Origin of the sequence: Bacillus sp. FSL W8-0920, from assembly GCF_038593215.1 — a bacterium.
Classification (GTDB): domain Bacteria; phylum Bacillota; class Bacilli; order Bacillales; family Bacillaceae; genus Bacillus; species Bacillus pumilus.
Genome location: NZ_CP151974.1, coordinates 2,478,749 through 2,709,434, shown reverse-complemented (window position 1 = coordinate 2,709,434; position 230,686 = coordinate 2,478,749). Strand labels below are relative to the sequence as shown.

Sequence of the window (230,686 nt, the reverse complement as noted above, 5' to 3'; positions counted from 1 at the left end):
ACCGTCATTATTTTATTGGGGTTCACATCCCTGAACAACTTGCGCATCAAATCAAAAAAGACATTGATCAAAGAAGCGGACTGTCTTTTCAAAAGTGGACAGCACCACATGATTATCATGTGACCTTGATCTTTTTAGGTGCCATTCCAGATGAGCGCTTAAAGAAGATCATCGAGCTGCTTGAGATCCTCTCAAAGGAAGCCACTGCATTTTCACTAGAGCTGAATGAGGTCGGACAGTTTGGCACGAAGGAACGCCCGAGAGTCTTTTTTGCAAAACCTGATGAAAGTGAACCACTCATGCAATTAAGAGAAAAGGTGAAAGAAGCCGTATTGTCAGCAGGACATCCTGTTGAAAAGAGACCGTTTCATCCGCATATGACGATTGCGCGCAAATGGAACGCGGACCACTCTTTTGCAGAACAAGCGCCTTTACGCAAAGAGCCATACGTGATAGAGGTTTCTTGTATGACTCTATATGAAATACGCCCGAGAGAAACCCCGCGTTATCACGCAATCAAACAATTTGCACTACATAAATGATTCTAAAAGTTGGGGTGAGCAGCAGATGGCGCAAATTATCAAAATTCAAGATTATATATCACGATATGAACAAGACCCGCATCACTACATCAATCAATTCATTCGATTGAAAAAGCAAAGGTGGGACGAGTTAAAAAAAGCTTCAAAAGAGAAGACGCAGCATTCATTTGACCAAATCTCTGAACAAGCGCCTGAACAAGAGGAGGAAAAGAGAAAGAAATTCTCCTTAAAGAGAAAGCAAAAAGAAGCCGATATGAAGAAGGAACGGGACCTGAGTCTTTTTAACGAGCCGACAGATATAGAGCAAGGTGTCTTTACAAACGTTCCTACAGATGAAACGAAGCTCATTCATTTTTTTAAGGATCATCTATATGATGTTCAATTAAAATGGGCGAGCTCGACGATTTCCAACATTTCGACCGTTTCCCATCACATTCGGTATGACGAAAAGCTGCGCATGCTTGCTAGGCAGCTTCCGGATTCATATTTTGTGATGTACAAACCGGTGCTGCTCATTCAAAAAGCAGAGATGGAATTATGTCCAGTCCTCATTACGCCGCTGGAAGTGATTTGTTTATCCTTCTTAGAGGCAGAGCCTGACAGCGTATATATCGGAACGAAGGAACGTTTTTGGGAAAAGCGGGCGAATGGGAAAGCGGTTCAGTCCGTTTTGAATCCTTGCGCAAGCCTTCTACGCTCTGGCACCGTCGTGTCAAAGATCTTACAGCAAAGCGGTGTCCATCTTCCTGTGAAAAAAATCCTGATCAGCCGTACCTCGTATATTGACTTACCGGAAGTTCCATACGGGATGGAGGTTGTCGATAAGAAGAAGGCGGAAGATTGGTTTGAAAAGCAGCGGAAAAATACTGCGCCGACAAAGCATCAGCAATTTAAGGCGACAAAAGCATTGCTTGCTTATGGTGAATCAGACAGCAAAAGAAGGCAGGAATGGCTCGATTAAAGGCATAATGGAAGGTCACGAAAAAAGAGACCTGAGTGGAGCTAATATATGAATGAATGGTACTTTATCGTTAATCCAGCAGCAGGACATGGAAAAGGACTTCGTACATGGAGGAGCATAGAGAAAGAACTACAAAGGGTGGAGATCTCATATCGATCGTTTCTCACCCAGCATGAAGGTCATGCAGAAGTATTGGCAAGACAAATTAGCGCCATGCAAGATGACAGGCTAAAGCGCCTGATTGTCATTGGCGGTGACGGAACCATTCATGAAGTCCTAAATGGCTTAAAGGAAATGGATCATGTGCAGCTAAGCTTTGTCCCCGCCGGTCATTGGAATGATGCGGCGAAGGGCCTTGGCATCCATCGTCAAGATGTCCTAAAAGAAGTGAGAAAGCAAAAAAGAATGCTCACCAAAACATTTTCACTCGGCTCCTTTCAAGATCACGCAGAAAGCGCACAATCCGTTCTCTTTCTCAATCATATCGGTGCGGGGTTTGATGCGCATGTGCTAAGGAAAACAGTGCATTTCAGAGGAAAAAAGTGGCTGAAACGACTGGGGCTTGGGTTTATCATCTACCCGCTGTCATTTCTCCATTCTTTATGGTCCTTTAAGCCGTTCGACCTTGCACTGTTTATTGAAAACGAGAAGAAGGTCTTTCGCCAAGTGTGGTTTGTGATTGTTTGTAATCACCCCTATTACGGAGGTGGGCTGGAAGCAGCGCCAGAAGTAAGCGCAAGGCAGCCAGGCTTTCAAACACTCGTTGTCACAGATTTGAATCCATTTAAAGTGCTCTTGTTTCTAAGTGCGATGGTGTTTCGCAAGCACCTTGGAATGAAGGGCGTCACCCTGTTTCAGCACGAAGAAGCGTACTTGGAGGCAGATGGAAAAATCTTATTTCATGCAGATGGAGAAGTGATCGGCGCAACGCCTGTTTTTGTGAAGGCGAGTGAGTACTCCTTAAAATTACGTGCTTAAATCACTTATCGTGAATGTCTTAGTCAAAGAACCATGAAAAAAGCCTTTCTTTTCATAAGGTTCTTGTCCTGATTTTCTAGTTTTGCTTGACGAGTATAAGAAGGTAACGATAAAATCTATAGGACGGCTATTGTTTAGCATCTCATTCTCAATAGCTGTCCTTTTTGTTTTTATGATCATATAAATAAAAAAAGAAACAGCCTATTGACCTTCAATCGGCTGAATTTTGTCGACTAAAAAAGCACGATTTAAAATATTTTAAGAAATGATGGGTTGAAAATTGATATGAACTGGTTGGGACAAATATTAGGTAGCGAATGGCACATCTCTCCTGCTGGAGGCGCTACGGGAGATGCGTACTTCGCAACACACAATGACCAAAAGCTATTTTTAAAACGCAATACGTCACCGTTTCTTGCGGTTTTGTCAGCTGAAGGCATTGTGCCGAAGCTTGTCTGGACAAAACGGATGGAAAATGGGGATGTCATCACTGCGCAGCACTGGCTGAGCGGCAGAGAGCTGAAGCCAAAGGACATGAATGACCGTCCTGTCGCAGAGCAGCTAAGAAAAATTCATACATCGAAAGAATTGCTTGATATGCTGAAGCGATTAGAGAAGCACTCTCTAGACCCAGCATCCATTCTGAAGCATTTAAAACAGTCCATATTTAAAGAGCAAATTGATTCGCGCGACGTCACACGTGCTATCCAGTACTTAGAGAAGCATGTGGAGGCAGTTCAATTTGAAGACAAGGTCGTGTGTCATTGTGACCTGAATCATAATAATTGGCTGCTGACAGATGAAAACCAGCTTTACTTGATCGATTGGGATGGGGCGATGATTGCTGACCCAGCCATTGATCTTGGACCACTTTTATACCATTATGTTGAAGAAGAGAACTGGGAAAGCTGGCTCTCAATGTACGGTGCCCCGCTGACAGACAATTTGCGAAAACGCATGGCTTGGTACGTCCTCGCTGAAACCGTATCGTTTGTCGTGTGGCATAAAAGAAAAGGGAATGAAAAAGCGCAGCAAGAAGTGCAAGCGGAGCTGTGCGCACTCTTACAGCGGTTAAATATTCATTAAGACAGAGGAATATTCTCGACCCACTCTGACAAATGCGATTGATGCGCCTCAATATGTGCATCGATTGAACTGACAGAAGTGCCCTTTTGGCTGTAATCATAAATATCAGTTAATAATTGACGAATGTCGGCATCAAGGTCTTCTTTTGCCAGCATGAATTGAATCACGCGTCCCACCTGTTCATATTCTGCAACAGTCCCGCAGCAATCCAACTGGTGATCGGTTAAAATATCTTTGATTAATTGAAGCTGATGTTGACGGTTTAATCCCATACGTATGCTCCTTTTCTGCGTGTCATTTATGTGGTTAAACTGTGCATTCAGCACCCAATTTATACATGCGGCAGACCAGCTCAAGCGAAGGGCTGGTCTTTTTCATATGCGCATAAAGATGCTGTCTTGCGGGTCTTTATGTTTCATGGTATCTTGATAAAATGTAAAGAAAATAGAGGTGTATCAAATTGAGAATGCGACATAAACCATGGGCTGATAATTACTTAGCTGAAAATGCTCATATTGCCTTAGCTAACCCAGAGCAATATAAAGGGAAATGGCATGAGCTGTTTGGAAATGATCATCCAATCCATATTGAAGTTGGCACAGGAAAAGGGAGCTTTATCGCTGAAATGGGCAAGCTTCATCCTGATACCAACTATATTGGCATTGAATTATTTAAAAGTGTCATTGTGACAGCAGTAGATAAAATCAAAGAGACAGATGTTGAAAATGTAAAGCTCTTGAACATTAATGCGGAAACGCTGACAGATGTGTTTGCGGAAAATGAGATTGACCGAGTGTATTTGAATTTCTCTGATCCGTGGCCAAAAGCAAGACATGAAAAGCGCAGATTGACGTTTAAGGCCTTTTTAGAGCGATATGAACATATTCTCCGTCCAGGCGGTGAATTGCATTTCAAAACAGATAACCGCGGGTTATTTGAATATTCCTTAAAGAGCTTTTCTGCATATGGCCTTCTTTTAACGTATGTAAGCTTAGATTTACATAAGGACGGACTAGAAGGAAATGTGATGACGGAATACGAAGAGAAATTCTCGTCTATGGGACAACCTATCTATCGATCAGAAGTGAAATTTTCAGAATAACAAGTGACATCAAGCTGGCTGCAAAAAGAATTGCAGTCAGCTTTTTTCATGAAAAGATTGATGCATGCGATTTTCAGCTGTATTTGCTACGATAGAAAAAGGAGGGATGACAGCAATGGAGACAATGAACATAGGTGACATGGAACTGTTCTGGTTAAACGGGGGAGATACACACATGGACGGCGGTGCGATGTTTGGTGTGGTGCCAAAGCCGTTATGGTCAAAAAAATACCCGGTGAACGATCGCAATCAAATTGAACTGCGGTGTGACCCAATCCTCATACGGTGGAATGGTCTCCATTTTTTAGTGGATTCTGGCATCGGATCAGGGAAGCTGACGGATAAACAAAAACGCAATTACGGCGTAACAGAAGAGACAAAATTGGAAAAGTCACTCGCGGCACTCGGCCTGCAAACAGCAGATATTGATTACGTCTTAATGACGCATCTTCACTTTGATCATGCAAGCGGATTAACAAAACTCGAAGGAGAAAAGCTCGTGTCTGTTTTTCCGCAAGCAAAAATCATCACATCCAAAATCGAATGGGATGAAATGAGGGCGCCTAACATCCGCTCAAGAAATACATATTGGAAAGAAAACTGGGAGCCTATAGCAGATCAAGTGGTGCCATTTGAAGAAAGCATCGAAGTAATAGAAGGCATTGAGCTGCATCATACAGGCGGTCATAGCAATGGCCATAGCATCTTAACGCTCACAAGTCAGGGTGAAACAGCGATTCATTTAGCTGACATTATGCCAACGCACGCTCATAAAAATCCATTATGGGTCTTGGCATATGATGATTACCCAATGACCTCAATTCCAGCTAAGCAAAAATGGCAGGCATTTGCAGAAGAAAAAAATGCGTGGTACTTGTTTTATCATGATGCGATTTACCGCGCTGTTAAGTGGGATGAAGATGGGCAAATCACACATGAAGTCAAAAGAGAAACAGGAAGATAAAAGATCATCTGCATGTTTTTTCGCCTTTCACACAAAATAACGACAAAATGAACTTGTGAAAGGAAGAGTGCAGGTGAACCAATTTTATCGTGTACATGGTGATGTCATTGAAACACCATTAAGAGGGATGGAAGTCATGTCCGTCCCTTATTTAAACAAAGGGGTTGCATTTACGAAGGAAGAGCGGGAAGAGCTTGGTTTAAAGGGCTTTCTACCACCTAAGGTTTTAACATTAGAGGATCAGGCAAAGCGTGCATATGAGCAGTTCAAGGCACAGCCAGATGAACTGGGGAAAAATGTGTATTTAACATCACTTCATGACAGAAACGAAGTGCTTTTTTACAAATTACTAAATGAGCACTTGGCAGAGATGCTGCCGATTGTCTATACACCGACGGTTGGAACAGCCATTCAGCGTTATAGCCACGAGTATCGAAAGCCAAGGGGGCTTTATTTATCAATTGATGACTTGGAAGGCATGGAAGAGATCTTTGCCTCTTACGGTGTGGATGAATCCATTGACTTAATCGTTGCGACAGATGCAGAAGGTATTTTAGGTATTGGAGACTGGGGTGTTGGCGGTATTGCCATTTCAGTCGGGAAACTTGCTGTTTATACAGCCGCAGCAGGCATTGATCCTAGCCGCGTGCTGGCCGTAGTACTTGATGCGGGGACGAACCAAGAAAGTCTCTTGAATGATCCGCTTTATGTTGGAAATCAGCATTCTCGCGTTCGAGGCGAGCGTTATGATCAGTTTATCGATCAATATGTAGAGCTTGCCCGCGCAACCTTTCCAAATGCCCTCCTTCACTGGGAAGACTTTGGGACAAAAAATGCACGAGCCATATTGGAAAAATATAAGGAACGGATTTGTACATTTAATGATGACATTCAAGGGACTGGAGCTGTTTCACTTGCTGCGGTTATGGCATGTGCAAAAGCTTCGAAGGTTCCGCTGAAAGATCACCGAATCGTCATTTTCGGAGCGGGTACGGCAGGGATTGGCATAGCGGAGCAGATCCGTGATGCGATTGTCAGAGACGGAGTCAAAGAAGAGGAATCATATGATCATTTCTGGTGTATTGATAAAACAGGTTTACTTACAGATGATTCGCCTGACATTCAGCCATTTCAAAAGCCATATGCAAGACGTTCTGACGAAGTAAAGGATTATGCCCGTAATGGTCCTAAGCATTCCATTGATTTATTAGAGGTCGTCAAACAGGCTAAACCAACCATCTTAATTGGCACCTCGACAGTAGGAGGAGCATTTACAGAGGAAATTGTGAAAGAAATGGCGTCACACGTGGAGCGCCCAGCCATTTTACCGATGTCGAACCCGACACCTCTTTCAGAAGCAAAGCCTGAAGATCTCATTGAGTGGACAGAAGGACGCGCCCTCGTGACAACAGGAAGCCCATTTGATCCTGTCGAATATGGCGGCATCACATATGAAATTGGGCAAGCAAATAATGCTCTTGTGTTCCCAGGGCTTGGCCTTGGAACGATTGTGTCTAAAGCACGCCTCATGACAGACAGCATGTTTGTTGCGAGTGCTGAAGCGATTGCCAGCATGGTTAATGTCGGAAAGCCGGGTGCAGCGATGCTGCCAAGTGTCGATCAGCTTCGAACCGTTTCAGCAACAGTAGCTGTTCGTGTGGCGCAAGCAGCGATCGATGAAGGAATTGCAGAGGAAACGCCTGAGGACCTTATTCAGGCTGTACAGGACGCTATGTGGCATCCTGTGTACAAAAAAATCAAAGCCATATAAAAAAGAAGCTTCGCAAGGACACAACTTTGCGAAGCTTTCTTTATCAAGCCACAGAATCAATGACATCCACAATCATGCCTGTTTTGGCATCAATCATGACTTCGTACTGTTCAAGCTCGCCAAAGGCTGAGCGAGTAATGCCAGATTTGTACACATCAATCGTTTCACCATTTACGGTATACGGTTCTGGTACAGTATAAATCCAAGAGCCATCAATCGGGCCGCGCTGTTTAAAAGCGGATTTCACAATTTTTAATGCTTTTTCAGACGAGATATACGTAGGGAAAAATACTTTCTTTGCAACAATTGCAGCGGCTACGCCAATACTCGCACCAATCAGAACATGTTTTAACTTCAACGTGCTGCACCTCCGTATTGCTGTTTTTTCCATTATACAAAACTTGTCCATTGATGTTAAGGAATCCGAATAGTTGAAAGCATATTCAAAATTTCTGGAGAGATACTTGGAAAACCGAAAGAATTCTTATAGTATAAAGTGAGTGTTATTTTTATAGGAATATATATGGTCATTACATAGAAACGAGGTAAATCGTAGAATGAATGAAGAAACATTGTCGCTTTTCCGAAATTTAACAGAATTACAAGGTACCCCAGGTAATGAGCACCATGTGCGTGCTTTTATGAAAAAGGAACTTGAGAAATATTCTGACGAACTCATTCAGGATCGTCTTGGCGGTGTGTTTGGGGTACGCAAGGGGCCAGAGAACGCACCTAAAATCATGGTGGCTGGTCATATGGATGAAGTGGGATTCATGGTTTCATCCATTACGAAAAACGGGATGATCCGCTTCCAAACACTCGGCGGCTGGTGGAGTCAAGTCATGCTGGCGCAGCGTGTCGATGTTCATACCGATCACGGGCCAATTCCTGGTGTCGTCTCTAGTACACCACCTCATCTTCTAACACCAGAACAAAAAAGCAAACCTGTGAAACCATCAGACATGCTCATTGATATTGGGGCAGACAGTGAAGAAGAGGCAAAAGAACTTGGCATTCGTCCAGGACAGCAAATCGTGCCTGCAACAGTCTTTACTCCTATGGCGAATCCTAAGAAGATTTTAGCGAAGGCTTGGGATAACCGCTATGGCTGCGGACTTGCGATTGAATTATTAAAAGAAATAAAAGACGAACCACTTTCATGTCATTTGTATTCTGGTGCAACGGTTCAGGAAGAAGTAGGTCTTAGAGGGGCAGAAGTAGCTGCGAATATGATTCAGCCAGATCTGTTCTTTGCTTTAGATGCAAGCCCTGCAAACGATGTGACAGGTGACAAAACCCAATTCGGCCAGCTAGGAAAAGGTGCACTTCTGCGTATTTTTGATCGAACCATGATTACGCACCGCGGCATGAGAGATTTTGTGCTCGATACAGCTGAGTCAAACAGTATTCCATACCAATACTTCGTATCACCAGGTGGTACGGACGCTGGACGTGTGCATATTTCAAACCAAGGCGTGCCTTCTGCTGTCATTGGAGTGTGTGCTCGCTACATTCACACAAGTCATTCAGTATTGCATGTGGATGACTATGCAGCGGCAAAAGAATTAATCGTCCGTCTTGTGAAAAACTGTGATCAAAGTACAGTGGATTCTATTTATCAACAGGTGTAAAGTAATCAAAAGGCTGCCTCTTTCAAGAGAGCAGCCTTTTTTTATTGCTGTTCAAACACGTAAGATAACGCTTTGATCGCTTGGTTCACGGTTTCCACAGTGATATTCGCTTTGTTTGATAGTTCCTTTAACGGATGGTGCAGTTCTTTTGGGCGGATCAAAATGAGAGGTTTCCCTTTAGCGATGGCAGCAGATGCATCCATCGCCGTGTTCCACTGTTTATATTTCTCACCAAAGCGGGCAATGACGACGTCTGCCTTGTTTATTAGGATCTCAGTACGAAAATTGTTCAAATCAGAAGCGGCATCATCTTTGAATATGGCATTCGGCTGCTCACCTAAAATGTCCTCACCAATGTGATCGGAGCGGTCATGATTCTCCATTGGACCAACAAATGTCACTGGCAGTTTCAACGATTGGCTTTTCTCCTTGATTTCATCGCGCCACTGGCTATGAATTTCTCCTGCTAAATAGACGGTTAATTGCATAACGATCTCCTCCTTTTGTACAAACTTAGTAAAGGTTTGCCCTGTTTCTTTTCATGTTACACAAGAAGTGCTTGATAAAGCAAAAAAAATATGATTATGATATTCATGGTAGAAACTATTTTTCATCGTAAGAATACTACATATAATGGGAAGGACAGGCCTCTTCGTCTTCCCTATGAGAAAGCAGGAAGACGACGTTGATGACTTATTTGAAAAGAAAGGGGATCTCCCTTTCGCCAAAAGTGTATTTCATTGAAGCACTCTCTTTTATGGCTTTAGGTCTATTTGCTACATTAGTAGTAGGTCTGATTTTAAAAACAGCAGGCGGTCTGTTATCACTTCCGCTCATCATCAAAATGGGAACACTCGCAATGGGGCTCATGGGACCAGCGATTGGCGTAGCCGTTGCATACCGGTTACAGGCATCTCCATTGATCATTTTTGCAAGTGTTGTCTCAGGCGCTGCAGGAGCAGAGCTTGGTGGACCTGCTGGAAGCTTTGTCGCAGCATTAATTGGTGTGGAAATCGGTAAGCTGGTCAGTGGTGAGACAAAAATTGATATCATTTTGACACCGCTTGTTACTATCATCACTGGTTTTTCCACCGCCGCTTTGATCGGTCCTGGGATTGAAGCCATGATGACAGGGCTTGGCAGGCTCATTATGTGGGGGACTGACCAAAGTCCGCTCATCATGGGCATGCTAGTAGCAACCATTGTTGGACTTGCTCTCAGCTCACCGATTTCAAGTGCTGCGCTTGCGCTCATGCTTGACTTAAGCGGTCTTGCTGCTGGTGCTGCAACGATTGGCTGCTGCGCTCAAATGGTCGGCTTTGCTGCTGCGGGCTTTAGAGAAAATCGTTTTGGCGGACTTGCCGCTGTCGGTATTGGCACGTCAAAATTGCAGCTGCCGAACATTGTGAAAAATCCCCTTATCCTTATTCCGCCGACGATAGCGGGCCTCATTCTCGCGCCAATTGGTATTATTGGCTTTGGGATGGTCAATAATGCGGCAGGGGCAGGAATGGGAACGAGTGGCCTTGTTGGACAGCTCATGACACTGACTGTTATGGGATTTCATCCATCCGTTTTTCTGGCGATTGCTCTTTTGCATATCGTTGGCCCGGCAGTGATTAGTTTGGTAGTATCAGAATGGATGAGAAAGAAAGGCTATATACAATTCGGAGATTTAACCATACAAACTGGAGGAATGAAACATGAAAAAAATTGAATCTAACGAAGAATTACAAAAAGTAATTCAAGAAGACTTAACAGTATTGCTATTTTCAGCGGACTGGTGCCCGGACTGCACCTTTATCGAACCATTCTTGCCAGAGCTTGAAGCAAACTACCCAGAATTTGAGTACTTCTATGTGGATAGAGATCAATTTATTGACACTTGCGCAGAGTGGGAAATTTACGGCATTCCAAGCTTTTTAGTATTTAAAAATGGGCAAGAGATTAACCGCTTTGTCAGCAAGGATCGTAAAACGAAGGAAGAGATTGAAGCATTTTTAACAGATTCTCTTTCTAAATAATGAAAGGAGAGTCTAAATCATGGCAAAAATGACATCAAGACAGCTTGCGAACGAACTCAAAAGCCGTCTGACAAATGACAGCTGGTCACACCAGTTTGACCGAGAAAAAGATACGCTTCGTATTGAAGATAAACAAACAGGCAAAGGGATCACACTAGAGCTCCCGCCAATCATTGCAAAGTGGGAAGTAAAGCCTGATGAAACATTGGATGAGATCGTTTATTATGTGAAAGAGGCGCTAAGTGCTATGAAAGGCGAAGCGCAGCACATCTCAGGAAAAGAAAAGCAAATTTATCCGGTCATTCGATCCACTTCCTTTCCTGAGACATCAAGTGACGAGATTCCGCTTGTTTTTGATGAGCATACAGCTGAAACGAGAATCTACTATGCACTTGACCTTGGAAGCACCTACAGATTAATTGATGAAAAGATGCTTCAAAAGGAAAACTGGACAAAAGAACGAATCAGGGAAACTGCAAGCTTCAATGTCCGCTCACTTGAAACTGTAGTGAAAATGGATGAAGTGGCAGGCAACCGGTTTTATTTCTTCCGTGCAAATGACGGATATGATGCCAGCAGACTTTTAAATGAATCGATTTTACAAGAATACGCGCAAAAAATAGAAGGACAGATGGCCATCTCTGTCCCCCATCAAGATGTATTCATCATTGCAGATGTTCGCAATGAATCAGGCTATGATATTTTAGGACAGATGTCGATGAGCTTCTTCGCCAGCGGCACGGTTCCGATTACCGCATTGTCATTTTTATATGATGAAGGCAAGCTTGAACCGATCTTTATTCTTGCTAAAAGCAGACCAAAACAGCAGTAGAAGGGGATTTTGAAGAATGAACGTTTTTTATAATGCAGAAGGTGTAGGCGACACACTCCTTATCTCATTGAAAGATGTGACGAGAGAAGAAGTAGGTCATGAGACGTTTGGAGATGTCGTAAGAATCTTCAATCAAGAAACAAAAGAAACAACAGGCTTTAATATCTTCAACGCATCCACTTACATGAAAATTGAAGAAAACGGATCTGTACCGCTTTCTGAAACACTTGTTCAAGATATGAACGAAATTTTAAACCGCAACGGTGTCAGTGAAACGTTGACTGTCGATCTATCACCAAAATTTGTTGTCGGTTATGTAAAGGAAAAAGAAAAGCATCCGAATGCAGATAAATTAAACATTTGCCAAGTGGATGTTGGCGATGAAACATTACAAATCGTGTGCGGTGCACCGAACGTTGATCAAGGGCAATATGTCGTGGTTGCGAAGGTTGGGGCGGTGATGCCAAGCGGTTTAATCATCAAAGATGCTGAGCTAAGAGGTGTTCCATCAAGCGGAATGATTTGTTCAGCAAAAGAACTAGATCTTCCAGACGCGCCTGCTGAAAAAGGGATTCTTGTTCTAGAAGGAAGCCATCAAGCTGGCGAACCCTTTCAAGCATAACCTCCCATAAACGGGCACATCAGAGCGAAGATTGTGTTATACCAAAAGTCACTAAGTACGTACTTAGTGACTTTTTTTCATCTACAGACAGTACAAATAGCAAAGAGCGGCACTTTTCTCGCTTTTCTGCATGAAAAAGCAATGGTATACTAAAAATCGCCCAAGAAAACGTAAGGGGAGTTAAAGTGAGTGATAAATGATGAGTTGGTTAGATAAATTTTTTAGTGTATTTTTAGGAGAAGAAAAGAAAGAAGAAAAAGCTGTGAGACCTGAGGAAGGTCCAGTTGCACCAAAGCAGCCAGTTTTTGAACAGCATAAAGAATATAAAAAAATTGAAGATACAAAAGTCTATTATGAATATCCGACAGGCAACTTCCGCTTTCCGCTCGTTCCAGATGAACCTCAGCGTGACGGAGTAAAGCAGGAAAGAAGACGCCCAAAGCAAGGCCAGCCAAAGGCTAAGCAGAAGACCTATGAGTCAAAACAAACGGTTCAGCCTGACATTCATAAAAAGCCATTCAAACCAGAGCAAATTCCATCACCGATCTATGGCTATCATCAGGATATGCGTCCGAAACGAACAGAGTCGAAAGAAGAATCATCTTCTGTTCAAATGAAAGCAGCAGAAACAGCGCAGCGCGTCACCCTGTTATCAGAAGAGGCAGAGCGTGAACGAAATGTCAGACAGCAAATGAACATTCCATCAATACGGAAAGAAAATCGTATGGAAGAAACAGTTTCAGCGCCAGCAGAAGAAAGAGTGGACATGCAAACAGACGTGACCCCGCTTACTTTGCAAGAGGAGCTCGCTTATCACGATCACGTTCAATCGACGATGGAGCGTTTAAATGACGAGCCTTTCATTCAAACAGAGGAAAAAGAGCCAGCCTTTTCTGAGCCTCAAGACCATATTGAAGCTGACTTACATCATCAGCAAGCCGAAGTATATCACAAGCCGCCGGTAGAGTCTGAGCCTGTACAGGATGTTTCCAGTGAAAACGAAGAAATACAGGACGAGCCGGTAGAACAGCTTGTAGATCATACTCAGGAAATAGAAATAGAACCGTTGACATTCGAAACAGCGGAAGACACGCATTTCGCAATTGAAATGGAAGTAGACATGCCGGCAGAAGAAGTAGAGGTACTAGACGTCATCTCAGCAGAACCAGTCGAGGAAATAGAAGCTGATTCCTTAGAAGACCATCAAGAAGAAGAGCCAGCGGCGGCAGCATTAGAAGAAACAGAGCCAGTTGCCGAGCATGATCTGCAAGAAGAGCAATTGATAGAAGAAGCGGAAATAGTAGAAGATCAAGTAATGCCAATAGAACAAGTAGCAGACGAACAGACCGCTACTGAACGAGTAGAACCTGTCATAGAGCAGCAAGAAAAGCAAGAACAAGTGCATGAAGTGATGGAAGAAAAACCGAAACAGGCATCTCCTCAGCCACAACGTGCAAGTGGACAAACCTCAACGGTTCCTTTTAACGTCATGATGTTAAAAAGTGATCAGCGCGTGCAAGGACAAAAGAAAGCAGCAGATGCCCAAGGATATGTGTTTCCAAGCCTCGCCCTTTTAGACGTACCTCCAGCTCAAAAAGAAGAGGACGGGACATGGGTGAAAGAGCGAGCAGAGCTACTCAATGCCACGCTGAAAAATTTCAATGTCAGAGCAAGTGTGGTTCATGTCACGCAAGGTCCTTCTGTGACAAGGTTTGAAGTACATCCAGAACCAGGGGTCAAAGTGAACAAAATCACGAACCTGTCAGATGATATTAAACTTAGTTTGTCCGCAAAGGATATTCGAATTGAAGCACCGATACCAGGAAAGAACACGATCGGGATCGAAGTGCCGAACCTTCACAGCAAAATGGTTTTCTTACGAGAGATGATCAGAAGCAGTGCATTTAGAGATAATCCATCTCCTTTAACAGCAGCACTCGGATTAGATATCTCAGGACAACCTGTTGTCGTTGATTTGCAAAAAATGCCGCATGGCTTAATTGCTGGAGCAACAGGTTCAGGAAAAAGTGTCTGCATCAATACCATTTTAGTGAGCTTAATGTTTAAAGCATCACCAGATGAAGTGAAAATGCTGTTAATCGACCCTAAAATGGTCGAATTAGCGCCGTATAATCATATTCCGCATCTCGTGAGTCCTGTCATCACCGATGCCAAGACAGCGACAGCTGCTCTGAAATGGGTAGTGGATGAAATGGAAAGACGCTACGAGCTGTTTGCGCACTCTGGTGTGAGAGAAATCAAACGATTCAATGAGCTTGTCAAAGAAAAACAAATGGGTGAAAAACTACCTTATCTTGTCGTGGTGATCGATGAGCTTGCTGATTTAATGATGGTCGCACCAAATGAAGTCGAAGAAAGCATTTGCCGAATCGCGCAAAAAGCAAGAGCGTGCGGCATTCACTTATTGATTGCCACACAAAGACCTTCTGTTGATGTCATCACAGGTCTGATTAAAGCCAATATTCCAACAAGAATTGCATTCTCTGTCTCAAGTCAGGTAGATTCTAGAACGATCATCGACATGGCAGGTGCAGAAAAGCTTCTCGGAAAAGGAGACATGCTCTTCTTAGAAAATGGCTCCGGCAAGCCGACGAGGCTGCAAGGGAACTTTGTATCAGACCGCGAGATCGATCAAGTGGTGGCACATGTTAGAAAACAGCGTAAGCCGGTGTTCCTTTTCGAACAGGAGGAATTAATGCTCCAAGGCTCTGCGATTACAGATGAAGACGAATTGTTTATGGATGCCTGCCGTTTTGCCATTGAGCAAAATAGCGCTAGTACATCAAGTTTGCAGAGAAGATTTAGAATTGGCTACAATCGTGCAGCCAGATTGATCGACATGATGGAACGCGAGGGCATGATCTCTGGTGCAAAAGGCAGTAAGCCAAGGGAAGTCCTCATGACACTGAGTGACTTAGAACAGCTGATCTAAACAAACCACTTCATTTTTTTCATAAACATGGTATGATAGCACATAGGTGCAATTTTGGAATTGGACGCTTTTCGCATGCCTGTCAGAACGCTTTTTTATGTAAAATGAGCGAAAGCAGGTGTTAGAAATAGGAAAGTTGTCGGATACTAATCATAGTTAATATTGATTAGAATAGGAAGATCGGAAAAAAATCTTTATTTGGAGCTGCGATCTGTGAGCCGCTAGAGGCGAAAATCACAAGTTGCAAATTGAAATGAGCGTCATATACTGTAAGTCAGATAGACGTTTGTTGGAGGTACAATTATGACTGTTTATCATTTTGTTGGAATAAAAGGGACAGGTATGAGTCCACTGGCCCAAATTCTTCATGATACTGGGTATACTGTCCAAGGATCGGATATCGAAAAACATATCTTTACACAAAAAGCATTAGAAGAACGAAATATTAAAATTCTTCCATTTGACCCAGATAATATTCAGCCAGGGATGACCGTCATTGCAGGTAATGCATTTCCTGATACACACCCTGAGATTGAACGCGCCCTTTCTGAAGGGATTCCTGTCATTCGTTACCATAAATTCCTTGGAGAATACATGGATACATTCACAAACGTTGCGATTACTGGTGCTCATGGTAAAACGTCAACAACAGGACTGCTTGCCCATGTGATGCAATCAGCGAAACCAACTTCATACTTAATCGGTGATGGATCTGGTATGGGGAAAGAAAACAGCGAGTATTTTGTATTTGAAGCATGCGAATACCGCAGACACTTCCTCAGCTATCATCCAGACTATGCGATCATGACCAATATTGATTTTGATCATCCTGATTACTTCTCGGATATTGACGACGTGTTTGATGCATTTCAAAACATGGCGCTACAAGTGAAAAAGGCCATTATCGCTTGCGGTGATGACGAGCATCTGCCTAAAATTCAAGCGAAGGTACCTGTTGTATACTACGGTTTCAATGAAGAAAATGATTTCCAAGCACGCAATGTTGTGAAGAACACGGAAGGCACTACATTTGATGTATTTGTACGTAATACGTTTTATGATACCTTCTACATTCCTGCCTACGGAAATCACAATGTCCTTAATTCATTAGCTGTGATTGCATTATGTCACTATGAAGCCATTGATGTAGAGCTCATCAAAGGGGCACTAACGACATTTGGTGGAGTCAAACGCCGCTTTAATGAAAAAGTAGTCGGTGAGCAGGTTTTAATTGACGACTATGCCCATCACCCAACGGAGATTGAAGTCACCATTGAAGCAGCACGCCAAAAGTATCCAGACCGTGAGATTGTCGCTGTCTTCCAGCCGCATACCTTCACACGTACACAGCAATTCTTAAGTGAATTTGCTGACAGTTTGAAAAAAGCGGACTATGTATACCTATGTGATATTTTCGGTTCAGCCCGTGAAAACATCGGGAAGCTGAGTATCGAAGACTTACGAGAAAAAATCCCGCAGGCCCAATTGATTGCAGAAGAAGATACATCTGTGCTGAAAGCGCACAAAGATGGGATTCTGGTCTTTATGGGAGCAGGAGACATTCAAAAATATTTGCGTGCTTATGAAAAAGTCGCTGTATAAATACTTAAACGAAAAGTGCCGTTTTGATCGGCACTTTTTTTATTTTGAATAAAATGTGACAAAGCGGCTAATTGTGTCAACATCTTCCGCTTTTTTTCGTTCGCTGTGGACAGGAATCAGCGAATAAGTGTAGAATTATTATTCAATCGGTCATTCTATGCGATGTTTGAATGATACAACGAGAGGGTAATGAATTGAATATGCCCGCAGCAAAGGAGGTATCAGATGATTATTATTCTATATCTAAGCGTTGCACTGATCGCAATTGCTTTCCTCATTCTTGTCATCTACTTGTCCAAAACATTAAAATCCTTACAGCTGACATTAAAGAATGTCGCATCAACTTTAGAAGGTCTTGAAGGTCAGATGCAAGGGATCACCACAGAGACAGCACAGTTGCTACATAAGACGAATCAGCTTGCTGAAGATATTCAAGACAAATCGGCAAAACTCAACACAGTTGTGGATGCGGTGCAGGGAATTGGCGGCTCGATCAACCAATTTAATACAAGCATAAAGCAGGCAGCTGGTGCGGTTTCTTCATCCGTTGAACGAAATCAAGAAAAAGTCACGGATGTGGTAAGCTGGAGTAACGCAGCACTTGAAATTTATAAAAAATGGAAACAACGAAAACACCAAAAATAAACCATTTTCGCATAGGAGGAATAATCATGAGCAAAGACGGAATCAATAGCAAAGACTTTTTGATCGGAACACTTATTGGTGGAATTGTGGGTGCAACAACAGCTTTATTTTTAGCACCGAAGTCAGGGAAAGAGCTTCGCGATGATTTGAACACCCAAGCGAATGTTTTAAAAGAAAAAACAGATCGACTCACAACAGATGCAAAAGAAAGAGGCACTGAATATGTGACGATTGCGAAAGATAAAACGTCTGAATTGTCTCAAATGGTGGCAGAACAGTCAAACCAAATTTTAGACAAAGTGAAAGACATAAAAGAACGTGCAGCTGGAAAAGCTAATCATGTGAAAAGTGAAGCAGAAGATGCGGCAGCTGACATAGCAAGTGAAGCATCAGATGTAGCGGATGAAGCCAAAGTACGAGCACAAGAAGCGAAATCAGAAATTGAAGATGGCATTAAAGATGTCAAAGAAAAAGTAGAACAATCGACTAAAGGCTAACTCTTACTGCACAGAGTGAAGAAGGAGAACATCATGTCAAAACAACTCATTGAAACAGAAGAACAGTTTGATCAACTAACGAATCAAGATGGGACCTTTGTCTTTTTTAAGCACAGTTTGACATGTCCGATCAGTCAAGCGGCTTTTCAAGAGTTTGAAGCATTTGCGTCTGCACATGAAGACGTGCCAACTTATTTCTTGCAAATACAAAACACAAGAGAGCTTTCATCCTATGTGACAGAAAAGTCAGGGGTAAAGCACGAAAGTCCCCAGGCACTCATCTTTAGCGGTGGAAAAGTAAAATGGCATGCATCCCACTCAAGCATTACAAAAGAAGCGCTTGAACATAATGTGTAAAAGAAACGTCAGCAACTGCTGACGTTTCAGCGTGTAGACAAACCCTCGCATTCTTTGTCAGGACTGTGCTCCGGTGCTCACGAATGTCAAATTCGCTCCGCTCCTGTGCTCGCCCTTCCTAGACTGCAAAGGTTTTCTATCACGCTGAAAAGAAGACAAAGGGCTAAAATAAAGATCATTTTAGCCCTTTGTCAACAATCTGAACGTCAGCAACTGCTGACGTTTTTTTTTATAAAAAAGGTTTACTTCAATCAAAACTATGCTATAATCTTACACATAATACTTTATCGCTTAAAAGCGTTTGGGTAATAAAGAAAATTTTCGTGACAATTCCGAAATCTTTGTTTATAATAAACCCTATCATGAGAGAATGAAAAAAAAGCGAGAACAGGCAGAGGAAAGGATGACAAAAATGAGCAACAATGAACTAGAACAATTGAGACAGCAGGCAGATGAACTAAATCTTCAAATCTTAAAACTGATCAATGAAAGAGGAAGCATTGTAAAAGAAATTGGAAAGGCGAAAGAAGCGCAAGGTGTCAACCGTTATGATCCTGTCAGAGAGCGCACAATGCTGAACCAAATTCTTGAAGCAAATGATGGACCATTCGAAAACTCAACAATTCAGCATATTTTCAAAGAGATTTTCAAAGCAGGCCTAGAGCTTCAAGAAGATGACCACAGCAAAGCACTTCTTGTTTCTCGTAAGAAAAAATCGGAAAATACAATCGTGAACATCAATGGAGAAGCGATCGGTGATGGGAAACAGCGCTTCATCGTTGGACCATGTGCTGTTGAAAGCTACGAGCAAGTTGCAGAAGTGGCGGCAGCAGCGAAACAGCAAGGACTAAAACTACTTCGCGGAGGTGCATTTAAACCTCGCACAAGTCCATACGATTTCCAAGGACTTGGTGTAGACGGTCTTAAAATTCTAAAGCGTGTAGCGGATGAATACGGTCTTGCTGTCATTAGTGAAATCGTCAATCCTGCTCATATTGAAGAAGCGATTGAGCATATCGATGTCATCCAAATTGGTGCACGAAACATGCAAAACTTCGAGCTATTAAAAGCAGCCGGATCTGTGAAGAAACCAGTTCTTTTAAAACGTGGTCTTGCAGCGACTATTTCAGAATTCATCAATGCAGCTGAATACATCATCGCCCAAGGAAATGACCAAATCATCCTTTGCGAGCGCGGTATCCGCACATATGAAACAGCGACAAGAAATACACTAGATATTTCTGCTGTGCCAATCTTGAAACAAGAAACACATTTACCAGTCTTTGTTGATGTGACGCACTCAACTGGACGTAGAGATCTTCTCCTTCCAACAGCGAAAGCAGCTCTTGCGATTGGAGCAGACGGTGTCATGGCAGAAGTGCATCCAGATCCATCTGTTGCTCTATCTGACTCAGCGCAGCAAATGGACATTCCTCAATTCGAAAAATGGTTAGATGCGTTAAGACCACTTGTTAACATTCACGCGTAATCATAGATAGAAAGCCGCCGGATGACTGCCCGGCGGTTTTTCTATGGATAAAACATGATGCATATTGGGAATGAAAGGAAAAGAGCACATTGCAAGCTTTAAAAGTGCTTGTTCACAATGTTTTCATTTTTAAAATTCAATAGAATCTGCTAAGATCATTGTCATAGCTGACGTTCTCGACGATTTTTCATGAAATATGATTCAATTTACAGGTAACAAGCTCATTAAAGTTTGTTTAATTTAGTTATAAAAAGAAAGGGAACGTTTTCATATGGTGAAAAAACGTGTATAATTTCATAAAAGAATGTCATTTTGATGTAGATTGAAAAATTATGTGTCTCTTTTCATCGTTTTAATGACAAATAGGATATTATTTTCCTCGTATCTGACATGTCTCTATCCAATTGGTGAATGCTATAGATATGAAGTGTATTTGAAGGAGTGATTTATGTGAATAATGTTACAATATATGATGTAGCAAGAGAAGCAAATGTAAGTATGGCAACGGTATCACGCGTAGTGAATGGGAATCCGAATGTAAAACCAACAACAAGAAAAAAGGTACTTGAAGCGATTGATCGCCTTGGCTATCGCCCGAATGCGGTGGCACGAGGCCTTGCAAGTAAAAAAACAACAACGGTGGGAGTCATCATCCCTGATATTTCGAGTATCTTCTATTCAGAGCTTGCTCGCGGAATTGAAGATATCGCCACGATGTATAAGTACAACATCATTTTGAGCAACTCAGATCAAAATACCGATAAAGAGCTTCATCTTTTAAATACAATGCTAGGTAAACAAGTAGATGGGATTGTCTTTATGGGTGGAAATATCACAGATGTGCTTGTTGAAGAATTTAAGCGCTCTCCTGTGCCAATTGTTCTTGCTGCATCTGTTGAAGAGCAAGCTCAAACACCGTCTGTCAACATCAACTACGAGCAAGCGATTTATGATTCAGTTCAGCTTTTAGTTGAAAAAGGACATAAGCGAATTGCCTTCGTATCTGGCCCAATGTCAGAACCGATTAACTCTATGAGAAAGCTTGCAGGCTATAAGCGTGCGCTCGAAGAAGCGGGCATCGCATTTGACGATGCGCTCGTCGCTGAAGGCGATTATTCGTATGATTCTGGAATTGAATCACTTGCTCACTTGCTTGAGCAGTCTGACAAGCCGACAGCTGTTATTGCGGCTACGGATGAAATGGCGCTAGGTGTCATTCATGGAGCACAAGATAGAGGCGTATCCATTCCTGACGATTTAGAAGTGATTGGCTTTGATAACACGAGACTTTCTCTCATGGTGCGTCCTCAGCTGACAACTGTTGTTCAGCCGACGTATGATATTGGTGCTGTCGCAATGAGACTGCTGACAAAGCTGATGAACAAAGAGCAAGTAGATGACCAAATTGTGGAACTTCCACACAGAATTGAAGAAAGACAATCAACAAAATAAAACGAAAAAGCAGGCTTACACATCAGTGAATGCCTGCTTTTCTTATGCATTTTTCTTTTCTCTTCTAACGGGCATCAGTGCTTTTTCTACAGTTTGAGCATTTTTTTCTGTGATTTCTGCTTTTCTTGGGATCGGTGGATATAAATCGTCAGGGTCTCTCCATGTGGATGGCAGGGTGACAGGAGATTGTTTATGCCAAGCCTGAACCCAGTCCTGAGGCAGTTCATTAGGCGGTGTAATACCTTTCATTTCAAGCCAAATTCGGCTCCACGCCCTTGGCACGACACGCCAAATATCATATCCTCCTCCGCCGACAGCGATCCATTTGCCATCACAATATTGATGCGCTAATTCATGGGCAAGTCTAGGAATTTCCTCATATATTTTCATGGTGGCAGATAAATGGGTTAACGGATCATAGTAGTGTGCGTCTGCGCCGTTTTGCGTCAAAATCACATCTGGTTTAAAAAAAGCAGCAATTTCCGTCACTGCTGTTCGGTATGCTTCAAGGAACGATTCGTCTTCTGTAAATGCATCAAGCGGAATATTGTAGGCGTAGCCATAGCCTTTATCATGACCTCTTTCCTGTACTTGTCCAGTTCCAGGGAACAAATAGCGTCCCGTTTCATGAATCGAGACCGTACATACCTCAGGGTCGTCATAGAAGCTGAATTGTACACCATCTCCATGATGGGCATCCGTATCAATATATAAAATTCTTGCACCATATGTCTTTTGAATATATTGAATCGCCACTGAGCTGTCATTATAAATACAGAAGCCAGATGCACGCCCTTTAAACCCGTGATGAAGTCCACCGCCAAGATTCAGTGCATGCTGCGAGTGTCCCATCATTACTTGGTCAACGGCTGTGAGTGTCCCGCCAACAAGGAGAGAAGCTGCCTCATGCATACCTGCAAACATCGGTGTATCCTCCGTGCCAAGACCGTAGCGCTCCCCCTCTGCTGTAGAGAGCTTTCCTTGACTAGCCCGCTGCACAGCTTGAATATAATCGGCTGTATGGACGAGCTTTAATTCCTCGAGGGTCGCCATACGCGGTGCGACGATCTCATCATCTGTTAACGCCTTCATTTTTTGAAGCAGGTCATATGTTAAGTAGACACGAAGCTGATTGAAGGGATGGTCTTGGTGAAACTGGTACGTTTGAAAAGAGGGTGAAAAAACAAAGGTCGCTTCCTTCATTTGATCGTCTGCTCCATAGGCCACAGCACCTTATAGCCTTTTGCACGAATCAGCTTCGTCACATGATCTGCATGCATGGTTTGAAGGCGGAAGACGAGCACTTTAGACGATTCATTTGCATGCGGATACACAAGCACACTCAGCATTTGAATATGCTGCTCTTTTAAAATGGTCGTAATGTCTGCAAGACCTTCTGTCATTTGGTCCACTTCAACCTCTAAGTGTGACCCAGGCTGATCTGCACCTGTCAGTCTGACAAACGTACGAAGCAAATCAGTCTTTGTGATAATGCCTACAAGCTTGCCGCGTCTCACTACTGGAAGGCAGCCAATTCCGTGTTCAAAAAAGACACTAGAAATCTCTTCAACGAAATCAAGCGGATGAGCAGTAATCGTCTCTAATACCATGATCTCTTCAACAGGCCGCTGAATAAAGAGCTTCCTTTTTTCTGTTTCAAATATACTTGGACTGGCATTTTTAATATCTCGATCTGTCACCATCCCAATGACAGAATCTTGATCAGATACGATTGGAATATGCCGAATGTGATGTGCACTCATTTTTTTTATGGCTTCTTCAATCGTATCGGTTTTTCGCAGCGTGATCACATCACGCTCCATAATTTGTTCAATCATCATTGTTTACCAATCCCCTTTGCCAAAAAAACGAATTGAACGTTAATACATAAAGCGTTGATGGAAGCGAAGACGATCGAAACGCTCAATCGAATCAGGACTCACGTTTTTCCCGATTCTGGCCATTAAACAATTGGCTGGATGTGAGCTGATCTCTGGCTCGTCTGTTGCAAACCAAACAAGACCGCCTGCGTTCATCATTTTCTCCATCATCTTGCGGTACTCCCACACGTTTTTCTTTGTCCCCTTTAAATCCCAATGCCAGTAATATTCAGTTGTAATGACGATATAATTCTCCATTTGCTCATCCATCATGCTCACATCAAGTAAATGCTTACCAAGTGAGCAGCCTCTAAATGGAGGAGCGACCTCAATCGCGCCAAGCTCGATTAAATTGTCCATGTTGCCCTCTGACCAGCGCTCAAGCGGATCAGGATACAAATACGTGACATAGCCGACAACAAGCTCATCCACTCTTGCAATGATAATACGTCCTTCTGGAAGGTCTGCTATTTCAACAAGTGCTTGTTTCTGTTCCTCTGGCGTGCGAAATGCCGTTAGGCCTTCATGAAATGTATAGTTCGCAAGCTCTGATGCAGGTACCGGACCTTCAATAAGGATGGAACCTGTTTCTCGCTCAATGATTTTTGAATAATAAGTTTTAGGATGCTCCACGTATCCACCGCCTCAAATTCTAGTGAGTCGTCTCTATTTTATCTTAAAACTTGCAAGAATTAAAACGGTTTCACTATAAGTTTTTTAAAAATTGAGAAAAAAAGTCATCTATACTATAATAGTCATTGTAAACGTATGCAAAGGGGGACTGTTTGATGAAAGTGGAAACGCTACCATCAGTAAAAGGGGACTATCATTTAAATGATTATGAGCAGGCATACAAAGAATTTTCATGGGAAGAAGCAAGAAAAAACTTCTCATGGTATGAAACAGGAAACATAAATGCAGCCTATGAAGCGATTGACAGACATGCGGACTCGTTTCGTAAGAACAAGGTGGCGCTTCACTACAGAGATTCACAGCGGGATGAAAAGTATACGTTCAGAGATATGAAAATCAACACAAATAAAGCGGGCAATCTATTCAGAGAAAATGCGCATGTGCAAAAAGGGGATCGCGTATTTATCTTTATGCCAAGATCACCTGAGCTCTATTTTCTTCTGCTTGGCGCAGTCAAAATTGGTGCGATCGTTGGCCCGTTATTTGAGGCATTTATGGAAGGTGCGGTCAAAGACCGTTTAGAAAATAGCGAGGCGAAGGTCATTGTGACAACGCCGGATCTGCTTGAACGAATTCCATTTGCAGAGCTTCCGAAACTTGAATCTGTCATCATTGTCGGCGGTGAAAAGGAAGACGTCGATGGCGTTCGGACAATCCATTATGAAGAGGCTTTTGCGCAGGCGGCGAAGGACCTTGAAATCGAATGGATGGATGAAAAAGACGGCTTTCTGCTTCATTACACGTCAGGGTCGACAGGTACGCCAAAAGGTGTGCTGCATGTCCATGGCGCAATGGTTCAGCAGGATCAGACCGGTAAATGGGTGCTTGATCTGAAAGAAGACGATGTCTACTGGTGTACAGCTGACCCAGGCTGGGTAACAGGCACAGTGTACGGCATTTTTTCACCGTGGTTAAATGGGGCGACGAATGTCATTTTAGGCGGCAGATTTAACCCTGATACGTGGTATGAAACGATTGAATCACTAGGTGTGACCGTTTGGTACAGTGCACCGACCGCCTTTAGAATGCTAATGGGGGCAGGAGATGACCTCATTCAAAAATATGATCTCAGCTCGCTCCGTCATGTGTTAAGTGTAGGTGAGCCTCTTAATCCAGAAGTCATCCGCTGGGGAGACGCTGTATTTGGCAAACGAATTCATGATACTTGGTGGATGACGGAAACCGGTGCACAGCTGATTTGTAATTATCCATGCATGGACATTAAACCAGGTTCAATGGGGAAACCGATTCCAGGCGTAGAAGCTGCGATTGTGGATAATGCCGGAAATGAACTTCCGCCATATCGGATGGGCAACCTCGCCATCAAAAAAGGCTGGCCGTCTATGATGCATACGATCTGGAACAATCCTGAAAAATATGAATCTTACTTTATGCCGGGAGATTGGTATGTTTCAGGAGATTCAGCTTATATGGACGAAGACGGATACTTTTGGTTCCAGGGACGTGTCGATGATGTGATCATGACATCAGGAGAGCGGGTTGGTCCTTTTGAGGTGGAAAGCAAACTGGTCGAACATCCGGCCATTGCAGAGGCTGGTGTCATTGGAAAACCAGATCCGGTCCGCGGCGAAATTATTAAAGCATTCATTGCGCTTAGAAGTGGATATGAGCCGACAGATGAGCTGAAAGAAGAGATCCGTACGTTTGTGAAAAAAGGACTCGCTGCACATGCGGCACCGAGAGAAATCGAGTTTAAGGACAAACTGCCTAAGACGCGAAGCGGAAAAATTATGAGACGTGTGCTAAAGGCGTGGGAGCTGAATTTACCGGCTGGCGACCTATCGACAATGGAAGATTAATTTTTTCATCAGTTGACTTGATATCAAAAATATGTTTAAAATGACATTAGTTGAATATGTAAAGGTTTTGACTGAGATTCAGTAGAATCATCTTTCCCTGTCCAAGAGAGCTGACGGCTGGTGCGAGTCAGTACAAAGAGATATTCGAATTACCCTCACGAACCGCTTTTACGAAAAGGAGCATGTATGCTGTCCTGATTAGTGAAAGAACGGATCTATCCGTTATCAGTGTAAGTGAAAAGGCGTGATTTATTGTCTTTTAAGCAGGGTGGTACCGCGATATATATCGTCCCTTCGTTCATTCGAAGGGGCGTTTTTTATGTTGAATTGTAAAAAAAGGAGAATTGGATATGAGTCAATTGATGGAAGAGTTATCGTTCAGAGGATTAATTCAGCAGCAAACAGATGAAGAAGGTTTAACAAAATTATTATCGGAAGAAAAAATCAAGCTTTACTCCGGTTTTGACCCAACAGCGGACAGCTTACACATTGGTCACCTATTGCCAATTTTAACATTACGCAGATTCCAGGAAGCAGGCCATCATCCGATTGCTCTTGTTGGCGGCGCAACTGGGCTAATCGGCGACCCTAGCTTCAAAAAAGCAGAACGTTCACTAAACCCAGCAGAAATCGTCGAACAGTGGTCAGATAAAATCAAAGGACAGCTCTCTCAATTTCTTGATTTTGAAGCAGGCGAGAATCCAGCCGTTATCGTGAATAACTACGACTGGATCAGCCAAATGAATGTCATCACGTTCCTTCGTGATATTGGAAAGAATTTCGGTGTGAACTTCATGCTGGCAAAAGATATCGTCAGCTCACGGATTGAGACAGGCATTTCGTACACAGAGTTTAGCTACGTCATCCTGCAATCTTTAGACTTCTTAAATCTTTACAGAAATGAAAACTGTAAGCTGCAAATTGGCGGAAGCGACCAGTGGGGAAATATCACATCTGGACTTGAACTGATCCGTAAGTCTGAAGCAGAAGGGGCAAAAGCATTCGGTTTAACGATGCCGCTCGTCACGAAAGCAGACGGTACGAAATTTGGTAAAACAGAAGGCGGCGCCATCTGGTTAGATAAAGAAAAAACATCTCCATATGAGTTCTACCAATTTTGGATCAACACAGATGACCGTGACGTCGTGAAATACTTAAAATACTTTACGTTCTTATCAAAAGAAGAGATCGCATCGTACGAAGAAAAAGTGCTAACAGCACCTGAAAAACGTGAAGCACAGCGCCGTCTAGCAGAGGAAGTGACGACACTTGTACATGGCCGTGAATCACTAGAACAGGCGGTCAACATCTCAAATGCGCTATTCAAAGGCGAGATTAAATCTCTTTCAGCCGAAGAAGTCAAAGTAGGCTTTAAAGATGTTCCATCAATGGAGAAAAGCAGCACGGAAGAGTTAACACTTGTCGATATCCTTGTGGAATCAAAGCTGTCACCATCAAAACGTCAAGCGCGTGAAGACATCACAAATGGTGCAGTTTCCATCAACGGAGAGAGACAAACCGATAAAGACTACGTCCTTTCAGCTGAAGATAGAATTGAAAACCAATTTACCGTCTTAAGAAGAGGGAAAAAGAAATACTTCCTTGTGAATTACAAATAAAAACGATGTGCAGCCGGCTGAGATTACCGGCTGCTTTTTTTATTCAAAATGTGAGGAGGGTGCTCAGTTAAGAGTCTAATAGACTGCTCATAGAGACATTGCCTAGTCTTTTGGCATTGACGCTTAGAAAGTCAAAGGTGCTTTTTCAGTAATTATTTTCTATAAAATAGAGCAACAAACAGTGCCTTGTTCACTTTTATGACATATTTTTCTTGTATAAAATAGAGTCGAATAAGATGAATAAGGGGGAATGAAAGTGATTTGTTTTAAGAAAAAGAGTTTGCAAATTCTTGTTGCGCTTGCATTAGTGATAGGTTCAATGGCCTTCATCCAGCCGAAAGAGATCAAAGCGGCTGAGCACAATCCGGTTGTGATGGTACATGGCATTGGCGGTGCGTCTTATAACTTTGCTTCTATTAAAAGTTACTTGGTCACACAAGGCTGGGATCGTAACAAATTATTTGCTATCGATTTCATAGACAAAACAGGGAATAACCGCAACAATGGTCCGCGTCTATCTAGATTCGTCAAAGATGTGTTAGACAAAACGGGTGCTAAAAAAGTAGATATTGTGGGTCATAGTATGGGCGGAGCGAACACGCTATATTATATTAAGAATCTAGACGGCGGTGATAAAATTGAAAACGTCGTCACAATTGGTGGAGCAAACGGACTTGTTTCAAGCAGAGCACTACCAGGCACGGATCCAAATCAAAAAATTCTTTACACATCTGTCTATAGCTCAGCCGATATGATTGTTGTCAACAGTCTCTCGCGTTTAATTGGCGCAAAAAACGTCCTTATCCATGGCGTTGGTCATATCGGTCTATTAACCTCAAGCCAAGTGAAAGGGTATATTAAAGAAGGACTGAACGGCGGAGGACAGAATACGAATTAAAAAGCAAAAAAAGACAGCGAAAGCCGCTGTCTTTTTTGATGTCATCTGACATATGGCAACTGCTAGATGAAAGAGATATTGAAAAGGGAGGAAAAACGATGACGCAAAAACTCAAGCATTATTTCTTCGGATACTTTCTCTATTTTCCATGCTCATTTCTCATCATCTATTTCATTTGGATGAAGTTCGTCAAATCAGTTCCAATAGATGAGGTGCTATCTAATTGTACATCAATTATCGGTATCTATTACATCATCACTAGTGTGTGGTTTGTCTTTTTGATGCAAAAACAGGTAAAACACCAGTAAAAGCATGTACAAATGGATCACCATTCCTTACACTACAAGTAGTGGATAATAATATTCGGAGGTGAGCGTTTGTGCAAACGAGTCAAAAGGCTTTGATCATTGTCGATGTACAGAAGGCGTTCGAGCATGAAAAATGGGGAGAACGAAATAATCTAGAGGCAGAGGAGAATATCAGCCGCCTATTGAGGTTTTGGAGAGAGAAAGGCTGGACAGTCATTCATATTCAGCATACATCCGGCAATCCAGACTCTGTGTTTCATCCGGCAAATGAAGGACATCTGTTCAAAGATATCGCCAGACCGTTAGAGGAAGAAACGGTGATCCAAAAGAAAGTCAACAGCAGTTTCATTGGTACGAACTTGGAGGAACAGTTAAGATCAAACCATATTGACACGGTCGTGATTGCAGGGCTCACAACACCGCACTGCGTATCCACAACCACAAGAATGAGCGGAAACCTTGGCTTTGATACGTACCTCATCTCAGATGCGACAGCCGCCTTTGGACTAACAGATCATACCGGTACATATTTTGACCCAGAAACGATCCATCAGCTCTCACTTGCCACACTGCATGATGAATTTGCGACTGTCATGACAACAGATCAATTGATTAGTAATTGGATGGTAAAATAAAAGATACCGCCATACGCTTAATAATACTTGAGAGAACCTTGGAACAAAAAAATCCTCTAGAATTCTAGGGGATTTTTTTCATGATAGATTATATGGTTTTGAATAGCTTTTTATGAAAAAACAATAGACAAATTTAGCGCAAAATACAATCAAATTTTCAAAACCAAAAGAATTTTAGAATAATCTAGCAATTTGTGTTTATTCTACGCTTATCTTTATTCTTTGTACGTTTTACTTATCCACACCTATTTACAGATGTGGCATATGAATAATGATAAAGGAGATGAATAACTGATGGGTTGTGATAAGTATAAAAAATGCCCTAAATGTAAACAGAAACTATCAAAATCAAATTGTTGCATCATTTGTGAAACAAAAGTAATTGTAGGACGAAGAGGATTACGGGGATTACGAGGGGTTCGAGGAGCCACAGGAGCGACCGGTCCAACAGGTGCAACAGGCACGGGCACAGGAGCAACGGGAGCAACGGGTGCCGCAGGAGCCACAGGAGCAACCGGTCCAACAGGTACAACGGGAGATACGGGAGCCACAGGAGCAACCGGTCCAACAGGAGCCGCGGGAGCCACAGGAGCGACCGGTCCAACAGGTGTAACAGGAGATACGGGAGCCACAGGAGCAACCGGTCCAACGGGTGCAACGGGTGCCGCAGGAGCAACCGGTCCAACAGGAGATACGGGAGCCACAGGAGCAACCGGTGCAACGGGTGCCGCAGGAGCAACCGGTCCAACAGGAGATACGGGAGCCACAGGAGCGACCGGTGCAACAGGAGCAACGGGTGCCGCAGGAGCAACCGGTCCAACAGGTGCAACAGGAGATACGGGAGCCACAGGAGCAACCGGTCCAACAGGTGCAACAGGAGATACGGGAGCCACAGGAGCAACCGGTCCAACAGGAGATACGGGAGCAACAGGAGTAACCGGTCCAACGGGTGCAACAGGAGATACGGGAGCCACAGGAGCAATCGGTCCAACGGGTGCAACAGGAGATACGGGAGCAACAGGAGCGACCGGTGCAACAGGAGCAGGGCTAGCTGAATTTGCATATGTATACAATCTAAGTGCTGAAACAGTAGCTTTAGAGGCCCCGGTGATTTTTGACTCAACTGGAATTATTACTTCTGGTATTACACATGCCCCTGGGACTTCTCAAATTATAGTCACCAATCCAGGAAACTACGAGGTTACTTTTTCAGTTTCTGGCGTAGAGCCAAATCAATTTACCCTATTTGTAAATGGAGGTCCTGTGACGAACACAGTTTATGGGTCAGGAGCTGGTACTCAACAGAATAACGGTCAGGCAATCCTCGCTCTAGCAGCGGGTGACACGCTTACTCTTGTAAACCATACTTCCGCAGCAGCAGTTACTCTTCAAACCCTAGCAGGAGGGACTCAAACAAACGTGAATGCCTCTATTATTATTAAAAAATTAGACTAACTTAAATGTGTAGAAATGCTTTTAGAAGTTTTGCCTGGTGCTCGTCTTGTGTATAGTCTGTTTTCTATATATGTTTTAAATTGATTTGTTCATAGGAGAATCGCAAACAAAAAACCCTAGACCACCTTGAACAATCAAGGGATCTAGGGTTTGTTTGATCTCTCTTTGGAGAGTCATGAAATTAACGAGAGTAGAACTCAACGATTAGTTGTTCGCTGATTTCAGGCGCTAATTCAGAACGCTCTGGAAGACGAGTGAAAGTTCCTTCAAGCTTTTCAGCATCGAAAGTAAGGTATTCAGGAACGAAGCTGTTAACTTCAACTGATTCTTTCACAACTGCAAGGTTTTGAGATTTCTCACGAAGAGCAATCGTTTGACCTGGTTTCACAGAGAAAGATGGGATGTCTACACGGCTTCCATCAACAAGGATGTGACCATGGTTGACTAGCTGACGAGCTTGGCGACGAGTACGAGCAAGGCCAAGACGGTATACTAAGTTGTCAAGGCGAGTTTCAAGAAGGATCATGAAGTTTTCACCTTGTTTACCAGGAAGTTTAGCAGCTTTGTCAAATAGTGTACGGAATTGACGTTCGTTGACACCGTACATGTGACGAAGTTTTTGCTTCTCTTGTAATTGTAAACCGTATTCAGATAGTTTTTTGCGTTGTCCTGGACCATGTGGGCCTGGAGCGTAAGGGCGTTTTTCAAGTTCCTTACCTGTTCCGCTTAATGAAATGCCTAAACGGCGGGAAATCTTCCAACTTGGACCTGTATAGCGAGCCATAATGTGACTCCTCCTTATTTGTTTTTATTTGTGAAAAATAAAAACCGTCTGTTCTTTGTCTTTTCCGTCATTATGTTTTCATGCATCCTCGCTCCAGCAGCAGGGAGTTACAAGATGCACCTTCATATAGAAGGAACAAAATGATACAAAAAAGCCGAACAAAAAGGCTGCCATATTTCACACAAACTCTATTATATGACGCTGGATAGGAGAAGTCAACCTATTTAGAGACAATGGCGATGCTTCGCGTCTGCGAAGAAAATAAAAAAACAGACAATATGCCTGCTTTTTGTAAGATTACTCATTTGTAGAGGTGGATAATGCCTTTTGGAGTACCTCGGTAAATTGAATTAAGTAGGTTTCATCTACTTCACTGAAACGGTCTTTCACGGGACTGTCAATGTCGAGCACCCCAATGATCTCTCCATTTACCTTGAGCGGAACGACAATTTCAGATTGTGATGCTGCATCACATGCGATATGTCCAGGGAATGCGTGCACATCAGCGATACGCTGGACTTCACCTGTTGCAAACGCCGTACCGCAAACGCCTTTTCCAGATGGGATACGCACACATGCAGGCAGTCCGTTAAACGGCCCGAGCACAAGCTCGCCGCCTTTAGCCAAATAAAACCCTGCCCAATTGACCTCTGGGAGTGAATGATACAATAGCGCCGCCGCATTTGCTAGGTTGGCAATTAGATCAGGCTCACCATCTGTAATGGCTTCTACCTGTTTAACGAGCAATTGATAGTCTTTTGATGGATCGCCAGACTGTTTTTCGACATGAAACATGAAAATCTCCTACTTTCTATCTCAAAAATACATAACTTGCGTCTCACATGTGGGATTTGTCGAGCAATTGTAAAAGGAACTTCCGCCTTCATCTTGAAGTATGTACACATGAAGAGGGGTGAGCGGATGAAAGCATCAACAACCATGCAAACAAAAGACCGTATTATTGAAGCTGCCATCAGACTTTTTAACCAAAAAGGATTTTCTGGAACCTCTGTCCGTGAGATTGCGAAGGAAGCAAACGTCAATGTTGCCCACATTTCTTATTACTTTCAAGGAAAAGGAGGGCTGCTTGAGCAGCTCGTATCCGATTTTTATGAAGGCTATATTCACATGATTGAATCACATATCCATCACATGGAAACTCGTCATGCAAAAGAATGCTTACTACATGTGGTTTTTGATATTTTATCTTATCAGCACGAGCACCGTCAATTAACCCGTTTCGTTTATCGAGAGGTAACGATTGATTCGACGCTCATTAGAGAAATTATGTCGACCTATTTAACGAAAGAAAAATATTTGTTTCAGCTCATCATTGAAAAAGGAAAAAGCACCCATGTGATTTGTGAGCAGCTCTCCATCTCCTCTTTTATGATTCAGCTGAAATCACTACTCATGATGCCCTATTTACAGCCGCAATATTTAACGGAGGTGCTTTATTTAAATCCAAATGAGCCTTATTTCTATCAAACGTATTTTAAAGAACTGAGCCGCTCGCTTCATCATTTACTAGAACCCAAAAAGCCGGCATTAGATTCTCATTTAAAACTCATGATGTCTTCGAATTGATCATAAGCATATCCGAGATCTTCCGCTTGATGGGCATCAGACCCAAAAATGAGCGGAATTTTTTTCTGTTTTGCAAGATCAATCATCCATTGATCTAAATAGATACTTCTGGCATATGTTTTACGAAGACCTGATGTATTAAAATCTAAGGACATGCCTTTTTTTGCCGTTTCTTCAAGACAAAGGGTGACCTTTTGACAAAGTGCAGATGTCATCTCAAATGGGAAAAGCTGTTTGAATTTCTGCACAAGGGTGATATGACCGATTCTATTTGGCTTATAGCGACCTAAAGATGATAGAATAGAAGAGTGAATTTGGTCATAGTAGCTTTGATAGACCTGTTCGATGCTGCCATAGAGGCTTATTAGCTGCTGGAAGGCATGCTCGTCAAAATCAAGGCAAATATAATCATCGCCAGCAGGAAGAAAGTGAACAGATAAAATGCTATCGTCTAGTTCTGGACCATAGCAGTCTAAAAAGGCACTTGTTTCCTCTTCATACTCTTTGATATAGTCAACCTCAAGCCCAGTTTTTACTATTAATTGGCCTTTGTATTCCTGTTTCAACTGATCCAATTTCGTTATATACGAGTCAAGTTCTTGGAGCTTCATGGCACTATCCTGCTCTGGTGTTGGATCTTGAAACGATGGAGGCAGAGGGGCATGCTCGGTAAAGGTTATGGAATCAAATCCCTTTTTGATGGCTTTTTCAATATAAGAATGAAAAGAATCAAGCGAGCCGTGCGGGCAAAACGGTGTATGTAGATGTGCATCTTGCTTCAGCATGTCGTCACCTCTTGTCGATATTTTGAAAAACGTCATGTTTATCAGCGAAAATAATGAAAAATCATGACCAAAAATGCTGGTTACATGGTATCATAATAACAATGAAAACGACAGCTTCCGCATACATAAAAGCAGGTCACATGGATACGTGTGATCAAATGATAGAAAGCGATCAAATACTTTCTTGAAAAACATACATACAACCGTGAATGGATGGTATTGGAAAACATACGATCCTGTTTATAAAAAGACAAATGCAAAGCGGACACGAAAGGGTTCTCAGGTCTACTCGGGACACTTTTACCCTGACATCACTTAGATCACAACAAGGGGGCTCATTATGGAGTTTATCATCGGTTTAATTGTCATTTTGCTTGCTTTGTTTTCAGTCGGTTATTTCCTCAGAAAAAATATATATAAAGAGATTGACCGATTGGAAGCATGGAAAATTGAAATTTTAAACAGATCAATTGTAGAAGAAATTTCAAAAATCAAACACTTAAAAATGACCGGAGAAACAGAGCAATTTTTTGAAAGATGGCGTGCAGAGTGGGACGATATCGTCACAGCCCATCTTCCAAAGGTAGAGGAGCTATTATATGACGCAGAAGAGTATTCTGATAAATATCGATTCTCCAAAGCTAAGCAGGTTCTAACGCATATTGAGGATTTGCTGAGTGCTGCTGATTCGAACATTGAAGACATTTTAAAAGAAATTGCAGACCTTGTCACAAGCGAGGAGCAAAATCGCAAGGACATTGAAAAGGTCAAAGAGCAATATCAAACGGTTCGAAAAAATCTGCTTGCGTACAGCCATTTGTATGGCACCCTTTATGACAAAATGGAGCAGGACTTAGATGAGGCCTGGGAAGGGATCAAGCAGTACGAGGAAGAAACAGAAAACGGAAACTACATGCAAGCAAGAAAGATTTTGCTTGAGCAAGACCGCAGACTCGACCAGCTTCAACTATATATCAATGATGTACCAAAGCTTATTGCAGACTGCAAACAAACCGTACCAGGTCAGCTGACGAAGCTGAAAGACGGATATCAAGAAATGTCGGAAAAAGGCTACAAGCTGGAGCACATCCAGATCACGAAAGAGCTGGAGACTTTAAACAAACAGCTTGCGAGAGCGGAAAAATTGCTCATTGATGAACTCAATTTAGAAGAGGCATCAAGCATTCTGCAAATGATTGATGATGCGATTGAGACGCTGTATGATCAGCTAGAGGCGGAAGTAGAGGCAGGTCAGGAAATTAAAAGCAGAATGCCTGAGCTCACAGAAGCATTCGAAAAGCTCGAGCAAGATCACACACAAACAAAGGCAGAAACGGCTCTTGTGAAAGAAAGCTACAAGCTGACAGCAGGAGAACTCGATCAACAGAAGGCATTTGAAAAACGTTTAGAAGAAATTGAAAAGCTGATGAAACAAATCCGTGAGAAGCTTGATCGTGATCACGTGGCATATTCATTATTAATGGATGAAATCAATCAGCTGGACACCTTTATCGAGGATGCAAAAGCATTGCATGACACATTTAAAGGTCATCTCCAATCATTAAGAAAAGAAGAATTACAAGCGAGAGAAACACTGACTGAGCTCAAAACCATGCTGACAGATACAGTACGCCAGCTGCATAAAAGCAATATTCCAGGTGTACCTGCTGAGATGAAAGAGCGGGCTGAAAAAGCGCAGGAGATGATTCATCAAGTGCACGAGCAGCTGGAAAACCTGCCACTCAACATGCCGGCAGTAAATCAGCAATTAAAAGATGCTTCTGACACAGTCAAAAATGTTGTGGATGAGACAGAAGAAATACTTGGTAAAGTGGATCAAATTGAACGAATCATTCAATATGGCAATCGCTTTAGAAGTCAAAACCACATTCTTTCAGAACAATTGAAAGAGGCTGAACGAAGATTTTACGCCTATGATTACAACGGATCATTTGATATAGCAGCAGCGGCTGTTGAAAAAGCATCACCCGGAGCTGTTCAAAAGCTGTTAGCTCAGCAAGAAAAAGAGTATCAGCATCAATAAAAAAGCTGAAGTCCTATCAATGGACTTCAGCTTTTTTATATTATGACGCTTGTTTTTGACGCTCTTCTGAAGCAGAAGAAGTGAAAAGAGAGATTACAAATCCGATCACGATTCCAAGTATTGCAGGGACAATCCAGCCTATGCCAAGGTCATATAAAGGCAGTATTGATTGGAAGACGTCTTTTATTGGATCGATTGGAAGTTTCGCTGCTGCTAAGCCGTCAAATAAGCTAACGCAACCTGTTAAAATTAAAGAGAGAGCATATACAGGTCTTCTATGTCCAAGCCACTTATCAGCAAGTGACAAAACAATGATCACAATCGCTAGCGGATAAATCGCAGTTAAAACTGGTACAGAGAAAGCGATAATATGAGCAAGTCCAAAATTCGAAATGATAAAACTGAATAATGTCACGAGTGTAACGACCATTTTATACGAAAGCTTAGGTAGTAACTTCGAGAAATACTCTCCGCATGATGTAACGAGGCCGATACTTGTTGTTAAACAAGCAACCGTAATCGCAGCACCCAACACAATATTTCCTAAGCTGCCAAATAGGAATTGAGAAGACTGAGCCAAGATTTTACTACCATCTCCAACAAAACCAATGGCATGTGTACTTGAAGCGCCTAAATAAGCAAGAGATAGATAAACAAATGTTAATCCGCAGGCTGCAATCAGACCTGCTTTGATACAAGCAGATGTCAGTGCCTTTTTACTTGTCACACCGCGTCCTTTAATGGCGTTGATGACAACAACCCCAAACACTATAGAAGCAAGAGCATCCATGGTTTTATAGCCCTCTAAAAATCCTTTGAAAAATGATCCGTTGCTATAGGATACATCAGGTGTGCCAATGACGCCCATCGGCGTTAAAATGGCTTTGACAATAATAATAAGAATGATCGTAAATTTAATCGGTGTTAACACTTTCCCTACACGATCTACAATCTTCGTTGGATTTAGAGCAAGATAATACGTAATACCAAAAAAGACAAGTGTGAATAAAAGAAGGGAGAGCCAAGCTGGTACACCTGCTAAAAAGGGTAATGCACCAATTTCATATGAAACCGTTCCTGTTCGAGGAATAGCGAAAAGCGGCCCAATAGATAAATATAAAATGACGGTAAACGCTGTTCCAAAAGCTGGGTGAGCTTTATCAGCTAATCCTTTCGCATCTCGACCTGTTAAAGCGATCGCAATAATCCCTAGAAGAGGTAAACCGACACCTGTTAATAAAAATCCGCCCATTGCTTTCCATACATTTGTGCCAGCATATTGCCCAAGCTCTGGTGGATAAATCATATTTCCGGCGCCGAAGAATAGAGCAAATAACATAAAACCGATAATAACTGTATCTTTCGTCGACAATGTTGCCTTCATTGAATATAAAGCCTCCAATATTATGTTGAAATATTCTGTTAATTAGTTGCTAGGTAACCGTTCATCATTAACAATCACTAATTATAAAGGATGTGCGTCTGATGTCAACATGTGTTTTCGTACAAAAGTCATGAATTTTTCTATTTTAGTATATGGAGGACAATAAAAAAACATCCCCTTCATCTTTGGAAGGGGATGTTTGAAGTATGATTATGATGCGAGCTGTTTAGGCGGGCTAGTCAACATAGAGATGAGTACGCCAATACCTGCGCCGATAATTGCTGGTACGACCCATCCGATGCCTAAATCGTAAAATGGAATGAATGCATCTAAGAAGGCAGGCAACCCACCGAGATTGATTTTGGCAGCTAATAATCCATCAATGATGGCAAAGAAACCAGTAAAGATGAGGGATACTACATAAATCACTCGTCTACCGTTAATCCAGCGGTCAAGGAATGACAATAAAATAATGACAATTGCCAGTGGATATATCGCTACGAGTACAGGGACCGATAGAGAGATGATTTGTGCCAGTCCAAGGTTTGCAACCAATGTGCTAAATAAAGAAACAATGAGTACGACTGTGCGATAAGAAAGTGCTGGGAAAAGCTTTGAAAAATATTCGCCGCATGATGAGACAAGCCCAACACTTGTTGTGAGACAAGCAAATAAAATGGCTACACCAAGGACAATGTTACCAGCAGAACCAAATAAAAAGTTTGCTGATAGTGAAAGCAGTTTGCCGCCTTCATTTGCCCCAACCATTCCGGTTGTATCAGGACTTGAAGCACCGACATAAGCAAGCGAGATATACACTAGTGCTAGTCCAGCTGCTGCAACAAGGCCAGCTTTTATACAGGCCGCCGCAAGAGATTTGCGCTCTGTGATGCCTCTTTCTTTAACAGCTGTCACAACAACGATTCCAAATACGAGTGAAGCGAGAGCATCCATTGTTTTATAGCCCTCTAAAAACCCAGTGAAGAGAGGGTTTGCTTTATAAGTCGCATCAGGCGCACCGATTATTCCCATCGGTGTAGCTATGGCTTTAAATACAATAATTGCAATGACCGTTAATAAGATAGGTGTCAACACTTTGCCGATTCGATCAACAAGCTTTGAAGGGTTCAAAGCGAGCAGATACGTAATCGTGAAAAACACAATGGTGAATAAGAAAAGCGGTACCCATGAAGAGGTTTGTGTTTCAGACAGAAACGGTGCTAAACCAATCTCGTAAGAAACCGTACCTGTTCGCGGGATAGCAAAAAATGGTCCTATGGATAAATACAGAATGACAGTGAAAATGGTTCCAAATATAGGATGGGCTTTATCCGCAAGGCCTTTCGCACCGGTACCTGTAAGGGCAATAGCAATAACTCCTAGAAGCGGAAGACCAACTCCGGTGAGTAAAAATCCACCGATAGCAAGCCAAACATTCTCACCTGCATATTGTCCAAGGACAGGCGGGAAAATCATATTTCCTGCGCCAAAGAATAATGCAAAAAGCATTAAACCAATGGCTAATGTCTCTTTTATACTTAAACTATTTTTCAAAATAGTTCCTCCTTATCCAATGTAATGTGCTAAATTTAAATATTCTGACAATTTAGGTGTTTATGTGCCAATTGCACTATGCATGATATAGTGAAAATGAAAAGTTGTCAACTGCCATTTTCAGAAAATTCTCTGTCTGACTTCATTATGGTAACATATAAATGCATTTATTTTTAAAGCTTTTTGTAAGGAGTCCAAGTATGATTTATCTCGATAATAGTGCAACAACAAAACCGTACCCTGAGGTTTTACAAGTATATCAGCAAGTGAGTGAACGTTTTTTTGGGAATCCGTCTTCGCTACATCAGCTTGGAATTGATGCGAGCCGCTTGCTAAGTGAAACGAGAAAACAAATCCTTCACTATACAGGTTTGAAACAATATGAGGTTATTTTTACTTCTGGTGCAACAGAAGCAAATAACATCGCCATTAAAGGAGCAGCTCTCGCCAAAATGAATCGGGGGAAACATATTGTGACAACAGCAATTGAACACCCGTCTGTCATCGAATCGTTTGAACAGCTGAAGGCTTTATTTGGTTTTGACATCTCCTATATTCAAGTAAATGAGCATGGCCATGCAGATATGAATCATTTAAAAGAAGTGCTTCGCCCTGATACAGTGCTTGTCAGCATGATGCACGTCAATAACGAAACGGGTGCCACCCAGCCAATTGAAGAAGCTGCTGGCATGATTCGTGAGCATGCTGAAAATGCCCTATTTCATGTCGACGGGGTGCAGGGAATGTGCAGAGTAGCACTTGATAAACAACTGGATGTGGATCTTTTGACGATATCTGGCCATAAAATTCATGGCTTAAAAGGCACAGGAGCGCTCTTTTTAAAGAAAGGTGTAGTGCTTGCCCCTTTTATCACAGGAGGAGAGCAGGAATTAGGCCTACGTTCAGGTACCGAAAACCCTGCTGGTGCTGTCAGCTTAGCAAAAGCCATGAAACAATCATTCGAGCTGCAAAAAAAACATCATGATGAAATGTTAAACTTAAAAACGCAGCTGCAAAAGCAGCTTGGAGAAATAGAAGGTATTGTCATCAACACACCGCTGACGCAAAGTGCGCCGCACATTGTGAATTTTTCAGTACCAGGTATTCAAATTGAGGTCCTTCTTCATATGCTTGAAAAAGAAGGCATGTATGTTTCGACAACATCTGCCTGTTCAGCCAAGAAAAAAGAGCCAAGCCAAGTTCTCCTAGCGATGGGGAGGCCGGAAGAAGTGGCAAAAAGCAGTATGAGAATCAGTTTGACGTATGGACAAGGACCCGAACTAGCGCCGCAAATCATCACATCGATCGCACAAAGTGTGAAAAAATTAAAAGGAATGAGATAACAGCATGAAATATGATCATATTTTAGTCCGTTTTGGTGAAATTTCAACAAAAGGAAAAAATAGAAAGAAATTTATTGAAAAACTAAGGCAGCATATCCGGTTTGTATTAAAAGACTTTGAAGCATTAAAGTATGCATCTGACAGAGACCGCATCACGATCATGCTGAACGGGGAAGACCCTGAACCGATTTCAGAACAGCTTAAAGGTATATTTGGCATTCAGAGCTTTAGTCTGGCAGTGAAATGTGAGACAAACCTCGATGCCATCAAAGAAGCGGCACTCACAGCGGTACAGAAAGTATATGAACAAGGAGATACATTTAAGGTCTCAACGAAACGCTCTTATAAGCAATTTGAACTTGATTCAAATGAAATGAACCGGGAAATTGGCGGACATGTGCTGAAGAATACGGAAAACTTAACGGTCAATGTCAAACAGCCGGATGTACATTTGCGCATTGAAATAAGAGAACATGCGACATACATTACATTTAAAGATGTCAAGGGTGCAGGCGGACTGCCAGTGGGTTCAAGCGGAAGAGCGATGCTCATGCTTTCAGGCGGCTTTGACAGCCCAGTTGCCGGCTACCAAGCGATGAAACGCGGAATTCAAATTGAGGCCGTCCATTTCTTTAGTCCCCCATATACAAGTGAACGTGCCAAGCAAAAGGTCATTGATCTTACAGAATGCTTAGCTGCATATGGGGGCGAAGTGAAGCTTCACATCGTACCTTTCACAAAAATTCAAGAGCTGATTCACAAACAAGTACCTGAAAACTATACGATGACATCAACAAGAAGAATGATGCTGAAAATCGCAGATAAAATAAGAGAGAAGCGTGATGCTCTTGCGATTATTACCGGTGAAAGCCTTGGACAAGTCGCAAGTCAGACACTTGAAAGCATGTATGCCATTAACCATGTAACCAATACACCAATCATTCGCCCGCTTATTGCGGTTGATAAGAATGACATTATTGAAGAAGCGAGACGAATTGGCACATACGATACAAGTATTCAGCCTTTCGAGGATTGCTGTACGATCTTTACGCCGCCGTCTCCTAAAACAAAACCAAAGCTTGAGAAAGTAGAACGCTACGAAAGCTTTGCTGATTTCGAGCCAATGCTTGATGAGGCAGTGGATCAAATCGAAACGATTATCGTCACAAATGAGAAGAAAGCGGCTGACGAATTCGCTGATTTATTCTAAAATAAAAATTTCATAATAATTACCATAAAATCGATCGCATGAAGTCATGTGTTTCTACACATTCTATATTCACAAGGAGGTGAGAACACATGGCTCAACAAAACAGACAAAGCAGTTCTAATCAATTAGTCGTTCCAGGCGCTGCACAAGCGATCGACCAAATGAAGTATGAAATCGCTTCAGAATTTGGTGTAAACCTTGGACCAGAAACAACAGCTCGCGCTAACGGATCAGTTGGTGGAGAAATCACTAAACGTCTTGTATCTTACGCTCAACAACATATGGGTGGCGGATCTTTCTAAGACACACAATTAAAAAGCTATGGCTTAGGAGCGGGATCATTCCCGCTCTTTTCTTTTTGTACATAAAAATAGTTTGAATATTTACAAAAAAGAAGACGGAATGAAAAAATTATGGCATAATACTAGGAGTAGGTCCTAATTCAAGCATTTTTCAGTTATGAATGTTAGAATAGGTAAATTGAAACATGTTTCGTTTCATAGAAAGAGGCTAAAAGGAGCTGTACCATGAAAAGAGAAGACTTAATTGCACCAGAACAATATAACTTAGTCAGTGAGATTGAAGCGTTCAGTCATGACAAGGAGAAAAAGGCCCTGCACTGGCAGGATGGAAATGGCTACGAAGCACATGTGACGTATGCATCTTTAGTGGAAGAAGCAAATAAAATTGGTCATGTATTATTAAATGCAGGCTTTAAAAAAGGCGATAAAATCATTGTGATGGTGCCGCGCATGCTAGAGGCATACAGCATTTATTTAGCGATCTTGAAAACAGGAATGGTCGTCATTCCTTGTTCAGAAATGCTGCGTGCAAAAGATTTAGATTACCGAATTGAACATGCAGAAGCAAAGGGAGCGATCGTTTACTCTTCATTCATTCAATCGTTCGACGGAACCAATCAGCCAAACGATTTTAAAACATTCTCAATCGGTGAAAACGATCATGGCTGGACAAATATTCTTGCGGAAAAGGATCACCAATCAAGCGAGCTTCCAATGGCTCCAACAACACGCACAGACATGGCGTTCTTATCCTATACATCTGGTACAACAGGCAACCCAAAAGGGGTTGTTCATACACATGGCTGGGCATATGCACATTTACGCACCGCTGCCAAAGCATGGCTCTCCATTAATGAAGGAGATAAAGTATGGGCGACAGCAGGACCAGGCTGGCAAAAATGGGTGTGGAGCCCACTCTTATCTGTGTTAGGAAGTGGCGCAGAAGGCTTTGTATACGGAGGAAAATTCAATCCAAATACGTACTTAGAGCTGCTTCAAAAAAATGAAATCAATGTCCTATGCTGTACGCCGACAGAATACCGATTTATGGCGAAAGTAGATGACTTAAGTCAGTACGAGCTGCCAAAATTGCATAGTGCCGTTTCTGCAGGAGAGCCACTGAACCGTGAAGTCATTGATACATTCAAAAAGCATTTCGATATAGAAGTACGAGATGGCTATGGCCAAACAGAAAGCACACTGCTCGTAGGGGTGCTAAAAGGAATGGACATCAAGCCAGGCAGTATGGGAAAACCAACACCTGGAAACGAAGTCGAGATCATTGATGAGGACGGCAGCGTATGCGCTCCTGGAGAAATTGGTGATATTGCGGTTCATCTTGAAACGCCGGCTTTATTTAAGGAATACTACAAAGATGAAGAGCGTACAAAGGCGCAGCGCCGCGGGAATTACTTTATTACGGGTGACCGCGCGAAAAAAGACGAAGATGGGTACTTCTGGTTTGAAAGCCGTAGAGATGATATCATCGTCAGCTCAGGCTATACCATTGGACCGTTTGAAGTAGAAGATGCACTGATCAAACACGCAGCAGTCAAAGAATGTGCGGTTGTGGCTAGCCCTGATGAAATTAGAGGATCAATCGTCAAAGCATATGTCGTCCTACGTGATGGAACTGCACAAAGTGACGAGCTAATCAAAGAGCTGCAAACGCATGTGAAAAACACAACAGCACCTTACAAATACCCAAGAGAAATCGAATTCATCGACGAGCTGCCAAAAACACCGTCAGCGAAAATTCGCCGTGTCGAGCTGAGAGAAAGAGAACTTGCACGAAAAGGATCTTGATGAATAAACGAAAAGCGTTTGGATGAAAGCATCCAGCGCTTTTTTTATGGAAAATCAAATCTGCTGGAAGCGATCATGATGTTTTATGTTAAAATGTGAAGAAATTGCTGGAAAAGGAGAATGTTAGAAGATGTTCATTGCCATCATTCATGGAATCGTGCTTGCTTTTGGCCTCATCTTACCATTGGGCGCACAAAATGTATTTGTGTTTCAGCAAGGAGCGCTTCAGCCGCGATTATATCAGGCTTTACCTGTCGTTATCACTGCTGCTCTTTGTGATACACTATTAATTGCATTAGCTGTCATTGGTGTTTCTGTTGTGGTGTTCACCATTCCTGTACTGCAAATGTGTCTTTATATCATTGGGTTTTGTTTTTTAGTTTATATGGGATGGTCCGTGTGGAACACAAGCTCATCAACAGATGCTAAAGAGAAGCAGGAATTCATGCCTGCGAGAAAACAAATTGTCTTTGCCTGTTCAGTTTCACTTTTAAATCCCCACGCCATTCTCGATACCATTGGTGTGATTGGAACAAATTCGCTTCAATATAACGGGGCAGAAAAATGGGCATTTACACTCGCTTGTATCATCGTGTCCTGGTTATGGTTTATTGGGCTCGCTCTTTTAGGGAAAATGCTAGGGAAGTTAGATACAAACGGTAAGTGGATGAACCGTATCAATAAAGCTTCAGCGGTCATGATCTGGCTTGTCGCGTTATACATTGCCTATCAATTGATTGTATAAAAGTACATAGAGAAAAAAGCGAGAAGCGTTTGGGTAGATGAGAGCCCGCGCTTTTTTGTATTTTGACGTTTAGCCACCTTTGCATGAGCGTATCGCTCATGCCTTTTTAGGTTATTTTTTGAAAATCGTTTGATTTAAAAGACGGAAAGCTTGTACGATATCATCCATTTGTTCTATATCCGAGGAAGTTAGGCTGTCTAATAGCATCCCTTCGATATGCTGAAAGGCTTCGTTCATACAGGCACGGCCTTTGTCAGACAGCATAATGACATGTTTTCGTTTGTCATCACGGTCTTCTTCTCTATCAATGAATTGTTTCTCGTGCAGTTTTTTAAGTTCTCTGCTGACATTCGGAAGAGACATGTGCTGACAGTCGGCAATTTCACTAGGCGTAAGCGGCTCGCTGACAGCTAGTTGCTCTAGTATTAAGTATTGTAAGGTCGTTAAGTTAGCTGGTTTGACTTTGTTCATCAGGTCATGTTTTAGTTCTGAAAAAGTAGAAGCAAATGCTACGAATTCCTTGAAGAAATGGGGATGTTTCATGTTTATCACCTCCTACGTAACATACCAAAATTATTATCAAAAAACAATTATCATTTGACAACTATTTAACGGAGGTATATCATTTGGTTATCAAATGATAATAAAAGGAGATCATACATGAATGTACTCATTATTTATACTCACCCCCATCACAATAGTTTAAATGGTGCTTTTTTAAAAGAAATCATGAAAGGCAGTGAAGAAAATCCACTAGTTCATGAAGTGAAAATCATCGATTTATACAAAGAAGAATTTGATCCTGTGCTGATTTTTAATAAAGAGAAAAAAAGGCGTGACATGCATAAAGACCCTGACATTCGGATGTATCAGGAGAAGATCAAATGGGCGGACAAAATCGTGTTCGTATATCCTATTTGGTGGGGAAGACCTCCAGCCATGCTGCTTGGCTTTATTGACCGCATGTTTGCTGCGAATTTTGCTTATCGTCAAACAGGCGGGCTGTTTCCAGAAGGACTGTTAAAAGGAAAAAGTGCTGTTTGTGTATCGACGATGCAAGGGCCAACCAACTACCCTTTGTTCTTTTTGCAAAATGCACACAAGATCTTAATGAAACGAGCCCTTTTACACTATGTCGGAATCAAACCTGTGAAGTTCTTTGAGTTCGGCATGATGGAAAGCCCAAAAGGAAAACATGACGTCAAATTAAAACGTATCTACAACTATTTCAGAAAAATCAGCTCATAAAATAGTTAGCGAAGTCACTTTTCTTCTAATTCAATCCTTTTATGTTTTAAAATAACAGTGAGGGTGGGAGAACTCTTCCTCGTCATTTGAAAAGGGGGATATGGATGAAGAAAACATTGTTTAAAGATGCAGCGCTTTTAACACTTGATCCAACTTTAGGTTTTTTAGAAAAAGGAGATTTATTAATTGAAGGGACACACATTTTAGAGGTCGGACCTTTCATTGAAGCAAATGATGCTGACATCGTCGATGCGTCCGATATGGTGATCATGCCAGGGCTTGTGGATACACATCGTCATGTGTGGCAGTCTGTTATCAGAGGCATAGGCACAGATTGGTCGTTGCAGACATATTTGAGCAAAATCTATTATGGAAACTATGGTGCGATGAGACGCCCATCCGATGATCGAATCGCAAATTATTTAGGGGCATTAGAGGCATTAGATGCCGGAGTGACCACATTTCTAGACTGGACGATGATCAATTCAATGGATCATACAGAAGAACTCATCGGAGGTTTGAAAGATGCGGGCATTCGAGCTGTTTTTGCTTTCGGTTCCTCTGGAGATGCTGAGTATTGGGATAGGGAGAGCACGCTCACCAATATGGAGGACGCAGCACGCGTGAAAAAAGCGCATTTTCAATCATCAGATCAGCTTTTGACGATGGGGCTTGCGATTCGTGGACCAGAGTTTTCTTCATGGGAAACTTCAGTATTTGAAATTGAAACAGCCCGGTCTCTAGATGCTTTATGCAGTATGCATATTGGCTTTGGGAACTGGGGAGCGGAGGATCGTTCAATTGAGCGACTTCACAAAGCGGGATTACTTGGACCTGATCTCAACATGGTGCATATCAATGCAATCGATGCGGATCAAATGAAGATGCTGGCAGACAGCGGAAGCTCCATATCCATTACACCTGAAATTGAGATGATGATGGGTCACGGTTATCCTGTCACAGGACTTGCGATCGAACAAGGTGTTCTTCCAACACTCGGTGTAGACGTGGTCACAGCGACAGGCGGTGATTTGTTTGCTCAAATGAAATTTGGACTTCAGGCAGAGCGCGCGCTCCAAAATCAATCATTGCTGATGGAGGGCATTATGCCAGGACCTGAACTTGGGATTTCTGCTCATCAAATGCTTGAAGCTGCGACGATCAATGGAGCTCGTGCATTACAGCTTGATCATAAAATTGGCTCGCTCACACCTGGAAAAGAAGCTGATTTCATCCTGATCGACCGAACAAGCATGAATCTTCTGCCGATGACAGATCCGGCTGGAGCGGTTGTCCAAACGGCACACCCTTCAAATGTTGATTCTGTCTATGTGGCTGGAAAAGCAGTGAAACGAAACGGAAAGCTTGTCGGTGTGAACCTAGAAGAGGTCAAACGGAAAGCTTATGCGGCAAGAGATCATATTCTATCGCATAAGTTTGAATCAACTCAATCATAAACAAATATATCCCCATAGGCAGTGGCCTATGGGGAATAAATTACAAGGATTCTTTAATGACCTTTTTGTAATACTGGACAGATAGGAATCCGAAGATAGAATATAACACCGTATAAATCGACATGACGATGAGCATTGGTGTCCACAGTTCACCGCCGAATAAAAACCAGCCTGACTGTACGGCAAAGTAGCTGTGCAGCAATCCGATGATGAGCGGAATCCCAAAGTTAAATAGCTGTTTGAGTCGTATGCCTTTTAATAGATCTTTCTCTGTAAAGCCAAGCTTACGTAAGATCGTGTACGAGCTTTGTTCTTCTTCACTTTCATTCATCTGTTTGAAGTATAAAATACAGCCTGATGTGACAAGGAAGCTTAGACCTAAAAATCCGAGGACAAACATCATCAGTCCCATTGTTTGTTTCTGCTGCTGAGCTGAAGCTAATTGAGACATGCTGTCATCACCCATTTTTAAAGAAGTAAAGATGTCATTGGCTTGTTCAATATGTTTCTCATCATTTACATTGATCGCAATATATTGGTTATTCTCAAGCTGAAGCTTAGGATCCTTGTTTTGGTCCAGCTGTTCAAAGACGTTTTGACTAACAACGGCAACAGGCATGCCGCCAGCAGTGAACCGGTAAGAGATTAAGTGATCTTTCTTCATATCAATGACTTTTAAATCAAGTGGTTTCTTTATCAGAAGTTTCACATCACCTGAGCTTTTAATCGGCATGACTTTTTTTAATAAATCATTGTAGCCGCTTAAAATGACTTCGTTGTTCTCTACATGAATGCTTGGTACGTTCCTCTCACTAATTACAGGAAATATCAATACTCCTGGACTCTTATTCAAACTGCTTAACTCCGTATCAATGATCTTCTTTGCGTCAAAATCCGCTTGAATGACCTTGAACTGCTTTTTTTCATATGCAATATGCTTGCCTGAAAGTGCACGAGTGAAGGTGGCTGCTTCCTTTTCAGAGCCCATGACAAAATGTGATGGAATCTGTTGTTCAGCCGTTTTTTCTGCTGAGTAATAGGAAATGTAGCTTAAAGATAACAACCCGATCGCAAGAGCAGATACGGTTGTAATAATCGTTAAAAGCAGTGCATTTGATTTTAACCGGAACATAATAGATGACAAAGACAGGACTTCATGAATGGCGAGATAGCCATTTTTTCTTTTCCGTACAATATTGGCAATGAAAGAAACAGAGCCTTTATAAAAAAGAAAGGTACCGATAATGACAGAGGCTAGAATATAAATCATGGCTGAAAATAACTCAAGCATAGACGTATATGAGCCGCTAAAAAGCTGAGAAGAAATATAATAGCCTGAGCTGATCAAGGCAATACCGAAAACCCCAATGATGATTTCAAACACAGAGATCTTTTTCACACGCTGCTCTGTAGAAGACGTGGTTCGAAACAAAGATAAAATTGTCTGTTTACTAATAAACCGTCTATTTCTTAGCATAATTAATCCATAGATGATGAAAAAGACGATAAGTGTCTGCAAAAGGGCCATGCCTGAAAAATGCAGGTTGGCGATGGCGTTCACGCCGGTTACTTTAAATAACACCATCAGCATGAGCTTTGAACCAATAAATCCAGCTATGATGCCAACAGCCATTGAGAACACGTAGAGGATGAAATTTTCTGCATTGAGCAGTTTGGCAATTTTTTGTTTCGTCATGCCAATGAGCTGCAGGAGACCTATTTCTTTCCCTCGGCGTTTAATAAAAATGCTGTTCGCATATAACAGGAAGATCCCAACGATGGCAATAAGCAGCACCGAAGCGGCTTTAATCGACGCACCGCCTTTAATGGACCCTTTTACATCATCAAGTGCTGGTGAGTACTGCAAGGTGACAAAAGAAAAGTAGAGCGCCACACTAAATACAAGAGCGAACACGTATAAGTAGTAATTTTTCAAATTTTTCTTCAGGTTTCGGAAGACGAGCTGATTAATGTTCATGCTTCACACCGCCTAAAACACCTTGCGTTTTCATAATATCCTCGAAAAACATCTTTCTCTCTAAAGCACCTTTATTCAACTGAGTATAAATTTGTCCGTCCTTGATAAAAATGACGCGTCTTGAATAGCTGGCTGCAACAGGATCATGTGTCACCATGACAATGGTCGCTTTTCGTTTTCGATTGAAATCTTGCAGTTTATTGAGTAAATCAGATGCAGATTTGGAATCAAGCGCTCCAGTAGGTTCATCCGCAAAAATCAGACTCGGCTCATGAATGAAGGCACGAACCGCTGATGTCCGCTGTTTTTGTCCACCAGAGAGTTCATTTGGGTATTTGTCTCTTAGTTCATAGATGCCCATGTCCTCCGCAAGCTGTTGAAAACGTTCGAAAGCTTCTTTCTTCGGCGTTTTGGAGATGGATAATGGCAAGAGGATATTCTCTTTGACCGTGAGTGTATCAAGTAAGTTATAATCCTGAAAAACAAAGCCAAGTTGCTTTTTTCTGAATTCTGCAAGCTGCTGATCTTTCATTTGTGTCATCTCAACATCTGCGATACGAATTGATCCGCTGGACACATGATCAATAGAGGACAATACGTTCAGAAGGGTTGTTTTCCCCGAGCCTGATGGCCCCATAATACTGACAAATTCTCCGGCTTCAATGGTCAAATCAATGCCACTCAGCACCTCTTGTTTGTTGAATTTATTTCCGTAGCTTTTATATATTTTGCGAGCTTCTAAAATGTTCATTTGTCGATCCCCTTTTCTATTTAATTGATATCTCTAGTATAAAAAGAAGCCCGCCGGACTTCCTTCGATTTGGCGAACAAAACAGACGAGCATGTGACATTGTTGTCACATGCTTGTTTTTTTAAACGGTTCATATGTTTTGTTTAAGTCCGTTTCTGATGATCACACATTCATTTTATCTGTTTTTCATTCTTATGTATCAATCTTCTTGGATTTTTCTTGGTATTATGACGTTTTGGAGCTTTACATGGTCATTTTATTCATGTAAGATATGCATATCAAATATATGCATAGTAAATCTATGTATTGGGAGTGATCAGGAATGAAAGTAAGTAAAGAGCTTTTAAAGGGAAGTACAGCTACCCTGATTTTAAGCTTGTTAAATGAAAAGCCAATGTATGGATATGAAATGATCAAAGCATTGGAGGAGAAGTCTGAAGGTATTTTCAGCTTTAAAGAAGGAACAATCTATCCGATTTTGCACAACTTGGAGGGGAAAGAATTCATTATCTCTTACTGGGGCGAAGGGAATGGCAATCGGAAAAGAAAATATTACAAAATAAATGAACAAGGAAAAGCATTTATGCAGGAAAAGAAAGAAGAATGGGATGTTTTCAAAAATGCAGTCGATGGCGTGTTGAACGGAGTGAAAATCGCATGGGATTAGAAAAAAAGTTTGAAAAATATATGAAGAATGTATGTAAACGAGTCAAAAATAAAGATGTCCATTCGGAAATCAAGCTTGAACTTATGGATCATCTATACACGCTAAAAGAGGAAGCGATGAATGCTGGGATGTCTGAAGAAGAGGCGGTGGATCAAGCGCTAGAGCAAATTGGGGATGCGACCATTCTTGGAGCGCAGCTTCATGAAACACATAAAACCGAAATGGATCTTAAAATGTTTCTTCTTGTATTAGCCGCTTGTTCTTTTGGACTGCTTATCATGTACTTTTTGCAGTTTCATTCGGGGTTTACAAATCTACAAGACATGAATATTTTTTATAAAAGTCTCGCCTTTTATTTAGTTGGACTAGTGCTTATGTTTGTTTTATTTTCCTTCGATTATCGGCGCTTATTGAAATACTCCTGGCATTTATATATAGGAACGCTTGGAATGGTGCTTCTGACGATGATTTTTGGGATAAGAGTAAACGGTGTTCTGTTTTTAAGATTAAGCGATATCTCAATCAATTTGACGGAGGTCGTACCATTTCTTGTGGCTGTTTCTTTAGCAGGTATCTTTCACTCTTGGAATTGGGAGAATGGTCTCAAAGCTTGGCTTGGAGTAGGGATTATGGCTTTACCAGTTATTCTAATCAGTGCGATTGGTTTTCTTCCTGCGACCGTTATCTGTTTTGTCATGTGTTTAACGATGATGTGTGTGTCTAGTGCTAGTTTAAGGCAAATCATTCCGCTGGCAGCAGCAGGCGGTATATATCTAATGTTTGAAATGTTTTCTCTTTTTCAAGCAGGTAGACAACTTTACACAGTCCATCAATTTAGTTCAAACGGACTTCAAATCATTCCTTCTGCAATGTCCGAGGTTCACACTGATTGGATGTTTACATATATCATTTTTTCATTTGGCTGGCTAGCAGGAGTCGTTGTACTTATGTTGTTTGTCATTTTTATTTACCGAATCTTTCATACAACAAAACGCGTAAAAATGGCTTATGGAAAAATGCTGATGACAGGTTTTGCAGCTGTGTTTGCAGCAAAATTGATTTTAAGCATTGTTACTAATTTCGGCTTTCTGCCTTTTTCTGGATTGTCCATGCCTTTCATGAGCTATGGCGGTTCTCATATTCTGCTTGAATTGATGGCTGTTGGGATGATTTTAAGTATTTATAGACGTAGAAAGGTGGGAGATATTGTGCGTCAAGAGGCAGAGAGCATTTCTTAAATAAAAGAATGAAATCTCTTCGCACTAGCTTGGGAGCCAGATGCGAAGAGATTTTGATTCGTCTGTTTTGTCACATGCTCGCAATATGCACAAAATCATTCTTTTTCGGAAAGATGAAGGTGAAGGTTGTGCCTTGATCTATCGTGGAGTTGACCTCGATCTTGATATGAAGAGCGTCTGCTCCTTTTTTTGTTAAATAGAGTCCCATTCCTGTTGAGGCTGTGTCATTGTGATGTCTAGTTGAGGTAAAGCCTTTTTCAAAAATACGTGGAAGGTCTCTTGGGTCAATTCCTCTGCCTTGATCTGTAATCGTCAGCATCACTTGGTCATCCATTTTCTTGCTTTCAATGGCAATATCGGACGATTGGCTGTACTTGACTGCATTTGTGAGTAACTGTCTGATCATAAAGGATAACCATTTTGTATCACTTAATACGTGACGTTCTTCTAGCGTGAGTTCAAAGCCGATCCCTTTTTGCATGCACCATGATTGGAGCGCTTTGATTTCCTTCGCTATGATGCTTTGCAGGTCCAGCTGTTCAATAAATAAATCATTTTCGATATGACGTATTCTGCTTTGATGCAGCTGGGCATCGAGTAATAAATGAATTCTGAGCCATTCGTACGTCATATTTGATTTCAGCGGCTGCTCTGTTAAGCGGTCAATCATCAAGTGCATCGCTGTGAGAGGTGTCTTCACTTCATGTATCCATGAGAGTAATTCATCCTTCTCTTCTTCAAGGGCAATTTGCTGTTCTGCTGCCATTTTTCGGTAGCGGGCAATTTGCTCAGACGTCGCATCATGTACAAGCTGTTCAAATGGGGAAGATGGCGTGAGCCGCATTTGATGATCAATATGATCATCCCATTCTTTCAGCCGCTCATAATACGCCGTTTCTTTACGGTATCGGAAAAAGAGAAAGACGATCATGAAAAACGTAGATAATAACACAATATAAAAAAGAGATGCCATTGGAATGGTCGTATCCAAATAAGCAACAAACAGAATGAGGAGCTGCAAACTAAGAAAGAACAGAATCCAGCTTCTTCGTTCTTTTAAAAATGCGTGCAGCATCATTGATCATCCTTTTCCTTTGCAAGATAGCCTTGGCCCACTTTTGTTTCAATGTAGGTGCCAAGGGAGATCTCATCTAGTTTTTTTCTAAGGCGATTGACGTTCACAGTAAGTGTATTGTCACTGACAAACCGTTCATCCTCCCACAGTGCTTGAATGAGTGATTCCCGGCTGACAATATGATTTTTATGGTGAATCAATTCCTTGAGAATAAATAACTCATTTTTCGTTAATTCAACTTCACCGTGATCATTTGTGACGGTGTTTTTTTCTAGATCAATCGTAGCGCCGCACCATACCTTTAGGCTAGCCGGTTCTGCATTATAATCATGCACGCGGCGAAGAACGGCACTGACTTTGGCAATAAGCACGTCAAAGTGAAAGGGCTTTTGTACAAAATCATCGGCACCGAGCTGCATTGACATGACCATATCAGCAGGATGGTCACGTGAGGAGAGGAAGATGATTGGTACATTTGAATGATGCCGAATCATCCGGCACCAATGAAAGCCATCGTATTTTGGGAGCTGTATATCGATAATGACGAGATCAGGCTGAACAGAAGTGAATTCCTGCATCACCTGTTGAAAATCGTGAATCCCATAAACATCATAGGACCAATTCACTAAACGTTCTTTGATTTCTTGGAAGAGGGTTGTATCATCCTCAATGAGTAAAATTTTAAACAAAACCAGCACCACACTTTTTGTATTCGCTTGTATGTCATTGTAGCGGAAAAAAGATGCTGCCGCTAGAAGCAGATAAGAAAAAAGCAAGGGAAGGGCTCCCTTGCTTCAGTTTATTTACCTAAAAAGTGCTTTTTAAAGAATGATAGTTGATACTCAAGTGTGAGCGGATCATTAAAATAGAATTCTTCTGCATTTGCCACATACACACGATGTTTTTTCACAGCTGGGATGGACTTGTAAATTTCACTGTTTTGATAGGAATTGTCCATTTCGCTGTTTTTACTAATGATCATATAGTCTCCAGCAAATTCAGGAATAACTTCTTGTGAAACCGCATAGTAGCCAGCCTTTAATGCTTTTTCTTTCACTTTTTCAGGCATTTTTAGTTTCATTGCTTGGTAAAGAATTTCTGTGCCGCGGCCCCATGCATCTCCAAACACGTAAAGATCTTTTGTGCCACTTTCAAACACAGAAACCGTCGCATCCTCGCCGATTTTTGCTTTAATTTCTTTTCCAGCTTCAGCTGCGCGTTCTTTAAAATCTTTTACCCATGCTTTGGCTTCTTTTTCTTTGTTTAATACTTTTCCAATTTCAATATGCTGCTGTAGGTAATCGACTTTGTTATACGTAAACAAGACGGTGGGTGCAATTTTTTTTAGTTTTTCTACATTTTTTGTATTGCTTAAGCCAATGATGACATCAGGCTTTAGCTTCATGATTTTTTCGACATTGGCATCCGACACTTCTTCCACATTTTTTAATTCCTTTTGGAAGCGTGGGTTCTTTTTTGACCAAGAGTCGACGCCGACCAGGTTCACACCAAGTGACATAACATTACCAGTGTAAGAACCAAGTACAACGACACGTTTTGGGTGCGCTGGCAGCTTCACAGGGCCATTTTCAGATTCATATGTAATTTTGTCTGATGCTGTTGATTGATTTCCTTTATTTGAGGAAGAGCTGCTGCTATTGCCACATGCGCTCAATGCAAGTACAAAGATGAGCATCAGAGGGAACAATATTTTCTTCATGAATGTAGACTCCTTTGAAATCGGCACATTAGCCGGGTATTTGATTGTATGAGTGATAATGATAATTATTATCACTTGGATATCATATCATAGAAGTGCGGTCTGTTGTCAATTACATTTTGATAGTTGGTGATAAAAAATAGGAGAGGAGATTTTTGGTAGAAAAAAAAGATCAAGGCAGCATGTGTCCTGATCTTTTTTCTTATTTAAACCAGCCTTTTTCTTTTGAGCGTGTAATGGCTTCAATGCGGTTTTTCACTTCTAGCTTATCTAAAATAATGGAAATGTAGTTTCGGACAGTGCCGCTTTTAATGCTGAGCTCCTTCGCAATTTCTTTTGTGTTTTTGCCGTCGGCAACGAGTTCAAGGACTGATTTCTCTCGATCTGTTAAAGGGTTTTCGTCACTATATAAGTCTTCCATTAATTCAGGGGCGTACACCTTTTTCCCTTTCATCACACTGCGAATGGCACTTGCCAGATCTTCACTTGGACTATCTTTCAGCATATAGCCGCTGACGCCAGCTTTGAGCGCCCTTTGGAAATAACCAGAGCGGGCAAAGGTCGTTAAAATGATGATTTTTACATTTGTTCCTTTGAGCTCTTCCGCTGCATCAAGTCCCGTTTTTCCTGGCATTTCAATATCCATTAAGCAAATATCAACAGGGTGTTTTTTGGCAAAATCGATGGCGTCCTGACCGTTCGTACCTTTTCCAACAACCGTCATATCGTCTTCTAAATCAAGAAGTGAACCGAGCGCACCGAGCAGCATTTGCTGATCTTCTGCGATAAAGATGTTGATCATTTCATCCCCTCCTTGTCTTTTGCTGCTGAATCATTTGGAATGCTCATGATCAGCTTTGTTCCGTCCTTTGTCTCAATACGCAGGCGCCCATTTGCAAATTCCAATCTTTCTCTAATTCCTAAAAGGCCATGCCCCTTCATTGGAGAGAGTGGATCATCGCCTTTAAATGTCCCGTCATCCTCAACGGTGATGATAGCTTCCTTTGATTTTTGATGAATGGTGACTTTGCAAACGGTCGCATCACTATGTTTGACGACATTTGTCACGGCCTCTTTGATGCACATGCTTACAATGTTTTCGTTAAGAAGAGAGATGTGTTTTGGCGCTTCCTTTTCATCATAAATCAATTCAATCCCCGCTGCTTCGAGAATTTGCTCGATGTTCGACATTTCATCCTTGATCCGAATACCTTTCATGGAGGAAACAATTTTCCGCACTTCATTGAGAGACGTTCTGGCTGTTTGCTGGATGCTTTTCAGTTCGGCGCGTGCCTGCTCTGGGTCTTTATAAACCAGTTTTCGGGCAAGATCACTCTTTAAACCGATGAGGGAAAGCTTTTGTCCAAGGGTATCATGCAGATCACGTGCAATGCGCTGCCTTTCTTCAATTTTTACAAGGTCAGCGATCCGTTCATTGGCATCTTCTAATTTCTCTTCGAGCCGTTCACGTTCCTTCCTGCTTCGAATGCTGAGAGGGAGGAGAATGGCACTAATGAGTGTAATGAGAACCAAGGGGATTTGCGTGAGAAACCAGCCCTTTTTTAAGATCAGACTGAAGTTTACAGCAATGGCGGCGCTCCCGACATGAATATAGTATAAGATATAGAAAGGTACTTTTCTTTTAATATGCCCATTGAAATAGGCGATGCAAAAAGCGAAATAAATGTAGCTGTAGAGCATGACATAGCCAGTAGAAATCGCAATCAAGAGAAGGCCTAATACATATAAAGACCAGCCTTTTGCGATAAAGGCAAAACGATAGACAGCGAAAAAGACAACGTTCAAAATAATGCCGATTACAATGCCTAAAGTCGAAGGAGCCTTAATGATAAAATAAAAGGGAAGGATGAAAAAAATGGCCCATATATAGGGAGAAATCCCATGTAATTTTTGAATTTTTAACTGTTTTTTCATCCGTGTGCCACCTTTTCCGTTTTCGTTCTTTTTCCTTACTTTATCAAATTCAACTTATGGTTGCATCCTGTAAATGACAACAAGCTCCTTCTAGTGTAAGAAAGAGCTTGCACCAATTATGCATTTTTCTTTAGAATGTCTCCTTTAATGACAGGTGCGGGCATCTTCTTAGATTGCCGTGCTTCTTTAAAGGTAACGAATGCTTTCGTTTCTTCATCCCAAAGTCTAAATTTCATTGATTCGATACTTGTTTTTAAAGTGATGGTTGGAACATTTTGAAGCGGCTCACTATGCTCATGTGCATGCTCCAAGTGATAATTTGGTACCCTCGGACTTAAATGATGGACATGGTGATAACCGATATTACCTGTTAACCACTGAAGAAGCTTTGGCAATTTGTAAAAAGAACTGCCTTCTACAGCTGCCTGCACATAATTCCAATGTTCATCTTCTTCAAAGTAAGAATCCTCAAATGTATGCTGCACATAAAACAGCCATACACCGATTGATCCTGAGATCAGGAAGATTGGACCTTGGACAAGCAGGAACTCCTGCCAGCCAAAAAGTAGACACGTTGCAGCTGCTAGCGCAATGATGCTCACATTTGTGAAATACGTGTTCCAGCGCTCTTTTTTACGAGCATTTTTGACGTTGAAACGGTTTTTTAAGAGAAAAACAAAGATCGGTCCTAAAATAAACATGACAAAAGGATTGCGATAAAATCTGTAGCGAAATTTCGTCCATGCAGATGCTTCTTGATATTCTTTGACTGTCAGGAGCCAAATGTCACCAGTACCTCGTTTGTCTAAATTACTGCTTGTGGCATGGTGAATTGAATGATCTCTTTGCCATTGAAGATAAGGGAAAAGGGTGAGTACACCCGTTATGAAACCAAACAGGTGATTCAGCGGCTTCTGTTTAAAAAAGGATTGGTGGCAGCAGTCGTGAAAAATAATAAAGACACGTACTAAAAAACCAGCTGCAATAACCGCAAAGAAGAGGGTTAAAAGGTAGGAGATGTTCAGGCTATAATAGGCAAGAAACCAAAGCCCCAAAAATGGAATAAATGTATTAATGAGTTGCATGATACTTTTTTTTGAATCAGCACCAGAGAATTGGCCAACTTGTTTTCTTAAAGTGGCTTGCTGCTGTGTGTTTGTTGAAGTCGTCATGAACGTTCAAGTCCTTTCCGTTTCTTTCTACTTCAAAGTATAGAAGGAAAGGTGTCATGCTCATAGTAGCACCCATCATGTATTTAATATGACATTTGTCATGTTGATTGCAGGAAAGGCTGACGGTATCAGGGTTTGTAAGCTTATTTTATTTTAAATAAAAAAGTAAAGGCGCTTAGCCTTCACTTTTTATGAACGTGCTTCATGAACTTTTAACTGCTTGCCTTTAATGGTTGTGTGGCGCATAGCATTTAGCACAAGAGGGCCTTTGCCGTTTAAAATATCGACATAAGTTTTCGTATCTTGAATGGTAATAATCCCAATGTCATCAAAGGCAACGCCTTCTATTTTGGCAATGGTCCCAACGAAATCAACGGCCCGCAGCTTTTTTTTCTTCCCACCGTTAAAATAAAGCTTCATAATATCTTTCTCAACGCCCGCCTGTTTATTTTCCTTTTGAACTGGCGTTTCAATCTTTTCTTCAAAGCCTTCTACATGCGGCTCTGCATCTTCCTTTGTTGGATAAGGCTGCGTTTTGAAATCAATACCTGCTTCCTGCTTTAATTCATCAATTAGAGGTTTTGCATTTTTCGTCATAAACGCAATGGTTTTTCCGCTTTTTCCCGCTCTGCCTGTTCTTCCTGTTCGGTGAATATAGCGCTCTTTTTCATAGGGGAGGTCATAATGAATCACATGTGTCATGTCACTGACATCAATGCCCCGGGCTGCTATATCGGTTGCGATCAAATAACGGAATTCCCCGTTTTTGAATTCATCCATAACAGCGAAACGGTCTTCCTGTCTCATGCCTCCATGAATTTTGTCACAAGGCACATCCCAATCATCCAGCTTCATCGTGAGTTCATTGACTCGATCCTGTGTATTACAGAAAATAATGCAGCTATCTGGATTTTCAATGACGATCGTACGCTGAAGAAGAGAGAATTTCGCTTCTTCTTCCGTTTCAATCACGGTGTGGGTGATTTGTTGTACAGACGTTTCCGCGCGTGCAATTTCAATCACTTTTGGTGATTGTAGAAACTGTCCACTTAATTTCTTCATCTCATTAGACATAGTCGCTGAAAACAGCATCGACATTCGCTTTGGCGGCAGATACTGAATAATAGAAGAGACTTGATCAATAAATCCCATGTTCAGCATTTCATCCGCTTCATCTAACACGAAAAATTTGAGGTTTTCTAATGAAAGAGTACCTTTCTCAAGGTGATCCAAGACTCGTCCTGGTGTTCCGCACACAATGTGGTTTTTTTGTGCAAGCTCTACTTTTTGGGCTTGAAAAGGGGCTTTTCCATAAATGGCTGCGGCTTTAATTCGTTTCAATCGTCCAAGGCTTGTAAGGTCCTGTTTTACCTGCATGGCGAGTTCTCGCGTTGGAACGAGGATGAGGGCTTGAGGTTTATTTTCAGCCCAATCGACCATTTCACAAATCGGCAGACCATAGGCTGCGGTCTTCCCGCTGCCAGTCTGAGATTTGACGATCAGATCCTGCCTTGAAAAAGCAACGGATAATGTCTCGTGCTGAACAGGTGTAGGTGTATGGAAGTGAAGTGCTTTTAGCGCTTGTTTTAAATCATCGCTTAATGGATATTGATCAAATTGTTGTAATGTCATCGTGTTCTCCTTTTCGTACATTCATACTTGTGACATCATACCATAATCATGACCGTGAATGAAAAGACATGAAAAAAAGCCCCGTAAAGGAGCTTTCAGCGTGTAGACAAACCCTCGCATTCGGTGTCAGATTTGCGCTCCGGTACTCACGAATGTAAAATTCGCTCCGTTCCGGTGCTCACTCTTCCTAGACTTCAAAGGTTTTCTATCACGCTGAAAAGAAAACAAAAGCCCCGTAAAGGAGCTTTTTGATTAAAGGAATCTGCGTTTTACTTTTTCCCAGTAGGAGTTGTCTTTTAATTTTACCGTTTTAATGACTTTTCCTGAAAGGCCGATGTCGATTTGTTTGACGTGTTTCGTGCCAAGCGCTTCGTTATCAAGACCGATAATCGGATGGTCGTTTCCGTCCTGCACAACCTTTAGCGTTAGCTTGCGGTCACTGCTTAAGATGAAAGGAGCGCCCAGTGTACGGTACGAGTTGTTGTTTAGCGATGCAAGCTCTGTAACTTGCATACAAGGGAGCATCGGATCAACCACGGCGCCGTTTACCGATTTATTGTAGGCTGTTGAGCCAGTCGGAGTAGAAATAATCATTCCGTCTCCTCTAAATGTTTCAAAGTGGAAATCATCTATATACACATCGATCACAAATGTTTTAATAATGCTTGAGCGGATCGACAGTTCATTTAAGCAATGGAACTGGTTTGTACTGTCAACGCTTACATCAATGATCGGATATTTTCTCACTTCAATCTGTTCAGTGTTCATGGCATCAATCATTTTATCAAAATGTTCTAATGAAAAATCGCAGTATAGATGCGAATTCTCTGTTTTTGATACCCCTACATACAAGCAGTCATCCCGGAAGTTCGTTTTGCGGACTGCTTGAAGAAATGTGCCATCTCCGCCAATTGAAGCAATAATATGGGCATCCTCTGCACGCTTGACGACTTGAAAGCCTTGATCGGTAGCGAGCTTCTCCAGAGAAGAAATGTGTCCATCCAATTCATGATCTTTTTTGTAAAAGAAAAATACATTGCGACGATTGTCTGTCATTGACGTTCTCCCCTTCGTTGTCAAAAGTAGATTTAGAGTAATAAAGGGCTTACATATGAAGCCTTGCTCACATTTTACACTTTTTTCATATGAAAGTAAAAACATTAGAAAAACCTTCATGATGGTGGCATTCGTTTTTAGAAATGAGTCAATGTAAGGGATTTGAAAAGGGCAGAATTTGAGCATAATTGAATAGCTGTTTTCTTATGAAAGAGTGGCTTAGGTGTTTTGTTGTGGTGAAGACCTAGCCTAATAGGTGCAGAGAGAGGATAAAAAAGCCAATTTTTCGTCACACGTATCTCTTGGCAGACGATGTAAAGTTGATCGTGAAAGAAGAGAGGTGCTATCATATGATGAAATGAAATGTAAAAAAACCACAATTCCTGTGAAACATTTCATGTGAATATTCGTATCAATGAAGAGAGACAAAAAGGAGGAGAAAAAGATGAATGCGAAAAGATGGGTAGCGTTAATCATTGCACTTGGAGTTTTCGGATTTTCAATTGTGATTAGTGTCACGACGGCTTTGTATGAAAGCTTCAATGACAATAAAATGAGCTATCAATTTGGGGATGAAATAGAAGAGAAGGTACTAGAGGATGGAAGCGGTGCTGGAAAAATAGCGGTTCTTGAGATTAATGGAACCATTCAAGATAATGGCGGCGCATCAAGTCTGTTAGGCGGAGAAGGCTATGATCATCGTGCATTCCTCAAGGAACTAGAAAAAGCGAAAGATGATGCTTCAGTAAAAGGTGTACTGCTACGCGTTAACTCTCCTGGCGGCGGTGTCTATGAAAGTGCAGAAATACATAAAAAATTAGAAGAAGTGAAAAAAGCGAAGAAGCTGATTTACGTCTCCATGGGCTCTATGGCAGCTTCTGGCGGCTACTACGTATCAACTCCAGCCAAAAAAATCTTTGCTTCACCTGAAACATTAACAGGATCGTTAGGTGTGATCATGCAAAGCTTGAACTATTCAAAGCTGGCAGATAATTTAGGTATTAAATACGAAACAATTAAGAGCGGAAAATTCAAAGACATCATGTCGCCAAATCGTGACATGACAAAAGATGAGCGCGACATCATGCAAAGCATGGTGGATAACTCGTATGAAGGATTTGTCAAAGTCATCTCTGAAGGACGCGGCATGTCAAAACAGAACGTCAAGAAAATTGCTGACGGCCGGGTCTATGACGGAACACAGGCGAAATCGAACGGATTAGTCGATGAGCTTGGATATTATGAAGATGCAATCAAAGCAATGAAGAAAAATGAAAAAGGGTTAAAAGGAGCGACAGTGATCAGCTATTCTCAAAGCTTTGGCTGGAACTCTCTCTTCAATATGAGCGCAAGCAAACTCTTTAAAAGTGAAATTGATTTTCTCAATCTAAAAGAAACACTGGCTGGCTCAAATGGGTCTAAACCGATGTATCTCTATTCAAAATAAAGGAGGGATCATAGATGGATTCTACATTCGATGAAGTAACCGAAAGCCGTAGCCAAGAAGAATCGAATCCGGCTCTTGCGAAACGTGCAGTGATTGAAGCACAGGCGTTTGCAGGCTTTTGGATTAGGTTTTGGGCGTTTATTCTTGATTGGCTCGTCGTCTGGGGTGTCAACCATTTGACGGTTTCTCCAATCTTTAGTCTGTTCGGCTGGTCCAAAGGAGGAGGATGGTTTTCTCCATTCTCCGTCACAACGACGATTGTATTCCTGCTTTATTTCGCCATCATGACGAAATTCTTTCAGCAAACACTTGGGAAAATGGTGTTTGGAATCAAAGTGGTCTCACTTCAGCCTGAAAAGAAGCTGGCATGGGATGTCATTTTCTTTAGAGAGATTGTAGGACGCTATATCAATACGCTCTTTGTTCTCTATGCTGTTGTTGGATTCACACCGAAAAAGCAAGGGGTTCATGATTACTTTGCTGATACGGTGGTCGTCCATGAACACCTATATGAAAAAACAGAAGCAAACGTATAATCAGAGGAGTTTGGCCGGGTACCGGTCAAACTCTTTTTTTTATGATTGGGTATAAAATCCAGAATGAGAGCCATAATCGTAGAGGAAGCATCATTTGTTATGAAGGAAGTGAGCACAGTGCTTTACGTTTGGATCGCAGCTTTTTTGTTCCTTGGAATCTTATTAATCTTCATGAAAGTGACCATTTCACTGGATTATTCACATGCAAATGACGATGACCATCTTGCACTGAAGATCATCACCTTATATGGAATCATCAGACTCAAAAAAGACATTCCGATGGTGAGGGTCAATCCAGAGGATCAAACGATTGATATACGTGAAAAGAAAATGGCGAGCGCCAAAACCCCTAGTCACGAAAAAGAATCCATACATAAAAAAGTGGGAAAACGTGATATGAAGCAGATCCTTCATCAAATGGAGCGCATCACAAAAGAGATCGTCGATTTAAACCGGATCATGCGTAAATTCTTCATTCGCATGAGAATTGTATCGTTTCACTGGTCAACATGGATCGGCTTTCATGACGCCGCTTTGACAGGTGTAGCAGCCGGCGGTGTATGGTCAGTGAAAGGAGCACTACTTGCCTTTATGCAGGAGCATCTCACCTTTAAGCATAAACCGGTATATGAAGTCATTCCTGCCTTTCAGCACAATGTGTCACAGACCCAGTTTACATGTATAGCTTATTTTCGTATTGGACATGCTATGCTTGCAGCCATTCGTTTACTTGTTCATTGGTTAAAAGGAAGAAAGGCGAGAAAAAATGCCTCTCTTCAAGCAACGAAGAATGAATCATCTGTTTAAGGAGGAACCCGAAAATGGCAGATCATCCAATCCAAGGTCTTATGAAGACAGCGATGGAAAACTTAAAAGAAATGATAGATGTAAATACGATCATCGGCGATCCAGTCGAAACCCCTGACGGCAGTGTCATCCTCACTGTGTCGAAGGTTGGTTTTGGATTTGCAGCCGGCGGCAGTGAATTTAACGGGAACCAAAAGAAAGAAAAACGTTCTGATGATCAAGAACGAAAAGAACCGAGACTCCCATTTGGCGGAGGAAGCGGCGGAGGTGTGTCTATTACACCAATCGCCTTCTTAATTGTCGGAACAAACGGCGTTCGAATGCTTCATTTGGATGAACATACACATCTGCTTGATAAAATATTGGATTCTGCTCCTCAAGCAATTGAACGTCTTCAGCACATGTTTAAGAAGGATGAACGGGAGAACCGTCATAAAGAACGAAAACTAGATGACATAGACCTTTAAAAAGTTAGCTGCGCTGCAGTTAACTTTTTTTTCAAAAGCGAAGATTAGGCTTTGCAGTTTTTTGCTTTCTCTACTATGATAGAACCATACATTTGATAAGGGAGGAATTGTTTTGGCATCGATCACATTTAAAGGGAGTTCTGTCACGCTTGTAGGAAATGAAGTAAAAGTAGGCGAGCAGGCTCCGGATTTCACGGTATTAACGAACTCACTAGGGGAAGTTTCACTTTCTGATTTAACAGGAAAAGTGACGATCATCTCAGTGATTCCTTCTATTGATACAGGTGTGTGTGACGCACAAACAAGACGTTTCAATGAAGAGGCAGCCGGTTTAGGTCCGGTCAATATCTATACAATTAGTGCAGATCTTCCATTTGCACAAGCACGCTGGTGCGGAGCAAACGGAATTGAAAATGTCGAAACATTATCTGATCACAGAGATATGTCATTTGGTGAAGCATTCGGTGTGTATATGAAAGAATTGCGTTTATTGGCGCGTGCAGTTTTCGTATTAGACCCTAATGGGAAAGTGGTTTACACTGAATACGTAAGCGAAGCAACGAATCACCCAAATTATGAAAAAGCCATTGAAGCTGCAAAATCACTGTTATAAAAGCAGCATCGACAAGAGCTCCGGCTTCATACTGGGGCTCTTTTCAATGAGAACATATAGCTTTTAACAAAGCGAGGAGAGAAAAGCATTGCAGAAAGATCAAGTAAGTACGATTTTCGAGCTGCTCGATACAGCTTCTATTCGATTAAAAAAGGACCAAAGCATTTCCTATATTGAGGCATTAGCTGAAGCAGGAGAAGCCTTTTTCCAAGCAAATGATCGAGACGGTTTACTAAAGGATTTAATAGAGAAAGCAGATTTTGCCTCTTATGATCATGAGCAGATTCGTAAAGCGTTTCAGCTCGCCGTATTGAAAGGACAAAAGGATATTTCCCATCCAAATCGTCAGATGACACCAGATACGATCGGGCTGTTTGTCAGCTACTTGGTGAATAAATTTTTAGAAGGACAAAAAGAGCTAGTTGTCTTTGATCCAGCAGCAGGAACAGGGAACTTACTGCTTGCTGTCTTAAATAATCTGACTGCAGAAACAAAGCGCGGCTTTGCGTCTGAAATTGATGATGTCCTCATTAAAATTGCATGGGCACAGGCGAACTTGGAAGAGAAGGAAGTCGAGCTTTTCCATCAAGACAGTCTTGAGCCGCTTTTGATCTCTCCAGTAGATGTCACTGTATGCAGTCTGCCAGTTGGTTATTATCCAAATGATGAGCGTGCAGCAGACTATGAATTAAAGGCAAAAGAAGGACATGCCTTTGCGCATTATTTATTTATTGAACAAAGCCTTCGTTATACAAAAGAAGGCGGCTTCTTGTTCTTCATCATTCCAAACGATTTGTTTGAAGGAAAAGAAAGCGTGCAATTAAAGGACTTTATCAAAGATCATGCATATATGAATGCATTAATTCAGCTGCCGGTCTCCATGTTCAAGGACAAAAAGCACGCCAAAAGCTTGTTTGTGATGCAAAAGAAAAAGGAAGGGCTCGAAGCACCAAAACGGATGCTGTTTGCCAATCTGCCGTCTTTCTCACAAAAAGAATCAATGTTGGGTGTAATGAGAAAATTAGACCAATGGTTTATAGAAGAAAAAGAAACGAAAGAATAGCCAGAGTGATGTCTGGCTTTTTTATTATTCAGAAAATATCGACTTATCGATGTAAGCGATAACAGTTCGAAGGTGCACTTGAAATGCAAAGTTTTCAATGTTTAAATGAAAAAGTCAGATATTTTTCGGACTTATCGTTAAACTATAAAAGACCCGTCATACAGGTTGAATATAGCACCGGAAAAAACGTGAAACCTTATATAACAACTGAGTAAAAGGAGCGACAAGAATGTCTAAAATTATTGCAATCAACGCAGGAAGCTCATCTCTTAAATTCCAATTGTTCGACATGCCAGAAGAAACCGTTTTAACAAAAGGTCTTGTTGAAAGAATCGGAATGGACAACAGTATCTTCACGATTTCTGTAGATGGAGAAAAGAAAACAGAAGTCACAGATATTCCAGATCATGCAGTAGCGGTTAAAATGCTACTTGAAAAACTAATTGAATTTAACATCATCAAAGACTTTAATGAAATTGATGGCGTAGGACACCGTGTTGTTCACGGTGGAGAGAAATTCAGCGACTCTGTTCTTTTAACTGATGAAGTCATCAATGACATTGATCAGCTTTCAGAGCTAGCACCACTGCACAACCCTGCAAACGTTGTAGGAATCAAAGCATTCAAACAAATTCTGCCTGACGTACCAGCGATTGCTGTGTTCGATACAGCTTTCCACCAAACAATGCCAGAGCAGTCTTACCTATACAGCCTTCCGTACGACTACTACAAAAACTTTGGTATTCGTAAATACGGATTCCACGGGACAAGCCATAAGTTCGTAACAGAGCGTGCATCAGAGCTATTAGGCCGTCCTCTTGAAGAGCTTCGTCTGATCTCTTGTCACCTTGGAAATGGTGCGAGTATCGCAGCAGTTGAAGGCGGAAGATCAATCGATACTTCAATGGGCTTCACGCCGCTTGCGGGTGTTGCAATGGGAACACGTTCAGGTAACATTGACCCTGCCCTTATTCCATTTATTATGGAGAAAACAGGACATACAGCTGAAGAAGTACTTTCAACTTTGAATAAGAAGAGTGGTCTTTTAGGTGTGTCTGGTCTATCAAGTGACCTTCGTGATATTGAAGAAGCAACAGAAGAAGGAAACGACCGTGCAGAAGTAGCTCTTGATATTTTTGCAAGCCGTATTCATAAATATATCGGTTCTTATGCAGCGAGAATGAATGGCGTAGATGCGATCATCTTCACAGCTGGAATCGGTGAAAACAGTTCAGAAGTAAGAGCACGTGTCCTTCGTGGTCTAGAATTCATGGGCGTTTACTGGGATCCTTCTCTTAACAACATGAGAGGCGAAGAAGCATTCATCAGCTACCCGCACTCTCCTGTAAAAGTGATCGTTATTCCAACGAACGAAGAAGTCATGATTGCAAGAGACGTTATGCGCTTAGCGTAATCAAAATGAAGAAGCTCTTTTCCAATAAGGAAAAGAGCTTTTTTCTGTTAAAAGCAGCATGCTATAATGTTGTCCAATACGAAGCAAAAGGGAGCGGTGCGAAAATGGGCGTGACAGAACATAAACGTGAGGCGAAAGCGAGGCTTTATGTGAAAGTCATTACGGTCAGTGATACAAGAACGAAAGAAACAGATAAAAGCGGCCGTCTGATGATTGATTTGCTTAAAGAACAGGGACATCTCATTCTTGCATATGATATTGTAAAAGATGACATTGGAGCGATCCAAGACGCTGTGCTAGAGGGAACAAGCGAACCCAAAATAGATGCCGTCTTGTTAAACGGAGGCACAGGAATTGCCGCAAGGGATGTCACCATTGAAGCGATCACCCCGCTTTTCTCCAAGGAGCTGCCTGGCTTTGGCGAAATTTTCCGCATGCTAAGCTATACAGAAGACATCGGTTCAGCCGCTATGTTGTCCCGGGCAGCGGCAGGGGTCGTCAATCAAAAAGCCGTCTTTGCCACACCAGGCTCTACTGGAGCTGTTCGTTTAGCCATGACAAAACTCATCATTCCAGAGCTTCCTCACGTCTTACGAGAGCTTGAAAAGGATCAAAAATAGCCCAAAATGACTCTGCCAAGAAAATTTGGCGGAGTTTTTTTCATAAAGGGGTTGAAAAAACAATTTTTCCTTGTTACAGTGTATACATACTAAATGCATGTTTATAAATTAAAACTTATTTTTATGCAAAAAAAACATTCACAGAATCAAAACAAGTGAGAGGAGCTTTTCAATCATGTCACAAAATAAAAAAGTCGTATTAGCATATTCCGGAGGTCTTGATACCTCTGTTGCAGTTAAATGGTTACAAGAGCAAGGATACGAAGTCGTCGCTTGCTGCCTAGACGTAGGTGAAGGAAAAGACTTAGCATTCGTTCAACAAAAAGCACTTCAAGTCGGAGCGGTTCAGTCTTACATGATTGACGCAAAAGAAGAATTCGCAGAGGAATTTGCACTAACTGCCTTACAAGCACACACAATGTATGAAGGGAAATATCCGCTTGTATCTGCATTATCTCGTCCACTTATTGCAAAAAAACTAGTGGAAGTCGCAGAGAAAGAAAATGCAGTAGCGGTTGCGCACGGATGTACTGGAAAAGGAAACGACCAAGTCCGTTTTGAAGTATCCATTAAAGCGTTGAATCCAGACCTAGAAGTTCTTGCACCAGTGCGTGAGTGGAAATGGTCTCGTGATGAAGAAATCGATTATGCACAAAAACATGGTATTCCAATTCCGATTAACTTAGACAGCCCATATTCAATCGACCAAAACCTTTGGGGCAGAAGTAACGAGTGCGGCATTTTAGAAGATCCTTGGGCTGCACCGCCAGAAGGAGCGTATGATTTAACGACGCCACTTGAAAAAACACCTGACACACCTGAAATCATTGAAATCACGTTTGAAAAAGGAAAACCAACAGCTATTGATGGTATTCAGTATTCCTTATCAGATCTTATTCTTCATTTAAATGAAGTCGCTGGTCAGCATGGGGTTGGCAGAATCGACCACGTTGAAAACCGTCTTGTAGGCATTAAATCTCGTGAAGTGTACGAATGCCCAGGTGCTGTCACACTTCTAAAAGCACATAAAGAGCTTGAAGACTTAACGCTAGTGAAGGAAGTCGCACACTTTAAGCCAATCGTTGAACAAAAAATGGCTGAATTAATATACAACGGATTATGGTTCTCACCTCTTAAAGGAGCACTAGATGCTTTCTTACAAGAAACACAACAGAACGTAACAGGTGTTGTACGTGTAAAACTATTTAAAGGCCATGCCATTGTTGAAGGACGTAAATCACCATATTCACTTTATGATGAAAATTTAGCAACTTACACAAAAGCAGATGAATTCGATCATGATGCAGCGGTAGGATTTATTAACCTTTGGGGCTTACCAACAAAAGTGAACAGCATCGTGAATAAAAAGGAGCAGGTTAAAGCATGAAAAAGCTTTGGGGAGGCCGATTTCAAAAAACACCAGAAAAATGGGTCGATGAGTTTGGCGCATCCATTCATTTCGACAAACAATTAGTCAAAGAAGATCTGACCGGCTCCCTTGCTCATGCAAGTATGCTGAATACATGCGGTATCCTGGGCGATGACGAGGCCGCTGCCATTAAAGATGGATTGAATACGCTCATGAAAAAGGCAGAGGCAAATGAACTCGAATTCTCAGTGGATTATGAGGACATCCATTTAAACCTTGAAAAAATGCTCATTGATGAGATTGGTCCGCTTGGCGGCAAATTGCATACAGCGAGAAGCCGGAATGATCAGGTTGCCACTGATATGCATTTATATTTGAATAACCAAGTAGAGCATATCATTGAACTGATCTCTTCCTTTCAAACAGTGCTTGTGGAAAAAGCAGAACAGCACGTTGAAACGATTTTTCCAGGTTATACGCACTTACAGCGTGCACAGCCTATTTCCTTTGCACATCATATGCTCGCCTATTTCTGGATGCTAGAGCGTGACAAAGCGCGTTTCCAAGATTCTTTGAAGCGAATTAACGTGTCTCCACTTGGATGCGGGGCGCTAGCAGGAACGACATTCCCAATTGATCGTGAATATACAGCGGAGCTGCTTGGTTTTGATCATATTTACGAAAACAGCCTTGATGGCGTAAGTGATCGGGATTTCATTTTAGAGTTCTTGTCTAACAGCAGCCTTGTCATGATGCACCTCTCACGTCTTTGTGAGGAAATCATTTTATGGTGCTCTCAAGAATTCAAATTCATTGAGCTTGATGACACATATGCAACAGGCAGCAGCATGATGCCGCAAAAGAAAAACCCGGATATGGCAGAATTGATCCGCGGGAAAACAGGCCGTGTATATGGCAACCTGATGGGGCTTCTCACCATTATGAAAGGCTTGCCGCTTACGTATAACAAAGACCTGCAAGAAGATAAAGAAGGCATGTTTGATACAGTCAAAACCATCGCCGGCAGCCTGCAAATCTTCACAGGCATGATTCAAACAATGACAGTGAACGAAGATGTCATGAAAAAAGCAACGAAAGAAGATTTCTCAAATGCGACCGAAGTGGCAGACTACCTTGCGAAAAAAGGCATGCCATTCCGTGAAGCACACGAAATCGTTGGCAAGCTCGTGTATACATGCATTCAAAAAGGCATCTACTTAAGTGATCTTCCGTTTGAGACATTTACAGAAGCGAGCGATCTTTTTGAAGAAGACATTTACACCGTTCTTGATCCTTATGTTGCTGTTGAAAAAAGAACAAGCGCAGGTGGAACTGGATTTAAACAAATTCAGCTCGCTTTAGAAAAAGCAAAAGCCTGCCTAGCATAACTGACCAAAACCATTCGTTTATACGGATGGTTTTTTGTAATGGAACAAGGAAATTGATCATCATTAGAGAAGTTGAAAGCATACCAGTGCCAAGCTAAAGAGGGAGTGACAGCAGTTCATGAAGAAAACGCTTCAGGCTTTGTTTGACCAGCCCATCGCCTCAGTTAAGACGTTAGGAGAACAGTACGACGGACGGGCCAATGATGTGTGGCTGATCTCCTTACAAGACAAAACGGAATATGTGGTGAAATCTCCTAAAATGACAAAAGCAGAAAGTGAATTTGTATATGGGATCAACATGATCTATGGGGTCAATGCCGATATGGGACAAGAGCATCTCGATCAAATCAATGAAAAGCTGGCTCTGACGAATTCCTTTCATATTCCGGAAGTTGTTCGTAAAGTGAAGATGGCGGGGAGACATTATGATGTCATGGAAAAAGTAGAAGGAACACCTTTAACATCTTTTAAGGGACGTTCATCAGATTTCTATTTGGATTACGGGAGGAAACTAGCACATCTTCATTCACATCGAACTCACTCCTTCGGTACTATATACGGAGCAGAAAAGAGACATTTGAGTGAATTCCATGCTCTTTTAAAAAGGGCTGTGTCTAAACTTATAAGCCGCTATTACGCTGATCAGCCTGAATTTCAGTGCTATGGAGAAATGGTGCAGCAAAAGCTAGACCACCTCAGTCCTCCTGATTCAGCCAGTCTCATTTTAATTGATTTAGATCCGTCGCAATATATTGAAAAGTATGATCAAGTGACGAGTCTAGTTGATACGGAATACGTCGTATTTGGACCAGCTGCGTTTGATTTTATTGCATTGGAATACCTTTTGACGAAAGAAGCTGCACACGATGTTCAGTTGGGCTATGAAGAGATTTGCCCGCTTCCTCGCCAGCTTTATGAGGTGAGAGAATGCTACCGTTTTGTTTCGCTGCTTCTTGATATTCATGGCTCGTGGGATATCCAAAAGTGGATGAATCATCCTTCATTTTTTCATTCTAAATAGAAATAGCAGAAAGGGTTCATAAGTGCGCCAGATGCTGGTTTATAGTAAAGTAAAGATAACAAAAGAAACACATGAACTTGCAACCTTTGTTTTAGGAGGAGATTGTGTGCGACACGCATTAATAACAGCGGGTTCTAAGGGACTTGGCAGGAAAGTCACCGAGTCTTTACTGAATATGGGGTATTCTGTGACAGTAAATTATCGAAGTGATGATGAAGCTGTGCGCCAGATGAAAGAAGAATTGCAGCAATATGAAGAGAAGCTTCAATTTGTCCAAGGTGACGTGACAAACAAAGAAGATTTAAAAAATATGGTCGAGCTGGCAGCCGAGCGATTTGGGCGGATCGATGCCTTGATTAACAATGCCGGACCTTATATTTTTGAACGAAAAAAACTAGCGGATTATTCCGAAGATGAATGGTATCAAATGATGGAAGGCAACCTATCTGCTGTGTTCCATTTGTTCCGTATGGTCATCCCAATGATGAGAAAGCAAAGCTTCGGCCGAATTGTCACATATGGCTTTCAAGGCGCAGACCATGCGCCGGGATGGATGCACAGATCAGCCTTCGGAGCAGCAAAAGTGGGGCTGGCGTCACTGACGAAAACCATTGCGATTGAAGAAGCCGAAAATGGCATCACAGCCAATATGGTTTGTCCAGGCAAAATCGTTGGAGACATGAAAGAATCGACAATAGAAGAAGCGCGCCAGATGAAAGACGATGAAACGCCGATTGGCAGGTCTGGTACTGGAGAAGATATCGGGCGCATCATTTCCTTTTTATGCGATGACCGCTCTGATCTGATTACAGGAACCGTTATTGAAGCAACAGGTGGTCTTAACGTCATTCACAGACATTAAGTTTTTCAGTTTTTTATACAGGGAATAGATGAAATGAGATCAAATTCGAAAGGTGGATATACTCACATGAAAGCTACATATCACGGACATTCAGTCGTACACATTGAAACAAACGGATACCATATTTGGATTGATCCATTTTTAAATGGAAATAAGCACACAGATATCAAACCGCAAGATGTCAAAGCGGATGTCATTTTGCTCACGCACGGGCATGGAGATCACGTCGGTGACACCATTGAAATCGCTAAAAACAATGATGCGCTCGTTATTGCGCCATTCGAGCTTGCCACTTATTTAAGCTGGCAGGGGGTGAAAACGCACCCGCTTTCGATTGGAGGCGGACGTGAGTTTGAATTTGGTAAAGTGAAGCTCACTCAAGCGTTCCATGGTTCTGCTATCATTGATGAAGATGCCAAAACGATTACGTATACAGGCATGCCATCAGGTATTCTATTTACCGCAGAGGGCAAAACGATTTATCATGCCGGAGACACTGCACTCTTTTCAGATATGAAGCTGATCGGTGAGCTGAATCATATTGAGCTTGCATTCCTTCCGATCGGTGATAACTTCACGATGGGACCGGACGATGCAAGAATCGCAGCCGAATGGCTTCGGGCGAAGCAAGTCGTGCCAATTCACTACAGCACATTCCCGCCGATTGAGCAGGACCCACATGCATTTGCAGACAGCCTCCATGGCGGCGTCGGTCATGTGTTAAACAGCGGAGAATCGATCGAGATTTAATCAACATAGCAAAAAGTCGGCACTCAAATGCCGGCTTTTTTGTTTACATGTATCGCGCTGAAAAAAGACAAATTGCTATTAAAAGCCTCCTGCCCTTATAATGAAAGTTAGATGAAAACGCTGAAAACAAAAAGGGTGAACGGGATTGGCGACAAAGCATGAACAAATTTTATCGTATATTGATTCATTAGAAGTCGGAGAGAAAATTTCTGTCCGGCGTATTGCGAAAGAAATGAAAGTGAGTGAAGGGACCGCTTACCGGGCCATCAAGGATGCTGAAAATAAAGGATTCGTCAGTACCATTGAACGAGTTGGTACCATTCGAATTGAACAGAAGAAAAAAGAAAATATTGAAAAACTGACATATGCAGAAGTGGTCAATGTGATTGACGGACAGGTGCTTGGAGGACGAGCGGGCTTACATAAAACATTAAACAAATTTGTCATCGGAGCGATGGAGCTTGATGCGATGATGCGCTATACGGCAGCTGGAAACCTGCTAATTGTCGGAAACCGGATCAATGCCCATAGACAAGCATTAGAGGCAGGAGCAGCTGTGCTGGTCACAGGCGGCTTCTCAACAGATGATGAAATCATTCAGCTCGCAGATGAGCTTGAGCTGCCGATCTTATCGACAAGCTACGATACATTTACCGTAGCAGCTCTCATTAACCGGGCCATTTATGACCAACTCATAAAAAAAGAGATTGTGCTTGTGGAAGATATTTTAACGCCGATAGAACGAACAGTGTATTTATCACCAGAGGATAAGCTTGAAAAATGGTATGAAAAGAACTATGAAACTGGCCACGGACGCTTTCCGGTCGCAGACGACCAAATGAAAATTCACGGCATTCTCACCTCAAAGGATATCGCGGGGCATGACCGCTCCACACCGATTGAAAAGGTCATGACGAAAAACCCACTGACAGTCATTGGAAAAACCTCTGTCGCTTCTGCTGCTCAAATGATGGTATGGGAAGGCATTGAGGTGCTGCCTGTTGTAGATGATTATGCGAAACTGATTGGAATGATCAGTCGTCAGGACGTGCTGAAGGCGCTTCAAATGATTCAAAAGCAGCCGCAGGTCGGAGAAAAACTGGATGATGTTGTCTCAAGAGGGTTTAAAGAGACCGATACAGAAAAACCAAAGGCAGATGCCGTGTATCAATATGAGGTCACACCACAAATGACAAACCAGCTCGGAAACATTTCATATGGCGTGTTCACGCAAATTTTAATTGAATCCGCCAATCGCTTCTTAAAGTCTCATAAAAAAGGGGAGCTGATTGTCGAAAGTCTCTCTGTCTACTTCTTAAAACCGGTTCAAATGGAATCCACGATACAGATCAAGCCGAATATTTTAGAAGTAGGACGCAAGTTTGGAAAGCTGGAAGTGGAAGTTTATCATCAATCGAATATCGTCGGTAAAGCCATGCTGATGGTGCAGCTCATGGAGAGAGGATAATCTGCTGAAAAAGACAAAGGGCTAAAATAAACATCATTTTAGCCCTTCTCTCTTATTATGCGTGATCTTTTTCGCCTTCCTTTAAAAAGAGCGGAAGGTAATGCTTGTAGGCTTTATATCCAGCCCACGTACTGCCGATACCGACAGCAACAAAAATAAATCCAATGACAAATGCGAGTGACGAGCGGTTTAAAAATAATTGATTCACACCGAAGAGCAGGACAAAGCAGCCAAGTGCCATACTGGATTTCGCCGACCAGAATTTCTTTTCGACTGGGCGGTTCGTACGTACATTCTTTGCTTTGTAGTATAAATAAAACATGGCAGAACAAATAATAAACACAATCAAAACAAGCATGTGCCAAGCCTCCATTGTAAGTGGTTACAACCCTATTTTAAACGTAAATAGGCTTGCTTACTAGAATAAATTGTCTATTTCTCACTTTTCCGTCAGGATAGATTATGATTTAATAATAAAAAGAGTATCGGATAAGAAGGAGTTTTTATGAAAAAAGAACTGATTAGAACCATATCATTATATGACACCATCATCATTCATAGACATGTAAGACCAGATCCTGATGCGTATGGATCGCAGTGCGGCCTTACGGAAATCTTGCGTGCCACCTATCCAGAAAAAAATATTTATGCGACAGGAACCCCGGAGCCAACCCTTTCATTTTTGTATGAACTTGATGAGGTGCCGGATGACGTGTACAAAGATGCCCTTGTCATTGTCTGTGATACAGCCAATCAAGCAAGAATTGACGATCAGCGCTATTCAATGGGCGACAAGCTGATGAAAATTGATCATCATCCAAATGAAGATCCTTATGGTGATTTGCTTTGGGTAGATACAGAGGCAAGCTCTGTGAGCGAGATGATTTATGAATTGTATTTAGAGGGGAAAGAAGAAGGATATCAGCTGAATACAAAGGCGGCAGAACTCATTTATGCCGGCATTGTAGGAGACACAGGCCGCTTCCTTTTCCCAAACACGACGAAAAAGACGCTCAAATATGCTGGTGAACTGATCGAATATCCATTTTCATCTTCAGACCTTTTCAATCAATTGTATGAGACGGATCTGAATGTCGTGAAATTAAATGGCTATATTTTTCAACATATTTCTTTGTCAGAGAATGGGGTCGCTTCTGTTTTCATTAAGCAGGATATTTTGGAATCGTTCCAAACGACAGCGCAGCAAGCCTCACAGCTTGTTGGAACACTTGGAAATATTGCAGGGATTAAGGCATGGGTCTTTTTTGTGGAAGAAAACGATCAGATTCGTGTTAGATTCCGTTCGAAAGGCGTCGTCATTAATACCATTGCGAAAAAATATCATGGCGGCGGCCACCCGCTTGCAGCTGGTGCGTCTATTTATGATTGGGCCGTGGCAGATGAGATTTTGCGTGATTTAGAAGAAGTATGTAAATCATCATCATGAGAGAGGGGGCTTCAAGTCCCCTCTCTCTTTTTTTGTCATGGAGAAGAGGGTTACTTGCATACAGGGATAAACCAGCAGCCGATGTCAGTTGAATCTTCATAGGCTTGGAGATTTTGATGCTTTAATTCTTTTTTAATTAAATGAGCCATCATTTCTGTCTCAGCATAAGCACACATGCCGTCCTTGATCCGGCTTGCTTTGTCTCGTGCCATTTGACGATAGCTATAAACCTCCATTGTCCTCACCTCTTTCTGTTTTAGATCTCGTTCTACTTTTAGTGTATAAAAATTAAGGGGGAAAAGCGATCATTGAGGGCAGAAATTCATAAAAATTCCACATGATCATTTATTCAGCAAATGAAATGCGCACTTCAAGTGAAAGCTTTGTATAAATTGTCAGCTCTGTCACTTTGGCGCGGTATGCCTTTTCCCGAATGGTATATTCTTTGTTTTCGACCGTGCGTTTTAATAATTCCTTTGTTTTATAGACACTTTCAATATCCTTTGTAATAACCTCTGAGATATCCTCCTTGACCTGATCTTCAAATTTTAGCGTATCTGGCTCTGGGATTTTATATTGCTCACGATTGACGAGATGGACATCTACGCTTTGGATCAGCAGCCGCTTCTTATTATCTTCATTTAACTTATGCAAATCTTCCCGATAGAGTGTGATTTGTTCTTTCAGACTGTCCATATGGTGCTGCTGGCTTCTCAGCAGTGTCACCTGCTTTTCCTGAAAGGTTCCGTATGTAAAGAGGAAAATGAGCCAGCTTACAATCGCGCCAAACATCATTCCCGCAAAAAAACGCTGCCAGCCTGGACGTTTGTACAGCTCCGGCACCCTCATGATGACACATGCTCCTGTGTGAGCCACGTGATAATAAGATAACCCGTTTGCGCACCGCCCATGGCAGAGACAATTAATAAAATCTGCTTGAAAATATCACGCGTGTTCCCTTCAAAAATACCTCGTTCAAAGCTATAAACAGCATCAAACGTTCCGCCGATAGCTGCGACAAGCGCCCAAATCTTTAAACGGTTGGCAAGACTCGTAATAATGGATAAAGGCGGCTGACCAGACAAATAAGCACCAACACCGCCTATAATGGCACCACCCAAAATGACCCCAAGTGCAATAAAATAACAGCTAATAAAATTTGGAATAAAAGCTTCCTTCACATCCATTTTGTCCACCTCACTCTATTCAATATATGGTGCGTGCGGGACAAGTATGAACGGACAGAAAAGAAAGAACATTTGTTTCTCATCGCATCGCGTTTTATAATGAAAGAATGACTTTAGACGAAAGGAGTGGATTAAGCATGTCTTATGTTCATCTTCAGGTCCACAGTGGATACAGCTTATTAAGCAGCGCAGCAAAAGTAAAGGAGCTTGTGCTGAAAGCAAAAGAACTTGGCTGCAAGGCGCTCGCTCTTACCGATGACCATGTGATGTATGGAACGGTTGAATTTTATAAGGAATGTAAAAAACATGGCATCAAGCCGGTCATCGGTTTAACAGCTTCTGTCTTCATAGATGAACAAGAGACAGAGGCTTATCCCTTGGTGCTCCTTGCCAAAAACAATGAAGGCTACCAAAACTTGATCAAAATCAGCAGTGTGCTGAAATCAAAATCAAAAGCTGGACTGAAAGAGAAATGGCTGAAAAGCTACCACCGCGGGCTCATTGCCATCACACCAGGCGTTTCTGGTTACATTGAAACGTTGCTTCAGCAGGATCAGCTAGAAGAAGCGCATGATGCGGCGAAACAATTGAAACATATTTTCGGTGAGGGACATGTATACATCGCACTTCAGCCATTTCAGCAAGACGAATCGCTTACAGGTAAACTGAGGGATGTCTCAAAAAGTGCGGACATTCCTCTTGTTGCGACAGGAGATGTCCACTACATCAACTTGGAAGACAAAACGGCCTATACGTGTTTAAAGGCTATTAAAGCAGGGCAGCAGCTGCCTGAGGTTGAGGAAGACCGAGCAGAAAAGCATTTCAGAACCTTTGAAGAAATGAAGGAATGGTATACGCAGGATACGGAGCTGCTATCAAGAACGGTGGAGATCGCAGACCGCTGTGAAGTCGATTTAAATCTTGGACAGACAAAACTCCCATCCTATCCAACCCCTGATCAATCAACAGCAGATCAGTTTTTACGCAAAGTGTGTGCAGAAGGGATGAAGCAAAGAAAGATTGCTTCAAATGACGCGTATGTGAAAAGACTTGAGTACGAACTGAGCATTATCCAAAAAATGAATTTCAGTGATTATTTTCTCATCGTGTGGGATTTTATGAAGTATGCCCATGACCAAGGCATTGTCACAGGGCCGGGCCGTGGATCGGCAGCAGGTTCACTTGTTGCATATGTTTTGTTTATTACAGATGTTGATCCGCTCCGTCACGGTCTGTTATTTGAGCGTTTTTTAAATCCTGAGCGAATCAGTATGCCTGATATTGATATTGATTTCCCCGATACGAGAAGAGATGAAATCATTTCTTATGTAAAAGATAAATACGGAGACATGCATGTGGCGCAAATTGTCACGTTTGGAACCCTTGCAGCAAAAGCAGCCTTAAGAGATGTCGGACGTGTGATGGGGATTGATTCAAAGGCAGCGGACCGTCTCGCAAAGCTGATTCCATCAAAGCCAGGAACGACGCTGAAAGAAGCGCTAGCTGCATCTCCTGAATTAAAAACAATGCTCCAGCAGTCCGAAGAACTCAGGCAAGTCTTTCAAACTGCTTTAAAGGTAGAAGGCTTGCCAAGACATACCTCGACACATGCAGCCGGCGTTGTGCTGAGCGAGGAGCCGCTGACAGAGATTGTTCCTATTCAAGACGGCCATGATGGTGTGTATTTAACGCAGTATGCGATGAATTATTTAGAAGATCTCGGGCTTTTAAAGATGGATTTCTTAGGACTAAGGAACTTAACCTTAATTGAATCCATTAAAAACCAGATTGAAAGACAGGAAAACGTCCACATTAACTTTAGTGACATTTCATATGAAGATCAGAAAACATTTGAATTGTTATCAGCGGGAGATACAACTGGGATTTTCCAGCTTGAATCACAAGGGATGCGTCAGGTGCTGAGACGCCTTAAGCCCTCTAGTTTAGAAGACATCGTGGCAGTCAATGCCCTCTATCGCCCAGGTCCAATGGAGAATATCCCGCTTTTTATCGATCGAAAGCACGGCAGAGTCAAGGTCTCTTACCCGCATCCTGATTTGTATGACATTTTAAAAGACACATATGGGGTCATCGTCTATCAGGAGCAAATTATGCTGATTGCAGCGAAGATGGCAGGCTTTCAGCTTGGCGAGGCAGATCTATTAAGAAGAGCTGTTTCGAAGAAGGATAAAAAGGTCCTTGATGAAGAGCGGAGCCATTTTGTTGAAGGATGCCTAAAAAAGGAGTATCCTGTTAACATTGCAAATGACGTTTATGACTTAATCGTCAAATTTGCAAACTATGGTTTTAATAGAAGCCATGCTGTTGCATATAGCATGATTGGCTTTCAGCTTGCTTACTTAAAAGCGCATTATCCGTTATATTTTATGTGCGGACTTTTAACGAGTGTGATTGGAAATGAAGACAAAGTCGCTCAATATTTCTATGAGGCAAAGGAAAAAGGGATATCTGTGTTGAAGCCTTCTATTAATAAGAGTGAATTTCCATTTACGGTTGAAAAAGGGGAGATCCGCTACAGCTTAAGAGCGATCAAAAATGTCGGAGTGTCAGCTGTAAAGGATATATACAGGGCAAGACAGGAAAAGCCGTTTGAAGATTTATTTGATTTTTGCGCAAGAGTATCAGCAAAGAGTGTCAACCGAAAAACGATTGAAGCGCTCATTTTTTCAGGGGCGATGGATGAGCTTTATCCAAATCGTGCTTCGTTATTGGCATCAATAGATATTGCATTAGACCACGTGTCATTTTTAAATCCAGATGATCAGCTCGACTTTCTGGGGGATACAACCTTCTCCATTAAGCCAAAATATGCGGAGATAGAAGAATTGCCGCTTGTCGATCTCCTGCAATTTGAAAAAGAGGCACTTGGACTATATTTATCAAATCATCCTGTACAAGCGTACCGAGATCGCTTAAGAGAGAATGGTGCAGTGGACATCATCAGACTTTCTTCCTATATAAAGCAAAAGGTCTCAATGGGTGGTCTTTTGACAAAAGTGAAATCGATTCGAACAAAAAATGGACAATCGATGGCATTTATCACATTTGGGGATGAAACGGGAGAAATGGAAGGCGTCGTCTTTCCAGAGCAATTTAGAAAGCTGTCCCCCTTACTTGAGGAGGGCGCCATGCTTTATGTTGAAGGCAGAATAGATGTCAGAAATGACAGCAGCCAGATCATCGTGCAAGAAGCCGTTCTGCTTGAAGAGATGGGCACACAAAGAAAAGAGTCTGTCTACATTCGAGTGAAAGAAGAAAATCATACGCAGGAGCTGCTAGAGCAAGTAAAGCGGGTGATCTCGATGCACAGCGGAGAAGCAGATGTCTATTTGTATTATGAGAAGCAAAAAAAGACAGTGAGACTTCCAGATGCATACAAAGTTCATGCAGATCATGCTGTCATTTTCCAGTTAAAAGAGCTGCTCGGTGAACAAAACGTTGTGATTAAATGATGACAAATCGCCTGAATATGTTTTACAAATTCACCTATTGTGTTATCATTTTAAAGATTCTGTGTATTTAAAACTGCCAGTATGTGCTTATCAACTTAGCAATTCATTAAATCATTTTCCACTTGAAGGAGTGTTCATCACATGTCATTAAGAGAAGAAGCATTACATATGCACAAAGAGAATCAAGGCAAACTTGAATCAAAATCAAAAGTACAAGTGAAAAATGCGAAAGACTTGAGCTTGGCTTACTCACCTGGTGTTGCAGAACCATGTAAAGATATTTATGACGACACAAGCAAAGTGTATGATTATACAATGAAAGGCAACATGGTCGCTGTTGTCACAGACGGAAGTGCTGTTTTAGGGCTTGGAAATATTGGTGCAGAAGCATCTCTTCCAGTCATGGAAGGAAAAGCTGTATTATTCAAAAGCTTCGCTGGCGTTGATGCCTTCCCAATCGCGCTTGCGACAAACGATGTAGACAAAATCGTTGAAACAGTAAAGCTTCTTGAGCCAACGTTTGGCGGTGTCAACCTTGAAGATATTGCAGCTCCAAACTGCTTCATTATCGAAGAGCGCTTGAAAAAAGAGACAAACATTCCAGTGTTCCACGATGATCAGCACGGAACAGCGATTGTGACAGTAGCTGGACTTGTAAATGCACTGAAACTGTCTGGAAAATCAATGTCCTCTATCAAAGTGGTGGCAAACGGCGCTGGAGCAGCGGGAATTGCGATTATCAAGCTTCTATATCATTTCGGTGTACGTGATATCATCATGTGTGATACAAAAGGCGCAATTTACGAAGGCCGCCCGAACGGTATGAATGCAGTGAAAAACGAAGTGGCTAAATTCACGAACCAAGACCGTAAAGAAGGTTCATTAGAAGAAGTGATTGAAGGCGCTGACGTCTTCATTGGGGTTTCAGCAGCAGGCGCTCTAACAAAAGAAATGGTTGGCAAAATGGCAAAAGATCCTGTCATCTTCGCAATGGCGAATCCTAATCCAGAGATCATGCCAGAAGATGCACATGCAGCAGGCGCAAGTGTTGTAGGAACTGGCCGTTCTGACTTCCCGAACCAAGTAAACAACGTACTGGCATTCCCAGGAATTTTCCGCGGAGCATTAGATGTACGAGCAACTCACATTAACGAAGAAATGAAAATTGCAGCCGTTGAAGCAATTGCTTCTCTTGTTTCAGATGATAAATTGTCAGCTGAATACGTCATCCCTGAACCATTTGATGCACGTGTAGCACCAGCGGTAGCAAAAGCAGTAGCAAAAGCAGCAATGGAAACTGGCGTTGCAAGAATCAAAGTCGACCCAGAAGAAGTCGCTGAAAAAACAAGAAAATTAACGATTATCGGCGAATAATCAATTGGAAAAGTGTGCACGTTCTTTCTGAAATTGGAGGAAAGACGTGCACCATTTCCTCTCATACGCGAAAATTTTTTCATCCGGAATGATATTTTTTTGTAGACGTTCACAATTCACATATATCAACTGCTCAGCGCCCCAAACACATACTCATTTCTCATCAATTCCCCACTGAAAAAATTGAATGAAGGATGACAGCGTTTGACAAAAAAAGTACAATAGTTTCGGTACAGTTATGACATGTCCTATAATAGTGGATGTGCGTGTAAAGAAAAAACCCTTCAAAAAGGGAGGTAGTCATTTGTCAATCAAAAATATTTTCAGTAAAAAGAAAAAATATGCATCTGTACCCTCTGAACAGGCAAGTCAAGATGTGCCTGAAGGCATCATGACCAAATGTCCGCAATGTAAAAAAATAATGCTCACCAAAGAACTAGATAAAAATTTACGTGTTTGCATGAATTGCGGTAGACATTTGCAAATGAATGCAAAACAGCGTATTGACAGCCTTGTTGACGAAGGCACATTTGAAGAATTTAACGGGCACCTGATCTCAGAAAACCCGCTCGGATTCCCAGGCTACGAAGAAAAGCTTGAGAAAGACAGAGAAAAAACGTCTTTGAATGAAGCCATTGTCACAGGTCAAGGTGAAATTGAAGGCAAGCGTGCTGTGATCGCTGTCATGGATGCCACATTCCGTATGGGCAGCATGGGCTCAGTTGTTGGTGAAAAGATCACACTTGCGATCGAGAAAGCAAAAGCGGACAAGGTGCCATTTATCATCTTTACTGCATCAGGCGGAGCGAGAATGCAAGAGGGGATCCTCAGTCTTATGCAGATGGCAAAAACAAGCTCAGCATTAAAGCTGTTCAGCGAGGATCAAGGTTTGATTATCTCTGTGATGACGAACCCAACAACTGGCGGTGTATCAGCTAGTTTCGCGTCTCTTGGTGATTACAACTTTGCAGAACCTGGTGCTTTAATTGGGTTTGCAGGTCGTAGAATCATTGAACAAACCATTCGTGAAGACCTGCCAGAGGACTTCCAAACGGCTGAATTTTTAATGAAGCATGGTCAATTGGATGCTGTCATTCATCGTGCAGAGATGAAAGAAACACTAGGCCGAATCTTAGCATTACACAGCACAGGAGGTGAACGAGAGTGGCTGGAGAACTAGAATTTGAAAAACCTGTCATTGAACTTCGAGCGAAAATTGATGAACTGAAAAAGTTCACACAAAACTCAGAAATGGATTTAAGTGCAGAAATTGAGCGTCTTGAAACACGTCTGAGCAAACTTGAAGCAGACATTTATACAAATTTAAAACCGTGGGACAGAGTGCAGATTGCTCGTCATGCGATGCGCCCAACAACTCTCGATTACATTCAAGAGCTGTTTGACAACTTTTTCGAGTGTCACGGTGACCGTTTTTATGGCGATGATGAAGCGATCGTTGGAGGAATTGCCACGTTTAAAGGGCTTCCTGTCACGGTGATTGGCCATCAGCGCGGTAAAGATACAAAAGAAAACTTGCGCCGTAATTTCGGAATGCCTCATCCAGAAGGCTACCGTAAAGCGCTGCGCTTGATGAAACAAGCAGATAAATTTAATCGCCCGATCATTTGCTTTATTGATACAAAAGGAGCTTATCCTGGTAAAGCAGCTGAAGAACGCGGGCAAAGTGAAGCAATTGCGAAAAACCTATTCGAAATGGCAGGACTTCGTGTACCGGTTGTCTGTATTGTCATTGGAGAAGGCGGAAGTGGCGGCGCACTAGGCTTAGGCGTAGGAAACCACCTATACATGCTAGAGAATTCAACGTATTCAGTGATTTCACCTGAAGGTGCAGCAGCACTGCTCTGGAAGGACTCATCACTTGCGAAAAAAGCTGCAGAATCAATGAAAATTACGGCTCCAGACCTAAAAGAATTAGATATTATAGATGATGTTATTAAAGAAGTGCAAGGTGGAGCACACCGAGACGTGAAACAACAAGCAGCCTACATTGAAAAAACATTAAAACAGTCACTTACATCTTTGCTCAAACTAACACCTGAAGAACTAGTCGAACAAAGATATCAAAAATACAAAGCAATCGGGAAAGTATCGGTTGAAAATCAATATATTGGGGTAAACTAAATAAACGTACAGCCTTTTTGGCTGGCGTTTATTTTTTTTCATCCTTTTTCATGAAAACCGACCTCATGTAAGCGCTATTTGAAAATAATTTTCTTTTGTTTTCATAAAGTTTGAAACGTCTGAAAACCCAGATACGGTGGGCTTTAGAAGGCTGGATCTTCCTCGCTTTTGAAAGAATTGCTTTCATGACTTTCTTAACTTTTGTTTAAAAACGGTTTATTTAATTGTATAATAAGTACGGTTTTAGAAATACGTATTGAAAACATCCGGTTTTGCTCATGATTGTTTTCAAGCAGTGGAAATGGTATGTTTAATTCATATATGGTCTCTGAGGTGAAAAAGATGAAGCGTATAGGAGTTTTAACGAGCGGTGGGGATTCCCCAGGAATGAATGCAGCTGTGCGCGCAGTTGTAAGGAAAGCGATTTACCATAATGTTGAAGTTTACGGTATTTATAATGGATATTCAGGTCTAATTAACGGTAAAATTGAGAAACTTGAAATAGGTTCAGTTGGCGATATCATTCATCGTGGAGGAACAAAACTTTACACGGCAAGATGCCCTGAATTCAAGACAGTTGAAGGTCGTGAAAAAGGCATTGAGAACTTAAAAAAATTCGGTATTGAAGGACTTGTTGTGATTGGCGGAGACGGTTCATTCATGGGAGCGAAGAAATTAACTGAGCTCGGTTTTCCATGTGTAGGTGTCCCGGGTACAATCGACAACGATATCCCAGGTACTGATTTCACTATTGGCTTTGATACAGCACTGAATACAGTCATTGACGCCATTGATAAAATTCGTGATACAGCCACATCTCATGAACGTACATACGTAGTGGAAGTAATGGGAAGACATGCTGGTGATATTGCTCTTTGGTCAGGTCTTGCAGGCGGAGCCGAATCTATTTTGATTCCTGAAGCAGACTATGACATGGATGAAATTATCGCGAGATTAAGAAGAGGGCACGAGCGCGGCAAGAAGCACAGTATCATCATCGTCGCAGAAGGCGTAGGCAGCGGTGTTGAATTTGGTAAGCGGATTGAAGAGGAGACAAGCCTTGAAACCCGTGTATCTGTCTTAGGACATATTCAGCGCGGAGGTTCTCCAAGCGCATTTGACCGAGTACTCGCAAGCCGTTTAGGAGCATACGCAGTAGAACTTCTTCTTGAAGGAAAAGGCGGACGCTGTGTGGGCATTCAAAGCAACGAACTCGTTCACCACGATATTTTAGATATCTTAGATAAAAAACATACAGTCGATCAAAATATGTACCGACTTTCACAAGAGCTCTCTATATAAAACGAGAAGACCTTAGGAGGAACAGTAATGAGAAAGACAAAAATCGTTTGTACAATCGGTCCAGCAAGTGAAACTATTGAAAAGCTAACTGAATTGATTGAAGCAGGAATGAATGTAGCCAGACTAAACTTCTCTCATGGAGATTTTGAAGAGCATGGTGCACGCATTGAAAACATTCGTAAAGCAGGTAAAACATTAGGCAAGGATATTGCGATCCTTCTTGATACAAAAGGTCCAGAGATCCGTACACGTACAGTTGAAAACGGCTCAATTGAGCTAGTCGCTGGTGCAGATCTTATCGTAAGTATGGAAGACATTGTTGGAAATACGGAAAAAATTAGTGTGACGTATGAAGAGTTAATTCATGATGTAGAAGTAGGCTCAACGATTCTATTAGATGATGGTCTTATTGGTTTAGAAGTGAAAGAAATTAACATGGACCGCAAAGAAATCGTCACAAAAGTCATGAATACAGGCACGCTCAAAAACAAAAAAGGTGTAAACGTACCAGGTGTAAGTGTGAACCTGCCAGGTATTACAGAAAAGGATGCCAATGATATTCTGTTCGGAGTTGAACAAGGCGTCGATTTCATCGCAGCTTCTTTTGTGAGACGAGCTTCTGATGTTCTTGAAATTCGTGAGCTTCTTGAAAAGAATAACGCGGCTGACATTCAAATCATTCCTAAGATTGAAAACCAAGAGGGTGTTGATAACATCGATGAAATCCTTGAGGTATCAGACGGTTTGATGGTTGCACGTGGAGATCTTGGTGTAGAGATCCCGGCAGAAGAAGTACCACTTGTTCAAAAAATGCTGATCAAAAAATGCAATCGCTTAGGCAAACCAGTCATCACAGCGACCCAAATGCTTGATAGCATGCAGCGTAATCCTCGTCCAACTCGTGCGGAAGCAAGTGACGTGGCAAATGCCATTTTTGATGGCACAGATGCGATTATGCTTTCTGGTGAAACAGCAGCAGGAACATATCCAGTAGAAGCTGTACAAACGATGCATAACATTGCATCACGTTCAGAAGATGCACTCAACTATAAAGCCATTCTTTCTCGCAGAAGCGAAGAAGTAGATGTCAGCATTACAGATGCCATCGGTCAATCTGTTGCACATACAGCGATGAAGCTTGACGTTGCAGCGATTGTGACACCTACGGAAAGCGGTCATACAGCGAGAATGATTTCAAAATATAGACCAAAAGCACCAATCGTAGCAGTTACAGCAAACGAATCAGTTGCGAGAAAGCTATCTCTTGTATTCGGTGTATTTGCAAAGAGCGGCTCAAAAACGACGTCTACTGATGAAATGCTTGAGAATGCAGTCGAGAAATCGATTGAAACAGGCTACGTGAGACATGGCGATTTAATCGTTATTACAGCTGGTGTGCCAGTTGGTGAAACAGGTACAACAAACTTAATGAAAGTTTATGTTGTAGGTGACATCATTGCGAAAGGTCAAGGAATTGGCCGTAAATCTGCATTTGGACCGGTTGTCATTGCGCAAAGCGGAAAAGAAGCAGAGGAAAAAATGTATGATGGTGCAATTCTTGTTGCAAACTGTACAGACCGTGATATGATGGGTGCTTTAGAAAAAGCATCTGCCCTGATCACTGAAGAAGGCGGACTAACAAGCCATGCAGCAGTCGTTGGACTCAGCCTTGGCATTCCAGTGATTGTAGGTCTTGACAGCGCAACAACACTGCTAAAAGAAGGCGAAGAGATTACAGTAGATCCGGCACGCGGAGCGATCTACAAAGGCCGTGCAAGCGTCCTTTAATTGATACAAACGAGGGGAGTTGTCTGACTCCTCTCTTTTTTTATGTTACACTAAAAAAGTAAAACAGCTTTCGGGTGAAAGATACCCCATGAGGTGATATGGCTTGAAAAAATATTTGCTACTATTATTGATTCTGTTCCCTGCCGTGGAAATCAGTTTATTTTTAATATCAAGTAAAATCATTGGCATTTTGCCAACGATGCTGATGATCGTACTCACGAGTGCATTAGGTGCTTATTTTGCAAGAAAACAAGGAATCGAAGCTTTTCAAAAAGTGCAAAGAGATTTACAATATGGCAAAATGCCAGGGGTAGCGATTGTCGATGGTTTTTGCATTCTAATCGGCGGTCTGCTGCTACTCATTCCCGGCTTCTTATCAGATATCATCGGTGCGCTGCTGCTCATTCCGATGACGAGAAAGCAAATCAAGCCGCTTTTTGAACGCTGGCTTAGAAACATGTCTAATCGCAGTCGCTATACAATTATTCGCTAAAGAGACCTTGAACTGAAGGTCTCTTTTACTTTTGAATGCCGTACCGAATGTACTGATAGATATCCCTGAAAACACCTGCATTACGAAATGCTTGCCACACGACAAGGGAAGCAGGGCCAATGACGAGTCCGAGGAAACCCAACCATTTTAACCCGACAAATAGCGCCACAAGCGTGGCTAAAGGATTAAGCCCAATGGATTTGCTTAAGACTTTTGGCTCTGATATTTGTCTTTGAATGAGCACGACAATATACAAAATGCCGAGCCCGATGGCGAGTGAAAGGTTTCCTGTCATGGCGGAGTAAATGATCCACGGCAGAAAAACGGTGCCGCTCCCGATATAAGGAAGTAAATCGACAAACCCAATACATAAAGCAATGACAAGGGCGTGCTCGACTTTTAAGATGATCAGTCCAATGATGACAAGGCCGATGGTCATCGCAACAAGCAAAAGCTGCGCCTTCATAAAACCGGTAATGGCTTTTTTGATTTCAGATAAAATGGCTCGTGTATGCTGCATCCATTTTGCGGGAAAGATACGAGAACCATATTTTTTTAATGTAAACCAATCTTTCGTGATAAAAAAAGTCGCCAATGCAGAAAACAAAAGGGTTGCGGCTGCATCAGGCAAAAGACCTAAAAAAGCCGGGATGAGCTCGAGTGTTTTTGAAAGAAAAGTCCCTATTTTTGCGGCAGCTTCATCGCCTAGCGCTTGGATTTGTCCCAAAATCGATTCCTTTTGACCAGCTTGAAGTGTATTAAATTGGGCGGTTACATCATGGTACAAAGGCAGGATCTTATCTGTAAAAAACTGTTCCACAATCCCAATCATGCGATCAAGGTGACCAGGCAGAACCTTTGCCAAATAAGCACTTCCTGAAATGATTTCTGCTACTAAGAGTGTGATGAAACCGGCTGCAACTACTAAAAAGAGCAGTAGTACAATGACGACAACAAATCCTCTCGGCATTCCGGTGATCTCTTCTATTTTGCATACAGCAGGGTGAATCAGGCAGGATACAATAAGTGCAATCCAAAAAGGATATAAAAAAGGAAAAGACTGATATAAAAAGACAACCGCAAATACAGCAATGCTGATCATCATCAAACTTCGTAGAAAAATGGCCATATAGGTGTGATTCACACAATCCCCTCCAAAAAACAAGCATGTCCGATACTTCATTTTATTCAAAAAGATTAGTAATATGAAAAGGTCGCAATAAAAAGAAAGGAAGGGGCGGCGTATGTTTACTCAAGCAAATTTATTTTTGGTTCTTTTACTCGTTATTGCACTTATTGCAAAAAACAATTCATTAATTTTAGCGGTTTCTGTGCTCATTGGGATTAAGCTGATTGGTTTGGATCAAAAAATTTTCCCAGTTCTTCAGTCGAAGGGCATCAATTGGGGGGTCACCGTCATTACAATTGCTGTGCTTGTTCCTATTGCAACTGGTGACATTGGATTTAAGCAGCTTGGAGAAGCCATGAAATCCTCTTATGCTTGGATTGCACTTGGAGCGGGTATATTAGTAGCATTAATCGCAAAAAACGGTATTGTGCTACTCGAAAATGATCCGCATATCACAGCAGCGCTTGTGTTCGGGACGATTTTGGCAGTCAGCTTATTTAAAGGGGTAGCTGTCGGTCCGCTGATCGGAGCAGGAATTGCTTATTTGGCGATGCAGGCTGTGAAATTTTTCAGCGGTTGAAAAGAGAGTGGTTCATGCCACTTTCTTTTTTATTTTTTTCTTGCGTGAGCTTTTGCAAAAAAACATAATTAAATATAATAAAAGAAGCAAAATCCCTTTATTCCATGCCTGATATGGAAGACTGGAAAAAAAAATATCAAAAAAAATTATAGTTAAACATTTAACAAATGTCTGATTATTGTTTATAATGGGAATAGGCTTAATTTTGAACTCATTGATCACACAAGAGATATGAGGCTAAAAGCGCTCTAACCGTATAGGTAAATGTAAGCATTTTCTTTTCTGAACGTGCCGACTTATTCGGATTGGATAGCGCTTTCAAAAAGCGAGAATTCTGCAACGAAGGGGAATCTTTTTAAAAAGGGGAGATTGAACATGACAGCAACAAGAGGTCTTGAAGGTATCGTGGCAACAACTTCATCCGTAAGCTCAATTATTGATGATACTCTTACTTATGTAGGGTACAATATCGATGATTTAACTGAAAAAGCTACATTCGAAGAAATTGTCTACCTGTTATGGCACTTAAAGCTGCCGAATGAGCAAGAGCTGAGTGAGTTAAAACAGCAGCTCAACGAAAATGCTCACATTCCGCAAGAAATCATTGAGCACTTTAAATCGTATTCGCTGGATGGGGTTCATCCAATGTCTGCGATTCGTACAGCTGTATCCTTACTAGGATTACTTGATGACGAATCAGAGATTATGGACAAAGAAGCAAATTACAGAAAAGCCATTCGCTTACAGGCGAAAATTTCTGGACTAGTCGCTGCGTTTTCACGCATTCGTAAGGGACTTGAGCCTGTACAGCCAAAAGAAGAATACAGCTATGCTGCGAACTTCTTGTATATGCTAAATGGCGAAGAGCCGTCACCAGTAGAAATTGAGGCAATTGATAAGGCACTCATTCTACATGCGGATCATGAATTAAACGCATCGACATTTACAGCGCGTGTATGTGTTGCTACACTATCAGATATCTACTCTGGTGTAACAGCGGCTATCGGTGCGCTGAAAGGACCACTTCATGGCGGAGCCAACGAAGGCGTGATGAAGATGCTTTCAGAAATTGGCGAAGTTGAAAACGTAGATTCCTATATTCATGGTAAGCTAGAGAAGAAAGAAAAAATTATGGGCTTTGGCCACCGCGTATACCGTCAAGGTGACCCGCGTGCAAAGCATCTAAAAGAAATGAGCCAGCGTTTAACAAACCTGACTGGCGAGCCGAAATGGTATGAAATGTCTGTTCGCGCAGAGGAAATCGTGACATCAGAGAAGAATCTTCCACCAAATGTTGATTTTTATTCTGCATCTGTATATCACAGTCTTGGGATTGATCATGACTTGTTTACACCAATTTTCGTGATCAGCCGATTCTCTGGATGGATTGCTCACATTTTAGAGCAGTATGACAACAATCGTCTCATCCGTCCAAGAGCTGACTACATTGGACCTGATCTTCAAACGTTTGTTCCGATCAGTGAAAGAGACTAATGTTTATAGAATAAGCGGGGGCTGATTCTCACGAAGGCCAATCAGCCTCTAGATCAACAAAAAACGAATCACGTGAAAAACTTCTTCGCTTGCAGACATCAAGCCAAGAAGTTTCAAATATTCACTACATAACCTGGGAGGTAATATCATTGTCACAAGGCGAAAAAATTACAGTTACTGGCGGCGTATTGAATGTACCAAATAATCCAATCATCCCGTTTATCGAAGGGGACGGAATCGGTCCTGACATTTGGAAAGCAGCATCAAGAGTACTTGAAGCCGCTGTAGAAAAAGCATATAAAGGTGAAAAGCAAATCACTTGGAAAGAAGTATATGCAGGTGAGAAAGCTTACAATAAAACTGGAGAATGGCTTCCTGAGCAAACACTTGAAGACATTCGTGAATACTTAATCGCAATCAAAGGACCACTGACAACACCAATCGGCGGAGGAATCCGTTCATTAAACGTGGCACTTAGACAAGAGCTTGATCTATTCACATGCTTACGTCCAGTTCGCTGGTTCAAAGGCGTACCGTCTCCTGTGAAACGTCCAGAAGACACAGATATGGTCATCTTCCGTGAGAATACAGAAGATATCTATGCTGGTATCGAGTATGCACAAGGATCAGACGAAGTGAAGAAGTTAATTGACTTCTTGAAAAACGAATTAGGTGTAAACAAAATCCGTTTCCCAGAAACATCAGGTATCGGAATCAAGCCAGTTTCTGAAGAAGGAACTTCTCGCCTTGTCAGAGCGGCTATCCAATATGCAATCGACCAAGGCCGTAAGTCTGTGACACTTGTTCACAAAGGAAACATCATGAAATTCACAGAAGGTGCCTTCAAAAACTGGGGCTACGAAGTGGCTGAAAAAGAGTTTGGCGACAAGGTCTTTACATGGGCACAATATGATCGTATTGTAGAACAAGATGGAAAAGATGCGGCAAATAAAGCGCAAAGTGAAGCAGAAGCTGCTGGCAAAATTATTGTCAAAGACAGCATTGCAGATATTTTCCTTCAACAAATCCTAACTCGTCCAGCTGAGTTCGATGTTGTGGCAACAATGAACTTAAACGGAGATTACATCTCTGATGCTCTTGCAGCACAAGTAGGTGGAATTGGTATCGCACCAGGTGCGAACATCAACTACGAAACAGGACACGCTATTTTTGAAGCGACTCACGGAACAGCACCAAAATATGCTGGTCTTGATAAAGTGAACCCATCTTCTGTTCTTCTATCAGGCGTGCTTTTACTTGAGCACCTTGGCTGGCAGGAAGCAGCTGATCTAGTGATTCAATCTGTTGAAAATACAATTGCATCAAAAGTCGTCACTTACGATTTTGCTAGATTAATGGATGGCGCAACAGAAGTGAAATGTTCTGAGTTTGCTGACGAGCTCATCAAAAACTTGTCTTGATTCTTAAACTTTAAAGTTAAAGGGGAAAAAGGAAATGGCAAACAAGCGTAAAAAAGTATCTGTTATCGGAGCAGGCTTTACTGGAGCAACTACAGCATTTCTAACGGCTCAAAAAGAATTAGCGGACGTCGTATTAGTCGATATCCCGCAGCTTGAGAACCCAACAAAAGGGAAAGCACTTGATATGCTGGAAGCAAGTCCTGTTCAAGGCTTCGATGCAAACATTACAGGAACTTCTAACTACGAAGATACAGCCGGTTCTGATGTCGTGGTCATTACGGCGGGAATTGCAAGAAAGCCGGGAATGAGCCGTGACGATCTCGTGTCAACAAATGAAAAAATCATGCGCAGTGTGACACGCGAAATCGTTAAATATTCTCCAGAAACAATCATTGTTGTATTAACAAACCCTGTTGATGCAATGACGTATGCAGTTTATAAAGAATCAGGATTACCAAAAGAAAAAGTCATTGGACAATCGGGCATTCTTGATACAGCACGTTTCCGTACGTTCGTTGCTCAAGAATTAAACCTATCTGTTAAAGACGTGACGGGCTTTGTGCTTGGTGGACATGGCGATGACATGGTTCCTCTTGTTCGTTACTCTTATGCAGGCGGTATCCCGCTTGAAACTTTGATTCCTAAAGAGCGAATTGATGCAATTGTTGAAAGAACAAGAAAAGGCGGCGGCGAAATCGTGAACCTATTAGGTAACGGTAGTGCATATTATGCTCCTGCTGCTTCACTAGTTGAAATGGTTGAGGCGATTCTTAAAGATCAGCGCCGCGTCATGCCGACGATTGCTTACCTTGAAGGTGAATATGGCTACGAAGGCATTTACCTAGGTGTACCAACAATCGTAGGTGGAAACGGCCTTGAGCAGATCATCGAGCTGGAGCTGACAGAAGAAGAAAGAAGTCAGCTTGACCGTTCTGTTGAATCTGTTAAGAATGTCATGAAAGTATTGTCTTAATATGAATAAAAAAGAAGGCTTCTCTGATGAGGAGTCTTCTTTTTGTTTACAAAACAAATCTTGTCGAAATTTTAAATTGTTCTCTTGTTAAGCTTTCGTTAAAATGAAAGAGAAAGCATGACTTCTCGCTTTTCACATAAGATACAAAAAACGGATGCAGGGGAAATCACTAATTGGAGGCACAACATGAATAAAAAAATATTAGTTGTGGATGATGAAGAATCGATTGTAACACTTCTAAGCTATAACCTCGAAAGAGCGGGCTATGATGTCGTCACAGCAAGAGACGGGGAAGAAGCACTTGAAAAAGCAGCAAGTGAACAGCCTGATCTCATTGTATTAGATTTAATGCTTCCGAAGATGGACGGCATTGAAGTGTGCAAACAACTGAGAATTCAAAAAATGATGTTCCCTATTTTAATGCTGACAGCAAAGGACGATGAATTTGATAAGGTGCTAGGTCTTGAGCTCGGGGCCGATGATTACATGACAAAGCCATTCAGTCCTAGAGAAGTGGGTGCTCGGGTAAAAGCCATCTTGAGAAGAGCACAGCAATCTCAGCCTACCCCCACGCAAGAGGAGAAGGATGAGATCATTGCAGATCAAATCAAAATTGGTGAACTGCGTATTTTACCAGAACACTACGAAGTCTATTTCCAGGAAGAACGTCTAGAGCTGACGCCAAAAGAATTTGAACTGCTGCTTTATTTGGCGAAGCATAAAGGACGTGTCCTCACGCGTGATTTATTGCTAAGTGCCGTTTGGAATTATGACTTTGCAGGTGACACTCGTATTGTGGATGTCCATATTAGTCACTTGCGGGACAAAATTGAAAAGAACACAAAAAAACCAACATACATTAAAACGATTCGCGGCTTAGGCTACAAATTGGAGGAGCCAAAGTCAAATGAGTAAAATTAGAACCCGTCTGTTTTCGGGACTCATTTTTCTCCTTTTTATTGTGTTTGTGGCACTTGGTCTTTTCCTGGATCACATGTTCCATGTTTTCTATGAAACAAAATTAACGGAACGAATGGAAAAGGAATCGAGCTTTCTCCTGTCTTCTATGAATGGTGATGATTTAAAGGCGAAGCAAAACAAAGAGGTCCTCAATCAGGCAAAGCAGCATTTTGACATGAATGCGTCGATTGTGGATTTAAGGGGGAAGATCATACATACAACGGGTCAAGCAGAACAAAAGGCCGTCATTCAAAACACACTAAACAATGAACGTCTCCAAACAAAAGGGGTCGTTATTGACGATGAGAAGGATGCGCTGTTCCATTATGCTGTCCCGATCTTAAAACAAAACGAACCGGAGGGTTATTTATTTCTCCATGCGTCATACGAGCCTTTAAATGAAATTGACGGCCAGCTTTGGCTTGCCCTAGCCTTTTGTCTTGGCTCGGCGATTATCATTATCGTTTTCTTTGGGTACCGCATGTCGATGAAATATGTGAAACCAATTGATTATGCGACAAAGGTAGCTAAACAGCTAGAACGCGGGAACTATGATACGAATAATTATGAAGAGCTGATGATTGAAACAAGTGAACTGAATACTTCCATGAAGCGTTTGGCAGAAAGTCTTCAAGAAATGACAAGTGCTGGTGAAATGCAGAGAGACCGGCTGCAAACGGTCATTGAAAATATTGGAGCGGGGATTATATTGATTGATAAGATGGGGTATATCCACCTCGTCAATCGAACCTTCCGCAAGCAGTTTAAGGTGCAAAAGCACATTTACATGCACAAGCTTTATCATGAAGCGTTTACCCATGAAGAGATTATCGAATTAATTGACGAAATTTTCATGACAGAAACGAAGGTGCGGAAGTTTTTACGTCTAGCCGTTGACATTGAACGACGCTACTTCCAAGTGGATGGTGTACCCATTTTAAGTACAGACGATGAATGGAAAGGAATTGTCCTCGTGTTTCATGACGTGACAGAAACGAAGCAGCTGGAGCAGATGCGAAAAGACTTTGTTGCCAATGTGTCTCATGAGTTAAAAACACCGATTACGTCGATTAAAGGATTTTCTGAAACCCTTCTTGATGGCGCGATTGATGACAAAGAAGCACTGACAGAATTCCTTTCTATCATTTTAAAAGAGAGTGTCCGTCTAGAAACATTGATTCAAGACTTACTTGATCTTTCTAAAATTGAGCAGCAGCAATTCAAGCTGAATATTCAAGAAGCCAATGCGACAGAAATCATCCAAGAGATTCAAGTGCTGTTAAAACAAAAGGCTACAGAAAAAGGCATTCAATTACACGTGCGTGTCCCGAAAGAACCGGTCTATGTCATGGCAGACCCGCTAAGGTTAAAGCAAATCTTCCTCAATCTCGTTAATAATGCCCTGACCTATACACCAGAGGGAGGAAGTGTCACCATCTCAGCAAGACCGAGAAAAGGTGCCTATGAATTTGATGTAGCAGATACAGGGATCGGTATGAAGAAAAGTGAGATTCCAAGAATATTTGAGAGATTTTATCGAATTGATAAAGATAGAAGCAGGAATTCAGGCGGTACAGGTCTTGGTCTTGCCATTGTCAAACACCTTGTAGAGGCGCATGAAGGAACAATTTCTGTCGGCAGCAAACAAGGTAAAGGAACGACTTTTACAGTGAGCCTGAAATCGATATAGAGAAAAAAGGAAAGTCACGTTAAAATTTACATGATCTTTACAATGAATTCATGTTTTGTTAAACATTCATTGATAGGATGAATAGGAACCCCTTCATCCAAGGAGCCAATTTTGGAAGGACGAAAACACTTGTTGTTTTCGTCCCTTTTTTATGCAGGCTCGACTATTTTCTTTTCAAAATAAACTTTGATAAAATGAAGATACAATGTGTGAAAGAGACGGCTGAGATGGCTCAGCCGATGGAGGATTAAAACATGACAGACAAAAAGAAATTAGTATTAGTGGATGGAAACAGCCTCGCATATCGAGCCTTTTTTGCTTTGCCGCTATTATCAAATGATAAAGGCGTACATACAAATGCTATTTATGGCTTTGCGATGATTTTAATGAAAATGCTGGAGGACGAGAAGCCAACCCATATGCTCGTCGCATTTGATGCGGGAAAAACAACCTTCCGCCACGAGACATTTAAAGAATATAAAGGCGGAAGACAAAAAACCCCGCCAGAGCTATCAGAACAAATGCCATTCATCCGTGAACTATTAGATGCCTATCAGGTGAAAAGGTACGAGCTTCCTCAATATGAGGCAGATGATATTATCGGTACATTGGCTGTCGAAGCAGAAAAAAATGGCTTTGAAGTCAAAATCTTCTCAGGAGATAAAGACTTAACACAGCTCTCAACAGATCATACGACAGTCGCTATTACGAAAAAAGGCATCACAGAAGTAGAATACTACACACCTGCTCATATTGAAGAGAAATATGGCCTGCGACCAGATCAAATCATTGATATGAAAGGGCTGATGGGAGATTCCTCAGATAATATCCCAGGCGTCCCAGGTGTAGGTGAAAAAACAGCCATTAAATTGTTAAAGCAGTTTGAAACAGTTGAGAACCTGCTTGAACATATTGATGAAGTGAGCGGGAAAAAGCTCAAAGAAAAGCTTGAAGAATATAAAGAACAAGCAGTCATGAGTAAAGAGCTGGCGACCATTCTCGTAGAAGCACCTATTGATGTGTCGAGCAAAGATCTTGCCTACGAAGGTCCACACATGGATCAAGTGATCTCTCTTTATAAAGAACTAGGCTTTCAAACCCTGCTAGAGCGTCTAGGAGAAGCACCAGAAACAGATGAACAGGTTGAAGTAGACGCATTAGAAGTGAAAAAAATGACAGCTGCAGGAGGCGACATGCTGACAGATCATGCAGCCCTTGTGGTAGAACAGCTTGGAGATAATTATCACGAAGCAGATTTGATCGGTTTTGCGATCCATAATGAAAATGGTGCGTTTTTTATGACGAAAGAAGATGCGCTTCAATCAGATGCATTTAAAGAATGGGTACAGGATGAAACGAAGAAAAAATGGGTCTTTGATTCAAAAAGAGCAGTTGTCGCTCTCAGATGGCATGATGTCGACCTAAAAGGTGTCGACAATGATGTTCTGCTCGCTTCCTACGTCGTCAACCCGCAGAAATCATACGAAGACGTCGCAAGTGTAGCGAAGGAATATGGTCTGAATATCGCTCTTTCTGATGAAAAAGTATACGGAAAAGGAGCAAAACAGGCGATTCCACCTGAAGATGAACTGAAAGGACATCTCGGACGAAAAGCAGCGGCGATCTCAGCCTTGCATGATTTAACATTAGAAGCATTAGAAAAAAATGATCAGCATGAACTATATGAAGATTTAGAGCTGCCGCTAGCACTCATCTTAGGCGAAATGGAATCTCTTGGAGTAAAGGTAGATATAAAGCGCCTAGAGAAAATGGGTGAAGAATTAACGAAAAAGCTCAAAGAATATGAAGAAACCATTCACCGCTTAGCAGGAGAAACGTTTAACATCAATTCTCCTAAACAACTTGGTGTCATCCTTTTTGAAAAATTAGGTCTCCCAATTATCAAGAAGACAAAAACAGGCTATTCAACGTCTGCAGATGTGCTCGAAAAGCTTGAAGATAAGCATGAAATCATTCGGTCCATTCTGCACTACAGACAAATTGGAAAGCTGCAATCGACCTATGTAGAAGGGTTAATGAAAGTAACGCGCAAGGATACCCATAAAGTGCATACAAGATTTAATCAAGCACTCACCCAAACAGGAAGATTAAGCTCAACAGATCCAAATCTTCAAAACATCCCGATTCGTTTAGAAGAAGGACGGAAGATTCGTCAAGCATTCGTTCCTTCAAAAGAAGGCTGGCTCATGTTTGCAGCTGACTATTCACAAATCGAGCTGCGTGTACTCGCTCATATTTCACAAGATGAGAATTTGATCGAAGCATTTACGAGGGACATGGACATTCACACGAAAACAGCGATGGATGTGTTCCATGTCTCAGAAGAAGAAGTGACTTCCGCTATGAGAAGACAAGCCAAGGCGGTAAATTTCGGTATTGTATACGGAATCAGCGACTATGGACTTTCTCAAAACCTTGGGATCACAAGAAAAGAAGCCGCCGCATTTATCGAGCGCTATTTAACAAGCTTTAAAGGCGTGAAAACCTATATGGAAGAAATCGTTCAGGAAGCGAAACAAAAAGGCTACGTCACGACGCTTCTTAAACGCAGACGGTATATCCCAGATATCACAAGCCGAAATTTTAATATCAAAAGCTTTGCAGAACGAACAGCCATGAACACACCGATCCAAGGCAGCGCAGCCGATATTATTAAAAAAGCGATGATTGATATGGCGCGAAGGCTCAAAGAAGAAAACCTGCAGACAAATCTTTTATTACAGGTGCACGATGAATTGATCTTTGAAGCGCCGAAAGAAGAAATCGCCATTCTTGAAAAGATTGTTCCTGAAGTCATGGAAAATGCACTTCAGCTTGATGTGCCGCTAAAAGTTGATTTTGCTTCAGGTCCATCTTGGTACGATGCGAAATAAATAATAGAGAGAAAAAGGAGCGAGGAGCATGCCGGAATTACCAGAAGTTGAAACCGTCCGGCGCACTCTCAAGCGGTTAGTCGAAGGAAAGACGATTGAAACGGTCGATATCAAATGGCCAAACATCATCAAACGTCCTGGGGAGCCGGAAGAGTTCGCAAGAAGATTGGTAGGAGAAACCATACAAACCATTGAAAGAAGAGGAAAGTTCCTCCTCTTTCATTTAGACCATTATGTGATGGTCTCCCATTTAAGGATGGAAGGGAAATATCGTGTACATGAAGCGCATGAGCCTTATGATAAACACGTACACGTCGTCTTTACGTTTACAGATGGGACGGAGCTTCGGTACCATGATGTGCGTAAATTTGGCACGATGCATTTATTTCAGCCGGGTGAAGAGGAAAGGGAACTCCCGCTATCACAGCTGGGATATGAACCATTCGATGAACAGTTTACTCCTGAGTATTTATGGGAGCAATTGAAAAAAACAACCCGCGTGGTCAAAACAGCACTGCTTGATCAAAAGATTGTCGTAGGACTTGGTAACATTTACGTAGATGAGGTCCTGTTTAAATCAGGGATTCATCCAGAAACGAAAGCGAATCAGCTCAGCCTGGAATCTTGCAAAGTGCTTCACAAACAGATCATCGATACGCTTCAGGTGGCGGTAGATGCGGGAGGAAGTACAATTCGTTCTTATATCAACTCACAAGGAGATATTGGCACATTTCAATTGCAGCTTCTTGTATATGACCGGCGGGGAGAGCCTTGCCAAACATGCGGAAGCATCATTGAGAAAACAGTAGTCGGAGGGCGCGGTACACACTTTTGTGTGACCTGCCAAAAACGTCCTCAATAAAGCTTAGCCATGAGCATGCTTCCTTTTTGCGATGCATACGATAAAAAACATTCATTTTTCAGCAAGGTGTAGACTGACACACAGCCCACCTGCTCTTCATATAGTGAAGAAGAGTCTAAGAACGCCTAGAGACTCTTGATCATCGTTGCATGAACAGAAAGGAAGAGTTCAGGTATGATTTCGATTTCGCTCCTGTTTTTAGCTATTGCAGTCAGCATCGACAGCTTTTCTGTAGGCTTTACGTATGGTCTCCGCAAAATGAGGATCCCATTTAAAGCCATCGTCATTATTGCATGCTGCTCAGGGATTGTGCTGCTCATTTCTATGCTGATTGGCAGCTTGCTGATGACATTTCTCCCTGTCTCAGTGACCGATAAACTGGGGGGAGGCATCTTAATTGCCATTGGTCTTTGGGTCCTGTATCAATTTTACAAACCAGCGAAAGAGCGTGATTTGCTTCTTCATGAAAAGACATTGCTTAATGTGGAAGTCCAATCGCTTGGGCTTGTCATTCACATTTTAAGAAAGCCAACAAGTGCAGATATTGACCGATCTGGGACGATTAATGGAATAGAAGCGGTACTTCTTGGAATTGCTTTATCCATTGATGCATTTGGCGCAGGGATTGGCGCAGCGATACTAGGCTTTTCTCCAATTGTCATGAGTATCACGGTCGCAGTGATGAGCTCACTTTTTGTATGTATCGGTCTGCGTGCCGGTCATTACTTGGCAAATTGGCGCTGGATCGATAAACTCGCATGCTTACCAGGGCTTCTGCTCATATTAATTGGGGTTTGGAAGCTGTAAAAGGAGGAAATCAATTGACGCTTGTCATTGGATTAACCGGCGGGATTGCTAGCGGAAAAAGCACAGTCTCGCAGATGATAAAAGAGCAGGGCATCCGGGTTGTGGACGCAGATGTGATTGCAAAAGAAGCGGTCGCCAAAGGAACACCCGCCCTTCATCATATCGTTCAAACCTTTGGTGAGGGTGTCCTCCTGCCAAATGGAGAGCTAGACCGGCAGCGGCTGGGAGCCATTATTTTTTCTAATGAAGAGAAAAGAAAGCAGCTAAATGCGATCGTTCACCCAGAAGTGCGAAAGGAAATGCTCAGGCAGCGAGATGAAGGAATCGACAGCCGAGAAACATTCGTTGTCCTGGATATCCCGCTTTTATTTGAGAGTCAGCTGGAAAGTCTCGTCGATCGCATTATTGTGGTGTATACAACACCAGAATTACAGCTATCACGACTCATTAATCGAAACGACCTTAGCGCGGAAGAAGCGCTGAATCGGATTCACTCTCAGCAGCCTCTTGAGGAAAAATGTAAGAAAGCAGACCGGGTGATAGAAAATACACAAGATCTTGCTTTTATTAGAAAGCAATTGCAGAACATATTAAATGAATGGGAACATACTGATAAGTAAGAGTACATACACGTACTCTTCTTTTTTTATGCTTTTTATATTTCTCATGAAAAGAACAGCCCTTTTTAGAAAATATACGTTTATATACTGGCAATTACAATCTAATGTGATATACTAATTTCATAAATAAATTTATTGAGTATAACACATAATAGAGGAGTGACCTGTTCATGAAGGTAAAAGCAGCGATCAATGGGTTTGGCAGAATTGGACGCATGGTCTTCAGAAAAGCAATGCTTGATGATCAAATTCAAATTGTAGCGGTGAACGCAAGCTATCCTGCCGAAACGCTAGCACATTTAATTAAATATGATACAAATCATGGACGTTACGAATGCGATGTGACAGCAGAAGATGACGCACTGATTGTAAATGGGAAAAGAGTGCTTTTGCTCAATAACAGAGACCCAAAGCAGCTTCCGTGGGGAGAGCTTGGGATTGATATCGTCATAGAAGCAACCGGAAAATTTAATTCAAAAGATCAAGCGATGGGCCATATAGATGCCGGAGCGAAAAAGGTCGTACTTACAGCTCCAGGTAAAAATGAAGACATTACAATTGTGATGGGTGTCAATGAGGATGATCTTGATCCTGAAAAGCACGTCGTTATTTCAAACGCATCTTGTACAACAAACTGTTTAGCACCAGTTGTCAAATTGTTAGATGATGAATTCGGTATCGACAACGGTTTAATGACAACGGTTCATGCGTATACAAATGATCAAAAAAATATCGATAACCCGCATAAGGATTTGCGCCGGGCAAGAGCATGTGCCCAGTCCATTATTCCAACGACGACGGGTGCCGCTAAAGCGCTTTCTTTAGTGCTGCCGCACATGAAAGGGAAATTGCATGGACTTGCACTTCGCGTGCCAGTTTCCAATGTATCGATGGTTGATCTTGTTGTCGACTTGAAAAAAGATGTCACAGCAGAAGAAGTCAATGCAGCCTTCTCAAATGCATCAAAAACTTCTCTTTCCGGTATTTTAGATTACACGGATGAGCCGCTTGTTTCTACAGACTTTAATACGAACCCTTATTCAGCTGTCGTAGATGGACTGACAACGATGGTGATGGGGGATAGAAAAGTAAAAGTTCTTGCATGGTATGACAATGAATGGGGTTATTCATGCAGAGTGGTGGATCTTGTGAAGTTTGTCGGATCGCAGATGAAAGAGCTTTCTGCTGTTTGAAATGAAGAAGACGAACGTCCCTTTTCAAGGAATGAGAGAAAATCCCATTGAAAACACAGCTTGCAAAATGGGTCTAAACAAAGTATACTATTTTTCGTGAACTTCTTGTTCGCAGACTCATTCGGGTATACTTAAAGGGTTAGGACCTCTTTGGACTAACTTTCCCCCGTGGTATATGTCCGGTCCGGCTGCTTAGAACTTCACTCTTTCATTCTTGTTTAAGGGGGGTCCATGATGGAAACAATCGGACGTCACGTTATCTCCGAGCTATGGGGATGCGACTGTGATAAACTGAACGACATGGATTTTATTGAAAAAACGTTTGTAAATGCAGCTTTGAAATCAGGAGCTGAAGTAAGAGAGGTTGCTTTTCACAAATTTGCACCTCAAGGAGTAAGTGGAGTTGTCATTATTTCTGAATCTCATCTGACAATTCACAGCTTTCCTGAACATGGTTATGCGAGCATAGATGTTTATACTTGCGGCGACCTAGATCCGAATATCGCAGCAGATCATATCGGAGATGAATTAGGTGCTGAAACAAGAGAAAACATTGAAATTCCTCGAGGCATGGGACCTGTACAAGTGAAACAGGCGCAAGCCAAAGCACTGTAAACATAAAAAAAGATCGCAATGGGAGCTGGCCAAAAGCATTGAAATGCCTTTGTGTTATGCTCCTTTTTATATTTGTTTGATAGAGAAAATCCAACATTCCCCAACTTGCCTATACTTTTGTTCTAGGAAAACAAAGGTTTTTTTTATAAAATAAAGAAGAGGCATTATGGTAAAGGGGATACGTAGATGATTTTAGGACAAAAGTTCAAACGGTTCATGTCAAACCATACAGAAACATCTGACGAGCATCCAGTGTCAGAACTGAAAAGCCATTACTACAAATCGACGAATGCGCAAGTTTTTCAAGCGGTGGAAGCCATGCTTTCTGGGCACGCTTCCTATCAAGTGACATCTGTTTCAGCAGAACGAGGTGAAATCAGCGCAAACATCAGTATGCCGAAAAAAGCCTTTCTCGTAGCGACTGTCATTTCAATTCGTCCTTTTGAAACAGCTGTCGATTTTAATGTGACAACAGAAACAGCCTTGCCAACAGATTTTGGCTATAGTGAGAAAACGGTTTTTTCCCTTTATGATGAACTAGACAAACAACTTCCAAGAATAGATCGGAGCTGATGAAATGAAATGTCCCACATGTCAGCACCTTGGCACAAGGGTGCTTGATTCAAGACCAGTAGATGAAGGGAAATCCATCCGTCGTAGAAGAGAGTGCGAAAGCTGCCAATATCGCTTTACGACGTTTGAGAAATTAGAAGAATTACCACTGATTGTGGTGAAAAAAGAAGGAATTCGAGAAGAATTCAGCCGCGAAAAGATGCTGAGAGGACTCATTAAAGCATGTGAAAAGCGACCTGTTGCTTTAAAGCAGCTGGAGGATGTCTGCTTTAATATTGAAAAAGAACTGCGTAATCAAGGTATGTCAGAAGTGAAAAGTGAGCTTGTAGGTGAAATGGTGATGGACGAGCTGGCAAAAATTGATGAAGTGTCTTACGTCAGGTTTGCCTCCGTTTACCGGCAGTTTAAAGATATCAACGTCTTTATTGATGAATTAAAAGATTTATTAAAGAAAGAACGCTAAAAAAGAGCTGAAGATACTTCATGCTCTTTTTCCTGCGTAAAGCGTAAAACGCAAAAAGGGTGTACAATAGAAACAATTGCAATTCATGGGGAGGATCAGCATATGACAGAGCATTGGAAGGAAGTGCTAGCCGTCGATCCGTATGTCGTCAAAAGCGCTTCATTGCTCGGTGACATCGATAGACAGCTCATCACTCTTTTATATCAGCCGCTTATAGGCATGTCCGCTTTCAGCTTATATATGACGCTGTGGGGAGAGCTGGAACAAAATCGTATGTGGGGGAAACCCGCACCTCATCGGCAGCTCATGGTCATGCTGCAAACGAATTTGAATGATATTTTTGAGGAACGTTTAAAGCTTGAAGCGATTGGTTTACTCCGCACATATGAACAGGAAACGGAAGAAGGCAGACTGTTTACATATGAGCTTGTGCCGCCGTTAAGACCAGATGAGTTTTTCCAAGATGGTATGCTGAATGTTCTGCTGTACCATCGTGTAGAGAAAGCGAAATATATGCAGCTTCGTGATTATTTCTCATATCCCGGTGTTCCGGCAGAGGCAAAGAACATCTCGCGGTCGTTTGAAGAAGTTTTTCACGTATTGCAGCCAGGTGAACGCAGGATGACAGAAGAAATCAATCAGGCGTCATCACTTGATCAGGGCTATGAATATGTGACCGTTGGATCGAGTCAGCCGGCTCCTCTCTCAGACGAATCCTTTGATTTCGATTTATTGTTAGCAGGCATGTCTGATATGATGATTCCAAGAAAGGCTTTGACAAAGCAGGTGAAAGAAACCATTAAGAAGTTAGCCGTTGTATACGGCATCACCCCGCTTCAAATGCAAAATATTGTAGCAGGCGCCTGTGGTTCGGATCAAATGATCTCAACAGAAGAGCTGAGAAAAGCGGCAAGAGACTGGTACCAAATTGAATACAGAGGCGAGCAGCCAAAACTCATTGATCAAAAACAGCCGAGACACTTGCGTCAAGATGCTTCAAAAGCGCCAGTGGCAGATACGCCAGATGCCAAATTGATTGAAAAGCTTGATCATATTTCGCCTAGGGAGCTGCTAAAAGATATGGCTGACGGCATTGAGCCAACATATGCCGACTTAAGAATTGTCGAAGATATTATGCTTGAGCAACAGCTAGAGCCAGGTGTCATGAACGTTTTGATCTACTATACATTACTGAAAACAGATATGAAGCTGTCGAAAACATATATGCAAAAAATCGCCGCTCATTGGGTGAGAAAGAAAATTAAAACCGTAGCGGCGGCCATGAAAATGGCCAAAGAAGAGAACAGGCAAATGACAGAGTGGGCGCAGCAGAAAAAGCAGCGTAGCACATACGGATCAGGGAAAGTTGTCCGTGAAGAGAAGCTTCCTGACTGGATGAAAGAAACCGAAACGAAAGAACAGCCAGCAAAAGAACAAACAGACAGCCTGTCGACAGAAGACCTCGAACGAGAAAAAGAAAAACTGTTAGATCAGTTTAAAAATATGAAAAAGTACAATGCACATTAAGATGAGGTGAGATGAGGATGAAACCGATCGGTCGTTCATTTGAACAGCTAAAAGGGCGCGTAGATTTTCGTGTGAGATACAATCAGATTAAAGAGAGTGTGTTATCTGATGAAGATGTAAAAGCCTTTTTACAGGAGCACCAAGAAGACATACACGAAGACATGATCAATCGCAGCTTGAACCGGCTTTTTGAATATGTGCAGCAGTCGAAGGGCTGTTCATATTGCTTAGATGAAGAGAATGTCAATGCGATTTTAGACGGTTATCACCCGAAGCTTGTGATCAAAGGTCAGAGTATTGATATTGAATATTCCCCTTGTCCAGTCAAGCTGCGGCTCGATAGACAGAAAAAACAGCAAGAGCTCATGAAAAGCATGTACATTCCGCAAAATGTTCTTCAAGCGACGTTCGCTGATTTGAACGTTGTGGGAAGACAGGAAGTCATTCAAAAAGTAGGGCAATTCCTGCAAAGCTATGATGAGACGGGCAAAGGGAAGGGCCTATATTTACACGGAAAGTTTGGAGTAGGAAAAACGTATATTCTGGCAGCCATTGCGCAGCAGTTAGCGGAGAAGGAATACCCATCTCTCCTTGTGTACGTGCCTGAATTTGTGAGAGAGCTAAAAAATTCGTTAGCCGATCATACACTAGAATCAAAACTGAACATGGTCAAATCCACCCCTATTTTAATGCTTGATGATATTGGGGCAGAGTCGATGACAAGCTGGGTTCGAGATGAACTACTCGGAACGATTTTACAATACCGTATGGCAGAGCAGCTGCCGACTTTCTTCTCTTCTAATTTCTCACCAAGTGAACTGAAGCATCACTTTACGTACTCACAGCGCGGGGAAAAAGAAGAGGTCAAAGCCGCTCGTTTAATGGAACGGATTCTCTATTTAGCAGAGGCAGTCTTGCTCGAAGGAGAAAACCGCCGTCATTTATAAAAGCGTCTATCACCTGAAGGAGGAGCAAATGAAATGAACAAAAGAAAATGGCTGCTTTTTCTCGTGATTGCAGGTCTCGCTGTTTTACTTTGGTGGCTGAACAAACAGCATCTTCAGCTGGCGCCAAAAGATGTGAAAAATTGGGTGCTTCAATTTGGGATGCTGGCACCCTTTGTTTTTCTTTTCTTATCTCTTTTTCGCCCTTTTGTTCTCGTCCCTATTACGGTTTTTTCGCTGGCAGCAGGTTTGGCATTTGGCAGTGTTCTTGGGACGATTTATGCCCTCGTTGGTGCTACCGCCGGAGCAACATGCTCCTTCCTGCTTGCCACAACCTTTCGTGCAAAAAAGAAGGAAACACAATCAAGCAGCCGGAAGCTGAAAGCGGTGACGTCCCGCATTCAGGAGCATGGGTTTCTTTACATTTTGTTATTGCGTATTGCCCCAATCCATTTTGACTTTGTCAGCTATGCGGCAGCAGCTTCACGTGCAAATTATCGTGCATTTACGGCAGCTACCTTTTTAGGCTTAATACCGGGTACAGTTGCATTAAATGTCCTTGGCTCAAGCTTTGTCAGTGGCAATTATGCCGCTTTAGCAATCGTTTGTTTGATTTATCTAATTTTTATCTCAGTTCCGCTCATTTTAAAAAGAAAGATGCCTGATTTATTTTAGGCGTCTATTTTTTATGTTCTCCCCATATATATGTAACAGATGTCGTTAGGGGGGACAAACATGCTTGAAATAATCTTTGAAGATGAATATGATACCGCCGCTTTTTTACATCTTGCTGAACACCTGGACAGTCGGCATCACATGTCAATTCAACAAGGGAAAGACCGGCTTCTCATAGAGGCGAAGGAATCAAAGGAAGGACTTGAGTCCATTGTGCGGCCATTACTGGTTCACTTTTTTTTGGAATGCAAAGAAAATGAGCGCATGCGCAGCATTCTTGAAAACACGTATTTATTTAAAGATCCTGAAGAGCAGCACCAAATTCTTTCAATTGCCCACAGCATCATGAACGGGGATTTAGATGATATTCCCGGCATTCATCAAGAACCGTCAAGAGAAGCCCTGTTAACAAAGGAGCTCGAGACTATTTCTTTACAGCAAGGTATTTTTTCAATTGGTTCATTTATGACATTCAGACTGTCAGAGTATGACAGGAGGCTGAAGAACTATGTTGAAGTCTCCATTGAAGAATACAAAATGGAACAAGAATATCAAAACTTCATTCAATCGCTTCGAGACTATGTGATGGCAAAAGAACCGAAGCTCGAAAAAGTACATGTTGTGCATCAGGATCGCCTGATGATTTGGGAATTTCGGTACGCTTCTGAGCGTGATCAAAAACAATACATAGACAGACAGTTTGTAAGAGAGCATCCAATGTATATTGATTCGCAGCTGATTGCACCACTCGTATCCATAGCGCCCAAAAAGATTGACCTGTTTACAAATGATACAGGTCACTCGATGGTACAGACCATTCAAAATATTTTTCAAGAAAGGGTCGAGGTATTCCCGGCTCATTCATTTCAAGAACACAATGTTCAATTTGTCCATGACCATTTGGAACAGAAAAGTGAAAAGCTTTCTTGATTTTCACGAAAAAACGTTTTATAATACGGTGTAACTTCATACAAAGACCGTATTGATAAGGACATGAACAAATGAACACCCGCTTAAAGAGAGGGAAGCCGCGGCTGAAAGCTTCCTAGCAGAGGACCATTTGCTTTACCACCTTTGAACATCAGCTGTGAACGTTTTAGTAATGGCTGACGGGAATTCCCGTTATCGAACCACAAGCCGTGTTTGCTTATGAAAAAGTAAGCTGCAAATACGGGAAAAAGGGTGGAACCACGATTCCGTTTTATTCAACCTCGTCCCTTTCCAGGGGGCGGGGTTTTTATATTGCCAAAAAAAGGAGTGACCAGAGATGTCAGAACAAATTCAACTTACATTTCCAGATGGAGCAGTCAAGGAGTTTGACAAAACAGCTACAACAGAAGACATCGCGGCATCAATTAGCCCAGGCCTAAAGAAAAAAGCGCTTGCCGGTAAATTGAACGGCAAAGAAATAGATCTGCGTACGCCGCTATTAGAAAGTGGAACAATTGAGATCATCACAGATAAAAGTGATGAAGCACTCGACATTATGCGCCACAGCACAGCTCATTTGCTAGCACAGGCAATCAAACGCCTGTATGGAAAAGAGCATCACGTTCAGTTTGGCGTAGGTCCTGTGATTGAAAATGGCTTCTACTACGATGTGGACATCGATGTTGCCATCACACCGGAAGATTTACCAAAGATTGAAAAAGAAATGAAAAAAATCATTAACAGCAATCTGCCAATCGAGCGAATTGAAGTATCAAGAGAAGAAGCGAAAAAACGCTTTGAAGCGATTGGTGATCAATTAAAGCTTGAGCTGTTAGAGGCGATTCCAGAAGGTGAAGCTGTCACGATTTATGAGCAGGGTGAATTCTTTGACCTCTGCCGCGGCATTCACTTGCCATCAACAGGGAAAATCAAAGAGTTTAAACTGTTAAGCCTTGCAGGTGCATACTGGAGAGGTGACAGCAACAATCAAATGCTTCAGCGTATTTACGGTACAGCTTTCTTCAGCAAAGATGATCTAAATGAGCATCTACGCCTGCTTGAAGAAGCGAAAGAACGCGATCACCGTAAACTAGGAAAAGAGCTGAAACTGTTTGCGAACTCTCAAAAGGTAGGTCAAGGTCTACCGCTTTGGCTGCCAAAAGGCGCAACGATCCGCCGCGTTATTGAGCGTTACATTGTTGATAAAGAAGTACGCCTTGGTTATGAGCATGTGTATACACCAGTTCTTGCAAATGTTGAATTGTATAAAACATCAGGGCACTGGGCGCATTATCAAGAAGACATGTTCCCTGTGATGGAAATGGACAATGAAGATCTTGTTCTTCGTCCGATGAACTGTCCTCACCATATGATGATTTACAAAAACGAGCCGCATAGCTATCGCGAATTGCCAATTCGTATTGCAGAGCTTGGTACAATGCACCGTTATGAAATGTCAGGTGCTTTATCTGGCCTTCAGCGTGTTCGCGGTATGACATTAAACGATGCCCATATCTTTGTACGTCCAGATCAAATCAAAGACGAATTCATTCGTACAGTTCGCCTAATTGAAGAAGTGTATCAAGACTTTGGCTTGAATGACTACACATTCCGCTTATCTTACCGTGATCCAGAAGATACTGAGAAGTATTTCGACGATGATGCCATGTGGAATAAAGCGCAATCGATGCTAAAGGATGCAATGGACGAGCTTGGTCATGACTATTATGAGGCAGAAGGCGAAGCGGCATTTTATGGTCCGAAGCTTGACGTTCAAGTGAAGACAGCTCTTGGAAAAGAAGAGACACTGTCTACTGTACAGCTTGATTTCTTACTTCCAGAGCGCTTCGATCTCACATATATCGGAGAAGATGGCAAGCACCATCGTCCAGTCGTGATTCATAGAGGTGTTGTTTCTACAATGGAGCGTTTTGTTGCCTTCTTAATTGAAGAATACAAAGGAGCCCTACCAACTTGGCTGGCACCTGTACAATTCCAAGTCATCCCGGTTTCACCTTCTGTCCATTTAGACTATGCGAAAAAAGTACAAGAACGTTTGCAGCTTGAAGGTCTTCGTGTAGAGCTTGACAGCCGTGATGAAAAAATCGGATACAAAATTAGAGAAGCGCAAATGCAAAAGATTCCGTACATGCTAGTCGTCGGAGATCAAGAAGCAGAAAATGGCGCAGTCAATGTAAGAAAATACGGAGAGCAAGATTCAGAAACAATGGATCTTGAAGCCTTTGTGAAACATGCAGTAGCAGAAGCGAAAAAATAATCTTTTTCAAGCGAAGCAGTCAGTGATCTTTCTCCTTAGATCACTGGCTTTTTCTTTTTGGGAAAAATTCTTCACTAGTGATCCAGTCCCTTGAATGATACGTTTAGATAGTATGAAAGTATGGGTAAGTATGTACTATTGGTTCGAGTTAAATTGGGGGTATGAAAGCGATGATGAAAACAACAAACACTTTATCATCACAAGTATTGGAGCGATCAGCAGTACTTCGTGCATTGGAACACTCACTGGCGATGATTGAATTTGATGTGACAGGTGAAGTGCTATGGGTCAATGATATTTTTGCAAAAGCCATGGGATATTCAAAGCAAGAGATGATTGGTTTAAAACATAGACAGTTTTGTCCTCCTCATATTGCAGAACACGCAAGCTATCAAATGTTTTGGAAGCGTTTGAAAGAGGGGCAAGTCTTTCAGGAAAAGGTGCAGCGGACGACGAAGAATGGTGACAATTTATGGCTTGAAGCGACATATACACCTGTCCGCAATGAAGAGGAACGCGTAGTGGGTGTTGTGAAAGTCGCAACAGACATAACAGAAAGAGAAAGCACGATGAAACAGGTCGTAGGCGATTTAAAGGACATGTCTGCGAAATTAATGGAGCGAGCAGAAGTGGGCATCCAGCATAGTCAAAGAGTCAATGTCTCCTTTGATCATATAGCAAACGAAACAGATCAAAATATGAGCTTACTAGAAGGATTAACAGAGCAGGTAGAGTCCATCAGCTTCATCGCTACAACGATTAACAGCATTTCCTCACAAACCCAGCTCCTTGCATTAAATGCGGCGATCGAAGCAGCCCATGCAGGTTCCTATGGAAATGGCTTTAGTGTAGTGGCGGCAGAAATTCGAAAGCTTGCAACTGATTCAAAAGAAGCGATCGTCAAAGTAGATCAATATGTAAAGGCGATTCATGCGGAAGTAGAGAAGGTCAGCAGCGGAACGAGCCGGGCCAAGACAACGGTGTTTACAAATCGCGATCTTGTAAAGCAGGCAAGTGAGGAATTTATGAATGTAGGAGAAGCAGCCCGCAGCTTAGACAAGCAAGCGCAAAGTCTAGCGGGAATTGTGTAGTTTGAGCACACAAAAAACACCCAATCTCGTTAGGAGAAGGGTGTTTTCTCGTTTGTTCTATTTTAATATATCAAACAATTCATGTAAGTCTTTGATTTCATAATCTGGCGTTACATCTGTTTCGTTCTTTTTGCCATGTCGATTGATCCAAACGGTTTGAATCCCGGCTCGAGATGCCCCAAGAATATCTGTTTTTGGATTATCTCCCACCATGATCACATCGTCTTTTGTTAGATTTAACAGCTGAAGGCAGTGCTCAAAGATGCCAGGGTCAGGTTTGCCTTTCCCGTAATCTCCTGAAATGACAATTTCATTAAAATAAGGTGCAAGCTCAGGAACACCGGCCAGTTTTTCCTTTTGAAGACTAGGATCTCCGTTTGTTAAAAGGAGCAATTCATAGCTGCCTTTCAGACGGTCTAAAACAGGGTACGTTTCTTCATAGACAAATGGGCGTTTTCTCCGCTCTGCTGCAAAGAAATCAGCCAAATATTGTCCAAATGCCTCATCGTCAATTCCTGCTTCTTTTAAGCCATTGGTCCAAGCGTTCTTGCGATACTCTGGTGCAAGGGCATTCAATTTTTGAAAGCCTTCGCTAATCGGTTCACTAAAATTGGACCACAGTCCTTCGAAAGGATTAATTCCGATCATGACAGTATAATCATATGTTTCATAGGACGAATACAGCTTTCTTGCTTCTTCACGTACAATTTGTTCAAATGTTTCTGGATTCAGTCCATATTTCTTTTCCGCTTCGCGGCATGTTTCCTGAAAAGTGGTGTGAATGCTTTTTTCATCCCAAAGCAAAGTATCATCTAAATCGAAAAATACGGCTTTCATGATCTTCTCCCTTGTTATGTATATGTTACCTTCAATTGCAAGTGACGGCTCAAGTTCATTTTACAATAGAAGATGAGGGCAATAAAGAAAAGATTTGAGAGATATTTGAACATTGACCGCACATGATAGAATAGAAAGACAGTAAATAATACATACATCAATTGAGGTGGCAGGTTTGCTTCATTTAATTATTATGATGATCGAGCGTGTTGGGATCATCGTTATTTTAGGGTTTGTGCTTGCCCATGTGAAGGGCTTTCGCAATCTATTGCTTCATAATGAAGGGTTTCGAAAAAAGGCAGTCCTTGTCTTTATTTTTGCTTCTTTTAGTATTATCAGCAATTACACAGGAATTGAAATCCAGCAGCAGATGGTCATGAATCATGAGTTTTCCTATCATCTCGGCTCGTCAAGCTCAATTGCCAATACGAGAATCATGGGAATCGAAATGGGCGGATTAATAGGAGGGCCGTTTGTTGGCATTGGCGCAGGGCTTCTAGCTGGGATTCATCGCTATTCATTAGGAGGAAGCACGGCACTCAGCTGTGCGATTTCTTCGATTTTAGCCGGTGTGATTGCAGGCTATGTCGGCAGCAGGTTTAAGCGGAAGAATCGAATGGTGACACCTCGCCAAGCCGCACTTTTTGGTGTGGCAATGGAATCCTTGCAGATGATCGTTATCCTTCTATTTGCAAAGCCATTTGCTGATGCTTGGGGGCTTGTGAGTATTATTGCCCTGCCGATGATTTTTGTGAATGGAATTGGTAGCTTTATCTTTTTATCGATTTTACAGTCAGTCATTCGGCAAGAAGAGCAGGCAAAGGCGATGCAGACACACCGTGTATTTTCAATCGCCGATCAAACGCTGCCTTTCTTCCGCCAAGGGTTAAATGAACAGTCATGTAAAAGCGTGGCGGAGATCATTCATCGATTAACAGAAACAGATGCGGTCTCCTTAACCGATACAGAAAAGATTTTAGCGCATGTTGGAGATGGGACAGATCATCATATTCCATCGAAAAGCCTCATTACAGGACTGTCGAAACAAGTATTGATGAGCGGCAAAATTATGAAGGCACATTCGAAAGATGAAATCAATTGTTCAGTCACCCATTGCCCGCTTCAAGCGGCGATTGTGCTGCCCCTCACCTCCAATGGTCAAACGATCGGAACGTTAAAAATGTATTTCAATTCTCCGGTCGGATTAAGCAGGGTAGAGGAGGAGCTTGCAGAAGGCTTGGCGATGCTGTTTTCCACACAGCTTGAGCTTGGGGAGGCAGAAACCCAAAGCCGTCTGCTAAAAGATGCAGAGATCAAAGCGCTTCAAGCGCAAGTGAATCCGCACTTTTTATTTAACGCCATTAATACCATCTCTGTCTTGTGCAGAACGAACGTAGAGATGGCTAGAAAGCTGCTGCTTCAGCTGAGTATATATTTTCGATCCAATTTGCAAGGAGCCCGCCAGCTGCTCATTCCACTTCATAAAGAAATTCAGCATGTAGAAGCCTATTTGTCACTTGAACAAGCAAGGTTTCCAAATAAATACCACGTGACCTTTCAAATTGAAAAGGAGCTAGAGCAGGTGATGATTCCGCCATTTGTGCTTCAGGTGCTTGTTGAAAATGCAGTGAGACACGCATTTCCTAAACATCAAACGAGCTGTGAAGTCATCGTATCTGCTGTGATGAAAGATGGGCATGTCAATATGAAAGTGACGGATAATGGACAGGGAATCGAGAATGACAAGATGGCTCAGTTATTAAAAGCGCCTGTTGAATCCAAAGAAGGAACAGGTACGGCTCTTTTTAATTTAGATCAGCGGTTAAGAGGGATTTTTGGCAGACAAGCCGCTCTATCTATTCATAGCGGCCAAGGCACTGACATCTCATTTCGCATTCCAATGGACTATGTAAAAGAGGATGATTTTCGTTGATAAATGTATTAATCGTAGATGATGAAGTGTTAGCAAGAGACGAATTAAAATACTTATTACGCAGAACGAAAGAGGATGTTCAAATAGAGGAAGCAGAAAATATAGAATCAGCTTTTGACCGGATGGTGGATCATAAGCCGGACCTGCTCTTTTTAGACATTGATTTATCTGGTGAAAATGGATTTGATATTGCCAAAAGGCTCAACCGGATGTCTGATCCGCCAGCGATTATATTTGCGACAGCCTTTGATCAGTATGCGCTGAAGGCGTTTGAGGTCAGTGCGCTCGATTATTTAACAAAACCATTTGATGAAGAACGGCTTTTGCAAACGATCCAAAAGTTTAAAAAGTGGAAATCTGTTGAGACGCAAGACCACCAGCTATCAGATGAGAAAATCCCCCATCAGCAAAAGCTAGCCATTTCAGTCGATGATTCAATTGTCATTCTGCAAGTAGAAGAGATCATGTATGTAGGGCTTAGTGAGGGGAAAAAGGTTGTAAAAACAAAGGATCACATGTATGAGGTCACAGAACCGCTTGTGGTCATTGAAAAGAAACTCCCTGAGGCTTACTTTATGAGGGTTCATCGAAGCTATATCGTGAACACCTCTCATATGAAAGAAGTACAGCCGTGGTTTAATTCGACGTATAATCTGCATATGACAGACGGGTCGATTATTCCTGTCAGCCGCACTTACGCCAAAGAACTAAAGAAGTCGCTCCTGCTAGAGTAGGACGGCTTTTTTTATTTGTATTTCAATACTCGTTTTCTGCATTTCATTCATTGAATCCGGCGAGTTTGATTGTAAACGCTTCATTCATTTATTTCATGCCATATACTGAGGGCAGTCGAAGAAAGAGGTGAAGGGGCATGAGTGCCACTAAAGTATATGGATTTCTATCTCAAGCATTTATCTTTGCAACTGTAATGTTCGTTTCTAATCTCATTTCAATGTATTTACCAATTCCGATGCCTGCATCTGTGATCGGTCTGGTTCTATTATTTGTTTTGCTGACAACGAAAATCGTCAAACTGGAGCAAGTGGAGCAATTAGGTACATCATTGACAGGGCTCATTAGCTTTCTATTTGTTCCCTCTGGTATCTCGGTTATTCAATCACTAGGTGTCATGCAAGAAGTAGGTGTGCAAGTCGTCGGTGTCATTATCATTGCAACGATTATGTTACTAGCAGCGACAGGGCTATTCACGCAGCTTCTCATGCAATTATCAGACAAACCACAGAAACGTAAAGAGACAAAGGAGAGCAAATCGACTCCTTCTCATTCTAATAAACCAGCTTCAAGTACGCATTAAAGGAGAGATGCAGGATGGGTACAAGTACGATGAGTCCTTATTTTGGTATAGTCGTCTCATTGGTCGCCTTTGGAATCGGTACATTCTTATTTAAAAAATCAAAAGGCTTCTTCTTATTTACACCACTTTTTGTCGCCATGGTGTTAGGTATTTTATTTTTGAAAATTGGCGGTTTTTCCTATGCAGATTATAATGAGGGCGGCAAGATTATCAAGTTTTTCTTAGAGCCTGCGACGATTGCTTTCGCTATTCCGCTTTATAAGCAGCGCGCATTGCTTAAAAAATATTGGTGGCAGATTTTATCCGCTATTTTTGTAGGATCACTTTGCTCCATTACAATTGTGTATGTCGTAGCAAAAGGCATTCATCTTGATGCGGCTGTAATGAAAAGTATGCTCCCGCAGGCAGCGACGACAGCGATTGCTCTTCCGATTGCAAAGGATATTGGCGGAATTGCAGATATCACAGCCTTTGCGGTCATATTTAATGCAGTCATTGTGTATGCACTAGGTGCTTTCTTCTTAAAATGGTTTCGAATTAAAAATCCAGTGGCAAAAGGGCTTGCACTCGGTACATCAGGACATGCACTTGGCGTCTCTGTTGGGATTGAGATGGGTGAAGTGGAAGCGGCCATGGCAAGTATTGCTGTTGTGGTCGTAGGAGTTGTGACTGTCATTGTCATCCCAATCTTTATGCAATTCATTCTTTGATGACGTGATTGTTTTGAAAAAGCCTTGCCCAATTCGTTTAATCATGCTAAAATGAAAAAGTTGTTTCAAGAGTTCGGTTACTTGACGGACAAATGAAAATTGTGTAGAATAATTAACGAATTGAATAGATATCACAAGCAGAAGCACCCGCTTCTCACCTGATTGACACGTGTTTGTAGTTGACAGGTTGACCGTACATTTATTTTTTCATGCAAATGTTCGCAGTGTGGGTGTTTTATATGCCCACACTTTTTGTTTGCCTGTAAAACATACAACGAAATGGTCAAAATGAATTGTGAACTCAATTCAAAATCTCATGGAGGTGGCTCACTATTAGCAAAGATCAATTAGTTAATGAAGGTATTCGTGCGCGTGAAGTTCGTTTGATCGGACAAAATGGCGATCAGCTGGGGATTAAAACCCGCCAGGAAGCTCTGGAAATTGCTACGAAAGCCAATCTTGACCTTGTGTTAGTTGCTGCAAATGCAAAACCACCTGTTTGCCGAATCATGGACTATGGTAAGTTCCGATTCGAACAGCAGAAGAAGGATAAAGAGGCACGTAAGAATCAAAAAATCATTAGCTTAAAAGAAGTTCGGTTGAGCCCGACAATTGATGAACATGATTTTAACACGAAGCTCCGTAATGCAATCAAATTCCTTGAAAAGGGCGATAAAGTGAAAGCTTCTATCCGCTTTAAAGGGCGTGCGATTACGCATAAAGAAATCGGACAGCGCGTGTTAGACCGTTTCTCTGAAGCTTGCGCTGAAGTAGCAACAGTAGAAACAAAACCTAAGATGGACGGACGTAGCATGTTCCTCATGCTTGCACCAAAAGTCGAAAAGTAAAGTAACAGAGGGAGGAAATATCCAATGCCAAAAATGAAAACTCACCGCGGATCTGCTAAACGTTTCAAAAAAACAGGTTCTGGTAAACTTAAACGTTCTCATGCGTACACAAGTCACCTGTTCGCTAACAAATCTACAAAGCAAAAACGTAAATTGCGTAAGAGCGCAATCGTAAGTGCTGGAGATTTCAAACGTATCAAACAACAACTTGCAAACATCAAGTAATTTGGAATAGGAATCATAGGAGGGAATTACAATGCCAAGAGTAAAAGGCGGAACTGTGTCGCGTCAGCGTCGTAAAAAGGTTCTTAAATTAGCAAAAGGTTATTTCGGTTCAAAACATAGATTATACAAAGTAGCAAACCAACAGGTGATGAAATCTGGAAACTACGCTTTCCGTGACCGTCGTCAGAAAAAACGTGACTTCCGTAAACTATGGATCACTCGTATCAATGCTGCAGCTCGTATGAACGGTCTTTCTTACAGCCGTTTAATGCATGGCCTAAAGCTTTCTGGTATCGAAGTAAACCGCAAAATGCTTGCTGACCTTGCTGTGAATGACCTAAGTGCATTCAATCAGCTTGCTGATGCTGCAAAAGCACAACTAGACAAGTAAGTCATAAGAAAGATCATTCCGTCGAGGGGTGATCTTTTTTGCTCATCATGTGAGGTGAAATGAATGAATATCGCGTTGATTGTGCTGCTGATCTTGGTAAATGGCTATGGTTTCTTTCTCATGGGAGAGGACAAGCGCCGGGCAAAAGCGCATAAATGGAGAATTTCAGAGGCGCACTTATGGAGTGCTGCCGTGCTTTTTGGGGCTGCTGGATCGTATCTAGGGATGCAGTATTTCCGTCATAAAACAAAGCATCCTGCCTTTCAAATTGGCATGCCAATGTTAATCATGGTGCAGTTGATCATATTAGGATATATCAAGTTCATCTGAAAAAGGAGCAGACGCCATCAAGACGGCGTGTCTGCTCCTTTTTTTTGTTTGATTTTTTTAATGGGCTGATCCCAATCAATTTTTGTTTGAGGATAACGTTCGATAATGTTTTCCTCCAATTTTTCAAAGTCTTCTAATGTAAATTCACTTAGCTTCTCAGGTGACTCCGTCCAAACGTAAATGGAGTGGACAAATAGAGGATGATCCTTAGAAGGAACATGCTTCTCCCCTTCAAACAAGACACCTTTATAGACGAAATTAAAATTTTTACGTGCATTTTGTTGTTCGTCCATAAAATAAAAGCCTTCTTTTAATTGTGCTTGTTTCAGCTTTCTTCTCGGATTTGAGAAGAATTTTACCGCCATGTAGAAGATGTAGACAAGCAGTGCAACAAGAGCTAGTCTAATGAGGATTACAAACATGACAGGATGCACCTCCAATACCGTTATCTGATGTACTACGAATGAAAAGGCCAAAAGGTTTCAACTTTTTTTTAAAAAATATTTCGGAAAACGAAAAAATATTCATAAAAAGATCGTATTGAACGAAAAAGGTTTTGTATAATAAGAATGCACCATGAAGATAAAGGAGGATATATGGAATGACAAAGCTAGATCAAACATTAACTATGCTGAAAGACCTAACGGATGCAAAAGGGATTCCAGGAAATGAACGTGATGTCAAAAAAGTCATGCAGACATACATAGAATCATATGCAGATGAAGTCTCTAGTGACCGCCTTGGCAGCTTAATTGCTAAGAAGGAAGGAAACGCAAACGGACCTAAAATTATGCTTGCTGGTCACTTAGATGAAGTAGGATTCATGGTGACAAAAATTGATGACAAAGGCTACATTCGCTTCCAAACTGTCGGCGGATGGTGGTCGCAGGTCATGCTCGCGCAGCGTGTGACGATTGTAACGAAAAAGGGAGACATAACAGGTGTGATTGGCTCAAAGCCGCCGCACGTCTTGTCACCTGAAGCTCGAAAAAAATCGATTGAGATTACAGATATGTTTATTGATATCGGTGCATCAAGCAAAGAACAGGCAATGGAGTGGGGCGTTCTGCCTGGAGATCAAATCGTCCCTTATTTTGAGTTTACAGTGATGAATGATGAAAAAATGCTCCTTGCAAAAGCATGGGACAACCGTATCGGCTGTGCAGTTGCGATTGATGTCATGAAGAACTTACACAATACTCAGCATGAGAATATTGCTTACAGTGTTGCAACTGTACAAGAGGAAGTTGGCCTGCGTGGTGCCAAAACAGCAGCGGCTACAATCCAGCCTGATATTGGATTTGCCATTGATGTTGGTGTAGCAGGAGACACACCGGGCATTACTGAAAAAGAAGCAACAAGCAAACTTGGCAAAGGACCAACGATTGTTGTATTTGATGCTTCTATGGTATCTCATAAAGGGCTTCGGGATTTTGTTGTCCAAACAGCGGATGAATTGAACATTCCGTACCAATATGACTCTATGCCTGGCGGCGGGACAGATGCTGGCGGTATCCATTTAACAGGTCATGGTGTGCCATCACTATCGATCGGGATACCAAGTAGATATATTCATACCCATGCAGCGATGATTCACCGAGATGATTATGAAAATGCAGTGAAGCTTTTAACAGAAGTGATCAAAAGACTTGATCAAAAAACGGTTGAGCAGATCACGTACGGTTCTTAAGTAAGAAAGCCTTTCCTCAGTATAAGGGAAGGGCTTTTTTTATTTCATTGAATTTCCCAGGAAATGAACTGTCATTTTAAGTTACGCCAAAAGAACTGTTTTTGGCAGAAGAAGAAAAAATATTCTAGTGAATAAGGCACATGTGATCTGGCTTTTATTTTTGTAAGATGAAAGCAATAAAAAGGACAGAGCCTAAAGAATGCCCTGTCAAAAGAGAGTTTATGGAAGTAGGTGAAGCTACCTTAAGAATAAACACATTATTCTTATTTGTCAACTTGGTTTTAAAGGAAAGAAAAATCAATCAATTTATGTTATATTTGTAACAAATTGTTTGTGCAAAGGGGATGGTTAAATGAATGCGGTTACAATTGTCATAGCATCTATGTGTATTTTAGCGATTGCCTATCGTCTTTATGGCACATTTATGATGGTCAAAGTCTTAAAGGTGACAGATGATCATCCTACACCGGCTCACACATTAGAGGACGGGAAGGATTATGTGCCAACCAATAAATGGGTCACATTTGGGCATCACTTTGCTGCGATTGCAGCTGCAGGTCCGTTAGTGGGTCCGATTTTAGCTGCGCAATTCGGGTATTTACCGGGTCTTCTTTGGCTGTTAATTGGCGCAGTGATAGGCGGAGCTGTACATGATCTTGTCGTCTTATTTGCATCGATGCGAAAAAAGGGGAAATCGTTATCAGAGGTAGCGAAGGAAGAGCTAGGACCTGTCGCAGGATTTTGTACAGGGCTTGCGATGCTGTTTATCATTACGATCACAATGGCAGGACTGTCTATGGTTGTGCTTCATGCGTTAGAACGTAACCCTTGGGGGACATTTGCAGTCGGAATCACGATTCCAATTGCGATGGGGGTTGGTCTTTATTATAAAAAGACAGGCAATTTAAAACTGGCGACAACTGCGGGATTTATTTTGCTGATGGTTGGTGTATTCCTTGGGCCGAATATTCAAGGAACGGCACTTGGCGATCTTTTAACACTTGATACAAAAACACTTGCTCTTGCCTTGCCGATCTATGCTTTTTTTGCTGCGGCATTGCCGGTTTGGCTGCTGCTCGCACCGAGGGACTATTTAAGCAGCTTTATGAAAATAGGTGTTTTTATCGCATTGATTGCTGGAATCTTTGTCGTCAATCCAACGATTCAATTCCCAGCCTTTACGGAGTTTGTGAATGGAGGAGGTCCTGTTTTAGCTGGTCCTGTCTGGCCTTTTATTTCAATAACCATTGCTTGCGGTGCCATATCTGGTTTCCACGCATTTGTTGGATCTGGGACAACACCTAAAATGCTTGACCGCTGGAGTGATATGAAGCCTGTCGCTTTTGGCGCAATGCTAGTAGAATGTCTAGTTGGAATTATGGCGTTAATTGCCGCTACCGCTCTTCATCCAGGCGATTATTTTGCGATAAACAGTACGCCAGAAGTGTTCAGAACACTCGGGATGAGTGTCGAGAACCTTCCGCAGCTGAGTAAGGAAATTGGTCTTGATTTAGAAGGAAGAACGGGTGGAGCTGTGACATTAGCTGTAGGGATGGCGTATATCTTTACGGGAATTCCGTTCTTTGGTCATTTGGCGTCTTATTTTTTCCAATTCGTCATTATGTTTGAGGCCGTCTTTATTTTAACCGCTATTGATGCAGGGACACGTGTGGCACGATATTTGATTCAAGACTTCTTTGGCGAAGCTTATAAACCGCTTAAACGAAATGACTGGGTCCCTGGGTCGGTGTTCGCAAGTGCGCTTGCTTGTTTTATGTGGGGGTACTTGCTTTACTCTGGAGACATCGGGTCCATTTGGGCACTATTTGGGGTATCAAACCAGTTAATGGCATCGGTCGGTCTCATCATAGGAGCAACCGTTGTCTTAAAAATTGCAGATAAAAGGCGATATATGCTGACTTGTTTAATTCCACTTGCTTACTTATATGTGACAGTGAATTATGCGGGCTATTGGATGGTAGCAAATGTATACCTTAATCCCGAGGCAGCAGGTTACAGCGTGCTGAATGCTGTGCTGTCAATCATTATGCTGATCTTAGGATTTGTGATTATTGTGTTTGCGATTAAAAAATGGGTCGACATTTGGCGTGATCCAGCGCTTCGGATGGAAACACCGATCACTGGCTAAATGAAAAAGCCGGTTTGCTATGATAAGCAAACCGGCTTCTTTTATTGCTGCTGATGAGGCTTTAAGCCTTGCTCTAATGTTTCAAGAATCTCGTTTTTCTCGTTTTCTGATGCTTCTTGCCATAGCACTTCGAACAACACGCCAAGGCCTGGCAGCATTTTTTCCTCACCGCTTTGAATGGCATCTAAAATCGTATGCTCAAGCTGCTCTTGATTATGGCCAGTGATGTTTTGAATGACTGCGCCTCTTAAATTAAAATCCATTGCCCACACTCCTTTTTTGATGGTAATAGCCCTATTCTGTCTCAAAGACAGGTTTATTATGTAGTGTGCATGAGATATAATAAATTCATGATATTTAAAGGAGTTAAAGTCGCTTGAAATATATAGAATCAGCTAAAAACACAAACATTAAACAGTGGAAAAAGCTCCATACGAAAAAAGAACGAACGAAAACGGGGCTGTTTCTCGTGGAGGGAATCCACTTAGTGGAAGAAGCATTGAAGAGCGGAGTTGTGAAAGAATTAATGGTCACATCGCCTGATAAGCTTCCTTCTCATATTGATCCGGACATTGAACTTTATGAACTGAGCGAGGAAGCCTTTTTTGCCATGACCGAAACGGAAACGCCTCAGCACATCGCGGCAGTTTGTACAGTTCCTGTATTTGAAGAAAAGAAGTATGAACGACTTCTTCTATTAGATGCAGTGCAGGACCCAGGGAATCTAGGCACACTCATTCGGACAGCAGATGCTGCTGGACTTGATGCTGTGATCTTAGGCGATGGAACAGTGGATGCGTTTAACGGAAAAACGCTCCGTTCCGCACAAGGGTCACATTTCCACCTGCCCATTTTAAAGCAAAGCCTTCAGCAGACCATACCAGCATGTAAGGAGCAAGGCATTCCTGTATACGGAAGTGCTTTAAATAAGGCGAAAGCGTATAGAAGCGTAACGGCAGAAGGTTCGTTTGCATTAATTGTGGGCAATGAAGGCGCGGGTATAAACCCAGAGATTCTGCAAATGACAGACCATAATTTATATGTGCCAATGTATGGACAGGCAGAATCATTAAATGTGGCTGTTGCAGCAGCTGTTCTTGTCTATCATTTGCGTGGATAGTGTTGCAACATGCGCTTATTTTCACTATAATGAAACTAATATTTTAAAAACCATGATAGAGGAAGATTGTTTCAAGGAGCGGCCTTATAGGGAGAATGCATCGTAGACTGAAAGTGCATTTAAGGAATGCTGAAACAGGAATTCACCTCTGGAGTTGTCACCGGGACCGCAAGCTTTGCGTAAAGGTGAACCGGATTCGTTTGATTCCGTTATGTCAATGAAGCTTATTCGCACATGTATTTGTGCTTAACAAGGGTGGTACCGCGACCACAACTCGTCCCTTCTTTTCTAGAGGAGACGGGTTTTTTTATTGTCTTCAAACGATCAAACAGCCGTTTATCCAGGCGGTTTTGTATATCAAAAGGAGGATTACACTCATGCAAGAAACGTTAAAACAGCTTGAATTAGAAGCGATAGCGAAGGTTGAAGCAGCTAGCTCGCTCAAAGAAGTCAATGACATTCGTGTTCAATATTTAGGGAAAAAAGGGCCGATCACAGAGGTGCTTCGCGGAATGGGCAAGCTTTCCGCAGAAGAAAGACCAAAAATGGGCGCACTCGCAAACGAAGTGAGAGAGCAGATTGCTGGTGCTATTGCTGAAAAAAATGAACAGCTAGAAAAAGAAGAAGTGAAGAAGAAACTTGCGTCACAAACGATCGATGTTACATTGCCAGCAAGCCCAATCAAAATGGGGGCAAGACATCCATTAACGATTGTTGTCGAAGATATTGAAGATTTATTTATTGGCATGGGCTATACCGTTGAGGAAGGTCCTGAGGTAGAAACGGATTATTATAACTTTGAGGCGCTGAATCTTCCAAAGGAGCATCCGGCACGTGATATGCAGGACAGCTTCTATATTACCGAGGATACACTGCTCAGAACACAAACGTCACCAGTTCAAGCACGTACACTTGAAAAATATAAAGGACAAGGTCCTGTGAAGATCATCTGCCCTGGGAAAGTATATAGACGAGACAGCGATGACGCGACTCATTCACATCAATTTATGCAGATTGAAGGGCTTGTTGTCGATCACAATATTAGCATGAGTGATTTAAAAGGTACGCTTGAGACAGTCGCAAGAAAAATGTTTGGTGAAGATCGTGAAATTAGACTGCGTCCAAGCTTTTTCCCATTTACAGAACCATCTGTCGAAGTGGATGTGTCTTGCTTTAAATGCGGCGGGAAAGGCTGTTCTGTATGTAAAGGAACAGGCTGGATTGAGATTTTAGGAGCTGGGATGGTTCATCCAAATGTCCTGAAAATGAGCGGATTTGATCCAGAAACTTACCAAGGCTTTGCTTTTGGAATGGGTGTTGAACGGATTGCAATGCTCAAATACGGCATTGATGATATTCGCCATTTCTACACAAATGATATTAGATTCACAAAGCAATTCAAGCAGGACTAAGAGGAGGAAATCAACATGTTTGTTTCATATAAATGGTTAGAAGACTATGTCGATTTAGAAGGCATTCAGCCGGATGAATTAGCAGAGAAAATCACAAGAAGCGGAATTGAAGTGGAAGCCGTTGAATATAAAGGCGAAGGCATTAAAGGAGTTGTCGTTGGACACGTCGTGGAGCGAGAACAGCACCCGAATGCCGACAAATTAAACAAATGTCTCGTCGATATCGGAGAAGACGAACCGGTTCAAATTATTTGCGGAGCTCCGAATGTGGATAAAGGACAATATGTGGCTGTCGCAACGGTTGGTGCAGTCCTTCCTGGGAATTTTAAAATTAAAAAAGCAAAGCTGCGCGGCGAAGAGTCTCATGGCATGATTTGTTCTCTGCAAGAATTAGGTGTAGAAAGCAAACTCGTACCAAAGGAATATGCAGAAGGTATTTTTGTTTTCCCAAATGACGTCAAACCCGGAGATGATGCCCTTCAGGCACTTCAATTAGACGATGCGGTACTTGAGCTTGGCTTAACGCCAAACCGTGCGGATGCCCTGAATATGCTAGGTGTCGCCTATGAGGTTGCAGCCATTTTAGGGAAGGATATCAAACTTCCTGATACAGCACATGACACGTCTTCAGAAAAAGCAGCAGACTATATTTCAGTGAAAATTGAGGATCAAGAAGCGAATCCACTTTATGCTGCGAAGATCATTAAACATGTAAAGATTGGACCAGCACCGCTTTGGATTCAAACAAGATTGATGAATGCAGGCATTCGCCCAATTAACAACGTCGTCGATATTACGAACTTTGTACTGCTTGAATACGGTCAGCCGCTTCATGCATTTGATTATGACCGCTTTGGTTCAAAGCAAGTGGTCGTACGTAAAGCGACTGATAGCGAAAGCATTCAAACACTTGATGAGCAAGAGCGTACACTTTCATCAAAGCATCTTGTGATCACTAATGGGACGAAAGCGCACGCTGTCGCAGGCGTCATGGGCGGTCTTGAATCAGAGGTGCGTGATGAAACGACAACAATTCTTTTAGAAGCGGCATATTTCAACGGTCAAACAGTCCGTCAAGCATCTAGAGACTTGGGGCTTCGCAGTGAATCAAGCGCACGATTTGAAAAAGGACTTGAACCGCAGCGTACGAAATCAGCAGCCGAAAGAGCAGCGCAACTGATCAGTCTCTATGCAGGTGGTGAAGTGCTAAGCGGGACTGTGGAGGAAAACCACCTTGAAACAAGTATGAATGTCATCCAAGTATCTACTGAGCGTGTGAACAAGGTGCTTGGCATGAGCATTTCAAAAGAAGATATGATTCAAATTTTCAACAAATTGGGCTTTACAGTAGGCGAATCAAATGACGTTCTTGTTGTAACGGTTCCTTCTCGTAGAATGGATATCACGATTGAAGAAGACCTCACTGAAGAAGTTGCGAGATTATATGGCTACGATAATATCCCGTCTACACTGCCTGCGACAGCTGGTACAGTTGGCGGTCTCACGCCATATCAAGTGAAGCGCAGAAAGGTGAGACGCTTCTTAGAAGGCGCAGGTCTTTCTCAAGCGATCACGTATTCATTGACAAATCAGCATAAGTCTACAGCTTTTGCATTGAATCCAGCTTATAAAACGAGACTTTCCCTGCCAATGAGTGAAGAACGAAGTGTGCTTAGACAAAGTCTTCTGCCAAACTTACTTGATTCTGTTGCATATAACTTGGCAAGACAAGCTGATTCATTTGGTTTTTATGAAACGGGTTCTGTGTTCTTAGCAGAAGCTGAAGGAGCAAAACCGGTGGAAAAAGAGCATGTCGCTGGTGCGCTGACAGGCTTATGGCATAAAAATCTTTGGCAGGGCGAGAAAAAAGCCGTCGATTTTTATGTAGCGAAAGGAATTGCAGAAGGTCTATTTGAAAAGCTTGGTGTATCAGACCAAATCACATATGTTCAAGCAGAGCGTGAGGGTCTTCACCCAGGTCGTACAGCAGATGTTCATTTAAATGGAAAAGTCATTGGGTTTGTTGCTGCACTTCATCCAGTCATTGAAAAGGAATTAGATTTAAAAGAAACATATGTCTTCGAGTTTGATTTAACAGATGTGATGACGTCTGAATCGAAGGATATGAAATATACAGCGATTCCGAGATTCCCTGCTGTGACAAGAGATATTGCACTTGTTGTAGATCAGCATATCTCAAGCGGACAGTTGGAGCGGGTCATCTATGAGGCAGGCGGGGATTTACTGACTGATCTATCCGTCTTTGATGTGTATGAAGGTGAACACATGGAAGAAGGCAAAAAATCTGTTGCATTCTCTCTCCAATATTTAAATCCGGAACAAACATTGACAGAGGAAGAAGTCACCGCTGTTCATACAAACGTATTGAAAGCATTAGAAAATACGTATCAAGCCGTCTTGCGCGGTTAAAGAAAAAAGAGCTAAGGCCATATGGGCCTAGCTCTTTTTTATAACCATTTTTTCGCTTTTTGTGTGTTGGCAAAATGCAGCTTTGTAAATTGACGTAAAGCCTCTTCGCCGTGCAGCTTGATGAGCTTTGCAGCCGCCTTGTCTACATGAGGACCGGCTCCTTTTGGAATGTCAAACCCTGCTGCTTTAGATAACTTATCCATTTCAATTAAAAAAGAGTACCTTGCAATAATGGAAGCCGCAGCAACTGACAAATGAATGCCTTCTGCTTTTGTGCTAAAGTACGTCCGCTCCCGAATGATTTTTTTCCCAGCAAGATGCTTGAAATAAATACCCGGTTCTGCAAATTGGTCAATCAAAATAGCTTCAGGCTGTTTCCCATCTAATTTCTCCAGCACAGAGGTGATGACTTGGTTATGAAGAAGCGCCTTCATTTTCCCTTGGCTCATGCCCTTTTCCTGCATCGCATTGTATTTTTCATTTCGGAGTACGAGCAGGCTGAACGGAATGGTTTTGATGAGATCTTTGGCAATGTTGATAATTTGCGGGTCTTTTAGACCTTTTGAGTCTTTTACGCCAAGCTCTTTCATGAGAGCAAGCTTGCTTGAATCGACATAGGCGGCACAGACCGTTATCGGTCCAAAATAATCACCTGTTCCTACTTCATCTGAACCGATGACGGACATAGAAGCAATCCCTGACGGCGGACTATATTTTGTGACAGTCGGTGCTTTTGTGCTCTTCGTTTCAGCTGCTTTTAAATGGCTGAATTGACTGGCTTCAACTTCTGCTTTTTGTCCTTGAAACAGCACTTTTCCAGATCGATAGGCTGTAATCGTACAGCCAGGAACCTTTGCTTGAAAAAGGGCGCCTGGTGGTAACGTATCAGTTAAGTGGTGCGCATACGCGCTCTTCATTTTTTTAAGGTCTTCTGATGTTGCTTTTAAGACGGATTGGGGCACAGTGGATAACTCCTTTTTACCTTGATATCATTGATTTCTAAAGTGTACCATAACAGGGAAGGGCTCGTCTTTCCATTCAATGTCTAAACATGTTATGATAGAGACTAGGATTCTCGTGGAATGGAGGAGAAACGTTGTCTGACGGCGGTAAAACGAAAACAACAGTTGAGATTTACGGACAGTCCTATACGATCATCGGTCAAGAAACGAAGATGCATATGCGACACGTTGCTTCAATTGTTGATGATAAAATGAGAGAAATAAATGAAAAAAACCCATACCTTGATATAAACAAATTAGCTGTACTGACAGCAGTCAATGTCGTCCACGACTACTTGAAATTAAAAGAGCAATACGAAAAACTAGAGATTCAGCTTAAAGAAAAGGAATGAAATTACCGTGATCGATATCATCATTTTGTTTTTGCTTCTTATGGGAACGCTTGTCGGTCTAAAACGCGGGTTTATTCTTCAATTTATTAAATTGATCAGCTTTGTTGTTTCTATCTTAGTGGCTTCCATGTTTTATCAGTCACTTGCACCACAGCTTACGTGGATTCCAGCACCTAATTTTAGCGGCGGTCAAGCGCAGCTCGCTTTCTTTAGTGGGAATCTAGAAACAGCTTATTATAATACCATTGCGTTTATCATTCTGTTTATCTTGACCAAAATCCTGCTCGCCATCATTGGCGGATTGCTCACAACCATTGCAAGTATACCTGTGATTAAACAGGTCAACAAACTGCTTGGCGGTGTTTTAGGATTTCTTGAAACCTATCTATTTGTATTTATTCTCTTGTTTGTCGCTGCATTACTTCCAGTCGATGCACTGCAAACAATGTTGAGCAAATCCATATTAGCAGATGCGATCGTAAGCAACACCCCTTATCTGTCCGGTCTTGTTAAAGACTTATGGACGACGTATGGAGTTTAAAAACTTCTCCTTTCTTGGAGAAGTTTTTTCTCATTCCATGACAGAAAGTTGTAGGATGAAGGAAAAGTTTGTATATTTATAAAGGAAGATGCCAAAGCGGCTGGAGGATGAGAGATGAATAAAAAAGATATTATCAAACTTCTTGAAACAATTGCAGTATATATGGAGCTAAAAGGAGATAATCCTTTTAAGATTTCTGCCTTTCGTAAAGCAGCAGCGGCACTGGAGCAAGATGACCGCAGCCTTTCTCAAATAGATGATCTACTAGCATTACCCGGCATTGGAAAAGGAACCTTTGCTGTGATCACTGAGTATATCGAAAAAGGACAATCAGAAACACTCGAACAATTAAAAAAGGAAGTGCCTGAAGGACTTGTCCCGCTTTTGAAATTGCCAGGACTTGGCGGCAAAAAGATCGCTAAGCTTTACCAAGAGCTTGGCGTCCATGATGCACAGTCTCTAAAAGAAGCATGCGAAGCGGAAAAGGTACAAGCGCTTGCTGGTTTCGGCAAAAAAACAGAAGAAAAGATTCTCGCAGCTCTTGAGGAAGCAGGAAAGCAGCCGGAACGACTGCCAATTGGCTTTGCATTAGATGTGGCAGAGCGGATTGATTATGCGCTTGAAGAGATGAAAGGTATCATCCGTTTTTCAAGAGCCGGCAGTTTAAGACGTGCACGCGAAACCGTCAAAGATTTAGATTATATCATTGCAACAGACAATCCTGAGCAAGTCAGAGAGCAGCTCGTTGCACTTGATGATGTGAAAGATGTCATCGCAAGCGGTGATACGAAGGTATCTGTTGTGCTTGCCCTTGATTTTGAGATCAGTGTCGACTTCCGGCTTGTGACAGTAGACCAATTCGCAACTACACTGCACCATTTCACTGGCTCAAAAGATCACAATATTCGAATGCGTCAGCTTGCGAAGGAACGCGGAGAGCGCATTAGCGAATATGGTGTGGAAACAATTGAAACTGGAGAAGTAAAAACGTTTGAAGACGAGAGCGCTTTTTATGCACATTTTCAACTTCCGCTCATTCCGCCAGAAATTCGTGAAACCGGAGCGGAGATTGATACGTATAAAGAAAGTATGCAGTTTGTAGAACTGAAAGATATCAAAGGCGACCTTCATATGCACTCGACATGGAGTGACGGAGCCTTCTCTATTCGTGAAATGGCGGAAGCATGTATCGCAAAAGGCTATGAATACATGGCGATTACAGATCACTCGCAATATTTAAAAGTAGCCAACGGGTTAACAAAAGAACGTTTGCGTCTGCAAGCAAAAGAAATTGACAAGCTTAATCAGGAATTCGAGCATTTTCACATTTTCAAAGGGGTCGAAATGGATATCCTGCCGGATGGATCGTTAGATTATGATGATGACTTTTTAAAAGACATGGATTTTGTCATTGCGTCTATTCATTCTAGCTTCTCTCAGCCGGAAGAAGTCATTATGGAACGCCTTGAAAATGCCTTGCGTAATCAGCATGTCGATTTAATTGCACATCCAACAGGCCGTTTGATCGGCAGACGGGATGGCTATGCCTTAAATATAGATCAACTCATAGAGCTTGCGAAGAAAACGGGCACTGCACTTGAGCTCAACAGCAATCCGTCAAGACTTGATTTAAAAACAGAGCATTTAATCAAAGCAAATGAAGCGGGTGTGCACATCATGATCAATACAGATGCGCACAACATCGCCATGCTGGAACATATGGAAGTCGGTGTAACAGCTGCAAGAAAGGGCTGGACACCAAAAGCAAATGTCGTGAATACTTTTACTCTAAACGAGATCAAAAAGTTTTTAACGCGTGACAGGTAGTCGTTAGGAGGCTGGACCATGCTGCAACAAAAAGTGTTAGCATCATTAGAATTTCATAAAGTAAAAGAAAAAGTGATGTCCTATACCGCATCCACATTAGGAAAAGAAAGAGCGCAGGATTTAACACCTCTGACGGATATAGAAACCATTCAGCATTTGCTGGAAGAGGTAGCAGAAGCGCAAGATGTGATCCGCTTAAAGGGATCAGCGCCATTTGGCGGGTTAACAGATATTAGACGCGCAGTGAAAAGGGCAGAAATCGGCAGTACATTAAGCCCTTCTGAGCTGATGGAAATCGCAGGGCTATTATATGCGGTGAAAAATATGAAGCACTTTCTCACGTCCATGTATGAAGATGGAGTAGATATACCGCGCCTTCATACATATGCTGAGACACTGATATTACTGCCTGAAATCAGAAAAGAAATCGAAAGCTGTATTGGTGATAATGGAGAAGTGCTTGATCATGCAACTCCTGCACTTCGTTCATTGCGTATTCAATTACGCTCACTAGAATCAAAGGTCCGCGATAAATTAGAAGCGATGATTCGTTCACAATCGGCTTCGAAAATGCTGTCAGACACAATTGTCACCATTCGTAATGACCGGTTTGTTATTCCGGTGAAACAAGAGTACCGCTCGAATTACGGCGGAATTGTTCATGACCAGTCTTCATCAGGGGCGACCCTTTTTATTGAGCCGCAAGTGGTCGTGGATGTAAATAACACCTTGCAGCAAACCCGTTTAAAAGAGAAGCAAGAGGTTGAAAAGATTCTGCAAATGCTGACAGAGAGCGTGTCAGAGCACATTGGGGAACTGCTTCACAATGTAAAGGAACTGCAGACGCTAGATTTTATTTTTGCTAAAGCTAAATATGCAAAGACAGAAAAAGCCACAAAACCTGCTGTGAATGATCAAGGAGAAATCTATTTAAAACGAGCAAGACATCCTCTATTGCCCCGGGATCAAGTTGTCGCAAATGATATTGAGCTCGGTAAAGATTTTTCAACGATCGTGATCACTGGACCAAATACAGGGGGAAAGACCGTTACTTTAAAAACGCTAGGTCTTCTGACGCTGATGACACAGGCGGGCCTCCATATTCCAGTTGAAGAAGGCTCTGAAGTGGCTGTGTTCGACCAAGTCTTTGCTGATATTGGAGACGAACAATCCATTGAACAAAGCTTGAGTACGTTCTCATCTCATATGGTCAATATTGTCGATATCTTAAAGCATTTGACTTCAAATTCTCTCGTCTTATTTGATGAATTAGGGGCAGGAACAGACCCAGCTGAAGGTGCGGCACTTGCGATGAGCATATTAGATGAAGTGCATCAAACGAATGCACGTGTCATCGCAACGACTCATTACCCCGAGCTGAAGGCATATGGGTATAACCGGGAAGGCGTCACAAATGCAAGCGTGGAGTTTGATATTGAAACCTTATCTCCAACGTACCGCCTGCTCATCGGTGTGCCTGGACGAAGCAACGCATTTGAAATTTCAAAGCGTCTTGGTTTGCCAGATCACCTTATAGACCGGGCAAAAGCAGATATGCATGCAGAGCATAATGAAGTAGACCAAATGATTGCTTCATTAGAAGATAGCAAGAAACAAGCAGAAGAAGAACTGCATGAGACAGAAGTCTATAGAAAAGAAGCAGAAAAGCTTCATAAAGAATTGCAAAGACAAATTCTTGAATGGAATGAGCAAAAGGACAAACTGCTTGAAGAAGCTGAACAGAAAGCGAAAGAGAAAATTGAACAAGCATCAAAAGAAGCTGAAGATATCATTCAAGAGCTCCGTTCAATAAAAAGTGAGCACCGCTCATTCAAAGAGCATGAACTCATCGATGCGCGAAAGCGTCTTGAAGAAGCTGTTCCTGAGTTTGACAGGAAAAAGAAGCCAGAGCCAGCGAAAAAAGCAGTAAGACAGCTGAAGGCAGGCGACGAAGTCAAAGTGCTTACCTTCGGGCAAAAAGGAACGCTGCTTGAACAAACAGGCGACAAAGAATGGAGTGTCCAAATGGGCATTCTGAAAATGAAGGTAAAAGAAAAAGACATGGAATTTATCAAATCAGCACCTGAATTTAAGCAAGAAAAAGCCATCACGGCAGTCAAAGGGAAAGATTATCATGTCTCGCTGGAACTCGATTTAAGAGGCGAGCGTTATGAAAATGCCTTAAGCAGAGTCGAAAAATATTTAGATGATGCTGTATTAGCTGGTTATCCGCGCGTGTCTATTATTCACGGTAAAGGAACTGGCGCCCTTAGAAAAGGGGTTCAGGAATTACTGAAACAGCATCGAAGTGTGAAAAATGCTCGTTTTGGCGAACAAGGTGAAGGAGGATCAGGCGTCACCATCGTCGAATTAAAGTAAAAAGGAGAAAACGCATGAAAGCCTTTTGGGAAAATGAACTTGTGGAAATTGCCGCCTATTATAGCGTGGCCGTCCTGTGTCTCGTCTTATTTCTAACCATTTTTGAACTCGTCACCTCCTATAAGAATTGGGAAGAGATTCAGCGGGGGAACTTAGCCGTTGCCATGGCAACAGGCGGGAAAATCTTTGGGATTGCGAATGTGTTTCAGCATTCAATCGCTCAGCACAATTCCCTTCTTCAAATGATTGGATGGGGCGTATACGGCTTTGTGATGCTGCTTGTCAGCTATTTCATTTTTGAATTTTTAACACCACGTTTTAAAGTAGACAAAGAGATTGAAAATGATAATAGAGCGGTCGGGTTTATTTCACTCATCATTTCAGTTGGGCTGTCTTACGTAGTAGCAGCCGGCATTTAAGGAGACGACATGGAAAAGCTAGCAAAAGTATTAATCGTAGTTGCCTGCACTTTTGCGGTCATTGGTGCCGTTTATCTGTTCCTGTGAAATGAAAAAAACAGGCGTTAGAAAGCTGTCAGGGAATCCCTTGGCAGCTTTTATCTCATCAAAGGCGGCGAATGACATGAAGCACATTCTGCAAAAAGACGAACTGATCAAGCGCATTGATACTTGTCTTCAAATGACATCCCTTCCAAGAGACATATACAAACCGTATATTGCACGTCCGTTTCAAACGTCAGGATTTTTTGATGATTTGAGCCCCTATATTCAAATCGATTCGAGTGGTTATATCCTCATTCAATATGAACGAGGCATTCAAATGCTGCATAAAAGAACAAAAGTGGCGGATGAAGTCATTTACTGGATTTTAGAAGACACGATTTTTCTCACGGTTTACATCGACATGATGAGGAAGTATCAAGTCGACAACATCCAGACGCATTTACCGAATGACCCTAGTATCCATCAACAGATCGTAGAAAGAGTCAACGACTCATTTCGTGCAATCGGTGGATTATATGAACAGTGGCATCATGAAGGAAAAAGAGCTTCTATCGAAACACCGGCGAAAAAGTAAACATGTGCAATTGAACCAAGCCCTATTAGAAAAAAGCAAACTGCCCTAAGGAAAAGTTTGCTATAATATAATAGTACGAAAGTTCAGGAAGGAGGGTTTTTATGCAGTCAGATAAACGTTGGCTTCTGCATTACCCGAATCAAATTCCCCACGAACTCACCATCCCAAATGAAACATTACAATCTTACTTATTCAGCTCCGCAGAGGCTGCACCTGAGCATACAGCCATTCATTTTCTAGGAAAGAACATCACCTATGAACAGCTGCAAGAAGACGTATTGAAACTAGCCAGTCATCTGCTGAAAATTGGCGTGAAAAAAGGCGACAGAGTAGCGATCATGCTGCCGAACTGTCCTCAATCGGTCATTTCTTATTATGCTGTTTTAATAGCAGGCGGCATCGTTGTTCAAACAAACCCGCTTTATACGGAGAAAGAACTGGAATATCAAATAGAAGACAGCGGCGCCAAAGTGCTGATCACGCTAGATTTGTTGTATCCAAAGGCTTATAAAATGAAAGCGCTGACAAGTATGGAGCACTTAATCGTCACCAAACTACAAGATTATTTACCATTCCCGAAAAACATACTGTTTCCTATTGTGCAAAGAAGAAAAAATAAAATGGTCATACAAGTGGAGAAAAATGACACCATTCATCACTTCGCGCAGATTATGAAAGAATCGGAAGGTGAACAGCAGGTACCCGCACTTGCCTTTGATCCGGAAGAGGATATCGCTGTTTTGCAATATACTGGCGGAACGACCGGGTTACCAAAAGGCGTCATGCTCACACATGAAAATATTTTAGCGAATACTGAAATGTGCGCTTCCTGGATGTATAAAACGACCAGGGGGAAAGAACGCATCCTCGGCATCATTCCGTTTTTTCATGTCTACGGAATGACGACCGTCTTAAATCTTGCTGTCAAAGAAGGGCATTCAATGATTCTACTTCCGCGATTTGACGCAGCTGATACCCTCAAAACGATTGAAAAACAGAAGCCGACGCTCTTTCCAGGTGCACCAACCATGTATATCGCCTTGCTGCATCATCCGAACATTGAAAAGTATGATCTATCGTCCATCACTGCATGTCTAAGCGGCTCAGCGGCACTTCCTGTTGAAGTCAAACAAAGCTTTGAAAAATTAACAGGAGGACGCTTAGTGGAGGGGTACGGACTTTCAGAAACCTCACCCGTCACTCATTCTAACTTTTTATGGGGAGCGAACAAAACAGGCAGCATTGGCTGTCCGTGGCCTAATACAGATGCCGGTATTTATTGCGAGGAAACCGGAGGCCTCAAAGAACCATATGAGCATGGAGAAATCATTGTTAAAGGGCCCCAGATCATGAAAGGATACTGGAATCAGCCAGAGGAGACAGAGGCTGTATTACGAGATGGCTGGTTTTTCACCGGAGATATAGGGTATATGGATGAGGACGGTTTTTTCTATATCGTCGACCGGAAAAAAGATGTCATCATTGCGAGCGGCTATAATATTTACCCAAGAGAAGTCGAAGAAGCCCTTTATGAGCATGAGCTTGTACAAGAAGTCGTCGTCGCAGGTATTCCAGATCCGTACAGAGGAGAAACAGTGAAAGCATTTATTGTACCGAAAAAGGATGCCTACTTAACAGAGGACGAACTTGATCGCTTTGTCAGGACGAGAATTGCCTCATTTAAAGTACCGCGCGTGTATGAATTTAAAGAATCACTGCCTAAAACAGCCGTCGGGAAGATTTTGCGCAGAGTATTAATTGAAGAAGAAAAAAGAAAGCACGCTTCTTCATCTGAAACGCCTGCCGATCAACCGAAAACATAACGGCTTCATCATCCGGTCCACCGGCCGGATGATTTGAATGTTGACCGCCTCCTCTGGTATGCTAAAGGTGGAAAAGAAAGAAGAAGATCACTTGACAAATCGCCCGTTTCTTTTTAACATAAAGTTATGAATGAATACTCATTCAATCCAGAAAGGGACGAAGCACATTGAAGCAGAAAAGACCGAAGTACATGCAAATTATTGATGCAGCAGTTGTGGTGATTGCAGAGAACGGCTATCACCAATCACAAGTTTCAAAAATTGCGAAACAAGCAGGGGTAGCAGACGGAACCATTTATCTTTATTTCAAAAATAAAGAGGATATTTTGATCTCATTGTTCAAAGAAAAAATGGGACAATTCATCGAACGAATGGAAACAGATATTCAAAAGAAACCGTCGGCGAAAGAAAAGCTTCTACTGCTCATTGAGGAGCATTTTCGTATGCTTGCGCAAAATCATCATTTGGCTCTTGTGACACAGCTTGAACTCAGGCAGTCAAACCTTGAGCTGCGGCAAAAAATCAATGAGGTGCTGAAAGGGTATTTAAATATGCTCGAGTCGATATTAGCAGAAGGAAAGAAAACAGGAGAATTCAGACAAAATCTAGATGTCCGCTTAGCGAGACAAATGGTATTTGGGACGATTGATGAAACCGCTACAACATGGGTCATGAATGATCAAAAATATGATCTTCCTGCACTCGCAGAAAACGTACGTGATCTACTCTTAAACGGAATACATCAATCTTAAAGACATTTTGAAAAAGGATGATTGACATGGAAAAGATACTCACCTTACATCATGAAGGACAGACAGCACTTATCACGATTCAGCATCCACCAGCAAACGCCTTATCTTCTCAGCTGCTCACCGAGCTTAATGACATGTTTGACCAGCTCGAAAAAAATGAAGAAGTAAGAGCCATTGTGATCCACGGGGAAGGAAGATTTTTCTCAGCAGGAGCTGATATTAAGGAATTTACGACGTTACAGGAAGAGTCTGACTACTCAAGCCTTGCAGACAGAGGGCAGCAGGTCTTTGAACGGATTGAACAATGTCCAAAACCGGTCATTGCTTCAATTCACGGAGCGGCATTAGGCGGGGGCCTTGAGCTTGCCATGTCTTGTGATATCCGAATTGCCACAAAAGATGCGAAGCTTGGACTGCCGGAACTAAACCTCGGCATCATTCCGGGATTCGGCGGTACGCAGCGCCTGCCGCGCTATGTTGGTTCTGCTAAAGCGCTGGAAATGATGGGTACAGCTGAACCGATTACAGGTGAAGAAGCATTTGCCTGCGGACTTGTTTCAAAGCTGGCAGAAACAGAGGAAGAGGCGCTCGAAGCAGCCAAAATACTTGCGTCAAAATTTGCAACGAAAAGCCCAAAATCACTCGAGTATGTGCTGGATTTATTGAATGCGACAAAATTGTATTCATATGATGGCGGTATGAAGCTAGAAGCCAAAAAGTTCGGTGAGATTTTCCAATCGAATGACGCCAAAGAAGGCATACAAGCCTTTATCGAAAAGCGCAAGCCGAATTTTAAAGGGGAATAAAGGATTCAAACGAAACAAGGGGGAGAAATGGATGAATATATTTGTTTTGATGAAGCGTACGTTTGACACGGAAGAGAAGATTTCCATTCAGTCTGGTGCAATTCAAGAAGATGGAGCAGAGTTCATTATTAATCCTTATGACGAGTACGCCATAGAAGAAGCCATCCAGCTTCGCGACGAGCACGGGGGAGAAGTGACCGTTGTGACAGTTGGCAGTGAGGATGCGGAAAAGCAGCTGAGAACAGCGCTTGCTATGGGCTGCGATCAAGCCGTTTTATTAAATGTGGAAGACGACTTAGAAGAGTGGGATCAATATTCAGCTTCTACGATTCTTTACCATTATTTAAAAGACAAAGAGGCTTCCTTGATTTTAGCAGGGAATGTGGCAATTGACGGTGGCTCTGGACAGGTTGCCCCGCGTCTTGCTGAATTACTTGGGTTTTCATATGTCACAACGATTACAAGTATTCAAATTGACGGCGGCTCTGCTTCGATTGAACGAGATGCAGAAGGTGATGTGGAAGTCATTTCTGCTGAGCTCCCGCTTGTCGTCACTGCGCAGCAAGGTCTCAACGAGCCTCGCTATCCATCATTACCAGGCATTATGAAGGCAAAGAAAAAGCCTTTAGAAGAATTGGAACTGGATGATTTAGATCTGGATGAAGACGATGTGCCATATAAAATCAAAACAATTGAACGTTTCTTACCGGAGAAAAAAGAGGGTGGCAAGGTGCTGAGCGGTGAGCTTCAGGATCAAGTCAAAGAACTGACGGATTTATTAAGAAATGAAGCAAAGGTCATCTAAACATCCACTTTACGATATCACGAGAACAAGGGGGAACTTGAAAGATGAGTAAAAAAGTTGTTGTACTTGGAGAAAGTCGTGACGGTAAATTAAGAAATGTGACATTTGAAGCCATTGCTGCCGCTCATCAAGTGGCAGATGGCGGTGAAGTCATTGGCGTGTTAATAGGGGATGACGTCAAAGACCAAGCGAATGAACTGCTATACTATGGAGCGGATCATGTCATGATTGTGGAGCATCCGCACCTTTCATATTATACGTCAGATGGTTTTGCGCAGGCACTTCAAGCCATATTAGATCAGGTTGACCCAGATGCCGTCCTCTTTGGCCATACGTCTATCGGAAAAGACTTGTCGCCGAAAATAGCTGCACGCTTGCAGACTGGTTTAATTTCAGATGCGATTGATGTAAGCGTTACCGGAGAACATCTTGTTTTCACAAGACCGATTTACTCTGGAAAAGCCTTCGAAAAAGTGATTTCAACAGATCGTCTGCTTTTGGCCACCATACGCCCGAACAACGTGGCACCTCTTGAGCGGGATGCCTCACGCAGCGGAGACATTACACCGGTTTCTGTCGATATTCAGAACCTGCGAACGATCGTGAAGGAAGTCATTAAAAAAACGTCAGAAGGTGTAGATTTATCTGAAGCAAAAGTTATCGTCGCCGGGGGACGCGGGGTCAAGAGTAAGGAAGGGTTTGAACCGCTGAATGAACTCGCTGAGACGCTGGGCGCAGCAGTCGGTGCCTCGCGTGGTGCCTGTGACGCAGACTACTGTGATTATGCCCTGCAAATTGGGCAAACAGGCAAGGTCGTCACACCTGATCTCTATATTGCGTGCGGGATATCAGGAGCGATTCAGCATTTAGCCGGGATGTCTAACAGTAAAGTCATTGTGGCGATTAACAAAGATCCAGAAGCTGAGATCTTCAAAATTGCCGATTACGGAATCGTCGGTGACTTGTTTGAAGTGGTACCGCTTTTGAATGAAGAGTTAAAAAAGATGAATATCCACTCGTAACGCTCATACACTCAGAATGCCTAGGTATTCTGGGTTTTTTTGTATGTAATCAATACACAAAGGAGCGGTTGATAAGTGAAGGGAACAGTAAAAGTGAATGACGTGATCGGACGTATTTCTAAACACATCTATGGACATTTTCAAGAGCATTTAGGAAGAGGGATTTATGATGGGATTTGGGTCGGAAAAGATTCAGAGATCGATCATATTGAGGGGATTCGTACGGATGTGTTAAAAGCCCTTCAAGCATTACATATTCCGGTGCTTAGGTGGCCGGGCGGCTGCTTTGCAGACGAGTATCATTGGGCAAATGGTGTAGGTGATCTCAGCGAACGAAAGCCGATGGTGAACACTCATTGGGGTGGTACGGTTGAATCCAATGAATTTGGTACACATGAGTTTATGAAATTGTGTGAGCTGCTTGAATGTGAGCCTTATATTTGCGGAAATGTGGGAAGTGGGACTGTTCAAGAATTAGCAGACTGGGTCGAGTACATCACTTTTCCAAAGGGAACACCTATGTCTGATTGGCGCATTCAAAATGGAAAACAAGAACCTTGGGATTTGACCTATGTTGGTGTAGGAAACGAAAGTTGGGGCTGCGGCGGGAATATGACGCCTGAATACTATGCCGATTTATATAAACGTTATCAAACGTATGTGAGAGAGTTTGCAGGTCAATCAATATACAAAATTGCGTGCGGAGCCAATTCAAATGATGTGAATTGGACAAAAGTATTAATGGAGCGGGCCGCACCTTGGATGGATGGACTCAGTCTGCATTACTACACTGTACCTGGTACGTGGGAGAAGAAAGGATCAGCGACTGAATTTGATGAGGATGAATGGTTTATCACGTTGAAAAAAGCCTATGAGATGGAACGGCTTGTCGTGGATCATGGAGAGATCATGGATCGTTATGATCCAGACAAGCGAATTGGGATGATTATTGATGAATGGGGAACATGGTATGACCCAGAGCCAGGGACAAATCCTGGGTTTTTGTATCAGCAAAACACACTAAGAGACGCACTTGTTTGTGCCCTTCATTTTCATATCTTTCATCGTCATTGCCAGCGGATTCATATGGCGAATATTGCCCAGACGGTCAATGTTCTGCAAGCAATGGTGTTAACGGAAGACGAAAAGATGCTTCTGACGCCTACGTATCATGTGTTTCACATGTTTCAAGTGCATCAAGAGGAAGAAGCACTTGAAGTGGAGTTCGTGTCAACGTCTTATGAACGCAGAGGAGAAAAAATACCTCAGGTTAGCGTGTCAGCTTCGCGTTCGTCAGATAAGATGCATATTAGCTTCTGTCACCTGAATCCGCATGAACAAAACGAAGTATCCCTTGCCATTGAAGGTATGGATGCAGAAACGAAAGTCACGGGCCGCGTGCTGACAGCAGACCGCATGAATGCGCACAACACATTTGATGATCCTCATGCTGTCCAGCCAGCAGAGTTTCAGCAATTTGCTGTAAAACCCGGTGAGTTGAGCATAGAGCTGCCGCCAATGTCTGTGGTGATGATTACGATTGATCTCGCTTGATCGCATATTTAGATGTTTGATGAGCAGGATGTTGGGGCATCATACATTGTAAACGAAGCGGAAAGGGAGTTATTTATATGCTTAGAACGATTCTCATGATTATCGGTGCAATTGTTGTCATTGGTGCGATTGTACGGTTTGTTTTTTAATTCATTTCATAAAAAATGATTCGTAAGCATTTCATTCGCAAGTCACATTGGTAGATGCTATACTAAAAAGCATAATTTACATTGGAGGAATGAATAATGGCAATCGTAAAAGCTACTGACGCAACATTTTCACAAGAAACTGCAGAAGGTGTTGTTATTGCGGACTTTTGGGCACCATGGTGCGGACCTTGTAAAATGATTGCTCCAGTTCTTGAAGAACTTGATCAAGAAATGGGCGATAAAATGAAAATTGTAAAAATTGATGTAGACGATAACCAAGAAACTGCTGGTAAATACGGCGTGATGAGTATCCCAACACTTCTTGTTTTAAAAGACGGTGAAGTGGTAGAAACTTCTGTTGGTTTCAAACCAAAAGAAGCACTTGCTGAGCTTGTTAACAAACATCTATAAACCTGTCTATGCCCAATCGGCATACTCACTAAAGCGGTTCTCGTAAAGACGAGAGCCGCTTTTCTTTCAACATGGTATAAAACAAATGTTCGTGATACACTAGAAGGAGTGAAAGAGGAAAACAAGGACGGATGAAAAGATGAACAAACTGATCAAAGAAAAGCTATCGGTCTTGCCAGATCAACCAGGCTGCTATTTAATGAAAGATCGGCAAAATACAGTCATTTATGTAGGGAAGGCAAAGGTCTTAAAAAATAGAGTACGCTCTTATTTCACTGGATCTCATGACGCCAAAACGCAGCGGCTTGTCAGTGAAATTGAGGACTTTGAATACATTGTCACCTCTTCTAATATCGAGGCACTCATTTTAGAGCTGAATTTAATCAAAAAATACGACCCAAAATACAATGTCATGCTCAAGGATGACAAAACGTATCCTTTTATTAAAATTACGAATGAACGGCATCCTAAGCTGATCGTCACACGCAATGTGAAGAAGGATAAAGGGAAATATTTCGGTCCATACCCGAACGTTCAAGCAGCAAGAGAAACGAAAAAGCTGCTCGACCGTTTATATCCTCTCAGAAAATGTAGCACCCTCCCTGACCGTGTCTGTCTCTATTATCATCTTGGACAATGTCTCGCGCCATGTGTGTATGACATTTCTGAAGAAACGAATAAGCAGCTCGTGGACGAAATCATAAGGTTTCTAAACGGAGGACATCAGCAAATCAAAAAAGAACTCACCGAAAAGATGCAGGAAGCCGCCGAACAATTAGAGTTCGAACGGGCAAAAGAACTGAGAGACCAAATCGCTTACATCGACTCAACGATGGAAAAGCAGAAAATGACGATGAGCGATTTATCAGATCGAGATGTTTTTGCATATGCCTATGACAAGGGCTGGATGTGTGTCCAGGTCTTCTTCATCAGGCAAGGGAAATTGATTGAACGTGATGTCAGCCTGTTTCCTATGTATCAAGACCCTGAGGAAGAGTTTCTCACATTTATGGGACAATTTTATGCAAAGAACAACCACTTTCTGCCGAAGGAAATTTTGGTGCCAGATAGCGTAGATCAAGAGATGATTGAACAATTGCTTGAGACGAACGTTCATCAGCCAAAAAAAGGAAAGAAAAAGGATTTGCTATTACTTGCCCATCAAAATGCCAAAATCGCCTTAAAAGAAAAATTTTCGCTCATTGAGCGTGATGAAGAGCGGTCCATTGGTGCAGTGAAGCAGCTTGGAGATGCACTAAATATTTATATGCCTTACCGGATTGAGGCATTTGATAACTCGAATATTCAAGGTGCAGACCCGGTTTCTGCCATGGTCGTCTTTCAGGACGGGAAGCCGTATAAAAAGGAATATCGAAAATACAAAATTAAAACCGTCACAGGTCCAGATGATTATGCATCGATGCGTGAAGTCATTAGAAGGCGATATACCCGCGTGTTAAAGGATGAGCTCCCGCTACCAGATTTGATTTTAATTGACGGAGGAAAGGGACAGATCAATGCAGCGATAGATGTGCTTGAAAATGAATTGAATCTGTCTGTTCCAGTAGCAGGTCTAGTCAAAGATGAAAAGCACCGGACGTCGAATCTGATGATGGGCGATACACTGGAAATTGTTGCACTAGAGCGGAATAGCCAGGCCTTCTATTTATTGCAGCGCATTCAAGATGAAGTGCACCGATTCGCGATTAGCTTTCACCGGCAGCTGCGCGGAAAAAATGCATTTCAATCTATTTTAGACGATGTGCCAGGTATCGGAGAAAAGCGTAAAAAACAGCTTCTTAAACATTTTGGCTCTGTGAAAAAGATGAAAGAAGCCTCTATCCAAGACTTTCAGGAGGCTGGTATCCCGAAACAAACGGCCGAGCTTTTAATGGAAGCTTTAAAAAAATAGATTGTACTTTTTCCAAAAGTCTGTTAAGATTGTGACTAAATTTAATAAATGAACGTGTTGTTTGTTGAAGATAGAGGTGCGAACTTCAAGAGTAAGCCTTCAGAGATCGATGGGATCTAGGAAGAGGGCTAAAAGGGGAGCGTCGCCGAAGTGAATAAAATCCACTCATTTTATTCGCTGGCTGTACATTGAAGAAATGTAGGGCTGTCAAGAATGTATTTCTTGGAGGGCTATCTCATTGTTTGCATCGTTTGATGATGATTATAAAGCAATGGGAGATCTGTTCTCTCATTGCTTTTTTTATTTGCAGTGAGCAGGCAGTCTCCAAAGCCGCTTCTTGCCTCTTCTCTCACACGTGATCTTTTGAAAAAGGGTGGTAGACATGGGACTAATTGTACAAAAATTTGGCGGAACGTCTGTTGGATCGACAGAAAAAATTCGCAATGCTGCAGAAAGGGTCATCGCTGAACGCGAGGCCGGACATGATGTGGTTGTGGTTGTGTCGGCAATGGGTAAATCAACGGATGTTCTAGTAGACCTAGCGAAAGAACTCACAGATCATCCGAGCAAAAGAGAAATGGATATGCTGCTCGCAACTGGAGAGCAAGTGACCATTTCCTTATTAACGATGGCGCTGCAAGCAAAAGGCTATGATGCGATTTCCTTTACAGGCTGGCAGGCTGGTATGAAAACAGAGCAGGTACACGGTAACGCAAGAATCGTGGACATCGATGAATCAAGAATAAAAGAGGAATTAAGTGCTGGGAAAGTCGTTGTTGTGGCAGGCTTCCAAGGAATTGCAGATGACCTGCATATCACAACACTTGGACGCGGTGGATCAGATACGACGGCTGTAGCACTTGCTGCCGCACTAAAAGCGGATAAATGTGATATTTACACAGATGTACCAGGAGTATTTACGACAGATCCGCGCTATGTACCGGCCGCGCGGAAGCTTGCAGGTATTTCATACGATGAGATGCTCGAACTGGCTAATTTAGGAGCTGGTGTCTTGCATCCGAGAGCTGTCGAATTTGCGAAAAATTATCAAGTCCCACTAGAAGTCCGTTCTAGTATTGAAAATGAATCGGGTACGTTAATTGAGGAGGAATCATCCATGGAACAAAATTTAGTCGTCAGAGGCATTGCATTTGAGGATCAGATTACACGCGTGACGGTGTGCGGTCTTTCAAGCGGTCTCACCACATTGTCGACCATCTTTACGACACTTGCGAAGCAAAATATCAATGTGGATATCATCATTCAGTCCGTCACAAGCACCAATCAGACGTCGATCTCTTTCTCTGTGAAAACGGATGATTTGTCTAAAACAGTTGAAGTGTTAGAAGAATATAAAGGAGCACTTGGCTACGAACAGATCGAGACAGAAAGCAAATTAGCCAAAGTATCTATCGTTGGATCTGGTATGGTCTCAAATCCAGGCGTAGCCGCTGAAATGTTCGCTGTGTTAGCGGAAAAAGACATACAAGTGAAAATGGTCAGTACGTCTGAAATCAAAGTCTCAACAGTGGTTGGCCGTGACGATATGGTCAAAGCAGTTGAAGCACTGCATGATGCGTTTGATTTATCAAAGGTAGCTGCCCATTCTTAAACAGGCAGAGAGGTGTATCTCTTGAAAGAGTGCACCTCTTTTTTATATCCGAAACCCCCCATGCTAGAAAGGAAAACGTGCGTAAACCCATTCACTAAGTATGCTATGATAGAAGAAGGCAAACAAAAAAGGCGTGACCTAAAGTCCGCGCCTTTCATAAAGAGTGTTAGCTAGGGTCTCTTAAATCCCATTTAACGGTTAAAATGACTTTATCAGCACGCTTTTTCACTTGTTCATAAGATTCAGCCACGTGCTCGTTCAGAAGCTGGATTTGTTCAGCAATAAAACCTGCTTCCATCTGAAAGCATGGCTCCTTTTGATAGGTAAGTCGATTTGATACAAGTGGTCCTTCGAGCTCAAACTCAATTTCCTGTTTTTTCGAATGGACCATCGTGAGAGTTCCCCATCCGGCATCATGGAAAAATTCGGGGATTTTCTCCCATGACTCTTGAGGGAATTTACGAGCAAGCAGCTTACCCGCAAAATACATCATAGATGAATGATCCTGACCCAAAATATCAGGCAGCAGAACTTCGCGTATCAGCTCGTAGGCAAATCCATTGACTTCAATTTCTTTTAGCTGTTCTAAGTTAGATTCGAATTTATTCATTGTACGGCTCCCCTCTTTCAACAATTTATTATAGCTTATGTGAGCATATGATGACAGAGTTTTCCCTGAAGTCTAAGAAATTCTTATTGTAGTAAAACGAATTTTGATTTAAAACTTTTAAATTTCGGAAAATTTTAATTTATGTACGCGGTTTCTTGACGCTTTTTTGACATAGGAGTAAAATGAAATTGTCAATAAATTTGAATAAAGTGCTTACAATTGAAAGAAGCGGGGGTAAGACAATTTTCAGCAATTGCACTTTTTACTAGGGGGTAAAGTAATGTCGGGGAACAAAGAATTTTTTTATCGGAGATTGCATTCTTTGCTTGGCGTCATTCCGGTCGGTCTATTTTTAATTCAGCACTTAGTGATTAACCACTTTGCGACGAATGGACCAGAGGCGTTTAACAAAGCTGCACACTTTATGGAACAGCTTCCATTCAGATATGCACTTGAGCTGTTCGTGATTTTCTTACCACTGATCTATCATGCTGTTTATGGGGTGTACATAGCCTTTACGGCACAAAACAATACGTCTCGCTTCAGTTACTTAAGAAACTGGTTGTTCAGACTGCAAAGGATTTCAGGTATCATCACATTGATTTTTGTGACTTGGCATGTATGGGAAACACGAATTCAAGCTCAGCTTGGAGCTGAAGTGAACTATGACATGATGGCGAATATTTTAAGCTCTCCATTTATGCTAGGCTTCTATATTGTCGGCGTTTTATCTACTATTTTCCACTTTGCTAATGGCTTGTGGTCATTTGCTGTCAGCTGGGGAATTACTGTTTCACCACGCTCACAAAGAATCTCCACATATGTGACATTAGGTATATTTATAGCGCTTTCATATGTAGGGCTAAGAGCAATTTTCGCTTTTGTTTAAGAGGAAATAGATTAGTAGAAGAGGGAGAGGGGCTACAATGAGTAATTCTAGCATCATCGTTGTCGGAGGCGGCTTAGCTGGTCTCATGGCAACTATTAAAGCAGCAGAAGCGGGAACAGCTGTTAAACTATTTTCAATCGTACCTGTAAAACGTTCGCATTCTGTATGTGCACAGGGCGGAATCAACGGAGCGGTGAATACAAAAGGTGAAGGGGATTCACCTTATGAGCATTTTGACGACACGGTGTATGGCGGAGACTTCTTAGCCAACCAGCCGCCAGTTAAGGCAATGTGTGAAGCAGCGCCGTCCATTATCCATTTACTTGATCGGATGGGTGTGATGTTTAACAGAACACCAGAGGGATTATTGGACTTCCGCCGCTTCGGGGGAACACAGCACCACCGTACAGCGTTTGCTGGAGCTACAACAGGCCAGCAGCTATTATATGCACTTGATGAGCAGGTTCGCCGCTATGAAGTAGCGGGGCTTGTCACGAAATATGAAGGCTGGGAATTCCTTGGCGCTGTGTTAGATGACGAGGAAGTATGCCGAGGCATTGTCGCGCAGAACTTAACAACAATGGAAATTGAATCCTTCCGTTCAGATGCAGTGATCATGGCAACAGGCGGTCCTGGAATCGTGTTCGGAAAATCAACGAACTCCATGATTAACACTGGATCTGCTGCATCTATCGTCTATCAGCAAGGGGCTCATTACGCAAATGGAGAATTCATTCAGATTCATCCAACAGCGATCCCTGGAGATGACAAGCTTCGTCTCATGAGTGAATCGGCTCGTGGTGAAGGCGGACGTGTTTGGACATATAAAGACGGGAAGCCTTGGTACTTCCTAGAAGAAAAATATCCAGCATACGGAAACCTTGTACCGCGTGATATTGCAACACGTGAGATCTTTGACGTATGTGTCGAGCAAAAGCTTGGCATCAACGGAGAGAACATGGTATATCTCGATCTTTCTCATAAAGATCCAAAAGAACTTGATATTAAACTTGGCGGCATCATTGAAATCTATGAAAAATTCATGGGTGATGACCCGCGTAAGCTTCCAATGAAAATTTTCCCTGCTGTTCATTACTCAATGGGCGGATTATGGGTTGACTATGATCAAATGACGAATATCAAAGGCCTATTTGCTGCCGGAGAATGTGATTACTCTATGCACGGCGGAAACAGGCTTGGTGCAAACTCACTGCTTTCAGCCATTTACGGCGGAATGGTCGCTGGACCAAATGCTGTGAAGTACATTAGCGGTCTTGAAAAGTCTGCGGAAGACCTATCTTCTGCAACATTCGACAGCGCCGTGAAGAAAGAGCAGGAGAAATGGGACAACATCCTCGGCATGGACGGAACAGAAAATGCGTACGTGCTTCATAAAGAGCTTGGAGAATGGATGACGGATAACGTCACAGTTGTTCGTTACAATGACAAACTCTTAAAAACAGATCAGAAAATCGAAGAACTAATGGAGCGCTACAAGCAGATCAACATCAACGATACAGCTTCATGGAGCAACCAAGGCGCTGCCTTCACACGTCAGCTTGACAACATGCTTCAGCTGGCAAGAGTCATTACGATCGGGGCTTACAACCGGAATGAAAGCCGAGGCGCACACTACAAACCAGACTTCCCAGAGAGAAACGATGAAGAGTTCCTAAAAACAACGATGGCTACGTTCAAAGGAAAAAATCAAAAGCCTGCATTCCACTATGAGGACGTCGATGTATCGTTAATTGCACCTCGTAAACGAGATTACTCGAAGAAAAAGGTGGAGAAATAAGATGAGTGAAAAAAACACGATTCAATTCATAATCACACGTCAAGATACAGCAGATGGAAAGCCTTATGATGAAGAATTCGAAATCCCTTACCGCCCAAATATGAACGTCATTTCCGCACTCATGGAAATTAGACGGAACCCGGTCAATAAACAAGGGAAAAAAACAACGGCGATCAACTGGGATATGAACTGTCTTGAAGAGGTGTGCGGAGCTTGTTCTATGGTCATTAATGGAAAGCCGCGCCAATCATGTACAGCCTTGATTGACAAGTTAGACCAGCCGATTCGTCTTCAGCCGATGAAGACATTCCCGGTTGTGAGAGATTTGCAGGTTGATAGAAGCCGGATGTTCAATTCCTTGAAAAAGGTGAAAGCATGGGTACCGATCGATGGCACGTATGACCTTGGTCCTGGACCAAGAATGCCTGAGAAAAAACGTCAATGGGCTTATGAGCTTTCGAAATGTATGACATGTGGTGTCTGCCTTGAAGCTTGTCCAAACGTGAATGATAAATCTTCCTTTATGGGACCTGCACCGCTTTCGCAAGTTCGTTTATTTAATGCACATCCGACAGGTGCGATGAATAAGTCTGACCGTCTAGAAGAAATTATGGGGGACGGTGGTCTTGCGAACTGCGGGAACTCCCAAAACTGTGTGCAGTCTTGTCCGAAAGGAATCCCGCTGACAACGTCAATTGCTGCACTTAACCGAGATACAACTTTACAAGCATTCCGTAACTTCTTCGGAAGCGATCACGCAGAATAACATCACATTCAGTCCTCTTTGCCAATCATGATGAGTGTTTAAGAGGCTGGATGCAATATTGAAACAAACGCCTCTTCCAATACGGGAGAGGCGTTTTGTTTCCAAATAAGGAGATGATCAAGTGAGATTGCCGTCATATATTGAAGCACCGTTTGAAGAGTGGAGGGCATCCTTTCGATTTTATGTCGAAACGACCGTTCGGTTTTCAGAAACGGATATGTTTGGCCACATGAACAATGTTACCCCTTTTGTGTATTTTGAAGAGGCGCGCATTGCCTTTTTTCAAAAAACAGGAATTGTTGATAAACGGATGAAACGTGTGCGAGAAACCATGACAGTCGTCGCTAACCTGCAATGTGATTACATCAAGCAGGTAGAGATTGGAGAGAGGCTTCGAGTGTATGTTAAGCCTGAGAAGGTCGGCTCAAGCTCACTCATTCTTCATTATTTAGGAGAAAATGAACAGCAGGAACCATGCTTTACAGGCTCAGTCACCATGGTGCAAATTAGTAAAGATACAGGCACATCTGTCCCATTTACTGAAGAAGAAAAAGAGACATTTAGGGCGCAGCGAAATGAGTAGCATGCTGGCTCATCAACGTGCACGCTTTATTTTGTTATAATAAAAGCACCATATCAAGAAGAAACAAGAGGAGAACATATGAAGATTTTTCAATATGACACCATTGATAGTACAAATAATGAAGCGAAAAGGCTCATGCAGCAAGGAGAAAAGCCCTCATTTGCTGTCTATGCACGCCAGCAGACAGAAGGAAGAGGCAGACTCGGCAGGCCGTGGGAAACACCTTTAGGGAATGTGGCAGTGACCATGACAGTCATGCCGCCAGAAGAACTCTCCACCCAGTCAACGATCGCCCCGCTAACAGCGCTAGCAATCTATGATGTGCTGAAACCACTCATAAGAGCGGACGATCAGCTGGCGATCAAATGGCCGAATGATATCCTCATTAATGAAGCAAAGGTATCCGGCACATTAATTGAAGCAGATCGCAGCGCCATTTATATCGGTGTTGGCATCAATGTAGAGACGAAGCCGGAGCATGTCCCGTACAAAACCATTTGCTTATCAGAGCTGACAGAGGTGAAAGCCGATCAGCTAGTGAAAAACCTGGCAGCGGCTTTTGAAAAATACCGTACACGCTGGCAGAATGAAGGGTTTGAAGCACTCACTGCCCTTTATAATAAACGGTTATATCGTCTAAACAAGCCGCTTCGCATTTCGTTAGATCGTGAAAAACAAACATGGGAAGAAGGCATTTGCTGCGGCGTTAACCGCTTTGGTCATCTTCAGCTAAAAGATGATAAAGGACAGATCAAAGCTCATTCTGCCGGAGATATTGATGCCCCGCTTCAGCATTAAAAAAAGCAGACGATGTTCTCGTCTGCTTTAGGCTTCTCTTTTAATATGAGGCTGCACAATATAATCTTGTTTCGTAAAGACAACCCCGTCTAGAATTTCTCTTGCAGTTCGAATGACTTTGACTCTATTTTGGGACACGTCAATGTCCGTTTGCATTATCCCGGCAGGATGCCCAATTCGAAGCGTATCATGTTGTCCATTATAAAGCTGTGCAGGAAGCGTATGTTCCATAAAACAGCTGGCTGACACGCAGACAGAACCGGTAATGGCAAGCGCTTGGTGTGGTCTTTGCATCGATAACATGCGTACGACGATATCCATATCGGCTGCTCGTCTCATCACTCCGTTTGTATCCACATAATCAGCAGGCTCGCTAATGATCGCAAGCTTCGGAACGGCTGGTGATTGTAATGTCGCCATGTCTTTGGGTGCAAAGTGACACATTTCAGCAGCGATGGAACGAATCTCTTCTAAATCATTCAGTAATGCGTCTGTAAACTCCTCAGGTAATTCGGTTCCTTTTAAATGAAGATCCTTCGCACGGACAAAGGCAATGGGATTTGCGATGTCAACGATCGAGATCGGAATCTCTCCGAATTTTGTCTGAATCGTATCCATGCGGTTCCCTGTCGGAAAGGTTTTACCAGTCACAGCGCCTTCAGGTTTTTCAAAGGATAGATAGATGGGAGATCCTGTCCCTTTTACACCTGGAATTTCTACATCTCCCTCAAATTTCACTTCGCCATTTTCAACCTCAACCTCTGCTACGATGACTTTATTTGTGTTGGTATTGAGGATACGTACAGTCGTAATGGGTTCAACCGCTTGAACAAGTCCTTTAATGATGGCGTATGGTCCAACCGCTGATGAGATATTCCCGCAGTTTCCTTTAAAGTCGACATATCTCTCATTGATGCTGACTTGTGCAAACGTATAGTTCACATCCACATCTGGACGTGTGGCTTTATCGATAATGGCCACTTTGCTTGTTAAAGAATTACCGCCGCCGATTCCATCGACCTGCAGCCGGTCAGGACTGCCCATAATGTCTAAAAGAAATGCCTCGAGCTCATCGTGTTCAAATGGTGAATTGTTTGCTTGAATGAATACCCCTTTACTTGTACCGCCTCGCATCATTGTGATTGGAACTTTTCTCATTGCTCTCACCCTCAATTTTTTAATGAACTGTTTATCTAATCAAAATGGTAAAGTATAATAAGAAATAAGTTAAATACATTATTTTAAGATGAATCAATAAATTTTTTTTATAACTAGTGAAAAAGGAGGGCACACCATGGATGAGAAAGACTGGCGGTTTCTAAAGGTGCTCTATGAAGAAAAGAACATCACAAAAGCGGCGGAGAAATTATTTGTCTCTCAGCCTGCCTTAAGCTATCGGTTGAAGCAGCTTGAAGAGGAGTTTGATATGAAGCTTTTCTTTAAAAGAAAACGAGGGATTGAATTTACGTCAGAAGGCGAGTACTTGGCTGCATATGCAAATGACATGCTCAAACAGCTTCAGCAAACAAAAGATGGTATGCTCAACATGCAAAAAAAGGTCAAAGGGACAATCCGGTTAGGGGTCTCAAGTAACTTTGCTCAGTATAAGCTCCCAGAAATTTTAAGAGAATTTTCTAAGCAGTATCCACATGTTCAATTCATGGTGAATACAGGCTGGAGTACGAAAGTCATGGATTTATTAGGCACATCAAGTGTTCATTTAGGGATTTTAAGAGGGGATTACGACTGGAATGGAGAGCGGTTTTTGCTTGATAAAGAGCGGCTTTGTATCATTTCAAAATCAGAAATTCAGCTAAAGGACCTTCCGAAGCTGCCGCTCATTGACTATCATACAGATAGTTCATTAAAACGATTGATTAACAGATGGTGGCAGGAAACGTTTGCCATGCCTCCGCTTGTGACGATGGAGACAGATCGCCAGGATACATCAAAAGAGATGGTCAAGCACGGTTTAGGCTATGCCATTGTCCCGGAAATTTGCCTCAGGCCAAGTGATGAGCTATTTGTAAAAGGTCTTTCGTATAAAGATGGACAGCCTGTTTTAAGAGATACATGGCTTATGTACCAGCCTGACTCCCTTCATTTATCTGTTGTGAAAGCATTCATCGAATTTTTAAGAAGCCAGCAAGGCTGATTATAAAAAGAATTTATAGAAGATACGAAAAAATCAATATTTTCATTATGAAAAAAGCTATTATATCCTTGAAATAGAAAGCGCTAACATTCAGATCACAAGTGCAAAGGGGCGCTTGCTGATCGTGTAAAGAAGAGGATGGAGGGATATATAGTGCTAGCTATTTTAGGGCTCTTAATGGTCGTGACTTTTACATTTCTTATTATGACAAAACGTATGCATCCGGTGGTGGCGTTAACCGTAGTACCGATCATCTTTGCATTGATTGGTGGGTTTTACAGTGGGTTAGGGGATATGATGCTCGATGGACTCAAAACGGTTGCGCCATCTGCTGCTTTATTGTTATTTGCCATTTTATTCTTCGGTGTCATGCTGGATGCTGGGCTGTTTGATCCACTGATTAAACTCATTTTACGTATTGTGAAAGGGGATCCTGTCAAAATTGCGTTTGGGGTAGCGATTTTGTCTATGCTTGTTGCATTAGATGGTGATGGGACGACAACTTACATGATTACCGTATCCGCTTTGCTGCCGCTTTTCTTAAGAATTGGGATGAACCCGCTGATTTTAGGGACGATTTCATTATTATCATTAGGCATTATGAGCGGTATGACCCCGTGGGGTGGTCCAGCTACTCGAGCAATTGCTGCGCTTGGCTTGGATGCAGCTGAATTTTTTATTCCATTAATTCCAACGATGGTAGCTGGCGGTCTATTCATCCTTTTTACTGCTTATGTGCTTGGGAAAAAAGAGCGGAAGCGAATTGGGGTTGCAGAAATTCAGTACAAAGAAGAGGTCTCGATCTCCCCTGAACTGGCAGCGTCAATCGAAGATGGCGTAGAAGATATAAAGAGACCGAATCTCATTTGGGTGAACTTCTTCTTGACGATTGCGGTGATGGCGACACTTGTTTTAGATATCGTACCGATTCCAGTTCTCTTCTTAATTGGATTTGTCATCGCTCTCATGATCAACTATCCAAAGGTTGAAGATCAGCGCGAGAGAATCTTATCACATGCGGGAAATGCCTTAACGGTCATTACCCTTGTGTTTGCAGCAGGAATTTTTACAGGAATCTTTTCGGGGACAAAAATGGTGGAGTCGATTGCCAACTTGGTGATTTACTTAATTCCGGATTCTTACAGTTCGTTTTTTCCGCTCATTGTGGCTTTAACGAGTATGCCATTTACATTTGTTCTTTCAAATGATGCTTATTATTTCGGGGTGCTGCCAATCTTGGCAGAAGCCGGCGCAGCTTACGGAATTGATCCAGTGGAAATTGCACGCGCCTCTATTATAGGACAGCCTGTTCATCTGCTGAGCCCTCTTGTGGCTTCAACGCTGCTTCTTGTCAGTATGCTGAACAAAGATATTGGCGATTTGCAAAAATACGCATTGCTGTGGACCGTGTTAACTGCCCTTTTTACAACGCTTATTGCTTTGTTAACAGGAGCCATTTCTATCTTTTAAATACGTGTATGAAAAGGACGACGTCTCGGGTAGGAGACTCGTCCTTTTTTGTGCGGATAAAACCGTACAAAATGGACGCTCATATGCAGGAATTCTCGATTTTAACGTCACCTACCTCGGGCAGCCGGCATATGATATCTCGACTATACAGAATCCCATTCTATAGAGACTAGAGCTCTCACCTTAGCAAGGAGGGTTACAATACTTGAAGGAGAAAGAGTTTCAATCCAAGCCGCTATTAACCAAAAGAGAAAGAGAAGTATTCGAATTGCTCGTCCAAGATAAAACAACAAAAGAAATTGCAAGCGAGCTTTTTATTAGCGAAAAGACTGTTCGAAATCATATTTCGAATGCCATGCAAAAGCTAGGAGTCAAGGGTCGTTCACAGGCCGTAGTCGAGCTTCTGCGTATGGGTGAGCTAGAGCTCTAAAGTCAGCCGGTTTTCCTTCCACTCTAGGAAGGAACCGGTTATTTCTATATGGTTTCCATGAGTCTCTTCTTGCATTTTCTCTGAAAAACGAGGAAAATAGGAATGTACGTTTTAATCAAAGTGAGATGCTATAGTGAGGTATCAATGAAATGGAAACGAATGAGTTCGACCATGTAGCAGAGATTGAAAAATCATTGCGCCATATTGCTGCAATTATTAAGCAAAAAGGCAGAGAAATCCTGAACCAATATACGATTACACCTCCTCAATTTGTAGGGCTTCAGTGGCTTTATGAATTCGGAGATATGACAATAGGTGAGCTATCACAAAAGATGTATTTGGCTTGCAGTACAACCACCGACTTAATTGATCGAATGGAAAAAAGTGAACTTGTCGAACGAGTAAAAGATCCTTCTGACCGCCGCGTGGTTCGCATTCATTTATTGCCTGAAGGCGAGCGGATCATTCAAGAAGTGATTGTTAAACGCCAAGAATACGTCAGTGAACTTCTAGGGGCTTTCTCAGAAGAAGAAGCCATCGTTTTCAATCAATCCTTAACGAAACTACAGCAGCAAATGAAAAGAAAATGAGGCGATTTTGTTGGATCAACCAATCGGCGTCATTGATTCCGGCGTCGGCGGTTTAACCGTTGCAAAGGAAATCATGAGACAACTGCCAAAAGAAAAAATCATTTACGTAGGCGATACAAAGCGGTGCCCGTATGGCCCTCGGAAAGAAGAAGAGGTTCTTCAATATACTTGGGAAATGGCACACTACTTATTAAGACATCATCATATTAAAATGCTCGTCATCGCATGCAACACAGCGACGGCGATCGCACTAGATGAAATCAAAGCAACGCTTGATATTCCGGTTATTGGCGTGATTCAGCCCGGCGCCCGCACAGCCATCAAGGTGACAAACAATCAGCAGATTGGTGTCATTGGTACAGCCAATACGATCAAAAGCGAGGCATACAAAGAAGCTTTGCTATCTCTAAAAGCAGGACTAGCGGTTCAAAGTTTGGCATGTCCGTTGCTTGTTCCCTTTGTGGAAAGCGGGACGTTTTTAGATCAGACAGCAGATGAAGTGGTGAAAGATTCCCTTGAACCGATGAAAGAAACAGGAATTGATACACTCATTCTTGGCTGTACACACTATCCAATTTTAAAAGAGTCGATTCAGCGCTTTATGGGCAGTGATGTGAGCATCATTTCATCAGGGGACGAGACAGCGAGAGAAGCAAGTACGATTCTTTCCTATAAAGGGCTGTTAAATACCTCTAAAGAAGCGCCTGTTCATACATTTTATACAACAGGGCAGCAGCAAAATTTTGAAAACATCGCTCGTGACTGGTTTGGCTACCTGCCAGGGAAGGTCGAAACCGTATCACTCGAACACGTCTATCAGCAATAACCCCCTTCTATTTGAAGTGGGTTATTTTTTTATGAAAAGGGTCTAATCCGCAGGAGGAGCTCGTATACATAGTAGTACAAACTACTAGAGGAGGGTGAAGTATGCTGAAAAAAGGATCTACAGCAGCTGTGACGTGTATCGCGTCAGCCATGCTTTTGTCAGGATGCGGATTGTTTCAAACAGATCAAGCGAAAACAGAGATTGACCCGCCACAAAACGTCACATATGTGAAAGAAAATAAAGAAGAGAAACAAACAGCGAAAGAAGGAAAAGAAGAGAAGAAGGCAGATACAGTCATGAGAGAATTATATTTAATTGATAAAAACGGGTATGTCGTTTCTCAATCCATTCCACTGCCGAAAAATGAGGGGAGTGCCAAACAAACCTTAGAATATCTCGTGGACGGAGGACCGATTTCTAACCTCATGCCAAATGGATTCCGGGCTGTTTTGCCGGCCGACACGAGTGTATCTGTCGACATTAAAGACGGAACGGCCGTAGTAGATTTTTCAAATGAATTCAAAAACTATAAAAAAGAAGACGAACAGCGCATCCTGCAATCGGTCACTTGGACGTTAACGCAGTTTGATTCTGTCGCCAAAGTCAAATTGAAAATGAATGGTCATGAACTAAAAGAAATGCCTGTGAACGGCACACCGATTTCAGATGATTTAAGCAGAGAAGACGGTATTAATATTCAGCACGAGGCTGCCGCTGATATGACATCGACAAAGCCAGTGACAGTTTATTACTTAGCTGAATCTGATGAACAGACGTACTATGTTCCTGTGACCAAAAGGGCGCCAAAAGATGAGGATGATCAAATTACAGCAGCCATTGATGAGCTCGTCTCTGGACCAAGCAAAAAAAGCCATTTGCTCACAGACTTTGATCAAGATGTAAAGCTGAATGATATCCCGAAAGTAAAAGACGGACATGTGACACTTGATTTCAACGAATCCATTTTCGGCAGCGCAGATGAAAAGAAAAAGGTGATTTCACAAAAAGTTCTTGATAGCATCGTGCTCACATTAACAGAGCTGCCGGACGTCAAAAGCGTATCCGTTAAGGTAAACGGCAAGGCTGAGCTTGTGAACGAAAAAGGAGCAGAGCTGACAAAGCCGGTTTCAAGACCAGAACAAGTGAATACAGGTAGTTTTTAACGGCACACATTGATATAATGGAGAAAAAGAGGCATGCATATTCGCTGCCTCTTTTTTATTCCAAGCGATTAGAACGAGCCGAGGTTGTCAAAGTTAGTAGGAGAACCCCGCTGGCATCCGCGCGGAATGTATATTGTAACGGAGGTAAATCATGAGATTAGATGAAAGACACTATGACGAATTAAGAAAAATTGAAATAGAGGCAGGCTACATTACGCATCCAGAGGGCTCTGTCTTAATCTCAGCGGGCAATACGAAGGTGATTTGTAACGCATCCATCGAAGACCGCGTACCTCCTTTTTTAAGAGGACAAGGAAAAGGCTGGATTACAGCAGAATATAGCATGCTTCCAAGAGCAACCGCTCAAAGAACCATTAGAGAATCATCTAAAGGAAAAGTGACAGGACGTACAATGGAAATTCAGCGATTAATTGGACGAGCACTCCGTGCAGTCGTTGACTTAGAAAAGCTTGGCGAACGCACGATTTGGATTGACTGTGATGTCATTCAAGCAGACGGGGGCACACGCACAGCATCTATTACCGGTGCTTTTGTAGCCATGACGCTTGCGCTTCAAAAGCTTCGAGCAGAAGGTGTCATCAAACAAAACCCGATCACTGATTATTTAGCGGCGATATCCGTCGGAATTGATTCTCAGCAAGGTCTTCTGTTAGATTTAAATTATGAAGAAGATTCTTCAGCTGAAGTAGATATGAATGTCATCATGACAGGCGCTGGACGCTTTGTTGAACTTCAAGGCACAGGCGAAGAAGCGACATTCTCAAGAGAACAGCTAAACGGACTGCTTGATTTAGCCGAAAAGGGCATCAAAGAATTAATCGAAAAGCAAAAAGCAGTGACAGGAGAAGTCATCGAATAAAGAGAAGGGTTTGATCAGGATGAAAACAGCCATCATTGCAACGCACAATGCGGGCAAAGCGAAAGAATTCAAAGCCATTCTTGAGCCAAAAGGATTCACGGTCAAAACACTAGCAGACATCGGCTTTACTGAAGAGATTGAAGAAACAGGACAAACCTTCGAAGAAAATGCCATCATCAAAGCCGAGGCGATTCAAGCCAAAGCAGGTGAAATGGTCATTGCAGACGATTCCGGTTTGTCGATTGACTATCTTGGCGGAAAACCTGGCGTATATTCAGCGAGATACGCTGGTGAACATAAAAACGATGCTGAGAATGTAGAAAAAGTGCTGAGCGAGCTTCAAGGCATTGAAAAAGAAGACCGTACAGCTAGATTCAGATGTGCCCTTGCTGTCAGCATACCGGGTAAAGAAACAAAGACGGTAGAAGGATCAGTAGAAGGTTTCATCGCAGAGGAACCAATCGGCGAAAACGGCTTCGGATACGACCCAATTTTCATCGTCAAAGACAAAGACCAGACGATGGCCGAGTTATCACCAGAGGAGAAAAACAAGATCAGCCATCGAGCGGTCGCGCTTCAAAAACTTTCATCACTGCTAGACGCAAATGAATAAGGGGGAATGAAGCCATGAAGATACTCATCATTAGTGACAGTCATGGACTCACAGACGAACTTCAAACCATTGCCAAACGACATGCGGCTGAAGTCGACATGATGATTCACTGCGGAGATTCAGAACTCGAAACGAACCACCCAGCTCTGGAAGGATACAAAGTCGTCAAAGGAAATTGTGACTTTATGGGCGATTTTGCAGAAGAGCTCCTGCTTTCACTTGATGGAGGCGGAAAACTATTTCTCACTCACGGACATCTGCATGGCATCAAACAATCCTTGCTTCAAGTCTACTACCGTGCAGAAGAGCTAGGCGCAGACATCATCTGCTTTGGCCACTCGCACATCCCAGGCAGTGAGCTGCTAAGAGGAAAACTGCTCATTAACCCAGGCAGTGTGCACCTGCCAAGAGTGCGTAAAGAGCGCAGCTACGCTATACTGACACTAGATGGAAGCGAAGCAAACGTACAGTTTTTCACAGACGAAGGTCAAGCCATACAAGACCTCGAAAACACTGTCACATTGGAAGGTATTTCATAAGGGTGCAGCATTTGCCCCTTATGAAAAAACTTTCGAAAAACCGTTGACTTTAAAGAACAATAGTAATATAATAAATCTTGTCGGTGAGGTACTCACCAACAGAACACTACATAACAACATGTCCCAGTAGCTCAGCTGGATAGAGCAACGCCCTTCTAAGGCGTCGGTCGGGAGTTCGAATCTCTCCTGGGACGTACTAATGTAAAAGCCTGAAATCCTTGATATGAAAGGATTTCAGGCTTTTTTGTTTCTTGGAATATAAGTTCGTTTATCGCTTCAAATTAGGGTTTTGGGAGCGGGCTGGGGGCGAATTTGTTTTTAAGTATTTCCGTTCCCTATTTTTGTATCAAAGAAGCTATCAAGATGGGTGGCTGATTTCTGATTAGCTTCTTCAATGACTATGAACGTAAATGGATCAAAATCAAAAATGTATAAATTGAAAATGGGCTTATATGTAGGGTTGCTACTTAATATATTGAGGTAAAGCAAAAACAAACGAAAAGCCCTTCCAATTTGGAGGGGCCTTCCTTTGTTAATTATCACTGTCCAATTCCCATAATTTTTTTTGACCGTCTGCTAAATATACTGCATTTGGTGTATCTTTATAAAGAGATATTTCTACTAATGAGCTTTTTCCTGTACTAATCCAATCATATATACTGCTTTCGTTATGAGTAGGCTGGGTCAAAACTTCTATTACCCTAAAAGCAACAGCATAGTATTCTGTATAATTTACATCATCGTCCTCTAAACCATTATCTGATTCATAGAGTGTGTCTGGTTTACCAACGATCTTTAATCCATTTTTCCAAACTAATATAAGTTCTTTCCCTCCATTTTCATCTAATGTTTTTATTAAAGAGTTATATTCCATAGTTAATCATCCTTTTCATTCATTCTAATGGTTTTGAAGGGACTATATGAGCACCGTTTTTTGAATAATGGATAGTACCTCTTGTAGTCTCTATATATTTCCCGGTTTTTAAGTCATAGGTCTGTCCTATTTTTTGACCGAAATTGACAACTTCCCTTCCATTTACCATCATTTCTCCTTTACCAGCATATTTATCAAGCAATTCTTGTGCTTTTTTATTGTCACCGTAAAAGATGCTTTTTTTCTTTCCATTAGCTAGCTCCTGTTTATAGTTAGGTGCATCAGGAATATGTTTCTCTTGAGCTCCTGGTTTTACTTTTGCAGGGAAACCATTTACTTCACGATACGGACCTTTTGGTACGGAGTGTTTGCCGAAGGAAGGTGTTTTGACAATCTTCTTGGCTACTTTCTCTCCTTTCATGATTTTAAAAACGTATTTTCCAACTTTAGCGATTTTAGCTCCTGGTATCATGTACAAGCTTGATACTAGACGGTCCATGTCAGCGACTTTATCACCTGTTACAGGATCTCTCCCTGTGATGGCTCGAATTGCATCATTTATTCCTGTAAATTCAACCGCCGTATTTAAGTTGTTTGAGGTTTGTTCTCCTGTTTTCATATCAGAAATCTTTGTGATGCTTTCAATATTCACTTTGTTTTGATCCGATATTCGTAACCGATATAGCATTCCATCTCGAATAACTTCAACTGTTTTGGCATTTGCGAAGTCAATCTTTTCATTTGTATTATATACTTTTCTATTTACGAACACGGCGTTTTGATTGATTTTATTAGATGGTTTCTTCTTCACAACCGTATCCACATTCGATCCCTCTTTTTCATTCAGCTTCTTGAGCATGATCATCATTGGGTTTTCTTTAGGGTTGTCTATTTTTTCATTCAATCCGTTGATGGTGCTCTTGATTTTTTCTTCTTTTCCATCTTTGAAAATAGAGCCCTTTTGATAACTGGTCATCTCAATTTTCGGGCCAGTGAACATCGTGCTTAAAGTGTCTATGTATTGCTTCATTGTGTGAAGGGAACTTTTTGTTTCATTTAGTGCACTTGTTTGTTCTCTGTCAAAAGCATGAAGTAGTCCAATGGTTTTGGACGTCTCAAGCCATGCTTTTTGATAGCTTTGTTGGAAAGTAGATTCGTCTACATGAGGCAAATGCACAATATGGTTTACTCTGCCAATGGCTTGATTCACATCTGATACGATATCAGAAATGGCCCGTTCGGCTTTTTTTAACCCTTGGTCAAGCTCGTGTTCAATGAATGATTGAGAGATAAAACCATTCGGGTTTGATTCAAAAGCATGAAGTGCCTGTTTTGTCTTTTTTAGCGCACCACTGTATTCTTCAATGATGATCTGAAAGAATTGCAAAAAGGGAATGTGACACTCCAAATAAAAAGCTTTTATCGCCTGTCCAGCTTCTCCCTTTAATGCGCCATCCAAGGAGATGATTTGATTGATTTGTTTTTCTAGGGACTTAACATTCTGTAATTGCTGCTTCAATTTGTTCAGCGTTTGGTCAATTCCATTCTTCAACTCAAAGACGTCAAGGGTTTTCATACCATTCTCCTTTAATTTCTCTACTCATTTACTTCCCTCTTTTTAATTCCAGTTGTTTTTGCTTTAATGTAGAACTTTGAGAGTGTTCACATAAAGAAAGGGAGCTGCATAGACGACAGCTTCCTAGATGAAGAGTTTAACTATTCTTTTTTCTGTAGTCTTTCACTAAGCTTGAAACCACTAAACCCATAACACTAAAAGCCACAATATAAAATAAAACATTTGTTACAGGTGTATCAATTTTCCCTAAGACCATCACAAGGGCGATAATAGCGCCGGGTAAAGTAATTAATAACATTTTGGATGGTTTGCTTTGCTGTGTCACTGAATGACCTCCTGGTTGATCCATTATCTAGGTATTTTAGTTAATTTTAGCATATAGAGATTATACGAACAATATAAGGGAGGGGAGAAACCCACTTATAGAGCGAAACAAAGGAAACCCACTTCTGCTTGTGGTCGAAATCAATCTAGACTTGCGTATATCTGATTTTGTGGAAATTATTTCAATAGAACCTTTTGTGTAATAAAATGTATATGATGTATACAAAGGGGTGAGATGGCGGTGAAGCATTTTTTAACGGCAATCGTAGTGGCTATCATTGTGGGGATCATTGTTTATGCTGCAGATGATCGTTTAAGTATGTTTCCGTTGATGCTGATTTTAGCGGTTACGATCTATATCGTAAGCAGGATTAGCGAAACATTTATTAAGAGATATTCAAAATAAAATAGTTAATAACACAGCCCCTCCATTGGAAGGGCGTTTTTTAATGAACCTTCCATTTATTTTTAACTAATGAAAAAGACATCGCAAAGGGATAAATGTTCAAAAGAGAGAATATTCATTTTCCAACTAAAAAAATTAAAGTGTATAGTAGAAGGAGAACCCTTTCATAGAACTGTTTGGAGAAAAGTTATGAGGAAACAAGAAGCTGGTTAGTCACGCGCTTTCAGGAGAAAGTTGATTTAGCGATCTTTTCTACTCGTTTTGGTGATGGCGTATACCCAAGCTTTTGGGGGATGGACGAGAATGGAGATGAAACTTGTCTCGTTACAGATTTTTTATTGACGATTAAATGAGGAAAAAGCACATAATCCCAAACGCCCTAGAAAAACATTGAAAGGAATGGTCACTTGTACAACATCAATCCAACAAACCTACTATATGAAAATGGAGAGAAATCAAGCAGCTCAGAAGGTGATCAATTATTCGCCAAACAGTTAGGCTATATCGAGATCACGAGCGGTCATATCGTTGCCTGCGATCCTTTTGTTTCAGAAGGGGACCAATCGTTTACGAGGAAGGTTGCTCTAGGAAAATATCCTATTCTACTTATAGTTAAGCGGTTGCAAAGCGGTGACGAACGCGTTGCCTATGCAATGGTCAAGTTCACAAACGAGCAAGCAACAGAATGGGAGCTTGCCACAAGAGCAGGGCAAGAACTCAATCAATTGAAAGAAGACGAGTTCTTCGGCTACGGTGTAAATACGGGAATGGGTTGTTTCATGGATGCGGAAGCAGCACGATATTTACAAGCTTATGAGGATAAACGGTATAAAGAGGACAATGATTTCTATCTTTATGAAGAATTTGCAGAAGCGCTTGAGCAAAACTACAAGCACACATGGGACTGGCTCGTCGCCCGTTTTCATGACAAGGTGGACATTGCCATGTTTACAACAGGTTTCGGCGATGGGATGTATCCAAGCTTTTGGGGGCTGGATGAAAACGGAGAGCCCTCTTGCCTTGTGACGAATTTTTCTATATCTCCATCAAAAAAACCCATGAATCATGGGTTTTTTTGATGGAGATATAGAAAAATATGAGTAACGACTGAAATTAATTAACAAAAATGTTAAATAATTCTAATGCGGAATTCTAATTTTAGAAATTTATAGGCGCATTGGGGAGATGGCAAGTAAATAAATATATATATAAGTAACAAAAACATGAAAAAAATAAATAACTATCCGATATTTGTTATGTAAACAAATTGAAGGAGTGTGGTTATCTTGAAAAAATGGCTTTTTATCTTCATTTTATTATTTTCTGCATTAAGTTATCCATTACAATCAATAAAAGCAGAAACGCTTGAATGGGAAAAACGAGAAGAGCTTCCAGATGCAAGAGTAGGAGCTGTAAGTGAAGTATATGATGGGAAAATCTATGTAATAGGTGGAACAGGTCCAAGTAAGGCATATTCTAATACTACTTATGTATATGATCCTAAGTTAGATAAATGGTCAGAAAAAGCTGGTATGAAGACAGGCCGCATGGGTGCTGCCAGTGTAATTGTTGATGATCGTATATATGTAATGGGGGGGAGAACAGAACAAGGATTAACAAATAGCGTAGAAGTTTATAATATCAAAATGGATTCTTGGGAAGATTCAGTAGAGCTCCCGTTTGAAAGAAAGGTATCTGCTTACAATTTATATGCAGGTGCTATTGATGGGAAGATCTATGTAGTTGGATACGATAGTGCATTAAAGGCAGATAGATACAACAATACCTATAGTTATGATTTGAAAACAAAAGAATGGACCAAAAAGAAAAAATTTAATTTTGAAGCTACTTCGGGAAATGCAGTGGTTGTGAAGAATAAACTTTACATTTTAACTGGATCAGAGGTCTTAGTGAAAGGAATTTATGAATATGATCCTATAGCAGATCAATGGAGGGGAGTTAGTAGTGGAGCTATTGCACCCTATTATTCTGCAGTCATGTATGAAGATTATATTATAAGAACGGGTGGAGTTTCTAGAGTTGCACTCTATGATTTAGAAACTAAAACATCAAAAACTATACCTAACACCTCTGCACCTTATCGTATGGGACATGTATCCGCACTTGTTGATGATACACTCTATGTAATTGGAGGAGTTGAACAAAGTTCAAGTGCCCCTACTAACGCTAGAGCAAATTTCAAATCTAATTTATCTATATCTTTAAAGAGTCTTAAAAACACTGAAACCGAAACCCCAGGCGACAAAGACCCAGAACCAACCACACCGCCTAAAGACGATACAACAGATGAAGACGGCGATGCTCTTCTCATCATCACAATGGTCAATGGCTTGCAGAAAGAGTATGACCTTTCAATGAAAGAAGTCAACGCATTCCTCTCTTGGTACAAAAAGCATGATGCCGGCGAAGGTCCTGGGTTTTATGAAATTGACGAGCATGACAACAACAAAGGTCCTTTTGAAAGTAAAAAGGACTATGTGGTATTCAACAACATTCTCATGTTCGAAGTGAATAAATATAAAAAGTAAATAACATCAAAGCCATCTAGCCAAACTAGGTGGCTTTTGCGTTTATTCGACAGCTTTCAGCAATTTTAAGGCAAATTTAAGATCGAATTTCATTTCAAATACATTAAATCTTTGTTACAATAAGACAGCTTTGCGCAAAAGAGACGTTCTAAGGTTCGACATTTTTTTAGCATTTTCTTAAAAAATTTATGGTTTGATATGAAACTCTTTTGATGATCCATGCGTCTCTATAAGTGTCAAAAGAAAAGAGGTTATCAATATGCTATTCAAAAAGCTATCAGAAAATAAGTCTGTAAAATGGATAGGATATACAAGCTTTTACTTACTTATTTTGCTATTATTGTTCTTTATTTACGGATTCCATACAGCAAATACGGGATCATTCATTTACAACGATTTTTAATTGGAGATTAAACTATGAAACTATTACACACGATTCAAGAATACCAACAAACGAAACCAACACAGCCAGCATTTGTTTCTCAACATGCTTCGATCACATATGATGAGCTTTGGCATCTATCAGACCAAATGGCTGGTGCCATAGATGCAGTCGCTACAGATAGTGCACCTGTCATTGTATACGGTCATATGGAGCCAGAGATGCTCATTTCTTTCTTAGGCAGTGTGAAATCAGGTAGACCATACATTCCGGTCGACATCTCAATCCCTGCCGAGCGTATCGTCTCAATTATTGAAAGCTCAAAAGCCAGTCTGTTGATTTGTGCAAATGAGCTGAATGTACTAGATGTAGAAGAACACATTGAAGTGAAAAGTGCGGCATCTCTTTTAGCTCTTGAAAAAGAAGCACCGCCATCCTCGCAGTGGGTTCAACAGGATGATGTCTTTTACATCATTTATACGTCTGGCAGTACCGGAAAACCGAAAGGCGTTCAGGTAACAGCCAATAATTTAGAAAGCTTTACAGAGTGGATGTGCCGAGACTTCCCAATTGGCGGGGGACGCACGTTCTTAAATCAAGCACCATTTTCTTTTGACTTATCAGTGATGGATTTGTATCCAGCGCTTCAATCAGGCGGCACGCTTTACTGTTTAGTGAAAGATCTAGTGAATAAGCCGAAGGATATGTTTGCAGCACTTGGTCAATCTGACGTTGAAGTGTGGACATCAACACCTTCCTTTGTGCAAATGTGCTTAATGGACCCTTCCTTTACAGGGGAGCTTTTACCAGAGTTGAAAGTTTTCTTGTTCTGCGGAGAGGCACTTCCTGTATCTGTAGCAAGTGCGCTCCTTGAGCGTTTTCCAAAGGCGCAGGTCTTTAATACGTATGGTCCGACTGAAGCAACTGTTGCGATCACATCGATTGAAGTCACGCAAGCGATTCTTGATCAGCACGATTCTTTACCAGTCGGCTACGCCAAACCGGATACAGATATCGTTATTTTAGATGAAGAAGGCAATGCACTTCCTGACGGTGAAAAAGGGGAAATTGTCATCGTGGGGCCAAGCGTCACGAGAGGCTACTTAGGTGAACAAGCCTTAACAGATAAAGTGTTCTTTGAATACGAAGGACGCCCTGCTTACCGTACAGGTGACGCAGGTGTGACGCAGGATGGTTTGATTACATGCCACGGCCGTCTGGACTATCAAATTAAGCTGCATGGATACCGAATGGAGCTTGAAGAAATTGAATATCATGTGAGCGAGACAACGTATGTCAATGCTTGTGTGATTGTGCCGTTCCAGCCAAACGGTCATGTGGAGTACTTAATTGCAGCCATTGTTCCAGCAGCGCATTCTTTTGAAAAAGAATATCAGCTGACAAGTGCAATTAAGAAAGAAATGGCGGATTCACTGCCTGCGTACATGATTCCAAGAAAGTTTGTCTATCTTGAGCAGCTATACATGACGCCAAACGGGAAGGTTGACCGTAAAAGAATCGCGAAAGAGGTTCTTCTATGATTCCGTTTAGTTCATTCTTTTTCTTCATTCTAATTGGTGTTCTTCTTTTGCCGACGATCATTCTTGGTCTTCGCGGCAAAAGAATGCAGGGCTACAACATGTTTGCAACGGTTGTGGCACTCGCCCTTATTTTCTCTAAGGATGCACATGGCGCGCTGCTACTCTTCTTGTTTACAGTGTGGCAAGTCTTGATCATCCGCCTGTACCTTTCGTACCGGTTGAAAGCGAACAGGGCGTCTGTCTTCTATATGGCAGTGGTGGCATCGATTTTGCCGCTTGTGCTATCAAAGGTTTTACCGTTCTTTTTAACTCATCAGCCGCATCAACCGCCGCCAATGAACTGGCTGAGCTTTTTAGGGATCTCGTACTTAACATTTAAAGGTGTTCAGTTAATTATCGAGACAAGAGACGGCTTGATTAAGAAGAAAATGCCGATTCATCGTTTGGTCTATTTCATTGTCTTTTTCCCGACGATTTCATCAGGTCCGATTGATCGTTACCGCCGGTTTGAAAAGGATATGGATACGCCGCCTGAAAAGGAAGCGTACAGTGATCTTCTATACGCCGGTATTCATAAAATTTTTATCGGCTTCTTATACAAGTTCATTATTGGTTATCTGATTCACACGTATATTCTCATGAATATTCATCACATTAGCAGCAGTCACTTTGTTCAACAGTTAACATATATGTATGCGTACAGTATGTATTTGTTCTTTGACTTTGCTGGTTATACAGCATTTGCTGTTGGTGTGAGTTATATGATGGGCATTAAATCACCAGAAAACTTTAACAAACCGTTTATCAGCCGGAACATTAAAGACTTCTGGAATCGCTGGCACATGTCCCTGTCCTTCTGGTTCAGAGACTACGTGTTTATGAGATTTGTGTTCTTTATGACAAAAAAGAAGTGGATCAAGAACCGTATGGCTGTATCAAATATTGGGTACTTTGTCCTCTTTCTATTGATGGGTGCTTGGCATGGTCTAGCACTTCAATATATTATTTACGGACTATATCACGCAGTTGTGATGTCCGGTTACAATTTATTCGAGAAATGGAATAAAAAACACAAGTGGTGGCCGGATAATAAGGTCACAATGGTTGTGTCGATCATTATTACATTCCATGTGATTTGTTTCGGATTTTATATTTTTTCAGGAAAACCATTTCATCATTAATGATTAAGGGAGTAGAAAATTATGGAATTTAAAAATCAAGTATACGGTATTATTGCAGAGGTTTGTCAGGATGACGTTGTGAAAGAAAATCCAGAGATTGCAATTTTTGACGAAGGTCTTCTAGATTCATTTGGTACAGTAGAGCTGCTTATGGCAATCGAAAGTCAACTTGGAATTACTGTTCCGATTACAGAGTTTGATCGTGATGTGTGGGATACACCGAATCACATTGCTGAGCAGCTGGCAGAGATGAAGTAATGAAAAAGCGTTTTTTTGGGCCGCTTATTTTAGCGGCTGTTCTATTCATTGGTGTTCTTCTTGTACCAAATGCATGGCTCTCACATCTGATCCCAAAAGATAAATTACAAAAGTCAGCCACAGAATTAGATCCGGGGATGTTCCAAGGGCTTTATTTACAAGACGAAATGCTAAAAGATCCAACTTATTTGCCGATCTATGGATCTTCTGAACTATCACGTTTTGATCCATATCACCCTTCAAATTTCTTTCATGAGAATCCTCAAGGGTTTACACCTTATCTTATTGGAAAAGGTGGATCGCAATCATTAATTCATGCGATGAACTTTGCAGCGCATATGGATGAATTAAAAGGGAAGAAGCTTGTGTTTATCGTGTCCCCGCAGTGGTTTGTGAAATGGGGATCTGACGAAAATCACTTTGCACCGAACTATTCAGCGCTTCAAGCACTGAATCTCGCTTATAATAAAGAAATTGATCCAGCTGTGAAAAAAGAACTGATCAAGAGAATCATGAAGTTTAAAGCAGTAAAGAACGACATGGTCATCACAGAGCTTTTTAAAGCAGAGCTTTCTGGAAACAAATTCGCTTATGGCGCGATTTCTCCTATTGCAAAAATGTATTATGGCATGCTTCAAAAGAAAGACATGTACTATACAATTGGATCGGGACATGAACGTAAGCTTCAACCGTCTCCATCAGTCAAAGGAAAAACATGGACTGAGCTTGAAAAAGAAGCAAGTGTCTTAGGTGCGGAAAAAGCAGGGAACAACCCGTTTTATATTAATCAAAAATTGTTTGACCGCAAGCTGAAACCGATCATGAAAAAGATGAAAGATTCCCGTGAAGGTCATTCTTATGCGGAATCACCAGAATACAAAGATTTTCAAATCATGCTGGATATTTTAAAACAGGCAGGGGCAAAGCCTTTGTTTGTGACGATTCCTGTTAACGGAAAATGGTATGATTATACCGGTTTTCCGAAAGAGGGACGTACAGAGTATTATGAGAAAATCAATCGTCAAATACGCGATAACGGGTATGAAGTCGCAGATTTGACTAAGCATGAGTACGATCCTTATTTCTTTAAAGATACGATTCATGTGTCTTATAAAGGATGGGTGTACATCGATAAGGCAATCGAAAAGTTTTACAAAGAGCAGTAGAATGCAGCAGCTTTCTGCTGCTTTTTGTTTGTCGAATTGGCGAATATCTTGTATAACGAAGGGAAAAGGGCTATGCTGTAAATGGAGGCGATATGATGAATCGTTCTGAGAAAAAAGAACTATTGAAGCGTTCAAAGAAGCATTTTAATGATCATGCCTTTTGGGAAAAGTTAAAAAAGACGGCACAAAAAGCTGGTGTCTCTCTTGTCTATGCTGTGCTATTACTTTACTATACATTGCAAAAACCTGAAGTACCTGTCAAAGCGAAGACCCTTATTATTGGGGCACTCGGATACTTTATCCTTCCAATTGACCTCATTCCCGATACATTGATTGGTGTAGGCTATACAGATGATTTAGGAGCGATCACATTTGCTCTGATTCAAGTAGCGGTCTACATTGATGATGATGTGAAAGGAAAAGCGCAGGACAGGCTGTCAAAATGGTTCGGTGAAAAAACCGATACGTCTCTGATTGATCAAAAGCTTGAAGATGGCGGGATGCCGTCTACACGCTGAAAAGAAGACAAAGGGCTAAAATCAAGATCATTTTAGCCCTTTGTCAACAATATGAAGCCTCCACAGTTGGAGGCTTTTTTTCATTATCCTAAAAATTTCACGCAAACTGGATGAGGGACTGAGATGTCTGATTGTAAGACAGTGAGTCGTCCTGTTTCTTTGTCGCGTTTGTATAACACTAGGTTGCTAGACTCTTGGTTTGAACCGACGAGGAATTCTTCAGTTGGATCAAGCACAAAGTCTCTAGGCCAGTTTCCTTCAGAAGAAGCAATCTCGACAAGACTTAATTGGCCGTCAGCGTCTGCTTTAAAAATCGCAATGCTGTCATGTCCGCGATTTCCTGCATAAACAAATTGGCCGTCTGAAGAGACGTGAATGGCACTGCCTTGATTGTTCTCTGTAAAGTCGCTTGGAATGGTTGCGATCGTTTGAATCTCTTCGAAATGACCATCTTCAAAGTAATGAAGCACAATCACCTCTGAGCTTAGCTCTGTCATCACATATGCCACAGGTTTCGTTGGATGGAATGTAATATGGCGAGGCCCGGTGCCTGGTTTTGTTTCAAATGTATGAGCAAGCTCAAGTTTGCCGTTTTCTTTCTTATACGTATAAATGCCATCTGTCCCAAGGTCAACAGACACTGCAAATTGTTCATCTGGTGTCAGACCCATAAAGTGAGTGTGCGGTTTTTCCTGACGATCTTCGTTAGGGCCAGTTCCTTCATGCTGCGCCTGTGACAGCGTGCGAATCACTGAGCCATTTTCAGCATCGATTTCATACATCTCTGCTGTTCCTTTATGATAGTTTGCTGTAAAAGCTGTTTTTGTTTGACTGTCCACGCTGACGTGACAAGGAGAAGCGCCTTCGGCAAGTTCTTGGTTGATGAAACGAAGTGTGCCGGTTTCAGCATCGATTTGATAAGCAGCCACGCCGCCCTGTGATCCTTCTTTCACAACAGCATACACAAATTTTTGAGAATCTGAGACGGTTAAATATGTAGGATTTTCAAGTTCAGCAGCCACTTCTACTTGTTCGATCTGCTGCTTGTCCGTATTTAATGTAAAAGTATAAATGCCTTTACTGTCTCCCTTTGTATACGTTCCGATATAACCTCTGATGTTAGCCATGTATTGCCCTCCTTCTATAAGATGCTCTCATTCTATCATAAATTCATAGGAAAACGCTTTAGAAAGGCATACCGAAAGAAAATCAAAAGCGCTGGAATCTACCAGTCTTCATTCAAAATAATGTGAAAAAATATGACAAACGTTTTCTCAAATGAAAAGCGTTCAGGTAAAGTAAATCAATTGAAGAAAAAATACAAAAAATTTTAAGTTTTTTTCATTCCTTGTCTAGCAAAGGTGTAAGCGTATACATTTAATTTTGATTAGTCTAAATTGTCTAATAATTTTAAAAATGCTGTTGACACTGTATGGAAAGCGGCGTAAGATGGGTTCAACAAAAGCTAAACAAACACGCAGAGCAAGCGTGAGGCGCTTTAATATAAAGTGTCTGAAAATTCAACTACTTTTTGTTTGAAAGAGAGGGTGCTCACTGAAAATGGAAGACCAAAAGGAACAGTGGATCTTTTTAAACGATGAACTCGTGAAAAAAGAGGATGCGAAAATTTCAGTTTATGATCATGGCTTCTTATACGGTGACGGTGTGTTCGAAGGGATACGCGTGTATAACGGAAATATCTTTCGAATGAAAGAACATTTAGACCGCCTGTATGATTCCGCTAGATCGATTATGCTGAACATTCCATATTCACTTGAGGAACTCACGGAAAAAATGATTCATACAGTTGAAAGGAACGGACTGAAGGATGCCTATATCCGTCTTGTTGTCTCAAGAGGAGCTGGTGATCTTGGTTTAGATCCAAACAACTGCGGGAGAGCCAACACAGTGATCATTGTAGAGCCGCTGGCCATCTTTCCAAAGCACCTATATGAAACAGGTATTGATATTGTGACGGTACCGACGAGGCGAAATCGTCCCGATGTACTGAGTCCAAAAGTGAAATCATTAAATTATTTGAATAACATCCTTGTCCGAATCGAAGCCCATATGGCCGGTGTGAGTGAAGCGCTGATGCTGAACGATCAAGGGTACGTGGCAGAAGGTTCTGCAGACAATGTGTTTATTTATAAAAAAGGTAAGCTCTATACACCGCCAGGTTATATCGGCGCTCTTGAAGGCATCACAAGAAATGCCATCATGGAGATTGCAGAAGACTTAGGCTATGAAGTGAAAGAAGAACCATTCACAAGGCACGATGTGTATACAGCAGAAGAAGTTTTTCTAACAGGAACCGCAGCCGAAGTGATTGCCGTTGTAAAGGTTGACGGCCGTACGATCGGTGAAGGGAAACCTGGGGTTCACACAAACAAACTTCTTGAACAATTCCGCAAGCGAGTCGTTGAAGAAGGAGAAAAAGTCGTTTTTACAGATGAAAACATTCACGCAAGCTAAATAGATATCGATAAACGTTGAAGAGGACTAGTAGTTTTAGAGTCAGTATCTACAGAGAGCCGGTGGTAGCTGGAAACCGGTGTTACTTTCTAAAGTGAACTCACCTCTGAGTGTCTGCTTGAAATGATAGTAGGGCAGACCGAGTGACATTGCTCACTCGTTACCAAAATGGATGAAAGATGTCCATGAGACGGCAGCAGATGTTGCTGTGAACAAGGGTGGTACCGCGAAAAACAAAGCTTTTTCGCCCCTTTGACCTAGTGAAAAGTAGTGTCATTGTGGGGTGAGAAGGCTTTTTTATATGGTTAAAATCTCGATCTTGAATAGAAAAGGGTGAAAAAACTTGACTGAAGCAAGACAAAGAGGAGGAAATCAAATGGGGACAAATGTACAAGTGGAGACGGAAACATCTAAAGCATCACAAACGATGAACGGTGCACTCATGCTAATTGAAGCACTCAAAAGAGAAAAAGTAGAAGTCATTTTCGGATATCCAGGCGGAGCGGTTTTACCGATCTACGATAAAATTTATGATTCTGGTTTATTTCATGTCCTGCCAAGGCATGAGCAGGGAGCGATTCATGCGGCAGAAGGATACGCTAGAGTATCTGGTAAACCGGGTGTTGTCATTGCTACATCAGGACCAGGAGCGACAAACCTAGTCACAGGAATTGCAGATGCGATGATTGATTCACTTCCTCTTGTCGTCTTCACAGGACAGGTGGCAACCTCAGTTATTGGATCAGACGCTTTCCAGGAAGCAGACGTGCTCGGCATCACAATGCCTATCACAAAGCACAGCTACCAGGTGAGAAATCCAGAGGAATTACCGGGTGTCATTAAAGAAGCATTCCACATCGCAACGACAGGGAGACCTGGCCCAGTCTTGATTGATATTCCAAAAGATGTGGCAGGCATTGAAGGAACGTTTGAATACGATCAGCCAATTGATTTACCTGGTTATCAGCCAAAAGTAGAGCCAAACTATTTGCAAATTCGCAAATTAGTAGAAGCTGTCAGTAGAGCGAAGAAACCGGTCATTCTAGCAGGAGCTGGCGTTCTTCATGGCAAAGCATCTGAAGAGTTAAGGCAGTATGTAGAGCAGCAGCAAATTCCAGTCGCTCATACACTGCTAGGACTTGGCGGCTTCCCGGCAAAGCATCCTCTTTTCTTAGGGATGGCTGGTATGCATGGCACATATGCAGCGAACATGGCTCTTCATCAATGTGATTTGCTCATTTCAATTGGTGCGAGATTCGATGACAGGGTAACTGGCAATCTCAATCACTTTGCGAAACATGCGAAGGTAGCACATATCGATATCGACCCAGCAGAAATTGGCAAGAACATTCATACCCATATCCCGGTTGTTGGAGACAGTAAGCTAGTCCTTGAAGAGCTGATTAAGCAAGACGGGAAGCAAGGAGAGTCAGACGAATGGAAAAACCAACTAGATCAGTGGAAGGAAGAATATCCACTCTGGTACGTTGAAAACGAAGCAGAGGGCTTTAAACCTCAAAAGCTGATTGAATACATTCATCAATTCACAAAAGGTGAAGCCATTGTGGCAACTGATGTTGGACAGCATCAAATGTGGGCAGCGCAGTTCTACCCGTTTGAAAATGCTGATAAGTGGGTCACATCTGGTGGCCTTGGTACAATGGGCTTCGGTTTACCGGCAGCCATCGGCGCTCAGCTGGCTGATCAAGAGGCAACGGTTGTGGCGATTTTAGGAGACGGAGGTTTCCAAATGACCTTGCAAGAACTTGCCGTTATCCGTGAGCTGAACCTTCCAGTGAAAGTGATTGTTCTAAATAATCATAGCCTTGGAATGGTAAGACAATGGCAAGAAATTTTCTACGAAGAACGCTACTCATATTCTAAATTTTCAGAGCAGCCAGACTTCGTTAAATTATCTGAAGCTTATGGCATTAAAGGAATCAGAATCTCAACAGACGAAGAGGCGAAAGAAAAGCTTGAAGAAGCGCTAACCTCTAGAGAGCCTGTTTTCATCGATGTCAATGTAGCGAGAGATGAAAAAGTATTCCCGATGGTAGCACCGGGGAAAGGACTTCATGAGATGGTGGGGGTGAAACCTTGAAAAGAATTATTGTGTTGACTGTATTAAATCGATCAGGTGTACTGAACCGAATCACTGGCCTTTTTACTAAACGACATTACAACATTGAAAGCATTACGGTCGGCCATTCTGAGATTCAAGATGTATCACGCATCACGTTCGTCGTCCATGTAGACCAAGAGAAAGACATCGAACAGCTAACAAAACAGCTGAACAAACAAATTGATGTTCTCAAAGTAACAGACATTACAAACCAATCAATCGTCCAGCGAGAGCTGGCTTTGATAAAAGTCGTTTCTGCACCAGCATCTAGAATGGAGATCACAGGGGTCATTGAACCATTTAGAGCTTCTATTGTAGATGTGAGCAGAGAGAGTGTCGTCATTCAGGTGACAGGTGAGTCTTCAAAAATTGAAGCACTCATTGAATTACTTAAGCCATACGGCATTAAAGAAGTCGCCAGAACTGGCACCACGGCCTTTGCGAGAGATAATCAGCAAAAGCCGCAACAAAATAAAACAATTTCAATTGTCTAAACAAAAGGAGAGAGTCAAATGGTAAAAGTATATTATAACGGTGATATTCAAGAAAACGTATTAAATGGTCAAAAGGTTGCCATCATTGGATATGGATCACAAGGTCATGCACATGCATTGAACTTAAAAGAAAGCGGCGTAGATGTCATCGTCGGCGTGAGAAAAGGCGGATCTTATACAAAAGCACAAGAAGACGGCCATCAAGTATTCACAGTAAAAGAAGCGGCAGCACAAGCAGACATCGTCATGGTACTACTTCCAGATGAGCAGCAAAAGAAAGTATATGACGAAGAAATCAAAGATCAATTAGAAGCAGGCAACTCACTTGTATTCGCACACGGATTCAACGTACATTTCCATCAAATCGTTCCTCCAAGTGACGTAGATGTGTATCTTGTGGCTCCAAAAGGTCCAGGACATCTTGTGAGAAGAACATATGAGCAAGGCGCTGGTGTACCTGCACTATTTGCCATCTATCAAGATGTATCTGGTCAAGCGAAAGATAAAGCACTTGCTTATGCAAAAGCAATTGGTGGAGCAAGAGCGGGCGTTCTTGAAACAACATTTAAAGAAGAAACGGAAACGGATCTATTCGGTGAGCAAGCAGTCCTTTGCGGGGGTCTTACTTCACTAGTGAAAGCAGGATTTGAAACATTAACAGAAGCAGGTTATCAGCCAGAGCTTGCATACTTCGAGTGTCTACATGAACTGAAACTGATCGTTGACCTTATGTACGAAGAAGGATTAGAAGGCATGAGATATTCAATCTCTGATACAGCACAATGGGGTGACTTCGTATCAGGACCACGCGTTGTGGATGCAAACGTAAAAGAATCGATGAAAGCCGTCTTGACTGATATCCAAAACGGAACATTTGCAAAAGAATGGATTGTTGAAAACCAAGTGAATCGTCCACGTTTCAATGCGATCAATGCTAATGAAAATGAGCACCAAATTGAAATCGTTGGAAGAAAGCTTCGTGAAATGATGCCTTTCGTCAAACAAGGAAAGAAAAAGGAAGCGGTGAGCGTCGGTGCGGAAAATTAATTTTTTTGACACAACACTTCGAGATGGAGAGCAATCACCAGGAGTGAACTTAAATGCACAAGAAAAGCTAATCATTGCAAAGCAGCTTGAGCGCCTTGGGGTTAATATCATTGAAGCGGGTTTTCCCGCTTCATCCCGAGGGGATTTCTTAGGCGTACAAGAAATTGCTAGAACGATCAAAAATTGTTCAGTTGCTGGTCTTGCGAGATGTGTAAAAGGTGACATTGATGCTGCATGGGAAGCGTTAAAAGATGGAGTGGAACCAAGAATTCATATCTTTATCGCTACTTCTGATATTCACTTGGAGCATAAACTAAAGAAAACACGTGAAGAGGTCGTAGAACAGGCTGTCTCCATGGTGAAATACGCGAAGGAACGTTTTCCAGTTGTCCAGTGGTCAGCAGAAGATGCATGTCGTACAGATCTTGCTTTCTTAGCAGAAATTGTAGAGAAGGTCATTGACGCTGGAGCGAGTGTCATTAACTTGCCAGATACAGTTGGATACTTAGCGCCAAAAGAGTATGGCAATATCTTTAAATATATGAAGGAACACGTTCCAAATATCGACCGCGTCAACTTGTCTGCTCACTGTCATGATGATCTAGGGATGGCTGTAGCAAACTCACTTGCAGCCATTGAAAATGGAGCAGATCAAATTGAAACGGCTGTCAACGGAATTGGCGAGCGCGCTGGAAATGCTGCTTTAGAAGAAATTGCAGTCGCTCTTCATATTCGAAAAGACTTCTACCAGGTCGAATCAACGATTCAATTGAATGAAATTAAGCGTACAAGTGATGTAGTGAGCAAATACTCAGGCATGATTGTACCGCGCAATAAAGCTGTCGTTGGTAACAACGCTTTTGCACATGAATCAGGTATTCACCAAGACGGTTTCCTCAAAGAAAAAACAACCTATGAAATCATTTCTCCAGAGCTTGTCGGCGTGACAACAGATGTGCTTGTCCTCGGGAAACACTCCGGAAGACATGCGTTTAAAGACCGCATGAAAACACTAGGCTTTAAACTAACAGAAGAAGAAATCAATAAGTTCTTCGAAACCTTCAAGAATTTGACGGAGAAGAAAAAAGAAATCACAGATGATGATTTGATTTCTATTATATTGGAAGAAAAAGTAGCAGACCGAAAAATTGGCTACGAATTTGAAAGTCTTCAAGTGCATTATGGAACAGAACAAATGCCAACAGCAACAGTTTCTCTGAAAAACCAAGAAACGCAAGAAGTCATTCAAGAAGCAGCTACAGGCGCAGGCAGTGTAGAAGCTGTGTACAACACGCTGGAGCGCTGTATGGAGGAAAGAATTCATTTGCTAGACTACCGTATTCAATCAAATGGAAAAGGCAGAGATGCACTAGCGGAAGTATATGTGAATGTTTCAATAGAAGGAAAAGAAACAGCTGGACGCGGTGTAGCGCAAGATGTGCTGGAAGCATCGGCGAAAGCCTACGTCAATGCAGTAAACAGGCATTTAATCTTTAAATCAAATCTCATTGAAATTGAGAAACATCACGCGATCTCATAGGAAAGGAGGTAGGTCCTCATGAAAAAGAAAATTGCACTTTTGCCCGGCGATGGAATCGGACCGGAAGTTGTGACATCAGCGGTCGCTGTCCTCAAAGAGACAGCGGCTCAATTTAGGCACGAATTCGAATTCGAAACGGCGCTCATTGGTGGTATCGCAATAGATGAAAAAAACAATCCGCTCCCAAAAGAAACGGTTGATGTCTGCAAGAGCGCGGATGCGATTTTATTAGGAGCAGTCGGCGGACCAAAATGGGATCAAAACCCACCAGAGCTTCGTCCGGAAAAAGGCTTGCTCGCCATTCGTAAACAATTGAACTTATTTGCTAATATTCGTCCTGTCAAAGTGTTCGATAGCTTAAGCGAGGCGTCACCGTTAAAACAGGATCACATTAACGGAGTCGATTTTGTCATCGTTCGTGAATTAACAGGTGGTCTCTATTTTGGTGAACCAAGCGAGCGCTATACAGATGAAGAAGGAAAAGAAGCTGCGGTTGATACGCTTCTTTATACAAAGGAAGAGATTGTCCGTGTACTAAAAGAAGCATTCGACATGGCGTTAACGAGACGGAAAAAAGTAACGTCTGTGGATAAAGCGAATGTTCTGGCTTCTAGTAAACTATGGCGGGATGCGGTAGAAGAAGTGGCTTCTCAATATCCAGACGTTGAATTTGAGCACATGCTCGTTGATAATGCCGCCATGCAGCTGATTTATAAGCCTGCACAATTTGATGTCATTGTGACAGAGAATATGTTTGGTGACATCTTAAGTGACGAGGCTTCAATGATTACTGGATCACTCGGTATGTTGCCATCTGCTAGTCTATCAAGCACCGGCCTTCATTTATATGAGCCGATTCATGGATCAGCACCCGATATTGCGGGGCAAAACGTCGCAAACCCTCTGGCAACTATTTTGTCGGCAGCAAGCTTGCTTAGAACATCCTTTGCATTAGAAGATGAAGCGGCTGCCATAGAAGAAGCTGTTGAAGCTGTTCTTGCCTCTGGCAAAAGAACAAAGGATTTATCTGCAAAAGAGGGAACGTATCAAACAACTGAAGACATCACTCATGCAGTTGTAGACGCACTCAAGCAGCGCGCGAAAACAATTGTATAAATAGAATCTTGTGGAATTAGGTAGAGGGAGGAAAAGGGTTATGCCTCGAACAATCATCGAAAAAATATGGGATCAGCACGTTGTCAAAAGCGGCGAGGGGAAACCAGACCTTTTATATATTGATCTGCACTTGGTGCATGAAGTGACATCGCCTCAAGCGTTTGAAGGATTAAGACAAAAAGGGCGCAAGGTGAGAAGACCTCAAAATACGTTTGCGACGATGGATCACAACATCCCGACTGTGAATCGATTTGTGATCAAAGATGAGGTTGCTAAAAAACAAGTGAGTGCTCTAGAGCGCAACTGTGCTGAATTTGGTGTCCGTCTAGCTGACCTTCACAGTGTAGACCAAGGAATCGTCCATGTCGTTGGACCAGAGCTTGGTTTGACACTTCCGGGAAAAACAATCGTTTGCGGAGATAGTCATACATCCACTCATGGCGCATTTGGCGCACTTGCTTTTGGCATCGGTACAAGTGAGGTTGAACATGTACTATCCACACAAACACTTTGGCAGCAGCGTCCGAAAACATTAGAAATTAGAGTAGACGGAAAGCTGCAAAAAGGGGTAACGGCCAAAGATGTCATTTTAGCAGTCATTGGTGCGCATGGCGTGAAGTTTGGATCAGGTTATGTCATTGAATACACTGGGGAAGTATTCAGAAACATGACGATGGATGAACGTATGACCGTTTGTAATATGTCGATTGAAGCAGGCGCAAGAGCAGGATTGATTGCACCTGATGAAGTCACCTTTGAATATTGCCGCGGCCGCAAATATGCACCGCAGGGAGAAGACTTCGAAGCAGCGATTAAAGAATGGGAAGAACTTAAAACAGATCCGGGTGCAACCTATGATAAAACGATTGTTTTAGATGGGAATGAGATTTCACCAATGGTCACATGGGGAATTAACCCAGGAATGGTGCTGCCTGTAGATGCATCCATCCCAGGACCTGAAGATTTTGCGCAAGAGGATGACCAAAAGGAAGCGATTCGTGCGTACGAATACATGGGGGTTCATCCGCATCAGCGTATTGAAGATATTACGATTGAGCATGTGTTTATTGGCTCATGTACGAACTCAAGAATGACTGATTTACGCCAAGCAGCTTCTATGATAGAAGGACAAAAGGTAGCTGATCATGTCAGAGCGATTGTCGTGCCTGGCTCTCAAAGCGTCAAATTGCAAGCAGAAGAAGAAGGTCTTCATGAAATCTTCCTTGAAGCAGGATTTGAATGGAGAGAATCTGGCTGCAGTATGTGTCTCAGCATGAATAACGATGTGGTACCAGAAGGTGAACGCTGCGCATCCACATCAAACCGTAACTTTGAGGGTCGTCAAGGAAAAGGTGCGAGAACGCATCTTGTCAGCCCGGCAATGGCCGCAATGGCTGCAATACATGGCCGGTTTGTCGATGTCAGGAAGTTTAATCAAGAGAAAACAGTCGTGTAAGGAGTTGTCATAGATGGAGCCTTTAGTCACACACAAAGGAAAAGCCGCTGTGCTTAACCGTATCAACGTAGATACAGATCAAATTATTCCGAAGCAATTTTTGAAGAGAATTGAACGAACAGGATATGGCCGGTTTGCCTTTTTCGACTGGCGGTATTTAGCCGATGGCAGCCCAAATCCTGATTTCGAACTGAATCAGCCGATTTATGAAGGTTCATCCATTTTGATCGCAGGAGAAAACTTTGGCTGCGGATCATCAAGGGAACATGCTCCTTGGGCACTTGATGATTATGGTTTCAAAATTGTCATCGCACCATCATTCGCAGATATTTTTCACCAAAACTGTTTTAAAAATGGGATGCTTCCGATTCGTCTTGATTATGATGTGTGGAAAACATTTGCTGCGTCATATGAGAACAAAGGGTATGAGATGACGGTTGATCTTGAAAAACAGCAAATAGAAGATCACGAAGGGAATATCACTCCTTTTGATGTGGATCCTCACTGGAGAGAAATGCTCCTGAATGGCTATGATGAAATCTCATTAACTTTACTACTAGAAGATGACATTCAAGCATTTGAAGATAAGCGCAGCAGCTGGCTGCGTGCGTAAACAACAAGAAGCCGTCCGCCCGAGGTGTGACGGCTTCTTTTTTGCATGAAAACCTCTCGTTACTTGTGTTTACTAACCTTCGTTGGTAAACTGATAAAAAATATGCGCCCGAAAGGAACGTAAGCATGAAACATGACAAGAAGAAAGATAATGTCATTTTGTTTCCTGGTCTGAAAGAAAGACTGATTGAAAAAGGAATGGCAGCATTAAAAGATAAACAGTATCAAGAGGCACTTCACTTGTTTTCAGAAGCAAAATCTTATGATGACGATGAAGAATCCGATATTCATCTCGGTATGGCGATTTGTTTTCTGGAGCTGGGCGAGCTGCAGGATGCAAAGCGTGTGTGTGAAAAGATGCTGCATGAAGGATATGGTCATTACTTCACCGTGCTTCAAGTGTATATGACAATCTTAATTCAGCTGAAAGAATATGAAGAAGTGAAGCAGACAATTGAAGCAGTACTTGAGGAAAACCACCTTCCAGCAGAAAGCGCGGAGCATTTTTACAAGCTGCTCGAATTTAGTAGAAAAATGATCGAATCGCCTGAACAGATTTTAGATGAAGATGAAGAGGACGGCAGTGAAATCAATATAGATGATCTGCTCGAGCGTCCAGAGGAGCAGGTGCAGTTCATCCATTCGCTGAAAGACCGAAACATCACGCCGCACATGGGTCTATTAAATACGATCCTACAAAAGCCTGATGGAAACCCTTTGGTCAAATCATTGATTCTGCAGCTTCTGTCAGATCATGATGTGGCAAAGCCGGTTCATGTGACGAAGTTCGGTGATTCTTTAACGCTTGTTCCTTCTGAGGCTGTTAAACCAGAGCAAATGCCGCTGCTTCAGCAAGTCCTTCGAAAGCTCGATGACACACTCGGCAATGAGAACCCAACCCTTTACCAAGGCGTGGAAGAGTTATGGCGCCGGCACTTATTTGTACTATATCCATTTCTTCCTAAATACACAGATCCGAATCTTTGGGCAGCAGCACTTCATAAAGTCGGCTATGAAATGCATGGGATCGAGATTGACCTCGAAGAATTGCATCTATTGTATGAATTTGATGAACGAGAGCTGAGAGAAGCTTGCACAATGCTGAAAGATATTGAAGAAATTTCTTATTTGTAATTTGTCGATTTAGTTGAAAGACGGACTTGTTATGTTATAATATAATGGTTGTATTTGTGCATATATCGTGCAGTTGTCGATTCCAATGGTTGAAAGACGATATGTATAATCAAGTCAAATGTTGTATACATAATACCGCTTCTTTAGCGGCGTGCGTGGTTTTTAATTGGACGAAGTCTTTATGATGCTTTAGAATGTAACAACGCACAATCTGAATAGATTTTTGGAGGGAAACACACATGTCAGTAAAATGGGAAAAACAAGAAGGTAACGAAGGCATCTTAACGGTAGAAGTTGATGCTGAAACATTTAACAAAGCACTTGATGATGCGTTTAAGAAAGTTGTTAAGCAAGTATCGATCCCTGGATTCCGTAAAGGGAAAGTACCACGTGGTCTTTTCGAACAGCGTTTTGGTGTAGAATCTCTTTATCAAGATGCATTAGATATTCTTCTTCCAGTTGAGTATCCAAAAGCAATCGACGAAGCTGGTATCGAGCCAGTTGACCGCCCTGAAATCGATGTTGAGAAAATCGAAAAAGGCGAAAGCTTAATCTTCACTGCAAAAGTAACAGTGAAGCCTGAAGTGAAACTTGGTGACTACAAAGGTCTTAACGTAGAAAAAGACGATGCTACTGTCACTGATGAAGATGTACAAGAAGAGTTAAAAGGTATGCAAAACCGTCAAGCTGAGCTTGTTGTCAAAGAAGAAGGCGCAATCGAAAACGGCGATACAGTTGTTCTTGATTTCGAAGGATTCGTTGATGGAGAAGCATTCGAAGGCGGAAAAGCTGAGAACTACTCTCTTGAAGTAGGGTCTAATTCATTCATCCCTGGTTTTGAAGAGCAGTTAGTTGGTCTTGAAACTGGAGCTGAAAAAGACGTAGAAGTCACTTTCCCAGAAGAATACCATGCTGAAGACCTTGCAGGTAAACCAGCTGTATTCAAAGTGAAAATTCACGAAATCAAAGCAAAAGAACTTCCAGCACTTGACGATGAGTTCGCGAAAGATGTTGATGAAGAAGTAGAAACTCTTGCTGAACTAACTGAAAAAACAAAGAAACGTCTTGAAGAAGCGAAAGAAAACGAAGCAGAAGGTAAACTTCGTGAAGAGCTAGTTGAGAAAGCTTCTGAAAATGCGGAAGTTGACATTCCACAAGCGATGGTTGACACAGAGCTAGACCGTATGATGAAAGAATTCGAACAACGCCTTCAAATGCAAGGAATGAACCTTGAGCTTTACTTCCAATTCTCAGGACAAGATGAAAATGCGCTGAAAGAGCAAATGAAAGAAGATGCTGCTAAACGCGTAAAATCTAACCTAACACTTGAAGCAATTGCTGCTGCAGAAAACGTACAAGTGTCTGATGAAGAAGTAGAAGAAGAGCTTTCAAAAATGGCTGAAGCATACAACATGCCAATTGAAAATATTAAACAAGCGATCGGATCTACTGACGCAATGAAAGAAGATCTAAAAGTTCGTAAAGCAATTGATTTTCTTGTAGAAAACCGTTAATATGGTGCATAATAATAAAACAGGGCGCGAGTGACTCGTGCCTTGTTTTGTACAATTTTTGACTTATCATCGCTTCTTTTGGAAACGATAGTGTAAGTCGCATCTTTCTGTTATACATATCTCGATGTGCAGTGTTAGAAACACATCATTACCGTCTTTTAGGAAAGTATGGTAAAATGCATACATACTGGACCCAGAAAGGTAGCTGACTGTTAGCTACAGGCAAGTGAAGAAGAATAAGGGGTGAAAGAATGTTTAAATTCAACGAGGAAAAAGGTCAATTAAAATGCTCGTTTTGCGGAAAAACGCAAGATCAAGTGCGTAAACTGGTCGCAGGACCTGGCGTATATATATGTGATGAATGTATCGAGCTTTGCACGGAAATAGTTGAAGAAGAGCTCGGCACTGAGGAAGAAGTTGAATTCAAGGATGTTCCGAAGCCTCATGAAATTCGGGAGATTCTTGATGAATATGTCATCGGCCAAGAAAATGCGAAGAAATCCTTAGCTGTAGCTGTTTATAATCACTACAAACGGATCAATTCCAACAGCAAGATTGATGATGTTGAGCTTTCGAAAAGTAATATCTCTATGATTGGGCCAACAGGAAGCGGTAAAACATTACTTGCTCAAACGCTTGCTCGTATTTTAAATGTGCCATTTGCGATTGCAGATGCAACATCTTTAACTGAAGCAGGTTATGTTGGTGAAGACGTAGAGAATATTTTACTAAAGCTGATCCAAGCAGCCGATTATGATGTAGAAAAAGCAGAAAAAGGTATTATCTACATCGATGAAATCGATAAAGTAGCAAGAAAATCAGAAAACCCTTCTATCACTCGTGATGTATCTGGGGAAGGTGTTCAGCAAGCACTATTGAAAATTCTTGAAGGAACTGTCGCTAGTGTACCGCCTCAAGGTGGACGTAAGCATCCTCATCAAGAATTCATTCAAATCGATACAACAAATATCCTCTTTATTTGTGGTGGAGCCTTTGACGGCATTGAGCAAATCATCAAACGCCGCTTAGGTCAAAAAGTCATTGGATTCGGTGCGGAAAATAAAATCGAAGATCTTGAAAAAGAAGTTCTTTTATCAAAAGTACTCCCAGAAGACTTGCTTCGCTTCGGTTTAATCCCAGAATTCATCGGCCGCTTGCCGGTTATTGCAAGCCTAGAGCCGTTAGATGAAAAAGCACTTGTAGAGATCTTGACGAAGCCTAAAAATGCACTCGTTAAGCAGTATACAAAAATGCTTGAGCTTGATGATGTAGAGCTAGAATTTGAAGAAGATGCTCTTAGCGAAATTGCGAAAAAAGCAATTGAGCGTAAAACAGGAGCTCGTGGTCTACGTTCAATCATTGAAGGCATCATGCTTGATGTGATGTTTGACCTTCCATCACGTGATGATATTGAAAAATGTGTCATCACTGGTGCAACAGTTGCTGATGGCGTGTCGCCGCGTCTTGTGTTAAAGGACGGCACAGTCGTTAATAAAGATACGAAAACATCTGCATAAGAGTAGTCTCACTCCTGAATCCTTTTGATTCAGGAGTTTTTTATTTATCGTGGAAGTTGTGTTTATTCCGTCCAGCTCTAGGAAATACTAGCAGACAGAAACCAATACATACGATAGATGAAGGAGGGAGCACCGATTGAGCTGGACAGGAATCGTTTTATTCATACAACTGTTCTTTGGTATCGTCATCGGGCTGTACTTTTGGAACTTACTGCGAAATCAGCGCACACAAAAGGTGACGATAGACAAAGAGTCAAAGAAAGAAATGGAGGCACTCAGAAAGATGCGGTCAATCAAGCTGAGTGAACCTTTATCAGAGAGAGTCCGGCCAAAGGGGTTTCAGGATATTGTAGGGCAGGAAGACGGCATTCGTGCACTAAAAGCGGCACTATGCGGGCCGAACCCACAGCATGTCATCGTCTACGGACCACCGGGAGTCGGTAAAACAGCCGCTGCCCGTCTTGTGATGGAAGAAGCGAAGCGTCACGCTGATTCTCCTTTTAAAAAAGATGCGGTCTTTGTAGAGCTCGATGCCACAACCGCGAGATTCGATGAACGAGGCATTGCAGATCCGCTTATTGGTTCCGTGCATGACCCAATTTACCAAGGGGCTGGAGCAATGGGGCAAGCAGGCATTCCGCAGCCAAAACAAGGAGCCGTCACACATGCTCATGGCGGGGTTCTGTTTATCGATGAAATTGGCGAACTGCATCCGATCCAAATGAACAAAATGCTCAAAGTGCTGGAAGATCGGAAAGTCTTTTTAGACAGTGCCTACTACAGTGAAGAAAATACCCAAATCCCGAATCACATTCATGATATTTTCCAAAATGGACTTCCGGCCGATTTTCGATTGATAGGTGCCACGACAAGAACACCTGACGAAATTCCACCAGCGATCCGGTCAAGATGTCTCGAAATTTTCTTTAAAGACCTTGACCAGCATGAACTGAAAATCGTCGCTGCCAAGGCTGTCCAAAAAATTCAAAAGGAATTAAGTGATGAAGGGCTGAACCTGTTAACCTCCTATGTGAAAAATGGACGTGAAGCCGTCAACATGGTGCAGATTGCCGCTGGCATGGCGGTCACGGAAAATCGAAAAGACATCACGATCGAAGATGTAGAATGGGTTATTCATTCGAGCCAGCTGACACCAAGATATGAACAAAAAGTACCGGAAAAGCCAAAAGTGGGGGTAGTCAATGGACTGGCTGTTTATGGACCAAACAGCGGTGCCCTGCTTGAGATTGAAGTGAACATCTGTAAGGCGCTTGAAAAAGGCAGTATCAATATTACAGGGATTGCAGAAGAAGAAAGCATTGGCAATCAATCGAAATCCATTAGACGAAAAAGTATGGCCAAAGGGTCAGTTGAAAATGTATTAACGGTACTTCGAAATTTAGGCATTCGGACAAATGAATATGACATCCATATTAATTTTCCAGGCGGTGCCCCTATTGATGGGCCGTCTGCTGGGATTGCCATGGCGACCGCAATCTTCTCAGCCATACATCAAATCCCGATTGATCATCTGACAGCCATGACGGGTGAAATCGGATTGCAAGGTCAGGTGAAGCCGATCGGTGGTGTGATACCGAAGATAAAGGCAGCGAAGCAGGCTGGTGCCACAACCGTCATTATTCCTTATGACAACCAGCAGTCGATCTTAAAAGAGATTGAAGGGGTCACCATTGTGCCTGTGAAGCACTTCCAAGAAGTGCTGGATCAGTGTTTGGTTAACCCGCCAGACGAGAAGAAAGATGGACTAGAAGAAGAAATGAAAAGAAAATCTGTTTAATCCCCATCACATATGGGGATTTTTTAGTGAAATAGATCTTTTTTTCTTTTTCAAGATAAAAAGAAAGGGTATACTACGGTAAGATCAACATTTCTCAAGTCTTTTACATTGTACAAGACTGAAACAGGTATATTATAATGATTCATACTAGTGACGGAGGTGTCAATCAACATGGCAGATGAAATCAAAAAGAATGTTCCGCTCCTTCCATTGCGAGGTTTGCTTGTTTATCCAACAATGGTCTTGCATTTGGACGTTGGACGCGAAAAGTCTGTTCAAGCATTAGAACAGGCGATGATGAACGATCATATGATTTTTCTAGCTACACAGCGGGAAATTTCAATAGATGAACCAGGTGAAGAGGAAATTTTCAAAGTCGGCACCTACACAAAAATTAAACAAATGCTGAAGCTGCCAAATGGAACGATTCGTGTACTCGTTGAAGGCCTAAATCGAGCGCAGATCGAATCATATGTCGAGCTGGAGGACTATACGTCCGTCGACATTAAAGAATTGACAGAAGAAGAATTAAAGGACGCAGAAGCAGAAGCCCTCATGCGTACATTGTTAGATCACTTTGATCAATACATAAAAATTTCAAAAAAAATCTCAGCTGAAACATATGCAACAGTGACGGACATTGAAGAACCGGGGAGAATGGCAGATATCGTTGCTTCTCACCTGCCGCTTAAATTAAAGGACAAACAAGAAGTACTGGAAACAGTAGATGTCAAAAAACGGCTGAATCGGGTCATCAGCTTAATTCACAATGAAAAAGAAGTGCTCGAGATTGAAAAGAAAATCGGGCAGCGCGTGAAACGTTCAATGGAACGAACGCAAAAAGAATATTATTTACGTGAACAAATGAAAGCCATTCAAAAAGAGCTTGGAGACAAAGAAGGGAAAACGGGCGAAGTCAGTTCTTTAATGTCTAAAATCGAAGAGTCGAGCATGCCGGATTCTGTTCGTGAAACGGCGCTAAAAGAATTGAATCGTTATGAAAAAATTCCTTCAAGCTCTGCTGAGAGCTCTGTGATTCGAAATTATATTGATTGGCTGATCGGCCTCCCGTGGGGCATCTATACAGAAGATCGTCTCGATTTAAAGCTTGCAAGTGAAATTTTAGATGATGAGCATCACGGGCTGGAAAAGGTCAAAGAACGGGTGCTTGAATATCTTGCTGTACAGAAGCTGACCAATTCATTAAAAGGACCGATTCTTTGCTTAGCAGGACCTCCTGGCGTAGGGAAAACGTCACTTGCCAAATCGATTGCCAAATCACTTGACCGAAAGTTTATCCGTATCTCCCTTGGCGGTGTGCGTGATGAGTCTGAGATTCGTGGACATAGAAGAACGTATGTAGGTGCGATGCCAGGCCGTATCATTCGCGGAATGAGCAAGGCAGGAACGATGAATCCGGTCTTCCTTTTAGATGAAATTGATAAAATGTCCTCTGATTTTAGAGGCGATCCATCTTCTGCGATGCTCGAAGTCTTAGATCCAGAGCAAAATCATAACTTCAGCGATCACTATATTGAAGAAACATTTGATTTGTCTCAGGTGCTATTTATTGCCACTGCCAACAATTTAGCAACCATTCCAGGTCCACTTCGTGATAGAATGGAGATTATCACGATTGCAGGGTATACAGAGGTTGAAAAAGCAGAAATTGTGAAAGATCACCTTCTGCCGAAGCAGCTAAAGGAGCACGGATTAAAGAAAGGGAACTTGCAGCTCCGTGAAGCAGCGATTTATGATACGATTCGCTATTACACAAGAGAAGCGGGTGTTCGTGGATTAGAGCGTCAGCTTGCGGCGATATGCCGTAAAGCAGCAAGAGCGATTGTGGCTGAAGACCGCAAACGCATCACAGTGACGGAAAAGAACTTATCTGAATTTCTCGGAAAAAGACTTTACCGTTATGGTCAGGCTGAAACGACAGACCAAGTGGGGGTTGTCACAGGACTTGCGTATACCACTGTTGGCGGAGACACCTTGTCGATTGAGGTATCACTTTCTCCGGGTAAAGGCAAGCTGTTGTTAACAGGTAAGCTTGGTGATGTCATGAGAGAATCTGCACAGGCGGCATTCAGTTATATTCGTTCGAAAGCAGATGAACTGAACATTGATCCTAATTTTAATGAAAAGCATGATATTCATATCCATGTTCCAGAGGGTGCGGTTCCAAAGGACGGGCCATCAGCTGGTATCACCATTGCGACGGCTCTTGTATCAGCCCTCACAGGACGACCTGTGTCAAAAGAGGTTGGTATGACAGGAGAGATCACGTTAAGAGGAAGAGTGCTTCCAATTGGCGGACTAAAAGAAAAAGCATTAGGCGCACATCGTGCAGGACTGAAAACCATTATTCTTCCAAAGGACAATGAGAAGGATATTGATGATATTCCTGAAAGTGTGAGAGAAGGACTAACCTTTATTCCGGTCTCGCATTTAGATGAGGTGCTTGAGAAAGCGTTGGTAGGAGAGGGAAGATGAAAGTAACAAAATCAGATATCGTCATTAGTGCGGTAAAACCAGAGCAGTACCCAAGCGGGGGACTGCCTGAAATCGCTCTTGCTGGACGATCAAATGTTGGGAAGTCCTCGTTCATCAACTCATTGATTAATCGTAAAAATTTAGCACGTACGTCTTCTAAACCAGGTAAGACTCAAACGCTTAATTTCTACATTATTAATGATATGCTCCATTTTGTGGACGTTCCAGGTTACGGCTTTGCTAAAGTATCAAAGACAGAGCGTGAAGCCTGGGGTAGAATGATCGAAACGTATATTACAATGCGTGAAGAATTAAAAGCAGTCGTCCAAATTGTGGACCTGCGTCATAAGCCATCAGTAGATGATGTGAACATGTATGAATTCCTGAAATATTACGGCGTTCCCGTGATCGTCATCGCAACAAAGGCGGACAAAATTCCAAAAGGCAAATGGGAAAAACATGCGAAAGTCGTCAAACAGACACTCGACATTGCCCCATCAGATGAACTAGTCCTATTCTCTTCTGAAACAAAAAAGGGAAAAGACGAGGCCTGGAATGCCATCCTTGCGAAGATTAATAACTAAAAAAAGGCATCTGTCATGAGCAGATGCCTTTTTATTGTATAAGTTATTTCCTTTTTAAAAATAATAAGAGGAGACTGACAGCAATCAGTACATAAGGCCAGTACAATTCAAAACCGGAAGTAGGGATCGAAAGGGAACTTAGCTGCTTTGTAATTTGCTGAAAGAAATAAAGGAACAGACCGAGTGCAATGAGAACAACACTTTCAATGCGATATTCTTTTTTCTGAGATGATTTCACAAAAAGAGCAAGTCCAACGATGAATACGATCATCGTAAATGTGTCTGGCCAGTAGTCCAATTTTGGCTGAAGAATAAAGTGTAGCGAAAGGCCCGTCATCAGCATACCGATAAACACATGAGCGCTTTCTTGCTCCTTCTTTCCTTGATATAAGAAAGCAAGGCCAAAAAGCAGTACGAGTGTATACCATTTCTCTTGATCCTTCCAAATGTCAAATTGACCTCCTGAGAGAATGGCATATAGCGCTACAGCCAGCAAAGTGAGCGGTAGCAAAATGGATTTCTTCTTCAAAGATGTCACCTTCTTTTAAGCAGATCATTTGTCCGCACGCGCCAAATCTGGTAAATTGCTTGAAGTGATGATATGGCATAATGAGTGTCGAACATTTTTCTACTATATCACAACATTTTTGAAATCTGTTCACAATTTTCATCCAGTTAAAAATGAATATATGTTATAATCACTATAAATAATAAATTCTATATTGTAATTATTATAAATTAGACAGGGCGTTGGGGGTGCAAGCTGAAGTTATGCATATTCTTGTTGTGGGTTTAGATTATAAAACAGCCCCTGTTGAGATACGGGAACAGCTGAGCTTTGAACCGAGCGAGCTCGGAACAGCGATGTCCAAGCTTAAAGAAGAAAAAAGCATTCTAGAGAATATCGTCATCTCAACATGTAATCGAACAGAGATCTACGCAGTGGTAGATCAGCTTCATACTGGACGGTTTTATATAAAAAGATTTTTAGCTGATTGGTTCGGTTTAGAAAAGGAAGATGTCTCGCCGTATTTGAAGTTCTATGAAAATGATGGAGCGGTCGAGCATTTATTCCGTGTGGCCTGTGGACTTGATTCCATGGTGATTGGCGAAACACAAATACTTGGTCAAGTGCGCTCTAGCTTTAAAGTAGCACAAGAGGAGAAGACCATTGGTACCGTTTTCAATTATTTATTCAAACAGGCGGTCACCGTTGCAAAACGGTCTCATGCGGAAACAGACATTGCGTCTAATGCCGTGTCTGTCAGCTATGCAGCTGTCGAGCTTGCGAAAAAAATCTTTGGACGTCTTTCTGATAAACATGTCCTGATTCTTGGTGCGGGTAAAATGGGCGAACTAGCGGCTCAAAACCTTCAAGGTCAAGGGATTGGTCAAGTAACGGTTATCAATCGAACGTATGAGAAAGCAAAAGAATTGGCGGGCCGTTTTTCAGGAGAGCCTAAAAGCTTAAACCAATTGGAAAAAACATTATCCGAAGCGGACATTTTAATTAGCTCCACTGGTGCGAAACAATTTGTCATTACAAAAGAAATGGTCGAAAGTGCAAATAAAAAGCGGAAGGGCAGACCTCTATTTATGGTGGATATTGCTGTGCCCCGTGATTTAGATCCAGCCATTTCTGAAGTAGAAGGTGCTTTTTTGTATGACATTGATGACCTTGAGGGCATCGTGGCAGCTAACTTAAAAGAACGCCGTGCGGTGGCTGAGCAGGTTGAGCTCCTCATTGAAGCAGAAATTGTGGAATTTAAGCAATGGCTGAATACGCTTGGTGTGGTTCCTGTCATTTCTGCACTTAGAGAAAAGGCGCTGACGATTCAAGCGGATACGATGCAGAGTATTGAGCGAAAGCTTCCGAATCTCACACACCGTGAAATGAAGCTATTAAATAAACATACGAAAAGCATTATCAATCAAATGCTGAAAGATCCTATCTTAAAGGCAAAAGAAATTGCCGCGGAGCCGAATGCAGAGGAAAAACTTTTACTCTTCAAAGAAATCTTTGATTTACAGGTTGAAGATGAAGAGCAAAGGGCGGAGCCGATGCAGGTGGAGCAAGGGTCATTTCAGCTGTTTAAACCAAATATGGCACAAGGCCTTGCTACAGTTGCCAGTGAGTGATTAAGCGATGATGGAATCCATTGTAGCGAGACTAGGCGAAGCGACGACCTTGATCTATGCACTAAGTGTCTTGTTCTATTTCATAGATTTTCTTCAACACAACCGGAAGGCTGGAAAAATGGCTTTCTGGTTGCTTTCTATTGTCTGGCTGCTGCAAACAGTCTACATGTTCTATATTATGATGGAAACAGACCGATTCCCTGTGTTGAATGTAGCAGAGGGGTTATATTTTTATACATGGGTGCTTGTGACACTTTCACTTGTTCTCACAAAAGTACTGCGTGTTGAATTTATCGTCTTTTTTACAAATGTCATCGGTTTTTCCTTGATGGCGATTCACACCTTTACACCATCGGATCTCCACTCAGCAGAACTAACGGGGAAACTGACGAGTGAATTGCTAGTGATCCATATTACGATGGCGATTTTATCATACGGCGCCTTTTCGCTTTCATTTGCTTTCTCTCTTCTCTATCTCTTTCAATATCGTTTGCTGAAAAAGAAAAAATGGGGAAAATGGCTTCTAAGAATTGAAGATTTATCGAAGCTTGATCATATGGCATACGTATTAAACATTATTGGCGTGCCGATGCTCTTACTTAGTTTGATTCTTGGCATCATTTGGGCATATATTTCGTATGATACGTTGTACTGGACAGATACAAAGGTGCTTGGTTCGTTTATTATGCTGTTTTTATATGGTGTTTACTTATATATCAGATTGGTGAGAAATATGCAGGGCAAAGTCGTGGCACTGTGGAATGTCGGTTCATTCCTTGTGCTGATGATCAATTATTTTCTGCTTGGTAGCTTATCAACCTTTCATTGGTTTCAATAAATAATGATGAGTCTTAAGGGCATTGTCGGGAGGAAGACGAATTGCGTACAATTAAAGTAGGTTCTAGAAGAAGTAAGCTTGCAATTACACAAACAAAATGGGTCATTCAAAAGCTGTCTGAACTAAACCCTTCTTATTCTTTTGAAATAAAAGAGATTGTGACAAAGGGTGATCAAATTTTAGATGTGACCTTATCAAAGGTTGGCGGAAAAGGACTGTTTGTCAAAGAAATTGAACAGGCGATGCTAAATCACGACATCGATATGGCCGTTCACAGTATGAAGGATATGCCGGCTGCTCTTCCTGAAGGATTAGTCATTGGCTGTATTCCTGAGCGTGAAGATGTAAGGGACGCTCTTATATCGAAGGATCATCTGCGTCTTCACGAGCTGCCGAAGGGTGCTATTGTGGGAACGAGCAGCTTACGGCGCAGTGCCCAGCTTCTTCAGGAAAGACCAGATCTGAACATTAAATGGATTCGAGGAAACATTGATACAAGATTGGAAAAGTTGAAAAATGAAGAATATGATGCCATTATTCTAGCGGCTGCCGGTCTGTCCAGAATGGGCTGGAGCAAAGAGGTCGTGTCTGAATTTTTATCTCCTGAGACTTGCCTGCCCGCAGTTGGCCAAGGCGCTTTGTCAATTGAGTGCCGCGGAGATGATGAAGAGCTATTGCAGCTCCTCGCTCAATTTACGAATGAATACACAAAGAAAACGGTTCTCGCTGAACGAGCCTTCCTCAAACAAATGGATGGCAGCTGTCAGGTACCGATCGCTGGCTATGCAACGATAAATGAGCGCGATGAAATTGAACTGACGGGTCTTGTGGCATCTGCTGACGGACACACGATTATTCGAGAAACTGTATCAGGCTCTGACCCTGAGGCAATTGGAACAGCATGCGCGAAGCAGATGGCTGATAAGGGAGCAAAGGATTTAATCGACAAGGTGAAAAAGGATCTGTCCTCCCAATGACCATAGGCCAATCGCTTCACGGACAGACGGTGCTTGTCACTCGAAATGAACGTCAAGCGGGTGTGTTTCAGCAGAAGATTGAAGAGCTGAACGGCCATGCTGTTTTAACCTCTCTTATTCGGTTTGAGCCTACGCTCACAAATGAAAAAGCGCAGGCCTTTTTAAAGGACTTAGAAAATAGCCAATGGCTTGTTTTCACGAGTGTAAATGGGGCGTCTTTTTTTCTGAGCTACATAGAAGACCATCATTTACATAAGAGTTTATCCCATTTGAAAGTGGCTGCGGTAGGTGAGAAAACCTCTGCCTATCTTGAGCAGCACGGCTTGAAGGTGGATGTCGTACCAGAACGATTCATAGCGGAAGAGCTCGCAGATGCGCTGCTTGACCATGTGCGTCCGGGAGAGCGTGTGTTTGTAGCAAAAGGACACCTGTCTCGAGATGTCGTGAAGAAAACGCTTGTTCCACTTGGCATAGAAGTAAAGGAATGGATTTTATATGAAACGGTCAAGGATGAGGAAGGAATTGCCGCTCTCAAAACGGCAATGACGAAGCAATCATTTGATTTTATTACATTTACGAGCTCATCCACTGTCCATTCATTTATGCATGCCATGGAGGCAGATGCAGCGAAGCTAGCTGCTTCTGACACCTGTTTTGTGACGATCGGTCCTCTGACAAAAGAGGCGCTGCTTCAATACGGGATTTCTTCTGAAACCCCAGATACTTATACGATAGACGGAATGCTTGAATTGATGTGCCGTTTATCTGAAAGGAAGTTGAACCAATGATGAAATTTAACAGACACCGCAGACTGCGGACAAGTGCAGGAATGAGAGAATTAGTCAGAGAAACCTTTTTAAGACCATCTGATTTCATTTATCCGATCTTTTTTGTAGAGGGAGAAAATGTAAGAAAAGAAGTCTCTTCAATGCCGGGTGTTTATCACATTTCAGTGGACCTTGTAAAAGAAGAAGTCCAAGAGCTTGTCGACCTAGGCATCAAATCAATTATTGTATTTGGTGTTCCAGATCATAAAGACCATGTGGGCAGTGAGGCGTATCACGATCATGGCATTGTTCAAAGAGCAACGCTTGAGATCAAAAAGCATTTCCCAAAGCTTGTGGTCATTGCAGACACTTGCTTATGCCAATATACAGATCACGGACACTGCGGAATCGTTGAAGATGGAGAAATTTTAAATGATGAATCTCTTCAGCTATTAGCGAAAACTGCTGTTAGCCAAGCGCGCGCAGGTGCAGATATCATTGCTCCTTCCAATATGATGGATGGATTTGTTATTGCCATTCGTGAGGCGCTTGATGAAGCTGGCTTTATTCATGTACCTGTCATGTCATATGCTGTGAAATATGCAAGTGCGTTTTACGGTCCGTTTCGTGACGCGGCGCATAGCACACCGCAGTTTGGAGATCGTAAAACATACCAAATGGACCCTGCAAACCGTTTAGAGGCACTAAGAGAAGCGCAATCTGACGTAGAAGAGGGAGCTGACTTCCTCATTGTGAAACCATCTCTTTCTTATTTAGACATTATGCGTGATGTGAAAAATGAATTTACACTCCCTATTGTTGCTTACAATGTGAGCGGAGAATATGCAATGGTCAAAGCCGCTGCTCAAAATGGGTGGATTTCTGAAAAAGAGCTTGTTCTTGAAATGCTGACAAGCATGAAACGTGCAGGAGCAGAACTCATCATTACGTATCATGCAAAAGATGCAGCAAAATGGCTCTCAGAATAAAGAACGGATAGACAGGAGGACGTTGAAATGGGACGTAGCTATGAAAAATCAAAGCAAGCATTTGAAGAAGCGCAGCATTTAATGCCTGGTGGTGTCAACAGCCCTGTACGTGCATTTAAATCAGTGAACACAGACCCGATTTTTATGGAACGAGGCAAAGGCGCCAAAATCTATGATATTGATGGAAATGAATACATCGATTATGTCTTATCGTGGGGACCGCTTATTTTAGGTCATACGAATGACCGTGTGGTTGAAAGCATTCAGCGAGTGGCAGAAAAGGGGACAAGCTTTGGTGCTTCGACATTAGTTGAAAATGAATTAGCTAAGCTTGTATCAGAGCGGGTTCCTTCTATCGAAGTCATTCGTATGGTCAGCTCTGGTACAGAGGCAACCATGAGTGCACTTCGTCTGGCTCGAGGCTTTACAGGCAGAAATAAAATTGTGAAATTTGAAGGCTGCTATCATGGCCACGGTGATTCTTTGCTCATTAAAGCAGGTTCAGGTGTCGCAACGCTAGGGCTTCCAGATAGCCCAGGGGTACCTGAAGGAACTGCAAGCAACACGATCACAGTGCCCTACAATGATTTAGAAAGCATTCAAGTTGCCTTTCAGGAATTTGGAGACGATATTGCAGGTGTCATTGTCGAGCCGGTTGCAGGAAATATGGGGGTTGTCCCTCCGCAAGACGGTTTCTTACAAGGGCTGAGAGACATCACAGAGCAATACGGAGCTTTACTCATTTTTGATGAGGTCATGACCGGCTTCCGTGTGGATTATCACTGCGCGCAAGGCTACTTTGGCATCACACCTGATCTGACGTGTCTTGGTAAAGTGATCGGAGGTGGTCTTCCGGTCGGCGCTTATGGCGGAAGAGCGGATATTATGAGACAAATTGCGCCAAGCGGTCCAATTTATCAAGCAGGAACGTTATCTGGTAACCCACTTGCGATGACAGCAGGCTTAGAAACCTTAAAACAGCTGACACCTGAGTCTTATGAAGAGTTTAGACGAAAAGGAGACCGGCTGGAAGAAGGCATTTCAAATGCGGCGAAAGCACATGGAATTCCATTAACGTTTAACCGTGCGGGTTCGATGATTGGATTCTTCTTTACAAATGAAGAAGTGGTTAATTATGACAAAGCCAAAACAGCTGATCTCGCTTTATTTGCTGAATTTTACAAGGAAATGGCCGACCACGGCATCTTCCTTCCCCCTTCTCAATTCGAAGGACTATTCCTGTCAACAGCTCACACAGATGAAGACATCGAATATACGATTGAGACAGTGGAAAAAGTATTTCAAAAACTACGTCGATAAACGAAAGCCGATATGGAGATATATCGGCTTTTTTGTGTTGCTGAAAACCAATCATATTTTCACTGCCCCTCACATACATCTGTATTGACATCTAATTTTATTTTGAAGGATTAGATGAAAGGAGGACACCGACTTGTCTCAAAACAATCGATTACAGTTTTCAGTAGAAGAATCCATCTATTTCAAAAGCGGACAGGAAGTCAGTGAGCTGCTGTCTATTTCTCTCGATCCTGACATTCTCGTTCAAGAAGTGAATGATTATGTTTCGATTAGAGGTTCACTCGAGCTAACAGGAGAATACAACATAAATCAAGAGGAGCTATTGGGTGAATTGAGTTCCTATGCATCATACAGAGAAGCTGATGAGGTGAAGGTCAGAGAAGACGGGACGGCGGAGCTTCTGCATCAATTCCCAGTCGATATCACGATTCCTAAAAACAAAATCAGTCATTTAAATGATGTGTTTGTGTTTATTGATGCGTTTGATTACCAGCTGACAGAAAATCGTTTGCTCACCATTCAAGCTGATCTGGCGATTGAGGGTCTATTAGACGAGGAAATGCCTCAAGCGCCTGTAGAGGAGCCGTATGAATTTGTTCATCGTTCTGAAGAAGAATATGGCGACGTGACCTACGATTATCAGCTGCAGCCAGAAGATGAAGAGCAAGAAGAGCTACAAGACTATGAACGTGAGATTGATGAGGATCAGGCTGTATTACAGCATGACACGCGCGCCGAAGAAGAAAAGCAGGAAGAAGAAATTGAGATAGAGCTGGTGAGTAGGGAAGAAGAAACCGAAGAACTGGAAGAACGGGAGGAAACGGAGAGCCAAGAAGAAGTGACGCTTGGTTATCGCTCCTTACCAGAAGCTCAGGTGCAAGAACCACCATTTTTTGAACCGCCTAAGCTCTTAGAAGAAGAGAAACGGGAGGATACATTCTTTGAGGTGGAAGTGAGAAAAGATCCCGAAGCAGCTGAAGAGCTGGAAGAAACGGTTCAGCCGTATCCAGTATTTGAATCACCGGCTTATCACGTGGAAGAGGAGCAAGAAGCGCAGGATGACACGTACCAGCTCGGACGGTTATATGAACGAGAAGCGCCAAAAGTATATGAGTCAGCTCAAGAAGAAGAGGAGTTTGAAGAAGATGTGAGAGAAACGTCTGGCAGTGAAAACTCTCTTTATTTAACAAAGCTGTTTGCTAAGCAGGAGGAGGAAGATTTTTCTCGCATGAAAATATGTATAGTTCAGCAAGAAGATACGGTCGATCGTATTTGTGAGCGATATCAGTTGAATGTGCAGCAGCTTCTTCGCACAAACTCATTATCGGTGGATGCGGAGCTTGAAGAAGGGCAGATTCTTTATATTCCTGAATATCAAAAAAGCAATGCCTAACAAGAGATGACCGATCGAGAAAATGTGGTGAGTGAACGTGGATGAGATCCAATCTGTCCTATACGAATACGGGCTTGAGGCGGAATACGTTGAACCTGTCAGTCCTGCTGTCGTCAAAGTATATACAAAGCAGGGCGTATTTGCCTTAAAGCGAGTAAAAGCCAACAGGCATATGCAGTTTACAGAGCAAATGCTTGAACTAGAATCAAAGGGCTATCGCTCTTTTGTGCCGATTTATCGGACGAAGAGCGGTTCTTTTTTCTCAAGTCATCGTGAAAGCCAGTACGCATACTATCTCATGCCTTGGCTGACGAATGAAAAGAGAGAAGAGCAGGACGATAAACATGAATATTTATTTCAAGAGATTGCAAGACTTCATAAGCGGACTGAAGTGATGATGGATATCACAGAGCAAGAGATCGAAGCGCACTACACACAAATCAAGACCAAATGGGAAACAGAGAAAGACATGTATGAACGATTCATAGAGCGGGCAGAGCAAACTTGGTATATGTCGCCATTTGAACTGGCTGCTGCGATGTATTTTTCAGAGGCGATGTCTGCCAGCGAATTTGCCCTCGAACGACTAGAAGACTGGCATGAAGAAATGAAAGATAAAGAAACAACACGTGTTGTGTTAAATCATGGGCAGCTGTCGATTCATCACTTTTTGTATAATGATGTGGGTACAGGACATTTCACCAATTTTGAGCGGTCAAAAAAAGCCGCCCCCATTTATGACCTTCTGACCTTTTACTATCGGACATTCAAAACCTATCCCACGTCTTGTCCTGAATGCACTTCCTTGTTTTATACGTACCAAAAAGGAAATCCTCTTCGGGAGGAAGAGCTTCATTTGTTTCTTAGTTACCTTGCTTATCCACAAGGTCTGTTTGATACAGTTAAAACCTATGAAGCAGGCGGGCAGGATGAGATGGAAAGCTGTCAACAGCTGTTAAGAGCGTATTGGCAGATGAAAAATTCAGAGCCGACCGTCATGAAGATTCACGAGATTGAGCAGGCTAGACGGCTTGAAGAAGAACAAAGTGCCTCGTCATCAGCGGAATGACGAGGTTATTTTGTGTGTACATAAGCGCGAGTCTTTAAAACCAATCAAGGTGAAAGGCGCAGGCGAGAAAAATGAGAATACCTAGGATGAGGACGTCAAATGTTGTGGGGAAAATGATCGTACGAAACCCTTGAAATATCGCAATCGGGAGAACGACTTGGGAGGCCACTGCCCGAATTTGTCTCAGCCAGGGGGGAAGTGTGTAAGGATTGATCTTTTTCAAAGCAAACGCCCTCCTTCTTCATTTTGTTATTATCATATGGGCAAAGAGGAAAAGGGTGCTTGCCCAATTTGTATAAAGAAGAAGAAAAGCGGAAAAGATGATTGACGAAAACAAAAGGCATTTAGTAATATAAATAAAAGATGAGTATGTGCTGATGAACGTGATATATCGTAAGCGTGGATCAGGAAGAGTACAAGCAAGACCCTAAAGAGAGGGAGACCATGAGCTGAAAGGTTTCCTAGGATGCACTTGTTTGGAAGGTCGCCTGTGAGCTTAATTTCTTGAATGAACAAGTAGAGAAATTCGGGAGAACCCCGTTATCCTTTAGAGTGTATGGGACACGTCTATGTGTTCCATGAAAAAAGGTGGTACCGCGAAAAAGCTTTTTCGTCCTTTTATAAGGATGAAAAGGCTTTTTTATGTTTCATCAGCCGAAAAAATGTGGAGGTTACATAAATGGAAACAAATAATCAAGAAATGCCAACAAAGTACGACCCAAATGCGATAGAAAAAGACCGCTATACGTACTGGCTTGAAGGGAAATTCTTCGAAGCACAAAATGACAAAACGAAAGATCCATATACAGTCGTCATTCCTCCACCAAACGTGACAGGAAAACTGCACCTTGGGCATGCATGGGATTCGACCCTTCAAGACATCGTGACACGTATGAAACGGATGCAGGGCTATGACGTTCTATGGCTTCCAGGAATGGATCATGCCGGTATTGCGACCCAAGCAAAGGTTGAGGCAAAGCTTCGCGAAGAAGGCGTAAGCCGTTATGACCTTGGCCGGGAGAAATTTGTGGAAGAAACGTGGAAATGGAAAGAAGAATATGCGGACTTTATTCGCAGTCAGTGGGCGAAAATGGGACTTGGTCTTGATTACTCACGTGAACGTTTTACATTAGATGAAGGTCTGAATAAAGCGGTACGCCAAGTGTTTGTTCAATTGTATGAAAAAGGGCTGATCTATCGCGGAGAGTACATCATTAACTGGGATCCAGCGACGAAAACGGCACTTTCTGATATTGAAGTCATTTATAAAGATGTTCAAGGCGCGTTTTATCACTTAAGATACCCACTTTCAGATGGCACGGGTTCAATTGAAATTGCGACGACAAGACCTGAAACAATGCTCGGAGATACAGCCGTTGCCGTGCATCCTGATGACGAACGTTATCAGCATTTAATTGGAAAAACAGTGGTCTTGCCAATTACAGGACGCGAGATTCCAATCGTTGCTGATGATTATGTCGATATGGAGTTTGGTTCAGGAGCTGTGAAAATTACACCTGCTCATGACCCGAATGACTTTGAGCTTGGAAACCGCCATGACCTAGAGCGTATTCTTGTCATGAATGAAGATGGCACAATGAATGCAAATGCACTGCAATACAAAGGAATGGACCGCTTTGAATGCCGTAAACAGCTTGTAAAAGACTTGCAAGAAGAGGGTATTTTGTTCAAAATTGAGGACCATATGCATTCAGTTGGTCATAGTGAGAGAAGCGGAGCTGTCGTTGAACCTTATTTATCTACTCAATGGTTTGTAAAAATGCAGCCGTTGGCAGACGAAGCCATTAACCTTCAAAATGGGGACGACCAAGTTCAATTTGTTCCAGACCGCTTTGAAAAGACGTATTTACACTGGATGGAAAATATCCGTGACTGGTGTATTTCTCGTCAGCTATGGTGGGGACACCGCATTCCAGCTTGGTATCATAAAGAAACGAAAGAAGTATATGTTGGACTGGAAGCACCAGAAGATATAGAAAACTGGGAACAGGATAACGATGTGCTTGATACATGGTTTAGTTCAGCGCTTTGGCCTTTCTCGACAATGGGCTGGCCGGATGCAGATAGTGAAGACTTCAAGCGCTACTATCCAACAAACCTGCTTGTTACAGGCTATGACATCATTTTCTTCTGGGTCTCTCGCATGATCTTCCAAGGTCTTGAATTCACAGGAGAAAAACCGTTTAAAGACGTTCTGATTCATGGGCTGATCCGTGACGAGCAAGGACGTAAAATGAGTAAGTCGCTAGGTAACGGAATTGATCCAATGGAGGTCATCGACAAGTACGGTGCAGATTCATTAAGATATTTCTTAGCAACTGGAAGCTCACCAGGTCAGGATCTTCGCTTTAGCTTTGAAAAGGTTGAATCCACTTGGAACTTTGCGAACAAAATTTGGAACGCATCACGTTTTGCTTTAATGAACATGGATGGCTTAACGTATGATGAGCTTGATTTAACAGGAGAAAAATCAGTTGCTGACCAATGGATTTTAACCCGCTTAAATGAAACGATTGAAAGTGTCACACAGCTAGCTGACAAGTATGAATTCGGTGAAGTGGGCAGACATTTATACAACTTCATTTGGGATGATTTCTGTGATTGGTACATTGAGATGGCGAAGCTTCCGCTTTATGGAGAAGATGAAGCAGCGAAGAAAACGACTCGTTCGATCCTTGCGTACGTATTAGATCAGACGATGAGACTTCTTCATCCGTTCATGCCATTCTTAACAGAAGAAATCTGGCAGCATCTTCCGCACGAAGGTGAATCGATTACTGTAGCGGCTTGGCCTGAGGTGAAGCCAGAGCTTTCAAACGAACAAGCGTCTGCTGATATGAAGCTGCTTGTGGAACTCATCCGTTCTGTTCGTAACATCCGCAGTGAAGTGAATACGCCAATGAGCAAACAGGTGGAGCTTTACATTAAAGCTTCTACATCTGATGTGCAGGAACGCTTAGAGAAAAACCGTTCATATATTGAGCGTTTTACGAACCCAAGTGTACTTGAAATTGGCACAGATGTCCCAGCTAGTGATAAAGCGATGACGGCTGTTATTTCTGGAGCAGAGCTCATTCTGCCGCTTGAAGGCTTAATCAACTTAGATGAGGAAATCGCTCGTCTGCAAAAAGAGCTTGATAAGTTGACAAAAGAAGTAGAGCGCGTCCAGAAAAAGCTTGGCAACGAAGGCTTTATGAAAAAAGCGCCTGAAAGTGTCGTAGAAGAAGAGCGTGCGAAAGAACGTGACTATGTCGCAAAACGCGAAGCTGTTCAAAAGCGTATTGAAGAGCTGAAAGCATAAGGTTGAAAAGACGGCTCCTAACAAAATGGAGTCGTCTTTTTTGAAAATTTCGGATGAAATGAGAGATGACATTGTTTACAACCTATCATGAAGCCATTGAGTGGATTCACAGTAGACTGGCCTTTGGTGTAAAACCGGGTCTTGAAAGAATGAAGTGGCTGATGAACAAACTAAGCCATCCGGAACAACGCATAAAAGCGGTACATGTTGCAGGTACAAATGGAAAAGGTTCAACGATTGCGTTTACTCGTTCCGTTTTACAGGCAGCAGGCTATTCAGTCGGCACCTTCACCTCCCCGTTTATTTTAACGTTCAATGAACGAATCAGCGTGAACGGAGCACCTATACAGGATGAAGAATGGCTGAGTTTGGTGAATAAAATCAAGCCTTTTGTTGATGAGTTAGATCAAACAGAGCTTGGCGCAGCAACAGAGTTTGAAATCATTACCGCATGTGCATTTGCTTATTTTGCCGATGTGCAGCAAGTAGACTTTGTCCTATTAGAGACAGGGCTTGGCGGAAGACTTGATTCAACAAATGTTGCCGTACCTATCTTAACAGCGATTACATCGATTGGTCATGATCATATGGCGATTCTAGGTGATACACTTGAACAAATTGCATCTGAAAAAGCGGGCATTATCAAAGAGGGTATTCCGATGATCACCGCAGTTCATCAACCGGAAGCACTTGCGGTCATTCAAAATATCGCAAAAGAAAAGAAGACGGAATGCATTTCATTACAGGATACTTGTACCTTCAGTCATCAGCAGCCAACAGAAACAGGAGAACGATTTACGTTAAGCACATCAAAAAGGCAGTATCCGCAGCTTGAAACAGGGTTAATCGGAACGCATCAACAGCAAAATGCTTCCCTTGCTGTTCTACTCATTGAATGGCTGGAACAAGAAGGCTATATTAGCGTGACAGAAGAGCAGGTATATGAAGGTATTCGGCATGCAGTTTGGGCTGGAAGATTTGAAAAAGTCAAAGACCATCCACCAGTTTATTTAGACGGCGCTCATAATGAAGAAGGGATCGACCGTTTAATTGAAACGGTACAAGCTCATTTTTCTAGTAAACAAGTGCATGTTTGTTTTAGTGCTTTAAAAGATAAGCCGTACAAGCAAATGATTCAAAAACTTGAAGCCATTAGTTCCTCTATCCATTTTGTTTCATTTGATTTTCCAAGAGCTGAATCAGCGGAAAAGCTTTATGCATGCAGTCAGTTAGAGGCAAAATCGTATGACGATGACCCTCAAACAGTGCTTGAGTTCATTCAGAAAAAAAGTGATGATCCTTCAGCGGTGATCCTTGTGACAGGCTCTCTTTATTTTATTTCAGATTTACGAAATCGTATTTTAAGGTAGTCAAAAGACGCAATTGCTTTTAGGCAATGTGCGTCTTTTTTCTTTTGAAATGTAAAAGATTGAGTTTACTAGGCACTCAAGGTAATTCGCTGATGACGGGAAGGAATTCTAAATGGAGTGAGCGGCATGGGCCGTTTATCCATGTTGCTCAAGCATTTTCTTCATAATGAAAAGCCTCGAGAACGATTTTTCAAATATGGTCCAAGTAGTTTGTCAAACCATGAACTTGTCGCGATCCTTTTAAGAAATTGCACAAAAAATTTGTTCTTCAATTATTCGCAAGACTTCTGCAATTATTTGGCGGTCAATATGTCATTCGTATACAAGAGGGCGAGGCGTAATTGTGTTGTGATGGAAGAGGTGAGATTTCTTACACATGAATACTTTGTTTGTCTTTATCTCAATACAAAAAATCAAGTTCTTCATCGATTGTCCACCCACGCAAAATGTTTAAAGAAGCCTTTAAACATCATAGTTTATTTTAGGTTTAATGTAATTATATGGTACAATAAATAAAAAATGTATCACATAATTTAATTTTTAAAAGGCTTTCCTGCAAGGTTCATCTGAAAGGAAGGATAGCATGTTTATTATCAGTGGAGTACTTCTTTCTTTTATGTTATTAGTAGTTGTTTTAATAGTTATAATCCTTTTTAAACGAATTATTTTAGGTAAAAGCATAGGTGTTCACTATACTCCCTTTGACAATATTACTGGAAACACCAGTATTGAATTTCATGAAGAGCAAAATGAAGACAATCAAGGTAATGATAAGGATAGAAATAAAGAAAAAAGGTTCTAGTCACTATTAAATAATTAATTATATCCACCTGTATAAAAAAGCCAATTATATAACGTCTATCAGGGACATATTCATCCCCTTATATTTAAATAAACATCTCTTCAAACGAATTTTATTTCTTTTTAACTAGAACATAAGTCCATATTCAATACTTATAGTAGGGGCTTGTTATTTCCTCTATTTAAATATTATATAATTGAGATAATATGTTGTGTTATTTTTAACACTCTTCTTTAAAAAACGGACGTAAAATAATTGCTTATTCAACATTCAGATTGTTGACAAAGGCTAAAATGATCTTTATTTTTTGTCTTCTTTTCAGTGTGATAGAAAACCATTGAAGTCTAGGAAGAAAATCTACTTTTGCGGAGCGCATTGAACATTCGTGAGCATCAGCGCGCAGGACAGACAACGAATGCGAGAGTTTGTCTACACGTGTATTTATAGGGGAATTTTATAAAGGAGTGATAAACTTCTATCTTGTGCTCTTTCTTGTTAGGATATTTGCTTTATTAACTTGTAATATTTGATCAAAAATTTGTGAGTTTGAAGGAAAAAGGGGAGGGTATTTGTAACACTTTTTTCTCAGATATCCGAAATCGTATTTTAAGGTAATCAAAAGACGCAATTGGTTGTATGTAATGTGCGTCTTTTTTTCTTTTGAAATGTAAATGAGAGGGGAAATCACATTTTCATTAGGTGTTCAAGGTGAATCGCTATGGTACAATCCGGGATATTCTATTTCCGGAAGGAGCCGCGATATATGATTGGCATTTTTGTGTTTCTTGCAGGCATCACCATGGGGTCGTTCTTTCATCTAGTTGGTGAAAGGCTGCCACTTAAGCGGTCTATTCTTCTTCCTCGATCTCACTGCACAGCCTGTAAACAGCCGCTATCCCTGCATGAGATGATCCCGCTCGTTTCTTATGCTGTATGGAAGGGGTCTTGTAAACATTGCGGCATTCGGCTATCTTGGCTCTATCCAACGATTGAAATGCTGTCAGGCGGTCTTTTTTTGTTCATTTATAGGATCGCTGGTGTTTCGTTTGAAAGTCTTTTCCTTGTGATTCTTTGTAGTTTATTCGTGATTGCTGTCGTGAGTGATCTTCTCTATATGAGGGTGCCGAACGAGCTGTTTCTCTTCTTTTTCCCTCTTTTCGTCATATACCGCACGCTGGAACCGCTTCTGATCTGGTGGGAAGGGGCGGCTTCTCTGATTTTTTGCATTCTTTTGTTTTCTAGTTTAGATTATTTTAAGCCGAATAGTCTGGGCGGAGCTGATATGAAGCTGTTCAGTGTGCTTGCGTTTTGCTTTGGCTTCAAGCCGTTCCTTCTCATGCTTTTTCTCTCATGTATCGCTGGAATGGTTTATGCAAAGGTCTTTTCCTTTCGAGTAAACGAGCCATTCCCTTTTGTTCCTTCGATCGCTATTTCTTTTTTGCTGTATCTCTGTGGTGCTCCTGTCTTGTTTCTATTTGGATAGTCGAAGGGGTGAAAAAATTGGCGAACACTTTTTTGCCCTGCCGACAAAAGTCTTGTTCTTTTTTTTTACTGCTATGGTAAAGTGTGAAACAGAAAGAAGGACGGGTTAAATTCGCACTGATTCATTGGACAGAAAGGTCTTTCTTACAAACATGTCAGAAAGCGGGGAATGACAGTGAAAAAAAGGCAGGCAAAAAAACAAGGGCTAAAGGTCAATATTAATGGCAAGGAAGAAATGGTGCATGAAGATGATCATCAGCCGCCAAAACAGCAAGAGGATCAAGTGACGTTTTCGAATTGGGAGGAAAAGAGACATTCGGAACAGGAGACAGCGGCTTCTCAGGAAGATTCGTCTAAACCGAAAGAAGAGGATTTCCAGTGGGATGATGCTGCTGATCATATTTATCATTCTGATCCAAAAGTCGTCACACCTTATCAAAAGAAAAAAAGCTCCTTTGATCAGAAGTTCGGTAAAAATCGTGGTCCCTTCAAGAGAGTGATGACAACGATTGTGTTTGCGGTCGTTCTTGGGACAGGCCTTGGGGTGTTTGCGCTTAGTTTAAGTCAAGATGGTACATCAAATCCTTCAGGTGGAGATATCAGTGTCTCGGCATCTGGTTCTGCAAATCAATCATCGATGAAAGCTGGCGGGGATGCGCCGAATGCAGGTACTACAGATGAATCAAAAGAGAACAAAGATGAAAAAAGTGCCTCTGGCAGTTTATCAACCTTTGTTGTACAGGCTGGGAAATTCTCTTCTGAAAAAGGAGCAGATGACTTAGTTGGCAGTTTAAAAGATGCAGGATATGCTGGGAAAAAGGTTTCCATGGATGATGGATATTATGTCATTGCCGGGCTTGCGACAGAGCAGGGGATGACAAGCGCTGTAGGGAAGAAATTGATTGATCAGCACTTTGAGGCGTGGGGAGGAAAGGAGCTCTCATTTCAAGTGCCGGATGAGCTGACTAGTTTAATAGAAAAGGCATCTGTATTATCATCCAAAGTGATTGCAGGCGATGAAGTGGATCAAAAGGAAGTCACGCAGCTAATTTCTGAGCTTGAAAGTGCCAAAACAGAGGATGCACCGGCTAAAAGCAGTTTGCTAAAAGCTGTGCAGCTCTTAAATGACCCAACTGCTGAAAATGGATGGAAATCTCAGCAGGCATTGCTTGATCAATTAAATACGTAAAATCATTTTTTAAGAAACGAAACTAGTCAAAAAATGACTAGTTTTTTTCTTTTGCATCCAACATAATGATGAAGGTACATGAAAAATGAATTTTCGTAAATTGTCGGTAAGATGTACATTTGCTAGGATGAATGGGTATCTTACTTCTTAGGCTAAACCCTGAAAGGATGAACAAACATGAACCAATTGATTCTCGCATCGCAATCACCTAGAAGAAAAGAATTGCTTGATCTAGCAGGGTTTTCTTATGACATTCAAGCAAGTCATTTAAAAGAAGAAATAAATCGAAACCTTTCCCCTGCTGAGAACGTCCAATGGTTGGCAGAACAAAAAGCAAATGATATTCAAAGATTAAATCCCAAAGCTGTGGTCATTGGTGCAGATACAATTGTTGCAATTGACGGCAAGTGTCTTGGGAAACCAAAAGATAAGAAAGAAGCGGCTTTTATGCTTCAATTATTATCAGGAAAGACACATCAAGTCTTGACGGGTGTCACGGTTCAGTCAGAGAATAGAAAAGAAACATTTTATGAACAGACAGAAGTGACATTTTGGACGCTGACTCAAAATGAAATAAACCGCTATATCGATACGGGCGAACCCCTTGATAAAGCGGGAAGCTATGGCATTCAAGGGAAAGGCGCACTGTTTGTTCAAAAAATAGATGGTGATTATTTTTCCGTTGTCGGTCTACCTATTGCGAAAATAGTCAGAGTGCTTGAAACCTTTGGAATCACCCCTTTTTGAAGACAGGAAGGAATTCTAAAAGGAGTGGTCACCCTGAACGATTTCCCTATGCTGCTAAAGCATCTCCCTCATGATGAAAAACCGAGAGAACGATTTATCAAATACGGGCCCAGCAGTTTGTCAAATCATGAACTTGTTGCGATCCTTCTAAGAACAGGCACGAAAAAAGAATCAGTTCTCCAAATTTCTGCAAGACTTCTGCAAACATTTGGCGGTCTTCGCTCTGTAAAAGAAGCCTCAATTGAAGAAATGTCGAAGATTAGAGGAGTTGGAAAGGCGAAGGCGATTTCTCTTTTAGCTGCTTTAGAACTCGGCACTAGATTACACCATCAAACGACGGATAACCGCTATGTGATCCGCACACCAGAAGACGGAGCGAACTTTGTGATGGAAGATATGAGATTTTTGACACAGGAAAATTTCGTTTGTCTTTATCTCAATACAAAAAATCAAGTTCTTCATAAACATACCGTGTTTATTGGAAGCCTGAATTCATCGATCGTTCACCCGCGTGAAATTTTCAAAGAAGCCTTTAAACGATCGGCCGCTTCATTTATATGTGTGCACAACCATCCATCTGGAGATCCGACGCCCAGCAGGGAAGATATTGAAGTTACACAGCGACTTTTTGAATGTGGAAAGCTGATTGGAATACAGCTGCTTGATCATCTGGTCATAGGTGATCAAAAATTTGTGAGTTTGAAGGAAAAAGGGTATTTGTAACACTTTTTTTTTCAATGTTTTACGATATAATAGAGTTTATGAGTTTTTCCCTAAAGGGAATTTTGGTTTAAGAAAGGAAGATACATACATATGTTTGGAATTGGTACAAAAGACCTTGGAATAGATCTTGGAACAGCGAACACGCTTGTTTTTATTAAAGGAAAAGGCATTGTTGTAAGAGAACCTTCGGTCGTAGCTTTGGAAACTGATACGAAGTCTATAGTGGCGGTTGGAAATGACGCGAGAAACATGATTGGCCGTACACCTGGTAATATTGTGGCACTTCGCCCAATGAAAGACGGAGTCATTGCAGATTACGAGACGACAGCAACAATGATGAAATATTACATTAATCAAGCATTAAAAGGCAAAGGGCTTTTTGCTCGTAAACCTTACGTGATGGTATGTGTACCATCTGGTATTACAGCTGTAGAAGAGCGTGCAGTTATTGATGCAACAAGACAAGCTGGTGCACGTGACGCATACCCGATTGAAGAGCCATTTGCTGCGGCGATCGGTGCTAACCTGCCTGTATGGGAGCCAACAGGAAGTATGGTTGTTGACATTGGCGGCGGTACAACAGAGGTAGCCATTATTTCTCTTGGCGGTATTGTGACATCACAATCAATCCGCGTGGCAGGAGATGAAATGGATGATGCGATCAGCAGCTACATCCGTAAAACGTATAACCTGATGATCGGTGATCGTACGTCAGAAGCTATTAAAATGGAAATTGGTTCTGCGCAGCCTGATGTGCATGATGAAATGGATATTCGGGGCCGTGACCTTTTAACTGGTCTGCCAAAAACAATCTCGATTACAGCAGATGAGATTGCAAAAGCGCTTCGTGATACAGTGGAAACAATTGTTGATGCGGTGAAAATGACACTTGAAAAAACTCCGCCTGAGCTGGCAGCAGATATTATGGACCGTGGAATCGTCTTAACTGGCGGCGGTGCATTGCTTCGTAATCTTGACAAAGTCATTAGTGATGAAACGAAGATGCCAGTCATTATTGCTGAAGATCCGCTTGACTGTGTGGCGATCGGGACAGGAAAAGCACTAGAGCATATTCATTTGTTCAAAGGAAAATCAAAAGATAATCGATAATCGGGCGTAAATAAAGAGGTGTAAGACATGCCGCAGTTTTTTATGAATAAAAGATTAATGTTGCTCCTTGTCTGTGTCATCGTACTGGTGGCCATGATTGGTTTTTCAGTGAAAAGCGGCAGAGGTGCTTCATGGCCGGAAAAATTAGTGGGGGATACGACAGGCTTTTTTCAAGGTGTCTTTCATAAACCATCACAATTTATTGCCGGTATTTATGGGAATGTACAAGATTTAAAGAACACATACGATGAAAACGAACGTCTTCGAAAAAAACTTGATGGACAAACCCAATATGAGGCGAAACTACAAGAACTAGAAGATGAAAACAAAAAGCTACGCAAGCAGCTCGGTTATGTGAACTCTATTCGTGATTATACGCCAATTCTATCAACGGTTATCGCGAGAAACCCGTCCCTTTGGGATAGCTTTATCATGATTGATAAAGGGAAAAAACAAGGCGTTGACAAAGATATGGCGGTCACAAATGAGAGTGGTGCGTTAATTGGGAAAATTGAAAGTGATAAGCTCAACAATTTTACTTCGACTGTAAGGTTGCTAAGCTCTACTGACCAAAATAATAGAATTTCAACGAAAATTTTTGCGAAAAAGGGCAAAGAAGAACTCAACGGAATTATTAACGGCTATGACAGTAAGAAAAAAATGCTGACAATGAATATTCTGAAATCTGATGCAGATGGAGATGTCAAAAAAGGAGATCTTGTTGAAACATCTGGAGCAGGGGGCGTATTCCCTCAAGGCTTGACGATTGGTAAGGTGAGTGAAATCGAGCCAGATCATTACGGCCTGACAAAAATCATTTATGTAGAACCAGCGGCTGAACTTAACAATTTAGACCGTGTGATTGTGGTGAATCGCAGCTCAAGTACGGCAGATGCATCTGAATTGACGAAGGAGGAAGGCTCGTGAGACGTGTCCTTCTTGCTTTCGTCATGTTGTTTATCTTCGTATTTGACAGTATTTTTGTCGATCTAGTGAAGCTCCCATTTGTTTCAGACAATCAAATTTTAGCTCCTCATTTCATCTTACTCGCACTTGTATTTATGACGGCGTTTGTGAATCAAAAATATGGTGTGATTTTCGGTTTTATCTTTGGACTTTTATATGATATTTCGTATACAGGCATACTTGGTGTTCATATGTTTGGCTTTGGAGCGCTCTGCTATTTGCTAGCGAAAGCCTTTAAAGTTTTGCAAACGAATATGTTAGTGGTCGTCTTTCTGTCGATTATTGCTGTTTCCGTGATGGAGTTTTATGTGTACGGCGTTCAAGCGACAATTCAACCAGGGATTATGCCGTTTAATACGTATGTCATCGAACGCTTTATTCCAACGATTCTTTTAAATACTGCTGCGTCTCTCATACTTGTTGTGCCGCTTAGGCTCTTTTTCATCAACATGAAACAAGGACTGATCGACGAATAAAAGCAGGAGTTTGTCCAAATACGGCGAAATGAGTATGTTGTTGAGGTGAGCATCTTGAAAACTCAAAAACAGCAATATGTGACAATAAAAGGTACAAAAAACGGATTAACATTACAGTTAAATGATGACTGTTCGTTTGATGACCTTCTTTCTGGCTTGCGAGAGGTTCTTTTACTTGAGCAATATACAGATGGAAGAGAAGGTCATAAGGTTAATGTGCATATTAAGCTTGGTTTTCGGTATTTAACAGAGGATCAGGAAATGCGTTTGACTGAAGCAGTCTCTGAAAATGAACATCTCGTCATTCACTCTATTGAAAGTGACGTCATGTCAACTGAAGAGGCGAGACGATTAAAAGCAGAGGCTGACATTACCTCTGTAGCGAAAATTGTGCGCTCTGGACAGGTGCTGTATGTCGAAGGAGATCTTTTATTAATAGGAGATGTCAATCCTGGCGGAACGATTCGTGCAGGGGGAAATATTTTTGTGCTCGGTGCTTTAAAAGGCGTGGCACATGCTGGATGTAATGGGAATAAACAAGCTGTCATTGCGGCATCTCGTATGATTCCAACACAGCTTCGTATCGCACAAGTGTTTAACCGTGCACCAGATCAAAAAGAAGATGGAAATGAAATGGAATGTGCTTATTTAGATATAGATGGCAACATGATCATTGAACGCCTGCAGCAATTGGCTCATATAAGACCTAATCTGACAAGGCTTGAGGGAGGAATGTGAAATTGGGCGAGGCTATTGTGATTACCTCAGGAAAAGGCGGCGTTGGCAAAACAACAACATCTGCAAACTTAGGCACAGCACTAGCAATTCAAGGGAAAAAGGTGTGTCTAGTTGATACCGATATTGGCCTTCGGAATTTAGATGTCGTGATGGGGCTTGAGAACCGCATTATTTATGATCTAGTCGATGTAGTAGAAGGAAGATGTAAAATTCACCAAGCGCTTGTAAAAGATAAGCGTTTCGAGGATCTTTTGTATCTTTTACCCGCTGCTCAAACAAGCGATAAAACGGCTGTAGAGCCGGAGCAGATCAAAGAATTAATTCAATCATTGAAACAAGACTTTGACTATGTCGTCATTGATTGCCCTGCTGGAATTGAGCAAGGCTTTAAAAATGCTGTATCTGGTGCAGATAAGGCAATTGTCGTGACGACGCCTGAGATCTCAGCTGTAAGAGATGCCGACCGTATCATCGGCTTGTTAGAACAAGAAGATATCGAACCACCTCGTTTGATTGTCAACCGTATTCGTACACACATGGCGAAAAGTGGCGATTCAATGGATGTGGATGAAGTTGTCCATCACTTATCGATTGATCTTCTTGGCATTGTCGCTGATGATGATGACGTGATTAAGGCTTCAAACAATGGTGAACCGATTGTCATGGATGCTAAAAATAAAGTCTCGATTGCGTATCGTAATATCGCCCGCCGCGTACTAGGCGAATCTGTTCCACTTCAATCATTTGAAGATGAAAACAAAGGAATGTTTGCGAAGCTGAAAGCATTTTTTGGTGTAAGAGCTTAATAAGCATTCAGGTAAGATGAGACCGATTCGATCAGAATCGGTCTTTTTGTTGCATATCAGATGAGGTCGCCACATAAAATGTACAAACTGTTTGTATGTAAAGGGTGATCTCATGAAAAGAGTGGACGAGTACCGAAAGAAAATCGCGCAGCGCCGCAAAACGAAGCAGTCAGCTGCTCCATCTAAGAAGACGACTTTTAAGAAAAAAGAGGATATCCCTCCATGGGTCATGCTGACAGAGGAAGAAAAGCATTCAGGGTCGTCTTCCTTTGAATCGTCGTCTCATCAGCCGAAGAAATATCAGCATCCGCTATTTAACCCCAATGCCTTTGTGCTGAAATGTTTATTATCTGCGTCTCTTGTGTTGATTGCAGCCATTTCATTTAAAGGTCAGGCAGGGCCGTTTCAGCAGCTGAAGCCGATCATTACGCAGACCTTTGAGCAAGATTTTCAATTTGCTGCTGCCAATCGCTGGTTTGAGAAAACAGTTGGAAACCCCCTTGCCTTTTTAACAGACAAAAAGGAAGACCAAAAAGATGTACAAGCGAACCAAGAACTGGCCGTACCTGCTTCTGGAAAAGTACAGGAATCCTTTACGCAAAATGGAGCAGGTGTCAAAATCGAAACATCGGCTGAAGCGATTGACAGTATGAAGGAAGGCTATGTAGTAGAAGTGAAAAAGAAAAGTGACACAGGGCTGACAGTGGTCGTGCAGCATGCGGATAACAGCTATAGCTGGTACGGTCAATTAAAGGAAGCCAATGTGGCCTTATACGATTTTGTCGATAAGGGTGAGAAAATTGGCCAGATCTCACTTGATGATCAAGGAAAGGGCACATATTACTTTGCCATTAAGCAAAATGAACAGTTTATCGATCCTATTCAGGTGATGACCTTTGAATAGATGGCTGGTCATGCTGACGAAAATTCACTTTCATCCGCTGCTGTGGATTGTGATGGCGTTTGCGATCCTCTCTGGTCAAATCAAGCCGCTGCTTTGTCTGCTCATTATCGTCTTTGTCCATGAGCTTGGACATGCAGCGGCTGCTTGCTATTATCATTGGCGCATTCGGCGGATTTTTCTACTCCCGTTTGGCGGAGCGGTAGAAGTAGAAGAGCATGGGAACCGCCCGCTAAAGGAAGAGCTGGCGGTCATTTTATGCGGGCCGCTCCAGCATGTACCGCTCCAGCTAATGGCGTGGTTTTTCATGGAAGCTTCTCTTATTTCACACGACATTTTTACGATGTTCACTTTTTATAATATGGCGATTTTCCTTGTGAATCTTTTGCCGATTTGGCCGCTAGATGGCGGGAAATTATTCTTTTTGCTCTTATCAGCATATTACCCTTTCCAACGTGCACATGCCCTTGCCATAAAAGGCTCCCTTGTCTTTTTTAGTCTGTTGACAGGCGGATTACTTTTGTTTGCGCCGCTTCAATTCAACGGCTGGGTGCTGCTCACCTTTTTAGCCTATTCACTCGTGATGGAGTACCGGCAGCGGCATTATGTCAGGGTTCGTTTTTTACTAGAACGTTATTACGGTAAAAAAGAGCAAAAGGTAGAAAAGCTGATTCCGCTGAGAGCGAGCGCTGAGGAAAAAGTATATGAAGTCATGGCGCGATTCCAAAGAGGCTGTAAGCATCCGATTATTATTGAAAGAGATGGCGTGAAAATGAGCCAGCTTGACGAAAATGAACTGCTTCATGCGTATTTTTCAGATCGAAGAACCACCTCCTCCATGGAAGAGCTTCTTTTGCCGTACTAGTGATGAAAATACGTTGACATTCTGCGTCTAATTTGATATATTTTTTAATGTTATGGATATGTAGCACCCGTGCTACAACCGCGCGAAGCAGGTGTAAAGAGCCTAAGGCCCCCTGTATTCGGCGAGTCTGAGTTTATTAGGAGGTGCAGAGATGTACGCAATTATCGAAACTGGTGGTAAACAAGTAAAAGTTGAAGAAGGTCAAACTGTTTATGTTGAAAAACTAGCTGCTGAAGCAGGTGAAACAGTAACTTTTGAAAACGTATTGTTTGTCGGCGGAGACACTGTCAAAGTGGGTAACCCTTCAGTTGCTGGAGCAACAGTAACGGCTAAAGTTGAAAAACAAGGTCGCGGTAAGAAAATTACTGTGTTCAAGTACAAACCGAAGAAAAACAACCACAAGAAACAAGGTCATCGTCAACCTTACACTAAAGTTGTTATCGAAAAAATCAACGCTTAAGGCGTGTGAGTGATATGATCAAAGCAACCATTACTCGGTCGGCAGCAGATGAAAGCATTACGTCTTTTCAGATGACTGGACATGCCGAGTTTGCTGAAAAAGGTCAGGATCTCGTTTGTGCAGGAGTATCTGCTGTTGTTTTCGGCTCAGTCAATTCAATTATTGCACTGACAGGATTGGACCCTCTGCTTGATATTGGCGAGGAAGGCGGCTATTTCTCTTTTGAATTGCCGGCTGATACAGATCCAGTATCCTTTGAAAAAGCCCAGCTGCTTTTAGAAGGTATGGTCGTTTCCTTAGAAACAATCGAACGAGATTATCACGATTATGTGAGAATATCTACAAAAAAATAGGAGGTGAACTTCATGCTTAGATTAGATCTTCAATTTTTCGCATCTAAAAAAGGGGTAGGTTCTACAAAGAACGGACGTGACTCTGAGTCTAAACGTTTAGGCGCTAAACGTGCTGATGGTCAATTCGTAACTGGTGGTTCTATCCTTTATCGTCAACGTGGAACGAAAATCTATCCAGGTGAAAACGTTGGACGCGGAGGCGACGACACTCTTTTCGCTAAAATCGACGGAACAGTTAAATTCGAACGTTTCGGTCGTGACCGTAAAAAAGTGAGCGTATATCCTGCGGCACAATAATTGCTAAAAACTCCGGTCATTGACTGGAGTTTTTTTCACTTTTTACAAGTAGTATCGAAGATGAAAAAGAGATGCACTCCATCAATATCAAAGAACGTTTGCTGACTTTGCCTCATTTTCTCCTATAGATCAGAAAAAACAACCTTTCCTCACATAACTAGTGTTTTTCTATGCTGTCTTCTCTGTTATAATTCAGGGAGACATATTGATGATAAGACTCCTAAAAGAGAGACCAAACGATTGGGAGTGCGATAATGGAAGAGATATCAAGTAAACAAAACGAAAAATTAACTCACGTTGCATTAACAAATGAATTGATCTATCTGCTCAGTCGTTCAAGACATGACTGGATGAATAAATTGCAGCTGATCAAGGGCAACTTGACATTAGAAAAATATGACCGTGTGTTTGAAATTATAGAAGAAATGGTCATTGAAGCACAGCATGAATCCAAACTCTCAAATTTAAAAATTCCCCAATTGGCCTATTACTTTCTAACATTTAATTGGGAGTCGCATTTTATCACCTTAGAATACGAAGTGCTTGGTGAAACCCGAGACTTATCAGCATATGAATCGCAGCTGCTAACGGTATCACAGGAGTTGTTTTCGATATTCGATCAATCAGTTTGCCAAAAAACTGAAAATCATTTAACGGTCACGTTCCAAACAGATCATGAAGAGAATGATGTGATCTTATATTTTGATTTCAAAGGAAAATTAACAAGTTTGGATGCGTTAAATGCGTTTCATGACGCAAACTATCCATGTATGAGTGTAGTTCAATTTCATGTGACAAGTCATGAGTCCATGATCGAGCTTTGTTTGAGGCAAGAATGAGATATGTGATGCAGAGAAACGGAGGAAGTTATGTTTGTAGATCAGGTTAAAGTGTATGTTAAAGGCGGTGACGGCGGAAACGGTATGGTGGCGTTTCGTCGTGAAAAATATGTGCCAAAAGGCGGACCGGCTGGCGGCGATGGTGGAAATGGTGCAGATGTTGTATTTGAAGTAGACGAAGGACTCAGAACATTGATGGACTTTCGTTATAAGCGCCATTTTAAGGCGGATCGCGGCGAGCACGGAATGAGTAAAAACCAGCACGGCCGAAATGCGGAAGAAATGGTTGTCAAAGTTCCGCCCGGTACGGTTGTGACGGATGCAGAGACAGAACAAGTACTCGCAGACTTAACAGAGCATGGACAGCGGGCAGTCATTGCAAAAGGCGGACGAGGCGGACGTGGAAATTCACGTTTCGCAACACCGGCAAACCCTGCACCACAGCTTTCTGAAAATGGCGAGCCAGGTAAAGAACGTGACGTCATCTTAGAATTAAAAGTACTTGCAGATGTTGGACTTGTTGGTTTCCCAAGTGTCGGGAAGTCGACACTGCTTTCAATTGTCTCTTCTGCGAAACCGAAAATTGCAGATTATCATTTCACAACGCTTGTGCCGAACCTAGGAGTTGTCGAAACAGATGATAACCGAAGCTTCGTCATGGCGGATCTGCCAGGACTGATCGAAGGCGCGCACGAAGGTGTTGGCTTAGGTCATCAATTTTTACGCCACATTGAGCGGACACGCGTCATTGTCCATGTCATTGATATGTCAGCACTTGAAGGACGTGACCCGTACGAAGATTATGTGACGATTAATGAAGAGCTTGAGCAATACAATATGAGATTGACTGAGCGTCCACAAATCATTGTAGCGAACAAAATGGACATGCCAGATGCAGCTGACAATCTAGCGGCATTTAAAGAAAAATTAACGGATGACTATAAAGTGTTCCCAATTAGTGCGATCACAAGAGAAGGGCTTCGTGAGCTTTTATTTGAAATCGCCAATCAGCTTGAAACAACACCGGAATTCCCGCTTTATAATGAAGAGGAACTGTCTGATAACCGCGTAATGTACAGGTTTGATGAGGGAGATGCACCATTCGAGATCACAAGAGATCCTGACGGTACATTTGTCATAACGGGTAAAGCACTTGAGCGACTGTTTAAGATGACAGATTTCTCAAGAGATGAGTCCGTGAAACGATTCTCTAGACAATTGCGCGGAATGGGTGTCGATGATGCCTTGCGTGAGCGTGGTGCACAAGACGGCGACATCATTCGTCTGCTTGAATTTGAATTTGAATTTATTGATTGATCAAAAGGAGGGTCCAGTCCATGGGCTCTCCCGTTTTTAAAAGGGGAGAAAACAGGTGAAAGAAGAAACGTTCTATTTAGTAAGAGAGGATGTCCTTCCAGATGCGATGCGAAAAACGCTTGAAGTCAAAAAGCTTCTCGATCGCAAAAAAGCGGATTCAGTTGCCGATGCTGTTCAACAAGCGGATTTAAGCCGCAGTGCTTTTTATAAATACAGAGATGCTGTTTTTCCATTTTATACGATGGTGAAAGAGCAGATCATCACATTGTTTTTCCACCTTGAGGATCGGTCTGGGGCTCTGTCAAGACTGCTGCAAATTGTGGCTGACTCTGGCTGTAATGTGTTATCCATTCACCAAACGATTCCGCTGCAAGGAAGAGCGAATGTCACCCTATCCATTAGCACGGCTGGTATGGCAGATGATATCAATACAGTCATGAATCAATTAAGAAAACTTGAATTTGTCGAAAAAGTTGAAATTCTAGGTTCTGGGGCGTAAAAGGAGAGATCATAGCAGATGAAGCAATTAACTGTAGGTTATTTTGGACCAGAGGCAACATTTACTCATTTGGCCGTATGCTCTTGCTTTCCAGCAGATGCAATGCAGCGTGCCTATGCAACGATTCCGCAATGTATGGATGCTGTGTCAAAAGGCGAAGTCGATTTGGCGGTCGTTCCACTTGAAAATGCACTCGAAGGATCTGTAAACTTAACGATTGATTATTTAATTCATGAAGAAGCGCTGTCCATTGTTGGTGAAATGACAGCACCGATTCGGCAGCATTTGCTTGTCCACCCATCAAGAGCGGAAAGCTGGGAGACATTAGATGTGATCCAATCACATCCGCACGCGATTGCCCAGTGTCATCAATTTCTGAAAAAGCAGTACCCAGATATTCCGCATCGTCCAGTTGAATCAACAGGTTATGCAGCGAAATATATCAGTGAGCATCCGGATGAGGCTGCTGGGGCCATTGCGAATGAAATTGCCGCACAAACGTATGGTTTAACGATTGCAAAAAAAGACATTCATGATTATCCGCACAATCATACACGCTTTGTTATTTTACATAAAGATCCTAAAGCATCGTTCCCAATGAATGCAGGGTTCTCATCGAAGCCAAAAACGACCATTGTCGTCAGTCTGCCAAAGGATGACCAATCAGGTGCATTGCACCGCGTGTTATCTGCCTTTTCTTGGCGAAATCTCAACTTGTCAAAAATTGAATCTCGTCCAACAAAAACTGGACTTGGACACTATTTATTTATTATAGATATAGAAAAAGAAATGGATGATGTCCTTGTCCCTGGCGCGATTCAGGAATTAGAAGCGATTGGCTGTGAAGTCAAATTGCTCGGCAGCTACCAAACATATGAACTAACGAATGAAAAATAGTGTCCCTTATAGGACACTATTTTTTTAGTCTTTAATTAAAAAGCCAGCATCATCGAGCGCTTGGATGGCTTGGTCAAGCTGCTTTTGACTGTAAGAAGTGAGTGTATGTAAATGCACACCGTCTGTTAGTTCTGACAAGTAGGAGGCGCCCGTGTTAGAAATATGATGAACGAAATCAGCTACTTGCTTGCGAGTGCTGACGCGAATCGAGGCCGTTAGTTCACCGTAAACAGGGTGTTCTATAATCACATCTTTTACCGTCACCCCAAAGTCTACAATTAAGGTCAGTTCCTCTTCTGTACGAACAGGATCATGCTTGCAGGCGATGATTTGTTCAATTTCTCTTTCTGGCGCATGCTGAGATGCCATATACACATAGCCTTGACTTGTGGCAATAATGGGTTCGTTTTTTGCTTTCAATAGTGAGATATCTTGTACAATGACTTGTCGAGAGACAGCCGCCTTTTTAGCCAAAAAGCTTCCGGTGAGCGGTGTATCTGTCTCTTTTAGCCACTCTAAAATGGCGTTTCTTCTCTCTTCGCCAATGAGTTTCCTCTCTTGCTCCACGTCTTATGCTCCTTTCTTCTCCTTTTGCAATTGTTCAAATGTATGCAAAAGCTGATCGATGTCCTCTTTTGATGACTTCGATCCAAATGATAGTCGAATGAATTGAAGAGCATCACGGTCTGATACGTGCAATGCCTTCACAGCCGGGGAAGGATGATGATAACCAGAAGCACATGCGCTTCCAGTCGATATACAAATCCCATGCCGGTTACATGCTAACATTACATATTGTCCTTCAAACCCTTCAAAAAAACAACCAATAATATGAGGCAGCATAAGGCGATTGCCATTGTTCTGAAGTGTACGAACAGGAAGCTGTCTCATTTTCAGCTGCTGAAGAAAATAATCACGAAGCTGCTCATTTTGCTGTTTTTGCTCATCTTGCTTAAGTATCAATTGTTCGCTCGCAGCAGCAAAAGCACCGATGCATGGAACGTTCACTGTTCCAGGGCGGAAGCCATTTTCCTGAACTGCACCTGAATATAAAGGCTTCCAAGGAACGTGAGCGCCCATATAGACAGCACCAGCGCCCTTAGGTGCATACACTTTATGGCTAGAGATGGATACGGCATCAACCCCAAGCTCCTTGATGGACATACGAACCTTTCCGAATGTTTGCACGGCATCTGTATGAAAAAGAATGTGCCTTTCTTTTAAAATGGGTGCTAATTCAGCGAGCGGCTGGATAATCCCTGTTTCTGAATTAGCATGCTGGATAGATACTAATCCTGTTTCAGGCAATAATGCATCTTTGAGAATGTCCTGAGTGATGATCCCATCTTGATTCGGTTCAATGATCGTAACTTTCGCGCCAAGACGCTCTAAGCTCTTAACCGCATGATGAACAGAAGGATGCTCTACAGAAGTTGTGATGACATGCTGCCTGTCTGCTGGCAGACCATTTGCCATCGATTGAATCGCAAGAAGATTGGATTCCGTTCCGCCGCTTGTAAAGTAGATGCCCTCTGGTTCGCCCTCAAGAATGGCAGCGATTGATTGTCTGCTGTAAGTCAGTATGTCATTTGCTCTTCCGCCTGCATCATGTAGACTGCTTGCATTCCCGTAGCAATCTTTACTTAGCTGATGAAAAACATGCAGTGCCTCCTCCGAAACAGGTGTAGAAGCTGCGTAATCTAAATAAACCAATCCATCCATCTCCTATGAGAAAATTTTTTCTTGTATTTATTGTAGTGTTGTGTAATGATATGTGTCAAGACAGGTGTAAATGACAGGAGGGGCGATGGTGTCATCAATCAAAAAAATCATTGTGGTGGGATCAGGCATTGCAGCGCTTTCCTTTGCAAAAACCATTTCAGCAAGCTGCGAAGTCATCATGATGACAAAAAAACAATTTTCCTCTAGTAATTCCATGCTTGCACAAGGAGGAATCGCTGCTGCCTTTTCAGCACAGGATTCTGTTCATCAGCATGTACAAGACACATTAGCCGCCGGCTGTGATCACAATGATGAAAGGGCGGTACAAGAGATCGTACGTCTTGGAAAGCATATGGTGGAGCAGCTCGTAGAAGAAGGCTGTCCATTTGATCAAACGGAGACGGGCGTGCCGCAATTAGGTAAAGAGGGGGCGCATACGACTCATCGCATTTTGCATGCAGGAGGAGACCAAACAGGTAAAACCCTCGTGCAGTATTTAAAAAATCAGCTTGGCTCACATATTCATATATATGAAAATTCCCATGTCGTTGATCTGCTCGTTCACGAAGGAACCTGCATAGGAGTGGTCTGGAAAGATGAGAAAGATCGCGTACATACCATGACCGCAGATGCCGTTGTTTTATCCACGGGCGGCTGCGGCTCCCTATATGAAACAAACACAAATGACCCTTCTGTAACAGGAGACGGACTGATGATGGCTTATCGAGCCGGAGCACAATTAGCTGATCTCGAATTTGTTCAATTCCATCCCACCCTCTTGACGATCGCTGGAAAAGCAGTCGGTCTCGTTTCAGAGGCAGTCCGAGGAGAGGGAGCCTATTTAGAAGATGAAACAGGCAGGAGGATCATGAAAGGTGTTCACCCACAAGCTGATTTAGCGCCTAGAGATATTGTTGCTAGAGCTATTTTTCATGAGCAGCAATTAGGTCATGAGCTGTATCTCAATATCAGCGAAATTCCACATTTCTCAGTTCGTTTTCCAGCCATTGCTGCAATGTGTGAGCGTGCAGGTGTCGATATGGCAAGCGGCAGGCTCCCAGTTTCCCCTGGTATGCATTTTTTAATGGGCGGAATCTGCGTGAATGAATATGGAGAAACGACGGTTCCATCTCTTTTTGCTATCGGAGAAGCGGCCTGTACAGGCTTACACGGAGCGAACCGATTGGCGAGTAATTCTCTCTTGGAAGGTCTCGTTTTAGGAAACAAAGCGGCACGGAGAATTGAACAAGTACCTAAACAGAAAAAAACAATCCCCTCTTTCTCAATTCAAGAAATATGGTCCGTGCCAGAGATTTCAGAGAATCAGTTGAGACAATGGATGACGACATATGCCGCAATTGTAAGAGACGAAAAAGGGCTAAAGACCTTACTGCAAACATTACAGGAAGTCCCTTATCAGCAAATGAATGTGAAGGATATCACAAGTGAACAGATCGAATTAAGCAATCAATGGGCATTAGCGATTTGCCTTGTGAAGTCTGCATTACTTCGTACAGAAAGCAGAGGTGGTCATTATCGAATGGATTATCCAAATCGGAATGATGCATTATGGCGGGGTGTGCAAATTGTCCATGAAAAAGGCCACATTCACATGATGAAAAATGAAAGGATCGGTGCCAAATGGAACGTTTACAGTTAAAACAAATGCTGACTCATTTTTTCACAGAAGATATTGGTTTTGGAGATGTATCAGCTGATGGCATTTTTGGAGAAAAGAAAGGAACAGCCTATATCATCGCAAAACAATCGGGTGTATTGGCAGGTTCTCAAGTCATTGACATAGGGTACCGCCTGCTGAATGAACAGATTCAGACTGAGTTGTTCTTTAAAGAAGGTGATTGGATTCATTCAGGGGCAGTGCTGGCGAAAATAAAGGGACCAGTCAGCGACTTATTAAAAGGAGAACGGGTCATTTTAAATGTCTTGCAGCGCATGACAGGTATCGCCACTTTAACACATGAAGCAGTGCAGCGATTAGCGGACCCGTCGATTACGATTTGTGATACGAGAAAAACGACGCCCGGCTTGCGTATGTTAGAGAAATACGCTGTGAAGACAGGTGGGGGAAAGAATCATCGCTTCGGCTTATCAGATGGGGTAATGATTAAAGATAATCATATCGTCGCATGCGGCTCTATTCGTGAAGCAGTAGAGAAAGCAAGAGCATATGCCGGTCATATGGTGAAAATTGAAGTGGAAATTGAATCAGAAACGCAGCTAAAGGAAGCCATAGATGCAAAGGCCGATGTCATCATGTTTGACAACTGCTCTCCGGACGAAGTAAAACGTTTTAAACAAATGACGCCGGAGACAATTCTGACTGAGGCTTCAGGAGGCATCACGCTAGAGACATTGCCAAGTTACAGAGGGACAGGTGTCGACCTTATTTCACTCGGTTTTCTGACACATTCTGCCCCAGCATTTGATTTTAGTATGAATATGGAATTCAGTCATAAAGGGGGAACCACTCATGTCACTGCTTAATGTACTCGCGAATCAACATGCAGCCATGATGCCAGAAGAATATAAACACCGCTCTGTTGATGAGATGAAGCAGCGTGTATTAGACATTAAACGAGCCTTTGGATCAAAGCTTTTTATACCGGGGCATCATTATCAAAAGGATGAAGTCATCCAATTCGCAGATGCAACAGGAGATTCATTGCAGCTCGCACAAATAGCCGCGGACAACAAGGAAGCGGAGTACATTGTGTTCTGCGGTGTTCACTTCATGGCTGAAACGGCAGATATGCTGTCAAACAAGAATCAAAAGGTTCTATTGCCAGATATGAGAGCAGGCTGTTCAATGGCAGATATGGCAAACATGAAACAAACGGATAGAGCATGGGAGCAGCTGACTAATCTGTTTGGGGAGACAATTCTTCCACTTACGTATGTCAACTCAACAGCTGATATTAAAGCATTTGTCGGAAAGCATGGCGGGGCCACTGTGACATCATCAAACGCTAAAAAAGTGCTGGAGTGGGCGCTCACACAAAAAGAGCGCATTCTGTTTCTCCCTGATCAGCATTTAGGGCGTAATACGGCCTTTGATTTAGGCATTTCACTTGAAGAAATGGCTGTCTGGGATCAAATAGAAGAAAGGCTCATCACCGATCAGCCTCTTTCCCGCATCAAGATGATTTTATGGAAAGGCCATTGCTCTGTCCATGAGAAATTTACGGTGCGGAATATTGAAGAAACAAGAAAAAGAGACCGTGACATTCAAATTCTTGTCCATCCAGAGTGCACGCATGAAGTCGTCACGGCTTCTGATCTTGCCGGTTCAACGAAATTTATTATTGATACGATCAAGGAAGCAGCAGCAGGAAGCAAGTGGGCGATTGGAACAGAGATGAATTTGGTCAAGCGTATCATAGATCAGCATCCAGATAAACAAATCGAATCCCTCAATCCGGATATGTGTCCATGTTTGACGATGAATCGGATCGATCTCCCTCATTTGTTATGGTCACTAGAAAGCATAGAGAAAGGTGATCCGGTCGGTTTGATTCAAGTCAATGAAGACACGACAAAAGACGCTTTACTTGCACTGAATAAAATGCTCGCCATTAAATAATGAATCAGCCCCTCCTATCAGAAAACAAGTTTTTATCATATCGGCTTGTAAATAGGCATAAATTTATGGTGAAACATATTGTACTTCTGACATAACCGTTACGTTCACGTTTTGCATAGGAGGGGAAAACGTTGAAAATTCATATTGTGCAAAAAGGAGACTCCCTTTGGAAAATTTCAAAGAAATACGGAGTCGACTTTCAAGAATTGAAAAAACTAAATTCACAGCTCAGTAACCCAGATTTGATCATGCCGGGTATGAAGATCAAGATTCCATCTAGTGGTGTTCCTGTAAAAACAGATCATCAGAAAGCAAAAGAAATGCCAAAGCCGAAAGAACATCCGTATGTGAAAGAAAAGCCAAAAGATGTCGTGCAAGTGCAAGATACGAAGCCGAAAGAAAAGCCAAACGAACCTGTACCTTATGTACCGCCAGTGCCAAAGATCGAGCAGCCAGCTTTTCCACAAGTGGATGTGAATTATTATCAGACCAATCTCTACCAGCCATTCACGCCTCCTCCCAAAAAAGAACATCATGAGAAAAAAGATCACGTTCATGAAAAGAAAGATCATGTTCATGACAAAAAGGATCATAAAGATCATGTTCATTATGAGAATAAGGAGCATAAAGACAACAAGGACCATTTCCACCATGAAAATAAAGGTCATTTAAAAGATGAAGTGGCAAAGGGGTATGATCCGTTTATTCATATTCCGCATCAAAAGGAGGAGGGAAAAGATATGGAGCACAGCAATTACCCAAACCTTCCTAATTTCCCGCAAATGCCGAATGTAGGAGGCGCAGCGGTAGGGGGAATGGCTGAGAATAAGGAACATCATCACCATCACCATGACGCATATGATCCTTATTATGGTCATGGTCATTACATGCCGGCAATGTATCCATATCCGCAGCAAATGGTGCCAGCATCGCCAATTTTACCAGGGTCAGGTCTTTGCTATCCTGTCCAGCCATATTATCACCATCACATGATGCCATATCCATACCCAGCGCAGCCGTATTATCCTGCGTATCAAGCGCCAGCTTATTACGGAGAACATTATGAACATCATGCAAACGATGGGCATCACTGGCACCACCATATGCATCCAAATGCCAATGCCAACGCCAATGTCAATGCGAACGTGAATCAAGGCTTTTATCCAAATGTTTCAAATGAAGCTTATGGCAAGGAAGACTGCGGATGTGATGATGGCATGAAGCAGCATCAGCCATGGCCAGGACATTACCCGAATCCTGTACCTTATGGCCAAATGGGGGCTTATCCAGCTCAGCCTTATATGCAGCCATATCCAGGTCAATCTGTTTTTGCAAGACCAGAGGAAGACGAAGAAGAGTAATAACAGAAGGAGCGATCTCAATCGTTCCTTTTTTTGTTTATAACTGACAGCTTGATTTTTCCCCAAACTGTACATGCTAAAACAGAGCCTGTTTCGCGCTCATGAGATTGAATTTGTACAGGGGGTTTTTCATTTGAGACAAAAATGGCAAAAAACGATCGCATTAGTGCTTCTTCCTATTGGGTTAACGGCATGTGGTACAAATGACAATGCAGGTGTAGATACACGTCATAATCAATCAGGTCAGCCAGTCGGATATCATTCGAATAACCGTGCGGATGACAATAACCAAGATCATCAAGGGCCAGTTTCTGAACTCATGGAGGGAATGAACGGTGGGAATACAACGAATGTTGATTATCGCACCCGCCCTCAAGCAGATGATCGAACGCCTCTCGCAGGTGGTGACGGACGCTACAGTCATGGAGATATGAACTATCATAACCAAATGTCGTTCTCTGGCTACGATAAACAAGAGAATGTGCAGCGTTCAAGAAAAATTGCCAATCGCGTCAATAAAATGAACCACGTTGCAGACTCACAGGTGATGGTAACAGATGAAAATGTGTATATTGCCATTAAATCAGATGGACGTCTGACGTCAGAGGGCGTATCACAAGTGGAAGAAGCAGCGACTCGTTATGCGGATGGAAGAGCTGTCCAAGTCATTAAAGACGAGGGAGCTTTCACACGCTTTAGAGATATGAGAAGAACACAATTTGAAACAGGTCAAACAGGCATGACTCGATAAGTAAAAAAGGCTAAAGTTCCTCAAGAACTTTAGCCTTTTCTTAAAAATAAACCTTAATGCCTATATAGAATTCGTAAAAGAAATAACAGCCAAATCCAAGTAATAAAATACCAGCAATAATGGATGTCCATTTGATCATCGTTCGATTCATCACTTTTCTTGTTAAGGATACAAGGGTGAGAAGACTGATGTCATGAAGGAGAATCCCTGCCAAAATACCGCCTGATGCCAGCATAAATTCAGATGAATCTGTTTTTGTATATGCATCTGCCAGTACAGCTCCGAATACAGAAACCCAGAACACAAGGTTTCCAGGAGACACCGCGACAAGCAAGCCGTTTCTGTACGTTTTTGCGAAAGATTTATTGACTTTTTCGCCAGCTAAATGGATGTCTTGATCCGCATGTTTAATGGAATCGTATGCGAGCATCATTAAGAAGATAGCTCCGATCAGCCAGAGCGGGATTTGGACAAATGGCAGTGATAAAAACTGAGCAAATCCAGCATACAAAGCCAAGATTAGTAAGAGATCGATGGTCATGCCGCCTGCTCCTACAGTTAAACCATGAAAGAAGCCGTTTTTTAATCCTTGTTTTGTCATTTCAACCGTGATCGCTCCAACTGGTAGAGCAATTGAGAATCCTATGACGATAAATGTGAGAAATGTTTGCAATCGACTAGAACTTCCTTTGAAAAAGTCTGTATAAAAATTCTCCGTTTAGATTAATTATACATAATAGGAGAAAAGGATCAATGATTATTTCAGATTTTATCTAAATGTTTGAGGAGGATGATGTATATAAAGGTGTATATCAAGCTGGCTTTATCTCTTTTGTAGTGAAAAGGAACTATTTTCCTGAAACTCCTTTTTTTCATGGCATCTCTATGCTACACTGTTGTGGAAATGAATAAATGTGACTAGGGGTGCCCGCGGCTGGGCTGAGAGAGAAGTGTATGCTTCTTAACCCTTTGGACCTGATCTGGCTCGTACCAGCGTGGGGAAGTTGAAGATGATACATGTGTCTTATAAATGAGATTCATGTTTATTTCTAACGACGAAACCAGGTTCTGTTCATAGAGCCTGGTTTTTTTGCTGGTGCTGATTCCATCCTGTCCGGTGACAAGAAGAGAAGGAGAGAACAGCAAATGAAAGAAAAGAAAAATACCCTAACAACTCAATCGTTATTATCAAGCTTTGATGGCAGCCGAAAGGTGTATGAGAAAGGGTCAAGACCTGACATTTTAGTGCCAAAAAGAGAGATTGCCCTCTCACAAACGGTGACGCAGGCAGGAAACATTCAAAATGAACCGATTCGTGTGTACGATACGAGTGGACCTTACACCGATGAGCGTGCCCATATCGATGTTACAAAGGGGCTTCATCGTCTGAGAGCGGCATGGATCGAAGAAAGAGGGGATACAGAAAGCTATGAAGGACGTCATGTAAAACCTGAAGATAACGGATATCGCTCCAAAGAGAAATCGTCACATCAGCATGTTCTTACTGATTTTCATCATGAGCCGCTTCGCGCAAAACAAGGTGCCTGTGTGACGCAAATGCATTATGCAAAAAAAGGTATTGTGACACCTGAAATGGAGTTCATCGCGTTAAGAGAAGGGCTAAGTCCTGAGTTCGTGAGAGAGGAAGTAGCCAGCGGAAGAGCCGTCATTCCAGCAAATATTAACCATCCTGAAAGTGAACCGATGATTATCGGAAGGCATTTTCATGTCAAAATCAATGCGAACATTGGCAATTCAGCTGTGACATCATCCATTGATGAAGAAGTTGAAAAAATGACTTGGGCAATCAGATGGGGTGCAGACACTATGATGGATCTGTCTACAGGAAAGGACATTCATACAACGAGAGAATGGATCATACGCAATTGCCCAGTCCCAGTAGGCACCGTTCCCATTTATCAGGCGCTTGAAAAGGTGAATGGCGTGGCAGAAGATTTGACGTGGGACGTGTACAGAGACACGTTAATTGAACAAGCAGAGCAAGGAGTAGACTACTTCACGATTCATGCGGGCGTGCGATTAAGGTATATTCCGCTGACAGTCGATCGGGTAACCGGTATTGTTTCAAGAGGCGGTGCCATTATGGCAAGATGGTGTCTTGCCCATCATCAAGAAAATTTCCTTTATACCCACTTCGAAGACATTTGTGAGATTATGAAAACGTATGATATTGCCTTTTCACTTGGAGATGGGCTTAGACCAGGATCAATAGCTGATGCCAATGATGAAGCGCAGTTTGCAGAGCTGGAAACGTTAGGTGAATTGACAGAGATCGCTTGGAAACATGATGTTCAGGTGATGATTGAAGGACCTGGGCATGTTCCAATGGATAAAATCAAAGAGAATGTAGACAAACAAATGGAGATTTGCAAAGAGGCACCATTTTATACATTAGGACCTCTTACAACAGATATTGCTCCGGGATATGATCATATTACATCTGCCATCGGCGCAGCTATGATCGGCTGGTATGGAACAGCGATGCTATGCTATGTGACGCCAAAAGAGCATTTAGGGCTGCCGAACAAAGAAGATGTAAGAGAAGGTGTGATCGCCTATAAAATTGCTGCACATGCTGCTGATCTAGCAAAAGGACATCCTGCTGCTCAAAAGCGCGATGATGCTTTATCGAAAGCAAGGTTTGAATTTAGATGGCGGGACCAATTCAACCTGTCACTTGACCCAGAAAGAGCGATGGCGTTCCATGATGAAACATTGCCTGCCGAAGGCGCTAAGACTGCCCATTTTTGCTCAATGTGCGGACCGAAGTTTTGCAGTATGAAAATTTCCCATGATATTCGCAATCAATCAGAAGAAGTAAAAAAAGAGATGGAGAAGAAGGCGAAGGAGTTTATCAGCCAAGGAAGTCAAATATATTCATCCTAAAAAAGAACCTCGCACGCATGTTGTGCGGGGTTTTATCAGATCGCGGATAAGGCTTTTCTTAAGAGGTGGAAAAATGCCTTTAATGCAACCCCTATCATGTCCAGACTCGGAATGAGGGCATCTGTTAAATGAAACACGACTGTTTGTCTTTCAGGAGATGTTCGTTTCTTTTTCCGTTTCATAAAGAAAACCTCCTTTTTAAAATACTATACTTCTTTGCAAAGAAGAGGGATAGAAATATTGTTTGAATTTAAACAAAATTTAAACTTCTTGTGTTTGAAAGGAAAGAAGGAGGGGAAACGAGTTGAGTAGAGAATGAATGAAAAGAGCCGATCTATTTGGCCAGCTAACAAGAGAGAGTGGAAGGTGATCTTATGATGAAAGTATTTAAGGTAACATTTCATATGAACAATGGGGAAGTGCTTGATTTCGAGCTAAAACGTCCAGCTACCTATGATGTGTATAAGAAAATTGAAGAAGCCAATCATTGGTTTAAGCTGAATAATGAAATCATTAACTTATTAAATGTGAATAGCATCCATGTTGAAACAGATTGACACAGAAAAGCCGCTCAGTGAGAGCGGCTTTCAGATTGTTGACAAAGGGCTAAAATGATCTTTATTTTAGCCCTTTGTCTTCTTTTCAGCGTGATAGAAAACCTTTGAAGTCTAGGAAGGGCGAGCACTGGCGCGGAGCGAATTGAACATTCGTGAGCACTAGCGCGCAGGACTGACAAAGAATGCGAGGGTTTGTCTACACGCTGAAAGCCGCTCAGTGAGAGCGGCTTTCATTATGCAGAGAAATCATTCCGATTATTAAGCTGGCCGCGGGACAGCCAGTTCTTTTTATATAAATAAGCAATCACTTCAAGCCATAGACGCGGTGCTTTTTTCGGGAAAAAAGGTTTTTGATAATAAGCGTAAGCGGCTTTTAAGTCATCCCATTGGTGGCATGCTTTTGTTTGTGTGAAACGGGCAACGTCGATGACCCTGACCTGTCCTTCCTTTGTTAAGATCAGATTCCTCAGATGGATATCAGAAGGATTCAATCCTTTCTCGCGTGCTTCTTCTAGCGCATCATCGACTTGTTCAATCATTTGTTTTTTAATAGGAATCCCCTTTGTGAGGCATTCATAGAATGTATGTCCTTTAATATATTCCATTAAAATATATTGATCCCCAGATTCATAAATCTCAGGGTAGTAAGACGAACCAGAAAGTTTTTCATAAATGGCGGCTTCTTTGCGGGCAATATGCTGATAAGAAGGGAAAAAGACTTTTAACGCCATTTTCTTGCCGTTTTTTTTGTATGAAAAGACATAGGCACTTCTTCCTTTGCCGCACAGCTCAAGCTCTGCCGGTTTAAAGGCAAGCTTATGAAGACGTTTATCCTCATGATACTGAATCGATTCGGCTAATCTTTTGACTTCTGACATTGACTTCACCTTCTTTGGTTTCAGTTTATGCGGCTGAAAAACGAATGATGAAAA

At 42.1% G+C, this 230,686-nt stretch carries 223 protein-coding genes, 1 tRNA gene, 2 riboswitches and 5 other annotated features (1 of these 231 only partly in view); of the genes, 180 read left to right on the top strand and 44 right to left on the bottom strand.

From position 1 onward, the window contains the following. The 4 genes from thpR to NSS78_RS13675 all read left to right on the top strand — a co-directional run. Positions 1–542, top strand: the 3' portion of a protein-coding gene (gene thpR / locus NSS78_RS13690; protein WP_137055367.1) for an RNA 2',3'-cyclic phosphodiesterase. The gene continues 10 nt to the left of window position 1, outside the view; the window shows 542 of its 552 coding nt (coding positions 11–552); its start codon lies beyond the left edge, outside the window; it ends in the stop codon at positions 540–542. Positions 543–567: 25 nt separating this feature from the next. After that, positions 568–1,503: a hypothetical protein gene (locus NSS78_RS13685; protein WP_106033037.1), complete on the top strand. Its 936-nt coding sequence runs from the start codon at positions 568–570 to the stop codon at positions 1,501–1,503. Between the two features lie 48 nt (positions 1,504–1,551). Continuing rightward, positions 1,552–2,481, top strand: coding sequence for a YegS/Rv2252/BmrU family lipid kinase (locus tag NSS78_RS13680; RefSeq protein WP_003217628.1), 930 nt, complete (start codon positions 1,552–1,554; stop codon positions 2,479–2,481). 285 nt (positions 2,482–2,766) lie between these two features. Beyond that, the gene (locus NSS78_RS13675; protein ID WP_170966030.1) at positions 2,767–3,567 is read left to right on the top strand and encodes a phosphotransferase family protein; all 801 of its coding nucleotides are present in this window, start codon (positions 2,767–2,769) and stop codon (positions 3,565–3,567) included. On the opposite strand, the gene NSS78_RS13670 is transcribed toward NSS78_RS13675, so the two are convergent. Beyond that, entirely contained in the window at positions 3,564–3,839 is a 276-nt protein-coding gene (locus NSS78_RS13670; protein ID WP_126740821.1) for a YtzH-like family protein, read from the bottom strand. The two genes, NSS78_RS13675 and NSS78_RS13670, sit on opposite strands and share 4 nt — an antisense overlap. A gap of 188 nt (positions 3,840–4,027) precedes the next feature. Here NSS78_RS13670 and trmB point away from each other — a divergent pair, with 188 nt between their 5' ends. From trmB to NSS78_RS13655, 3 genes are all read left to right on the top strand, one after another. Continuing rightward, positions 4,028–4,669: a tRNA (guanosine(46)-N7)-methyltransferase TrmB gene (trmB, locus tag NSS78_RS13665; RefSeq protein WP_327840773.1), complete on the top strand. Its 642-nt coding sequence runs from the start codon at positions 4,028–4,030 to the stop codon at positions 4,667–4,669. Positions 4,670–4,784: 115 nt separating this feature from the next. Beyond that, positions 4,785–5,633: an MBL fold metallo-hydrolase gene (locus tag NSS78_RS13660; RefSeq protein WP_212046440.1), complete on the top strand. Its 849-nt coding sequence runs from the start codon at positions 4,785–4,787 to the stop codon at positions 5,631–5,633. 73 nt (positions 5,634–5,706) lie between these two features. Then, the gene (locus tag NSS78_RS13655; protein WP_212046413.1) at positions 5,707–7,404 is read left to right on the top strand and encodes an NAD-dependent malic enzyme; all 1,698 of its coding nucleotides are present in this window, start codon (positions 5,707–5,709) and stop codon (positions 7,402–7,404) included. A gap of 43 nt (positions 7,405–7,447) precedes the next feature. Here the strand turns inward: NSS78_RS13655 and NSS78_RS13650 are convergent, their stop codons facing one another. Beyond that, the gene (locus tag NSS78_RS13650; protein ID WP_003217759.1) at positions 7,448–7,762 is read right to left on the bottom strand and encodes a PepSY domain-containing protein; all 315 of its coding nucleotides are present in this window, start codon (positions 7,760–7,762) and stop codon (positions 7,448–7,450) included. A 199-nt stretch (positions 7,763–7,961) separates the two neighbouring features. On the opposite strand from NSS78_RS13650, the gene NSS78_RS13645 reads away from it, so the two are divergent. Continuing rightward, on the top strand, positions 7,962–9,035 hold the full coding sequence (locus NSS78_RS13645) for a M42 family metallopeptidase (protein ID WP_003217679.1): 1,074 nt from the start codon (positions 7,962–7,964) through the stop codon (positions 9,033–9,035). Positions 9,036–9,076: 41 nt separating this feature from the next. Here NSS78_RS13645 and NSS78_RS13640 read toward each other — a convergent pair whose 3' ends face one another. Then, positions 9,077–9,523 carry a YtoQ family protein gene (locus NSS78_RS13640; protein ID WP_212046412.1) on the bottom strand — a complete coding sequence of 149 codons (447 nt, stop codon included), beginning with the start codon at positions 9,521–9,523 and terminating at the stop codon, positions 9,077–9,079. A 200-nt stretch (positions 9,524–9,723) separates the two neighbouring features. Between NSS78_RS13640 and NSS78_RS13635 the strand changes: the two genes are divergently transcribed. The 11 genes from NSS78_RS13635 (at position 9,724) to ccpA (ending at position 21,508) form a co-directional block, all read left to right on the top strand. After that, a complete protein-coding gene (locus tag NSS78_RS13635) occupies positions 9,724–10,752 on the top strand; it encodes a PTS sugar transporter subunit IIC (protein WP_342468146.1) in 1,029 nt (342 codons plus the stop codon). Further along, positions 10,739–11,059 (top strand): thioredoxin family protein, encoded by a 321-nt coding sequence (locus NSS78_RS13630; RefSeq protein ID WP_003217665.1) that lies wholly within the window; start codon positions 10,739–10,741, stop codon positions 11,057–11,059. Before NSS78_RS13635 ends, NSS78_RS13630 begins: the two co-directional genes overlap by 14 nt. 19 nt (positions 11,060–11,078) lie before the next feature. Then, complete coding sequence (locus NSS78_RS13625) at positions 11,079–11,891, top strand: DUF1444 domain-containing protein (RefSeq protein WP_044142203.1); 813 nt, start codon at positions 11,079–11,081, stop codon at positions 11,889–11,891. A gap of 16 nt (positions 11,892–11,907) precedes the next feature. Then, positions 11,908–12,513, top strand: a complete 606-nt coding sequence (ytpR, locus tag NSS78_RS13620) for a YtpR family tRNA-binding protein (RefSeq protein WP_003217710.1) — start codon at positions 11,908–11,910, stop codon at positions 12,511–12,513. Positions 12,514–12,709: 196 nt separating this feature from the next. Then, positions 12,710–15,466 carry a DNA translocase FtsK gene (locus NSS78_RS13615; RefSeq protein ID WP_342468145.1) on the top strand — a complete coding sequence of 919 codons (2,757 nt, stop codon included), beginning with the start codon at positions 12,710–12,712 and terminating at the stop codon, positions 15,464–15,466. A 303-nt stretch (positions 15,467–15,769) separates the two neighbouring features. Beyond that, entirely contained in the window at positions 15,770–17,068 is a 1,299-nt protein-coding gene (murC, locus tag NSS78_RS13610) for a UDP-N-acetylmuramate--L-alanine ligase (protein WP_003217748.1), read from the top strand. A gap of 225 nt (positions 17,069–17,293) precedes the next feature. Then, positions 17,294–17,713, top strand: coding sequence for a DUF948 domain-containing protein (locus NSS78_RS13605; protein ID WP_024424855.1), 420 nt, complete (start codon positions 17,294–17,296; stop codon positions 17,711–17,713). 26 nt (positions 17,714–17,739) lie between these two features. Next, a complete protein-coding gene (locus NSS78_RS13600; protein WP_003217681.1) occupies positions 17,740–18,210 on the top strand; it encodes a YtxH domain-containing protein in 471 nt (156 codons plus the stop codon). A gap of 33 nt (positions 18,211–18,243) precedes the next feature. Then, complete coding sequence (gene ytxJ / locus NSS78_RS13595) at positions 18,244–18,567, top strand: bacillithiol system redox-active protein YtxJ (protein WP_268458521.1); 324 nt, start codon at positions 18,244–18,246, stop codon at positions 18,565–18,567. Positions 18,568–18,979: 412 nt separating this feature from the next. Continuing rightward, positions 18,980–20,056 carry a bifunctional 3-deoxy-7-phosphoheptulonate synthase/chorismate mutase gene (locus tag NSS78_RS13590; RefSeq protein ID WP_003217626.1) on the top strand — a complete coding sequence of 359 codons (1,077 nt, stop codon included), beginning with the start codon at positions 18,980–18,982 and terminating at the stop codon, positions 20,054–20,056. Positions 20,057–20,506: 450 nt separating this feature from the next. Continuing rightward, a complete protein-coding gene (gene ccpA / locus NSS78_RS13585) occupies positions 20,507–21,508 on the top strand; it encodes a catabolite control protein A (protein ID WP_003217727.1) in 1,002 nt (333 codons plus the stop codon). 42 nt (positions 21,509–21,550) lie between these two features. On the opposite strand, the gene NSS78_RS13580 is transcribed toward ccpA, so the two are convergent. From NSS78_RS13580 to NSS78_RS13570, 3 genes are read right to left on the bottom strand one after another with little or no spacing between them, the layout of a single operon-like run. Beyond that, positions 21,551–22,711, bottom strand: coding sequence for an acetoin utilization protein AcuC (locus NSS78_RS13580; protein WP_003217659.1), 1,161 nt, complete (start codon positions 22,709–22,711; stop codon positions 21,551–21,553). Further along, positions 22,708–23,349, bottom strand: a complete 642-nt coding sequence (locus tag NSS78_RS13575; protein ID WP_003217690.1) for a CBS and ACT domain-containing protein — start codon at positions 23,347–23,349, stop codon at positions 22,708–22,710. The genes NSS78_RS13580 and NSS78_RS13575 overlap by 4 nt, the downstream gene beginning before the upstream one ends. Positions 23,350–23,388: 39 nt before the next feature. Beyond that, positions 23,389–24,021, bottom strand: coding sequence for a GNAT family N-acetyltransferase (locus tag NSS78_RS13570; protein WP_012010911.1), 633 nt, complete (start codon positions 24,019–24,021; stop codon positions 23,389–23,391). Positions 24,022–24,176: 155 nt separating this feature from the next. Here NSS78_RS13570 and acsA point away from each other — a divergent pair, with 155 nt between their 5' ends. From acsA to NSS78_RS13540, 6 genes are all read left to right on the top strand, one after another. Further along, positions 24,177–25,901, top strand: coding sequence for an acetate--CoA ligase (gene acsA, locus NSS78_RS13565; RefSeq protein WP_342468144.1), 1,725 nt, complete (start codon positions 24,177–24,179; stop codon positions 25,899–25,901). Positions 25,902–25,959: 58 nt separating this feature from the next. After that, positions 25,960–26,198 (top strand) — a binding site (T-box leader). A gap of 53 nt (positions 26,199–26,251) precedes the next feature. After that, complete coding sequence (gene tyrS / locus NSS78_RS13560) at positions 26,252–27,520, top strand: tyrosine--tRNA ligase (RefSeq protein ID WP_342468143.1); 1,269 nt, start codon at positions 26,252–26,254, stop codon at positions 27,518–27,520. A gap of 250 nt (positions 27,521–27,770) precedes the next feature. After that, positions 27,771–28,418: a triacylglycerol lipase gene (locus NSS78_RS13555; protein WP_050943555.1), complete on the top strand. Its 648-nt coding sequence runs from the start codon at positions 27,771–27,773 to the stop codon at positions 28,416–28,418. Between the two features lie 98 nt (positions 28,419–28,516). Then, a complete protein-coding gene (locus tag NSS78_RS13550; protein WP_106029022.1) occupies positions 28,517–28,726 on the top strand; it encodes a hypothetical protein in 210 nt (69 codons plus the stop codon). A gap of 71 nt (positions 28,727–28,797) precedes the next feature. Continuing rightward, a complete protein-coding gene (locus tag NSS78_RS13545; RefSeq protein WP_050943556.1) occupies positions 28,798–29,361 on the top strand; it encodes a cysteine hydrolase family protein in 564 nt (187 codons plus the stop codon). A gap of 294 nt (positions 29,362–29,655) precedes the next feature. Continuing rightward, on the top strand, positions 29,656–30,816 hold the full coding sequence (locus tag NSS78_RS13540) for a collagen-like protein (protein WP_342468142.1): 1,161 nt from the start codon (positions 29,656–29,658) through the stop codon (positions 30,814–30,816). A 181-nt stretch (positions 30,817–30,997) separates the two neighbouring features. On the opposite strand, the gene rpsD is transcribed toward NSS78_RS13540, so the two are convergent. Both rpsD and NSS78_RS13530 read right to left on the bottom strand, forming a co-directional pair. Continuing rightward, positions 30,998–31,600 carry a 30S ribosomal protein S4 gene (gene rpsD, locus NSS78_RS13535; protein WP_012010904.1) on the bottom strand — a complete coding sequence of 201 codons (603 nt, stop codon included), beginning with the start codon at positions 31,598–31,600 and terminating at the stop codon, positions 30,998–31,000. A 297-nt stretch (positions 31,601–31,897) separates the two neighbouring features. Further along, positions 31,898–32,395: a GAF domain-containing protein gene (locus tag NSS78_RS13530; protein WP_137055353.1), complete on the bottom strand. Its 498-nt coding sequence runs from the start codon at positions 32,393–32,395 to the stop codon at positions 31,898–31,900. Between the two features lie 126 nt (positions 32,396–32,521). Between NSS78_RS13530 and refZ the strand changes: the two genes are divergently transcribed. Beyond that, positions 32,522–33,187: a forespore capture DNA-binding protein RefZ gene (gene refZ, locus NSS78_RS13525; RefSeq protein WP_113387241.1), complete on the top strand. Its 666-nt coding sequence runs from the start codon at positions 32,522–32,524 to the stop codon at positions 33,185–33,187. Here the strand turns inward: refZ and hisJ are convergent. After that, the gene (gene hisJ / locus NSS78_RS13520) at positions 33,157–33,972 is read right to left on the bottom strand and encodes a histidinol-phosphatase HisJ (RefSeq protein ID WP_106035227.1); all 816 of its coding nucleotides are present in this window, start codon (positions 33,970–33,972) and stop codon (positions 33,157–33,159) included. The two genes, refZ and hisJ, sit on opposite strands and share 31 nt — an antisense overlap. A gap of 340 nt (positions 33,973–34,312) precedes the next feature. Between hisJ and ezrA the strand changes: the two genes are divergently transcribed. After that, positions 34,313–36,016, top strand: a complete 1,704-nt coding sequence (gene ezrA / locus NSS78_RS13515; RefSeq protein ID WP_342468141.1) for a septation ring formation regulator EzrA — start codon at positions 34,313–34,315, stop codon at positions 36,014–36,016. A 40-nt stretch (positions 36,017–36,056) separates the two neighbouring features. Here ezrA and brnQ (NSS78_RS13510) read toward each other — a convergent pair whose 3' ends face one another. Both brnQ (NSS78_RS13510) and brnQ (NSS78_RS13505) read right to left on the bottom strand, forming a co-directional pair. Continuing rightward, positions 36,057–37,400 carry a branched-chain amino acid transport system II carrier protein gene (gene brnQ / locus NSS78_RS13510; RefSeq protein WP_003216733.1) on the bottom strand — a complete coding sequence of 448 codons (1,344 nt, stop codon included), beginning with the start codon at positions 37,398–37,400 and terminating at the stop codon, positions 36,057–36,059. A gap of 210 nt (positions 37,401–37,610) precedes the next feature. Beyond that, complete coding sequence (gene brnQ, locus NSS78_RS13505; protein WP_342468140.1) at positions 37,611–38,954, bottom strand: branched-chain amino acid transport system II carrier protein; 1,344 nt, start codon at positions 38,952–38,954, stop codon at positions 37,611–37,613. A gap of 200 nt (positions 38,955–39,154) precedes the next feature. Between brnQ (NSS78_RS13505) and NSS78_RS13500 the strand changes: the two genes are divergently transcribed. The 5 genes from NSS78_RS13500 to NSS78_RS13480 all read left to right on the top strand — a co-directional run bounded on the left by NSS78_RS13500 (position 39,155) and on the right by NSS78_RS13480 (position 44,360). Further along, a complete protein-coding gene (locus NSS78_RS13500; protein WP_050943562.1) occupies positions 39,155–40,297 on the top strand; it encodes a cysteine desulfurase family protein in 1,143 nt (380 codons plus the stop codon). Positions 40,298–40,301: 4 nt separating this feature from the next. After that, positions 40,302–41,507: a tRNA uracil 4-sulfurtransferase ThiI gene (thiI, locus tag NSS78_RS13495; protein ID WP_342468139.1), complete on the top strand. Its 1,206-nt coding sequence runs from the start codon at positions 40,302–40,304 to the stop codon at positions 41,505–41,507. An 89-nt stretch (positions 41,508–41,596) separates the two neighbouring features. Continuing rightward, a complete protein-coding gene (locus tag NSS78_RS13490) occupies positions 41,597–41,809 on the top strand; it encodes an alpha/beta-type small acid-soluble spore protein (protein WP_003216385.1) in 213 nt (70 codons plus the stop codon). A gap of 225 nt (positions 41,810–42,034) precedes the next feature. Next, positions 42,035–43,615: an acyl--CoA ligase gene (locus NSS78_RS13485; RefSeq protein WP_003216281.1), complete on the top strand. Its 1,581-nt coding sequence runs from the start codon at positions 42,035–42,037 to the stop codon at positions 43,613–43,615. 130 nt (positions 43,616–43,745) lie between these two features. Next, complete coding sequence (locus NSS78_RS13480; protein WP_106029029.1) at positions 43,746–44,360, top strand: LysE/ArgO family amino acid transporter; 615 nt, start codon at positions 43,746–43,748, stop codon at positions 44,358–44,360. Positions 44,361–44,471: 111 nt separating this feature from the next. Here NSS78_RS13480 and NSS78_RS13475 read toward each other — a convergent pair whose 3' ends face one another. Next, positions 44,472–44,903 (bottom strand): MarR family transcriptional regulator, encoded by a 432-nt coding sequence (locus tag NSS78_RS13475; protein ID WP_034620625.1) that lies wholly within the window; start codon positions 44,901–44,903, stop codon positions 44,472–44,474. A gap of 117 nt (positions 44,904–45,020) precedes the next feature. On the opposite strand from NSS78_RS13475, the gene NSS78_RS13470 reads away from it, so the two are divergent. Both NSS78_RS13470 and NSS78_RS13465 read left to right on the top strand, forming a co-directional pair. Further along, positions 45,021–45,608: an NAD(P)H-dependent oxidoreductase gene (locus tag NSS78_RS13470; RefSeq protein ID WP_050943566.1), complete on the top strand. Its 588-nt coding sequence runs from the start codon at positions 45,021–45,023 to the stop codon at positions 45,606–45,608. 104 nt (positions 45,609–45,712) lie between these two features. Beyond that, on the top strand, positions 45,713–47,065 hold the full coding sequence (locus NSS78_RS13465; protein ID WP_342468138.1) for an amidohydrolase family protein: 1,353 nt from the start codon (positions 45,713–45,715) through the stop codon (positions 47,063–47,065). 40 nt (positions 47,066–47,105) lie between these two features. Here NSS78_RS13465 and NSS78_RS13460 read toward each other — a convergent pair whose 3' ends face one another. Then, positions 47,106–49,043: an ABC transporter permease gene (locus NSS78_RS13460; RefSeq protein ID WP_113387235.1), complete on the bottom strand. Its 1,938-nt coding sequence runs from the start codon at positions 49,041–49,043 to the stop codon at positions 47,106–47,108. Continuing rightward, entirely contained in the window at positions 49,033–49,794 is a 762-nt protein-coding gene (locus NSS78_RS13455; RefSeq protein WP_003216695.1) for an ABC transporter ATP-binding protein, read from the bottom strand. The genes NSS78_RS13460 and NSS78_RS13455 overlap by 11 nt, the downstream gene beginning before the upstream one ends. Positions 49,795–50,116: 322 nt before the next feature. Between NSS78_RS13455 and NSS78_RS13450 the strand changes: the two genes are divergently transcribed. Together NSS78_RS13450 and NSS78_RS13445 are read left to right on the top strand one after the other, a co-directional pair. Continuing rightward, positions 50,117–50,461 (top strand): PadR family transcriptional regulator, encoded by a 345-nt coding sequence (locus NSS78_RS13450; protein ID WP_003216467.1) that lies wholly within the window; start codon positions 50,117–50,119, stop codon positions 50,459–50,461. Further along, entirely contained in the window at positions 50,452–51,699 is a 1,248-nt protein-coding gene (locus NSS78_RS13445; RefSeq protein ID WP_003216717.1) for an FtsW/RodA/SpoVE family cell cycle protein, read from the top strand. The genes NSS78_RS13450 and NSS78_RS13445 overlap by 10 nt, the downstream gene beginning before the upstream one ends. A 70-nt stretch (positions 51,700–51,769) precedes the next feature. On the opposite strand, the gene NSS78_RS13440 is transcribed toward NSS78_RS13445, so the two are convergent. The 8 genes from NSS78_RS13440 to NSS78_RS13405 form a co-directional block, all read right to left on the bottom strand. After that, positions 51,770–52,774, bottom strand: coding sequence for a sensor histidine kinase (locus tag NSS78_RS13440; RefSeq protein ID WP_050943570.1), 1,005 nt, complete (start codon positions 52,772–52,774; stop codon positions 51,770–51,772). After that, entirely contained in the window at positions 52,774–53,463 is a 690-nt protein-coding gene (locus NSS78_RS13435) for a response regulator transcription factor (protein WP_212046222.1), read from the bottom strand. The genes NSS78_RS13440 and NSS78_RS13435 overlap by 1 nt, the downstream gene beginning before the upstream one ends. 110 nt (positions 53,464–53,573) lie before the next feature. After that, a complete protein-coding gene (locus tag NSS78_RS13430) occupies positions 53,574–54,494 on the bottom strand; it encodes an iron-hydroxamate ABC transporter substrate-binding protein (RefSeq protein ID WP_137055339.1) in 921 nt (306 codons plus the stop codon). 202 nt (positions 54,495–54,696) lie between these two features. Then, a complete protein-coding gene (locus tag NSS78_RS13425) occupies positions 54,697–55,296 on the bottom strand; it encodes a response regulator transcription factor (RefSeq protein ID WP_050943572.1) in 600 nt (199 codons plus the stop codon). Then, positions 55,293–56,429 carry a sensor histidine kinase gene (locus NSS78_RS13420; protein ID WP_003216252.1) on the bottom strand — a complete coding sequence of 379 codons (1,137 nt, stop codon included), beginning with the start codon at positions 56,427–56,429 and terminating at the stop codon, positions 55,293–55,295. The genes NSS78_RS13425 and NSS78_RS13420 overlap by 4 nt, the downstream gene beginning before the upstream one ends. A 116-nt stretch (positions 56,430–56,545) precedes the next feature. Beyond that, positions 56,546–57,601, bottom strand: a complete 1,056-nt coding sequence (locus tag NSS78_RS13415) for a fatty acid desaturase (protein WP_212046211.1) — start codon at positions 57,599–57,601, stop codon at positions 56,546–56,548. Positions 57,602–57,790: 189 nt separating this feature from the next. Beyond that, on the bottom strand, positions 57,791–59,233 hold the full coding sequence (locus NSS78_RS13410; protein WP_335353031.1) for a DEAD/DEAH box helicase: 1,443 nt from the start codon (positions 59,231–59,233) through the stop codon (positions 57,791–57,793). A 252-nt stretch (positions 59,234–59,485) separates the two neighbouring features. After that, positions 59,486–60,289, bottom strand: coding sequence for an NAD kinase (locus tag NSS78_RS13405; RefSeq protein WP_003216672.1), 804 nt, complete (start codon positions 60,287–60,289; stop codon positions 59,486–59,488). A 445-nt stretch (positions 60,290–60,734) separates the two neighbouring features. Between NSS78_RS13405 and sppA the strand changes: the two genes are divergently transcribed. The 14 genes from sppA (at position 60,735) to NSS78_RS13335 (ending at position 74,114) form a co-directional block, all read left to right on the top strand. Then, positions 60,735–61,736, top strand: coding sequence for a signal peptide peptidase SppA (sppA, locus tag NSS78_RS13400; protein ID WP_342468137.1), 1,002 nt, complete (start codon positions 60,735–60,737; stop codon positions 61,734–61,736). 14 nt (positions 61,737–61,750) lie between these two features. Continuing rightward, the gene (locus NSS78_RS13395) at positions 61,751–62,272 is read left to right on the top strand and encodes an RDD family protein (RefSeq protein WP_050943577.1); all 522 of its coding nucleotides are present in this window, start codon (positions 61,751–61,753) and stop codon (positions 62,270–62,272) included. A gap of 99 nt (positions 62,273–62,371) precedes the next feature. Beyond that, a complete protein-coding gene (locus tag NSS78_RS13390) occupies positions 62,372–63,079 on the top strand; it encodes a DUF2953 domain-containing protein (RefSeq protein WP_050943578.1) in 708 nt (235 codons plus the stop codon). Between the two features lie 14 nt (positions 63,080–63,093). Further along, the gene (gene ytfJ / locus NSS78_RS13385; protein WP_003216488.1) at positions 63,094–63,546 is read left to right on the top strand and encodes a GerW family sporulation protein; all 453 of its coding nucleotides are present in this window, start codon (positions 63,094–63,096) and stop codon (positions 63,544–63,546) included. A 112-nt stretch (positions 63,547–63,658) separates the two neighbouring features. Further along, entirely contained in the window at positions 63,659–64,159 is a 501-nt protein-coding gene (gene tpx, locus NSS78_RS13380) for a thiol peroxidase (RefSeq protein ID WP_003216787.1), read from the top strand. Between the two features lie 88 nt (positions 64,160–64,247). Next, entirely contained in the window at positions 64,248–65,222 is a 975-nt protein-coding gene (locus NSS78_RS13375; RefSeq protein ID WP_003216620.1) for a class I SAM-dependent methyltransferase, read from the top strand. Positions 65,223–65,451: 229 nt separating this feature from the next. After that, positions 65,452–66,636, top strand: coding sequence for an acetate kinase (locus tag NSS78_RS13370; protein WP_003216471.1), 1,185 nt, complete (start codon positions 65,452–65,454; stop codon positions 66,634–66,636). A gap of 104 nt (positions 66,637–66,740) precedes the next feature. Further along, positions 66,741–67,256, top strand: coding sequence for a MogA/MoaB family molybdenum cofactor biosynthesis protein (locus NSS78_RS13365; protein WP_034620671.1), 516 nt, complete (start codon positions 66,741–66,743; stop codon positions 67,254–67,256). Between the two features lie 175 nt (positions 67,257–67,431). Beyond that, complete coding sequence (locus tag NSS78_RS13360; RefSeq protein ID WP_003216486.1) at positions 67,432–68,643, top strand: argininosuccinate synthase; 1,212 nt, start codon at positions 67,432–67,434, stop codon at positions 68,641–68,643. Next, on the top strand, positions 68,640–70,013 hold the full coding sequence (gene argH, locus NSS78_RS13355) for an argininosuccinate lyase (protein ID WP_003216440.1): 1,374 nt from the start codon (positions 68,640–68,642) through the stop codon (positions 70,011–70,013). Before NSS78_RS13360 ends, argH begins: the two co-directional genes overlap by 4 nt. Before the next feature lie 118 nt (positions 70,014–70,131). Further along, positions 70,132–71,034, top strand: coding sequence for an aminoglycoside phosphotransferase family protein (locus tag NSS78_RS13350; RefSeq protein ID WP_335353033.1), 903 nt, complete (start codon positions 70,132–70,134; stop codon positions 71,032–71,034). A 106-nt stretch (positions 71,035–71,140) separates the two neighbouring features. Beyond that, positions 71,141–71,896 (top strand): SDR family oxidoreductase, encoded by a 756-nt coding sequence (locus tag NSS78_RS13345; protein ID WP_050943582.1) that lies wholly within the window; start codon positions 71,141–71,143, stop codon positions 71,894–71,896. A 66-nt stretch (positions 71,897–71,962) separates the two neighbouring features. Beyond that, positions 71,963–72,646 (top strand): metal-dependent hydrolase, encoded by a 684-nt coding sequence (locus tag NSS78_RS13340; RefSeq protein WP_321999455.1) that lies wholly within the window; start codon positions 71,963–71,965, stop codon positions 72,644–72,646. 145 nt (positions 72,647–72,791) lie between these two features. Next, positions 72,792–74,114 carry a CBS domain-containing protein gene (locus NSS78_RS13335; protein WP_003216834.1) on the top strand — a complete coding sequence of 441 codons (1,323 nt, stop codon included), beginning with the start codon at positions 72,792–72,794 and terminating at the stop codon, positions 74,112–74,114. Positions 74,115–74,169: 55 nt separating this feature from the next. Here NSS78_RS13335 and NSS78_RS13330 read toward each other — a convergent pair whose 3' ends face one another. Beyond that, positions 74,170–74,472 carry a YtpI family protein gene (locus NSS78_RS13330; RefSeq protein ID WP_003216665.1) on the bottom strand — a complete coding sequence of 101 codons (303 nt, stop codon included), beginning with the start codon at positions 74,470–74,472 and terminating at the stop codon, positions 74,170–74,172. Between the two features lie 147 nt (positions 74,473–74,619). Here NSS78_RS13330 and NSS78_RS13325 point away from each other — a divergent pair, with 147 nt between their 5' ends. Then, positions 74,620–75,561, top strand: a complete 942-nt coding sequence (locus NSS78_RS13325; RefSeq protein ID WP_044139298.1) for a bifunctional oligoribonuclease/PAP phosphatase NrnA — start codon at positions 74,620–74,622, stop codon at positions 75,559–75,561. 50 nt (positions 75,562–75,611) lie between these two features. Here NSS78_RS13325 and NSS78_RS13320 read toward each other — a convergent pair whose 3' ends face one another. The 3 genes from NSS78_RS13320 to NSS78_RS13310 all read right to left on the bottom strand — a co-directional run bounded on the left by NSS78_RS13320 (position 75,612) and on the right by NSS78_RS13310 (position 76,748). Continuing rightward, on the bottom strand, positions 75,612–75,797 hold the full coding sequence (locus NSS78_RS13320) for a hypothetical protein (protein ID WP_003216400.1): 186 nt from the start codon (positions 75,795–75,797) through the stop codon (positions 75,612–75,614). 109 nt (positions 75,798–75,906) lie between these two features. Next, positions 75,907–76,410 carry a sporulation membrane protein YtrI gene (gene ytrI / locus NSS78_RS13315; RefSeq protein WP_003216226.1) on the bottom strand — a complete coding sequence of 168 codons (504 nt, stop codon included), beginning with the start codon at positions 76,408–76,410 and terminating at the stop codon, positions 75,907–75,909. After that, complete coding sequence (locus NSS78_RS13310) at positions 76,407–76,748, bottom strand: YtrH family sporulation protein (protein ID WP_034661856.1); 342 nt, start codon at positions 76,746–76,748, stop codon at positions 76,407–76,409. Before NSS78_RS13310 ends, ytrI begins: the two co-directional genes overlap by 4 nt. 137 nt (positions 76,749–76,885) lie before the next feature. Between NSS78_RS13310 and dnaE the strand changes: the two genes are divergently transcribed. From dnaE to NSS78_RS13275, 7 genes are all read left to right on the top strand, one after another. Then, positions 76,886–80,221 carry a DNA polymerase III subunit alpha gene (gene dnaE / locus NSS78_RS13305; protein ID WP_342468136.1) on the top strand — a complete coding sequence of 1,112 codons (3,336 nt, stop codon included), beginning with the start codon at positions 76,886–76,888 and terminating at the stop codon, positions 80,219–80,221. 141 nt (positions 80,222–80,362) lie between these two features. After that, a complete protein-coding gene (locus tag NSS78_RS13300) occupies positions 80,363–81,595 on the top strand; it encodes a malic enzyme-like NAD(P)-binding protein (RefSeq protein ID WP_050943586.1) in 1,233 nt (410 codons plus the stop codon). A gap of 304 nt (positions 81,596–81,899) precedes the next feature. Then, the gene (accD, locus tag NSS78_RS13295) at positions 81,900–82,775 is read left to right on the top strand and encodes an acetyl-CoA carboxylase, carboxyltransferase subunit beta (RefSeq protein ID WP_065098582.1); all 876 of its coding nucleotides are present in this window, start codon (positions 81,900–81,902) and stop codon (positions 82,773–82,775) included. Next, complete coding sequence (accA, locus tag NSS78_RS13290) at positions 82,760–83,737, top strand: acetyl-CoA carboxylase carboxyl transferase subunit alpha (protein WP_003216264.1); 978 nt, start codon at positions 82,760–82,762, stop codon at positions 83,735–83,737. The genes accD and accA overlap by 16 nt, the downstream gene beginning before the upstream one ends. A gap of 342 nt (positions 83,738–84,079) precedes the next feature. Then, positions 84,080–85,039 (top strand): 6-phosphofructokinase, encoded by a 960-nt coding sequence (gene pfkA / locus NSS78_RS13285; protein WP_012010865.1) that lies wholly within the window; start codon positions 84,080–84,082, stop codon positions 85,037–85,039. 27 nt (positions 85,040–85,066) lie between these two features. Beyond that, entirely contained in the window at positions 85,067–86,827 is a 1,761-nt protein-coding gene (gene pyk / locus NSS78_RS13280) for a pyruvate kinase (protein WP_003216573.1), read from the top strand. A 103-nt stretch (positions 86,828–86,930) separates the two neighbouring features. After that, positions 86,931–87,320 carry an FxsA family protein gene (locus tag NSS78_RS13275; RefSeq protein ID WP_003216718.1) on the top strand — a complete coding sequence of 130 codons (390 nt, stop codon included), beginning with the start codon at positions 86,931–86,933 and terminating at the stop codon, positions 87,318–87,320. A gap of 25 nt (positions 87,321–87,345) precedes the next feature. Here NSS78_RS13275 and ytvI read toward each other — a convergent pair whose 3' ends face one another. Then, positions 87,346–88,464 (bottom strand): sporulation integral membrane protein YtvI, encoded by a 1,119-nt coding sequence (gene ytvI / locus NSS78_RS13270; RefSeq protein ID WP_268459544.1) that lies wholly within the window; start codon positions 88,462–88,464, stop codon positions 87,346–87,348. Positions 88,465–88,564: 100 nt separating this feature from the next. Here ytvI and NSS78_RS13265 point away from each other — a divergent pair, with 100 nt between their 5' ends. From NSS78_RS13265 to NSS78_RS13170, 20 genes are all read left to right on the top strand, one after another. Continuing rightward, a complete protein-coding gene (locus NSS78_RS13265; RefSeq protein WP_044139290.1) occupies positions 88,565–89,029 on the top strand; it encodes a DUF441 domain-containing protein in 465 nt (154 codons plus the stop codon). A 375-nt stretch (positions 89,030–89,404) separates the two neighbouring features. Then, complete coding sequence (gene citZ / locus NSS78_RS13260; protein ID WP_008346063.1) at positions 89,405–90,523, top strand: citrate synthase; 1,119 nt, start codon at positions 89,405–89,407, stop codon at positions 90,521–90,523. Positions 90,524–90,672: 149 nt separating this feature from the next. After that, a complete protein-coding gene (gene icd, locus NSS78_RS13255; RefSeq protein WP_003216780.1) occupies positions 90,673–91,944 on the top strand; it encodes an NADP-dependent isocitrate dehydrogenase in 1,272 nt (423 codons plus the stop codon). A 34-nt stretch (positions 91,945–91,978) separates the two neighbouring features. Next, complete coding sequence (mdh, locus tag NSS78_RS13250) at positions 91,979–92,917, top strand: malate dehydrogenase (RefSeq protein ID WP_003216833.1); 939 nt, start codon at positions 91,979–91,981, stop codon at positions 92,915–92,917. Positions 92,918–93,103: 186 nt separating this feature from the next. Next, entirely contained in the window at positions 93,104–93,832 is a 729-nt protein-coding gene (locus NSS78_RS13245) for a response regulator transcription factor (protein WP_003216596.1), read from the top strand. Next, positions 93,825–95,567 (top strand): ATP-binding protein, encoded by a 1,743-nt coding sequence (locus tag NSS78_RS13240; RefSeq protein WP_342468135.1) that lies wholly within the window; start codon positions 93,825–93,827, stop codon positions 95,565–95,567. Before NSS78_RS13245 ends, NSS78_RS13240 begins: the two co-directional genes overlap by 8 nt. 254 nt (positions 95,568–95,821) lie before the next feature. Continuing rightward, complete coding sequence (gene polA, locus NSS78_RS13235) at positions 95,822–98,461, top strand: DNA polymerase I (RefSeq protein ID WP_050943594.1); 2,640 nt, start codon at positions 95,822–95,824, stop codon at positions 98,459–98,461. A 28-nt stretch (positions 98,462–98,489) separates the two neighbouring features. Then, a complete protein-coding gene (gene mutM / locus NSS78_RS13230; protein WP_003216358.1) occupies positions 98,490–99,323 on the top strand; it encodes a DNA-formamidopyrimidine glycosylase in 834 nt (277 codons plus the stop codon). Between the two features lie 174 nt (positions 99,324–99,497). Further along, on the top strand, positions 99,498–100,130 hold the full coding sequence (ytaF, locus tag NSS78_RS13225; protein WP_339160332.1) for a sporulation membrane protein YtaF: 633 nt from the start codon (positions 99,498–99,500) through the stop codon (positions 100,128–100,130). Positions 100,131–100,144: 14 nt separating this feature from the next. Further along, positions 100,145–100,750 (top strand): dephospho-CoA kinase, encoded by a 606-nt coding sequence (coaE, locus tag NSS78_RS13220; RefSeq protein ID WP_342468134.1) that lies wholly within the window; start codon positions 100,145–100,147, stop codon positions 100,748–100,750. Positions 100,751–100,920: 170 nt separating this feature from the next. After that, a complete protein-coding gene (locus NSS78_RS13215) occupies positions 100,921–101,943 on the top strand; it encodes a glyceraldehyde-3-phosphate dehydrogenase (RefSeq protein WP_003216683.1) in 1,023 nt (340 codons plus the stop codon). A 234-nt stretch (positions 101,944–102,177) separates the two neighbouring features. Beyond that, positions 102,178–102,558: an adenosylmethionine decarboxylase gene (gene speD, locus NSS78_RS13210; RefSeq protein WP_003216492.1), complete on the top strand. Its 381-nt coding sequence runs from the start codon at positions 102,178–102,180 to the stop codon at positions 102,556–102,558. Positions 102,559–102,744: 186 nt separating this feature from the next. Further along, positions 102,745–103,131, top strand: a complete 387-nt coding sequence (locus NSS78_RS13205) for a hypothetical protein (protein ID WP_003216254.1) — start codon at positions 102,745–102,747, stop codon at positions 103,129–103,131. A gap of 4 nt (positions 103,132–103,135) precedes the next feature. Next, positions 103,136–103,594, top strand: a complete 459-nt coding sequence (gene nrdR, locus NSS78_RS13200) for a transcriptional regulator NrdR (RefSeq protein ID WP_003216720.1) — start codon at positions 103,136–103,138, stop codon at positions 103,592–103,594. 102 nt (positions 103,595–103,696) lie between these two features. Then, positions 103,697–105,121, top strand: a complete 1,425-nt coding sequence (locus NSS78_RS13195) for a replication initiation and membrane attachment family protein (protein WP_050943597.1) — start codon at positions 103,697–103,699, stop codon at positions 105,119–105,121. 17 nt (positions 105,122–105,138) lie between these two features. Next, positions 105,139–106,068 (top strand): primosomal protein DnaI, encoded by a 930-nt coding sequence (gene dnaI, locus NSS78_RS13190; RefSeq protein ID WP_034620615.1) that lies wholly within the window; start codon positions 105,139–105,141, stop codon positions 106,066–106,068. A 33-nt stretch (positions 106,069–106,101) separates the two neighbouring features. Continuing rightward, on the top strand, positions 106,102–106,740 hold the full coding sequence (locus tag NSS78_RS13185) for a TVP38/TMEM64 family protein (protein ID WP_003216366.1): 639 nt from the start codon (positions 106,102–106,104) through the stop codon (positions 106,738–106,740). 60 nt (positions 106,741–106,800) lie between these two features. After that, the gene (gene ytxC / locus NSS78_RS13180) at positions 106,801–107,670 is read left to right on the top strand and encodes a putative sporulation protein YtxC (RefSeq protein WP_050943599.1); all 870 of its coding nucleotides are present in this window, start codon (positions 106,801–106,803) and stop codon (positions 107,668–107,670) included. Between the two features lie 337 nt (positions 107,671–108,007). Beyond that, on the top strand, positions 108,008–109,948 hold the full coding sequence (thrS, locus tag NSS78_RS13175) for a threonine--tRNA ligase (RefSeq protein ID WP_065098569.1): 1,941 nt from the start codon (positions 108,008–108,010) through the stop codon (positions 109,946–109,948). A 170-nt stretch (positions 109,949–110,118) separates the two neighbouring features. Then, complete coding sequence (locus tag NSS78_RS13170; RefSeq protein WP_342468133.1) at positions 110,119–111,039, top strand: methyl-accepting chemotaxis protein; 921 nt, start codon at positions 110,119–110,121, stop codon at positions 111,037–111,039. Between the two features lie 57 nt (positions 111,040–111,096). On the opposite strand, the gene NSS78_RS13165 is transcribed toward NSS78_RS13170, so the two are convergent. Further along, complete coding sequence (locus NSS78_RS13165; protein WP_061409040.1) at positions 111,097–111,876, bottom strand: HAD family hydrolase; 780 nt, start codon at positions 111,874–111,876, stop codon at positions 111,097–111,099. Positions 111,877–112,051: 175 nt separating this feature from the next. On the opposite strand from NSS78_RS13165, the gene NSS78_RS13160 reads away from it, so the two are divergent. The 8 genes from NSS78_RS13160 (at position 112,052) to NSS78_RS13125 (ending at position 117,628) form a co-directional block, all read left to right on the top strand. Continuing rightward, entirely contained in the window at positions 112,052–113,809 is a 1,758-nt protein-coding gene (locus tag NSS78_RS13160; RefSeq protein WP_309217107.1) for a sensor histidine kinase, read from the top strand. Continuing rightward, the gene (locus NSS78_RS13155; RefSeq protein WP_342468132.1) at positions 113,806–114,543 is read left to right on the top strand and encodes a LytTR family transcriptional regulator DNA-binding domain-containing protein; all 738 of its coding nucleotides are present in this window, start codon (positions 113,806–113,808) and stop codon (positions 114,541–114,543) included. The genes NSS78_RS13160 and NSS78_RS13155 overlap by 4 nt, the downstream gene beginning before the upstream one ends. Before the next feature lie 137 nt (positions 114,544–114,680). Continuing rightward, the gene (gene lrgA, locus NSS78_RS13150; protein ID WP_003216712.1) at positions 114,681–115,124 is read left to right on the top strand and encodes an antiholin-like murein hydrolase modulator LrgA; all 444 of its coding nucleotides are present in this window, start codon (positions 114,681–114,683) and stop codon (positions 115,122–115,124) included. Between the two features lie 14 nt (positions 115,125–115,138). Beyond that, on the top strand, positions 115,139–115,834 hold the full coding sequence (gene lrgB, locus NSS78_RS13145) for an antiholin-like protein LrgB (RefSeq protein ID WP_170966027.1): 696 nt from the start codon (positions 115,139–115,141) through the stop codon (positions 115,832–115,834). Positions 115,835–115,963: 129 nt separating this feature from the next. Next, positions 115,964–116,095, top strand: a sequence feature (ribosomal protein L20 leader region). A gap of 71 nt (positions 116,096–116,166) precedes the next feature. Beyond that, positions 116,167–116,682 (top strand): translation initiation factor IF-3, encoded by a 516-nt coding sequence (gene infC, locus NSS78_RS13140; protein ID WP_034620611.1) that lies wholly within the window; start codon positions 116,167–116,169, stop codon positions 116,680–116,682. Positions 116,683–116,706: 24 nt separating this feature from the next. Continuing rightward, complete coding sequence (rpmI, locus tag NSS78_RS13135; RefSeq protein WP_003216324.1) at positions 116,707–116,907, top strand: 50S ribosomal protein L35; 201 nt, start codon at positions 116,707–116,709, stop codon at positions 116,905–116,907. A 31-nt stretch (positions 116,908–116,938) separates the two neighbouring features. Beyond that, positions 116,939–117,298, top strand: a complete 360-nt coding sequence (gene rplT / locus NSS78_RS13130; protein WP_003216409.1) for a 50S ribosomal protein L20 — start codon at positions 116,939–116,941, stop codon at positions 117,296–117,298. Positions 117,299–117,361: 63 nt separating this feature from the next. Then, positions 117,362–117,628 carry a DUF1294 domain-containing protein gene (locus NSS78_RS13125; RefSeq protein WP_212046202.1) on the top strand — a complete coding sequence of 89 codons (267 nt, stop codon included), beginning with the start codon at positions 117,362–117,364 and terminating at the stop codon, positions 117,626–117,628. A gap of 17 nt (positions 117,629–117,645) precedes the next feature. On the opposite strand, the gene NSS78_RS13120 is transcribed toward NSS78_RS13125, so the two are convergent. After that, the gene (locus NSS78_RS13120) at positions 117,646–118,050 is read right to left on the bottom strand and encodes a hypothetical protein (RefSeq protein WP_003216690.1); all 405 of its coding nucleotides are present in this window, start codon (positions 118,048–118,050) and stop codon (positions 117,646–117,648) included. A gap of 179 nt (positions 118,051–118,229) precedes the next feature. Here NSS78_RS13120 and NSS78_RS13115 point away from each other — a divergent pair, with 179 nt between their 5' ends. Further along, the gene (locus tag NSS78_RS13115; RefSeq protein WP_050943605.1) at positions 118,230–119,318 is read left to right on the top strand and encodes a M42 family metallopeptidase; all 1,089 of its coding nucleotides are present in this window, start codon (positions 118,230–118,232) and stop codon (positions 119,316–119,318) included. Between the two features lie 352 nt (positions 119,319–119,670). Continuing rightward, entirely contained in the window at positions 119,671–121,467 is a 1,797-nt protein-coding gene (cstA, locus tag NSS78_RS13110) for a carbon starvation protein CstA (protein ID WP_050943606.1), read from the top strand. Positions 121,468–121,508: 41 nt separating this feature from the next. Here cstA and sspI read toward each other — a convergent pair whose 3' ends face one another. Beyond that, positions 121,509–121,730, bottom strand: a complete 222-nt coding sequence (gene sspI / locus NSS78_RS13105) for a small acid-soluble spore protein SspI (RefSeq protein ID WP_003216243.1) — start codon at positions 121,728–121,730, stop codon at positions 121,509–121,511. Between the two features lie 113 nt (positions 121,731–121,843). On the opposite strand from sspI, the gene NSS78_RS13100 reads away from it, so the two are divergent. The 3 genes from NSS78_RS13100 to pheT all read left to right on the top strand — a co-directional run bounded on the left by NSS78_RS13100 (position 121,844) and on the right by pheT (position 126,429). Further along, positions 121,844–122,587: an RNA methyltransferase gene (locus NSS78_RS13100; protein ID WP_137055308.1), complete on the top strand. Its 744-nt coding sequence runs from the start codon at positions 121,844–121,846 to the stop codon at positions 122,585–122,587. A gap of 377 nt (positions 122,588–122,964) precedes the next feature. Beyond that, on the top strand, positions 122,965–123,999 hold the full coding sequence (gene pheS, locus NSS78_RS13095; RefSeq protein ID WP_050943608.1) for a phenylalanine--tRNA ligase subunit alpha: 1,035 nt from the start codon (positions 122,965–122,967) through the stop codon (positions 123,997–123,999). 15 nt (positions 124,000–124,014) lie between these two features. Beyond that, on the top strand, positions 124,015–126,429 hold the full coding sequence (pheT, locus tag NSS78_RS13090) for a phenylalanine--tRNA ligase subunit beta (protein ID WP_342468131.1): 2,415 nt from the start codon (positions 124,015–124,017) through the stop codon (positions 126,427–126,429). Positions 126,430–126,467: 38 nt separating this feature from the next. Here pheT and rnhC read toward each other — a convergent pair whose 3' ends face one another. Continuing rightward, on the bottom strand, positions 126,468–127,391 hold the full coding sequence (rnhC, locus tag NSS78_RS13085) for a ribonuclease HIII (protein WP_342468130.1): 924 nt from the start codon (positions 127,389–127,391) through the stop codon (positions 126,468–126,470). Positions 127,392–127,525: 134 nt separating this feature from the next. On the opposite strand from rnhC, the gene zapA reads away from it, so the two are divergent. From zapA to NSS78_RS13010, 15 genes are all read left to right on the top strand, one after another. Then, the gene (zapA, locus tag NSS78_RS13080) at positions 127,526–127,783 is read left to right on the top strand and encodes a cell division protein ZapA (protein ID WP_012010831.1); all 258 of its coding nucleotides are present in this window, start codon (positions 127,526–127,528) and stop codon (positions 127,781–127,783) included. Between the two features lie 7 nt (positions 127,784–127,790). Next, positions 127,791–128,324, top strand: coding sequence for a CvpA family protein (locus NSS78_RS13075; protein WP_003216761.1), 534 nt, complete (start codon positions 127,791–127,793; stop codon positions 128,322–128,324). A 114-nt stretch (positions 128,325–128,438) separates the two neighbouring features. Next, positions 128,439–130,151, top strand: coding sequence for a DNA polymerase/3'-5' exonuclease PolX (gene polX / locus NSS78_RS13070; RefSeq protein WP_137055302.1), 1,713 nt, complete (start codon positions 128,439–128,441; stop codon positions 130,149–130,151). 21 nt (positions 130,152–130,172) lie between these two features. After that, entirely contained in the window at positions 130,173–132,530 is a 2,358-nt protein-coding gene (locus NSS78_RS13065) for an endonuclease MutS2 (protein WP_310025019.1), read from the top strand. A 14-nt stretch (positions 132,531–132,544) separates the two neighbouring features. Then, a complete protein-coding gene (locus tag NSS78_RS13060; protein WP_008345990.1) occupies positions 132,545–132,949 on the top strand; it encodes a DUF350 domain-containing protein in 405 nt (134 codons plus the stop codon). A 163-nt stretch (positions 132,950–133,112) separates the two neighbouring features. Beyond that, on the top strand, positions 133,113–133,568 hold the full coding sequence (locus NSS78_RS13055) for an immunity 63 family protein (protein WP_050943611.1): 456 nt from the start codon (positions 133,113–133,115) through the stop codon (positions 133,566–133,568). Between the two features lie 101 nt (positions 133,569–133,669). Next, positions 133,670–135,391 (top strand): AMP-binding protein, encoded by a 1,722-nt coding sequence (locus NSS78_RS13050; RefSeq protein WP_342468129.1) that lies wholly within the window; start codon positions 133,670–133,672, stop codon positions 135,389–135,391. A gap of 167 nt (positions 135,392–135,558) precedes the next feature. Next, positions 135,559–136,143, top strand: a complete 585-nt coding sequence (locus NSS78_RS13045; RefSeq protein WP_003216590.1) for a TetR/AcrR family transcriptional regulator — start codon at positions 135,559–135,561, stop codon at positions 136,141–136,143. 26 nt (positions 136,144–136,169) lie between these two features. Next, positions 136,170–136,949 carry an enoyl-CoA hydratase gene (locus NSS78_RS13040; protein WP_342468128.1) on the top strand — a complete coding sequence of 260 codons (780 nt, stop codon included), beginning with the start codon at positions 136,170–136,172 and terminating at the stop codon, positions 136,947–136,949. Between the two features lie 31 nt (positions 136,950–136,980). After that, entirely contained in the window at positions 136,981–137,754 is a 774-nt protein-coding gene (locus NSS78_RS13035; RefSeq protein WP_012010823.1) for an electron transfer flavoprotein subunit beta/FixA family protein, read from the top strand. A 44-nt stretch (positions 137,755–137,798) separates the two neighbouring features. Further along, the gene (locus NSS78_RS13030) at positions 137,799–138,776 is read left to right on the top strand and encodes an electron transfer flavoprotein subunit alpha/FixB family protein (RefSeq protein WP_003216494.1); all 978 of its coding nucleotides are present in this window, start codon (positions 137,799–137,801) and stop codon (positions 138,774–138,776) included. Positions 138,777–138,851: 75 nt separating this feature from the next. Beyond that, positions 138,852–140,330: an alpha-N-arabinofuranosidase gene (locus tag NSS78_RS13025; RefSeq protein ID WP_342468127.1), complete on the top strand. Its 1,479-nt coding sequence runs from the start codon at positions 138,852–138,854 to the stop codon at positions 140,328–140,330. A 245-nt stretch (positions 140,331–140,575) separates the two neighbouring features. Next, positions 140,576–140,890 carry a thioredoxin gene (gene trxA, locus NSS78_RS13020; RefSeq protein WP_003216330.1) on the top strand — a complete coding sequence of 105 codons (315 nt, stop codon included), beginning with the start codon at positions 140,576–140,578 and terminating at the stop codon, positions 140,888–140,890. 139 nt (positions 140,891–141,029) lie between these two features. Beyond that, positions 141,030–142,802 (top strand): excinuclease ABC subunit UvrC, encoded by a 1,773-nt coding sequence (uvrC, locus tag NSS78_RS13015; protein ID WP_050943614.1) that lies wholly within the window; start codon positions 141,030–141,032, stop codon positions 142,800–142,802. A 63-nt stretch (positions 142,803–142,865) separates the two neighbouring features. Continuing rightward, a riboswitch (Lysine riboswitch) is annotated at positions 142,866–143,043 on the top strand. A gap of 141 nt (positions 143,044–143,184) precedes the next feature. Then, entirely contained in the window at positions 143,185–144,414 is a 1,230-nt protein-coding gene (locus NSS78_RS13010) for an aspartate kinase (protein WP_061409010.1), read from the top strand. 166 nt (positions 144,415–144,580) lie between these two features. Here the strand turns inward: NSS78_RS13010 and NSS78_RS13005 are convergent, their stop codons facing one another. Beyond that, entirely contained in the window at positions 144,581–145,024 is a 444-nt protein-coding gene (locus tag NSS78_RS13005) for a YslB family protein (RefSeq protein WP_003216293.1), read from the bottom strand. Between the two features lie 280 nt (positions 145,025–145,304). Here NSS78_RS13005 and NSS78_RS13000 point away from each other — a divergent pair, with 280 nt between their 5' ends. From NSS78_RS13000 to NSS78_RS12980, 5 genes are all read left to right on the top strand, one after another. Then, entirely contained in the window at positions 145,305–145,913 is a 609-nt protein-coding gene (locus NSS78_RS13000) for a succinate dehydrogenase cytochrome b558 subunit (RefSeq protein WP_106032633.1), read from the top strand. 37 nt (positions 145,914–145,950) lie between these two features. Next, positions 145,951–147,711, top strand: coding sequence for a succinate dehydrogenase flavoprotein subunit (gene sdhA / locus NSS78_RS12995; protein WP_003216403.1), 1,761 nt, complete (start codon positions 145,951–145,953; stop codon positions 147,709–147,711). A gap of 1 nt (position 147,712) precedes the next feature. Then, positions 147,713–148,477 carry a succinate dehydrogenase iron-sulfur subunit gene (gene sdhB, locus NSS78_RS12990; protein WP_003216443.1) on the top strand — a complete coding sequence of 255 codons (765 nt, stop codon included), beginning with the start codon at positions 147,713–147,715 and terminating at the stop codon, positions 148,475–148,477. 121 nt (positions 148,478–148,598) lie between these two features. Continuing rightward, a complete protein-coding gene (locus tag NSS78_RS12985) occupies positions 148,599–149,060 on the top strand; it encodes a thioesterase family protein (protein ID WP_050943617.1) in 462 nt (153 codons plus the stop codon). A gap of 78 nt (positions 149,061–149,138) precedes the next feature. Then, the gene (locus tag NSS78_RS12980; protein WP_212046198.1) at positions 149,139–149,858 is read left to right on the top strand and encodes a biotin--[acetyl-CoA-carboxylase] ligase; all 720 of its coding nucleotides are present in this window, start codon (positions 149,139–149,141) and stop codon (positions 149,856–149,858) included. A 27-nt stretch (positions 149,859–149,885) separates the two neighbouring features. On the opposite strand, the gene NSS78_RS12975 is transcribed toward NSS78_RS12980, so the two are convergent. Next, complete coding sequence (locus NSS78_RS12975; RefSeq protein ID WP_309217083.1) at positions 149,886–151,016, bottom strand: PrpF domain-containing protein; 1,131 nt, start codon at positions 151,014–151,016, stop codon at positions 149,886–149,888. Positions 151,017–151,152: 136 nt separating this feature from the next. Here NSS78_RS12975 and NSS78_RS12970 point away from each other — a divergent pair, with 136 nt between their 5' ends. The 10 genes from NSS78_RS12970 to NSS78_RS12925 all read left to right on the top strand — a co-directional run bounded on the left by NSS78_RS12970 (position 151,153) and on the right by NSS78_RS12925 (position 158,718). Next, on the top strand, positions 151,153–152,013 hold the full coding sequence (locus NSS78_RS12970) for a LysR family transcriptional regulator (protein ID WP_113387208.1): 861 nt from the start codon (positions 151,153–151,155) through the stop codon (positions 152,011–152,013). A gap of 153 nt (positions 152,014–152,166) precedes the next feature. Beyond that, on the top strand, positions 152,167–153,483 hold the full coding sequence (locus NSS78_RS12965; protein ID WP_113387207.1) for a citrate:proton symporter: 1,317 nt from the start codon (positions 152,167–152,169) through the stop codon (positions 153,481–153,483). Between the two features lie 205 nt (positions 153,484–153,688). Next, positions 153,689–153,913 carry a spore germination transcription factor GerE gene (gene gerE, locus NSS78_RS12960; protein WP_003184172.1) on the top strand — a complete coding sequence of 75 codons (225 nt, stop codon included), beginning with the start codon at positions 153,689–153,691 and terminating at the stop codon, positions 153,911–153,913. Between the two features lie 149 nt (positions 153,914–154,062). Next, the gene (locus tag NSS78_RS12955) at positions 154,063–154,503 is read left to right on the top strand and encodes a MarR family transcriptional regulator (protein ID WP_003216546.1); all 441 of its coding nucleotides are present in this window, start codon (positions 154,063–154,065) and stop codon (positions 154,501–154,503) included. A 7-nt stretch (positions 154,504–154,510) separates the two neighbouring features. Beyond that, a complete protein-coding gene (racE, locus tag NSS78_RS12950; RefSeq protein ID WP_106032636.1) occupies positions 154,511–155,329 on the top strand; it encodes a glutamate racemase in 819 nt (272 codons plus the stop codon). Positions 155,330–155,430: 101 nt separating this feature from the next. After that, the gene (locus NSS78_RS12945) at positions 155,431–156,492 is read left to right on the top strand and encodes a GerMN domain-containing protein (RefSeq protein ID WP_212046196.1); all 1,062 of its coding nucleotides are present in this window, start codon (positions 155,431–155,433) and stop codon (positions 156,490–156,492) included. Between the two features lie 151 nt (positions 156,493–156,643). After that, positions 156,644–157,372, top strand: a complete 729-nt coding sequence (gene rph, locus NSS78_RS12940) for a ribonuclease PH (protein ID WP_327839440.1) — start codon at positions 156,644–156,646, stop codon at positions 157,370–157,372. A 10-nt stretch (positions 157,373–157,382) separates the two neighbouring features. After that, the gene (locus NSS78_RS12935) at positions 157,383–157,985 is read left to right on the top strand and encodes an XTP/dITP diphosphatase (RefSeq protein ID WP_181185471.1); all 603 of its coding nucleotides are present in this window, start codon (positions 157,383–157,385) and stop codon (positions 157,983–157,985) included. A gap of 14 nt (positions 157,986–157,999) precedes the next feature. Continuing rightward, entirely contained in the window at positions 158,000–158,524 is a 525-nt protein-coding gene (locus tag NSS78_RS12930) for a metallophosphoesterase (RefSeq protein WP_113387205.1), read from the top strand. A gap of 120 nt (positions 158,525–158,644) precedes the next feature. Next, a tRNA-Arg gene (locus tag NSS78_RS12925) sits at positions 158,645–158,718 on the top strand. Between the two features lie 338 nt (positions 158,719–159,056). Here the strand turns inward: NSS78_RS12925 and NSS78_RS12920 are convergent. The 3 genes from NSS78_RS12920 to NSS78_RS12910 form a co-directional block, all read right to left on the bottom strand. Next, on the bottom strand, positions 159,057–159,398 hold the full coding sequence (locus NSS78_RS12920; RefSeq protein WP_212046195.1) for a hypothetical protein: 342 nt from the start codon (positions 159,396–159,398) through the stop codon (positions 159,057–159,059). A 19-nt stretch (positions 159,399–159,417) separates the two neighbouring features. Then, the gene (locus tag NSS78_RS12915; RefSeq protein WP_212046194.1) at positions 159,418–160,974 is read right to left on the bottom strand and encodes a T7SS effector LXG polymorphic toxin; all 1,557 of its coding nucleotides are present in this window, start codon (positions 160,972–160,974) and stop codon (positions 159,418–159,420) included. 136 nt (positions 160,975–161,110) lie between these two features. Continuing rightward, positions 161,111–161,299 (bottom strand): hypothetical protein, encoded by a 189-nt coding sequence (locus NSS78_RS12910; protein ID WP_212046193.1) that lies wholly within the window; start codon positions 161,297–161,299, stop codon positions 161,111–161,113. Between the two features lie 240 nt (positions 161,300–161,539). On the opposite strand from NSS78_RS12910, the gene NSS78_RS12905 reads away from it, so the two are divergent. The 9 genes from NSS78_RS12905 (at position 161,540) to NSS78_RS12865 (ending at position 169,299) form a co-directional block, all read left to right on the top strand. Further along, on the top strand, positions 161,540–161,704 hold the full coding sequence (locus tag NSS78_RS12905) for a hypothetical protein (protein WP_212046223.1): 165 nt from the start codon (positions 161,540–161,542) through the stop codon (positions 161,702–161,704). A gap of 407 nt (positions 161,705–162,111) precedes the next feature. Next, positions 162,112–162,783, top strand: a complete 672-nt coding sequence (locus tag NSS78_RS12900; protein WP_342468126.1) for a DUF4241 domain-containing protein — start codon at positions 162,112–162,114, stop codon at positions 162,781–162,783. Between the two features lie 207 nt (positions 162,784–162,990). Beyond that, the gene (locus NSS78_RS12895) at positions 162,991–164,253 is read left to right on the top strand and encodes a DUF1668 domain-containing protein (protein ID WP_342468125.1); all 1,263 of its coding nucleotides are present in this window, start codon (positions 162,991–162,993) and stop codon (positions 164,251–164,253) included. A gap of 253 nt (positions 164,254–164,506) precedes the next feature. Continuing rightward, positions 164,507–164,656, top strand: a complete 150-nt coding sequence (locus NSS78_RS12890; RefSeq protein WP_024427820.1) for a teichoic acid D-Ala incorporation-associated protein DltX — start codon at positions 164,507–164,509, stop codon at positions 164,654–164,656. 14 nt (positions 164,657–164,670) lie between these two features. Continuing rightward, positions 164,671–166,176 (top strand): D-alanine--poly(phosphoribitol) ligase subunit DltA, encoded by a 1,506-nt coding sequence (dltA, locus tag NSS78_RS12885; protein ID WP_050943631.1) that lies wholly within the window; start codon positions 164,671–164,673, stop codon positions 166,174–166,176. Further along, entirely contained in the window at positions 166,173–167,357 is a 1,185-nt protein-coding gene (gene dltB / locus NSS78_RS12880; protein WP_327839439.1) for a D-alanyl-lipoteichoic acid biosynthesis protein DltB, read from the top strand. Before dltA ends, dltB begins: the two co-directional genes overlap by 4 nt. A gap of 21 nt (positions 167,358–167,378) precedes the next feature. Continuing rightward, on the top strand, positions 167,379–167,615 hold the full coding sequence (dltC, locus tag NSS78_RS12875) for a D-alanine--poly(phosphoribitol) ligase subunit 2 (RefSeq protein WP_003216498.1): 237 nt from the start codon (positions 167,379–167,381) through the stop codon (positions 167,613–167,615). Then, positions 167,615–168,781, top strand: coding sequence for a D-alanyl-lipoteichoic acid biosynthesis protein DltD (gene dltD / locus NSS78_RS12870; protein WP_137054891.1), 1,167 nt, complete (start codon positions 167,615–167,617; stop codon positions 168,779–168,781). Before dltC ends, dltD begins: the two co-directional genes overlap by 1 nt. 95 nt (positions 168,782–168,876) lie before the next feature. Next, on the top strand, positions 168,877–169,299 hold the full coding sequence (locus NSS78_RS12865; RefSeq protein ID WP_034620597.1) for a YkvA family protein: 423 nt from the start codon (positions 168,877–168,879) through the stop codon (positions 169,297–169,299). Positions 169,300–169,382: 83 nt separating this feature from the next. On the opposite strand, the gene NSS78_RS12860 is transcribed toward NSS78_RS12865, so the two are convergent. After that, positions 169,383–170,426 (bottom strand): lactonase family protein, encoded by a 1,044-nt coding sequence (locus tag NSS78_RS12860; RefSeq protein ID WP_284906785.1) that lies wholly within the window; start codon positions 170,424–170,426, stop codon positions 169,383–169,385. A gap of 433 nt (positions 170,427–170,859) precedes the next feature. Between NSS78_RS12860 and ilvE the strand changes: the two genes are divergently transcribed. The 14 genes from ilvE (at position 170,860) to yihA (ending at position 189,204) form a co-directional block, all read left to right on the top strand. Beyond that, the gene (gene ilvE / locus NSS78_RS12855) at positions 170,860–171,774 is read left to right on the top strand and encodes a branched-chain-amino-acid transaminase (RefSeq protein ID WP_003216381.1); all 915 of its coding nucleotides are present in this window, start codon (positions 170,860–170,862) and stop codon (positions 171,772–171,774) included. 8 nt (positions 171,775–171,782) lie between these two features. Next, positions 171,783–172,029, top strand: a binding site (T-box leader). A 121-nt stretch (positions 172,030–172,150) separates the two neighbouring features. Further along, on the top strand, positions 172,151–173,875 hold the full coding sequence (gene ilvB / locus NSS78_RS12850; RefSeq protein WP_050943634.1) for an acetolactate synthase large subunit: 1,725 nt from the start codon (positions 172,151–172,153) through the stop codon (positions 173,873–173,875). Further along, positions 173,872–174,390 (top strand): acetolactate synthase small subunit, encoded by a 519-nt coding sequence (gene ilvN, locus NSS78_RS12845; RefSeq protein WP_003216637.1) that lies wholly within the window; start codon positions 173,872–173,874, stop codon positions 174,388–174,390. Before ilvB ends, ilvN begins: the two co-directional genes overlap by 4 nt. Positions 174,391–174,408: 18 nt before the next feature. After that, positions 174,409–175,437: a ketol-acid reductoisomerase gene (gene ilvC / locus NSS78_RS12840; RefSeq protein ID WP_003216490.1), complete on the top strand. Its 1,029-nt coding sequence runs from the start codon at positions 174,409–174,411 to the stop codon at positions 175,435–175,437. Then, positions 175,424–176,977 carry a 2-isopropylmalate synthase gene (locus NSS78_RS12835; protein WP_309217058.1) on the top strand — a complete coding sequence of 518 codons (1,554 nt, stop codon included), beginning with the start codon at positions 175,424–175,426 and terminating at the stop codon, positions 176,975–176,977. The genes ilvC and NSS78_RS12835 overlap by 14 nt, the downstream gene beginning before the upstream one ends. Before the next feature lie 18 nt (positions 176,978–176,995). Continuing rightward, positions 176,996–178,093 (top strand): 3-isopropylmalate dehydrogenase, encoded by a 1,098-nt coding sequence (gene leuB / locus NSS78_RS12830; protein WP_309217056.1) that lies wholly within the window; start codon positions 176,996–176,998, stop codon positions 178,091–178,093. A 40-nt stretch (positions 178,094–178,133) separates the two neighbouring features. Next, a complete protein-coding gene (gene leuC / locus NSS78_RS12825; protein ID WP_050943637.1) occupies positions 178,134–179,549 on the top strand; it encodes a 3-isopropylmalate dehydratase large subunit in 1,416 nt (471 codons plus the stop codon). Between the two features lie 13 nt (positions 179,550–179,562). Beyond that, the gene (leuD, locus tag NSS78_RS12820) at positions 179,563–180,162 is read left to right on the top strand and encodes a 3-isopropylmalate dehydratase small subunit (RefSeq protein WP_003216415.1); all 600 of its coding nucleotides are present in this window, start codon (positions 179,563–179,565) and stop codon (positions 180,160–180,162) included. Between the two features lie 125 nt (positions 180,163–180,287). Continuing rightward, complete coding sequence (ddcA, locus tag NSS78_RS12815; protein WP_050943638.1) at positions 180,288–181,295, top strand: DNA damage checkpoint antagonist DdcA; 1,008 nt, start codon at positions 180,288–180,290, stop codon at positions 181,293–181,295. Positions 181,296–181,534: 239 nt separating this feature from the next. Beyond that, the gene (gene tig, locus NSS78_RS12810) at positions 181,535–182,809 is read left to right on the top strand and encodes a trigger factor (protein ID WP_226803790.1); all 1,275 of its coding nucleotides are present in this window, start codon (positions 181,535–181,537) and stop codon (positions 182,807–182,809) included. A gap of 251 nt (positions 182,810–183,060) precedes the next feature. Beyond that, the gene (clpX, locus tag NSS78_RS12805; RefSeq protein ID WP_003216176.1) at positions 183,061–184,326 is read left to right on the top strand and encodes an ATP-dependent protease ATP-binding subunit ClpX; all 1,266 of its coding nucleotides are present in this window, start codon (positions 183,061–183,063) and stop codon (positions 184,324–184,326) included. A 136-nt stretch (positions 184,327–184,462) separates the two neighbouring features. Beyond that, positions 184,463–186,124 (top strand): ATP-dependent protease LonB, encoded by a 1,662-nt coding sequence (lonB, locus tag NSS78_RS12800; RefSeq protein ID WP_003216675.1) that lies wholly within the window; start codon positions 184,463–184,465, stop codon positions 186,122–186,124. A 171-nt stretch (positions 186,125–186,295) separates the two neighbouring features. Beyond that, positions 186,296–188,620, top strand: a complete 2,325-nt coding sequence (lon, locus tag NSS78_RS12795) for an endopeptidase La (protein WP_003216539.1) — start codon at positions 186,296–186,298, stop codon at positions 188,618–188,620. Beyond that, positions 188,617–189,204, top strand: a complete 588-nt coding sequence (gene yihA, locus NSS78_RS12790) for a ribosome biogenesis GTP-binding protein YihA/YsxC (RefSeq protein WP_003216344.1) — start codon at positions 188,617–188,619, stop codon at positions 189,202–189,204. Before lon ends, yihA begins: the two co-directional genes overlap by 4 nt. Before the next feature lie 43 nt (positions 189,205–189,247). Here the strand turns inward: yihA and NSS78_RS12785 are convergent, their stop codons facing one another. Continuing rightward, positions 189,248–189,733 (bottom strand): hypothetical protein, encoded by a 486-nt coding sequence (locus tag NSS78_RS12785; RefSeq protein WP_044139987.1) that lies wholly within the window; start codon positions 189,731–189,733, stop codon positions 189,248–189,250. A 242-nt stretch (positions 189,734–189,975) separates the two neighbouring features. Here NSS78_RS12785 and hemA point away from each other — a divergent pair, with 242 nt between their 5' ends. From hemA to ysxE, 8 genes are all read left to right on the top strand, one after another. Further along, on the top strand, positions 189,976–191,343 hold the full coding sequence (hemA, locus tag NSS78_RS12780) for a glutamyl-tRNA reductase (protein ID WP_050943640.1): 1,368 nt from the start codon (positions 189,976–189,978) through the stop codon (positions 191,341–191,343). Positions 191,344–191,350: 7 nt separating this feature from the next. Then, positions 191,351–192,181 carry a cytochrome c biogenesis protein gene (locus NSS78_RS12775; protein WP_050943641.1) on the top strand — a complete coding sequence of 277 codons (831 nt, stop codon included), beginning with the start codon at positions 191,351–191,353 and terminating at the stop codon, positions 192,179–192,181. A 41-nt stretch (positions 192,182–192,222) separates the two neighbouring features. Continuing rightward, positions 192,223–193,158 carry a hydroxymethylbilane synthase gene (gene hemC, locus NSS78_RS12770; RefSeq protein ID WP_003216588.1) on the top strand — a complete coding sequence of 312 codons (936 nt, stop codon included), beginning with the start codon at positions 192,223–192,225 and terminating at the stop codon, positions 193,156–193,158. Further along, on the top strand, positions 193,155–193,946 hold the full coding sequence (locus NSS78_RS12765; RefSeq protein WP_003216187.1) for a uroporphyrinogen-III synthase: 792 nt from the start codon (positions 193,155–193,157) through the stop codon (positions 193,944–193,946). Before hemC ends, NSS78_RS12765 begins: the two co-directional genes overlap by 4 nt. Further along, complete coding sequence (hemB, locus tag NSS78_RS12760; RefSeq protein WP_327839436.1) at positions 193,943–194,914, top strand: porphobilinogen synthase; 972 nt, start codon at positions 193,943–193,945, stop codon at positions 194,912–194,914. Before NSS78_RS12765 ends, hemB begins: the two co-directional genes overlap by 4 nt. Before the next feature lie 27 nt (positions 194,915–194,941). After that, complete coding sequence (gene hemL / locus NSS78_RS12755) at positions 194,942–196,234, top strand: glutamate-1-semialdehyde 2,1-aminomutase (RefSeq protein ID WP_003216796.1); 1,293 nt, start codon at positions 194,942–194,944, stop codon at positions 196,232–196,234. 133 nt (positions 196,235–196,367) lie between these two features. Next, on the top strand, positions 196,368–197,627 hold the full coding sequence (locus NSS78_RS12750; protein ID WP_212046185.1) for a LysM peptidoglycan-binding domain-containing protein: 1,260 nt from the start codon (positions 196,368–196,370) through the stop codon (positions 197,625–197,627). A 37-nt stretch (positions 197,628–197,664) separates the two neighbouring features. Next, complete coding sequence (gene ysxE, locus NSS78_RS12745) at positions 197,665–198,696, top strand: spore coat protein YsxE (protein ID WP_050943646.1); 1,032 nt, start codon at positions 197,665–197,667, stop codon at positions 198,694–198,696. A 34-nt stretch (positions 198,697–198,730) separates the two neighbouring features. Here the strand turns inward: ysxE and NSS78_RS12740 are convergent, their stop codons facing one another. Further along, complete coding sequence (locus NSS78_RS12740) at positions 198,731–198,919, bottom strand: hypothetical protein (RefSeq protein WP_003216497.1); 189 nt, start codon at positions 198,917–198,919, stop codon at positions 198,731–198,733. A 168-nt stretch (positions 198,920–199,087) separates the two neighbouring features. Continuing rightward, positions 199,088–199,317: a binding site (T-box leader), on the top strand. A 58-nt stretch (positions 199,318–199,375) separates the two neighbouring features. Here NSS78_RS12740 and NSS78_RS12735 point away from each other — a divergent pair. The 21 genes from NSS78_RS12735 (at position 199,376) to pheA (ending at position 218,855) form a co-directional block, all read left to right on the top strand. After that, positions 199,376–202,018, top strand: a complete 2,643-nt coding sequence (locus tag NSS78_RS12735; protein WP_212046184.1) for a valine--tRNA ligase — start codon at positions 199,376–199,378, stop codon at positions 202,016–202,018. A 65-nt stretch (positions 202,019–202,083) separates the two neighbouring features. Beyond that, entirely contained in the window at positions 202,084–203,388 is a 1,305-nt protein-coding gene (locus NSS78_RS12730; RefSeq protein ID WP_309217049.1) for a folylpolyglutamate synthase/dihydrofolate synthase family protein, read from the top strand. A gap of 583 nt (positions 203,389–203,971) precedes the next feature. Next, positions 203,972–204,190, top strand: coding sequence for a DUF3951 domain-containing protein (locus NSS78_RS12725; RefSeq protein ID WP_339160298.1), 219 nt, complete (start codon positions 203,972–203,974; stop codon positions 204,188–204,190). A 763-nt stretch (positions 204,191–204,953) separates the two neighbouring features. Beyond that, positions 204,954–205,673 carry an A24 family peptidase gene (locus NSS78_RS12720; RefSeq protein ID WP_212046181.1) on the top strand — a complete coding sequence of 240 codons (720 nt, stop codon included), beginning with the start codon at positions 204,954–204,956 and terminating at the stop codon, positions 205,671–205,673. A 168-nt stretch (positions 205,674–205,841) separates the two neighbouring features. Beyond that, positions 205,842–206,861: an SPOR domain-containing protein gene (locus tag NSS78_RS12715; RefSeq protein ID WP_212046180.1), complete on the top strand. Its 1,020-nt coding sequence runs from the start codon at positions 205,842–205,844 to the stop codon at positions 206,859–206,861. Positions 206,862–207,038: 177 nt separating this feature from the next. After that, positions 207,039–207,608 (top strand): Maf family protein, encoded by a 570-nt coding sequence (locus NSS78_RS12710; protein ID WP_212046179.1) that lies wholly within the window; start codon positions 207,039–207,041, stop codon positions 207,606–207,608. 48 nt (positions 207,609–207,656) lie between these two features. Beyond that, entirely contained in the window at positions 207,657–208,331 is a 675-nt protein-coding gene (radC, locus tag NSS78_RS12705) for a DNA repair protein RadC (protein WP_034620589.1), read from the top strand. A 90-nt stretch (positions 208,332–208,421) separates the two neighbouring features. Continuing rightward, positions 208,422–209,441 (top strand): rod shape-determining protein, encoded by a 1,020-nt coding sequence (locus NSS78_RS12700; RefSeq protein WP_003216532.1) that lies wholly within the window; start codon positions 208,422–208,424, stop codon positions 209,439–209,441. Positions 209,442–209,468: 27 nt separating this feature from the next. After that, a complete protein-coding gene (gene mreC, locus NSS78_RS12695) occupies positions 209,469–210,368 on the top strand; it encodes a rod shape-determining protein MreC (RefSeq protein ID WP_050943652.1) in 900 nt (299 codons plus the stop codon). Further along, positions 210,365–210,883, top strand: a complete 519-nt coding sequence (mreD, locus tag NSS78_RS12690; protein WP_034661648.1) for a rod shape-determining protein MreD — start codon at positions 210,365–210,367, stop codon at positions 210,881–210,883. The genes mreC and mreD overlap by 4 nt, the downstream gene beginning before the upstream one ends. A 54-nt stretch (positions 210,884–210,937) precedes the next feature. Next, positions 210,938–211,621 (top strand): septum site-determining protein MinC, encoded by a 684-nt coding sequence (minC, locus tag NSS78_RS12685; protein WP_106029075.1) that lies wholly within the window; start codon positions 210,938–210,940, stop codon positions 211,619–211,621. 2 nt (positions 211,622–211,623) lie between these two features. Then, a complete protein-coding gene (gene minD, locus NSS78_RS12680; protein WP_003216504.1) occupies positions 211,624–212,427 on the top strand; it encodes a septum site-determining protein MinD in 804 nt (267 codons plus the stop codon). 112 nt (positions 212,428–212,539) lie between these two features. Next, positions 212,540–213,331, top strand: a complete 792-nt coding sequence (locus NSS78_RS12675; RefSeq protein WP_050943654.1) for a M23 family metallopeptidase — start codon at positions 212,540–212,542, stop codon at positions 213,329–213,331. Further along, positions 213,324–214,193 carry a M50 family metallopeptidase gene (locus NSS78_RS12670; protein ID WP_212046178.1) on the top strand — a complete coding sequence of 290 codons (870 nt, stop codon included), beginning with the start codon at positions 213,324–213,326 and terminating at the stop codon, positions 214,191–214,193. The genes NSS78_RS12675 and NSS78_RS12670 overlap by 8 nt, the downstream gene beginning before the upstream one ends. 66 nt (positions 214,194–214,259) lie before the next feature. Further along, positions 214,260–214,332 (top strand) — a sequence feature (ribosomal protein L21 leader region). A 12-nt stretch (positions 214,333–214,344) separates the two neighbouring features. Next, entirely contained in the window at positions 214,345–214,653 is a 309-nt protein-coding gene (rplU, locus tag NSS78_RS12665) for a 50S ribosomal protein L21 (protein ID WP_003216781.1), read from the top strand. 14 nt (positions 214,654–214,667) lie between these two features. Beyond that, on the top strand, positions 214,668–215,006 hold the full coding sequence (locus NSS78_RS12660) for a ribosomal-processing cysteine protease Prp (RefSeq protein WP_003216478.1): 339 nt from the start codon (positions 214,668–214,670) through the stop codon (positions 215,004–215,006). Positions 215,007–215,018: 12 nt separating this feature from the next. After that, positions 215,019–215,303, top strand: a complete 285-nt coding sequence (gene rpmA, locus NSS78_RS12655; RefSeq protein ID WP_003216586.1) for a 50S ribosomal protein L27 — start codon at positions 215,019–215,021, stop codon at positions 215,301–215,303. A gap of 254 nt (positions 215,304–215,557) precedes the next feature. Next, positions 215,558–216,142, top strand: a complete 585-nt coding sequence (locus NSS78_RS12650) for a sporulation initiation phosphotransferase B (protein WP_003216825.1) — start codon at positions 215,558–215,560, stop codon at positions 216,140–216,142. A gap of 30 nt (positions 216,143–216,172) precedes the next feature. After that, a complete protein-coding gene (gene obgE, locus NSS78_RS12645) occupies positions 216,173–217,459 on the top strand; it encodes a GTPase ObgE (protein WP_003216191.1) in 1,287 nt (428 codons plus the stop codon). Between the two features lie 55 nt (positions 217,460–217,514). Next, a complete protein-coding gene (locus NSS78_RS12640; RefSeq protein WP_003216269.1) occupies positions 217,515–217,958 on the top strand; it encodes an ACT domain-containing protein in 444 nt (147 codons plus the stop codon). A gap of 18 nt (positions 217,959–217,976) precedes the next feature. After that, a complete protein-coding gene (gene pheA, locus NSS78_RS12635; RefSeq protein ID WP_003216746.1) occupies positions 217,977–218,855 on the top strand; it encodes a prephenate dehydratase in 879 nt (292 codons plus the stop codon). Positions 218,856–218,879: 24 nt separating this feature from the next. On the opposite strand, the gene NSS78_RS12630 is transcribed toward pheA, so the two are convergent. Both NSS78_RS12630 and NSS78_RS12625 read right to left on the bottom strand, forming a co-directional pair. Continuing rightward, complete coding sequence (locus NSS78_RS12630; RefSeq protein WP_050943655.1) at positions 218,880–219,422, bottom strand: transcription repressor NadR; 543 nt, start codon at positions 219,420–219,422, stop codon at positions 218,880–218,882. A 3-nt stretch (positions 219,423–219,425) separates the two neighbouring features. After that, a complete protein-coding gene (locus NSS78_RS12625) occupies positions 219,426–220,577 on the bottom strand; it encodes an IscS subfamily cysteine desulfurase (RefSeq protein ID WP_282959901.1) in 1,152 nt (383 codons plus the stop codon). Positions 220,578–220,662: 85 nt separating this feature from the next. On the opposite strand from NSS78_RS12625, the gene nadB reads away from it, so the two are divergent. From nadB to NSS78_RS12600, 5 genes are all read left to right on the top strand, one after another. Beyond that, positions 220,663–222,237 carry an L-aspartate oxidase gene (nadB, locus tag NSS78_RS12620; protein ID WP_212046175.1) on the top strand — a complete coding sequence of 525 codons (1,575 nt, stop codon included), beginning with the start codon at positions 220,663–220,665 and terminating at the stop codon, positions 222,235–222,237. Next, positions 222,219–223,082 carry a carboxylating nicotinate-nucleotide diphosphorylase gene (nadC, locus tag NSS78_RS12615; protein ID WP_212046174.1) on the top strand — a complete coding sequence of 288 codons (864 nt, stop codon included), beginning with the start codon at positions 222,219–222,221 and terminating at the stop codon, positions 223,080–223,082. The genes nadB and nadC overlap by 19 nt, the downstream gene beginning before the upstream one ends. Then, positions 223,069–224,178 carry a quinolinate synthase NadA gene (gene nadA / locus NSS78_RS12610; protein ID WP_050943658.1) on the top strand — a complete coding sequence of 370 codons (1,110 nt, stop codon included), beginning with the start codon at positions 223,069–223,071 and terminating at the stop codon, positions 224,176–224,178. The genes nadC and nadA overlap by 14 nt, the downstream gene beginning before the upstream one ends. Before the next feature lie 131 nt (positions 224,179–224,309). Beyond that, entirely contained in the window at positions 224,310–225,539 is a 1,230-nt protein-coding gene (gene safA / locus NSS78_RS12605) for a SafA/ExsA family spore coat assembly protein (RefSeq protein WP_309217037.1), read from the top strand. Positions 225,540–225,672: 133 nt separating this feature from the next. Continuing rightward, positions 225,673–226,290 carry a YhcN/YlaJ family sporulation lipoprotein gene (locus NSS78_RS12600; RefSeq protein ID WP_003216228.1) on the top strand — a complete coding sequence of 206 codons (618 nt, stop codon included), beginning with the start codon at positions 225,673–225,675 and terminating at the stop codon, positions 226,288–226,290. A 40-nt stretch (positions 226,291–226,330) separates the two neighbouring features. Here the strand turns inward: NSS78_RS12600 and NSS78_RS12595 are convergent, their stop codons facing one another. Further along, a complete protein-coding gene (locus NSS78_RS12595; RefSeq protein ID WP_226803775.1) occupies positions 226,331–226,963 on the bottom strand; it encodes a LysE family transporter in 633 nt (210 codons plus the stop codon). A gap of 237 nt (positions 226,964–227,200) precedes the next feature. Beyond that, positions 227,201–227,309, top strand: a riboswitch (TPP riboswitch). 127 nt (positions 227,310–227,436) lie between these two features. On the opposite strand from NSS78_RS12595, the gene thiC reads away from it, so the two are divergent. Beyond that, on the top strand, positions 227,437–229,197 hold the full coding sequence (gene thiC, locus NSS78_RS12590) for a phosphomethylpyrimidine synthase ThiC (RefSeq protein WP_050943661.1): 1,761 nt from the start codon (positions 227,437–227,439) through the stop codon (positions 229,195–229,197). Positions 229,198–229,232: 35 nt separating this feature from the next. Here thiC and NSS78_RS12585 read toward each other — a convergent pair whose 3' ends face one another. Next, the gene (locus NSS78_RS12585) at positions 229,233–229,379 is read right to left on the bottom strand and encodes a hypothetical protein (RefSeq protein ID WP_003216600.1); all 147 of its coding nucleotides are present in this window, start codon (positions 229,377–229,379) and stop codon (positions 229,233–229,235) included. Between the two features lie 195 nt (positions 229,380–229,574). Here NSS78_RS12585 and NSS78_RS12580 point away from each other — a divergent pair, with 195 nt between their 5' ends. Continuing rightward, the gene (locus NSS78_RS12580) at positions 229,575–229,754 is read left to right on the top strand and encodes a hypothetical protein (protein WP_034620653.1); all 180 of its coding nucleotides are present in this window, start codon (positions 229,575–229,577) and stop codon (positions 229,752–229,754) included. Between the two features lie 233 nt (positions 229,755–229,987). On the opposite strand, the gene NSS78_RS12575 is transcribed toward NSS78_RS12580, so the two are convergent. Further along, positions 229,988–230,632: a protein kinase family protein gene (locus NSS78_RS12575; RefSeq protein ID WP_137054909.1), complete on the bottom strand. Its 645-nt coding sequence runs from the start codon at positions 230,630–230,632 to the stop codon at positions 229,988–229,990. Between the last annotated feature and the right edge of the window lie 54 nt (positions 230,633–230,686).

Excerpts from the sequence above, each read along its gene's own strand:
- NSS78_RS13050 (WP_342468129.1), top strand. The coding sequence starts at position 133,670 with ATGCAGTCAGATAAACGTTGGCTTCTGCATTACCCGAATCAAATTCCC.
- rpmA (WP_003216586.1), top strand. The coding sequence starts at position 215,019 with ATGCTTAGATTAGATCTTCAATTTTTCGCATCTAAAAAAGGGGTAGGT.
- NSS78_RS13035 (WP_012010823.1), top strand. The coding sequence starts at position 136,981 with ATGAATATATTTGTTTTGATGAAGCGTACGTTTGACACGGAAGAGAAG.
- pfkA (WP_012010865.1), top strand. The coding sequence starts at position 84,080 with ATGAAGCGTATAGGAGTTTTAACGAGCGGTGGGGATTCCCCAGGAATG.
- NSS78_RS13685 (WP_106033037.1), top strand. The coding sequence starts at position 568 with ATGGCGCAAATTATCAAAATTCAAGATTATATATCACGATATGAACAA.
- NSS78_RS13340 (WP_321999455.1), top strand. The coding sequence starts at position 71,963 with ATGAAAGCTACATATCACGGACATTCAGTCGTACACATTGAAACAAAC.
- ezrA (WP_342468141.1), top strand. The coding sequence starts at position 34,313 with ATGGAGTTTATCATCGGTTTAATTGTCATTTTGCTTGCTTTGTTTTCA.
- NSS78_RS13300 (WP_050943586.1), top strand. The coding sequence starts at position 80,363 with ATGTCATTAAGAGAAGAAGCATTACATATGCACAAAGAGAATCAAGGC.
- uvrC (WP_050943614.1), top strand. The coding sequence starts at position 141,030 with ATGAACAAACTGATCAAAGAAAAGCTATCGGTCTTGCCAGATCAACCA.
- NSS78_RS13465 (WP_342468138.1), top strand. The coding sequence starts at position 45,713 with ATGAAGAAAACATTGTTTAAAGATGCAGCGCTTTTAACACTTGATCCA.
- NSS78_RS13600 (WP_003217681.1), top strand. The coding sequence starts at position 17,740 with ATGAGCAAAGACGGAATCAATAGCAAAGACTTTTTGATCGGAACACTT.
- NSS78_RS13030 (WP_003216494.1), top strand. The coding sequence starts at position 137,799 with ATGAGTAAAAAAGTTGTTGTACTTGGAGAAAGTCGTGACGGTAAATTA.
- ytpR (WP_003217710.1), top strand. The coding sequence starts at position 11,908 with ATGAACGTTTTTTATAATGCAGAAGGTGTAGGCGACACACTCCTTATC.
- NSS78_RS12955 (WP_003216546.1), top strand. The coding sequence starts at position 154,063 with ATGGAAACGAATGAGTTCGACCATGTAGCAGAGATTGAAAAATCATTG.
- NSS78_RS13490 (WP_003216385.1), top strand. The coding sequence starts at position 41,597 with ATGGCTCAACAAAACAGACAAAGCAGTTCTAATCAATTAGTCGTTCCA.
- NSS78_RS13605 (WP_024424855.1), top strand. The coding sequence starts at position 17,294 with ATGATTATTATTCTATATCTAAGCGTTGCACTGATCGCAATTGCTTTC.
- nadC (WP_212046174.1), top strand. The coding sequence starts at position 222,219 with ATGGAACGTTTACAGTTAAAACAAATGCTGACTCATTTTTTCACAGAA.
- lrgA (WP_003216712.1), top strand. The coding sequence starts at position 114,681 with ATGAGTGCCACTAAAGTATATGGATTTCTATCTCAAGCATTTATCTTT.
- NSS78_RS12920 (WP_212046195.1), bottom strand. The coding sequence starts at position 159,398 with ATGGAATATAACTCTTTAATAAAAACATTAGATGAAAATGGAGGGAAA.
- dltA (WP_050943631.1), top strand. The coding sequence starts at position 164,671 with ATGAAACTATTACACACGATTCAAGAATACCAACAAACGAAACCAACA.
- NSS78_RS13265 (WP_044139290.1), top strand. The coding sequence starts at position 88,565 with ATGTTTACTCAAGCAAATTTATTTTTGGTTCTTTTACTCGTTATTGCA.
- NSS78_RS13675 (WP_170966030.1), top strand. The coding sequence starts at position 2,767 with ATGAACTGGTTGGGACAAATATTAGGTAGCGAATGGCACATCTCTCCT.
- tyrS (WP_342468143.1), top strand. The coding sequence starts at position 26,252 with ATGAGTCAATTGATGGAAGAGTTATCGTTCAGAGGATTAATTCAGCAG.
- polA (WP_050943594.1), top strand. The coding sequence starts at position 95,822 with ATGACAGACAAAAAGAAATTAGTATTAGTGGATGGAAACAGCCTCGCA.
- NSS78_RS13170 (WP_342468133.1), top strand. The coding sequence starts at position 110,119 with ATGATGAAAACAACAAACACTTTATCATCACAAGTATTGGAGCGATCA.
- NSS78_RS13460 (WP_113387235.1), bottom strand. The coding sequence starts at position 49,043 with ATGAACATTAATCAGCTCGTCTTCCGAAACCTGAAGAAAAATTTGAAA.
- pheS (WP_050943608.1), top strand. The coding sequence starts at position 122,965 with ATGCAAGAAACGTTAAAACAGCTTGAATTAGAAGCGATAGCGAAGGTT.
- brnQ (WP_003216733.1), bottom strand. The coding sequence starts at position 37,400 with ATGAAGGCAACATTGTCGACGAAAGATACAGTTATTATCGGTTTTATG.
- rpmI (WP_003216324.1), top strand. The coding sequence starts at position 116,707 with ATGCCAAAAATGAAAACTCACCGCGGATCTGCTAAACGTTTCAAAAAA.
- pheT (WP_342468131.1), top strand. The coding sequence starts at position 124,015 with ATGTTTGTTTCATATAAATGGTTAGAAGACTATGTCGATTTAGAAGGC.
- NSS78_RS12970 (WP_113387208.1), top strand. The coding sequence starts at position 151,153 with ATGGATGAGAAAGACTGGCGGTTTCTAAAGGTGCTCTATGAAGAAAAG.
- NSS78_RS13670 (WP_126740821.1), bottom strand. The coding sequence starts at position 3,839 with ATGGGATTAAACCGTCAACATCAGCTTCAATTAATCAAAGATATTTTA.
- radC (WP_034620589.1), top strand. The coding sequence starts at position 207,657 with ATGCTGCTAAAGCATCTCCCTCATGATGAAAAACCGAGAGAACGATTT.
- NSS78_RS13660 (WP_212046440.1), top strand. The coding sequence starts at position 4,785 with ATGGAGACAATGAACATAGGTGACATGGAACTGTTCTGGTTAAACGGG.
- NSS78_RS13590 (WP_003217626.1), top strand. The coding sequence starts at position 18,980 with ATGAGCAACAATGAACTAGAACAATTGAGACAGCAGGCAGATGAACTA.
- NSS78_RS13430 (WP_137055339.1), bottom strand. The coding sequence starts at position 54,494 with ATGAAGAAAATATTGTTCCCTCTGATGCTCATCTTTGTACTTGCATTG.
- NSS78_RS13205 (WP_003216254.1), top strand. The coding sequence starts at position 102,745 with ATGATTTTAGGACAAAAGTTCAAACGGTTCATGTCAAACCATACAGAA.
- murC (WP_003217748.1), top strand. The coding sequence starts at position 15,770 with ATGACTGTTTATCATTTTGTTGGAATAAAAGGGACAGGTATGAGTCCA.
- pyk (WP_003216573.1), top strand. The coding sequence starts at position 85,067 with ATGAGAAAGACAAAAATCGTTTGTACAATCGGTCCAGCAAGTGAAACT.
- NSS78_RS13115 (WP_050943605.1), top strand. The coding sequence starts at position 118,230 with ATGACAAAGCTAGATCAAACATTAACTATGCTGAAAGACCTAACGGAT.
- dltC (WP_003216498.1), top strand. The coding sequence starts at position 167,379 with ATGGAATTTAAAAATCAAGTATACGGTATTATTGCAGAGGTTTGTCAG.
- citZ (WP_008346063.1), top strand. The coding sequence starts at position 89,405 with ATGACAGCAACAAGAGGTCTTGAAGGTATCGTGGCAACAACTTCATCC.
- argH (WP_003216440.1), top strand. The coding sequence starts at position 68,640 with ATGAAAAAGCTTTGGGGAGGCCGATTTCAAAAAACACCAGAAAAATGG.
- leuC (WP_050943637.1), top strand. The coding sequence starts at position 178,134 with ATGCCTCGAACAATCATCGAAAAAATATGGGATCAGCACGTTGTCAAA.
- pheA (WP_003216746.1), top strand. The coding sequence starts at position 217,977 with ATGAAGCAATTAACTGTAGGTTATTTTGGACCAGAGGCAACATTTACT.
- NSS78_RS13485 (WP_003216281.1), top strand. The coding sequence starts at position 42,035 with ATGAAAAGAGAAGACTTAATTGCACCAGAACAATATAACTTAGTCAGT.
- ilvB (WP_050943634.1), top strand. The coding sequence starts at position 172,151 with ATGGGGACAAATGTACAAGTGGAGACGGAAACATCTAAAGCATCACAA.
- ytxJ (WP_268458521.1), top strand. The coding sequence starts at position 18,244 with ATGTCAAAACAACTCATTGAAACAGAAGAACAGTTTGATCAACTAACG.
- NSS78_RS13395 (WP_050943577.1), top strand. The coding sequence starts at position 61,751 with ATGGATTCTACATTCGATGAAGTAACCGAAAGCCGTAGCCAAGAAGAA.
- NSS78_RS13550 (WP_106029022.1), top strand. The coding sequence starts at position 28,517 with ATGACGCAAAAACTCAAGCATTATTTCTTCGGATACTTTCTCTATTTT.
- NSS78_RS13575 (WP_003217690.1), bottom strand. The coding sequence starts at position 23,349 with ATGATGATTGAACAAATTATGGAGCGTGATGTGATCACGCTGCGAAAA.
- lrgB (WP_170966027.1), top strand. The coding sequence starts at position 115,139 with ATGGGTACAAGTACGATGAGTCCTTATTTTGGTATAGTCGTCTCATTG.
- NSS78_RS13215 (WP_003216683.1), top strand. The coding sequence starts at position 100,921 with ATGAAGGTAAAAGCAGCGATCAATGGGTTTGGCAGAATTGGACGCATG.
- NSS78_RS13370 (WP_003216471.1), top strand. The coding sequence starts at position 65,452 with ATGTCTAAAATTATTGCAATCAACGCAGGAAGCTCATCTCTTAAATTC.
- tig (WP_226803790.1), top strand. The coding sequence starts at position 181,535 with ATGTCAGTAAAATGGGAAAAACAAGAAGGTAACGAAGGCATCTTAACG.
- yihA (WP_003216344.1), top strand. The coding sequence starts at position 188,617 with ATGAAAGTAACAAAATCAGATATCGTCATTAGTGCGGTAAAACCAGAG.
- hemA (WP_050943640.1), top strand. The coding sequence starts at position 189,976 with ATGCATATTCTTGTTGTGGGTTTAGATTATAAAACAGCCCCTGTTGAG.
- rplT (WP_003216409.1), top strand. The coding sequence starts at position 116,939 with ATGCCAAGAGTAAAAGGCGGAACTGTGTCGCGTCAGCGTCGTAAAAAG.
- NSS78_RS13445 (WP_003216717.1), top strand. The coding sequence starts at position 50,452 with ATGGGATTAGAAAAAAAGTTTGAAAAATATATGAAGAATGTATGTAAA.
- NSS78_RS13530 (WP_137055353.1), bottom strand. The coding sequence starts at position 32,395 with ATGTTTCATGTCGAAAAACAGTCTGGCGATCCATCAAAAGACTATCAA.
- NSS78_RS13420 (WP_003216252.1), bottom strand. The coding sequence starts at position 56,429 with ATGAAAAAACAGTTAAAAATTCAAAAATTACATGGGATTTCTCCCTAT.
- NSS78_RS13195 (WP_050943597.1), top strand. The coding sequence starts at position 103,697 with ATGACAGAGCATTGGAAGGAAGTGCTAGCCGTCGATCCGTATGTCGTC.
- hemL (WP_003216796.1), top strand. The coding sequence starts at position 194,942 with ATGGGACGTAGCTATGAAAAATCAAAGCAAGCATTTGAAGAAGCGCAG.
- NSS78_RS12720 (WP_212046181.1), top strand. The coding sequence starts at position 204,954 with ATGATTGGCATTTTTGTGTTTCTTGCAGGCATCACCATGGGGTCGTTC.
- clpX (WP_003216176.1), top strand. The coding sequence starts at position 183,061 with ATGTTTAAATTCAACGAGGAAAAAGGTCAATTAAAATGCTCGTTTTGC.
- speD (WP_003216492.1), top strand. The coding sequence starts at position 102,178 with ATGGAAACAATCGGACGTCACGTTATCTCCGAGCTATGGGGATGCGAC.
- NSS78_RS13580 (WP_003217659.1), bottom strand. The coding sequence starts at position 22,711 with ATGAAGGAAGCGACCTTTGTTTTTTCACCCTCTTTTCAAACGTACCAG.
- NSS78_RS13360 (WP_003216486.1), top strand. The coding sequence starts at position 67,432 with ATGTCACAAAATAAAAAAGTCGTATTAGCATATTCCGGAGGTCTTGAT.
- refZ (WP_113387241.1), top strand. The coding sequence starts at position 32,522 with ATGAAAGCATCAACAACCATGCAAACAAAAGACCGTATTATTGAAGCT.
- NSS78_RS13645 (WP_003217679.1), top strand. The coding sequence starts at position 7,962 with ATGAATGAAGAAACATTGTCGCTTTTCCGAAATTTAACAGAATTACAA.
- NSS78_RS12980 (WP_212046198.1), top strand. The coding sequence starts at position 149,139 with ATGAAGATTTTTCAATATGACACCATTGATAGTACAAATAATGAAGCG.
- NSS78_RS13480 (WP_106029029.1), top strand. The coding sequence starts at position 43,746 with ATGTTCATTGCCATCATTCATGGAATCGTGCTTGCTTTTGGCCTCATC.
- rph (WP_327839440.1), top strand. The coding sequence starts at position 156,644 with ATGAGATTAGATGAAAGACACTATGACGAATTAAGAAAAATTGAAATA.
- ilvC (WP_003216490.1), top strand. The coding sequence starts at position 174,409 with ATGGTAAAAGTATATTATAACGGTGATATTCAAGAAAACGTATTAAAT.
- NSS78_RS13410 (WP_335353031.1), bottom strand. The coding sequence starts at position 59,233 with ATGACATTACAACAATTTGATCAATATCCATTAAGCGATGATTTAAAA.
- NSS78_RS13680 (WP_003217628.1), top strand. The coding sequence starts at position 1,552 with ATGAATGAATGGTACTTTATCGTTAATCCAGCAGCAGGACATGGAAAA.
- NSS78_RS13555 (WP_050943555.1), top strand. The coding sequence starts at position 27,771 with ATGAAAGTGATTTGTTTTAAGAAAAAGAGTTTGCAAATTCTTGTTGCG.
- lon (WP_003216539.1), top strand. The coding sequence starts at position 186,296 with ATGGCAGATGAAATCAAAAAGAATGTTCCGCTCCTTCCATTGCGAGGT.
- NSS78_RS13615 (WP_342468145.1), top strand. The coding sequence starts at position 12,710 with ATGATGAGTTGGTTAGATAAATTTTTTAGTGTATTTTTAGGAGAAGAA.
- NSS78_RS13165 (WP_061409040.1), bottom strand. The coding sequence starts at position 111,876 with ATGAAAGCCGTATTTTTCGATTTAGATGATACTTTGCTTTGGGATGAA.
- sdhB (WP_003216443.1), top strand. The coding sequence starts at position 147,713 with ATGAGTGAAAAAAACACGATTCAATTCATAATCACACGTCAAGATACA.
- thiC (WP_050943661.1), top strand. The coding sequence starts at position 227,437 with ATGAAAGAAAAGAAAAATACCCTAACAACTCAATCGTTATTATCAAGC.
- NSS78_RS12765 (WP_003216187.1), top strand. The coding sequence starts at position 193,155 with ATGACCATAGGCCAATCGCTTCACGGACAGACGGTGCTTGTCACTCGA.
- NSS78_RS13365 (WP_034620671.1), top strand. The coding sequence starts at position 66,741 with ATGGGCGTGACAGAACATAAACGTGAGGCGAAAGCGAGGCTTTATGTG.
- NSS78_RS13240 (WP_342468135.1), top strand. The coding sequence starts at position 93,825 with ATGAGTAAAATTAGAACCCGTCTGTTTTCGGGACTCATTTTTCTCCTT.
- rpsD (WP_012010904.1), bottom strand. The coding sequence starts at position 31,600 with ATGGCTCGCTATACAGGTCCAAGTTGGAAGATTTCCCGCCGTTTAGGC.
- dnaI (WP_034620615.1), top strand. The coding sequence starts at position 105,139 with ATGAAACCGATCGGTCGTTCATTTGAACAGCTAAAAGGGCGCGTAGAT.
- NSS78_RS13010 (WP_061409010.1), top strand. The coding sequence starts at position 143,185 with ATGGGACTAATTGTACAAAAATTTGGCGGAACGTCTGTTGGATCGACA.
- NSS78_RS13055 (WP_050943611.1), top strand. The coding sequence starts at position 133,113 with ATGAAGCACATTCTGCAAAAAGACGAACTGATCAAGCGCATTGATACT.
- NSS78_RS12675 (WP_050943654.1), top strand. The coding sequence starts at position 212,540 with ATGAAAAGAGTGGACGAGTACCGAAAGAAAATCGCGCAGCGCCGCAAA.
- NSS78_RS12715 (WP_212046180.1), top strand. The coding sequence starts at position 205,842 with ATGACAGTGAAAAAAAGGCAGGCAAAAAAACAAGGGCTAAAGGTCAAT.
- ddcA (WP_050943638.1), top strand. The coding sequence starts at position 180,288 with ATGAAACATGACAAGAAGAAAGATAATGTCATTTTGTTTCCTGGTCTG.
- ilvE (WP_003216381.1), top strand. The coding sequence starts at position 170,860 with ATGGAAGACCAAAAGGAACAGTGGATCTTTTTAAACGATGAACTCGTG.
- ytaF (WP_339160332.1), top strand. The coding sequence starts at position 99,498 with ATGATTTCGATTTCGCTCCTGTTTTTAGCTATTGCAGTCAGCATCGAC.
- leuB (WP_309217056.1), top strand. The coding sequence starts at position 176,996 with ATGAAAAAGAAAATTGCACTTTTGCCCGGCGATGGAATCGGACCGGAA.
- sdhA (WP_003216403.1), top strand. The coding sequence starts at position 145,951 with ATGAGTAATTCTAGCATCATCGTTGTCGGAGGCGGCTTAGCTGGTCTC.
- NSS78_RS12860 (WP_284906785.1), bottom strand. The coding sequence starts at position 170,426 with ATGGCTAACATCAGAGGTTATATCGGAACGTATACAAAGGGAGACAGT.
- NSS78_RS12865 (WP_034620597.1), top strand. The coding sequence starts at position 168,877 with ATGAATCGTTCTGAGAAAAAAGAACTATTGAAGCGTTCAAAGAAGCAT.
- mutM (WP_003216358.1), top strand. The coding sequence starts at position 98,490 with ATGCCGGAATTACCAGAAGTTGAAACCGTCCGGCGCACTCTCAAGCGG.
- NSS78_RS12975 (WP_309217083.1), bottom strand. The coding sequence starts at position 151,016 with ATGAGAAAAGTTCCAATCACAATGATGCGAGGCGGTACAAGTAAAGGG.
- NSS78_RS13415 (WP_212046211.1), bottom strand. The coding sequence starts at position 57,601 with ATGACGACTTCAACAAACACACAGCAGCAAGCCACTTTAAGAAAACAA.
- sppA (WP_342468137.1), top strand. The coding sequence starts at position 60,735 with ATGAATGCGAAAAGATGGGTAGCGTTAATCATTGCACTTGGAGTTTTC.
- NSS78_RS13540 (WP_342468142.1), top strand. The coding sequence starts at position 29,656 with ATGGGTTGTGATAAGTATAAAAAATGCCCTAAATGTAAACAGAAACTA.
- NSS78_RS13390 (WP_050943578.1), top strand. The coding sequence starts at position 62,372 with ATGAAGGAAGTGAGCACAGTGCTTTACGTTTGGATCGCAGCTTTTTTG.
- NSS78_RS13405 (WP_003216672.1), bottom strand. The coding sequence starts at position 60,289 with ATGACAGACAATCGTCGCAATGTATTTTTCTTTTACAAAAAAGATCAT.
- dltB (WP_327839439.1), top strand. The coding sequence starts at position 166,173 with ATGATTCCGTTTAGTTCATTCTTTTTCTTCATTCTAATTGGTGTTCTT.
- NSS78_RS12575 (WP_137054909.1), bottom strand. The coding sequence starts at position 230,632 with ATGTCAGAAGTCAAAAGATTAGCCGAATCGATTCAGTATCATGAGGAT.
- NSS78_RS12730 (WP_309217049.1), top strand. The coding sequence starts at position 202,084 with ATGACATTGTTTACAACCTATCATGAAGCCATTGAGTGGATTCACAGT.
- NSS78_RS13440 (WP_050943570.1), bottom strand. The coding sequence starts at position 52,774 with ATGCTGCACGCATTTTTAAAAGAACGAAGAAGCTGGATTCTGTTCTTT.
- NSS78_RS13185 (WP_003216366.1), top strand. The coding sequence starts at position 106,102 with ATGAACAAAAGAAAATGGCTGCTTTTTCTCGTGATTGCAGGTCTCGCT.
- NSS78_RS13500 (WP_050943562.1), top strand. The coding sequence starts at position 39,155 with ATGATTTATCTCGATAATAGTGCAACAACAAAACCGTACCCTGAGGTT.
- NSS78_RS12710 (WP_212046179.1), top strand. The coding sequence starts at position 207,039 with ATGAACCAATTGATTCTCGCATCGCAATCACCTAGAAGAAAAGAATTG.
- ytfJ (WP_003216488.1), top strand. The coding sequence starts at position 63,094 with ATGGCAGATCATCCAATCCAAGGTCTTATGAAGACAGCGATGGAAAAC.
- NSS78_RS13330 (WP_003216665.1), bottom strand. The coding sequence starts at position 74,472 with ATGCTTGTTTTGATTGTGTTTATTATTTGTTCTGCCATGTTTTATTTA.
- NSS78_RS12625 (WP_282959901.1), bottom strand. The coding sequence starts at position 220,577 with ATGGATGGATTGGTTTATTTAGATTACGCAGCTTCTACACCTGTTTCG.
- hemB (WP_327839436.1), top strand. The coding sequence starts at position 193,943 with ATGATGAAATTTAACAGACACCGCAGACTGCGGACAAGTGCAGGAATG.
- dltD (WP_137054891.1), top strand. The coding sequence starts at position 167,615 with ATGAAAAAGCGTTTTTTTGGGCCGCTTATTTTAGCGGCTGTTCTATTC.
- sspI (WP_003216243.1), bottom strand. The coding sequence starts at position 121,730 with ATGGATTTTAATTTAAGAGGCGCAGTCATTCAAAACATCACTGGCCAT.
- mreC (WP_050943652.1), top strand. The coding sequence starts at position 209,469 with ATGCCGCAGTTTTTTATGAATAAAAGATTAATGTTGCTCCTTGTCTGT.
- NSS78_RS12775 (WP_050943641.1), top strand. The coding sequence starts at position 191,351 with ATGATGGAATCCATTGTAGCGAGACTAGGCGAAGCGACGACCTTGATC.
- cstA (WP_050943606.1), top strand. The coding sequence starts at position 119,671 with ATGAATGCGGTTACAATTGTCATAGCATCTATGTGTATTTTAGCGATT.
- NSS78_RS13625 (WP_044142203.1), top strand. The coding sequence starts at position 11,079 with ATGGCAAAAATGACATCAAGACAGCTTGCGAACGAACTCAAAAGCCGT.
- NSS78_RS13000 (WP_106032633.1), top strand. The coding sequence starts at position 145,305 with ATGTCGGGGAACAAAGAATTTTTTTATCGGAGATTGCATTCTTTGCTT.
- nrdR (WP_003216720.1), top strand. The coding sequence starts at position 103,136 with ATGAAATGTCCCACATGTCAGCACCTTGGCACAAGGGTGCTTGATTCA.
- NSS78_RS13455 (WP_003216695.1), bottom strand. The coding sequence starts at position 49,794 with ATGAACATTTTAGAAGCTCGCAAAATATATAAAAGCTACGGAAATAAA.
- NSS78_RS12585 (WP_003216600.1), bottom strand. The coding sequence starts at position 229,379 with ATGAAACGGAAAAAGAAACGAACATCTCCTGAAAGACAAACAGTCGTG.
- NSS78_RS13470 (WP_050943566.1), top strand. The coding sequence starts at position 45,021 with ATGAATGTACTCATTATTTATACTCACCCCCATCACAATAGTTTAAAT.
- hisJ (WP_106035227.1), bottom strand. The coding sequence starts at position 33,972 with ATGCTGAAGCAAGATGCACATCTACATACACCGTTTTGCCCGCACGGC.
- NSS78_RS13325 (WP_044139298.1), top strand. The coding sequence starts at position 74,620 with ATGAAAAAAGAACTGATTAGAACCATATCATTATATGACACCATCATC.
- nadA (WP_050943658.1), top strand. The coding sequence starts at position 223,069 with ATGTCACTGCTTAATGTACTCGCGAATCAACATGCAGCCATGATGCCA.
- NSS78_RS13350 (WP_335353033.1), top strand. The coding sequence starts at position 70,132 with ATGAAGAAAACGCTTCAGGCTTTGTTTGACCAGCCCATCGCCTCAGTT.
- dnaE (WP_342468136.1), top strand. The coding sequence starts at position 76,886 with ATGTCTTATGTTCATCTTCAGGTCCACAGTGGATACAGCTTATTAAGC.
- NSS78_RS13310 (WP_034661856.1), bottom strand. The coding sequence starts at position 76,748 with ATGGATGTGAAGGAAGCTTTTATTCCAAATTTTATTAGCTGTTATTTT.
- NSS78_RS12580 (WP_034620653.1), top strand. The coding sequence starts at position 229,575 with ATGAAAGTATTTAAGGTAACATTTCATATGAACAATGGGGAAGTGCTT.
- ytrI (WP_003216226.1), bottom strand. The coding sequence starts at position 76,410 with ATGAGGGTGCCGGAGCTGTACAAACGTCCAGGCTGGCAGCGTTTTTTT.
- mdh (WP_003216833.1), top strand. The coding sequence starts at position 91,979 with ATGGCAAACAAGCGTAAAAAAGTATCTGTTATCGGAGCAGGCTTTACT.
- NSS78_RS12930 (WP_113387205.1), top strand. The coding sequence starts at position 158,000 with ATGAAGATACTCATCATTAGTGACAGTCATGGACTCACAGACGAACTT.
- polX (WP_137055302.1), top strand. The coding sequence starts at position 128,439 with ATGAATAAAAAAGATATTATCAAACTTCTTGAAACAATTGCAGTATAT.
- trxA (WP_003216330.1), top strand. The coding sequence starts at position 140,576 with ATGGCAATCGTAAAAGCTACTGACGCAACATTTTCACAAGAAACTGCA.
- NSS78_RS13120 (WP_003216690.1), bottom strand. The coding sequence starts at position 118,050 with ATGTTTGTAATCCTCATTAGACTAGCTCTTGTTGCACTGCTTGTCTAC.
- ytxC (WP_050943599.1), top strand. The coding sequence starts at position 106,801 with ATGCTTGAAATAATCTTTGAAGATGAATATGATACCGCCGCTTTTTTA.
- NSS78_RS13630 (WP_003217665.1), top strand. The coding sequence starts at position 10,739 with ATGAAAAAAATTGAATCTAACGAAGAATTACAAAAAGTAATTCAAGAA.
- NSS78_RS13245 (WP_003216596.1), top strand. The coding sequence starts at position 93,104 with ATGAATAAAAAAATATTAGTTGTGGATGATGAAGAATCGATTGTAACA.
- obgE (WP_003216191.1), top strand. The coding sequence starts at position 216,173 with ATGTTTGTAGATCAGGTTAAAGTGTATGTTAAAGGCGGTGACGGCGGA.
- NSS78_RS13060 (WP_008345990.1), top strand. The coding sequence starts at position 132,545 with ATGAAAGCCTTTTGGGAAAATGAACTTGTGGAAATTGCCGCCTATTAT.
- NSS78_RS12660 (WP_003216478.1), top strand. The coding sequence starts at position 214,668 with ATGATCAAAGCAACCATTACTCGGTCGGCAGCAGATGAAAGCATTACG.
- NSS78_RS13040 (WP_342468128.1), top strand. The coding sequence starts at position 136,170 with ATGGAAAAGATACTCACCTTACATCATGAAGGACAGACAGCACTTATC.
- NSS78_RS13125 (WP_212046202.1), top strand. The coding sequence starts at position 117,362 with ATGAATATCGCGTTGATTGTGCTGCTGATCTTGGTAAATGGCTATGGT.
- NSS78_RS13640 (WP_212046412.1), bottom strand. The coding sequence starts at position 9,523 with ATGCAATTAACCGTCTATTTAGCAGGAGAAATTCATAGCCAGTGGCGC.
- thrS (WP_065098569.1), top strand. The coding sequence starts at position 108,008 with ATGTCAGAACAAATTCAACTTACATTTCCAGATGGAGCAGTCAAGGAG.
- NSS78_RS13425 (WP_050943572.1), bottom strand. The coding sequence starts at position 55,296 with ATGATCAACATCTTTATCGCAGAAGATCAGCAAATGCTGCTCGGTGCG.
- NSS78_RS13475 (WP_034620625.1), bottom strand. The coding sequence starts at position 44,903 with ATGAAACATCCCCATTTCTTCAAGGAATTCGTAGCATTTGCTTCTACT.
- nadB (WP_212046175.1), top strand. The coding sequence starts at position 220,663 with ATGGTGTCATCAATCAAAAAAATCATTGTGGTGGGATCAGGCATTGCA.
- rplU (WP_003216781.1), top strand. The coding sequence starts at position 214,345 with ATGTACGCAATTATCGAAACTGGTGGTAAACAAGTAAAAGTTGAAGAA.
- NSS78_RS13005 (WP_003216293.1), bottom strand. The coding sequence starts at position 145,024 with ATGAATAAATTCGAATCTAACTTAGAACAGCTAAAAGAAATTGAAGTC.
- NSS78_RS12945 (WP_212046196.1), top strand. The coding sequence starts at position 155,431 with ATGCTGAAAAAAGGATCTACAGCAGCTGTGACGTGTATCGCGTCAGCC.
- acsA (WP_342468144.1), top strand. The coding sequence starts at position 24,177 with ATGAAAGTGGAAACGCTACCATCAGTAAAAGGGGACTATCATTTAAAT.
- NSS78_RS12735 (WP_212046184.1), top strand. The coding sequence starts at position 199,376 with ATGGAAACAAATAATCAAGAAATGCCAACAAAGTACGACCCAAATGCG.
- NSS78_RS13635 (WP_342468146.1), top strand. The coding sequence starts at position 9,724 with ATGACTTATTTGAAAAGAAAGGGGATCTCCCTTTCGCCAAAAGTGTAT.
- NSS78_RS12915 (WP_212046194.1), bottom strand. The coding sequence starts at position 160,974 with ATGAAAACCCTTGACGTCTTTGAGTTGAAGAATGGAATTGACCAAACG.
- NSS78_RS12650 (WP_003216825.1), top strand. The coding sequence starts at position 215,558 with ATGGAAGAGATATCAAGTAAACAAAACGAAAAATTAACTCACGTTGCA.
- thiI (WP_342468139.1), top strand. The coding sequence starts at position 40,302 with ATGAAATATGATCATATTTTAGTCCGTTTTGGTGAAATTTCAACAAAA.
- NSS78_RS13320 (WP_003216400.1), bottom strand. The coding sequence starts at position 75,797 with ATGGAGGTTTATAGCTATCGTCAAATGGCACGAGACAAAGCAAGCCGG.
- NSS78_RS12700 (WP_003216532.1), top strand. The coding sequence starts at position 208,422 with ATGTTTGGAATTGGTACAAAAGACCTTGGAATAGATCTTGGAACAGCG.
- leuD (WP_003216415.1), top strand. The coding sequence starts at position 179,563 with ATGGAGCCTTTAGTCACACACAAAGGAAAAGCCGCTGTGCTTAACCGT.
- NSS78_RS12725 (WP_339160298.1), top strand. The coding sequence starts at position 203,972 with ATGTTTATTATCAGTGGAGTACTTCTTTCTTTTATGTTATTAGTAGTT.
- NSS78_RS13450 (WP_003216467.1), top strand. The coding sequence starts at position 50,117 with ATGAAAGTAAGTAAAGAGCTTTTAAAGGGAAGTACAGCTACCCTGATT.